Genomic DNA, 230,686 nt, shown 5'->3' with positions numbered 1-230,686 from the left:
CTGGTCGTGCTGCTTCATCAGCTCTTGCAGCTTCTGCGTTTCCTGCCAGTTTGGTTGCCGCTTGTTTTGGGCAAGCTGTTTCATCAGCTCGCGGTTCACCTCCTCCATCTGCTGCTTCGCCTCTTGGGCTTGTTTCAGCATTTTCTCAAGGTCGTTGTTGGCTTGCTGTTGGGCTTGTTCGGTCTCCTTCAGCAACTCATCCAGCGAAGGGAATCGTGCGGCAACAATTGCGGTGCGTGCGGTTTTTGGCCCGGCAACAACGTCGTTGTCGGCAACCTCGAAGTAGAACTCCATTGCATCGCCGGGGGTTAGGCCCAGCCGCGACATCTGCCACACCCAGGGGACCGCAACCGCCGCGGGGTCGCCCTGCGGAATCGGAATCTCCACCGTGCGGAAATCTTTCCACGGCTCCTCGTATCGGCTTTCGGTGATGCGGTAGTGAAGCCGCAGCCAGCTGAAGCCGAAGTCGTCGCCAATCTGCGTCTCCGTTGGCAGGATCATCGTCTCATCAATAACCGCCTCGGCCCCCGGTTGCAGCAGTGCGATTGTTGGTGCGGCATCGGTGGAAACCGACATCGTGTAATGGATTGGGGAAGGATTCTGCAATCCTTCGGCGGAGGTCATGGTGATGAAATATTCCCCGTCGCGAGCCAGCCGGAAACCACCGGTAAGCGTGGTTCCGTTGATCGCCAACGGGATGCGGACAGTGTCGAAATTGATGGTGGATTGGGCCGATACGCGTGTGCCGATTCCTGTGCCGATTCCTGCGCCGGTATCGCCCGCCGCGCCACCCCGCGGGAACAGTTGCACGATTGCTGCGGAAGCTGGCGTGATGTTGGTTTCCACCCGCACGCCGATGCTCGTCCCGCGGATGCCGCTCACGTCGCCAACGTTGTCGGGAAGTTGTTCGCTGCCACGCTTGGTGTAGACCGGTTGCGCCACCCGCACCTGCAGCATTCGGATTTCGGGGCGGTCGGTGACGGTAATCTGATACTCGGGCGTTTCCACCGGCCCGGCAACAGCGGAGTAGGTGGTGGCCGAACGAACCCCGGGAATGGTGTAGCGGAACGCCCCTGATTGATCCCCACGAAGCTCGATGCTATCGGCACCGGAAGCCCCGTCGGCACGCAGCACCAGCGTCACCGTGCGCGGCGGAATTCCTGCGGCCTGGACCACAATGCCGATGGAGTCGCCACGCAACACCTTCCGGTTCCCCGGCTGGATGCTCAGCGAGTACGGAGCGGGCTTCGGGAACTCACGGTTGTAATGGCTTAAGCGATAGAGTGCGTTGCTGGCGGCATCGGGAGCGGCAAGCCAAAGGGATCCCATCATCACCGCGGAACTGAGCAGCAGAAGGAGTGAACGCCGCCGTTCCTGCGGGTCAATGATAACGTCGTAATCATGGTGGCGCAGCGGCTCCCCCTGCGCAGCGATTGCGGCTTCGGCAAGCGGAGCTGAGTATCCGCCGGTCAACGTGCCGGAGCTTAATGCGCGATAGAGTTGCAGCGTGTTTACCAGCCGGTCGCCAACGTCGGGGATGCGGTGGCCAACGCGCCGGGCAATGGTGTCGTCGTCGTGCCAGCGGAGCAGGCCAAACCGGCGGCCAACGGGACCGGCAAGCTGCCACGCGGCCAGCAGTCCACACAGCCCAACGGAAGCAACCACAATCGCCGTCCGCCCGGCGGAATCGAACTCCCCCAGCATCTCCAACGCAATCGCCCCCGACCACACGGCTAATCCCCCCGCAATGGTGTTCCAGAGCGCGGTGGAGAGGTGCAAGTTTTGCTCGCGGCGGCGCGTGCGAGCAATCTTGCTAGTAAGCTCCGAATAGAGAGAGATAAGGGACATTGAAGGGTTGCCAGTTATTTGGGAAAAATTAATGGGCAATCTTGGGTTAATAACCGTGGCGTGCAAGCTGCGAGTTCCGTTTTTTCTGATCTCCATCCCCTACCCCTCTCCCCAAATCTGAACTCACCGTTTCCACCCATGAAGCTAACCAATTTGACGAACGGAAAAAGGGGAAAAGTGGAGTGGGCTGGAACCAGCGGTTTGCTACCTTTGTGGCCAAAAGATGTGGCCACACAATAGAGCTATGGGAACAACGCATCATCGCATCATCAACGGCGACAGCCGCACCATGAAGGAAACCGCGGACCGCTCGGTTCACCTTGCCATCACCTCGCCGCCATACTGGCAGCTGAAGGATTACGGTTCCGATCACCAGCTTGGGTTCCACGAATCCTACGAAAGCTACATCAACAACCTGAACCTTGTTTGGAAGGAGTGCCACCGGGTGCTGCATGATGGCTGCCGGCTGTGCATCAATATCGGCGACCAGTTTGCACGCTCGGCATATTATGGCCGCTACAAGGTTATCCCTATTCGGACGGAGATCATCAAGTGCTGCGAGTCGCTGGGGTTCGATTACATGGGGGCGGTGATCTGGCAGAAAATCACCACCACCAACACCACCGGCGGCGGGGTGCAAATGGGGTCCTATCCCTACCCGCGCAACGGAATTTTGAAATTGGATTATGAGTTTGTGCTGATTTTTAAAAAACTTGGCGATGCCCCAAAACCAACACCGCAGCAAAAAGAAGATTCAAAAATGACCGCCGAAGAATGGAACACATTTTTTGCGGGCCACTGGAATTTTGCGGGGGCCAAGCAGGATAGCCACATCGCCATGTTCCCCGAAGAATTGCCGCGAAGGCTAACGAAAATGTTCTCCTTTGTTGGCGAAACCGTGCTGGACCCATTTCTTGGAAGCGGAACCACCGCGCTGGTAGCAAAAAATCTTGGAAGAAATTCGATAGGGTACGAAATCAACCCAGAATTTCTGCCGATTATTCAGAAAAAAATCGGGGTCCACCAGCTTGCGTTGGATGGGACAACGTTTGAGTTTATCCAGCAACATTCTCCGCCAGAAATTTCTGCGGAGTTGCGTGACCTTCCCTACATTTTTCGCGATCCCCACGGATTTAATCGCACGATTGATCCAGCAGAAATTCGCTCGTTCAAAAAAAATAAAAAATCCACCGGCCGGAATTTCCCACAGTAGAAGTCTGAATAATAATGGACCAAACGTTGTTGCGTTTGGCCCATTATTGGATAGATATTGCTTACCCCACCGCCGTGCCTTCCTCCATTCCCCACTCCTCTTTCTTCCGGTTAAATTCCTCGACTTCTTCACGGTAGCGTTCAATCCGGCGGTGGATTTCCTCAACGTCGTTCATCAGCACAAGCTCCTTGCGGACCGCGGCGGCAAGGGGCATGGAGTGGAGATATCCGCCCCAGTATTTGCGGAACTCCACCAACCCCAATCGCTCACCTTTGTACTCCATCCCCATTCGTAAATGATCCAGGGCGGTGTCCAGCCGTTCATCTAAGCCGGGGGTTGGAAGGGATTCCCCGGTGGCGCGGTAATGTTTGGCTTGCTGAAAAATCCAGGGGTTGCCGATTGCTGCCCGCCCAATCATCACTGCGTCGGCTCCGGTTTCGAACCCTCGGATCACGTCCTGCGGGGTTTTTACGTCGCCGTTCAGGATCACCGGAATGCGCACCACCTTCTTCACTTGCTCGATGTACTCCCACGAGGCGATCCCTTCGTGGCCCTGGTCGCGGGTGCGGCAGTGGATTGCCAGCGCGTGGATGCCAACATCCTCCAGCATCTGCGCAACTTCGGTGATGACGATGGAGTTGCGGTCCCAGCCCAATCGGGTTTTTACCGTCACCGGCAGCTTGGTGGCTTCCACAACGCTGCGGACAATTCGCTGCATTGCCGGAGGGTCCTTCAGCAATCCAGCACCGGCGTTGCGGGCAACAACGTTCTTCACCCAGCAACCACAGTTGATGTCAATAAAATCTGGTCCGGCCTCTTCCGCTTTCCGTGCCGATTCGGCCATGGCTTCGTCGCGCCCGCCAAATATCTGGATGGCAACGGGGCGTTCGTCATCGTACACCGTCAGCTTCTGCAGCGAACGGCGTGCGTCGCGGATTAACCCCTCGCTGCTGATAAATTCGGTGTAAACAATGTCGGCCCCCAGCCGCCTGCAAATTCGGCGGAATGGTGGGTCGGTGACGTCCTCCATCGGAGCCAACAACAATCCTTGCTCAACGGTAATCGGGCCTATGGTCATGCGTTTGGTTGAAGAAATTTCGATGCTGATTTCAATGCTGATTGCGGGCATCTATCGCCCACGACTTTGTTTTCAGGATGGAGATGCTACCCCGATTGCTCACGGAACCACAATTCGCTTGCGGGCAATTAGTTTTTTTTCGCGTCCGGAGCGGACCTCGGCAAAGTAGTCTCCCGATTTTGCGCGGACCCCTTGCGCGTCCAGCATATTCCACTCGTAGCGGTAGCTGCCGCTTTTCTGCGGCGCGTCCACAATGGTGGCGATATGTTGGGCCGACGTGTTGTACACCATCACCGAGACGTGGCCCGGCTCGGGAAGCAGGTAGTTGATTACCGGGGAGACATCCTCGGTAACGCCCATCATCGTTGCGATGTCGCTAAGCGGGATGCTGGCCACATTGAGGTAGGTGATCCCTTGTGGGTGAATAAAATCCCAGTCCTGCGATTGGCGGATTTCCTGCTCCCGCCGCGCGCGGTCGGCTTGGGTTGGGGTCCATTGCTCCGGCAGGATTGCAAGGTTCCGGCGGCGGATTGCCTCGGGGGTGTTCCGCAAGCTGTCCAGAAATGCGCGGAGCGCGGCGGTGTCGCGCCGAAGGTCCTCGCGCAGGCGAACAAGGGGGCGGATTTTGTGCTGGAACAGCCATTGCTCCGTGCTGTCCAATCCCTCAAGATGAAGCCAATCGGGGACCCATAACGTGTCAATGCTTGGTAAGGGCGTTGCTCCGCTGGGGCGTCCGGTGGTGTCAATCGGCTGGGCATGAAGCGCGGCCCCCGTAGCGATGATCGCCACGGCAACAGCGAACAGGCGCGCAACCATGCGGCTGGCCGCCGGGGTTCCCGCTGCATCTGCTAATCGTATCCAAGCCAATAGCCTGCTGCTGCAATTGTTCATCGGCGCTGTTGTGAGGTTGAGTTCTCTTGCAACGGTCTGCTGGCGGGGGCCACACTGCTGGTTTGGGGTTGCGCTGCCGACGGGGTGATGTTCCCCAATCGGTCGTAGCGGCGGAACCCCTCCAAACGATAGCTTGCTTCGGCCCCCTGCACGTTCTGTTCCGGCACAATCTCCCAATCGCTAAGGTGCTCCCCGCCGATGGTCTCCACCTGCGCGGCTTTGCCGGCATCGAACGTGATGATCATCGTGTCGCACACGGCGCGCATTGCCCCGTCGGGATTCTCAAGATCGTAGTTGAAATAGATGCTTGCTGCCTCCCCTTCGGAACGGACTTGGCGAATGGTGTCGTGCGCAAGCGTGAACAGCATCCGCTGGCCACGAAGCTGGTCCAAGCGTTGCGGGATTTTTCCTTCGCTGATGGCGAAGGCATCGTGCAGAACCTCAATCCATTCCAACTTCCGCTCCTTCATTCCAATCGTGATCGTGTCGCCGGTGATCTGCGATTTATCATACCAAACAACCGGCGTGGGGAACGGGCTGCCAAGCGAGTCGCCTCGGGAAGCCGTTGCCGCCGGATTGGTGCCGGAGGTGTCGGGGCCGGGCAGGCCGGTTACTGGGGCCGGGGTTTGCGCCGCCGCGCTATCGGGCAAGGCCGCCGAATCGGCAACGGCCCGGTTGCGCCCGGGGCCAATGGTGATCAGTTCGGGGCCGCTCAGGAACCGCGCAATTTGGCCAACCGCTTGCAGAGTTCCTCGGGTGAGTAGGACGTTTCCGGTGGCCCGATATTCTTCCTGCTCGCCACGGTACGCTTCCATTGCCCGCGCGGTGATGATCGTGGTGTCGTAGCGGAACCGCACGGCGGCAAGGCTATCGGCTGGGGCGCGGCTGCCTGCCGAATCGGGCGCGGTTTGGGGCGATAGTGCTGTGCTGTCAATCTTCACCAATCGCGGCTTGCCCGTGGCAACGGTGTAATTCCGCTGGGGGAAGGCGTGGACCGTGTCGCCAAACAACTGGGACCGCTGGAACGGAGCTTGCACCACCACGTTGCCCACCGCGAACGATTCCTGGCTTGAACGCCAATGGAGTAAATGGTCGGCACGGATGCTGCCGGAGTCGTTGGTGACGATGACGTTGCCGCGAAAATCGGCTTTCATTTCCAGGGAGAAGTAGTCGCCGTTATCGGCGCGGAGCGTGGTGTTGCTGTCGCGCATGGTGACGTTTCCCCGGAAGCGAGCTATCCGCTGGCTCATGTCGTAATCAAGCGATGATGATGTGATCCGTGCGCCGCTATCCAACACCGTCACGCCGCCGCTGAATTGTGCGGTGCGCCGCCCCATGTCGTACTGTGCGGTTGAGGAGGTGATGGTCGCGCCGGTATCCACAATCGTCACGCCGCCGCTGGCAACCGCCATTTTGCTGATGCCGTTGTAATCTACTCGCAAGGCGGTTAGGGTGTTACCTGGTTGGGTAATCCGGACGTTTCCGGTAAGCACCCCTTGCTGGGCCCCTTCGTACCAGGTTCCTTGCTCGGCGGTGATGGTGGTGGTGCCTTGCACGATTCTCACATTCCCCATCAGCGTCCACACCAGCGATGCCCCCCCCGCGCCGCTGGTTGCACGGCTGGAATCGGCCGAGAAGGTGACAGGCTGCGCCGGGCCGATCGGCTGCGACAGCAGCGGCGCGGCCCCAACAAGAAGGGCGATTGCTGAAAGAATGGAAGCTAAGCGGCTCATCATCAAGAAGTAGAGATACCGAAACGCCCGCAAAGTATCGCCCGCAGGGGAAACCAGCGAATGCAAAATGCAATCCCTTTTCTCCCCTGGGCTGGCGGGTTGCCGGGGTGGTGGAAGCGGCGGCGCAATCCCCCGCAAAAAAAAATCTGGAGGAGCGATTTTTGTGAAGAACTCCGCCGTAAGTTTGCACCGCTTACCGACGTAACCTACGCCAGCCAGCAGCAGCGTGCCGATGCGCAAACCGTGCGATGATTGATTGTTTGTTTTGTTTGATGGTGCTGCTGTCTCTATCCGATTTGGGCGCATTGCAACGCGCCAAACGCTCCCCGTGACTGGGTCCCGGGGGGAACTCGCCGCAGGCTAAAGACCTGTTATCAATCCCGACTGAGTCGGGGGATTCGCCGCAGGCTAAAGACCTGTTATCAATCCCGACTGAGTCGGGGGATTCGCCGCAGGCTAAAGACCTGCGGCTACCCTCATTCCTTAATTGGGTTAGGGGAATGGGATGTTTGCTTGAACAACGTATTCTCTCGCAGTTCTTTCCATACACGTTTTTCCAAACAAGGAGGATTGTCCGATGAAGTTCAGCACAACAGCAATGGCGCGGTGGTTTTTTGTGGCCGGGGTAGCGGCGGCACTAATGGCAACGGGGTGCAGCGGAAAAAAGCAAGATGAGCCAAATGGGAATGGGAAGCTCCTAAAGACAGTCGTTACGCTGGAGCTGTGTGGTGATTGCTGCAGCGTACCAAGTGGCGATACTCCCACCATTAACCTAACCCCGGGAACAGTAGCCGCAGACTCTAGTATCCCAGTCACCACAAGCAGTACTAACGCTGATCATGTGGCATGTGACACTACTAAGGCGAAGCTACTAACTGCCGGTAAGGAGAATCTACTAATTGCCGGTCACTATTTGGCCGTGATTGTTGATGATGATCCGGGACTGAGCAAGTCTCACATTCGTTATAATCCTTCGGAGCCACAACACTCTTTTTCACTAAAATGGAAGAATGCTACACCGAAAGTGATTCGGGGATATTTAGCATTTAACACTTCAGGCAAACACCCTGTAGCTATGAAAAATGCTGGGGCGAGCAAAGCCTACTGCTACGCAAATAACCAATGGTCGCCCTGCACTGATTCCATGGTTGTATTAAATCTTCCAGAGCACCAAAAAACCTACCAAAGTGCCGATATCCCTCTCGACTTCGTTCTCAACAACGCTCCGTTAGGTGCAAACCTCAAACTTCACGTTGTGATTCCGAGTACACTGGACACTGTTATTGACCAGGACAAGCCATTCAGTATCAAAAATCTGCCGCCAGGGAATCATACCGTGGCGGTGCAGTTGCAAAAGCCAAAAACTGGAGGTGGATGGGAGGATGTTCCTGGCGAATTTGCCCATTCCTCCCGCGAGTTTACGGTTCAGTAGGGAGCCGTTGGGCAATCACCTCCTGCAGTAGCTGGTCTGCCGCTTTTGTTTGGGGGTGGTCGGTACCAAGGGTGGTTTCGTAGATCTGCAATGCTTGGCGCAAGTAACGCTCGGCGGCGGCAACGTCGCCGAGCGTTCCCATTATCACCCCCAAGCAGCGCAGTGCCATTGCTGTGCGCTGGTGTTGCGCCCCCAGAACCTGCTGGCTGAGATGAACAGCTTGCTCGGTGATTGTTCGGGCCTCCTCCGCTTCCCCCTGTTGCAGCCGTGCGTCACCTATCAGCAACATTGTTGCCACCACATCGCCATGATGCTCCCCCTGAGTTGCGATGCGTGCGTTCAGCACCTCATCCAACAATTCAATGGCCTCGGCGTAGGCCTTCTGCGCCAGCAGCACACTGGCCAAGTTGTTCATGCAGCCAATGGTGAAGTGGTGGTGGGGATGGACGATCTCCCGCAGCACCGCAAGGAGTTGGCGGTAGAGTTTCTCCGCCTCATCATGCTGATTCATGTGCCGCAAGACCAACGCCATGCTCAGTCCCGATTGCACGGTGTGCAGATGGCGCATCCCAAACAACCGTTGGCGCGCCGCCAGCACCGCATGATATGCTTCCATTGCCTGCTGGTAGTTTCCTTGTCGCAGCATCACATCGGCAAGGCCGTTGTGGGCAAGCAGCAGCAATGGGTGGTCGGGGCCAAAAACCTTCAACCAGATGTCGGCGGCGTGCTGGAACTGGGCGACGGATTCCTCCAATCGCCCTAAATCGAACAACACCCGGCCCAGATTGTGGTGGGTGTCGGCAAGCTCGGGGGTGTTCTCCGCCATGGACCGCTTGCGCATCTCCATCACTTTTCGCTGGATAGTTTCCGCCTCGCGAAGCCGCCCGCGATAGTGAAAAAGCAGCCCCAAATTTCCGTACAGATCAATGTTTTGCTTGCTGCTAAGCGTCCCCGTATTCTCCAATGCCGAACGGATCACCCGCTCGGCTTCGTCGAACGCGCCGGAGTCGAGCAAGATGGTGCTTAGAAGATCAATCCCGTATAATGGATTTGCCAGGCGGTCGGGGTGCTGCAAGCCTTCGCGGGCAATTTGCTCGGCTTCGGAAAATTGGTTGTGCTGGCGCAGGACCTCGCCAAGCTCAATCAACGCTTCATGCAGCTGGGGGTGCCCCTGTTCCCGCGCCAGCCGGACGCTTTCGCGGGCCGCAGCTTCGGCATCTTCAGGCTTGCCAATGGTCAGCAAAAACGCTGCAAGCTGGCGCAGGAAACCGACCTCCCGATCGGGTTGGCTTTGCCGGAGCGTCACCGCCGCTGCACGGTATGTTTCCGCAGGATTGAACGTCCCCTCCAGAAATCGCCAGTATCCTATCAACCCTAACCGCTCCCCTTCCCACAACGCGTGGAATATGTCGGGGTCGGCAAGCAGTGCGTGCAGCCGTTCGGGATCGTTGGCTTTCCACCACTGGTACGGTTCCTCCTCAATCCTTCGGTGGCTCGTTGCGTGGGTGCCGAAAAACTTGGCGATGCGCGCATGAATGGCGCGCTGCTTGGCCGGCGTGGAAAGATACCGTTGCTCCACGGCGATGCGCAGGTAATCGTGGAAAAAGGTGAGCAGCCCGTCGCGGGTGACAAGGTGGTAATCCAGGCTGGCAACCAGGCTGGAAATCTGCAACCGTGGGCTGCGTGTAATGGCCGCAAGCTCCGATTCGCGTAGCCCCCGCCGCGCCCCCCACAGCAACGTCATCACCCGGCGGACCAACCCCTCGCCAAAATCCCCTTCCATCCGTTGCAGCATCCGTTGGAACAGCTGGTGGGTGTCGGTGGCCGATAGATACCAGTCAATCTGCTGGTCCAGCAACTCGTGGTGGCCAAACACCCGAAGCTCCTCCAAAAAAGTCCGCAGGAAGAGTGGATGGGAGCAGTGCGGTGCCTCGCCAATCCGCTGAAGCTGGCGTGCGTTCAGGGCTTTGTAGGATTCGCCAAGAAAGCGGACAATCACCGCCTGGCGTTCCTCGGGCCGAAGCGGCTCAATCTCTATCATCTCCCACCCGCGGTCGGCCAGGACCTGCGCGGCTTGCGGGTCCGTGGTGGTGGCAACCACCGCCACGTTGGGGGGAAGGTGTCCCGGCAGCCATGCAAGATTGCGGCCATGCTCGCCCAGTTGGTTAAGCCCGTCAATCAGAAGGATCAGCGGCTGGCCATGAACCGCAGCAAACCAGTGGGGAAGCAGATCATGGAGTTCGTTCTGGTTCGCCGGAAGGGGGGCATTGATGAATCCCCGCTCGCGAAGCTCCATGGACAGGTGGTGCAGAATCTCCGTGTGCTCCCCTGCTCCGAACCAATGCCAACGTAATGCTCCACCACAAACGCCCCGGGATAGCGGCGGCGATAGTGGTTGGCCCAGTAGGCAATCAGTGCCGATTTACCGCTGCCCGACGGAGCAAGCACCACCATCCCATTGGATGCCGCCGCCGCATTGCCGGGCGATGCCGCGTTGCTCCGCGCCTGCTCGGCAACGCGGGACAGGTGGGCAAGGGCTTCGGCGCGGGGGATATAGGCCTGGCGACGGCTTAGCGCGAACGCTTCGTGGCGGCGGCGCTCCTGCTGCAACGGGTTGCTGGCGTGGGAGAGTGCCGGGAAAGATTCTTCGATCAACGCCACAAGATCGTCGTGAACCATCTTGCCAAGCGTGGCCGCGTCGCGGAACTGGCGGATGGTTGCGCCGCAGCGGAAAACATCCTGCTTCAGCGCGTCAAGTTTTGCGGCTTCGTTGGGGTGCTTCAGCGAAAGGGGCGCGCCCTGGGCTGCGTCGCGGAAATAAAATCGTGCGCGTGGATTCGCCATTTCTCCATCGGCTTTCCCAGTCCCAATCGCCCCGTAGCGGACCTCCATTTCCATGATGCTCATCCCCTCAATCGCGGCCTCCTCCACCCAGGGGAATCGGCGCAGCAGTTCGGGGTCCTTGTGGATCTCGGCAATGGTGGGGGTGTAGCCGTAGCGGTCGCCGGTGATGCAAATAAACCACGGGCGGCAGCGGTCCACCTCCTCCAAACAACGCCGGACGACGTTTCCGTACAGGCTTTCTTCCTCGGTTAATCCCCAGCGGAGGTCAATTTCGGAAAGGGTGATCCCGCGTTGCCGGCAGATGGAGTGAAGTTCGGGGAAGACCTTCTTCACAAGGTAGTCGCGCTCGTGCTGTAAATCACGGAAAGTGGAGCTGATAAAAAGGCGGAGTTCGGTACTCATGGCCGCAAAAGTAGGAAAGGGAGGTGGTTCAAGATACAAGCTGACGACAGTTTCCGTGCTGCCGAATCGCGCCGGAATCGGTACACTTGCAACGCCCCGAACAGTTATCCAGCTATCCCAACAATTCTGCAATCCTGTGGCCACAACACCGCTTCGGATACTTCAAGAATATTTTGGCCACGCCGCGTTCCACACGGCGCAGCAGGCGGTTATCCGGCGATTGATAGAAACGCCGAACCGCGCCGGCCACAGCCTTCTGCTGATGCCAACCGGCGGCGGCAAATCCCTGTGCTACCAGGTCCCCGCGCTGATGTTCGACGGCGGAACGCTGGTGGTAAGCCCGCTGATTGCGCTGATGCAGGACCAGGTGGACCGGCTGCGCCAGCGGAATATCCCCGCCACGTTCATCAACTCCACCGTTGCTGCCGAAGAACGCGAAGCGCGGTTGCGGGGATTTCTGGAAGGGAACTACAAGCTGCTGTACGTCACCCCAGAGCGATTCCGCAGGGCTGAGTTTGCCCGGGCGATTTCCCAAGCCAACATCGCGCTGCTGGCGGTGGATGAGGCTCATTGCATCAGCGAATGGGGCCACGATTTCCGCCCCGATTACTCGCGGCTGGCGGAGTTCCGCGCCATGATTGGCAATCCGCTCACGATTGCCCTAACCGCCACCGCCACGGCGGAAGTGCAGCAGGAGATCATCGAAAAATTGGGGCTGCAACCGGACCAAGTCCAGACCTTCCACCAGGGAATTGAACGGCCAAACCTGCGGCTGGAAGTGGAGGACCTGGACCGCGACCATGAGAAGCTGGCGGCGATGATGGGGACCATCCAGCGGTTCGGCAGCGGAAGCGGGATCATCTACTTCTCGCTGATTCAAACGCTGGAGAAATTCTCGCAGATGCTGGCCGATAAACGGATTGGGCACGGGATCTACCACGGGAAAATGGGGGCGCAGCGAAGGCGCGCAATCCAACGTGAGTTCCTTGCCGGGAAGGAGAGACTGATGCTTGCCACCAACGCCTTCGGGATGGGGATTGACAAGGCCGACATCCGGTTTGTGGTCCATGCGGAAGTGCCGTCGTCGGTGGAGTCGTACTACCAAGAAATTGGGCGGGCGGGGCGCGACGGAGAAGGCGCGCTGTGCGTGCTTCTGTACAACCAGGAGGACCTTGCCACGCAGATGGAGTTCGTGAAATGGTCCAACCCCAACGCTGGATTCTACTCCCGGCTGTACGGCTTGCTTAGCGATGAAGAGCACGCAAACCGAATGGGGATGGAGTACCTGCGCGAGCAACTGAACTACCGCAACCGCCGCGATTTCCGTTTGGAGACGGCGTTGGGGATGCTGGACCGGTACGGCGTAACCGAGGGGAGCATTGAAGGGCGGAACCTGCGGATTACCGGGGACCTTGCCGATGAGTTGGTGGACGATGAGCGGCTGGCCGGCAAGCTGCGCCGCGCCAATCTGAAGCTCCTTTCCATGGTGCAGTACGTCCGCACCGAAGGCTGCCGCCGCGTGCATATCAGCGATTACTTTGGGTTCCCGGGCGCGCCGGCCTGCGGCAACTGCGACCGTTGCAGCCTGCAGGCGGAAGAGTTTTAAAAATGCGTTGGTGGTGGTGTTCCGGTTTACGCTTGCTCACCGCAACAGGAAGGCGTTTTTTTGCCGGCTTGCCACTATCTTTGCGGCGTGCAACCTAAAAGGCCTTGTCTCAATCCCGACTGAGTCGGGGGGGAAGAGTTACCTCTGGAGCGGACAATGGCTCCGTAGTTCAGCTGGACAGAACGTCAGTTTCCTAAACTGAATGTCGCAAGTTCGAGTCTTGCCGGAGCCGCCCACAAAAGAATGCCGTGCAGCTATCGTTAGCTGCACGGCATTCTTGGTGTTTCAGGTTGCCCATGAATCGAGCTTAATTCTCCCATGTTATGCGAATGCTTGCTTCCCTGGTTTGTGCTCACTGTCGGCATTCTCACGATCCTATTTTCTTGTTCTTTGCCCTGCCACATTTTTTTTGCCATTGGTGGTGGTCTATACTCCTTTGCGGATAATGTCCAGCCCATTCGCAACAGCTCTTTTTCTAATGTCCCCCGGTCCACCGTCTCTTCAATGAAGATTTCCAACGCCTCTTCAAATGCGTTCTTTGCTTCTTCCATGGTGTCTCCGTAGGAGGAAACATCTAGTGCTGGGCAAACAGCCACCCATTGTCCTTCTTCTTCTATGAAAAAGACGGGAACGTGTGCCTCAACATAGTGAAGTTGTTGTGTGCCTTTCATAAGAAAGAATAATCCCGAGTGTGTCCGGGGAACAGCAGAGGTTTCGACCGCCTGCTTCGTTGGGAACCACCCCGCGTGTGTGGGTGGGGATAACTATCGCCGTTGCCAAGCCCTTTATGTATCAGAGAAGGCTGGAAGGATAGTGCTTATGCAAACGGAGCAATCAAAGGGATAAGGGAACGCCCATTTTTACGGTAAAACAAGAAGTCGCTATCTACTGTTAGCACACGAGCTTCTTCCTCTAATTCTGCCATGCGGACGATGCAAGCATCGGCAAAATCCATACGCCCGGCATACCGTTCCATTAAAACTGAAATACGCCCCATCTCTTGTCCGGCACGAAGTGAGAGTGCTATTGTTCCATTCATAATATACCCCAGCACCTGTTGTTGTTGCCGTGGATAATGACGCAGCAAATAACAAGCCTCCGCAAGCACTGCTTCGCAAGATAAAAATTGCCCTTGGAGATACTTTACTGCGCTAACAGCCCAGATATGGTGTTCATCGCTTTTATCCAACAAGGCCACGATTACCCCAGTATCAATAATCACTTTGTTGGCCATTATTTCCCGAACCCAGAGATGTGTTGCTTATTCGTTGAGCGGTTCTTTACTCCCGATTCTAAGCTCCCAAATGTACGTTTGTTCTTTTCATAAAAACTCCCTGTTGCTTCTTTTCGGTTCTTTGGCGTAGCCGGTGCTTCGCGCTTCGGTGCTGTTCTTGTCTTTACGTTCATCATGGTTCCTTCCTGCGTATTAGCATCCCTTCCGCATTTGCGGCTTGGGCGTTTGTTGCGGTTCTAATCTAAGCAATCACTCCTCAAATTCTCCCACTGTTTTCATCCGTTCGGGGGCGGCCTCACTCCCCTTGCGGCGCAACAGTTACCGTTCGCTCGAACGCTTCTTCCATCAGCCCTTTTTTTCGCTCCACGCTCCAGACCTCGAACGTGGGGTTGGCCGATTGGAGGCAAGCAAATTGGAGCGTGATGGCGCGTGAGGTGAACGTTGCTTTCACCGACTCCACAAGCTGCTTGTGGGTGCGGTCGAAGCCGTCGGCAATGCGGAGGATGGCGGAAAGGATGCGGACCGTGTGCTGGTCCGTGGCGGGCAATGCCGCAAACTCAGGATGGCGGCTTTTGGGATGCGATTTCCGGTGGTAGCGGGCAACGTTGGCAATCATCGCTATCTCATCGTTGGTGAACCCGAACGACTCGCTGTTGCGAATCAAATAGCCACTGTGCTTGTGGTGGTCCGCGTGCGAAATGTAGTAGCCAATATCATGCAAGATTGCCGCGGCCTGCAGATGCTCGCGCGCGGTGGTCCCCAAACGGTGAAGCGGCTGCAAGGCATCGTAGATCTGCAAAGCCAGCTTGGCCACATGAAGCCCGTGCGCTTCATCGAAGTGGTACATCCTCCCAATCTTCATCACCGTTTGGTAGCGGAGATCGGAAAGGTGCGCCAACCCTTCCTGCTCTTCTTCTTCCTGCAACTTGTGGATGGTGTCCAGCACAATCCCCTCGCGCAGGGCGTAGCTGCTGATGGTGATCTCCTCAAATCCACACTCGTCCAAAATTGTCTGCAAGGTCAGGCAGCCGGCGGCAAGGATGTCGGCGCGGCGCGGGTCCACGCCCGGGAGCAGCGAACGCTCCTGGAAACTTTTGGCGCGCAGAACCCGCTCGGTAATTTCTTTCACCTCCGCACGCGCAACCCGAACTCCGTTCAGCATCTCTGGAACCGCTTGGCCGCGTGCGGCAAGAGCCATTGCTGCAACTGTCTGGGCGGTTCCGCTGCTGGCCACGGTCAGTGCGTGGCCGCTGTTGCGGATTGCTTGGGCGGCATGGTAGATTTCGCCACGGATATGCAGGCGCAAGGCGTTGGCTTGCTCCTGGGTGATGCGCTCGTTCGGGAAAAATCGCTGGGTCATGCGGATTGCCCCAATCTTGAAGCTGTTGGCATACCGAACCTTGCCCCGCTCCCCCAACAAAAACTCCGTGCTTCCGCCGCCAATGTCGAACAGCGCGATGCGGCGATTGTACACCGGCAACGCCTGCATCACCCCCAGATAAATCAACCGCGCTTCCTCGAACCCCGAAACCACATCAATCTCAATCCCCGTTGCTTGCCGAACCCGCTCGATAAACTCCTCCCCGTTCGATGCCTCCCGAACCGCGCTGGTGGCCACCGCACGGATTGGGGAGCCGTTGCGGTCGGCAACGTCGCGGAACAGTTGCATTGCTTCCAAACCGCGTTGCATGGCGGCTTCGCTCAGGTGTTTAATCTGCGAAGGGCTTTCTCCAAGCCGCACAACCACTTTTTCTTTGGCGATCACGGAGAACTTCCGGCCACGGATTAAGCGCACCACAATCAAGTGGAAGCTGTTGGTGCCAACGTCAATCGCTGCAAGGGTTTCGGGTAGCATCGTTGCAAAACAAGAATGGATTGGCCACGGAGTCACGCAGCCAAGCAAAAGAAACGGCGCAATGGCGAGAAATCAAAATGATGAATAGGAAACAGAAGTGAGGAAACGTGAGCCGGCAGGCCGAAGCCGCACGCACGCCGGGCGGAGCCATCCCTTCCAAGAACGTTGCGGAATCCAATTACCGGATCGGAGTCTCCACAACCACCGTGACGGTGCGGCAGTAGAACCGCCCCTCGGGAAGATCGTTGTTGAACAGCGTGGTGGTTTCGCCGCGGCCCACGGCTTGTTCGGGGCGTGCGCCCAGGGCTTGGGCGGTGGCGCGTGCGCGCTCCTCAGAAAGCCGCTGGTTGTGCTCCGGCTCGCCAATCCGGTCGGTGTAGCCGGTGATGGCAACCGTTGCCTCGGGGCCGATGCGCCCGCGAATAAACTGGCCAATGCGTTGGTTCGGGGCGTTCAATTCGGCGCGGTCGAAGTCGAACAAGATCAAGCTGTAGCGGTCAATCTCGCGGTCGGCAATCCGCTCGGTTCGCTTGGTCTGCACGGTAAGCTGCTCCACCGCCAGCGTCTCCGTTGCGGTTGCCTTCCCCCCCGCCACGTCTTCGGTTGATAGTTGGAAATGGAGCGGACCCTTCCCTTTGGGGATCGTGGCTTGCTCCTGCTCGATGTTCCAATCCAGAGTCGCTGGCGGCTTGCCAAGCCCGCTGAAGCTCCGCAACGGTTGCCCCCCTTGCGATGCCGTAATCCCCCAATTCAGCACCCCCGCCGTTGCCTGCACCGTTGGCTTCAATCGGATGACCGGAGGGTTGACGGTTCGGATGGTGTCGGTGGTCACCACCGGCTCAAGAATTTCCGGGATGCTGGCCGTAATCTCCGCGCGCCGGTTCTCCTCCATCCCGTCGGCCTCGGCTGGGTTCGATGGGGTTGCGGGCATGGCGCGGGTTTCAATCGCAATCCTTTCTGGAGCAATGTCCCAAACGGAAAGAAGGTAGTGCCGGACCGCTTCGGCGCGCTGGCGTGCAAGCGTTCCCCCCGCTTCCGCTCCGGTTTCTCCGCTGGCCATTTCCGGGCTGCATCCGGTGATGGTGATGGTTGCTTCCAGGTGCTGGCGCATTCGCTTCCCAACAATGTTCAGCAGGTGGTAGTAGGTGGGAAGCGTCCCCACGTTGTGCAGCCGCTCGATGCGGAATTGCCCCGTGGCCTCCGCCGGAATCTGGACGTACCGCTCCGGAATCGTGGCGGAGTTTGGGGCGAAGAAAAGATAATTGAGCAACGGACGGAGCGAGGTGGAGATGAACTCCTCGGTGCGGATGCTGGCAACCGGAAGCTCCGCGCCGTCGCGCCCAACGCCAACAGCCGCAATGGCCGCAGAAATTCCTGGCAAGGAATCGGAAGGGACCGCCGGCGTGGTGGGCGAAGGACCCGTGGGCAGTGGTTCGGGAAGGTCCGCAACCAGCGGAGTACTTGGCGGGTGATATTTCACCGCAACGCCAAACCGCACGGCGTTGGCCCTCCAATCGGCATCGGCAGCAACGTCGGTAAGCCCAATCGAGACCAGAGCCTCCGGCTGCAACCAGAGCGTGCGCTGGCGGTTCAGCGGAAGCTGGTAGCTGATTCCGGCAACCACTGCTGCCTCGGCTGCGGCGGCGTTTGGGATTGTGGCGGCGGTGTCGTTGCGGGTGCGCCGTCCGTTCTCGAACACTCCAACATCGCTGGGTTGCACGATTGTCTCGCGCTGGCTGAAGCTGCTGGAAATCACGCTTCCCACCCGCCCGCCAATCTGCAACGCCAACGGTCCGGAAAGGTGAAGGCCCAGCCGTGGCTCGGCCCCAATCGAAGCCAGCGTTGCTTGCACAACGTGTTCAAACTCCGCGTCCAGCGTCTGGTTCCCAACAATGACGGTGGTTGGTTCGGTGGTGGTCAGCGTGGCGCTGTTGCTGAACAATCCTGCACGCAGATCAAGGAAAAAAGGATCGCCAATGGGTAGCTGATAGAACAGCCCAATCGTTGGGCCAATCCCGGTCCCGGTTTCGTAGCGTGGGCAGCAGCTTGGAATGCCCGGCAGCGTGGCGAACTCCGCCGAATGAAAGTTCAGCGACAGGTGCCCAAACGCCCCGAACGCAGCCCCCAAACGGTTGCCGGGCAAGGGGCTGGGCGAATCCTGGGGCTGGGCATGAAGCCCCGTTGCGGCCAACAATGCCGCCGCAAGGCTTGCAGCAACAAGAGTGCGGAAATTCATGGGGGAAAAGTAGGGGAATGGAGGGGAACATCGTTCAAGTTTTTTCAGCCGATGGCCCCTCCTTAGGCCGAGCCTCTCATCCGTTGTTCCATCATCGCATCCTTGAAGGCAGCAAGGGCGTTTTCGGCCTCCTCGATGCTGGCGATTCGGTCGAACCGGACGGCAAGGGATTTCCCTTTGGTCTCAAGCTGCACAAACGGGCTGTGGCTGGTGGCAAACATCAGCGGCTGGAACCAGCGGTCGTAGAACTCCTGGTTGCTTTGCGGCGGAAGCTCCAGCCGCATCACTCCGTCGCGCAGCACCAATCGTGCCGCTCCGGTCTCCATCCCCGCAAGCCGCAGCCGGAGTGCGGTCAGCAGGTTTTCGGTTTCGGGCGGCATCTTCCCAAAACGGTCGCGGATTTCGGAAACCACCCGCAGCAGGGCCGATAGATCTTTGGCGGTGTAAAGCCGCAGATAGACCTCGTACCGCTCGCTATCCTCGCGGATGTACTTCTTCGGGATCAGCGCGTCCCCCTCGGCCTCAATCTGGATATCCTCGTTGTTCGGCAGCAGCAACGCCCGTTCCTTCTCCTCGATTTGGTCGCGGAACAGGTCGCGGAATTCTTCACGCTTCAGCTCCTCCACCGCCTCGTCAACAATCCGTTGGTACAGGTCGAATCCAACTTCTTCGATGAACCCCGATTGCTCGGCCCCCAGCAAATTCCCCGCGCCGCGAATCTCCATATCGCGCATCGCCAAACGGATTCCGGAGCCAAGCTCGGAAAGCTCGGCAATGGCTTGCAGGCGTTTCAGCGCCACGCGTGACATTCCGGTTGGCGGGGGAACAATCATGAAGCAGTAGGCTTGGATATTGGAACGCCCCACCCGCCCGCGAAGCTGGTACAGCTCGGCCAATCCGAACTTGTCGGCATGGTTGACAATCATGGTGTTGGCCGATGGAATATCCAACCCTGACTCAATAATCTTGGTGGTGACAAGGACGTTGAACTGCCGCTCGATGAACTTCATCATGGTGCTTTCCAACTGCTCCGGGGGCATTTCGCCGTGGGCGGTAACCACCCGCGCCTCGGGGACAAGGTCGTGGATTTTTGCGGCCAGCTCATCAAGGTCGCCAATGCGCCAATGGACAACAAAGCATTGCCCGCCACGGCGAAGCTCGCGGGTGACGGCCTCGGCAATGGCTTCGTCGTTCCACCGCATCAGCTCGGTTTGGATTGGCAGGCGGTTGCGCGGCGGGGTCTCGATAACGCTAAGGTCGCGCGCGCCCATCAGGCTGAAGTTGAGGGTTCGGGGGATTGGGGTTGCGGTCAGGGTCAGCGTGTCAATGTTGGCGCGCATTTGGCGGAGCTTCTCCTTTGCGGCCACGCCGAACCGCTGTTCCTCGTCAACAATCAGCAATCCCAAATCCTTGAAAGCAACGTCCTTGCTCAGGATGCGGTGGGTCCCGATCAGCACATCCACAACGCCCCGCTTCAATCCTTCCACCGTCTCCTTCTGTTCGGCCTTGGTGCGGAATCGGGAAAGGAGCCCGACGTTGACGGCATAGCGCGCCAATCGGTCGCGGAAACTGTTGAAATGCTGCTGGGCAAGGATGGTGGTTGGCGCAAGGATTGCCACCTGCTTCCCCCCCTGAACCGCCTTGAATGCCGCACGCACCGCAACCTCCGTTTTGCCGAAGCCGACATCGCCACACACAAGCCGGTCCATTGGCGTTGCCGATTCCATGTCGCGCTTCACGGCAACGGTTGCTGCGGCTTGGTCGGGGGTGTCCTCGTACATGAACGATGCTTCCAGCTCGCGCTGCCAGCTGGTGTCGGGGGGGAACTGCACGCCAGGCTGCGATTTCCGAAGCGCGTACAGCCGGATCAGCTCGCGCGCGATGTCCTTCACCCTCCGTTTTGCCCGCGCCTTTGCCCGCTCCCACTCGTCGGTTCCCAGCTTGCTCAGCTTCGGGACGGCCCCTTCTTTCGAGGAATATTTCTGCAGGCGATTGATGTAGTTAAGGTTCACAAACAGGATGTCGCCCGATGCGTACTCCAACTTCACAGCCTCCCCACGTTGCCCTGCTGCGGTGATGGACTCCAGCCCAACAAACCGCCCAATCCCTTTGTCAACGTGGACCACGTAATCGCCCGGGCGCAGCTGCTTCAGCTCCCGCAGCGTGAACCCCTTAAACTGCTTCCGCCGGACCACGCGCGAGCGCGAACGCTGGCGGCTAAAGATTTCATGCTCGACAAACACCGCAAGGTTTTGCGCGGGAAGAACGAACCCGTGGGTAAGGGTGTCGCTCAGGTAGATCAAGTCGGTTGGGGGGAAGTCGTAGGGGCGGTCCTCGTCGGCAGCGCGGTCGTGTTCGCCGTCAATAAGGTCGTTCAGCCGGCGGCGTGCGTCGTCGCCATCGGCCAGCAGGAAGACGCGTTGCTTGTTGGCTCGCAGCCCATCAACCACCTTGCACAGCTCCTTCAGCGACGATTGCACCGGCGGCTGGGCGCGCCCGCCGAAATCAAGCACCTCGGCACCCTGCGGGGGGACCTGCGAATGCGTCAGCAGCGTGTGGGCTTCGATTCGTGCGATCATCCCCCCCTGGCCGGCATCTTCCAACAATCCAAAAACCCGCTCCGGCTCCTCAAGAAAAAAGATGGTGTTTTGGGGAAGGTGTTCCAGAATGGTGGCCGTCAGTTGGTCCTGGTCCTCGCTGTGGAACAGCTTGGCCATCAGGTTGATGCTGGTGAAGTCGCGGATGGAACGCTGCGATGCGGGGTCGAACTCCCGCATGGAGTCAATCTCATCGCCAAAGAACTCCACCCGCACGGGGTTGTCCACGCCCACGGGGAAGATGTCAATGATCCCCCCGCGCACGGCGTAGGTCCCGACTGCCTCCACGATGTCGGTGCGCTCGAATCCACCTTTTGCCAGCCGGAGGGTGAACTCCTCGAACCCAACGGTATCGCCCACCGATAGCGGAAGGATGTGGCCGGTGATATTGCGTGCGGTTGGAACGTGGGCGGCAAGGGTTTCAACGTCGGTAACCACCACGCGGTCGGGGCGGTCGGCAAGGGATTTCAGCGCGTCGGTTAGGGAGATCACCTCGGCATCCAGCGTGTCGCTGATGGTGGCCGTGGTGTGGTGCGATTCCTGATAGAGCAGGGTGTGGTCCGGACCAAGCAGGGTTGCAAGGTCGGCGAAGGTTGCATCGGCATCGGCGCGGTCCTCGAAGATCATCAGCAGGGGGCGGCTGGTGCGCTGGTACAGCAATGCCGGAACCAACGAACGAAGCGACCCCGCAAGCCCGCGAAGATGCACAACCGGACGGTCCTTCACCCCCTGGAGCACCTGGGAAAAGGCTTGGCCGGAACCGATAGAATCAAGAATGCGCCGCATAAGCAGAAACGATTATTCCAAACATAGAATACCCGTAGGGGCATGGTTCGCCATGCCCCTACAAGCGGTTATCACGCGGCAAAGATAGCCTTGCAGACCGGGGAAGAATGTGGGGAATTGTTTGGGGGGGAAGGGATTCCGCGCCGGTGGGGATTGGGCGCGGAATTTGCCCGTTGTTCGTTAGTCAGTGTTGTTGCGGCCTTTGCTCACTTGGCCACGTTCATCATGCGGGTGAGGCGTTGGGTGGGGGTTTCTAAGATGTACAGGTACGTCCCGCTGGGGAGCACTCCTGCGTTGAACCGTACCACGTACCGACCCCGGCGCGAGACCCCATCCACCAATCGCAACACCTCCTGACCCAGCGTGCTGACCACGCTCAGCCGCGTTTGACCGCCTTCAATCAGCTCGTACTCAATCTCTGTCTCCCACGTCACAGGGTTCGGGCGGTTCGGCTTCAGGATTAGCTTCCCTTCTGCCTCGATCAACCGCAGCGTCCCGAATCGGCAGATACCATTCAGTCGGAACTCCCCAGGCTCCACTTCCACCTCTCCGCTCCCGCTGCTCAGGTTCACATCCGTCAGCTTCAACGCCGTTGTCTCCGCGTTCCCAAGCGTCGCGACGAACTCATAACTCCCCACTTCCCCGCTCGTGAAGCCAGCAGGCAACTCGCCGCTCACTCCAATCAATCGCTCTCCATCCACCACGCTCCCCATCGGTGTTGATCCCGCAGGATAGAGCAGGCTGCTGTTGAACCGCAGCACACCGCTGAAGCTCAATCCTCCCGCTCCCGCAAAACCGCCATCGCCAACTTCGGCCCAAACTCCAACCTTCACTCGCTCCCCTGCCGATGCTTCAAGGCTTGGCAGCTTCAGCGTCAATCGCCCGCTCTGCTCCCCCTTCCCGCGAACGTTCGCACTTGCCGTGACTTCGCATGGAAGGCTTGTTCGCGCTGTCGCCGTGGTTGATTGTTCGCCCGATTCCGGAGCGTAGCTGATCGTTGCCCACACCGTGTCCCCAGGAGCAATCTCCGCTGGCAACCCTGGCTCCGTGGACGATACTTGGAATGGCGATCCCACCCCCGCAATCCCTTCCACCCGAACCGCAACCCCGCCAACGTTGACGAACCCAACCCGACCACTGGCCGATTGACCAACTTGCTGTGCCCCAAAATCAAGATCAATCGCCTGCAGCTTCGGCGTGACCCGCTGGCCGGTCACCACCACCCGCTTCGTGATCCCGCACGGCGAAAAACGCAACTCCATCGCTTCGGCAAACGAGCCTTCAGCTGTTGGCGCGAAGCTCACGCTTACCCCCTGTTCCACCCCGTCCGGCAGCGATTGCCCGGCAACGTTGCCAACTCCAAACGGACCTCCAACACTCGCCGAAACAATCACTCCATCGGACCCAGAAAAACGAATCGGCAATCGCTGGCTCACCGTCGAATCGCCACACATCACCACGCGACCGAAGCTCACCGTGTCGGGAAGCTCAACACTCACTCCTTGCTTCTGACCCAGGAGCTGCGCGCCCAGCGATCCCCCGCATGGCTCATACTCTGCTTCGATCGTTCCCGAGTGGCTTCCGCTGCTTGATGGGCGGTAGCTCACCGTCACCGCAAGGCTGTCGCCAGGGGGGATCACTGCCGATGATGGAGCCACCAAATACTCGCCACTGCTGGAGTAGAGCCGTGTCACCCAAAGCTCGATCTCCGAGCCGTTCCGAAGCATGATCGTCGTGTCACGGCTGGTTGCGCAGCCGGTCAGCGTCCCGAAATCTATCACCCCAATCGGCGCAAGCTCCGGCGTTACCACCCGACCCGACAGCCGCAGCCGCAACGTGTCACGGCAGCTTCCGCTGGCGTATCCAAGCCGCAAATCATCGCTGAAAGCTCCCGCAGCGACGGGGGCGTAGCGCAGCGTCAGTTGCAGGCTATCCCCGGCCACGATCGTTGCCGGAAGGTTCGGCGATGCCACCGAAAATGGAGCCGAGACGACCCCGGGGCTGATCGTTGCTGGCGCGGTTCCGTTGTTCCGAATCACCACCACTGTGTCGCGTGGCGTGGCTTGGCAGCTGGCCGCCAGCCCGAACTCCATCGCCCCGTGCGAGATGCTCACCAGCGATTGCTGCTTCTCCCCGCGGAGGGTGATCCGCGCCGTCGCGCCGCACTGGTCGCCGACAAGCTCCACCTCCTCGGCAATGCTCCCCGACGACTGCGGCGAGAACCTCACGGTGATCGTCCGGCTCTCGCCGGGGGCCAGCACCACCGGCAGCCCGGCAACGCTGAAGCTGGTTCCGGCAATCCGTGCTTCGGTGATCTCCATCGGCGCGTCGCCGCTGTTGGTGAGGGTGATTGCTGTGTCGCGTGTGGAGGTGCAGCCGTCCAACGTGCCGAAGTCCACCGTTGCAGCCGCGCTGAGTTGTGGGCGAAGGACGCGGACCTCCACCGAGTCAACGGCGGTGCAGCCGGAGGAGTCGGTGATCGTCACCCGATAGGTGGTGGTTGCGGTTGGGCGTGCGGTTGGGTTCTGGCAATCGGCGCAGGAGAGGCTGGATGATGGAGTCCATTGGATTGCCTTTGGCGTGCGCCCGGCAATCATTGGCGAAAGAACCGTGCTGGAGTCGGCGCAGATGGAGCGGCTGGGTCCGGCATCAATGCTCGGTTGGGGAGCAACGGTGAGCGTGACGGTGTCGCGCCAGATGCAGCCGTTGGAGCTTGTGACGGCAACGACGTAGCTGGTGGTGGAGTCGGGCGCGGCCAGTGGCGTGCGCGCTGCGGTGTCGCTAAGTCCCAGGCTTGGGCTCCAGCGGTAGGTGATGGGTGGAACGCCTTGCTCCAGCACACCCCCCAGCAAAACGCTGGCACCGCGACAGATGGTGGTGTCGGCACCGGCGTTCATTTTTGGCGGTGAGAGGATGACGACGTTGAGGGTATCGCGGGCGATGCACCCCTGGTCATCGGTGACAGTGAGGATGAAGAGAGTGGAGCGATCAACCTTGACGGTTTGGAGGAGTTGATTACGGCTGGAGATGAGTGGATGGGGGTTCCACTGGTAACGGTAGGGTGGCGCGCCATCGGAGGCATTGGCACCGATGGTGATGGAGTCGCCGAGGCAGACATAGCGCGTGGACCCCAGCTCAACCTTCGGCGGCTGGCGAACGGTGATGCGGATGGAGTCAATCTTTTGAACAGTGTCGCGGCACGGCTCGGCACCGGCAATCTTCAGGGCTTTGACGATGTAGGTTGTGGTTTTCTCGGGGGTGACGGTGGGGAACATGGAGGTAGGGCCTTGCAAGGTGGGGGAAGGGTTCCACGTAACCTCTGTTGGGTTGCCGAGCAGGGAGAGTTGGACGGTTTTGCCCGGGCAGATGACGGTATCGGAGGCAGCGATGGAGAGGTTGAGGGTGTTGGGCTGCGCAGCCTTTGGCCAGCCGTTGGCGCGGTAGAGTGCCGAGACCTGGGCAGCGGTGAGCATGGTGTCGTAGATGTTGATATCATCTATCGCTCCTTTGAAATAGAATAGAGGATACTTAATAGAACGAGCGATCCAAAGATTGAGGGTGTTGGTGTACGTAGGGAACGCGGCACCATCATCTGTGTCTTCTAAGACCCCGTCAAGGTAGATGGAGAAATATTCTCTTTTAGGGTCACGTGTGGTTGACTCATAGACGGCGACGAAATGATGCCAGCGGCCGTCGTTCAGGTTAGAGGTGGTCGTGGATGTACCACCAAGATCAGCTGTATAGGGGCTAAACGCAATCTTTTCAAAAGGGGCACGCTGGATACTATACCCTGCAGCGTCATGGGGGCCTTTGTTTATTATGGCGTCAGCATTGGTGTTGGGGTTTCTGGATACACAGAACTTGACCCAGAGGGAGATGGAGTAGGTGAAGGGGAAGTTGAATGCAGAGGAGTGGGGGACACTGATGTAGTCGTTGATGCCGTCGAAGTTGTAGGCGGCGTTGGCGTTGCCGAAGCGGTCCTCGGTAAGGGTGGCACCGTTCACGGTGCCGTTGTGCCCGTTGCCGCTGGCATCGCTGGCGTTACCGCTGAAGGGGTAGCTGGCAACCAATCGCTGGGCGGTAAGGCTCTGGGCAGCAAAGCAAAGGAGGGCAACGGAGAGCAAGGCAAGAACGAGCGTGTTGCGTGCAACCATGGTCAGCACCTTGTAAGGTTACGGTGAGGGTTTATTTCTGCTGGTACGTCGGAGATATTCAAGGGAAAAATCTGACAACCGGAACTTACGGCCTGCCTCCCATACGTCGCAAGATGAGTCGGGGGGGAGATTTGTAAAGTGGGGATCACCAAACAGCATAGCCACGCCGCCCTCCGCTCACCGTTCCCACTCCACCCCTTCTTCTGCAATCAGCCATGCCAGCAGGGCCATTGCGGCTGCGCCAAGTTCAAGTTCGCGGCGGTTTACTTGCTGGAAGGTGTCGCTGGCGGCGTGGTGGTAATCGAAGTAGCGGTGCGACTCCACGTTCAGCCCAATGTTCAGCGTGCCGTGGGCCTTCAGCGGCCCGATATCTGCGCCGCCGCCGCCGTGGATAAACCGCTCGGCCCCCATGATGCGGAAATACCCCGACCACCGCGCAACCCGCTCCACCGTCGGCATATCCGCCTCGATGTAGAACCCACGCGGGGCAAACCCGCCGCGGTCGCTTTCAATGGCGGCGATATGCTTGGGGCCATGCTTCCCAACGCTATCGGCGTAGGCAATGCCGCCCCGCATCCCGTTCTCTTCGTTCATCCAAAGCACGGCGCGGATGGTGCGTTTGGGCCGCAGCCCCAGGACCTTCAGCAGCCGTAACGCCTCGATTGCTTGCACGCATCCTGCGCCGTCGTCGTGCGCACCTTCGCCAACGTCCCAGCTGTCCAGGTGGCCGCCAATCACCACCACTTCCTCCGGTTTTTCCGTTCCGGTTAGCTGGCCAATCACGTTGTGCGATTCCGCATCGGGAAGGGTGCGGCAGTCGGTTTGGATGCTCAGTTGCGCCGCCGGATGCTGGCGCACGGTGCTGCTAAGCCACTCGGCATCGGCGGTGCTGATTGCCACGGCTGGTATCTGCGCGATGCTGTCGTTGTAGCGGAGCATTCCGGTGTGGGGGAAGGTGTCCAACGCCGTGGTCATCGAACGGACCACCACCCCGATTGCCCCAACCCGCGCCGCCGCCACCGGCCCATGGACCCGCTGGTCCACCGCGCCGCTGTACGCGTCGAACGTGTTCACCAACGTTGGATCCATTGGGCGGTTGAAGAAGATGATCTTCCCGCGAGCGCGTTCCCCAAGCCCCGCAACTTCGGCAATCCCTTTCACCTCAATCACTTCGGCGGCGATTCCCCCAGCCGGGGTTGCCACGCTTCCCCCCAACGCCAGCGCGTGCAGCGGCGTTTGGATTCCGTTGGCGGTCAGGACCACCCTTTCCGCCGCGCCACGCTCCCAGTGTGGGACCAGCACCGGTTGCAAGTGGACCCGCTCCAAACCGGACTCGACCATCACACGGCGGCCCCATTCAACCGCTTGGACCGCTTGGGGCGACCCGCTTAAACGGTGGCCAATGGTGGTGCAAAGCTCGCGAAGCATTTCGTGGGAACGCCCGCTGGATAACGCGGCATCGGCAATGCGGCGGGCAATGGCGTGGTGGTCGTGCGGTTCTTCAGGAATCGCGGTTGATTGGCTCATGGAAATGGATGTGTTGACAAGAAGCAGCGGAAGCAACGATTGGCAGCAGCCACGAAATGGTTGGTTCATCAAAGATGGCCTCCTTGCGGAAAAGAAGTGCGTACCGACGGGTTGGCGCGGGGAACTTAGCCCCATCCGGCGGGGTGTGCAACAGCAGGGGGCGGGCGGGCGCGTTTTCGGGATAGGTTTGGTGGGGGAACTTCAACTATTTTCACGCCGTCAGAATTGCGGGGAGGGGTGGCCGGGGGGATTCACTCGAAGGCTGAATCAGATTATAGATAGAGAGTATAAAGGGCGATTATGGCTTTGTTCTTCTCCATTGCCGAGCGTTTCCGGCAGATGAACGACACCCAGTTGCGGGTGGTGTTTGGCGCGATGTTCGTGGTTTCGTTGCTGGCAAATTTGATTGCTTCCAATGCCGGAATTGTGCACCACAGTGAGATCGTCACCGACGATTGTTTGTGGGGCGTTGAACGCCGCGCCGGGGAGTATGTGCTGACGGTGGCGGAGGTTGCTTCCGGCGGCCAAGCGGAGCAGGCCGGGGTGCGCGTGGGCGACCGCGTCATCTCCATCAACAACATCCCAATCCCCCCCGTGGCCGATAGCCTTCCCAACGGAAAGGTGCCGCCACGGGTTCAATACATTGACGATTACGCCCAGAAGGTTTTGGAGGAATCGCTTGTTGACACGCCAATCCCCTACGTGGTGGAGCGGAACGGGAAGGAACTCCATTTGCGGATGACCCTGCATACCCAGAAAATTTATGTCCAGATTGCCTTCCCGTTGTTCTGCGCGTTGTGGTTGCTGGTGGGCGCGGTGGTGGTGTTTGCTCGCCCGCGTGGAAGGGTGCAGCAGCAGTTTTTCCTGACGGCAGGATGCGTGGTGTTTGCGTTCACCTACCCTGACCAGTTGTTCCAAGTAACCGGCCAGCTGGGCGTGATGCTTCGGCTGGTGTGGGGGACGCTTGGTTCGCTGTTCCTTTCGCTGTGGGTGCTGTTTTGCACCACCTTCCCGATTGACCAACGGGTGTTCACCACCGCACGGCGGAAGTTCTGGCTCTACTCTCCGGTCATTTTCACGGTGGTGGGGAACCTGATGTATTTCGCTGCCGAGCTTGCCGCCATGCCGTCGCCGAAGCTGCTGCAAAGCTCCATCATGTACGGTGGGTTCGGCATTGGCCAGCTCTTCTTTTTGGGGGGGACGTACTTTTTGTTCCGTGGCTACCGGCAGCTTCCGGCAACGCTGGTGCGGCGGCCCATGCCGGTGATCTTGGTTGGGTCGCTTCTGGCAACGGTCAGCTTCCTTTACTTCAAGGTCATCCAGATTTTTGTCCCGACCACGACGTTCCTCTATCCCCAATATCAGCTTCCCGCATTTCTGATTCTTGCGCTCCCCATCTCGTTCGGCTACGCCATTTACCGTTATCAGGTGATGGATTTCCGGCGGGTGCTGCGGACCACCATGATCTACGCCGCGGCCACCACCCTGATTGTTTGCCTCTATTTAACGATTGCCTACGGCATTGGCCGCGCCCTTTGGGCCGTGACGGCCTCCGGGTCCGACGAACCGGTGAATATCTTCAGTGCCGTCGGCATTATCACCTTCTTGCTGGTGTTGCTGTTGCTAGAGCCGGTGAAACGCGCGGTGCAGACCTGGATTGAAAACCGATTCTTTCCGCAACGCCGCGACTACACCCAACTGCTGACCCGGTACACCGAGGAGATCACCGAGACGGTGGGAACAAGCGCGGTTGCGGCACTGATGGCACGCACGCTACGGCAAACGCTGAACTTGACGGGAGCCTACGTGATTGTTGAAAAAGCGGACGGTGAGTTTCAGCTGCTGGCAAAGGATACCGACTTCGAGCCGATTGATGTGGAAGATGAATCGCTTCTTAGCCTGCGGGCATTGCTTCACCAGGACCACTCCATCATCTCGCTGGAAACTGTCAACGATCCGCTGTTGGTTCCGTGGTGCCAGTGGTTCAGCTACGTTGCGGGGTTATACGCCCAGGGGAAGGCAATCGGCGCGGTGATTGTCACCCGCCCACGAAGCGGCGAAGCATTGGGGGGGCGGCAGCTGCAACTGCTGAAAACCGTGGTGGCGCAAGGTGCGGGGGCGGTGGAGGTGGCGCGGCTGTACGAAATGGAGTTGGCGCGCCAGCGATACCAGGAGGAGCTTGCGACCGCGCGGAAAATCCAGGAAAGCCTGCTGCCGAAGCAGATGCCAAGCATCCCGGGGATTTCCATCAGCGCAACGGCGCGTGCGGCGCAAGCGGTTGGGGGGGATTACTACGACGTGATCCAGCTGGACGGCGACCGCTACTTGGTGATTATCGCCGACGTTTCCGGCAAAGGGCTTCCGGCGGCGTTGTACATGGCCGAGTTCCACGGCATGGTCCACATTGCCTGCGCCATCCACAACACCCCGAAGGAAATTCTGGCGTTGCTGAACAAGCATTTGGGGGAGATCATCACCCGCGGGTCCTTCATCACCGCCACCATGCTTTTGTTCGACACCACCCGGCAGACGGTAAGCATGGCACGCGCCGGGCACACGCCGATTATCCGGCGGCATGGTTCCGAGGTGGATACGCTTGCGCCGGCGGGAATCGCCCTGGGACTGGCCCCGCACGCTACGTTCGAGGGGGCGCTGAAGCAATACACCGTGCAGTACGAACCTGGCGAGACCTTCATCCTGTTCAGCGATGGAGTAAGCGAGGCGATGAACGCCGCGCGGGAGTTATTCGGCGACGGGCGGTTGCTGGATGTGATCTCCGGATTCCCCGACACCTCGGCCCACGCGCTTTGCAGCGGAATCCTGCAGCAAGTGGAGAACTTCCGCGACGGGGCCGACCCAAACGACGACATCGCGATTGTGGTGGTGGAGATTCAGCGGCAACCCCAACGCTCCCCCCAGCCCCCACGAACCTTGCGCGGAACAACCACCGAGGGGTAAATAGTACTTGGTGAAGAGTGAGCTTGACCAGCTGAGGTGCAAGAAAGAACCCATCTGCTCCTTCATAATCACTCATCAATAAGAACCGACACCAGCCCTGAAGGGGCGACCAATGCCAGCCCAGGGCATCGCCCTGGGAAAGGAGCCAAGCCCCCACGTAACATCAGCCCTGAAGGGGCGACCTCCATGTGGTTGGATATTTTGTTGAGGGTGTGGATTTCAAATGGATGCCGTCTGTGCAAGGTTGATAGATGAATAGGGTTGCCCCTTCAGGGCGATGGGATGTTCGTGGGACGATTCCCAGGGCGCTGCCCTGGGCTATGATAGTATGCCCCTTCAGGGCGACCGATGCCAGGCCTCGGTGACCCTCTTCCGCCGCGCCCCCCTGCTTCGCTGCAAGCAGCTACGCGTCACCCCAATGCTGGGGGGCAATAGGTTTCTGCTACTGACCCTTTATTCTATGGATGCCAAGCCATTTCTGCCAGCCCCTCCCCCAGAATTAGGGGAGGCGGGGAGGGGGCTTGCTGCGGTGGCGGGTTGGTAGCGGCCCCGATGAATTGGAGCCGAGATAGTGAAGATGACGCCGAAGGCTAAAGACCTTTTATCAATCCCGACGGAGGTCGGGGCGGCTACCCCGACTGAGATCGGGGCGGCTACCCTTGATCTTGTTCTCTCTGGATTTCACGTCACCACTGCCAGCCCCTCCCCCAGAATTAGGGGAGGCGGGGAGGGGGCTTGTTGCGGTGGCGGGTTTCGATGGTTTTTCCCTTTTGCCACCACTCTGCCGCCGCTGTAGTCATCCGTTGGGGCAACTGTAATCAAGCGGGGATAGATTGTTGACGTGCGCCACATCAAGGCCCAACGCAACGATTATCCGAACCGATCCATGAGCATTGCCGCAGCATCACAACAACTTCGCAACGCCGCATTCAGCGCGATGGTTGGACTATTTCTTGTTGGCGGACTTGCTCCGTCGGCAATCCTGGCTCAGGAAACTGAAACGCCAGCCGCTTCTGACTCCGAAATCGTTGAGGGGGCGCACGACCACCACCACGAATTCGACACCACCGCAACCGATACCGAGGCTTCGGCAGCCGACGCTTCGGCGGAATCGCGCCCTGCGTTTATCCGTTTTGATGGGACCGCAAGCCTTAGTGCCGATGCCTACGATTGGTCGGCAACCAACCCAGCCTTCCGCCCCAGAATGCCGGAATCGTTTGTCCGATTCACGATGAACAGCGAGCTGCGGATTGGCGAATTTTTCACGCTGCCGTTCAACATCATGGTCTCGCCGCAGCAAACCAACGTGGTAACGCCGTGGGCGGGGCAGCAGTCAATCGGGCAGTTTTTGGCCAACCAGATGAACACCATCAGCATTGCCCCGAAGTATGGTTGGGCACAGCTGTACATCGGCAGCCACACGCCTGGATATTCGGAGCTAACGTTCGGCGATGTTCAGGTGTTTGGCGGCGGCGTGGACCTTCGCCCGGGGAAATTCCGGTTCAGCGCGTCGGCGGGGATTGCCCAGCGCGGCGTGGAGGTTGACACCGCACAGGGGATGCGCGGGGCCTACGAGCAACGCGCCCTGATAGCACGCATTGGCTACGGCGACGAAAGCGACGAACGCCAAGTCAGCTTTGCCGTGAACATTGCCCGGATGCAGGACGACACCACCAGCATCCGCCCGGTGCTGCAAAAAGTGCAGGTGGAGCTTCCCGACGATTCCGGCGGATTGCTGAAACCCGCATCCATCTTTACCCGCCACGACCTTATGCCAACCCCAACCGAAGGTGCGTCGCTTTCGTTCAGCTGCCGCGTTCCGTTTGGCGAAGGGTTCTCCTTCATGGGCGAGGCTGCCACCACGAACTTCACCCGCGACATGAGTGCCGAAACGATTGAGGATGAGATTCCGGTCCTGAGTAGCGTGATGCAGCAACGAATCTCCTCCCGAATTGATTACGCGCTGACCGGAACGGTGGGCTTCAACCGCCCGGAGTATGGGGTATCGGTGAAGGCGTTGCTGATTGGCCCGGGCTATGTGGCGCTTGGCTACCCCCAGATGCAGGCCGACCGCCAAGACATCACGGTGAACCCACGGCTGAATTTGTTTGAAAGCCGCCTGAACATCAACGGCGCAATTGGCCAGCGGACGAACAACCTTTCGGGAACAAAAGCGGAGACCAGCACGCAGCTGATTGGAACGGCCACCGTCTCGGCCCAGATCACCGAGGCACTCAGCATTGATGCCAACTACAACAACATGGGGATGACCACCAACAACCGCGTGGACACCTTCCGGATTCACAACGTCACCCAGTCGTACAGCATCACCCCAATGTATGTTCTGGCTGGCGAGGAGATCACCAACACCTTCAGCGCCACGTTTGGCGTGGATACCTACAACGACTACAACCTGATCTCCGGCCCAGAGAACAACACCCAAACCCAAACGATAGCGGCAACATGGGGAATGACCATGAAGGAATTCCCGCTAAACACCACGGTTGCCCTGAACAACACCCAGCAGACGATGGCTTTCAACGAGGTGGCGATCAACAGCGCGACGGTGGGGATTGGATACGCCTTTGCCGAAGGCCGTTTGCGCCCATCGTTTACGGCGGGCTGGAGCGCAAGCAGCGTGAAGAACGCCACGCAGGATGAGGAAAACACACGAATCTCCGCACGGCTTGGCGTGCAATGGGACGCTACCGACTGGATAACCCTAAGCCTTAATGCCAGCACGGACCGCAACACCGCCACGGGCCTATCCGCCGGAAACGCGACCGAGAACTACCTGCAAACATCACTCACCACACGCTTCTAACTGCCGTCCGGGCGTTGGCCTGATGGAGAATTGAGCAATAAGGGAAGCCACCGCACGCCAGCGGTGGCTTCGTGTTGTTGGAAGCATCGCCATGCCGTTGCTGGTTTTGCAAGGGCGTGCTTCCATCTGTAGTTATTGCCCCCCAATTCTGTAATCCTTGCCGAGTACCTTGAATAGCAAATGAACAATCAACACAACCACAACAACGCATCCTCAAAACAATGAGGGACTTTATGAACTTCATCGCTCGTTGCTTCGGGTTCCTGAGCGTGGCAATCGTTCTGGCGACGACTGCGGCTGTTGCGCAATCGCAGCTGCGGATGACGCTGACGATTTCGCCAAAGCCCAGCCCGTACCTGTCGGATTGGTCATCGAAAAAGGAGACGGCAATCCTGACGGTTATCAACAGTGGCCAGAACACCGTGATGGCCAAGATTGACGCGCAGGTTACGCTGAATGGGGCATTGAAAGCGCAAACCAAATACGCTTCGATGCCGGTGATTGCCCTGCCCGCTGGGGTCAGCACTTTTTTTGCCGATCAGATTATTCCGGCCGGTGCCGTCACTTTTAAGGATGGAACGGACCAAGCGGCAATCAAAACGGGGATGCTTCCGGCGGGGAATTACCAGCTTTGCGTCAGCCTGCTAAGCCCAAACAGCCCCACCGATAAACTGGTGGAGCTTTCGGCGTGCAAGACCTTCCTGCTAACAAGCTATCAGCCGCCGACGCTGCTGCTGCCAACCGATAAATCATTCGTCAACAGCAACATCCCCCCAACGTTCCACTGGACCCCGGTAACGCCAACGCCTACCGGGAAAGTGCGGTATCAAGTGGTGGTGTTCCAGGTGATGAACGGCCAGACCCCTGCGCAAGCCTTCAAAAGCAATCATCCGATTCTGGACCGGGATGCAACGCTTCCAACGCAAATGCTTTGGCCAGCCGATGTCCCGTTCCCCGCCACCGCCACACAGTTTGTTTGGAGCGTTCGCGCCTACGACGCGCAAAACAAACCGATTGGCGAGCCAGACGGCTACGCCACGCCGTTTTCATTTACGGCAGCCAAAGGCGGACACGCGAACGACACCACTAACAACGGACCGATCACCCATCAGGGGGGAGGTGGCCAGGATACTGTGCGTGGGCACGGGTGGCCGTCGGGGCACCAGGGGAACACGTCATCGGGCAACGGACCGATTGTGGTGAACTTCCAGGACCCGTACGAAGGGCAGCCGAAGAAGGACCTTCCGTTTTCGGGCATGGTTCGCAACAGCACCAACAACTTCTCGGTGTCGGGTGTTACGGTGGAGTTCCGCTACGCCAAGCAAACGATCTTTGGAATGCAGCCGTACGGGGCAACGCTAACCGCCACCACCGATGCCAACGGAAAGTTCAAATTCCCAGCGGTGAAAGCCCCAACGTTCTTCAAGCTGACGATTAAGAAGAACGGCTTCAAGACCGTGACGCAGATTGGCACGCCGTACAAGATAGAATCGGCAATCACCGATTACTTGGTGGTGATCCAGCCGCGTGTGATGGCCATTATCGGCCTGGCAGAAGATGCCTTGACGAAGAAAAATATTCGCAACGCAGTGGTGGAGCTTTGGCGGCGGCCAACGCCCTGGTGCTCGGCCTGCCCAATTGGCCAGCAAGGGGGACCGCAATACTCCATCCCGACGCTTGTTGCCTCCACCAAAACAATGGACTTTGGCAATAGCGACACCGCCGCCCAGCAGGGAGGGATGATTAACGTGATGCCGCTGCGGCTCTGGGGCAACTCACTCTACGTGTTGAACAACGGTACGTTTGTTCTTGAGAACATCCCGTGGTGGGATAACTACTTCATAAAAATCAAACACCCACGCTACCAGACCGAGGAGGTGTACCACGTGGCTCCCACCGCCAACGACACCATCAACGTGGGGATCGTGAAGGTGAAGGCGAAACGTGGGACGATTAAAGTGACGGTGCTGGATAAAATCCCCAACAAGGGGTTGGTGGGCGCAACGGTGCGGGTTTTCCCCGACGTTGCAACCAACCCGCCGGCAAACCTTGTTGATCCGAACGCACACGTAAACTCCGATGGCTCCTACAACGCCTCGGCGGGCAACCTGCCGATGCAAGGGCAATACGCGGCCTACGCCCAAACGGTACTGAACGGCGGCGCATACATCCCATCTGGTGGGTTGGTGAACCCGCAAGGAATGCAGTCGGGGGGCGGAAGCGGTGCGGTGGGGGCAAATGGTTGGATTGATGCATCGGCAGGGTGGGGCATTCCGATGCAAACCGGCGGCGGGGCGAACGTGCCGCAAATGGCCCCGGAGAAGATGCCCGACATCCCACCAATCGCCACCGGCATCACCGACGCAAGCGGAAAGGTGACGCTTACCAACATCTTGGTGAACGACCCCAACCAAGCCACCGATCGCTACTCGGTATGGGTTCGCACCGCTGGATATGTCGATGCCTGGAAACCAGTGCGGCTGGTGCTGAATAACCAGACAAAAGAGGTCCTCATCAAGCAAGATTCCGCCAAAGGATTTATCCACGGAATCGTGCGCGACAAGCTGGCGAACAAACCCGTTGGCAATGCGAAGGTGGAGCTGGTCAAAAAGGTGAACAACAAGGACACCACCGTGATGACCATCAACACCAACCCCGATGGGACCTACACCCTCTATCCAGTAAAACTTGGGACGTATGGAAAAATCAAATTCTCGGCCACGGGCTACACCGCCCAGGAGAAGCCGGGTCCCATTGTCATCAGCAACGGAACGGACCTAACGGCCAGTGCCGAGCTGCCCCGCGACAAAGGCAAAATCTTCGTAACCGTATTGGCCATTAGCGGCAGCGACACCATCAAAGCGCAGAACGCTTTCATCCATTCCGATAGCGTTCCATCCATCTCGGCAGTCACTTCCATCAATGGCAATGTGCTGATCGAGGATGTCCCGACCGGCGTGGTCAACCTTGTGATTTCCTACCCGATGTTCGCCGATAAATCGGTGCTGGTTACGGTTCCGAAGGATAACCAGAAGAGCGTCACGGTCTATCTGGCCAAACCAAATGGGGAGATTAAAGTGACGGTGAAGGATAGCGTCACCGGCAACTTCTTGGCGAACGCATCGGTCACCATCGGCAGCAAAACCGAGAAGACGAACGTTGCCGGATTGGCGACCTTCAGCGGGCTGCAACTTGGCCAGCAAAACGTTCTTGTGATTGCCGACACCACCGGCGGATTTGATTACAAGAACTTCAGCTCCACCAAAGTCATCAACGAGGGGTTGAACCAGCCGCTGACGATTAAGATGACCCAAGGGGCGCGGATTTACGGCAAGGTGACAAAGAAAGTGGGCGGCGGGCCGATTGACTCGGCATCGGTGACGATAGCGGGGGTTCCGGGCGTTTCGGCAAAAACCAATGCTGCCGGCGAGTACATCCTGCGGAACGTCCCAACCGGCGTGAAGCTGAACGTCCAGGTCGCCAAACCGAAATTCATCTTGGGGAAAACGGAGGTGCAGGCGTTGCAAAAAGGGCAACAGAAAAAGAACGTGGACCTGCAGCTGGCCGATTCCCCCATTGACTCCGTCTACGGGTTCGCAATCATTGTGGACACCGTCACCGACGCGCCAGCGGGGAACAAGTACCTGAAAGGGAAGTTCAAAGTGCCGAACAACCTGATGTTCAAAGCGGGATCAAAAAGCAGTTCGTTTGAGTTCCTGTTCGAGAACTTGGAGGTTGATGGAACCACCATGAAACCGGTGGCCCTGGCCTACTACTTCCCCTACTCCGAAATGCCCGTGAGCCTCTTCGAGGCCCTTGACGCAAAGCTCACCGGCGGCGAAGACTTCCTGAAAGTGGAGTACGACACGGTCCTGAAAACCGGGGCAATCCGTGGGAAGGAGTTGAAGCTGCTGCCGTTCATTCCAAAAATTCTTCCTGGGTCGCAATGGATTCCGGAGAAGCTGAGCGACGGCGCAACCGCAGCCGGGGCCTACTCCAAATCGCTTGGGTTCTGGGCCGATGGCGCGTTCCACGGCGGAAACGTCTTCAAGGTGACAAGCAACGAAGTGGAGGTGAATATGTGGGGCTTCAAGGTGGCGGTGGATTACACCAAAACCACGTTCGACACCACCGGCTTCAAGTACGTCGGCTCGCTGACGATTCCGAAGATCAACAAGACGATCAAGATCAACCTGCTGGAATTCAAGAACAAGGGGACCGCAGCAAAAATGGATATCCAGTTCGAGCAAGTGAAGCTGGATATGAGCACTCCGTTCGAGATTGACCTGAAAGCCTTCAAGTTTGCCGACACCTCGTTTGCATGGAACCAGCAAGGGATTATCGCCGGCGGCTACGTGGTGCTGACCAAGCTGGGCAACCGGAAATTCCGGTTCGAGAATATGTTCATCAACAAGGAAGGGAAGTTCATGGGGGTGCAGGTGAAGATGGACCCGGGAACGCCGCCAATCAACGTCCTGGGCGCGCAGTTCACCCTGTCAGGGCTTGGGTTCGGCACCAATCCATCGGACACGACCGGGACCGGGGCTAACCAACAGATCACCCCGGAGAATCATTACTTCACCTTCAGTGGGAAGCTATTGATCCCGCAGCTGAGCAAGCCGATTGAGTTCCAGAACTTGATCTACAACGACACCGGCAGCTTCTACGGAACCATTGCCTTCAACCAGTCGGTGAAGCTGATGAACGTGGTGACGTTCGAGCTTCAATCCATCGAGTTCGGGTTCGATGCCGCCAAGCAGAAGAAATTCATCTTCGTGAAAGGTGGCGTGGCCTTCAGCATCCCACTGCTAAGCATCCAAGCCGGGAACGTCCGAATCTTTGAGGATAAAACTTTTGCCATCGAGAAGATCGGCTTCGGCTTCAATGCTGGACCGGTGAAAGTCTCGCTTTCGGCACAGTGGAGCGACACCGCGTTTGGGGGAAGCGGGATGTTAGAGGTTGCGCCGATTCTGGCGGTGTCGGGCGAGTTTTACTACAAGGACGGCAACAACTGGAAGATCAAAATTGCGGCCAATATCCCGCCGATACCGATTGGGCCGGTGGCGATTACCGGGGTCTCGGGGATGCTTGCGCGGAACAATGGATACTGGGCCTTTGGGTTCGGCGGATCCGTGGCAACCGCTGCCGGAAAAGAATCAATGGAGCTTACGGTCCAGGTGCAGGTGGAAACCACACCGAACGGCCCAATCATCCAGGGCGATGCATGGCTGAAGACGCTTGGGGTGCAGATTGGCGAGGCCCACATCGTGATTGACATCCCGCAGAAACGCTTTGCCGGATCGGTCCAGTTTGGGCTGAACAAAAGCGGCGTGAAGGTGACGGCGTTTATTGACTTCGAGGTGAAAGCTGGGGTCTACTGGTTTGTGGGTGGTGGCGCAACCTTCACCTTCCCGATGATTGCCACGCTGCAGGTGCAAGCCTTTGTTGGAAAGAACTACCAGGGCTTCAAGCACACGCTTCCGGTCACGTTCCACCCGGATAACCAGACGCTGAATGGCTTCCACATGGATGCCAGCATGGTCTATCCAAAAGTTGGAAAGAGCGGCGATGTCTTCCAGTTGGAGTTCGGCTACTACCTGTTCGGCGCGATTGACTGGAACGGCAATCTTGCCGGCGGAATCAAAATTGCCGGCAACGCAGCGCTGGACCTTTGGGTGGTTGGGTTCACCGCCTCCATTGATCTGCAAGCGGCAATCGAATACAAGAACAGCCTGCTGAAATTCCACGGCCATGCCAAGTTCAACGCCAAAGCGTGGATCTGGCCATGCGATGCCAACAGCTCCTGCGATGAATGGTGTAAATTCTGCCCCTGCATCACTGCAGTGGTTGACTACGCGGGGAACAAAGGCTGGGAGTTCGATTTCTCGCTTGGTTGCCAATAACCGCAAAAGCTAAACAAGGCAAGGGGGGAACAACCGCGCCCGCATCATCAACACCGATGGTGCGGGCGTTTACGTTGCGGAGGTGGTGTTTTTGGGGGAATCCTGCGTTGTGTAGTCCCCCGCCCCCCTTTCTGTAATCACTGCGGCCTACATTGATAAGCGATTCCAACCAGCACTTTTCATCAATGGACTTCTGCTTGCAGAGCTATGAAATTCAACGCCATACTCCACGCTTTCGTTCTGCTGCTTGTTGCGGCGATTACTCTTCCGGCCAACGCCCAGGATTCGCCCAGGGCAAAAGCCTTTTCTTCGCCGGACGGGAACGTTATTCTGTTTGCCGAGCCACGGCTGTATCACCCCGGCGCGCCGGTTGGCGGGAAGGGGTGGATCGGGTTCCACATCTACCGCCGCGCCGAAGGGGAAACGGAGTTCCGCCGCATCACCACCACGCCGGTTAGCCGCGCCGCAACGCTGCAAGATGCCGAGCGGGAGCATGGCCACGCGCTGGACCTTATCACGCTTGCGCTGGACAAAAAATCCCGGGAGGAAGCGTGGAAGATGTTCCAAGCCAACAGCATGCAGGCAATCAAGTTGGCCATGTTCAACTTGGAGCTTCAAGAAGTGTTGGGGATGCTGTACCGCGACCGGAACGTGGAGACCGGGAAGCAGTATGAGTACGAAGTTACCTACGTCAGCAAGGCTGGCGATGAATCCAAGCGGACCTCGCCAATCGCCGTGGTCTATGGCCGCCCGGCTTCGGCAGGGCTGGGGCCAATCAACGTGAAGGCATTGGAACAGCAAGGGAAGATTGAAATAACATGGGAACAGAACCCAGCTGATGTTGGCGCGTTCACCTACCGCGTGTACCGCGCGGTTGATTCCGCCAGCCATTATATCAAGCTGAACCACCGCGACCTGCTGATGATTTCTACCGACGACAAACCCGGGCAAGGTGCGCTAACCGATACCGGCTTGATTGACGACCACACCTACTGGTACGCCGTTGTCTCGGTTGATTTTGTTGGCAACGAAAGCCGCCGTGTTATCATCAAAGCCACACCGGGCGACAAGGTTGCCCCGCCACCGCCCGGGCCAATCGTTGCGCAGCCCTCGGGGCTTGGGATTGCCGTGACGTGGCAGCCACCAGTTGCCGACGACCTTGCCAGCTACGACATCTACCGGAGCACAAACTCCGACTCCTTGTTCGAGAAGATCAACGACGACGCGGTCCCCGCAACCGACACGATCTACGAGGACCGGAAGGCGGCCCCGAACATGCAATACTTCTACCGGATGGTCTCGATTGACCGCGCCGGGAATCGCTCCGAGCAAAGCGCGCACGCAATCGGCTACTACCGCAACTTCCGCGCACCCTTCCCCCCGCAATACGTTTCAGCAACCGGCAATCGCCAGGGGGTGCGGATTGAGTGGGAACCCAACGACGAACCGGACCTGCAAGGCTACTTCGTCTATCGCTCCGAAAGCCTGAATGGTGAGCTTCAGCAAGTCTCGCAGCTTATCAGCAAGGACACCAATTTCTATCAGGATAGCGACTCGCATCTTTCATCAAAAGCCACCTACTGGTACTTGGTGCAGGCGATTAACTACTCCGGGTTTGTCAGCCGCTACTCCGTCCCCACGGCTGCGCGCCCCGAGCTTCAGGAGCTTCCGCTGGCCCCGCTCACCTTCCGTGGTTGGTCCGAGCCATACGGCAACCGCCTGTTCTGGGGTGAATCAAACGACAACACCGTCAGAAGCATCATCATCGAACGCGCGCCGGCAACCACCGAGCGTTGGGAGCGGGTGGCGACCGTGGCGGTGGGGTCCGGAACCTTCACCGATTCAACGGCCGAGGGGGATCTGGAGTATCTGTACCGCATCCGCCCAATCAGCGATTACGGGGTTGAGGGGAAGCCAACGCAGTTCCTATCCATGACCCGATACCTGCGCCCATTGCCCCCCCCGGGCGGGCTGATGGCCACAAAAGCGGAGCGGGGCGCGCGGTTGGAATGGGACCCAGCGTTGGACGAGCGGGTAAACGGATATGTGATCTACCGGAAAACCGGGCGCGAGGAACCGCAGCAACTTTCCGCCGCGCCAATTCCGGCCGGCACAACGTTTGAGGACGCAACCGCCGAGCAGGGGAAAATCTACTTCTACGCCGTTGCCGCCATTGACCGCAACGGGCGCGAAAGCCTGGACCGAACCGAACTGATGTACCAGCTGCCGTAAATCATCAATAATTGAGCAATAAAAAAATGAGCAGCGGATAATTATCGCCAAATCATTTTCCAACCTATGGCCCTGCACAGCCCTTCCGAAGCCGAGTGGTTTCGGGGGGGCTGTGTGTTTGTTGAGCGGAACAAAGCTTTTTTTCTTCCCGTGTGACACTTTCGCTATTGGCGGGGTCTGTATTCGCACATCCGCAATGCAGGCTGCCGTTAGGGGCGGCCCGGCCTGCTACACTGGGCACATCGCCGTACAGACACTTGAGACAACTTCGTTCCCCTTGCTCTCTGCGCTGCTGTTGTCTGCTGGTGCTTCTGCCCATCACAAACCTACAAATCGCATAACACGAATGCCCACACGGGCTTCCTGCTAATTGGGTTATTCCTGGCAGGGAAGGAATTGCTTTGCCATAACTGAATATTTACCGCAGCACACAAAACTGCTGCAACCCCTTTTTTCTCATCACTGAAAAAAGGGGGGGGATATTTTTCCCTAAATCAAAACTGCTGCGTTGGAATAACGCAAAAATTGGGATGCTCCGCAGTACCCCAGCAATCCTTATTTGCCAAATGGGCTAAATGGGATAGCAGGGGAAATAGTGAGTGATTGGTTGTAGGGTCAATAACATATGGAGGATTAATGAGCACTTGTTCACATTATGCCGATACCTACCGTGGTTCGGTACAAAAAAGTTTTGTTGCTGCATTGCTATTGGCTGCTGCTGCTTCCGTAAGCCAAGCACAACAAACACCTGCTACTGGAACGATCCAAGGCCGCGTAACATCACGCGAAGGTGCTGCTTTGGGTGCAGCAACTATTCGGTTGGAGAAAACATCCACCGGAGCGATTGCCGACCGCCATGGAGATTTTATGCTAAGTAATGTTCCTGTGGGTACGTATACACTTACAGTAACGTATGTAGGGCACTCTCCATACAGCACTGCTATTGAGGTACATGCAGGAAGCATTACGCGTTTACAAATCATTTTGGATGAACGCCCTTCCGGAACAGTAGTAGTTACTGCTCCACGTTCTGCTTATCGTGTACCAACGTCCAGCACTGCCACAAAAACATCTACTCGCTTGATTGAAACTCCAGCTGCCGTGCAGATCGTTACGGCAGAGCAATTATCTGATCAACGCGCTGATCGTGTGGATGATGCATTTAACTATATGACAGGAGTAACACAAGGTGGGGGGACTCGTGCGCAATCATACATACTCCGTGGTTTTTCTGTGGACGACAGATTTATACCGTATCAAATTGATGGAATCAGTGGCGGGGTGTGGCGCCAGCATGAACCGCCAGCTGCAATTGTTGATCGGATAGAATTTTTAAAGGGGCCGGCAACAACGCTGTATGGCGTCACACAGCTTGGTGGTGTTATCAACTATATCACAAAAAAACCAAAGGCCATAAACGAAGCTACCGTTGAAGTTCGCCACAGTACCTATGCCAGTGAACTTTCGCCATTAGGTGCTAAAAACAGTGTGAGCCTAACTGCAGACATAACTGGACCAATTAGTAATGGCGGCGATGTGTTATACCGGCTAATTGGTAGCCATATCAACACAACGACCTTTCGTCAGGATATAGAAGAATCTAGTTTTGATCTGTTTCCTTCGGTAGCTTGGAATATCAGTGATGCAACTCAAGTGACATTTTCAATGAATGTGAACGTTGACAAAGGTCGTTGGGATGAATATCTGCCAGTGCCAAGCCGGGACATTAGTAAAATCCCTGATATCCGTACCCGGATTAACGAACCAACCGATTACTACTGGGATTATGGCTGGGGAGTCGGCTATATGCTTCGCCATACTTTTAACGAGAATTGGACATTACGCTCAACTGCACGATATACAGCAAGGATTGATGGTCGGCAATTGTTCGAATTCGCAGGGTTAAACTCTGATGGAGAAACTATGCGACGTAACTGGCGTGATCAATTTAATGAGCGATACTATACCTATTTAGATGCAACAATTGAAGGGAAGATAGAAACTGGTGTGTTGTCGCATACAATCCTTGGAGGGGTTACAGTAGGGATTGAAGATATCCATTTTGACCGTAGAAATCTGCGCGGAGATTCAACGTTAAATATCAATATTTATAATCCGGTACATAGCGCCCGACCGCTACTGCCACCAAAGCCGGGGTTTAATCGCTACTTCGATAATGATTACCTTGGTGCTTACCTGCAAGATCAAATCAAAATTATTGATGAAGTGCAGGTGATGATAGGTGCACAGCTTACCCAAGGCTTAATTAAGCATGTAGAAACTCGAGGGGAATTAGACTTCGATAAAAAAAACAGTGGAATCTCGCCGCGTGCTGGTATTATTCTTTTACCAACAAAAAACATGTCAGTATATGGCTCATACAGTACATCGTTTTCACCAACAAATGCCGAACGGGAAAACGCAGAAGGGAATATTGATTTCAAGCCGGAGATAGGTAAGCAGATAGAATTTGGCATAAAAACGGAATTGCTTGATGGCCGAATTGGGGCAACTGCTGCTGCGTTCCAGCTTGATTATACTAATGCACTCAGCCAAACTGGAGATAAAAATCCAAATGGAAATACTGTATGGGTGCAGACCGGCCAATCACGTAGTAAAGGTATTGAGCTGGATATAGCGATAATGCCGATTGATGGATTATACCTATCAGCCGGTTATGCCTATACCGATGCTCGTGTTATGGCTGATGAAACGGTTGCACGTATTGGCCAACGACTCACGTACGTTCCTTACAATACTGGAAATGCTCGTATTGTTTATGACTTCGATGGGGTTTTACGCGGTCTGAAATTAGGCTTCGGATTTACGGGCATGGATGCACGCCCAACAGAGTTTCCAACCAGTACGGGAGCACTCTTTTTCCTTCCGTCGTATACTCGTATGGATGGTTTTGCATCTTACGACTTTGATAGAGCCACCATTGCAATTAATCTGAATAATATAGGTGATGAGAAATATTTCGTTAGCGGTGGAACCAGTCGGATCGTCCCGGGCGCGTTACGAATGCTGCGGACAACACTACAGATGCGGCTGTGAGTTGCTCGTCACTATCATCTCTCAGCCTTCAATCGTAATAACTCCTTCATCAATCAGGTAACTATGCATATGAAGCGAATATTGAAGAATACAGCGGGTATTCTACTCGGAAGCATAGCTGTAGTAGTGGGTGCGATTGCTCAGCATTCCTTGCCCGATACCGTTGGGGCAACACGTATTGTAATTACATATCGGTGTAACCCCAGAGACCGCCCAGTGCTGCTACAGGAGATGCGCAAAAACGGGGAGCGTCGGTTTGCACAATGGAAACGTGAAGGAGCGATTCAGGATTATTTGCTCCTCTTCAATTCTTTTGTTGATACAACAACATGGGATATGCTATCCGTGATTTCATTCAGCGATTATCAACAAACTGATCGCTGGCGTGATATTGAAGAAGTATATCCGGGAGGATTGGACTCGGCATTACTACGGATAGTAACTCCGTCGGCAACATTTTTATCGGAGCAAAAATGGCAAGCAGGGAAAAATGGCGACCCAACATCGGCTTTGTATATGGTGATTCCCTACGAACACCCTGATCGCGGTGTATATATAGACTTTGTTAATAGCGTCTTGGTACCGCAATTCGCAGGTTGGATGAAGGAAGGAGCTGTGCGTTCATGGTCTATTCTGCTAAACAAGCATTACCCAGGTAAACCGTGGGATATTTTACTTCTGTTGGAGTATGATGGCGTGCGTGGCTTGTCACAAAGGGATGCCGCACGTGCAGCAACAGAAGCATCACTTAAAACAGATGCAGGTTGGAAATTGCTTCGTGAAATCTCATCTCAATTTCGTAATGAATATGAGGTAAGTACTGCACGAGTTATAACCCCAAAGCAATAAAGTTCCATATAAACGCAATCATAACCATTCACAAATCAAAGCCGCAATGAACTACACATACTCTCTCCTTAGAACAATTTGGATTCTACTGGTAGGTAATATCGTTTTTCCATTAGCTATCTATTCGCAAGAAAATAAGCCAGGCATGACCCACATCTTTATTACCTATCGCTGTAAACCAGCCGATCGTCCGGCAATGATTACAGGAATGGAAAAAGAAGGAGTGAAAAAGTTCGAAGAATATAAGCGAGATGGAATCATCGCTGATTATCTACTGGTATACAATGCTCATTGTGATGAGAATACATGGGATATGAGCGCAGTTATCCAGTTCGATACATATGAGCAAACGGATCGTTGGCGTAAACTGGAAAGGACTAACCCCGGTGGCTTAACCTCGGATTTATTAAAAACAATAACACCAGCCACCACATACTTTGCTGACCGCAAGTGGTTTCAAGGAAAACGAGGTAATCAAAGCGACGCAATCTATGTGATGATTCCTTATCAATGGGTTGATCGCGGCAGCTACACGGCTTACATCGCCACTTATGGAATTCCACAATTCGATGGCTGGCTGAAAGAAGGGGTGCTGAACAGTTATGGGATTTTTCTAAACCATCATGCGACAGGAGCACCTTGGGATGCTTACCTCTTGTTCGAGTATAAAGATGCTTCAGCACTGGGAAATCGTGAACAGGTTAAACAAAAAGTACGTGCAGCATTAAAATCTGATACGGCTTGGAATCTGATTCAAAGCTCAAAACAGACGTATCGAACCGAACATGAAGTGGTAATGGCTAAGTCTTTTACTACAACCAAGTAAACACTGTGAAATATCCCTATTCCATTATTGGCTGCGACGAAAATAATAGATATGAGAAACCAGAAGAACAGAACCAGAACTCAATCACCTGCGCATATCCTGCTTAGGCAATTGAGTGTGGTCATATCTCTGTTCCTTATCCCCACCTTTGTTTTTTCGCAGCAGACAGGAAGCATTAAAGGAACGGTAAAAGATGAGATGGGAAAACCGATTGAAGGGGCTACCATAAAATTAAAAGGGACAAGATTAGGGGGAGTTTCCAGTGGTGGAGGCATGTTCCTGATTCAAAATATTGAAGCGGGAAATTACACCCTAATCACCACATCCGTTGGATATGATACCGGGCGCGCTATCGTGACGGTTCAGCCAAATTATCAAACGGAAATATCAATTTCATTGCTGCAACGGGTGGCGGCTGCGGCCGAGGTTGTAGTGACTGCGCGCGCCAATAAAGAGACCATGGGATATGCCCGCACTGCCGAGCGGAACGCTGCGTCGGTTGTCAATAATTTAAGTGCCGAGGAAATTGCCCGCTACCCTGATCCTTCCACTGCCGAGTCAATGCAGCGGATTCCCGGGGTGGCGGTGACACGCGTCCGTGGCGAAGTGCGCGACGCAATTGTGCGCGGGCTTGAGTCGCGCTACAATAGCGTTTTGGTGGATGGAGTCCGTGCACCTTCGCCAAGCACGAACACTCGCGTTCTGCAAATGGATTTTCTTCCATCGGACCTTCTGCAACGGATTGAGGTTGCAAAATCTTTAACGCCTAACATGGAAGCCGATGCAATCGGCGGCGCAATAAACTTGGTGATGAAAACGGCACCGGACACTTTAATTATGCGTGCCAAAATTGGAACTGGATACAGTTCCCAACTCCTTAATAAAAACTTTCTGTCGTTTGCGCAAGATTCCATTTTTGAAGATCCTTTGAAGCGTTTTGGATTAACCTATCAGGCGAAACCTACTGATTTCCCACGCAATTATTTCACGATGTCGTCAGCTTCGGCTTCGCCAGATTTGTTCGGGGAACTAACATTGGGGAACCGCTACCTTGATGGCCGTTTCGGTTTGATTTTGGCGGGAAGCGTGCAGCAAACCTATCGTTATTCGGAAACGGTTCGCAATTACGACGCGGTTGATGCCGATAACAATGAATATCTGATCCGTCGCCAATATCGTTACCACAGTCACGACAAAACTAAATGGGGGCTTAATGCTAAGGCAGATTACATCCTTGATAAAAAGAACGAACTCAGCCTGTCGTTCAACGGCTTTATTCGCCAGAACAGGGAAGCCCGGTTATTAACGGATTCCAATTATGTCTATCAGCCAGTCCTTTACAGCAATATTCGCTCCGTTGTCCAGACGTACACTTTGGCAAACACGGTGGTGTCGGGTGAACATTCATTGGGGAGCCTAATATTGAATTGGCATGGGGGATGGTTGGAGGCACGCCAATTTAAGCCCGACCGTGCGGAGCTAATGACGGTGTCGGAACTGCGCAATGATGTAGTGGCTTCGCAACCAGTGTTCTACGCTGTTGTCCACGACTGGCAGCATAACGAAGATCGTGACATTATTGGCGGCGTGAACCTTGTCTGGAAAGAGTGGGAAAACAACGGCGTTACCATAAGTGCCGGCACGTTATTCAAGGCAAAAGAACGTGCCAATGCACAAAATGAATATCGGCTCTCTCCGCTAACGGATTCCGCTGGAAACCTTCCCCGGTTTATTAGCGTTGATGATCTACAGTGGGAAGTGCTAAATACTGGCGGAACACCAGAATATGGAAATAATAATTACCAATGCAGCGAAGGCCTCTCTACAGGGTACATCATGGGAACCTGGGAAAGTGGGTTGTGGAAAGCTGTTGCCGGCGTTCGTGTTGAAGCAATATCGGGCAGATATTCAACATTCGACATAACACAAGTGCAGCAAATTTCGGCAGCAAGCAACTACACAGATATTTTACCCAGTGCGCATCTCCGCTATACGCTCTCTCCCGAATCTTATCTGCGGTTTTCCGTTGGCCGCACCATCAGTCGCCCAAATTTCTACGACTTGGTTCCCTACAACATACAAGGTGAGGATTATCGCGAATTAGGCAACCCCAATCTTCAACGCTCGCGGTCAACAAATGTGGACCTTCGGTATGAACTGTACCCTTCACTGATTGAGCAATTCTCAATCGGCGCATTTTTCAAAAACATCGAAAACCCGATTGAGCGGGCTGTGGATATTCGGAATCCTTCGCTTCCCAGTATTCAGCCTCGCAATTTTGGAGCGGCCATTGTTTATGGTGCAGAGGTTGTCATCGGCATGGAGCTTCCGTTTGGCTTTGGCGTGCAAGCATTCTACACATGGTCGCATTCTTCTATCACTGCCGATAAAGTATTGTTCGACCGCGCTGCTGGCCAAACACTGCTTGTTCCGGAAACTCGCGCATTGCAAGGGCAATCGGAGCATGGGGGGAACATCGCTATCTCCTTCAACAAACCGGAGTTTGGCGCATTTGCGCAGATAAGCCTTGCCTATACTGGGCAACGTATCCACAGCGTATCCCTGTATAAAGATCAGAACCACCTGCTGGATGATTATGCTGCGTTGGATTTTTTATACGACCAATCAATTGGCGTTGGGATGTCGCTGTTTTTGCGCCTAAATAACTTGCTGAATATGCCCTACCGTATCGTTACGCAAAAAGGAGGATTAATTGAGGAAGAACAGTTTGGAAGCACAGCCGCAATTGGCGTGCAATGGAAACTGTGATGCTGAAATTCTTTCATTCTCAGACTCGAACTCATATTCGAACAAAGCCCTAACCCTAACAATAAACGATCCCAAAAATCTCTTAAAAAACCTTTAGCAGGAGCTATCAAATGAAACAACAACTACGCTGGTTTGCTGCTGTATGTATGCTTGCCCTTGGGGTGGTTGCATGCGGCGAAGATGATGCCTCAACAAAACCAACAACCCCAGACTCCCAAGCCATTAGCGACACACTGAAGGGGAACATCAAGGGGACGATGAAAGCAGGAAAGACCTACTACCTAACGGCCGATGCAACGGTGCTGAAAGGTGATACGTTGAAAATTGAGCCAGGGGTGAAACTTATTGACCTGAGCAATCATGCTTTAATTATTAAAGGCGCGTTATTGGCTCACGGATCAAAAGACTCCATGATCTACATGGGGCCAGATGCTTCCCGGCAAACAACAGGTTCTTGGGCTGGCATTCTGTGCGATTCACCAAGCGTTGTCAGCTTACAATGGTGCCGCTTGGATTATGCCGGTGGAATTCGCCCCGACGGACGGCCGCGCCCGGCAATCTACTATTTCTCCAACGCAGCAAACACCAGCGAATTTTACTTGGAGGATTGTATTATCTACAAACCAAAGGATGACGGGTTTATGCTGTACGGCGGCAAAGGCCATATCCTACGGAATCAATTTTTGTGGAACGGCGAGGTTGAAGGTTCTGGCCCAAATTTCAAAGCAGGATTTAAAGGAAAAATAGCATACAACTATATCTGGAGCTGCACCGATCAATGCATTCGCGTTGAAACGGGATCAACCGTGCTGTTCCCGCAAACCGATGTGGAAATCTACAATAACACCATTATCAATTCAGGCCATAAAAATTCTTCGCGCCCTGGTGCTGGGGTTAAAATTGATTTGTTCTCGCGGGCGAAAGTCTATAACAACATCATGGTAAACACACGGTTAGGGTTGAACATTACCAAAAAGGCTGACACGGCAAATTGCATGTATGGGAATAACCTTTTCTACACCACGGTTGATTCCTTGCAGCAATACTTCTACCCGGCGGATGGCTATGGCAAGCCACAATCCACCGATCTTATTCAGGTGGATCCACTGTTTGTGAAATTCAACCCTGACATGAACGCGCTAACTGACGATAACGATGTTCACCTTCAAGCTGGTTCGCCAACGCTTGGTAAGGGGAATGCTGCATACGACCCAGATTTAGGATGCTTTACTGCTAAACGGGATAAATAGGTTGAAGGGAGGAGGATAGTATCGGCCTCCTAATGGCCCATCGGGAATGGTGGAGCCGCTGGTAATTTTACACTGACAGCACACACAAAGATTATCAGGGGAGGCCGATATTGTATCCTTTGCTTATTACCGAAATATCCAAGTCAAAATATCCAATGCCACCACTGCAGCTACTGCAATGGATTGGAAGACATCATGCTGATGAATCGTTGATAGCATTGGTGGTGGCATTTCCTGCAACGATTCTGGCAACGAATATCCCACATAACCAACACCGATTTCTATGAATACGCTACTTCGCAGTGCTGCGCTGCTTTCCCTGTTTGCCGTGATAATGGCATCAACCGCAGCGGCCAAAGGGCCTGCCACAAAGGTTTTTGTGGTGAACCAGGCCGATTCAACAGTCTCGCTGGTGGATTTAACCACGATGAAAGAAATCCGCGTTATTCACGTTGGGGCCAGCCCTTATTTCGCCAGTGTTTCTGGCGACCAAACAACGTTAGCGGTTGCGGTGGAGGGGGATCAGAAAGTGAAATTCTACGACACCAAAAACTTCCAGCTAAAAGGTGAGTTGACGGTGGGGAAGATGTATGCCGAACACATGATGGAGTTCCCCGATGGAAAGCGGTTCATGCTGGCAAATCGCTACGGCAATGCTATCCTGATTATCGGCTACGAATCCATGCAGATCGAGGAGCGGATCCCCGATGTTTCGTCGCCACACAATATCCGGCTTGGCGGAACCGAACGGTACGTTTATGCCACCAGCAAAACCAACCCTGGCATATCAGTTATTGATGTACAAACCCGAAAGGTTGTTCGTTTTATTTCCACAAAATATATCCCCCGCGGGCTTGCTGGCAGCGTTGATGACCGCTATTTCTACTGCGGCGCAAATTGGATATCGGGGATGTTTATGTACGAAACCGAGACCGGAAAATTTGTCCGTTTTATCCAAACACCGTTGCCCCACAAGGAGACCACCGTGTTGGAAAACACCTATCACGGGTTCGAGGCGGTGAATGACAGCATTGTGCTTGGGACCTTCGAAGGATTAAGCGCGCTTGATGTGATGAACACCCACACCGGCGCAGTGGTGTTCCGCACCGAGAACGTTGCGATGCCAAGCGCGGTGTTGGCGTGGCCCGGAAAGCCCGGGTGGTATGTTTTCACCAACATGAAATCCAGCACCGTGCAAACCTTCCAGCTGACCAAGGACTATAAGATTGACCTGGGACCGGCAGTGAAATGCGGAACCGGAAGGATTGAGCTTCCAAAACGATTCTGCTTCTTTTGGGGATAGCCTTGTAAGGATAATCACATGATTCCCACAGCCCTCCGTACAGCCAAAAACGCCTTGCTGCTTTCTTGCGGTATCGTGCTGTTTGGCGCGGCTCCGTTGTTGTGTAGCCTGGGCGCGCTGCAAGCCCACAGCATCAACAACGGAGGCTACCGTAATGCTGCGGATTCACTTGCCGTGGACAGCCTGCTACAGCAAGCCCAGCATTACCCCCAAGCCCGCCGCGACAGCGCGTTGCTGGTTGCCAAGCTCGCCGTCAAGAAAATCCGCGAGTCAATCATTGGCGATGCCCACCGGGATCTTGCGTTTGCCCTGCGCGAAGTTGGGCGGCTGGGACTAAATCAGGGGAAGCTGGATGAAGCAGAACAGGCACTGCGGCAATCGCTGGCAATGACCCAGGCGTTGTATCCCCCGGGCGATACCGCCATTGCTGATGTCACCGACTACCTTGCCCGTGCTGTCCGGTTGCGAGGGCGATTCAACGAGGCCGAAACCTTGTACCAACAGGCGTTGCTGCTGAAACGTGGCATCTATAAGACCGATGATCCTGAGCTTGCCGGCGGCATGAACAACCTTGCATTGCTGCTGAAAACTATGGGGCGTTATCGCCAAGCCGACACACTGTACCGCGAGGCTCTGGCAATGAAATGGCGCATCTACAACAGCGACCACGAGGACCTTGCCACCGGCTTGCTCAATATCGGATCGCTGCAATTGGAGCAGGGGAAGCTACAGGAAGCCAGCAGCTATTTGGATAGTGCCATTGCTATGCTGAACCGTTTGGGGGTGGAACGCCCACTGCTGGCAGCAACCGTGGCAATGCGTGCAATGGCGTGGGAGCGCGGCGGTTGCGCCAGCCGTGCCCTGCCATTGGCGGAAGATGCCTTGCGAATTCGGCGTAAACTTTTCCCGCCAACGCATCCGGCCACTGCGGCTTCGTTGCTGCAGCTGGCCAATATCCGCATTGCCGAAGGGAACCTTCCTGCGGCCCAGCTACTTGCCGATACTGCGTTGGCAATGCGCCGCGATTTGTATGCTGCCGAGGGTGACCATCCAGAGGTTGCCGGGGCGCTGGTGGTGGCCGCAAAAATTGCACGGCTACGGCATCGCTTCGCCGATGCGGATACGATGATTACTCCCGCCGTGGCAATGCTGCGGCGGATATACCCAGAAGGGAGTTTCACCACGGTGGCCGCAATGGATGAGCTGGGAAGGTTGCGCACCGCACAGCAGCGGTACGGCGAAGCGGAGCAAACGCTGAACGAAGCCTCTGCACTTGCCCGAACCATTGGCGACCCCGATAATCCCGCCGCCGCGTTGCTCCTTGTTCACCGCGCAGAAATTTATCGGGCCACCAACCGCCCAATGCTTGCAGCCGATCATCTGCGCCGCTCGGTGGCGCTGTACCAGCAGCTTGGTGCGGAGTTGTTCAGCGATGCGATTGAGGCGCGCCAACTGTTGGTGCAGGTGCTGCGTGGCGCAAACAATAACGCGGAAGCCAACGCGATTCAGGCCGAGGTTCAGAAGCTACAGCAGCAACAGCAGATGGCCTGTCAGTAGGGGGAATTCAACCCGTGTAACAACCGGATCAATCATGGAACACACGCCATTCACAAAAGCCGAACCGGCGGCAACCGGTGGGACAGCGGCAGCGGCATCAACGGCTCCAATAAAGGGGAAGCCCTCGGGGCGGAAACGATGGTGGATATTGGGTGGCGTTGCCGTTGTGTTTATCGGGCTACAGTTTTTTGGCCCAACCTTGCAGAACCCACCAGTGGACCCCGCGCTTGCTGCCGAAGGGGAGCTATCTATTGCCACCGATGTCCGCCACGCCCTTCATGCCGCCTGCATGGATTGCCACAGCCACACGACCGATTGGCCCTGGTTCACACAGATAGCCCCCATCTCTTGGTTGGCATCGCACCAAGTTGAAGAAGCTCGCGAGCATCTCAATTTTTCCCGCTGGCGAAGCTACACCCTTCAGCAGAAAAGGAAAAAGCTGGATGAAATCTCCACGGTGCTTCGCTACGACCGTATGCCACCAACGCTGTACGGGTTGGCTCACCCAAACGCACGGCTAACCACCAACGAACGGTTTGTACTCTACTTCTGGGCACGGAATCAAAGCCAGCGATTGCAATCGGATAACCAGCCGGGAACTCCATAAAACATAATCTCACCTTGCTCCCTCCACCCACGTCACTTCCAGCAAGGTTCCCGCGCCGGGGCGCAGTTGGATTTGGATTGTTCCGGTTGGATCCACCACCACATCCAAGGGGGGCGGAAGCGGGATTCCGGAACGGGAGGGGGTCATGTCGGGGGCGATTTGGCGGACCCGAACCTTCCGCCCGGCCGCGTCGCCGCTGCGGGGGCGGACGTTCAGTTGCAGGGTGATAATGCGGTCCTCGGTTAAAGCACGCATGGCCGCAATCCGCTCCGGCGCGATTCCCGCATCCTCTGCCGCCTCGAACGTCCGCCGGTTCACCACGTAGATGAAATTGGTGTCGCGCCAAGCGTCGCGGCGATTGATGAGTGGGTCGAACAACCCAAGCTCCACGTAGGTTTCGTGCGGCGCGTCGGGGCTTCCGGTGCGGGGGGCGGCAGCGGTGACGGCGGTGACGATTTCATCGGCGGGAAGCGGGCGCGGGTGCAGCGCATCGTTGTCGAACCCAGGGCGTTCGGCGGTGTGGTGGATGCTGTAGCCCTGGCGCCAGCGAAGCCGCATCATCGTTGGGGCAAGCTGCCGCAACTGCGCGTGGATTGCTTTCAGCTCGCGGCTGTTGTTCCCCCATCCCAAGTAGAGTGCCGGAACACGCCGCACCGTCCCGTTCCACTCGCGCAATGGATATTCCCCAACGCGGTTTTGCACGGTGTCGGCAGTGGTTGTGCCAACGGCTCCAAGGTCGCTCATCCGCGTCCAGTTGTCGTCGTCGCCCCACGATTGCATGATCGGACTGGAACCCACCCACCACCAGACGATGCCACGGGTTCCGTAGGCCAATCCCATATGAACCAACGCTCGCAACTCCGCAGGTTCGGGCGCGTGCCCGGCCATCGTATCAGTCACCATCGTGTTGTTGAGTTTCTTCCCACGGATCCAAAGGGAGTAGTAGCTGCTTGGCAATTGGATCAACCGCCTTCCTGTCTGCCGCGAAAGCTGGGCACCGCGCCCCAGGTTGAACACGGCTCCGCGATCCATCAACCACGGGAGTTTGCCCGGGCTATACTGGCCAAAGTAGAAGCGTTGGATGATGTCGGCATAGTCGCGCAGCCCCTGCTGGTCAAGGGTCAGTTCCGGAACCTTGAAGCGTCCACCGTTGTGTTCTTGAATGGAAGGGATCAGGTTATGGCGAACGCCCAACAGCTTCGGAACGTTGGTAAAAGAGAACCGCCACGCGCCGTTGAACATCGCCGAAGTGTCGTGCGGGTCGGCGATGTATGTTTCCACAAAAATCTCATCCTGTCCGCCACGCATTCCAAACGCGGGGTGCTGCAGGTCAATGGTCATGGTTGGGAAACAACGCTGGCGCGAGCGTGCAAGGCTGCGGGGCTGGCGGAATGTTTTTTGGAGCATTCGGTTCAGCGCAATTGCCCCTGCGTATTCGGCTGGTGAAGGTTCGTCGGTGGTTTGCAGCCGCAGGATCGCGGGGCGGAGTTCCCCGCTTTGCTTCCGTGGGTTTTGCTGAAGGATGCGCCGCGCAAGCTGCACTAGGCTCCGCCGGTAGGCGATTGCCTCGGGGCGTTCGCCAAGCATCAGCTCCCCGATGGAGTCCCGAATTGCCACGCTCCGGATTGCCACGCTTTCCCCCCCCAGATACCGCAGGCGGATGTCGAACCGCTGCGAGCCGTTGCGGCTATCCAACGGCCCGGCAATCCCTTCGGCGGAGCGTGCCAGATCCACCGGAAGCGAGACCACACGGTAGTGATTGAACGATTCCCCACGGCGCGGCAGCAACGAGTCCTTGGCGAAGAAAAGGGTGGTGAACAGCTGCGTGGTGTCCCGTTGGGAGCGTTGCGTGCGGTTGGCGGCATCCACGTATTGGGTTCCTTCGGGGATTTCGTTCCACAGTTCGACGGCAACAATCGGGGTGGAACTGCTGAGTTTGCTTCGGGCTGCGGTGCTGAACAGATGCGCCGTCAGCGCAACGAAGTAGCGGTTGTTGGTGCGTGCAACCTCCTGGCGAAACGTGGTGAAGGCATCGGAGTTCTGGACCCGCTCATCGTCCGGGGACCATTCGCCGGGCGTGGGGTCAAACCGGAACGATTGGTCGGGGGTAAGGCCGTAGGCAATGCCCGAGGCAATCACGCCGGTATCGGAAGGGTGATAGACCATCTCGCGCGGGGCTTTGCTGGCGGAGTCGCGGTAGAATCGGTTGAAGAGGGTGTCGCTGGCGGGCGCAATGCTGGTGAAGACGCTGCGCCAGCCAGGAACCTCGGCAGAATCGAACGGAAAGAAGACGACTTGGCGGCCATATCCGGCCCGGTACAAATCAAGGTATGGCGCGCCCCCCAGCATCACGAATCGTTGATCGTGCTGGCGGCGGCGGCTGTCGGCCAGCGGGGCAAATTCTTCCCATCGTTCAATGCTGATCCAGGGGATGGTGATCCCCATCGCCCGCGCAAAATCCCACATCCCCTCGATAGACTCTCCCCCGGGCGGGCGCAATCCGTAATGGTATGCCGAGATCATAAACTCCTGATCGCCCAATCCATAGCTGGGGCGGATTGGGGGAACGGAGTCGTCCGGGGCGATCGCTTGAGCCGCCACAACAGTTGGCAGTAAAAGGGCGATCATGGTGAGAAGTACGGAGGTCGTTCTCATATCAGCCGAGAAGGGAATGGTGGGAAGGAATGCTGTGTTGTGTGGCCAGGAGTGGTCACCCGTCTAAAAGAAAGCGATAAGGAAGTCCACCGGGTGGAGTATGTGAGAGCGGCCTCCCAAACGGAGGGTTATTCCGAACCCTCAATCGGTGGTTTTTCTTCGGCGGGGGAATCGTCGCTTTCGTTCTGGCGGGCTTCGCGGTAGCGGCGGCGGGATTCCATGATGTGGCCGAACCGCTCGATGATCTTGTCGGCAAGGGCGTAGGGGATTTCGCGCTGGGGGAGCGTGGTGAAAATTTCATCCACGATTCGTTCATCCAAATCAATGCGGTAAAACAGCGATGCAAGGCGGCTGAACTGATAGTCAATGATATGCTGCAACCGCTCGGCCAATGCTTCGCGGAACTGCGCCCGCGTACCCCCACCTTCGGCAGCGGCCTCGGCATCCCACTCAATGTCGAATCGGTCGGCAATGGCTTGGAGCATGGCGTTATCTTGAGCGGCTAAGCTACCCGATGCTGATGGTTGTGGCTCAGTATCCATTGTCTTGCCCTTGCTTGATGAGTATTGATTGGCTGCTGGCTAAAACCCCACCTCCTCCAGCCGCTCCTTCACTTCTCCCAGAAAAATGTTTTCGGCATCGCCGTAGTGGCGGTTGTCGGGGACAAGCACCAGCGCGCCGAAGGTTGCTGGCTTTGCGTCCTCGAACTTCTCGCTGCTGGCCATTGCGGTGATCTCTTCTGGGCGGTAGATGTTGTCCATATCGTGGATCACCACGGTCGCGCCAAACTCCGTCAGCAGGGAATCAGCCGCGGGGCGTTCGGCAAATCCCAAGAATGCCCACGGAATGCGAATCTTGACGGTGTATCCGCTATCGGCTTTTGCTGCCACCGCCTTGATCCTTTTTGCGGCTGCGGTCTGCTCGGGGTCAAGGTAGTTGCTAGTGCGTGGCTGCACGGTTGCTGGCTTATCCAACAAGTCCCCAAGCCCAACCTCGAACGCATAGATGTTCGTGTCGGTTTTGGTGCGGAAATCGCGCGAGCGTTTCCCAACCCGCAGGCGGTCCCCCAGGGTGTACATATCCAACCAAATCTCCAACCGGTCAACGGCGGTGTCGTTCTCCTTTGGGGGATTCACCACAACGTGGTCGTCGTGGCAGAAGATGTTGAAGTAGAGGAAGTCGTTATCGTGGGCCGAGCGGACGTTGAAGGAAAGGTCCTGGGCGCCGGTCCAGTAGTAGGAACCGCTTTGCACAAACCGCGACATCTGCGTGGTGGAGTTGGCCTGGTATCCGCTGCTGACATCGCGCCCGCGGCTGTAGCTGGGGATGGTCATAAATCCGGTTTCGAAGATCGCTTCGCCGGTGTTGGTGTTCCGGTAGCGGTCGTTCCCTTCCAGCGTTTGGTAGTTGCGGTATTCCTCATGGGTGGTGTTGCCGCGTTGAGTGGTGGTGAAATCATCCACCAGCATAATCACCCCGTCGCGGTAGCGGTAGCCTTCAATGCTCCATTCGGTTGGGCTTTGCTTGCGGGCTATCGAGGCGGTCCCCTTGCTAATGGTGACGCCCACCTCGATCGGAAGCTCCACAAATCCGACGGTGCTTTGCTTCACCAGCTGCATGATCCCTTCTTCATCAATGAAGAAATAGACCTGGATCCGCCGCTTGTTGTCGGCGCGTAGCCGGAAGCAGACGGCGAAATCGTAGGCACTATCCCCGGTGAAATCCCCAACGTCGTAGCCCCAAACGTCGTAAGGGGCTTGCGGAAGCGCGTCGCGGACATCTTGCACCAGTTCCGGCGCAAAGTATGGGTCCATTCGTTCGGCCAGTTGTTCAAAGGTGATTGCCTCCTGCGCGGAAGCAACCATGACCGTGGAAAGAAGCAGCAGCAGTGTGGTTCGGATCGTCATCATCATGCGGCAAAGTTAGTCCGGCGATTGGTGAAGGGCAAGCCGCAGCAAGGTAATTCTCCGCGACAGCAATAATGGCGGCTTGGCGGAATCGGGCAGCCTGCCCGCCGGGGCATCTGTGCCGTTTACATTTTCTTCCCGAACGGCCCGCAGCCGAATGGGGAAGAATTGCGCGTGAGAGGGTAACTTTGCAGCCATTGCAACAAGCGTTCATTCAAGCGAATCACAACAGACACAGCATATGGGCAGAGCATTTGAATTCCGCCGCGCACGCAAGGAAAAGCGCTGGGACAAGATGTCGAAGATGTTTACCAGGATTGGCCGCGAGATCGCCATTTCGGTGAAACAAGGGGGACCCGATCCCGACACCAACGCACGGCTTCGCGTTGCCATCCAAAACGCCAAAGGGGCAAATATGCCCAAGGATAAAGTGGAATCGGCAATCAAGCGGGCCTCCAACCGCGACGCAAGCGATTTCCAGGAAATCACCTACGAAGGCTACGGCCCCCACGGCGTTGCCATTGTGGTGGAGTGCGCCACCGATAATCCCACCCGTACCGTCGCCAACGTCCGCTCCTTCCTGACCCGCGCCGGAGGGTCGCTGGGAACAAGTGGATCGCTCGATTTTATGTTCGAGCGGAAAGGGGTGTTTAAAATTTCGCCCGATGGGGTGAACCTGGAGGAGCTGGAGCTGGATCTGATTGATTACGGTGCCGAGGATATCCAATCCGAGGAGGATGCCATCTACATCTACACGCAGTTCAGCGATTTTGGGGCGATGAACAAGGCGTTGGAGGAACGCGGGGCAAACGTGATCAGTGCCGAGTTCCAGCGGATACCAACCACCACGGTGCAGCTTACCGAGGAGCAAGAGGAAGCCGTAATGACCTTGATTGATAAACTTGAGGAAGATGACGACGTGCAGGCGGTCTATCACACTGTCGCCTAAACACTTCGCCCGTTGCTGGGCACCTTGAACGTGACAAGCCCGCCATATCACTCCGATATGGCGGGCTTGTGTTTTTTACCCTTCCGATGCTGGCGCAGCGTTCATTTGCTCCGCAGGTTTTTTGTGGTTGTGGTTGGCAACGTCGGGTTTGTTCGCGAACGCTTGCGTTGCTTCATTACGTGGTGGTTGGTGCTGCTTCGCTCGTTCTTTTTGCCAATTCCTGTTCTTTGCTCCGAACGGAATTCGCTGTTTTACTTGCTGGTTTGGGCGGGCAGCATTGCGGTTGTTGTATCCACTTCCTGGCATGGTGAACCTCCCGAAAGAATGATGATGTGATGAACCCTTCTTCCCTCCGCATGTTCCTCCTCTGCTTCCTTCACTCCCCTATGTTTTTTCTGTTTGGTAACGCTTCCCGCTGGGGCAATTGATGGTGGATTTCCATCAATTGCCCCGCGGTGGCAACGTGCCCCTGGTGCTGGGGCTTCTCTCTCCTCCCCTCTCTTTCCCATCCTCTCCTGTCTGTGTGGTGTGTGAATGAAATGCTCAGATCATTGGTCGCGTCTGTCTTTTGGAGTTATCTTTTTCCGTTGTTTCTCGCAATTATTTTTCGCAGCATCTAACAGCAAAAAATGGAGTGTGAATTCGATATTGGCAAAGCAATTCCCCGCCATTATTTCCATGTTTTTTTCATGGCAATAATGGATCATTTTTTTAGAGGCTCTTGAAGAACGTTCGCTGCTGTTTTGGCAAAAAACAACAAGCCCACCTTCATCTCTTTTTTTTGAAGGTGGGCTATCAATATGGCATTGAAAGCGGCAGCGATCTATTCGATCAGCGGAGGCCCACCTATCCTGTTTTTATCCAAATTTCCCAAATCAACGCATTGCTGCGCCGATTCAAAGAAAATGGTTCGATATGTTGGGAGTATGCTGATCATTGGTTTATGCGCCAGATGTGGCGGTTATAATTTCGCGTGCAAAAATACGCTTATCCGTTTTGCGATGTCAAGGATTTTTTTTTGATCTACGAAGATTTTTTTATCGTGAATTTGGTGTGATTTTCCACCACGCTCGCTTGTTAATTTTTCACGCCCTTGATACTTGCTGTTTGGCGCAAAGCGCATGGCCAACAAACCCAGTTTTCCGAAAAAGGTTTCCACCCCCTCTGATTTTTTTTGCGCTGCGGTTATCCTGAATGAAATGTTAGTTTGCTGCCGTTCAGCAACAGCAGTAGAACTATGCTCACCAACACATTTTGCCATATCCCAAAAATTGGCCGCAAAACCGAAGAGCAGTTGTGGGAGGATGGAGTTCTTTCGTGGGAGGATTGCTTGGAGTATCAAGGTTCCGAATTTCGGGGAACGCAGGCCAACCGCATCGTCGAGCAGGTGTATGCTTCGGTAGAGGCGTTGGAGAACCGCGAGGTCCACTGGTTCGCCAAGCGATTGCCAGCGGGCGAGGCCTGGCGGATGTTCCCCGAGTTCCGCGAACGGACGGCATATCTGGATATTGAAACCACAGGAATGGCCTGGGAGGGGGAAGCGATTATCACCAGCATCGCGCTGTGGGATGGCCACGATCTTCGCACCTACGTGTACGGCCAAAACCTCCGCGATTTCCGCGACGAGATTGATGACTACGACCTGCTGGTCACCTACAACGGAAAGTCATTCGATGTGCCTTTTATCGAACGCTATTTTGGGAGAACAATCCCCCATGCTCACATTGACCTTCGGTATGTCCTCCACAGCTTGGGAATTAAAGGGGGGCTGAAAGGAAGCGAACGCCAGTTCGGGCTGGAGCGCGGGGACCTTGATGGAGTTGATGGATATTTCGCGGTGCTGCTGTGGCACCAGTACCACACCCTGGGGGATGAACGGGCATTGCAAACATTGCTGGCGTACAACACCCAGGACACCATCACGCTGGAGCATCTGATGGTGGCCGCCTACAACCTAAAATTGGAGGAGACTCCGTTCGCCTTCAGCCGTGCCTTGCGCCAGCCGAAGCCCCCTGCCAACCCCTTCACTGCCGATTTGGAGGTGATTGAGCAGATACGCCAGCAATTCGGATTGCGCGGCGGCGAATATCTGCCGCAGGGGGGGGAGTGGTGAATGGGGATTGGGGGAAATCGGGCTCAAGCCTTTTCAAGAAAAAAATAATTGGGGCAACAATCCAAACGGTTGTTGCCCCAATTGCTTTGGCTGTTGGTGCCGGCTGTTACTGTGCCAGATAAATCTCGGTAAATCCCCGCATCCCATCCCCTTCGGCGATGCAGAAATATCGGCCGCTGGCAAGCCCTGTGGCATCAAGCGGGAGCGTGGTTACGCCTGCGCCCATTGCTCCATTGAACAACTCGGCAACGGGTTTCCCCAGCAGGTCGTAGATCACCACGCGAACGTTGCCGGCTTCGGGAAGGGTAAGCTGAACCGCCCCAGTGCGCCGCAGCGGCGATGGGGAAGTGGAGATGGAGATGGAGGCAGCGGCCATCGGTAGCTCCTGAATTGATGATGTGGAAAGTTTGGCAACCCCAGCAAGGTTCACCGTGATGAACTGCAAAGGAAGATTCGTTTTTGCGAACAATGTCGCTTTGATCTCGCCGTTCCGCGTGCCGGGGCGGAACCGCACCACGACGTTCAGCGGAGAACCTTTTTGAATATGAATCGGGAAGCCACTGGCTGGCTCGATAACGTCGAACTCCGGCGCATCCTTGCCACCATCGGCTTGAACGTAGAAGGAATCAATCCGCACCTCAGCACCGTTGGCCGCTGCGATGCTTAATGGGCGCGTCTGCGCGTTCCCTTCATCCACCGTTCCAAAATCCAGAGCGTCGCTGCTAAGCGATGCCACCGGATACGTCCCCTGCCCTTGCAGGAAGACGTTGTGCGGCGTGTCCCCGGCGTTCGTTTCCACCGATAGCGTGGCTTGCGTCGGGGCCTGGAAATCCTCCGGCGTGAACGCCACCGTGATCTTCAACGATTCCCCGGGCGCAAGGCTTGTTGGCAGCGTTCGCTCGGCCAATGCCGCGAACCCTTCCTGCCCGGTTAGGCTCTCGACACTTATCCCTTTCACTTGCAACGGCGCGCCGCCGCTGGCCGTGATGCTGACGGTGCGCTTGGCAGTGGTGCTTGGACCGACCTCGCCAAAATCAAGCTCGGTGGCACTGAGCGTTGCCGCCGCCGATTGCGCGGCGGAACCTTTTGCGCGCAGCAGCAGATTGATCTGCGGGCGGGCAGCATCGTTGGTGGCCACGTACAGGGTGCTGGTGATATTTCCGGTTGCCCCACTCTGCGGGGTATAGCGAACGGTGACGGTCAGTGGGGTCGTGGGGGTAAGGTTGTACGGGGGCGGAGTTGTTGGGGCAATAAGCGTGAAGCCTTTCGGCCCACCCGATCCATCTTGGATTTGCAGCGCGCTGATGGTTACCCCCGCTTCGTTCGCTGCCGAGATTGTCAGCGACATCTCCTTCGACCCGCTGGTGACTGTCCCAAAATCCAACCCGGTGCCGCTGGTGGCAACCGTTGGCAGGAAGGTGGCCTGGCGGTTTAGCAGCATTCCGTGCGCGCCCCCCACCGTGGCTTCTTGTTCGGAGAAGACCAATGCGGCGTTGAAATCGTTGCTGCCATCAATGGAGTTCGCTTCGCGTTTCCACGTGATTCCGCCATCGGTTGTGCGGAGGATCAAACCATAATCGCCCGTGGCAATGCCGATTTTTTTATCAAGAAAATGGACGGCATGAAGGGCTTTGTACGGCGATGACATGGTGACATCGGGGGTGTAGTGGTTGGTCCATGTTTTCCCCCCATCCACCGTGCGGAAGGTCATTGGCTTGCTGTTGATGCGGCCAACCGCAACGCCGGTGTCGGCTCCGAAGAAATGGAGTTGGCGGAATGCAAGCGCGTTCACGTTGGTCCCGTTGTCTTGGATTTTTGCCCACGTCGCGCCGCCGTCGGTTGATTTCAGCAGCACCGTCGGCCACCCCTGGCCCCCTGCTGGTATTGCCGAAACGTAGCCAACAGTGGCAGTGGGGAAGGTGACTTCGGATGGAGTTACGTCGGCAAGTGCTGGGGCATCAATCGGTTTCCACGTTGCTCCGGCATCCGTTGTTTTCAGCAGCCCTTCGCCGCCGGCGGCAAAGCCTTTTTGGGCATCCAAGAAGGTGACGTTGTTAATGGCTCCGCTTCCGCCGAAGGTTGTTGGGTTCCACGAATCGCCACCGTCGGTGGTTTTCATGATTACGGGGCACCCGCCGCATCCGTCGCTGAACCCGCTGGCGTAGCCAACATTGTCGCTGGTGAAGGCAAGTGAGTACAGCCACATCCCGCTTGGGTTCGCCCCAATGGGCCGGACGCTCCATGTTACCCCGCGGTCGGTGCTGGTTAGCAGCACTGAGTTTTTGTTGATGTCCAGCAAATACGCCACGGCATGAAGCCGCCCGTTTGGGGTCATCACAATGTCATCGGTTAAATACTCCGTTGTGGCAACGCCGGGCGGGGCAACGGAGTTCCATCGGATAGATTGCGCCGCCGCAGCAGCAGAAAAAATTGGCAGTAGGCACAGGCAGCAGAGCAGAAGGTAGAGTTGGCGAGTCATCGGTGTTCCATGGTTTGGTTGATTGGCTGAGCAATGGCACGGAGGCATTCCCGCGCTCGACCAGCCCAGCGGCCTACTGTTCACAGCTCCGTTCAAAATGTAAGCCGCCGGGCTTAGGCGAGGTATGCACACGGGGCGAATGTATCGGCCAACCAAAGGGGGAAGCAAACCATGTTGCGCCCCAACCATAGAATCCTACGGGGAAAGGAAAAAAGCGATGGTGAGTAAAAAAACGGGAGAGGGGAAGGTGAGATTGGGGAAGAGGAGGAAACGCAGAAGGGTGAGATATCGGAAGCAAGAAAGCGAGTGCCAGTGCGGTCAATCTTCCAACACCACAACTGCCCCGGCGGTGGTGTCGGTGTGGGTAAGGGAAACGTGGGCGTGCAGGTGGCCGTAGCGTTCGGCCATTGCGCCGGTCAGCAGAAGCTCGGGCTTCCCCCCGGGGCGGTTGTGTATGGCCACCTCGTGCCACTTAAATCCCTGGGTGATTCCGGTTCCGATTGCCTTGGAGAACGCCTCCTTCGCCGCAAACCGCGCGGCAAAATGCTGGGTCGCGCCAACCTTGAAACCGTTGCAGTATTCCCGCTCCTCCTCGGTGAAAATCCTCCGCTCGAATCGTTCGCCGTACTTGGCCAATGCCTCGTCAATGCGGTGGATGTCGGTAAGGTCAATCCCTATTCCCTGGATCATTCGCGTGCTCCGTTGGTGGCGGGTTCGGTGGTGGCGTGTGGTTGCAGCACAATCGTCAGCAGGTCCTTGATGTCGCGCAGGGTGTAATCGGCGTTGACGATTTGGTTGCCGAAGGTGTCGCCATATTTGGCAAACGCCGTTTTCATTCCGATTGCCGCCGCCCCAACCATGTCACGCTCGGCCCAGTCGCCCACCATGATCGCTTCCTCGGGGCGCACCTGCAGCTTTTGCAAAATCAGTTGGAACGGAACCGGGTCCGGCTTCCGCTTCCCGGTGTCGTCGAAGGTGACAACGTGGTCAAAAATGTGGTGGAAGTTCATGTAGCATAGCCGCAGCCATGCCTCGCGCGTGGGGGCATCGGAAAGAATGCCAAGCCGGATTCCATGCTTCACCAACTCCATCAGCGTTGCCGAGACGTGAGGATAGGGGATCAGTGCGGCCTCGCGTGCGCGCCGGTAGGCCACAATCCCTGCGGAAAGAACCTTGTGGTCAATCTTCCCCAGCACCTGGCGCAGCAGGTGGTCGAACACCGATTGGTACTCGATCCCTTGCTCCTTGTAGATGGTGTCAACGCTCCCTTTCACTTCCTCGAAGGTCATCGTCAGCCCGGCATCAATCATGGCGGTGATTGCGGCATCCACCGCTTGGCGTTTCATTGCCATGAAATCCACCAACGTGTTGTCAAGATCGAAAACGACGGCTTTGATCATTGCGGGTCTCCTGCGTGTTGTGCGGGGCGCAAGATAGCGAATCGCTGGTGGTGGGAAACACATCCCGGGGGCGTGGCGGACATGGTGTTGGCGTTCAGCGCGGTTGCGCGTCCAGCCAGCGTTGCAGGATAATTGCCGCCGCCCACAAATCTGATTGGCCCCGCTGGCTCCGTTTCTTTTTTTTGACCCCGCTGGCAATCATCAGCGTTCCGGCATCGCGGGTGGTGTAGGCTTCGTCCCACTCAACAACGGGGCAGTGGGCTGCGGGGGTAAGCTGGGCAACAAACTCCTGAACGCGGCGGGTGCTGTCGGTTTCGCGGCCATCAAGGTGGTGCGGCATTCCCACAACGATGATGCCAACCGATTCGTCGCGGGCAATCTGGGCAATCTGCTGCGCGGCGTTGGGGCTGTTGTTCACCACCACAAGTGGGCGTGCAAGCATCCCCAACTCATCGCTGATGGCAAGGCCAATCCGGACTGCACCGTGGTCAACTGCAAGCGCACGCATAGGTTTTGTGGAACGATGAAAAACGTGGAAACGGAAACGGGCCAATCAGTTGCTGATATGGCCCGTTCCGGTAATCGGCCAACGGCGTGGATTAGTTCATGGTGAAACGCAGCCCGCCGCTCAGGATAAGCTGGTCGGCGTTGCCAATCACATACTTAACCTCAACTGGAACCCCGCCAAACGGGGCCTTGAACTCCGCCCCGGCTCCAATATTCAATCCTACATCGCTGTCGCTATCGAACCCTTCAACACCTGCGATTGCTATCTGCAACCCCCCAATACCGTACGCAAAGCCGCTGCTGAAATCAGCAAAGCCGTAGTGGAGGTTGGCATCAATGGTGTAGAACGTCAAAGGGTCGTCAACAAAATAGTACACAAGATCGGCGGCGATGCGCATCTGCGGTTTTTTGTTGAGGTCGTAGTAGAAACGTCCCTCAAGCCCAACCGCCTCAATCTCTGCTCCGTAGGAAATCCCCGCTCCCAAGCTGACCTGGGCATGGGAGGTTGCGCTGAACAGCAATGTTCCGGCAAGCGCGATGGCCGATGTTGCAAGTGTGCGAAGTGCGTTCATGTCTGTCTGTGTGTGTGTAGGAGATGATGAATGTCTCTGTAGTTGCGCCGGTGCATTGGCGCGTTCCCGTTTGGGCAGCCATTGCGTGGCTGGCTGCGGCCCAACGGAAACGGCCCAACCATGTTGCAGGCCGGGCCGCATCCGATTCATTTCAGTTGGTCACGCTGGCGATTAGCGGCTGAAGAAGAACTCAATCCCAACACGCCCGCTGCCGATTCCGAACGAGGTGGTTGTTGGGTTTTCTGTTTCCACTTTCACGGTGGTTTCTGTTGTGGTCTTGTCGCTTAACCCCAGCGAGACTAAGCCAACTTGGCCGAAGATTCCGAACTGGTTGGTCCAGTAGTACGCCAACCCGAAGTAGGCGTTAAGATCCATGGTGCTGTTCGATTGCGAGGTCTCGGTGCTACCGCTTTTTGAGGTTGAGGAACTATTGTTGATCGCAAGCCCAACCTGTACGAACGGGTTTACCAACCCTTCAAACAGGAATCGTCCATAGATCTCAGCTCCGAGATTAGTGGTGCTGTTATCAATTTTGACGGTGCTTGATCCCTGGGAGATTTCTTCGGTGGACGAAGACATCCCAACGTTTACCAGCACCCCAGCTTGCAGCGATGGCGAGATCGCGAACTGTACCGTTGCCCCCGACGTGTTGATTCCAATTCCCAGCTGCCCATCCGGGGCGGTGTTGGTTTTCAGCGGCTGAGCGGTAGCGGTGAATGCCCCAAGAATAAGGGCTGCAGCGGTGAGAAGAAGTCCGGCACGTTTCATACGTTCTGCTCCTTGTAGCGATTAATTGATGATCCGCACCGGTTCTGGTGCGGTTGTGTCTCCTTGTCATTTCGCTTCTGGTTGCTGGCCAGAAGCGTGTCGAACATAGCGAATTTTCCGATTTTCCAAGCAAGGGAGAAATGGAAATGAACAAGGATGATTTCTACCGCCGCGTTTATCGGGTTGTTCGCCGCATCCCCGCCGGGAAAGTGACAACCTACGGAGCCATTGCCGAGTATCTTGGAGCCAAAACTTCCTCGCGAATGGTGGGCTACGCCCTGCATGGCGCGGCGGGTGACATGGACACCCCGTGCCACCGCGTTGTGAACCGAAACGGCGAGCTTACCGGCAAAATGCACTTCGCAACCCCAACGCTGATGCGCGACCTGTTGGAGTCCGAAGGCATCACGTTCCGGGGCGATGCTGTTGACATGAACCTCCATTTTTGGCAACCTGGAAGGCGGTCGAAAAAAGGGTAGCGTGGACCTCGCACTTCTCCTTGTTCCCTTCATTTAGCAATCAACTTCTTACCGCACCTTTATGCCACGTACACTTATCACCGGTGGAGCCGGTTTTTTGGGGTCCCACCTGTGCGACCGGCTTGTTGCCGAAGGGCACCAGGTGATCTGCATGGACAACCTGATTACGGGCAAAGCCGAGAATATCGCCCATCTGTTCGGCCAGCCAAATTTCCTGTTCGTTCAGCACGATGTCACCAACTACATTGTTGTTGAAGGGGCGTTGGATTATATCCTTCACTTCGCCAGCCCAGCCTCGCCAATTGATTATCTAAAATTCCCCATCCAAACGCTGAAAGTGGGGTCCTTGGGGACGCACAAAGCGTTGGGGTTGGCAAAAGCAAAAGGGGCGCGATTCCTGCTGGCATCAACTTCCGAAGTCTATGGCGACCCGCTGATCCATCCGCAGCCGGAGGAGTATTGGGGGAACGTGAACCCCATTGGTGTGCGGGGGGTGTACGACGAAGCAAAACGTTTTGCCGAGGCCTTAACCATGGCCTACCACCGGTATCACGGCGTTGACACCCGCATCGTCCGCATCTTCAACACCTACGGCCCGCGGATGCGCGTTGACGACGGGCGCGCAATCCCTGCATTCTTCTCACAAGCAATCACCGGCCAGCCACTGACGGTGTTCGGCGATGGCACGCAAACCCGCTCGGTCTGCTTTGTGGATGATTTGGTGGAGGGCATCTACCGCCTGCTCCGCTCCGACATCAACGACCCCGTGAACATCGGCAACCCCGACGAGCTGACGATGTTGGAGCTTGCCCAGGAGATTAAAAACCTGACGGGATCATCCAGCCCAATTGAGTTCCGCGCGCTCCCCAAAGATGACCCGCAGGTGCGCCAGCCCGACATCACCCGCGCCCGCCAACTGCTCCGCTGGGAGCCGCAGGTGGACCGGCAAGAAGGGCTTGCGCGAACAATGGAGTATTTCCGCGCCGCGCTTTTGGCTGGGTAATTGCTGGTTTCATCACCTTGTTGCGATTGCGCGGGTAACGCCCCCCGGAGTGGGGCGATTACTGGCCGAACAGCATCGTTCCCATGCACAACACCGCTCCCGATCCTCGCGTCGAGTTCTCCATCCGGCTTGCAACCGCGCTCCACCGCTACGGCACGCCGGCGCACCGGCTGGAGTTAATGATGAACATGGCCATGCGTCGGCTTGGTTTGGAAGGCCAATTCTTCGCCCTCCCGACCGGGATCTTTGCCTCCTTTGGCGCGCCGGAAGAACACCGCACCAGCCTGATCCGCACCGATATGAGCGAGGTGAATCTGGAGCGGATGAGCCTGTTGGATGAGCTTGCCGAAAACGTCAGCAACGGGCGGATTGGACCGGAAGAAGGGGCCGACGCGATTGAGGCAATCGTTGCCGCCCCGCCCCGCTACCCCGCTTGGCTTTCCATCCTTTGTTTCAGCGTCTCGTCGGCAACGGCAACGCGGTTTTTTGGCGGAGGCTGGCGCGAGCTGGTGGCCGCAGGGGTGATTGGGACCTGCATCGGCGCGCTGGCAATGCTGCTGGGGAAATCGGAGAACACACGGCGGGTGTTTGAGATTATCGCGGCGGTGGTGGCCTCGATGCTGGCGGCGTTGTGCGCATATCTCTTCTCCCCATTCTCCATTTACGTCACCACCCTTGCCAGCCTGATTATCCTGCTCCCCGGCCTAACGCTTACCACCGGAATGACCGAGCTTGCCACCGGCAACCTTGTCTCGGGCACGGCGCGGCTTACCGGCGCGGTGTTGGTGCTGCTGGGGATTGCCTTCGGCGCGGCGTTGGGGAGCCAGTTCGCTGCGGTGTTTCCGGCGGTGCGGGGCATCGGCACGCCAAGCCCGCTTCCTGTGTGGACCCTTTGGCTGCTGTTGCTTACCACCCCACTCACGTTTTCCGTCTTGCTAAAAGCTCGCCCGTCGGATATCCCCTGGGCAGCAATGGGGTGCTTGCTCAGCTTTATTGGGTCGCGGGTGGGGACCGCAGCGCTGGGTCCGCAGCTTGGCGCGTTCATGGGGGCGATTGCCCTGGGCGTTGGCGCAAACCTTTTTATGATCTTGAAGAAACGCCCCAGCGCGGTCCCGATGTTGCCGGGCCTTATTCTTCTGGTGCCGGGAAGCATCGGCTTCGGCAGTATGTCCAAGTTTATCCAGGACGACGTGCTGGCTGGGGTCGAAGGGGCGTTCAACGTGGCGCTGGTGGCAATCGCGCTGGTGACCGGGTTGCTGATGGCAAACGTGATCGTTCCCCCACGCCGCGCCTTGTAGCTTGCCGCCAACTCATCCACGAGGGAAGCACCGGAAGCTCCGCAATCAATCCCCAACTATCTTTGCCGCACGTTGCCGCAGATGCTTGGCCACAGAATGACCACACAGATAAGAACCACATGGACCTAACCGACCATATCCGCCGCACCTTCCAGTATGAATGGTGGGCCAACCACGCCACTGCCGAATCATTGGGCGACGGAACCGGAATCCCCGACCGTGCGATTGCCCTGATGGGCCATATCGTTGCTGCCCAACGGCTGTGGCTTTCCCGAATCCAACAGGGGGATATGCCGATGCCGGTTTGGCCCGCGTTCACCCCCCAGCAATGCCGCGCCGAACTTCAGAAGTCGAAGGAGTTGTGGGGGGAATTCCTTGCCGCGCTTTCCGCCGAAACGCTGGCCCAGCCGGTGCCGTACGTCAACAGCAAGGGGGATTCTTTCACCAGCAGCGTGGGGGATATCCTGACGCACCTGATTGTTCATGCCGCCTACCATCGCGGGCAAATCAACGCCATGCTGCGCCAAGCCGGGCACACCCCGGCCTACACCGATTTCATCCAAGCCGCACGAACCGGAGCAATAGACTAGCGTGGCAATCCTGACAGAACGTTCCAGTGGAATTTTACTCCATCCAACCTCGCTCCCGGGGCGGTATGGCATTGGCGATCTTGGCCCCGAAGCAGTGCGATTTCTTGACTTCCTTGCCGACGCGGGCCAGTCGTTCTGGCAGATGCTTCCGCTAACTCCGCCGGGCTACACGAACTCCCCCTATCAATCACTCTCAGCATTTGCCGGCAACCCGTTGCTGATTAGCCCAGAGTGGATGGCCAGCGAGGGGTTCATCCCGAAATCACTTCTTTCCACGCTTCCCGAACCACCCGTTGGGCGCGTGAATTTTCAGGAGGTGCAGAAGCACTATTCCGGCCTGTTTCACGCGGCCTACCAACGGTTCCGCCCCGGAAGTGATGTTGAGGAATTCCGCCAGCGAAACACCTTCTGGCTGGACGATTACACCCTGTTTGCCGCGCTGCTGCAGGAACACAAGGGTCAACCCTGGAACCGCTGGGAAACCGGCTTGGCCCGCCGCCAGCCCGCTCCCCTTGCCGCCGCAGCAAAGAAACTTCGGCAGTCGGTGGGCTATCATCTCTTCTTGCAGTATCTGTTTTTCCGCCAGTTCAACGCGCTGCGTGCCGGAGCGGAGGAGCGCGGGGTGCGGTTGGTTGGCGACCTCCCGATTTTTGTTGACCACAACAGCGCCGACGTGTGGTCCCACCAACATCTGTTCACCCTTGATGAAACGGGCGCGCCCACGGTGATTGCTGGCGTTCCCCCCGATTACTTCAGCGAAACAGGGCAACGTTGGGGGAACCCGCTCTACCGCTGGGAGGTGATGAAAAAGGAGGGCTATGCTTGGTGGATTGAACGGCTGCGTGCGGCGTTCGCGCTGTACGACGTGGTGCGGATTGACCACTTCCGGGGGTTCCAGGCGTATTGGGAAATCCCCGCAATGGAGCAGACCGCCGTCAACGGGCGGTGGCGGACGGGACCCGGGGCCGGCCTGTTCCGCGCCTTGCGGAAAGCGTTCGGGCATCCCCCAATCATTGCCGAAGATTTGGGGCTTATCACCCCCGAGGTGGAGGCCCTGCGCGACCGTTTCGAGCTTCCCGGGATGAAGGTGATGCAGTTCGCCTTCAGCGATTCCAGCAACCCCTATCTTCCCCACAATTTTGCCACCCCAAACTGCGTGGCCTACACCGGCACCCACGACAACGACACCGCGCACGGATGGTGGGAGACGCTGGACCGGAAGTCGAAACGGTTTGCGCAGCATTATTTGGGGCATCGTGGTGGGCATATTGGCTGGGACCTGATCCGGCTTGCGTTTTCCTCGATTGCCAACACCGCAATCGTCCCGGCCCAGGACCTTTTGGAGCTTGGCTCCGATGGACGCATGAACATCCCCGGCAGCCACGATGGCAACTGGAATTGGAGGATGGAACCGGGCGCGCTAACCCCGCAGATTGCCGAGCGATTGCGGGAGATGAGCCAGACGTTTGGAAGGAACGGCGGCGGACCTCAATAACCTTCAATCTTCTTTAACGTGGCGGGCAACATCTGGCATTCTGCGCGGTGTGATTTCTGGCACTTGGCTGGCTTGTTCCGGTGGCTGGCGCTGGCGTGGATGCTGGTGCTTGGTTGCGGCACCGCACGGGACCCCGCCCACAAATCTTCAACAACCATGAACGACACGATTTTTGCAGCTGCCCGTTCGGCGGCGGTGAACAAACTCCGGTTCCTTGCTCTGGGCGATTCTTACACGATTGGCGAAAGCGTTGCCGCTGCCGAACGCTGGCCCATGCAGCTTGCCGAACGCCTGAGGGCCGGCGGCGTTTCCATTGCCGACCCACAGATCATTGCCCGCACCGGATGGACCACCGACGAGCTGAACGCGGCCATTGACGAAGCAAACCCGCAAGGTCCGTTTGACTTGGTGACGCTGTTGATTGGGGTGAACAACCAATATCGCGGGCGCGCAGCCGAGGAGTACCGGGGGGAGTTCGTGGGGCTGCTGAATCGTGCCATTGCGTTTGCTGGCGGGAAGCCGTCGTGCGTGATCGTCCTTTCCATTCCCGACTGGGGCGTTACGCCCTTTGCCCAGGGGCGGGACCGCGCACGCATTGCCGAAGAGATTGACCTGTTCAACCGGATTGCCCAAGAGGAAGCCGAGGCCGCCGGGGCGCGTTTTGTTGACATCACTCCGGAGTCGCGCAAGGCCGCAACGGACCCCGCGCTAACGGCTGCCGATAACCTTCATCCCGCGGGCGCGATGTACTCCGCTTGGACCACTCTGGTGCTTCCGGTGGCGATGGGTGTGTGCGTGCGGTAATTCTTTACGCTCATCTCCAGTTTCATCTCGCTCTCATCTTCATGCATCGCCCCTGCGTTGCTTCCCGCGCCGTGGCTACTTCCCGAACATCACATCAAACGTTCCTTTCTCAATCCGGACCGTTCCGTTCCCCCCTTGCTCGGTGGCTTTGAAACTGAACACCCCGGCCACCCGCTTGCCTCCAAGCTGCGTGATGCGGACCGTGCCGGACCCGGCAGGCTTGGTGCTGAAGCTGGCCCCCTGGGGATTGATCCACGTAGCAAACTGGCCGGAGTCGGCCGTGCCAAATTGGAGCTGGCCGGCGGAGGTCCGTGTCCCAAGATTCAGTATCAGGCTTGTCCCATCCGGTCCAATCGCCGTGACGGCAATCGCGCTATCCACCCGCGAGGCAATCACTTGGGTTCCGCTCCATTGCTTGCCATCCACCATTGCGGCAAACGTTTGGCTGTTCGGCAGCGGCGGCGTAGCGGTCGTGTCGTGGGCTGGGGTGGCGGTGTTGGCGGTGTCGGGCGTGGCCGGCTGCGCCAGCGGTTGGGCTGGCGTTTGGGGCGGTGTGGCAGCGTTGTTCGGTTGCGTGGCGGTTCCGGTGTTGGCGGTGGTGTCGGGCGTGGCGGTTCCGGCACGGTCGCCGCAGGCCGCAAGAAGGAGCAGCGCAAGGGATAGGAAAGATTTCATGGGGCGAAGATAAGAAAGGAGCAAGGGTTTGCAGGAACGGACCGCAGGGCTTTGGCGTTGCGTTCCATCGGAACCGTTCCCGCAGCGGTTGCTCCCGCAGCGGTTGCTCCCGTGGCGGCTACACGGTTCGGCTGAACACTACATCGTTGGTTCCCAGGTAGGCATCGAACTGCATGGCAATGTTCCGCAGGAACAGCCGGCCGCGTTCGGTGATGTCAATGGAGTCGGGGTCGAAGCGGATCAATCCATCAATCACCATCGGTGCCATTCGCTCCTCGATGTCGGGGAAGTAGTGGAAGAAATCAATCTCAAAATTTTTCTCAAACCGGGGGATGGAAAGGCGAAGGTTGCACATCAGCTCGTTGATGATATGCCGCCGCAGGTAATCGTCGTCGGTTAGGCGCAGCCCGCGCGAGGTGGGAAGCTGGCCCTGGTCAATCGCTGCTTCGTATTCCGGCAGGGTTTTCAAGTTTTGGGCGTAGGTGCGGTCAAGGCTGCTGATGCTGGTGATGCCGAACCCCAGCAAGTCGCACTCGGCTCCGGTGGTGTATCCCTGAAAATTCCGGTGCAGCCGTCCCTGCTGTTGGGCAATGGATAGTTCATCGTGGGGGAGCGCAAAGTGATCCATCCCAATGTATCGGTATCCCGCTTCGGTTAGCGTCTCGATAATGTCGGCTTGGATCATCATCTTGTCGGCCTGCCCAGGAAGTGCGGTTGCATCAATGGCTCGCTGGTGGGGCTTCATGGTTGGCAGATAGGCGAAGTTGAAGGCGGCGATTCGTTCTGGCCGAAGCTCTATCACCCGCTGAAGCGTTTGGTGGAAGCTCTCCACGGTTTGCCCGGGAAGCCCGTAGATCAGATCAATGTTCACGCTCCGAACGCCCCGTTTCCGGAACCACTCCAGTGCGTTGATCGTCTCCTGTTCGGTTTGCAACCGCCGTACGGCTTGCTGCACCTCGGGGTTAAAATCTTGGACCCCCAAGCTGATGCGATTGAAGCCTGCATCGCAGAAGGCAGCAACGTGTTCCTCGGTCAACCGGCGTGGATCCACTTCCACGGAAAGCTCGGCCCCGCGTGAAAGGTTGAAGTTCCATCCAATCGCCTCGGCCAACTTGTGGATTTCATAGGGGGTCAGCCATGTTGGGGATCCGCCCCCCCAATGGACCTGTTTCACCGCTCGTTTTGTTGGGACCAGGGTCTGCATCAATTCCATTTCGCGTATCAGATACTCCATGTAGCGTCCCACGCGATTTCTATCCCGGGTGATGATAACATTGCAACCGCAGTACAAGCAAAGGGTTGGGCAGAATGGGAGATGGAAATAGAGCGAGAGGGGGCGGTGGGAGTAGCGTTCGTTTTCCTGCAACGCATGCAGCCAATCGGTATTGCCCCAGGGCTGGAAATGCGGGGCCGTAGGGTAGGAGGTATAGCGCGGCCCCGGGACATCGTAGCGGCTGACCAGTTCATGGTGGATTGCGTTCAACTTCATGGCGTTGTTGTCGGCAGGGGTTTTCCTGCAGAAAGTATGAGAATAGTAACTGGTTATCGTGCTTTTGCCGCTGCCACAGCACGTAAGGCCATCTGCCCTTTGCGTGCATAATCAATGGATTGGCCAAGAATCCGTGCGGACTCTTGCGGGGCATGGAAACCAGTAGAGTTCTCGGCTTCCACAAAATCGAGCAAGAATTGGGCTTTGCGTTGAAATCCTTGTGCGGCCGCAAGGCGTTGGCTGCTGCTGTCGGCAGCGCGTTCACTTCGCATTTCGTTGATTAAATCCATCAGGGCATCCATTGCTAGATTACGGAGCTGGAAATGCCGATCTTGAATTGTCTCCACTCGCGCACGCAGTTCTTCTTCTGGCCAGCGGTGGCAGGTCTGGCACGATTTATTCAAGTTCAGCAATGGACTACGGACGTGATGGTCGCTGATCTTCATTGCCCCTTCCCGTTTGTATGGCATGTGGCAATCGGCACAGGCAACGCCGGAGCGGGCATGAACCCCTTGATTATACAATTCGAACTCAGGATGCTGCGCTTTTAATGTTGGCGCGCCGGTCAGTGCGTGCGTCCAATCCTTGAACCCAACGGATTCGTAGTAGGCAAGAATGCTATCGGCTTGTAGCCCTTTTGCCCACGGATACACAAGCCGTTTTTCTGGACCTTTGAAGTAGTATTCAACATGGCATTGGCCGCAGACATAGCTGCGCATCTCTTGGCGCGTAGCCATGGTGTTTACGTTGTAGTTCTGCACCCCTTGTGATGCTTTTAAGGTTTGTATCCCTTCGATAAATCCTGGCCGTGTGACGCGCAGCTGCATTGTGGCGGGATCGTGGCAATCAATGCAAGCAACGGGATGCTGCACCAAGCTCTTAACCTCGCTATAGGGTTTACTGTTCAGCACTTCAAAACCTTTGATAAGATCCCCGCCGCCAGCACGTTTGTATGGCAGATACACCGAAGCATGACAGTGCAGGCAAGTGCCAGGCTGTTTTGCTACATGCTGCCGTTCGGTAAAAATCTGATCCTCCAGCATAAACGCATGGCCGCGTTCTTCGCGGAAGTCTTTGCTGAATGCGTACCCCGCCCACATTGTCACCAATCGAGGGTCTTCTTGCAGCTTCGATTGCGCCACTACCGAGCGGGGATCCGCTTGCGTGGGGGAATGGGGAAGTGCTTCGCTTCCGCCATAGCGGGTGCGCACTTGGTCCACAGTCTTGCGATAGTCATCGTACTGAAGTGGGAAGTTTTTCCCCCAGACCGCTGGGTCATCAATGGTGTCGGTTAGGTCCACCACCCGATAAAACGGGTTCTTTGCTTCTTCTTTCCGCTCGATAATGCTACTAAGAAGCAGCCCCCCGCCAACAGCTACCACTAATGTGGCCAACCCTGTCAGCAAGAAAAACCGGAAACTGCCGATAGGACGGCGCGATGCCTGTGGTTGCGATGGTGTAGCCATGAAATCTCCTGAACAGTTGATGAAAACGTTGGCATCTGACAACGATGCGTGGCGGAAAACAATACGGGATGACTACCGCACCCAATGCCCCACTGTTGCATGGCAGCGAACACATGAGGTTGGTTCCGCCCCAGCCTCGGTTCCTTCATGGTGCCGGGTATCAATCGCGTCAACAATTTCTTGGTGGCAGCTGCGGCAGGCTTCCTCGGTCACTTGGCGATTGGACGGCTTAATCCGAAGTGGGTCGGGAAAATCACCGCTGGTAAACGCTACCGAGTGCCAAAATCCATTTTGTGCTTTTGTCCAGTACTTGCCGATAGTGGAATGTGGAGTGTGGCAATCATTGCAGACAGCCACCGAACGATGACTGGATTTTGTCCATGCATCAAAATGCTCCTGCATAATGTGGCAATTGGCACATGCCGCAGGGTTGTTGGTAAGATAGGACCCGCCCTGGGCGTAGATAAACGTGTAGGCGGCAATCCCAATAACCAGCCCGCCAACCCCGCCAACAATCATCCATCGAAGTTGCGAAGCACTGAACCGCATGATTTCTGGAAATGGCTTGTTGTTCCTGATACCGACACACAGCAACCCTTCTACCCTCTGCCGCTGCAAGAATACGCCGTGGAAGCCGTGGGCAAGAATGACAAATGTCAGGATCGAACAGAGAAATTTTAAGGGGCACCGACCGCGCGGCCAGTGCCCCTTTTATCCATCGTGTTCCCCCTCTGTTTTTTTGCCGTTGATTACGGCTGGTTCGTCCCTTCGCGCCCGTACCAGTCGCGCACCCGAACCACGTCGTCAAGGTGGGGGGTTGAGACTTCCAGCACGTCGGCATCTTCAATCCCTTCCAACGTGTGCACCTCGCCGGGGCGATTCCGCCACGTGTAGCCTTCGCCAATCTCCATCTCGGTCAGTTGGTCCACGCTTGGACCTTTTATCAGTTTCAGTTTGCCCCGCAGAACGTAGCTGGTTTCATCCTTGTGGTGGTGGTACTGCAAGGATAACCGCCCCCCGGCGTTCACGTGCAAAATTTTCCCCACGTACTCCTTGGTCCATGCGTACCATATCTCATAGCCCCACGGCTTCTCGATTCTAACAGGAAGGTCTTCTGGTTTGATATCCATAAATGCTATGTTGAGGTTGATTGCCACAAGCAATTTACGCCGCCGCCGAAAACGGAAGCAAGGTGCAGCCTCGGTTGGCGGCCCCGAAAGAATCCCAGATTGTGATGAACGCGATGAACCCGCAGCCAACACGAACCCTACCGCCGCCGATTGGACGGCTGCACGTTATCACCGACACCGCCGTGCAATCGCGCCATGCCCACGCTGAACTTGCCGAGCTTGCAATCCGTGGCGGGGCCGACACCATCCAGTATCGAAGCAAGGAAACGGAGTTCCGCACGCTGATGCACCAGGCCGGAGCCGTTGCCGATGTCTGCCGCGCCCGCAACGTGCTGTTCCTGGTGAACGACCGTGTGGACCTTTGCCTTGCCATCGGTGCCAATGGCGTTCATGTTGGAAGAACGGATATCCCTGTTGCGATTGCGCGCACGCTGTTGGGTCCCTTGAAAATAATCGGCGGCACGGTCCGCAACCCCGAACACCTTGCCGAGGCCGAGCGGGAAGGCGCCGATTACGTTGGCTTGGGTCCAATTTTTGGGACCACCTCCAAATCGCTGGCGGTTCCCCCGATTGGTCTGGCGATGGTGCGCCAGGTGGCGCGGTCGGCAACGATTCCGGTGATTGGGATTGCCGGCATCACGGCCAGCAACGCCCGCAGCGTGGTGGATGCCGGGGCGTGGGGCGTGGCGGTTATCGGCGCGGTCTGCGCCGCCGCCGATGTCACCGCTGCGGCTGCCAGCTTGCGGGCCTCCATTGCCGATGCGCCGCCCTTCAATCCTTAGCCACCCGCTTCCGTTGGGGGCTGCCCCATCACCCGTTGCAGCACTTGGATCAGGCGTTCCTCTTGGTCAATCACCACCCGAATTTTCATCACGGCTAAACGCTCCTGCAGCTCAGGGAATTGCTCAAGTTTCACCGCGTCTTTCTCCGTGGTTAGCAGCAGTGCGGTTCGGTGGCGTTGCAGCGCGTTGGCAATGGTTGCGGCATCATCGCGGGTGTAGCGGTGGTGGTCCTTGAACCGCAGCCACTCCATCACCCTTCCCCCTCCTGCTTCATTCAGCATCTTCGTAACGCGCTCAGGGTTTGCAATGCCGGTGGCAAGAATCACCGGAACGTTCGCGTGGGGAATCGGGCTGCCATCGTGCCAGCGAACAACGCCGTCGAATTGGGTCCGCATGGGAAGGAGAAGGCTTTGCTGGCGGCGATAGCGTTCGGCCCAGGCGGCGGCGTTGGGGCTGGTGGCAACGATAACATCGGCACGGCCAAGCGCGCCGGGCCATTCCCGCAACCGGCCCGATGGAATGGGATAGGGAGCGTTGGCGGTGGCATCGTCAACAATCACCACGTCAAGGTCGCGGGCAACGCCCCGGTGCTGGAAACCATCGTCTAACAGAATCACCCCGGTTGGCCGCGCGGCAACGGCAATAGCAAGCAGATCGGCGCGGCGGCGGGCAACGCCAATCGCGCCGTTGTGCAACCGGCGGGCAATCAGCGAAGGCTCGTCGCCGTAGCGTTCCGGGGCTGGCGGTGGCGTGCCGCTCCACCAGATCAGCGTGTCGTCCTCCTCCCTTCCATATCCCCGGCTTAACACAATGCAGGGGCGCGTTTGCTGGATCAGCTGGGCAAGGTGGATGGTGAGCGGAGTTTTCCCTGACCCACCAACCGACACATTCCCAACCGAAATCACCGGCAACGGCGAACGCACCGCACGCAGCTGCCGTGCGCGCCCAACCGCAGCCGCAACGCTGGCATACAGCGTGGAAATGGGGAAGGCAAGAATGGAGAGAAGGTTAGGCACAAGAGGAGCAAGAAGTGCGATTGATGCAAAGCAAAGAATTGCGCAGAAGTCCCGACCGGCATCAATATAAAGCCGGAGAGCGTCCCCTGTGATAAGGATGCTCCCCGGCAAAATTCATGGCGATGGTCGTGCTGTTTTTTGTGGCGCGTGGCTGCCCAGTAATCGTTCTGCCCACCCGCAGCATCGGGCTGTTCCCCGCGCGTTTTTCTTGTCACCGATACGGCGCGGCGATGAAGCCTTTTGCTTTTGTGTGCGAGTTGCTGTACTCCTCCATATCCAACACTTCTTCGTACTGGTCAATGGCTTTTTTGCGATCCCCCAGCGCGTCGTACACGTTCCCCAGCTTCAGCGTGGATTGCACAATCCAGCTGGTTTCGTCCTCGCCGATTCGTTCGCTTTGCCTTGCTGCTTGCTCAAAAAAACGGCGTGCGTCGTCCAGCTTCCCTTCCCGCAGGCGGATGTCCCCCAAGTAGTACAGCCCCTGCCGTGCCAGCGTGATCTCGTACCCCGGGGTGTGCCGCTTCACCCGGCGCAGAATCTCGGTCCAAGCGGAGTCGGCGTTCGTGAAATCGTTGGTCATGTAGTAGTTCTTGGCCAAGTATTTGTGGAACACCGGGTTGAACGGATACTGGGTGTAGAGTTCCTTTGCCACGTCCAACCCCGCCGGGTAATCTTTTTCGAAGTTGGAGAGGATTTCCATCAGCGAGTAGCGTGCCTCCACGTTGGCGTAGGCGGCGCGCTTGCCAGAAATCCGCAGCATCTGGATCCCCAGCTGGCGGTCGCCGGGTCCCAAAAAACTGATAAAACTGCTGGCCCATGGATATTGCTGCGGGATGTAGGCGGCCATGTAGTTGTACAAGCCGGACCCCAACAGCACGTCGCTGTTGCTGGGTGCCATCCGCTGGCATTGCAGGATGATCTCGTATGCCTCCTTCCCATCGGTGATTGCCCCCAGCGTTGAGGGGCTGAAGTTTTTGCTGACGTTCAGCCGTGCGCGGTATCCCAACGCGCTCCCCTTGAAGAACAGGCCCACAATGTCAATCGGGTTTTTGTCCAATCGGTCCTCGCAGATTTGCAGCGTGCGGTCAATCCGTTTGTTGAACGACTCGGAATAGCGGTCCACTTTGCTGTCAACGTCAATGTTCGGAACAATCCGCCACCAATCCACCAACGCCAGCAGGAAGTACCCGGCGGGGTGGTCGGGATAGAGCTTTATCATGGAATTGAAGATGCTGTCGGCTTGCGGGTAGCGCAGGTTGTACATCGCCTCAAGGCCGCGCCGAACGATGGTGTCGGCACGGGCATCCAGCAGCGCCCATTGCGATTGCGCCCGCTGGGGAAACAGCAGCAGCCCGAACAAGGCAATGCTGAAAAAACTGATGCGAGCTATCTGGTTCATCTGAAGTTCTCCGAAGTTAATTGATCGTCTCCCCAGCCACACCGTTGCTGCGGGAAACTGAACGGCGGCTGTGACCAAGCCACCAGGATGAAGGTTGCACCCCGCCCCAGCATCACGCTTTTGGCTGCACCTTTGCCGCACCTTCCCAAAACCGGCCCGCATAGACGTACGGCGAACGCTTCACCAATGGCAAGAACAACGCCGCAATCCCCGCCGCCAACGCAAGGGTTGCAACAAGCCCCCCTTCCGGACCAAACGCGCCTCCGGTCAGGAGCGTTGGCGTGCTGCTGGTGGTTCGCACTATCGCTTCCCCAAACTCCATCCCGCTTACCGGCATTCCCACAACTTTTGCCACCGTCACGTTCCAGGCGGCATGGGCGGCAATCGGAAGCCAGAGCGATCCGGTGCGAAGATAGCAGAGCGAGAAGAAGATGCTTGCCAGCGATACATTCACCAATCCCATTGCCGTTACTTCCGGGTTCTGGCTGTGCGCCAACCCGAACAGCAACGCCATTGCCACCGTGGAAACGGTGGTACCAACCAGTTCGTTCAGCCGCTGGTAGAAGTATCCACGGAACAACAACTCCTCCCCCGCTGCCGACAAGATCATGTATCCCGTTCCAACCAGCAGTTGGCTCCAGCTGGCAACATTCCCCGCCGCCACGCCCCCCAGCAGTGCGCACGGTATCCATGCAAGCAACGCCATTCCAATCCCGATCAGCGCGCCGGTGCCAAGCTCGCGCAGGGTCCAGGGGTGGAACCCCAACCCCACCCACAGTGCAGAGCGGCGATCGTAGTAGCGTGCAACCAGAAGGGTGACGGCGCAGAGCAAGCCATACCACAGCAGCCGCGAAGCCCCGGCAAACGAATCATCCAGAACACCGGTCCACCACGCAACCTGCGTTGCGCCCAGCAAGGCGGCGATAAACACCCCAATCCCAATCCCGTTGATTGCTGCCGTGCGGCGTTCCCAGTATTCCATGCCGCAAAGGTAGGGAATGGAAAGAAGCAGGGAAATCACAGGAAGAAATTGCCAAACCCAAGCCGCTGCCGATTCGGGCAAGGCCCAAGAATGCCGCAAAAAAAAATCTTTCACCACCCATTTCTTCCCTCGCAAGATCCGTCGCGGGTGAGTAGGTTCGCCGCGTGAAAACTATTTTTGCCCGGCCTTTCCTGCCCCTTTGCTTGTTCTTCCTGCTGTTGGCTCCGCTTCCGCCACTTTTTGGTGGCGGGGCTTGGAACCGGAAGCCGGATGGATACTACATCAAGCTGGGGCCAACGTTCCTGACGGCCCGCCAGGAATACGACTCCAGCGGAACACTGCGCGACATTTTCAACGACCCCGTCAACTTCCGCAACCCATCGTTCGGCATCACCAACATCGGCTTTTATGGCGAGCTTGGGCTGACCGATTGGCTGACCGGAACCCTTTCCACCCAATACTCCGTTGCCGTCCGCCAGGCAACGCTGCCGAACGGGGTGGACACCTCACAATCGGCAAGCGGGTTGGGGGATATTTGGCTTGGCGGGCGCGTGCGATTGCTCCCGAACGAAAGCGCAATCGCCGGCGCGGTGACGCTGGCAGTAAAGCTGCCAACGGGAAGCCCGAATCAAGAAATCCCGCTGGGGACAGGGGTGATAGATTATGAAGGCGCGATAGCATTTGGCGGTCCTTTTTCGGCGGCGACCTTGCAGGGATATTGGCAATCCAGCGGCGGCTATCGCTTCCGGAACCGTGGCGCGGATGAGCTGGCGTACCAAGCTGAGTTCGGGCTGCATCTTGCCGAAACGCTGATGCTGCAAGGGGTGGTTGATGGCGTCCACTCCTTTGCCGATTTTGATGGGGTTGCCAGCGGCGGCGTGCCGATGGTGAGCACCGCCAGCAGCGACCAATCGTTCGCACGGTGGAACGCCGGGTTCATCTATGCCATCGCGCCCGATACGGATTTAACCGTAAGCTACGGCCACACCTTTGCCGGGCGGAATACTCTGTCGGTGGGGGCGTTCGGGGTTGGGGTGGCGTGGAAGAAGTAAGCGAAGCAGCGGTGGGCTATCAATCATTAACCTAACAACCTATCCAAAGACCAGCCATGGCATCTTCACCAGCTCGCGTTCTCCTGTTTGTGATTCTTGGAATCGTTGCCGTTGTGGTGCTGTTCGTTGCGGGGATTTTTGGCGTTGCCATGTTTGCCACCTCCGGCGTTGCCGACGCTGGCGACAAGTTTATGAACGCCCTGAAGTCACGCGATTACGCCGCCGCTTGGAGCCTTTGCACCCAGGAAGTGTACGACGACATCCCCACCGCCAAAGCCTTGCAGGAGCTTATCACGGGGCAGCAGGTGGAGCCGGTGGAGTGGTCCTACAGCTCGCGCAATATGGAGAACAACGAAGGGGAGCTTGCCGGGGAGGTCACGTTTGCCAACAAGACAACGGGATCGCTAAGCCTTGTGCTGCGGAAGGTGGAGGGCCAATGGAAGATTCGGGGATTCCGGTTGCGCTCGGCATTTGCCACCGAGGTGGGGAAGGTTGCCGATACCTTCCTTGAATCTCTGAAGTCCCGCGATTACTCGGCGGCCTGGGCCTTGTGCGCCCAGCCTGTGCGGAACGACATCCCATCGCCCCAGGCGCTTTCCACCATGATCCGCTCGCTAGAGGTGGAGCCGGTCTCCTGGTCCTATCAGATCACAAAATCAGCCGATGGCGAAGGGGGGGTAAGCGGGGAAGTGATCTTTGCCGACAGCGGAAAAGGGGAGCTTCGGATGGTGGTGCAGCAGCAAAGCGGAGCTTGGAGCATCCAGATGTTCCGGTTGGAACGCGAGCTTGCCACCGAATCCATTGCCGAGCTTGACAGCATCACCAACCAGTTTATGAACGCCTTGAAGCAGAAAGATTTTGCGGCGGCGTGGGACCTGTGCACGCCCGAGGTTCGGGCCGATCTTCCCACCCCCGATGCGCTTGCCACGGTGATCCTTCGCCAAAGCCTGCAGCCCGCCGATTGGCTGCTGAAAAGCACCACAAGCTCCGTCAACCACAGTGCCGGAAGCCAGGGGGTGATGGTGGGCGAGGTCACGTTCCAAAATGGGAAAAAGGGGTCCGCAAACATCATCGTGCAGAAGCAATCGGAGGGGTGGAAGATTCGCGGATTTCATTTGAAAGAGAGTGAGTGATCCCCCCGCGCATTTCCGCGACTTTTGAAGATTACTCCAAATCGAAAAATGGTGCATCTTTGCGCCGCACTTCGCTTGATACCTCCGTTGTCAAGCATCCCTTCCACCGTATCATTTTTTTCGTATGCTCTACTTCCAACTTTTCTGCTGCTTGCTTCTGTGCTCCCTTTCCGCTCCGGCTCTTCTGGCCCAATCCAGCGGCAGCACCAACCCAAGCAAGCCAACCGAAATCCGCACGTTGCGGACCCTTGTGGACAGCCTGCAGCTGGATCCAACCCGCATCGCCGATGTCTCCGGAATGATTCTGCAACGGGAGGTCGGCTCCTTCTCCTTCGAGCAAGGGACGTTCTACTTCTGCTCTTCCATCAAAGGGGCCATCGAGGGGGTGCTGTTTGTGGGGCGGGGTGAGTTCATTTTCGTCCCGCCAACAACCGTGGAGAAAGGGCAGCTGAAGCGATTTTTTAAGGAGGAGATGATGCAGCAACCGTTCAGCTCCATCCTGATGGTGTTCAGCGACTCCACCATGAAAGAGATCGGCACCGGCTTGACGTTCCGCAAAGGGGAAATCCCGGACGATGTTTCCAAAGCCTTCCGATCGTCCCACCAATGGATGTTTGCCAGCGCGGGCTACACCTTCAACTACGAGTGCCTGAAACTGCTGACCGCGAACAAGCCAAAGGAGATGTTTGTTGCCTGCATCAACCCGCCAAAAGAATCCCCAGTGGTGTTTGCTGTGAACCCGTTTGAGGATGAGGAGGTGATGCTTCTGCGAAGCGATAACGACCCACGGATTGGAGGGAAATTTTTGGAGGTCGTCAACCAGTTCCACACCCTGCGCGAGTACGAGGAAGGGCTGACCCCATTAACCCAGCATGACGAGCTTACGGTTGACAGCTGCGTGATTGACTGCCGCTTCCAGGATGACCTTGCAATGAGCGTGGGGGCCAAGCTCAGTTTCCGCACGGTGCATCCCAACCAGAAGTGGCTCACCTTCACTCTGTTCGGCAGTGTGACGGTGGATTCGGCAGTGTGGGGCGACGGCAGCCAAGCGGAATTTTACTGGAGCAACGAAGGCACCCTGTGGGTGCGGAACACCCCGAACCCAGCGGTGGGAACGCCAACCTCAATCCGGATATACTACCACGGCAAGATGATTGTTCGCCAGGAGAACTTGTTCACCTTGCTTTCCTCCATTGGCTGGTATCCGCAGCATGGCTACAAGCAGAAATCGTACTTCGACCTCACGTTCCACGCGCCGTCGAACTTCACCCTTGCCAGCGTGGGGGACCGGGTGATGCAGAAGGAGGAAGGGGAGGTCATCACCACCCGTTGGGTCCCCGACCAACCAATCCGGAACGCATCGTTCAACATCGGGTTGTTCAAGGAGTATGAGATCAAGATGGACAACCTTCCGCCGATTACCATCCTGATGTCAAAGTCGGGTCACAAGGAGGCCGCGGCGCGGTTGATTGAGCAGGGCTACACCTCGGGCGCAAATATGCACGAGCAAGTTGCCGAGGATGTCGGGACCAGCTTCCTGCTGTTTACGCGGGTGTTTGGCGAGCTTCCGGTGAAGCGTTTCTACGCCACGGAGATTTTAGGTTCGCACGGCGAGGCGTTCCCGGGGATGCTGCACCTTGCCTGGACAACATTTTTGCGGAACGACGAAGCCGGGTTCGACCACATCTTCCGCGCCCACGAAGTTGCCCACCAGTGGTGGGGAATCGGCGTGGATTTTGCAACCTACCACGACCAGTGGCTAAGCGAGGGGTTCGCGGAATATTCAGGGATGATCTACCTGCAAGCCGCATTGAAGGACAACAAGCTGTTCCTGAGTTGGATGGAAAAATTCCGGAAGCAGCTGATGGGAAGCCGCAAATCGCTGTTTGGCAAAGGGACCGAAGGGGGGCCAATCTGGCTGGGATACCGCACCCAATCCAGCCTTACCCAGGGGGACTACGATCTTATCATCTACTTGAAAGGTGCCTGGGTTCTGCACATGCTTCGCAACCTGGTGATGGACCCGATGACGATGAAGGATGAGAAGTTTATGGCGATCATGCGGGACTTCTTCCAAAGCTACGTTGGGAAGGAAGCCACCACCGAGGACTTCCAGCGGATTGTGGAAAAGCACGTTGGGGTCAGCATGGATTGGTTCTTCCAGCAGTGGGTCTATGGGACCGAAATCCCCACGTATCGCTTTGCCTACACGGTATCGGACACGGTGATTAACGAGCCGGACGCGCCGAACAAAAAGATGTACAAAGTCCGCTGCCACATCCGGGCAAAGGATGTTAGCCCGTCGTTCAAAATGTACTTGCCAATTCGCGTGGTGTTCGACGGCGACAGGGCCGTGCGGATGCGAAGAATGGTGGAAGGTGAAGTCACCGAGATAGAGTTGCCGCTACTCCCAGAGAAACCGGAGGAAGTGGTCCTCAATGATCTGGAGTCGGTGCTGTGCGAGGTGGAAACGGTGGATTGGGATGAGCGGATGGAGAAGTAAGCAACGCAGCACGCCGCTTCCCCGCCGCAAAATTTATTTTCCGGTCCCCTTGCTATCGCTTGCGGAATGGGGGTATATTGCTCCCCGTAATTGTGCTGCGCCGGGGGTGCTATCAGGGAGTCCTCGGGCGCGAAACACGGTTCCCTGCAAACAAGGAGGTGATCCCATGTCTGATCCTATGACGTGGGCCTCCTTCCTGAATCGCTAGCACCGATTTTAGGAGGAAGCTGCTACGGAATTCAAAGCCCTGTTCGGCATTGCCGGACAGGGCTTTGTATTGCCCACCCGCCGGGCACGCGATTGAACCCGCCGCCCCACCCCACGCGAACGCTTCCCCGCGCCAATGTGATTATGTTTGCCGCAAAAGTTTTTATGGAACGAATCCTTCCCAAAAAATCTCTTGGCCAGCATTTCCTGACCGACCGGAACATCGCCGAAAAAATCGTGCGCCAGTTTGGCGCGAAGCCGGAGGAAGTGGTGGTGGAGATTGGCCCCGGCGAAGGCGCGCTGACAGGGCTGCTGGTTGAGCATGGTTGCCGCTTGATTGCTATCGAGCTGGACCCCCGTGCCGCCGAACGAACCCGCAAGCAATATCACGGGAAGGTGGAGGTGATGGAGCAAGATTTCCTGACGATTGACCTTGCCCAGATTGCTGCCCAGCAGGGCGTTGAGCGGCTGCGGGTGATTGGAAACATCCCGTACTATATCACCAGCCCCATCTTGTTCCATCTGATAGAAGCACGCGCCGCCGTCGGCGATGCAACCTTGATGATGCAGCTGGAAGTTGCCGAGCGATTGGTGGCCACCCCTCGCACAAAGGAGTATGGAATCCTTGCCGTGGCGTTGCAAACCCACGCCGAAGTGAAGAAGCTGTTCAACGTTGGTCCACGCTGTTTCTATCCCCCGCCCAATGTCAACTCGGCAGTGGTGCAGCTGCGGTTTGCCGAACGACCCCAGCTTGAAGGAATCGCCAAGCAGCACCAGCAGCTTGTTCGCGCGGCGTTCAGCCAGCGGCGGAAAACATTGCGCAACTCGTTAGCCCAATTGATCGGAAATCCAGAACACCGTGAAGAGCTTTTCAGAACCGCAGGAATCGGACCCCAACAACGGGCCGAAGAACTTACCATCGAAGACTTCCTCCGCCTCGCCCGCGTATTCGCGCAGACGCAAACGGGTGGCCGCCGGGAACCGTGAGCGCGAGAACCTGTGGGGCGCGTTGCGCCACGCGCTGTGGAGCACGGAGTACCTGACGCTCTTCATGCTGGCGGTCTATACCACGCTCTGCTTGATTTTTCTTCCCAGCATTGCTTCCCCGTTTGCAATCCTTCAGCTGAACATTCTTGTTGCGGTGGCAACCGTTGCCATCCCCCTGTGGTACGACCAAACCGGGGGGCGGCTGGCGCATATCTTCCGTTCGTTTTACGTGCTGCCAATCGGCTACATGTTCTACGCCCAAATCCACAACTACATTCCGTTGGTCCATCCGGTAAACTACGACGACGTTTTGGCGGCGTGGGACCGCGATCTGTTTGGCGTGAATCCAACCGAATGGATCTACCGCTTTGCCAACCCCTTCCTGACGGAATATTTGCAGGTGTGGTACAACTTCTTCCAGTTGATGCTGGTGTTCCCGGCGGTGAGTTTCTACCGCCAGAATGCCATGCGGAAATTCAGGGTCTATTCAATGGTCCTGCTGTTTGGGTTTTACCTGAGCTACCTGGGGTACTTTGCCATGCCAGCCATTGGCCCGCGGTTCCAGGTGCACGATTTCCATTCCATTGACCGCGAGCTTCCGGGGCTTCTGCTTACCGAGCCGTTCCGCGCGTTCATCAATGCCGGCAACAACATCACCCCCCAGATGACCGACCCCTACGCCGTCGTCAACCGCGACTGCATGCCAAGCGGCCACACGATGATGTCGGTCCTGGGAATCTTGATGGCGTGGCGGCTCCGTTCGCGCTGGCGTTGGTTTATCACGGTTGGCGGGGTCAGCGTGGTGGTTTCCACCATCTACCTTCGCTACCACTACATGGTGGATATGATGGCCGGCACCGCGTTGGCGTTCATCGTCTTCTGGACCTATCCGTGGGTGGTGAAGTTGTGGGAAGAACGGTGGAAGGTGAAGGTGTAAAAAAGGAAATGGAAATCGAGCCGGAAGGAATCGCGCTCCCAATCATCAAAGACGGGGGCGCGCTCCGCTTCGGCCCCCTTCCCCGTGGAGATTTTTTTCTTTGTTGTGCTATTTCTCCGTTGGCAATTAGCGGAACAATTGCAAGATTGTGGGCGGTTTCACACCCCGGTCTTGCAATTTGGTCAGCGAAATGGTCCACACGTAGGCGCACAACGAACACATGAAGAAGAACGCGATACCACGATTACTGCTGCCGCATTCCCTGCTGATTGCTTTGCTCTGGGTTGCGTGCGCCATTGGTGCTGCCGGCCAGGTGCAGGTCCTGCTGCAACAGCCGCCACGCAACCAGCTGAAGGTTGCCGATCTCTGGAAGATCACCATCACCAACACCACCCCCGACCAGTACCAGATATTTCTGCGTGGCACGGCAACGCATGAGAAGGATGGCCAAATTGCCGACGCACACTGCGCCACCTTTACCCTTCCCCCCAACACCACGAAAATGGTGAGCGGGGTGGATATCTCCCCCGTCAAACTTGATTCCTCGGACCCGGAGTACAAAGCGATCTTCACCCAAACCGGAACGGTCCCGGCGGGGAATTACACCATCTGCGTGTACGTTACCGCGGTGGCGCGCAACGGGAACCAACTCCCCGCGCCGGAGGTGATCGGTAGCGATTGCAAAACGGCCCAGGTCCACCCGCAATCGCCCCCGGTTCTGATTTTCCCGGAGGATGAATCGGACGTTACCGAGACGCAGCCGCAGTTCACGTGGCTTCCCCCCGCGCCGCTTCCGCCCGGGCAAAAACCACGCTACCAGCTTCGGATTGTTGAAATTTTGGGCCGGCAAACGCCCTACGATGCCATGCGCTCCAACCCCGCATGGTTCACCACCACCCTTGCCGGAATCGCAACGCTCCGCTACCCCCTTGCTTCCCGACGGTTCATCGAAGGGCGCAGATATGCGTGGCAGATTACAGCCTTTGGAGAAGGGTACGAAATTGGCGAAAGTGAGGTCTGGTGGTTCCGCTACAACCCCAACAAAGGGACCAACAGCAGCGATGGAAGCGACTATCCGATTCTGCCCGGAGGAGGCATTAGCCAGCAAGGACAAGAAGGGAGAGGGATTGGCGGAACCAATCCGATTGGGAGCGCAGGTTCCGTTGTTCCCGGGTTCGGGTTTGTCCAGCTTGAATTTCCGTTCCTGAAGAACTACCACGACAACAACGCACGGCTGTTCCGCCCCAACACCGCGAACGAAACTGCAACCGATGGAAGCGGCTGCGGCACGCGCCCATCCATCACCATCAGCGATTCGATAGAGGCGAGCGCGCCCGACGGGAGCGGCATTCGCGTGCGGCTTCGCTGGCAGATGCGCCACTCGGCACCGATTGACCACATTGACCTTCGGATTAGTGCCATCACGCGGTCGGGAACGGATTCCCTGGTGCGGCAGTTTATCTACCGCCAGCGGGAGAACGGAACCATTGCCGGCGGAACAACATTCTCCCCATCAGAAATTGCTGGCGCGGAAGTGGTGACGTTCGCCGTCAGCGGCGTTGCGGTGGATATGTTGGGGCGTTCCAGCAGAATCATGCGCCATCAAGTCAGCCTGGCGATTGCTGGGTACACCCGTCCTACCAGACATCTTATTGGAAGCGAAGAATATGCGCTTGAGCCTTTTGGCCAGAGCGAGAGCGCAACCGACACGATTGTGGTCCGCTCCATCAGCCGCGACGGGCGCACGGCAACGGGATTCTCCACCAATCGGCTTTCCCTTTCGCGCCGAAGCCGCACGGTGACGATGGTCAACAACGACGTGATCCCCCATCATTTCACATCGGTCTTCACCCCCACCTATGCGGAGTTTGCTCCGCCGATTGGGGTTGGCGGGATTCCGCGCCTGAATTTCGGATTGCTGAACCCGGGCCAGACGGTAACCATCGCCCTGCCGGATCCGCTTCCCCAATGCTACCAATGGACGTTGTTCGACCAACACGCGCCCGCGCCAAATCAGCCGCTGAGAATTGTTGTTGATAGGCCCTGAACTGATATTCCGTGAACCACGAAACCGAACCGAAGATCTTATCCGAACCGATACCGATGAACGCTTCCGCTACCTTCCGCCGATTGGTTGTTCTTGCTGCGCTGCTGGGACCCGTTGTTGCTGCGGCCCAAACGCCCCCGCCCCCTCCGGCTGGCGACCCTTCCGGTGGCGCGCCCGTTGGCGGTGCGCCAGGTGGCGGCGCGCCGATCTTCCGGTTTACCGGGACCAGCATGGCCAACGGCGAGTCGGCAAGCCGCCAGGGGACCGGCTCGGAAATTCCGCAGCGATATGCCCGTTGGGAGGTTACTCCAACAATCTCCTTGTTCGGCATTCCGTTCGACACCCACCTGATGCTTTCCACCGAGCAGGACCTGACCCGGCAAAACATCAACAGCCTAAACATGGGGTTCAGCCTAAGCGCGCAGCAGTTGCAGGAGCAGTTGAAGCAGCGGGTGTTTGAGCAAGTGGAAAGCCTGATGCAGAACGAAGATGTGGCCGAAGTGGAAGGGGCAATCAGCACAATCGAGGGGATGACCGACCCCGAGGCGTTGAAGGATTCGGTGAAGAAATTGGTTCCGGCCGAGGCGTACGATGCCTACGCGAAATACAAGCGGTTGGAAAGCCTTCAAGATTTAGATGGTGATGAAATCCTAAGCCGCAGCCGCGAGCTTGACGCGTTTGGCTTGATCTCCGGCGCGGAAAAATTCATGCTCAACTTCCCCACGCTTGGCGTTGGGGTGAACTACCCGGAATACACGCAGCTTTCGCTAAGTGGCGTTCCGGTGAACGGGGTGAATATTGAGTTCACGCCGGGGAAATTTTATCTGGCACTGACCGGCGGGAAGACGCAATCGGAGGTGATCTACGACACCGCAGGGCAAGCGCAGGAGGCATTCCACCGCGAGCTGTATGCCGGGCGGATTGGCTTTGGGCGGAAGACCGGGGCGCACTTTTATGCCACGGTCATGTATGCCGCCGACGACCCCAGCCCGCTGGTGGTGGATGAGTTCAACACGCTGACCCCGAAGTCGAACTACGTGGTGGGATTCGAGACCCGCGTCCCGCTGATCCCGAACTACTGGACCGTGGATGCCGAGGTGCTTGGCTCGATGCTTACCGGCGACCGCGAAGCAGCGCGGATTCAGAACAGCGACATCCCGACGTTCATCACCGAGTTGGTGGACCCCACCATCAGCAGCTTTGTTGATTATGCCTTGAAAGGGAACATGACGGTGGCAATCCCGGAGTCGGGAACCCGCCTGCAGGCCGAAGCGGTGCGGATTGGGCCGGGGTTCCAATCGCTTGGCGCGCCGAATTTGCGGACCGACCTGTTCCGCTACGAAGCGAAGGCCGAGCAAGGAATTTGGCGGCGACAGATCACCCTATCGGGGTCCTTCAAGCAGGAGACCGACAACTTGATTGAATGGAAATCGGCCACCACCACCATCACCGCCTACGGGCTTGGCTTGGGGCTGAACTTCCGGGGAATCCCCTACCTGCGGCTGAACTACAACCCCTACACCCAACGAAGCGAACTGAGCGACGACAGCTTGCGTGCCACCAGCTTTGGCGACAGCCAGCGGGTGGAGAACCGCACGGCGATGTGGAGCGCGAACGCGGGCTACAATTACACCGTGGCCGAAGTCTCCATGAACACCAACCTTTCCTACTCCCGCCAGGAAACCCGCACCCGGTTTGGCGACGGAGACAACACCGCCAACGGCGTGAATCTTAGCCAATCGTTCGGATTCTTGTTCCCGCTTAGCCTTAGTGCCAGCGTGGGGCTGAACGATCAAGAGTTGATTTTTGGCGGCGCGTCAACCATCACCAAAACAACAACGATGGAGTTCTCCGGCAGCTACACCCTGTTCGATGTGTGGCAAAGCACGCTTGGGGTTTCGCTTGCGGTGCAGAAGGAGACCGACGATAAAACGGGCTTCTATCTCTCCACCTCGTTCCCCGTCTGGGTGCTGGGAACGATGGAGATTCGCGCCGAGAAAAATATCTACAAATACACCGCCGACCCCTTTGCCCAACAAGACTACGACGAGATGATCTTCCGAGCCTCGCTGATCTCAAACTGGTAGATGACAAGGTGCTGCTTGCAGTGAAGCAGGGTAGCCGCCCCGACCTCTATCGGGGTAGCCGAAGGTCTTTAGCCTTCGGCGTCATCTTCGGTCACTGCGCCCCGACAGGCTCAGCCGTTCATTCCTCAATCTCCATCTCTTCTTCCGGCACGCGCTGGGTCCATTCATGCATCAAGGATGCGGCCCCTTCGGCATCACCTTCGCGGCGGAGCGCGGCAACGGTTCCCAGGACGGTTTGGCGCAATCGCGACTCGAACTCATCGCGGAGCGTCTCGAACAACTCATCATACAACGCCGGGAAGGGGACGCGCCCGGCGGCAATCCGCACCGCCCCAATGGCCGATTCGCGCGCGGCCACCAACCGCCCACGCCGCAACGACGACTCGGCCCGTTTCAGCATCCCCCACGCCTCCAGCAAATCAACGGTGACTTCTTCAAGGTTCAGTTCCGGCAGCTCCGGCCCGGTCACTACGGCATCGCGGCCAATGGCTTCGCGCAGGCGCATCACCGCAACGTTGGCGGTGACGCGCGCACGTTCGGGGTCCCCCTCGATCCCGCTGGCCAGCGCGTTGAACGTGAGTTTGTCAAGCGGCTTGCGGAGCATTCGGGCGGCCACCAGCAGCCCAAGCAACGCTTGGTTGCGCCCCCCCCGCAGCCGCGCTGGCTCCTTCTGTTCCGGCGGTTGCGTGGTGATGATATCAATCATGCTAATCGCCAATCGTGACCCCTGTTGGGTGGGCTTGCGTTGCTTCTGCCGCAGCCGTTCCATCTCCATTTCGCGCTTCTTCCATTCTTTCATTTCCTGCGTGGGAAGCCATTGGCCGTGGCAGTTCAGCAACGCTGCAATTGGCGCGGGGAGCTGCCGTTCGGCGCACCAATCCAGCAGCCGCCGCACCAACGTTGCCACCCCACGTTCGATTGGCGAAGGGATTGCCACGCCGCCGGCACGCTTGGCGTGGGAAAGCAATTCCAACGCGGGATAGAGTGCCCGGAATTGCAGCAAGCTGATCACCGGCTCATCAAGAAACAGTGCAAGCTCATCCCAGAATGTTGCGGGGCTGCCGGCCCCATCCCAGCAGATGTTGAACAGTTGGGAAAGGTCAGGATTGCTGTTTTGGGGGATTGCCGAAACCTGCGCTGCCGCCGCCGTTCGGTCCCCGCGCCGCGTGGCAAGCGCAAGCCCAATGGCCGGATCACCGTTGGCCGATTGGAAGCAGCGTTCGGCGGCGAAGTCGGCAAGCTCCGGGCGGTTGCAATACAGCGCGATCTGCATCAGGCTTTCGCCAACCATCTGCTGGCATCGGGCTTCGGTAAGCCATCCGGCATATTCTTTCTGCGTTGCTTCGGATAGAAGTTCGGTGGCGGTTTTTAGAAGTTGATCCGGCTCGGTTCCGGTCATCCCTTCGGCAATCAGCTGGTGCATTCGGGTGGCGTAGTAGGGGCCGAACAATCCGCGCTGGCGCAATGCCGGAAGCAGCCGCGCCGATTGTTGCAGCAACGCGTCGGAGCAGTTGGTGGCGTACAGGAAGGTCCCTTTCCGAACTTGCAAATCCAGATCGGTTGGGTTGAATTGCTCCAGCTTGGCAAGCAGTTGCTGGCGGCGGGCAAGTTCTTCCGGGTTGTTCATCAGCAGCAACGTGGACCGCATCAGCCGCACAAACACCGTGTGGCGGAATCCTTCTTGGAACGTTGCGTCGTTGGTCAGCCCAACAATCACTTCCTCCAATTCCCTCATCCGCCCAATGTTTTGGGTGTTGTGGGCGTGGACCGTCAGGTCCCCTAAGAATCGAACGTACTCATAACTCCCCCGCAACTCTGGATGCTGGGCAACCAGCAACTCCATCTGCTTGGCGAATTCCTCCTCCCCCCTTTGTGCATCCCCCACGGCGTGGCGGTACAAGTGATTGAGCGCCACCAACCGAAGCTGAAGCATCGGAAGCCGCCCGCCCGATTCGGCCAGTTGCAACAGCTGCTGCGCCATGCTGCGGTATTCTTCCGAAGTGGTGTTCCGGTTCCGAAGCTCCAAGCGGCGGGCAATCAGCAATCCTTGCTGCTCATCTTGGGTTTCCGGGGAGAGAAGTTTGGCCGAGGCCAACCGCACCAACGATTCCAGCGATTCAAGAATCTCCGAACTCCTTCCCCAGTCGGGCGTTCCATCAATGTGGCGCATGGATAGGTGCATCTGGTCGGCACAGGCAATCACTTCTGCGGCGGTGCATCCTTCCACCGTGTCGGCGGTGCGGAATTGGAGCAGTGGGAGGAAGGAGTAGATGGGAAGATTCAGCCCAATGGCCCGCACCAATCGGCCAATGGCTCCGGGCACGGTGGTGGCTCCGGTGCCGATAAATCCTTGGTGGAGCAGTGTGTGGGTGAAGGCTATCGGCAGCCCGTTGCTTTGCTGGCTGTTCAGGGCCGCCACCGGCGTTGTGGAATGCGCCAGCACCCCTTTGAAAATCAGGGCGTTGATTGCTTCGTGGGCGTTTGGCAGCATCTGCGCGGCGGCTTCTTCGGAGAAGACTTCGCCCAGTATTGCCAGCGTGCGAGCTTCCTCCATTTGCTGGGGGGAAAGATCCGCCATCATCCCCTGGACCACTCCGCCGGTGCTGAGTTCGGCCACTTGGCGGAAGGCCCCAAGGTTCACTTTCACCCCGCTGCTGGGGTCGTATCCTTCCTGCGTGATGCTTCCCCACCGGACCCCGGCGCGGACCGCTGCGCGAATTGCCAGCACGTTCCCCTGCGTTGCCGCCATCAAAATGCCAAGCGCCTGCGGAGGTGGCGGAGCCGAAAAAAGTGAACCCCACAACAGCGCAACGTGGCTGCCGGGCAATCCCTCCAACGTCAGTTCATCGGTCAGATACCCCTCGATAATGCCGCGCGCCGGAAGCTCAAGGGGGCGCGCGGCAACCAGCAGTGCCATTGGTTCATTGCCAAGCGACTCCACCAGCGTCGCGAACTCACGCAAGGTTCCCCCTTCCAGCAGGTGGATGTCCTCGATAATCAGCAGCGTCCGCCGCAGCGCGCACAGCCGCCGCAGGATGCCGATGCAGTTCGGGAGCGTTGGGGCAACAATCCGCGGAGCCAACGCGCTTGCCGTGGCCGAGCGTTCGATCCCCGCAGCAAGAAGCGGCCCCAGCGATACCGAGCCTTCCGGGCGCAACCGCAGGTGGACCACCGCACCTTCGGCGGCTTCCACTTGGGGGATAAGCTCTTCAATCAGGCGGCTTTTCCCAACGCCCGCTTCCCCCCGAATCAGCATTGCTTGCAGCTCCGTTCGGTCGCGGTCACGTTCGCGCCAGAAGCGGAGGATCGCCTCCGTTTCTTCGGCGCGCCCCGTGAACGGGAGCGTGCCGTGGTTCAAAAAATCAACAAATGATTCGTGCATTCTGGAATTGTTATCAGGGGGATACCGGTTCTGTTATCGGGCAGGGCTACATTGGTTGTGTGCTGCGCAATGGTCCGGTGATATGGCCCGGTGGCAATGATACCACGCAGCGTGCCATTGCAGCAATCAACGCCGCAACAACTGTGAGTACTTTCAGCAACGATCTTGACGTCCCGTTTGTTCCCACCCCGTTCGATGTGGTGATGGCGATGCTGAGCGTGGCGATGCTGAAGCCTGATGACCACGTCTGGGACCTGGGTTGCGGCGATGCCCGAATGGTGATTGCTGCGGCAATGAAGTACGGGGTGCGTGGCGTTGGTGTGGAGCTGGACCCCGAGCTTGCCGCACAAGCACGCAAGGAAGTGGAGTGGGCCGGCGTTGGCGATGCCGTGCGGATCATTGAAGCTGATGTCCTGACAGTGGATTTCAGCACGGCGACGGTGGTGATGCTGTTCATGCTGACATCCACCAACCTGCAGCTGCGCCCGAAGCTGCTGGCGATGCCGCCGGGAACCAGAATTATCAGCCACCGGTTTGCCATGGGAAACTGGACCCCAGAAGCCGCCTGGACGCTGGGGAACGCCCCAATCTACCGGTGGATTGTTCCCGAACATGGCCCAGAGTTACTGCGCCAACTTGATGGCCAACTTGATGAAGAATAACCAAGCAACAATGGACACCACCCCGGTATCGGGGGAATAGAACAACCGCCACACAATGGCAAACCAACAACAACAGGAGCCACGATGAACAAGCCAATCTTGACGACGCTAACGGTTGCGGCCGCGATTGCCGCAACGCCAGCCACTGCCACCACCGCACTGGTCCCAATCCCCATCACCAGCAACTGGGCGCAATCCACACTGTGGGGCGACCCCCATATCCAGAGAGGGATAAAAGCTCTGCAAAGCCGGTTCAACGCTTTCCTGAAAATCTACGAGGCGAAAGGGCTGGAAAAAGCGTTGAAGTCGCAGGAGCTGAAGCTGCTGGAAGAAGCAATGGCAGGCCTAAACGAACGGATTGCCGCGCTGGGCGATGGCTCGGTGAAGCCCTCCGATGAGATAATCCAAAAAGTCCGCCTGGACCTTCAGCAGATGATGGAGACGGTTGGGAAATCGCTGGGCGATCTGAAAATTTCCCCCAACCGGTCCGCTGCCGACGGAAGCGTCCGCACGCTAAAAATCAACATCCAACGGCTGATGGATTCCTACGCGAAATAAGCATTGCCATTTGGCAAGCCGCGCAAACAACAACGGAGCAAAGGGACTTTTCCCTTTGCTCCGTTTGCTATTGGCCTGTTGGCGTTTTCGGCGTGTGGTTACTTCGCCATTTCTGCGGCAATCTTCTCGGTGTAGCGAAGGTACTTGTTGGCAAGATTTTCCGCTTCGTTGGCGGTGGCGGCCTCGGCAATCACGCGGATGATCGGCTCGGTGTTCGAGCTGCGCAGGTGCACCCACGATTTCTCGAACTCCAGGCGCAACCCATCTTGCCCGTTCCATTTGGCCCCGTTGGCATGGTTCCGCAGCACCCGTTTTAAGATGTCCACGGCTTTCACGTTTGCCGGGCGTTCGGCGCGTTTCTTCACGATCTCATACCCTGGCAACGAGGCGCGCAACTGGCTAAGGGTTCCACCCCGTTGCAGCAGGTGGCTTAGCACGATAGCGATTCCCACCATCGCGTCGCGCCCGTAGTGGCTGGCAGGAAGGATCACCCCGCCCGAGCCTTCGCCGCCGATAATCGCGCCAACTTCCCGCATCTTCTTCGCCACGTTAATCTCCCCCACCGGCGTGCGCACCACCGCCGCGCCGTAGCGTGCGGCAACGTCCTCCACGGCGCGCGTTGTGGAAAGGTTAATCACCGCCGAAAGGTTGGAGATTGGGTCGCGCTGGCGTTCCCAGCCCAGCACAAAATCCACGACGGCGGCAATGGTGTATTCCTCCCCGATTGGGTTTCCGGTTTCATCAATCAGCACAAGGCGGTCGGCATCGGGGTCCACGGCAATGCCAAGATCGGCACCGTTGGCAACAACCGCTTCGGCAAGCGCGGTCAGGTTTTGGGGGAGCGGTTCGGGCGCGTGGGGGAATACCCCCGTGCCGTCGCAGAACAAGCGGACCACGCGGCAGCCGCAGGCCTCCAACATTGCCGGAACCACCCACGATCCGGCGGCGTTCACCGCATCCACCACCACCGTAAACGCCCGCTGGCGCAATCCCTCCAGGTTGACGAACGGAAGCGTCAGGACCGACTCAACATGGCGTTCTGCCGCGCCGGTAATGGCGTGGCGAGGGCCAACGGGGGTGCTGCTGTCGGGCTTGGTTGCGCCGCGGTCCACCACCGCAAAAAAATCGCGGCAGGCATCGGTGTCAAGGAAGGTTCCGTCGGCACCAAGGAACTTCAGCCCGTTCCACTCCGCCGGGTTGTGCGAGGCACTGATGGAAATCCCGCCGGTGGCGTTGGAGTGTTGGGCCACGAACTGAACCGTGGGGGTTGGCACAATTCCCAACGTCCAGACGGGGATGCCACGCGCCCGCAGGGTCCCAACCACAATCTCCTCAATCCACTCGCCACTTGGGCGGCCATCGCGGCCAACCACAATCGGGCCGCCGCCAAGATATTCGGAGAACGCCGCAGTGTAGTGGGCGATTGTGGGAGGGGTAAGGCCATCGCCAAGCGTGCCACGCAATCCAGAGATCGAACGAATAAGTGCCATGATGAAGAAGTGTCGGTTATGAACGTGTCGGAAATCATCAGCTGCTCCCGCGCCCCAACTCGGTCGGGGGGCATCCTCCCCTCCCTTCAGCCAATGTGTGCGAAGATACGGGGGAAGAAGAACGTTGAACGAAGGGGGATAAGGACAATGTGTAAAAGGGGAAGGGGCAACGGCTTCGCGGCATCTCGAAAAAGCCACCAGCACCGCCGGCATAGCTTGATTGGGGAGGTGGCAATGGCTACTTTAGAGAGGGGCATTCTATCAAGCAAATAGTGCTGGCACGCTTATCCAACGTGAGCTAAGCAACGGTGCGATTGCTGACGATAGTGCGCTAATATTCTCATGTAATAGAGATAGGGAACAAATGAACAGAACATTCAGAGCCGTGGGACTGCTCTTGCTGTTATCGGCAGTATCGCTACAGGCCGAATCAACCGCAGGTGTCCGCGTGGTGAACGTGCTGCGCCATGCCGCGAATCAAACCATAGATGTATATGTAGATGAAGAACCGGGAGCGCGGTTTGTGGGAGTGTCGTATTTATGGTACAGCAGTGAGATGGTTCTATCAGCGGGGACGCACCGTGTAGTGCTGACTGAGTCGGGTGTTGGTCGTTCAAAGCCGATAGGGAGTGTAGAGTTCAACATAGCCAGCGACAGCAGCTATACGGTGTATGTGTTAGGATCAAGGCCAGAAGTACGAGTAGTAAGCCGTGGAGTAGAGCGAGTTATCGGAAACGATAGCTTGATCGTACGGTGTGTACAAGTGACAGACATGACAGGGAAGTTTTATGTGACGGTACGCGATCCAACGAGTTTGTCGGGATCAGTGATAGAATTACCATCATTTGATAGTCAGAGCAAGACATGGGGAGACAGTATCGGGTATTGGAAGGAGAGACAGTTAGTAGCGGGTCGCATACGTGTATGGTTAGGTGGTGGTGGTTTGCCAGAAGACCGTCCATATACGGGTCATTACCGGGAAGGGAGCGTGGTGACGTTCGTGGTGGTGGGGGAGTACGGGAATGGAAGTGGGGACTTGGGAGTGTACTCGTTGGTAGAGAGCGACAGTGGCGGCGGGATGCTGCATCGCTTGCGGGAGAAGGGGGTGGGCGATGGAGCAGTGAGACCTGTCTCGCTGGCTGCGGATGTTTACACAACAGAATATACTGTGGATGGGGTGCTATTAGGATATGACCCCAGACGATACAGTGTAGTGCAGCGAGTAGAGGATTTCCTTGGCACGATTAACATCAAGATGGCTCGGCGACATCAAAGCAAACGGGACACCTTGATAGACGAGGGTATCTATGTCGGAACCGACACGCTAACAACGGCAATACTGGTGGGGACTGAAGGCACGGGGTACAGCGTGGTGTCGTTAGCCACGCCGTTGGTGTACGATCTGGGGGAAGCACGTTCGCGTCTGCGTGTGTTTCATGGTTCAAGCAGCGTTGGCCCAGTAGATGTGGTGTTCAAACTCAGCGATGGAAGCATCGAGCGGTTCAATGGAGTAAGCTACAAAGGGAGCAGCGAGTACCGGGAGTTGCTGTATGGGCCGGTGGTAGCGGAGTTATACCGAAGCGGAGAGCAGGTAGCATTTGCACGGAAGCGAGGGTACTTGCCAGTAGATTCCCAGATGACATTGATGGTAATCGGTGGCAGCGCGGACTCGTTAGGGATAGCATTGTTGGTGGATACGGACTCGAACTACCAAGCGGTGAAGCTCTGGCCGGAAGCTGGAGCGACGGGGGTGGATGGAGAGGAAGGGATAACCGGAGAATCGAAGGGATTGAATGTGATGGTGTATCCGAACCCATCAAGCAATGAAGCCCGTGTATCGTTCCGGCTTGAACAACGGAGCGCAGTTGGGGTGGAGATTTGTACGATGACCGGTACAGTCGTGATGATTTCTTCCCAGCAAGAGTATAACGCGGGAGACCATGAGATGGTACTATCCACCGGAGCATTACCGTCCTCGACGTATCTGGTACGATTGTCATCTCAAGGTCAGACCACAACGCGATTGCTGACAATAGTGCACTAATACGGATGCAAAGGAGAAGAGAACAAATGAACAAGCAGAGCAAAGATTCTCACAACGATCCTCAGAAAGATGGTCACTGGCAGAGTGTAGGAACTGGAGACACCGTTTGGTGTCTCCAGTTAGTGCTATCGTTACTGGGGGTACTGCTGTTGAGCAGCATCGAAGTGCATGGATCAACGAACCCGAACGTGCGGGTGGTAAACGTGCTGCGCGATGCTTCCGCAGCAATCGTTGATGTGTACATAGATGCAGAAGAGAGTGCACGGATCAAAGGATTGAAGTATTTGGAGTATTCGAGCGAGGAGTCTGTAGGAATTGGAGTTCACACGATTGTGGTGGTTGCAGCAGGCGGAAGTCGAGCAACGCCGATACGAACAGCCAGTATAGGATTATCAGCTGATAGCTCATACACAGTGTTTGTGCTGGGTTCAGGAGCCGAGATACGAGTATTCAGTCGGGAGACAGTACTGAGTATCGGGAATGATAGCTTGGTGGCACGCGCAGCACAGGTGACTTCAGCGGAAGATTCGATGTACATGAGCGTAGCAGCACCAGCGGGTGTGCCAGTTCGTGGTTTTGCATTGCCAGCATTTGATATGGGTCAAGGGAGGTGGGGAGATAGTATAGGAATATGGGGAGAGCTACGGCTACTTGCGGGAAAGATGTTGATCCACGTACAAGCCAAAGCGATGAATGAGGTACGGCAATACAGTGGAAGTTACCGGGAAGGGAGCGTGGTGACGTTTTTTGTAATAGGTGAGTATGGAGGTGGAAGTGGGGACTTGGGAGTGTACTCGTTGGTAGAGAGCGACAGTGGTGGCGGGATGCTGCATCGCTTGCGGGAGAAGGGAGTGGGCGATGGAGCAGTGCGAGCAGTGATTGTTGCAAGCGATCTGTATCGCTCCCGAGTGACAATTGCCGGAGCTCCAGCTTCAGGAGGGAGTAATGTACGTTATAATTTTAATCAGCGCCTTGATGATCATCTGGGCAGTTTCAACGCCAAGTATATGCGCAACAGGGTTGTCGGCAATAGCGAAGAATACGACACGCTGATAGACGAGGATCTATACGTGGGAGCCGACACGCTAACAACGGCAATACTGGTGGGGACTGAAGGCACGGGGTACAGCGTGGTGTCGTTAGCAACGCCGTTGGTGTACCAAGTCAGCGAAGCACGTTCGCGTCTGCGTGTGTTTCATGGTTCAAGCAGCGTTGGCCCAGTAGATGTGGTGTTCAAACTCAGCGATGGGAGCATCGAGCGGTTCAATGAAGTAAGCTACAAAGGGAGCAGCGAGTACCGGGAGTTGCTGTATGGGCCGGTGGTAGCGGAGTTATACCGAAGTGGAGAGCAAGTAGCATTTGCACGGAAGCGAGGGTACTTGCCAGTAGATTCCCAGATGACATTGATGGTAATCGGTGGCAGCGCGGACTCATTAGGGATAGCATTGTTGGTGGATACGGACTCGAACTACCAAGCGGTGAATCTCTGGCCGGAAGCTGGAGCGACGGGGGTGGGTGGGGAGGAAGGGATAACCGGAGAATCGAAGGGATTGAATGTGATGGTGTATCCGAATCCATCGCACGATAACGTTCAGGTGTCGTTCTGGCTTGAGCAACGGTTGCCAGTACAGGTGGAAGTCTGTACGATGACCGGGATCGTGAAGATGAGTGGCCGACCGCAAGAGTATGAGCAAGGGAACAATGAGATTACGCTGCCGATTGGAGCCTTGCCAGCTGGACCATATTTGGTTCGCTTGTCCACTGGGAACCAAGCAACGGTGCGATTGGTGACGATAGTGCGCTAATATTCTCATGCAAAGGAGAAGAGAACGAACGCCCCCTACTTGGGGGCTTCGTTTATTCCATCCGTCTCCCCATCCCAAAATTTTTGGCGCACGCCCAACCATTGAACCCTTCTTTTTTTAACGCTACTTCTGTGGACCGTATTCAGCCTTCACCGGCGGTTCGTATCGGCCGCTCGCCAGCGATTCTGGAGTTGGGCGATGAGCGATTGTCATCGCTTGCCAAGCCATCCATGAAGGTGGTCATCGCCTTCACCGATGCAACCCGCAGCTCCCCCGACCGATTGCTGGTGGGGCATCTGCTGCGGCAGCTATCCGCCGCCGGGGTTCCGCTTGGGAACATCACCCTTCTGTGCGCAACCGGACTTCACCGCCCCATGACCAGCCGCGAGGCCGTTGAAAAATTGGGGGAGGAGATCGCCCAAACCGTTCGGATCATCAACCACACCGCAACCGAAAAAGAAAGCCTTGCCGAGCTTGGAACGATTGATGGAGTTCCGGTGACGGTGAACAACCTTTGCCTGCAAGCCGATCTGCTGCTGGCAACCGGCGTGGTGGAGCCGCACCAGTACGCCGGCTACAGTGGCGGCGCAAAAACCGTGGCGATTGGCTGCGGCGGCGAACCGACCATCCAAGCAACCCACGGCGTGGCGATGCTCGACAGCGAAGGGGTGCGGCTGGGGAAGATTGAGGCGAATCCATTCCAAGAATTTGTTCGCCGGGCCGGGGAGCGGATCGGCTTGCGGTATGTGGCCAACGCGCTGCTGGATCACGAAGGGGCGATTGTTGCCTGCGCCGCCGGCCCACCAACCCGGGTGCATGATTATCTGGTCCGCATGGGCCGCGCACTGTTCCAGGTCCCGGTGGATTTCCCGGTTCATGCGGCCATTGCTGGCGTGGCATCGGCCAAGTCGCGGAACCTGTACCAAGCCAGCCGCGCCGCCACCTACCTTGCCTTATGCGACGCAACCCCGCTCCTCCCCGGCGCGCCGATTGTGCTTCCGGCCGCAATCCCCGAAGGGGCGGGGGAGGGGATTGGCGAGCAAAGATTTTATGAACTGTTGGCCGCTGCGGAATCCCCGCAGCAACTGGTGGAACAGATGCGCCGGAATGGCTTCCCCGCCGGGGCGCAGCGGGCGTACATTCTTGCAAAAACATTGGCGCGGAATCCGGTGATTGTGGTTGGCGCGGCAACCCCCGCCATCGTTCGCGATTGCAAGATGACCAACGCCCGAACCATGCAGGAAGGGCTGCAACTGGCAACCGAGCTGGCCCACGCCCGCTTCCCCGGCGAACAGCTACGCCTGCTGGACCTTCCGAACGCCCTGGCAATGCTGCCACGGCTAAGCATCACGGGGTAGCGGCCCCGATGAGTCGGGATTGATAACAGGTCTTTAGCCTGCCGAGCAGTGATGCCGTCCCACAAAAACTCCCGAAGCGTCCCCCTTCTTCGCCCTGAAGGGGCAGACTATCATAGCCCAGGGCAACGCCCTGGGAATCGGGGAATCGTCCCCCGGACATCCACACCACCACAAAAAAACATTCCACCGCCCTGAAGGGGCAGCCCATTCATCCATCACCCCTGCACCGATCGTACCCATTGGAAATCCAGACCCTCAAAAAACATCTAACCAGATGGAGGTCGCCCCTTCAGGGCTGGTGTTGCGTGGGGTTTGTTCTTTTCCCAGGGCGGTGCCCTGGGCTGGCATGGGTCGCCCTTTCAGGGCTGGTGTTGCGTGGGGTTTCGGCCTGATGACACCGAAGGCTAAAGACCTTCGGCTACCCCGACGGAGGTCGGGGCGGCTACCCTTTCCTGTGGGTTGCATTGGCGATGTTTGGGAAGGGGGGGCACGGAGAGGGGGTTGGGGTTCAGTAGGGGCGGTGATGCCGTCCCACAAAAACTCCCGAAGCGTCCCCCTTTTTCGCCCTGAAGGGGCAGACTATCATAGCCCAGGGCAACGCCCTGGGAATCGGGGGATCGTCCCCGAACATCCACACCACCACAAAAAAACATTCCACCGCCCTGAAGGGGCAGCCCATTCATCCATCACCCCTGCACCGATCGTACCCATTGGAAATCCAGACCCTCAAAAAACATCTAACCAGATGGAGGTCGCCCCTTCAGGGCTGGTGTTGCGTGGGGGGTGGTTCTTTTCCCAGGGCGATGCCCTGGGCTGGCATGGGTCGCCCCTTCAGGGCTGGTGTTGCGTGGGGTTTCGGCCTGATGGCGCCGAAGGCTAAAGACCTTTTATCAATCCCGACGACGGTCGGGACGGCTACCCCGACGGAGGTCGGGGCGGCTACCCTTTCCTGTCGGTTGCATTGGCGATGTTTGGGAGGGGAGTCACGGAGAGGGGTGAGGTCGGGTAGCGGCAGGTCTTTAGCCTGCCGAGTGAAGATGACCGAAGATGACGCCGAAGGCTAAAGACCTTTTATCAATCCCGACGACGGTCGGGACGGCTACCCTGACGGAGGTCGGGGCGGCCACCCTTTCCTGTGGGTTGCATTGGCGATGTTTGGGAGGGGAGTCACGGAGAGGGGTGAGGTCGGGTAGCGGCAGGTCTTTAGCCTGCCGAGTGAAGATGACCGAAGATGGCGCCGAAGGCTAAAGACCTTTTACCAACCCCGACGGAGGTCGGCCCCAATTCAGTCGGGGCGGCTACCATCTTCACCCTTGCTCAAGCAGCAATTCTGCGGCTTCTTGGATGGTTGCTCCGAAGCTGATTAACCCTTCTTCATGTCCCGCCATTGCTGCGATGCGTGTTGCGCCAAGGTTCTCCGTGCGGAACAGCCGTTGGAACTCCAACGCCATCTGCGGCGTGCCGTAGGGGACCGAAGCGTCGGTGGTGGGGATGGTGTGGAGAAGTCTCGCCCAGCGCGTGCGGCAGTGTGCGTGGACCACGGCTTGGATGGAGGGATCGCATCGGTAAATGGCCGCATGGGTCATCGCTTCCGATGATGCTTGCACCGGACCGCTGCAGGCCAAAACATTGCCGGGGATATCAACCTGCGTAACAATGGAGAGATGCTCCGGGCCAATCTCCCGAATCGCCCCGGTCTGCGTTCCGGTGATGATAAATTCCTTCCCCCAACGGATGCTCAGGTTGCCGTAGCCAATGCCGTCGGGATACGCGCCAATCAACCCGGCATCGAACAGTTTTGTGCGCCAGTGGATCAGCCCGGCCACAAGCTCCGGCGCAACCGGGGCGGCCAGCGTCCATTGGGCGCGGTACTTGATATATCCTTCGTCCGGCGCGGCGTTGCTGCTCATCGGCGGTTCCTTCTTGGGTGGAGTTTCATGGCTTGGAAAGCAGGGCCTCGATTCCGGCACGGCTGGCTTGGCAGATTCCCCGCTCGGTAATCAGCCCCGTCACCAATCGCGCCGGGGTGATGTCGAATCCGTAGTTGGCTGCGGGGGTTCCATCGGGGGCAATCTGGACCCGGGCAATCTTCCCCGCTGCGGCTTCCTCCACTGCATCGTTCACCACCCCTTCCATCATCAGCACTTCGTCGGCAGAGCGTTCTTCAATCGGGATTTCCCGCAGCCCGTCGGCAACGGCAAGGTCAAGCGTTGAGGTGGGGAGCGCGACGTAGAATGGCACGCCGTTATCCCGGGCGGCAAGGGCTTTCAGGTAGGTTCCGATTTTGTTGCAGACATCGCCATCCCGCGTGGTGCGGTCGCTTCCAACAATCACCATATCCACCATTCCATGCTGCATCAGGTGGCCGCCGGCGTTGTCAACAATCAGGGTGTGGGGGATTCCGGCGCTGCCAAGCTCCCACGCGGTCAGGCGCGCGCCCTGGTTGCGGGGGCGGGTTTCATCAACCCAAACGTGCAGGGGGATTCCGGCTTGGTGGGCAAGGTAGATTGGCGCGGTTGCGGTCCCCCACGCCACGCACGCAAGCCGCCCCGCGTTGCAGTGGGTTAGGATGTTGACCGGGCGGCCATTGTTCGCGTTGGCAATGGCGGCAATCAGTGGCAATCCGTGGTGGCCAATGGCGTGGCAGGTTGCGGCATCTTCCATCGCCATGTGGTCCGCAGTGGCCCAGGCCGTAGCAATTTTTTCCTTGATCCCTTGGATCTGCGCAATCCGCTCCATCACGCGGTTGACCCCCCATTCCAGATTAACCGCCGTTGGCCGCGCCCTGCCGATTGCCGCAGCGCGCTGGGCCACGTAGTCGGCAAAGTGTTGCTCGGTGCGCGGGGCTTCTTGGGCAGCAAGGGCAACGCCGTAGGCCCCGGTTACGCCAATCAGCGGCGCGCCCCGAACAATCATTTCTTGGATTGCCACCGCTGCATCGTGCGAGCTTCGCAGGTCGTGAATCGCCCGTTGGAACGGAAGCAACCGCTGGTCAATCACCTGCACGATTGAAGGATCGCCCGGCTGCCGCTGAATCGAATATGAACTCCATCTATCCATTTCCATACGCTGGCAAAGGTAATGCCGAAACGGGGTTGGCTAACCACGCACCGGGGAATCTGTTTCGGCGATGAAGTTCTTGATTGCCGTTGCCACCGCTTCCGGTTCTTCTTCTTGCGGGAAGTGCCCGACGTTTGCCAATCGCACAGCCCGGCTGTTGGGGAATCCGGCGGAAAATTTCTCCAGATACTTGGGTCCCACAAAGCGGTCGTTCATCCCCCAAATAAGGAGCGTAGGAAGCTGCGCAACGCTGGCGCGGCGTTCCCATAATTGCTGGAACCACTCTTGATCGTTCAGCAAGGACCGCGCAAAGGCCAGCGTCCCTTCCCGCTCCGCAGCGTTGGCAAACGGCGCGGTGAAATGGCGGTGGATTGGGGGGCGAAGTTTGGAGCGGTCCGCAAACGATTGCCGCAGAAGAAATCGCGGGGAGAAGTTCAGCCGCCGGTAAAGAAACGGCAGGAGCGGGCTGCGCAAAACCTTGCTGAACCGCTGATACTCAGGGTCCTGGGCACTGCTCCAAAGCCACGTGTTCATCAGCACCAGCCGCCGCAGCAGCGCGGGGTGGTCCAGCGCCCAGGCCATTGCGATTGGGCCGCCAAAATCGTGCATCACAAGGGTGATGTTCCGCAGCTGCAGATGCTGCACAAACTGGGCAAGGATTGCGGCGTGGTTGGGGGTGGAATAGTTGTGGTTGGCGGGTTTGTCCGATAATCCAAAACCGATGTGGTCCAACGCCACGCAGCGATAATCGGGCGATAGCCGCTTGATGACGTTGCGAAAATCGAACGACCAGGAAGGGGTTCCGTGGACGAACAGCAAGGTTTCTGCGTTGCTGTTGTTGGCGGGTTCATCAATGTAATGAAGCTGCCGTCCGGCAATGGTCAGATACCGCGATTGGAAGGGATATTCTTTCCGGTCTAACCATGATGGCTGTTGGTTCATTGCTGCTTGGTGTTGGTGATTGCTTCGTTCCCTCACGAAGCAAACCTACGGACCCCGCCGCGCCCGATTCTTGGTGTACACCAACATCCCCGCTGCCTAGACCTTCACCGCGTTGAACAGCTTGCTGAAATTGGTGGGATTGATGTTCAGATAGGAAGCCAGATACTTGTGGGGAACAAGCTCCAGAAGGTGGGGGCTGCGCCGTGCGAAGGCAAGGAACCGTTCCTCGATGCTGAGCGATTGCAGCTCGAAGTGGCGATGAATCATCCCGGCCAGCACCGCTTCGGTGATTTTTCTGAACAGCCGTTCAATGGCGTGGGAGCGGTCGAACAGATCGTTCAGCGCGGCGAAGGGAAGGGAAAGCACCTCCGTGTCGGTAAGGGCTTGCAGGGTGAACCGCGACGGAGTTTGGGTAAGGAAAGAATCGGGAATGCCGCTAAGCCCCGGGGGATAGGTGAAGGCCATCACGTGCAGCCGGTCCCCATGCTCGGCAAACGACATCTGAACCCCGCTAAGCACCAGCAACAAATCCCGCTGAACCTGGCCCTCGGCCGTGATAACGTGGCCACGCTGATACCGCCGCGTTGCGCAGGCGGCAATCAACTGTTGATAGTCCTGCTGGGTAATGGGGTGGAACTGTTGGAAGAACGCTTGGTAATCCACAATGCTGCGGTGTTGTTCGTGCTGTTGTTGTTGTGCTTCCTCACCTTCAACAAAATATCCGCCCAGATGGAGGTCGCCCCTTCAGGGCTGGTGTTGCCGGGTCATGGTTCTTTTCCCAGGGCGGTGCTGGGCTGGCATGGGTCGCCCTTTCAGGGCTGGTGTTGCACGGGGTCGGTTTTGTTCCCAGGGCGGTGCCCTGGGCTGGCATGGGTCGCCCCTTCAGGGCTGGTGTTGCACGGGGTTTCGGCCTGATGGTGCCGAAGGCTAAAGACCTTTTAGTAACCCCGATGGAGGTCGGGGCGGCATCGCCCCGTTTCCGCTGCGCCTCTATTTCTACTCGAAATAAAGTAGTTTGCGAAAAAGGGATGATGGGGTTACGTTAGGGAAAAGATAGTAGTCATTGAATAGATAGAGGGAAGAGATGATAGAACTTACGGAGGAATTACGGACACAACTGCGGAAATTGCAGCGAATGGAGAAAGAGAAGCGTCGGTATGTGAAGATCACGACGCTGCTGATGCTTGACGGGGGATTTAGCGTTGGCGAGACGGCCTTTGCGTTGGGTGTTGATAATTCGACGATATATCGGTATGCCGAAGGGTATCGAGCATCAAAGAGCTTTGAGGATTACATAGAAGACAAGTATGTGTGCTATGGTGGGAAGCTGAGCGGTGAACAGGCATCAGCTGTATCGAAGGAACTGGAGGGACATCTGCATCATACATCGAAGGAGGTAGTGGAGTTGGTGTGCGAGCGTTATGGTGTGCGATATACGGAGAGCGGGATGGTAGCATTGCTGAAGCGTCTGGGCTTTGTGTACAAGAAGACGAGTCTGGTGTATCGAAGGGGAATCGAGCGGAGCAGGAGGAATTTCTTGAACGTCTGGCGGGATTGCTTGCTGATAGGGGTGAAGGCGAGGAAGGTGGGGTAGTGTATTTCAGTGATGCGGTGCATCCTCAGCACAACACACGGAGCAGTTACGGGTGGATCAAGTCGGGGAGTCGGTATGAAGTGCGATCGAACACGGGTCGGGAACGTGTGAACATCAACGCGGCATTGAACGCGCATGATGTGGGAGATGTGGAGGTGGTGGAAAGCGAGCGGGTGGATAGTGAATCAACGATTGAGTTGTATGCAGCCTTAGAGCGGAAGCATCCGAGTGGAAGGATCAGAGTGATTTGCGACAACGCGAGATACTATCGGAGTCGTCGTTTGCGGGAGTGGTTATCATCATCGCGAATAGAGCAGGTATTTTTGCCGAGTTACTCACCGAATTTGAATTTAATTGAGCGATTATGGAAATACATGAGGAAGAAGGTAATAGACAGGAGGTATTATGAAACGAAGGATGAATTTCGTGGAGCTATCCGAAGATTTTTCAACGATATTGAGGAGTACCGCCCAGAGTTAGAGAGACTTCTAACCCTGAATTTCCACGTGCTCTGATTTTCGCAAACCTCTTTGCAGTGAGTATCTCCCACTTCTCCGTTCCTGGGTGGAATGTTTGCCAGGCGTGCCAGTACAGTTGGCTGGCCGCAACGGGTGGAAGTTTTTGGCCCGCATACGTCCCTTCCACACACTCTCCATTCCAATTCCAGATGGAGTTGGTTTGCGTGTCGGTTAGGCGCGTGCGGGTGGAGTCAAGGGCGAAGGTGAGTTGCTGGCCGTTCAGGGTCCGCTGCCAGGCGGTGAAGGAGACCGAGTCGGGCGCGGCGACAATCGCCACCGGCTGGGCTCCCACAAGATCGTTCACCACGCGGGCGGCAACGACCCCCTGCCACAGATATGCCTTCGATGCGTTCCCCACGGCAATGCCCACCACCCAGCTGTTCGGCTGCCACCCTTCTTTCTTCGGTTGGAACCGGTCGTAGCCCTCGGTTTGTTGATATCCTTCGCGGCTGTATTCGGCTCCGTCGGGTTGCGCAATCAAGCTGTTGGGATGTTGCTCCAACCAGAGCTTCAGGGTCATCTGCTCCGATGGAACGATTGGCAGCCGCTTCCCTTTCATCGGCCCGGTGGCGGCTTCCCCGGTTGCTTGATACCACCAGCTTCCGGTGGCTTCATCTTCAAACACCGCGTTGTAGTGGTTGGCACCAACCAAGCGGAACGTCAGCGGCTGCTGGTCCACCACTGGCTGATACACCGCTCCGGTGCGGCACATGCTGCAGTACGTTGCCCACAGCTTCAACGCGCCAATCGAGTCGCTAACGCGGTGGTGGTAGGCAAGGTAGTTTAGGGGATAGGCTTTGGCAACGCCGTTGTGTTCAATGCCAATCACCACTGTCTCCAGCGGGACGCGGTTGTCGGCGGGGGCGGCCATCCGAAGCGAGGAAGGCTCGCGGAAAATATTGGCTGCCGATGCCGCAATGGTGGTGAAGTAGAACACCACAAAGCAGAACACGGAAAACATCACAATGCTGATGCGGCGCAGGATGGTCCCGGTGATGAACCCTTTCACAATCGGTCCAATCACCAGCAGCAGCCCGATGATTTGCAGCGGCGTGCTCCACCCGTTAAGCAGGTACGCCATCTCGATAGAGTCCAGCTCCTGGCTGCCAGGGAACGGCATCAGCAAGTAGGTTTTTACTATTCCCGGCGCCAGCAAAAGGAGAATGCCAACAAGGAACATCGGCATGTAGTATCGCTCCAGCGGGAAGGAACGCGATGATGAGGTTGCGGCCATAAGGTTGTTTAATGATAGGGCTTGAGTACACTGCGCGTTGATTCGCGGCGAAGTTACAAGGTTTGGGGGAGAAGAGCTTGTTGCAGAATAGAGATGACCGTTGTGCATCGAAGCCCGCCAGCGCAGCAAGCCCCCTCTCCGCCTCCCCCAATTCTGGGGGAGGGGTTGGCACAGATGGCGTGAGGTCCAGAGAGAAAGGGATCAATAGCAGAAACCATTTCCCCCCGGCATTGGGGGGACGCGCAGCCGCTTGCGGCGAAGCAGGGGGGCGCGGCACTCCGAAGTGCGCCAACATCACTCCCTTGCATGGAGATTTTTTCTTTGGCTTGGTGGCGGGCGTTGTGCGTTCCATCCGCCGCGCTCCACTATTTTCGGCGCGCAATTTATCCATTGCTACCAAGTTCCCAGCATGAACAGAACTCCAGAAAACAGGCTCCGCCGCGTGCGGGGCTATATCTACGACCTGCTGCTAAGCCCAAGCATCGAGACGCGGACAGAGTACTGGGTTCGCGTCTTCATCGCGGTGCTGATTTTCATCAACGTCGTTGCGGTGATTCTTGAGACGGTGCAGGAAATCCATGCCGCGCTTTATCCCCTTTTTTACGCCATCGAAGTCTTCTCCATCTCCATTTTTTCGGTGGAGTATCTGCTGCGGTTGTGGGCCATTGTGGAGGAGCCAAAGTACCGGCATCCGGTGTGGGGAAGGGTGCGCTATTTCTTCAGTTTTTTTGCCCTGATTGATCTGCTGGCAATCGTCCCGTTCTTCCTTCCGCAGCTTATTTCTACTGACCTTTTGATCGTCCGCGCTTTGCGGCTGTTCCGGTTGATCCGTGTGCTGAAACTGGGGCGATATTCCCACAGCTTCGCGATGATGGGAAGGGTGCTGCGAAGCAAACGGGAGGAGATGATTTCATCCATTTTTGTGCTGCTGGTGATCTTGGTGCTCTCCTCCTCGATGATGTATTTCATCGAGCACGAGGCGCAGCCCAAAGCGTTCCCGAATATCCCCGCCGCGCTGTGGTGGGGCGTTGCAACGCTGACCACAATCGGCTACGGCGACATCTATCCAATCACTGCGCTCGGGAAGTTTTTTGCGGCCATCAGTGCCATTCTTAGCGTTGGCATCGTGGCGCTTCCGTCGGGGATTATTGTCACCGGATTTATTGAAGAGATGCAGAACCGGAACGTGAAGAAATCGCCCCAATCGCTTCCCCCCACCTGCCCACATTGCGGGAAAATTCTTGAGCAGTGAGATTGCCGGACAGGTGCGGAAATTCCCCGCTTACTCAGCATTGCCGGCGCGGCGGTCATCCGCGATTTGCCGCGGGGGAATCTCGCGGAAGTCGGCATCGCGGGCTTCGGAGTAATCAACGCCGGGTGTGCGTGGCTGCGGCTGGGTTGGAACCGGACGGGGGCGATCCTGCACCGGTGGCGGCTTGCTGGCGGAGAGATACCGCTGCGTGAACCGCACAACAAGAAAAATCAGCAAAGCGATAAGAAGAAGGCGGAGCATCAGCGATTATGAAAATGATGGGAACAGCACCGGAGTTGCCCCAGCGGCCCGCGCCGCACCCAGCGACTGGAGCAGCAACGGCAACGCCTCAGGATCGTTAGCAAGGTCAACCTGGTCCGTGTTGACGATTAGAACCGGAGCCGCCGTGTAGCGAAGCAGATAGCGGGTGTAGGCCTCCGATAATTGCTCAAGATACGCCGTGGTAATCTCCCGCTCCATTGCTCGCCCACGCTTCTGGATATTCGCCATCAATCGCTCCACACTGCTTTGCAAGTAGATCACCACATCAGGCTTCGGGACCGATGGCTCCAGCGCGGTGACGACGTTATCGTACAGTGCAAGCTCGTGGTCGCTTAGGGTAAGGGAGGCAAAGATTCGGTCCTTATCGAACAGGTAATCGCTGACGATTGTGCGGTGGAACAAGTCGGGCTGGCGGAACGCTTCCTGCTGGCGGTAGCGGCTTAGCAAAAAGAATATCTGCGTCTGGAAGGCATGGCGTTCCGGGTCGCGGTAGAAGTGGGGCAGGAACGGGTTCTCCTCGAATTGCTCCAGCACCAATCGTCCCTCAAGCCGCTTGGCAAGCTCGGTTGCCAGCGTGGTTTTCCCCGCGCCAATCACCCCCTCCACCGCAATATGCCGTGGAAGGTCGGCGGCGGCATCTGCGGTGATTTCGTGGCCATCCTCCATTCGCTCAACGCCGGACTTGTCTTGCAGTTGGTCCAGAAGCTCGGCCACGGTGGCGTTGAAAATCGGGTGGCGGAGCGATGGTGCAATCTCGGCAAGCGGAACCAGCACAAAGGCGCGGTTGCTCATCTCAGGATGCGGAACAACAAGGGTTGGCGTAACGATAATTCGCTGGTCGAAAACAAGGATGTCAATGTCAATTTCCCGCTCGCGCCAACGCTCCCTTCGCTGGCGCCCCAATGCCTGCTCAATCCCCCGAAGCTGTTGCAGCAGCTGCTCCGGCGGGCTGGTGGTCCGCAGCGTGGCTGCGCAGTTGATAAACTCTGGCTGGGGGGTGTAGCCCACCGGTGCGGTGCGGTACAATCCGGAGACCTTCAGTTCGGAAACACCATCTAACTGTTCAATCATTCGCACTGCTTGCCGCAGCGTCCCGATGCGGTTGCCAATGTTGGCACCAAGCGATAAGGCAACAAGCGATGGAGCCGTAACGGAGGAGGTTTCTGGCATGGCTTCGGAGCAACAAGCGTTGAGAATGTCTCGGGAAAAATTTTTTGATGAAGGGGGAGGATGGAGGAAGGGATCAAGAAAATCCCCGGTTCAGGCTTCCTTGCGGCATTCGCGGTGTTCCACTTCCACGGCGCGGAGCACTCCATCAATCGGTGCCGAAAGTTTGCGCAGGCGGACGGTGACGGCCTGGGCCGTGGGGAAGGTCCGAAGCAGTGCACGTGCAATCTCCACCACCAGCGATTCTAGCAATCGGCGGTTGGAGCCAATCAAGATGTCGCGGGCAATCAGGTAGGCCGACTCATAGTTGATGGTGTCGGCCACGTGGTCGGTGGCGGCGGCAAGGGTGATGTCGGTTTCAATCTCAAGATCGAAGCTATACCGCCCGCCAATGGCACGCTCGGCATCGGTGACACCGTGGCGGGCATAGACTTCGGCACCAAGAACGCGAATAAGGGACAAAGCAGGAAGTTGTGTGACAGGTACAAGGAACAACGCCGAAGCGATTACGAGGGCTGCGTATCTGGATAACCTATTACGGCAGCAAGGTCGGGGAACTCCTTCTTGAAGCTCTCATACAGATCGGGGCTGATTTTCATGGCCATAAGGAGCGATTCTCTCATCTGCTCAAATTGGCCCAACATAAGGTGGCTGCTGCAGCACCCAAGGTGGCCCAGTTTGGATGTTGGGTCAAGTTTGACAACCATCTCATAGGCTTCCAACGATTCCTTGTAATTGCTTCGGTCGTTCAGTAGGGCGGCCATAGTCAACCACGTGGCGGAATCATCTGGGTCCAATGCAACAACCTGGCGATAGCATTCAATGGCTTCCTGATAACGCTTCAACTTCCTGAGCACGTGGCCGCGCCCAATCAGCATATCCGTATCCTGGTCGTTCACGCGAAGCACGGCATCGTAGCTTTCCAACGCACGCTGCAGCTGGCCTGTAAGCCGGTAACACTCTGCACGTCCGCGGAGTGCTATGTAGCTGTCCGGTTTGTGTTCCAGGGCTTTGGCGAAGTATTGCACTGCCTGCTTGTATTGCCCCATCTCTTGGTAGCAATTTCCCAACCCGCACCATGCATAGCCTTCGCAGGAGTCAAAGGATAACGTTTTCCAGTAGGCTTCCACCGCTTCAAGAAGGCTGCCAAGAAGATGGAGGTTGTTCCCCATGTTCACCCATGCTGGGGTGAAGTCTTCTTTGATTGCCGTGGACATAGCATAGCTGTCAATTCCTTGCTGTAGCCGCCCAAGTTGGCTTAAGGCGAATCCGCGATGGAACCACGCGACATAGTTAAACGGGGTGGTGTCAATGTAGCGGTTGTACATCTGCAAAGATTCTTCCAGCCGGTCCAACTCCCCCAACGTAATGCCAAGCTCAAGCAGTGCATCGGACCCGTAGCGCTCGCTGGAAAGCAAGGAACGGAAGATTGCCGCAGCCTTCTCGTAGCGTTCCATGTGCTGCAGGGTCTCGGCCATATTGAACAACACATCTTCGTTCTCGGGGTCCATCTCCAACGCCTGTTCATAGGCCTCAATGGCGCGATCATGCTCCTCCAGCAGGTCGAAGGCAATGCCCCGGTAGCACATCCCATCGGCATCCAGTGGGTTCAGAAGATTGGCTTGATCCAGGCAGGTGAGGGCTTCTTCGGGGCGTTCCAATCCAATAAGAATCATCCCCTTGCGAAGCCACGCCGTGGAACTGTACGGGGCAAACCGGATCAACTGCTCGCAGAATCGGAGCGCGTTGGGGAACTCATCCTTCTCGACGCAAATCTCGATAAGTTCCTCCAGCACCTCGGTATCCTGCGGCAGTTCCTCCTCCCAATCGCCGCTGGTTAATCGGCGGTAGCGGCGCAGCGCGTCGGAATCGCGGCCTTCAGGGTCGGAGCCTTCAATCGGGTCATCATCGCCAAATCCAAAAATATCCATGGGTTCTAAGTAGAATGAGTTTTGGTGGAACCAACCGCCGCCGTAATAGGGGCTTTCGGCAGCCGCTTGCCACATCAACTCAATGAAACGGGCTTGGCCTAACTTAGGCCAGCCCGTTGCGGAAAGCAAGCATAATTTCTTCGCAGGAAGAATCCGTGAAAGAACCCGCCAGCACTAACCCCAGCCCCAACTCCAACATCCGCTTGGCCGAATACTACTGGCGCAAGAACCGTGCATCGGCAACGGTAAGGTTTCCGGTGAGGAGTGATAGGGAGAAAAAGATCACGAGCGAAACGGGCAGAAGCATCAGCCCGCCCCCCAACATCAGCCCGGCAACGATTGTTGCGGCGGCAACGGCAAGCCCAACGGCCACGGGGCGCGCCACCGCAACGGCGCAGTGCCGGCGGAATTGAAGGTACATCAGCAACGCCATTGCTCCTTCGCCGATTGCAATTCCCCACGCCGCGCCGCGCAAGCCATCATGCCAAATCGCAAGGGCGACGATGGGAAGAAACACCGCCCCGCCAAGCAGGCTGGCTTTCATGTACTTCTGCTGCTGGCCGATGCCAACCAATCCGTAGGCAAAAAAGCTGTTCCACAAGGTGGCCACGGCGTACCACGCCACCACCTGCAATGCCGATCCGGCAGCGGAGTAAAGCGGGCCAAACAGAAGCGCGATAATCGCATCGGCATGGACGGTTGCTGCCGCGCCGATTGCCCCCCCGGCAACCACCACCAACCGGAACCCGCGCCCAAGTTCACGCTGCAAACTCTGGCGATCCCCTCCCCAAAGGTTGGCAACCCGTGGCAGATAGAGGGCCACGAACACGCGGTCGGCCATCATCAACAGCGTCACCACCCGCAGCACCACGCCCAGGGTTCCGGCATCGGACGCGCCATGCAGGAACCCAAGCAGCAGAAGCGGCGCGGTTTGCAGAACGCTTCCCACAATGCTTCCCAGCAGTATCGGAAACCCTTCGCGGAGCAGGGGAAGGTAGCCGCCGATTCCACCAGAAGCCTTGGCCCCAGCATCAGCGGCGGCGGCGGCGCGCAGATCGGTGCGGTCCGCCATCATCAGCAGCAGGGCGGCGGCGGCAAGGTTTGCGGCAAAGTAGAGCAACGGGACCAGCGCAACCTGGTCCGGCTCCTTCACCAACAGCATCAACGCCCCAACATACAGCCCTCCCGAAACGAACTTCCCCGCTGTCACCGCACGGTAATTCCGCTTCCCCTGGTGGTACCAGTCAACATACAGGGCGTAGGTGAGTGGATAGAGCAAATAGAGTTGCAGCACCCCGCGCAGCGGAAGGGAAAGGGGAACCAGCAGAAGGACCAGCTGGCCCAGCAGCATCACCCCCACCGCCGCCATGCATTGCAGCCGAAGAATGGCGACCGGCGCAAACTGGCGCTGCTGGGGCGGCGTTGCGGCAATCCGGATTCCCAACGTGTTCAGCCCCAGGTCCACCGGCCATAATGCCCACGCCAGCAGCGCAAGCCCCATGGAGAGCACGCCGAACCCTTCGGGATGCACCGCCGCTGCCGTCCATGCGGTTGCCGCAAAGCCAAGCAGCCGCGCAACGGCATCGCCGGAAAATGCTGTTAGAAGGTGTTTGACCAATCGGCTCATGGCTGCTTGCCGGTGATAATCTGAACAAGCCGCGCTTCCCGCTGGCTTCGCGAGAATTTTGCAACGACCCGGTCCCTGGCGCGAAGGCCGTGGCGTTGCGGCAGCTGTGCGGCAGCGGCAAGCGCGTGGCGCAATGCTTCGGGGTCGTTGGGGGGAACCACAAACCCGGCATCGCCAATCGCATCGCCAATCCCCCCAACATCGGCTCCAACGGGGATGCAGCCGCAGAGCATTGCTTCGCACAGTGTGTTCGGCAATCCTTCGCGCCGTGAAGGCTGGCAGAAGATCATGGCTTGCTGGTAGCGTGGCAGAAGTTGATCGCGAGGAATCGGGGGAAGAATGGTGACGTTGGAAGGAACCGGCGGAAGCAACGCCCGCACCGCAGGGGCAATGCCAATGATGGAGATTTGAAGTTCGGGAAGCTGCTGGGCGGCAATCAGCAGAAGATCAATCCCCTTGATTGCCAATCGCTGGGGGGTGTCGCAGTTGGCAACGCACAGCACCGTTGCTTCCGCTGGGCTGCCGCTGGGAACCCAACGGTTGGGGGCGTAGCCAGTGGGGAGCGTCTCCAGTTGGGGAAGCGGGCAGCCAACGCGCTGGCGCAATTCTGCCGCAAGCGATTCCGCAACGGCAAGGATATGGTGGGCGCGGGGAAGCCCCCACCGCAACAACGTGCTTTTCCAGCGGCTGCGCCAGATGCCGTAGTTGTTCTGCGGGTCGCGGGCGGCATCCACCCCGCCGATAATCACCACCGAGCGGCGGCGGAACAGGCCGGCAAAAAAGATCAGCGGCACAGAATAGACCGATCCAAACCAACTGATGCTGACATCGGAATTCCGCACACCCCGAACAATCATCGGCAGTGCACGGAATCCCGATGCAATCTTCAGCTCCACCGCGAAATGTTCCCGCAGAAGCTCAACATCATCGCGGATGAACGGCGTATCCAGCGTGGACCAAACGAACACCCGCTTCACCGGCTATCCCTCGGGCGAAAGGTCAATCTCCTCCGACGCATCTTCTGCCGTCTGGCGGTAGTTGCTCTTGTCAATCTCCGATGGGTTCCCAACAATCACAATGGTGAAGTTCCGCAGGTATCGCCGTGCGGCAAGGTTCATCTGCGCCGGCTTGATTGCCCGGATTGCATCCAACGTGCGGAAAGCATTTTTCCAGGAGCCGGTGTAAAGCTCGGCAATCCCCATCTCGTTGGCTTGCGATTCGGCGGTTTGCTGGCGCATGTAGTTGCTGGTAAGCCACCCCACCAACCCGTTCCGAATGGATTGCTCGCTGATGACGATTTCGCGGAACAGATCAACCACATCCCCTTTTGCCACGCGCCATGTGGAGTCGGGGAGCGTGGTGGAGACGGTAAGCTGGCCGTAGGAGGAACGCCCGAACTCAATCTCGGCATCGGGGGCGTAGCTCAGGTTCCGTTGCACCCGCACCTCGCGGAACATATGGCCGGCAAGGAAGCTGGTAAGGCGCATCATCGGGAAGTAAAGGCTGTCGCCACGGTTGGGGGCCAGATACCGCGCAACCATGTAGCTGGTGACGGCGCGCCCGCCGCCGTATGGTGGGCGAACAATCAGCGTCTGCTTTGTGGCGTTCTGCGGTGGCGGGACCGCACGTGCGATGTAGGTTCCTTGCGGCAGTTCCCCAAAGCTGCCTGCCACGCGATGATGCAGGCTGGCGGAATCAATATTCCCCACCACCACAAGGAAGACGCGGGACTTCACGAACATGGATTTGTAGTAATCCAACAGCATCTTTTCGGTGATTGGCGCAACGTCCGGTTCCTGCGCAAACCGCCCGTAGGGGTGGCCGTGGTAGAAGGCGCTGTCGGCCAGATAATTGGCGTAGGCTTCGGGGCTGTTGAAGCGGTTGCGAAGGCCAATCATCAATCGTTCCTTGGCGTTCTGGAATTCCACGGGGTCAATCTTCGGGCGCATGATAACGCCGGTGAACAGGTCCCATGATTTGTCGAAATTCTCCAGCACGCAACGGAGGGTCATCACCGAGTAGTCGCGGTCGTCGCCGGGGACGATTCCGCTGTTTAGGCGGTCGAGAACGCGGCGGTATTCCTCTTTGGTCATCCCTCCGGGGCCGCTAAGCGGGGGAAGCTGAAGCGCAAGCTGCTGCACCGCTGGCGAGACCCCTTGCGGGATTGCCGCAAGCCCGCCATCAATAAAAAGTTTTGCGCTGACCACTTGGGACCCCGGGTCCGTTTGGCGAAGGATAACCCGAAGCCCATCCACGGTGAATTCCTTCACGTTGCTTGGCGCGCCGCGGTAGTAGATCACCTGCGGCTGCTTCTTTGAGGAAGCGCAGCCAATGGGGGCCAGCAACGCCGCAAGCATCGGGATGAGAAGCCAACGGCAGCCGGAAATGCGGGCGATTGATGCGTGATTGCGAATCATTATTTCAACACCTCCGACTTGTTGAGGTTAAGGTTGTTCAGGGCTTGCTGGTTGCTGGCGATTCCCAGGATGTAGTTCTTCCCTTTGACGTATGTGCGGATGTAGTTCTGGATATCCTTGCGGGTCACTTTGGAAAGGTTATCAAGGTAGCCACGGAAGTAATCCAGCCCTGTGGTGCTCCACCAAAACGAAAGCGTGTGGGTCCAATCGGTGGTCTCCTCGCTGTCGTACAGGTGGTCCACGTGCAGGATTGCTTTTGCGGTTTCCAGTTCCTCATCGGTGAAGTAATCGGGGGAGTCGAAGGCCTGGATTTCTTCCCACAATGCTTCCTGCAGCTTCTTGATATTCTCCGGCGCGCAGACGGCTTCCACCTGAATCGGGCCAACGTAGCGTTGGGTGTAATATCCCATTCCTGCCCCCTGGGAAATCCCACTTTCCACCAGCTTCCGTTGGAAGCGCGATTGCGGTTGGCGAAGGATAAACAGGAAGACATCGGCGGCGTAGGTAGCTGCGTTATCAATGCCGATGGAGGGGCCGTGGAAACGGTACTCCACTTGTGCAACATCCACCGGGGCGGGGACTGTCACCAATTTTTTTTCGGTGAGCGGTTTGGCCATTGGCGGCGGGTCCTTCTGGAACGGGTTTTCCCCTTCCTTCCAATCGCTGAAGTACTTCTCGGCAAGCTGATGGACGCTGGCCGAATCAACATCGCCGGCAACAATCAGCGCGCAGTTGTTGGGGATGTAGTATTTCTTCTGGATGAACCGCATTTTTTCTGGGGTGGCGGTTTTAATCACCGGGCGTTGGCCAATCGGCTGCTTGCGGGTGACGACATCGCCCCACAAGGCTTGGTCCATTGCGCGGTTGAAGGCAAAGAAGGGGTTGGATTCGTGGCGGTCGAACTCGCCAATCACCACCTCGCGCTCCCGCTCCAGCTCGGCAACGTCGAATGCCGGAAGCTGCGCCGCGCCGGACATGATCTCCATCCCTTTTTCAAGGTTTTCAATCGGGAGGGTGAAGTAGTAGTACACCACTTCCTCGCGGGTGGTGGCGTTGAAGATGATGCCGTTCGCGCTAAGCACCGCGCTGAACGCCTCGCCACTTGGATACTTGTTGTTGGCCTTGAAGAACATATGCTCGTACAAGTGCGACAACCCCGCATACTCCGGTCCTTCGGTGAAGGAGCCGTTGCGCGTGGCAAGCTCTAGCGTAGCGATTGGGACCAGATGGTTAGGAACCACCACCACTTCCAACCCATTATCCAGCACGAAGCGGGAGTAGGCTTTTTCCGGGGCAGTGATTCCGGCACCGGAGGTTTGGGCGTAGAGTGTGGGGAAGAACGCCGCAAGCAGGAACAGCCCAGCCAAACCCTGCCGCAGCACGTTCCGGCGGGCAGCCGGGACGCAGCGAAGATGCACCATGATGATTCAGGAAAAGTGAGTTACCGATGACCCCGCGGATCAACGCGGATAATATAGTGGAATCGGTTCTGGCAGAAAGTGGAAAAGTACACGAGGATACCGGAATCCGCCACCAAACCACTAATAGCAACAACAGGACGCAGATGCGGGCAGGGGTAACAGGTCACTCTTGGAGGGGATATTGCTGCCGGTAGGCCTGCGTCCATGCTTCAGCGATAATCGGGAGGCGGTCCAGCACTTCTTTGCCAAATAAAACCTCGTCAACGTACCCCATGTTGAGCATATCCACCAGCCGGCAAAGGTAGGATCGTCCACAGACCCACCATGTGAAATGCGAGTCAACAATCAGCAGGTGCTGGATATTCCGTTGCTTGCTGCGTCGCGCTTCTTCCAGCTCCATTCCGTCTAACAGCGTCTCATAAATGCCATCGGCAACGCGGCTTCCGAATGTTGTGGTGTGGTAGTATTCTTTTATCTCCCACAGCGCAATCGGGTTGTTGACGCTTGGGAAGCAGCCATCATAACGGCGTGACAAGGTGCGTTGCAAAGCCTTGCCCGCTGCTATTGTAGGGAGTTGCAGGGGGTTGTAATCAACCGGTAGGTTTTTCAGGTTCGCTTCTATCAGCATATTCACAATGCCGGTTAGGTAGGCGGGTCCCGCTTTTTCCCCCTTCTGCTTGTTGTGGGGGATTGGACATTGTGGCTGCAATTCTTCCTGTAGTTTTTGGAATAGTTGTTGCGCCTCGGCTCTATCCATCAGCAACCAACGAATGCGATCGTTTAAGGCAGCAGCACGATAGCGGAAATACGCCTGCAGCAGAACATCCATTGGCTGGTGAGATGCCAAGTGCTCTGGGGGGATTTCGAACGGTTGAAGAAGGTTGCGAATAGACTCAAGGTCGTAGGCCTTTACCTCTCCCGTAGCACGATCGGTATATCCCCCTTTTTGGCTGATGTACCGAACACATGCCCAGAACGATTTGGGTAGTGCTGTAAACTGCGGGCTTGCAATCATGGGCGGTTTTCTATGGTGTTCAGCTCGGCTTCCAGCATGGCAACAACCGAAGGCAATGTTAGGCCAATGGCATGGCAGATGTTCCGTAGCTCGATGATATCTAAGCGACGCTCGCCAGACTCGTACTTGCTAACAAACGACTGAGGCTGCCCCAACCGCTCCGCCATTTCCGATTGGCGTAGGCCAGCGTCACGGCGTGCTTCGCGCAGTAATCGAATCAAAATTTGATGCTCTTCCCGATGGATGCTTTTAGGCATTGCGCTGCTGCAATAGTGTCAAAGCCGAACGATGTCCATAACTTGCGACCGAATCACCCCGTATCCCAAAAAAGGATATTTTTAATGCCGTATGAATAGAACTCACTCACTATCCGCTAAGGTTGCTGAACCCGATCTGCAGCTTATGCTTCCTTATGCCCAGGCCGGAGCTTCAGCCATGGCGCAAGGGGTGGCCGCCCCCTTTAAAACACAGTTGTTGAAATGGATTGGGAATAAGCAACGATTTGCCCATGAAATTATCGGCTACTTCCCACCCCGTTTTGGGCGTTATATGGAACCATTTTTAGGCAGCGGAGGAGTGTTGGGTACGTTGGCCCCCACTTCGGCCATTGGCTCCGATACTTTGAAGCCATTAATTGAGATATGGCAAACCCTATCATCATCGCCGGAAACCTTAAAACGATGGTATCAGGAGCGTTGGCTTCAGATGAGCAAAGGGGATAAGTCCACAGTATTTGAAAAAATAAAAGCGGCGTACAATGCCTTGCCGAACGGTGCCGATTTGCTGTTTTTATCACGAACCTGCTATGGAGGGGTGATCCGTTTCCGCCAACACGATGGCTACATAAGCACCCCCTGCGGTGTTCATGCCCCTATTTCACCAACGTCATTTGCTGCTCGTGTTGATCTGTGGCATCGCCGAACGCAGCATACGGAGTTCGTTCACGCAGATTTTGAGGAAGTGATGAGTTCGGCAAAGTTCGGCGATCTGATCTATTGCGACCCCCCATACTCCCATTCCCAAAGCATCCTCTATGGTGCCCAACAATTTGATTTGGCACGGCTGATTACGGCGATTGAATCATGCAAACGGCGCGGCGTTTTTGTGGTCCTCAGTATTGACGGAACGAAGCGTTCGGGCGGCTTGTTGTGCGATGTCCCCCTTCCTGATGGCTTGTTTGAGCAAGAAGCATTGGTCAACTGCGGACGGTCTATGCTTCGGCGATTTCAAATGGCTGGGGAAACCCTGGAGCAGGAAGTTGTTCGCGATAGGCTGTTGCTCACCTATTGATGATCCTCCCCCCCCCCAGTTTTGACACTCCTTGCTTGCTCCATCCCGCCGCCGCGCATAGTTTCGCGCTTCATGGACACGTTTGAAAGCATTGACCAATTGCTCCGGCTGGCGCCCGGCTTTGCGCTGAAGTTTCTGGTGGCCGTGCTTTGTGGCGGGGCAATCGGAATGGAACGGGAGACCACCGGGAAACCTGCCGGGCTGCGCACCAGCATCATCGTCTGCGTTGGCGCGATGATCTTTACGGTGATGAGCGTGGAAATGGCCAAAGGGAACGCGGCCTCGGACCCCACACGCATTGCTGCGCAAATCGTCTCCGGCATTGGATTCCTGGGGGCCGGGGCAATCCTGCACGAGAAAGGGAACATCGTGAAAGGGATGACCACCGCCGCCATTATCTGGCTGATGGCCTCGATTGGCATGATGATCGGCTACGGTTATTTGCTGAGCGCGTGCGTGGTAAGCGGTGCAGTTGTGGTGATGATCCTTGCGCTGCATCGGCTGGAGCTTAAGATCCACCGCCGCCTTTCCCGCGTCTATCGCTTCTTCATTGACCCCATCCCGCAAACCCACGAACGGGTGCTGGCACTGCTGGATATGTTCGAGGATCATCTGGGTAATTACTCCATGGAAAAAGGGAGCCAACCGAACGCGCCCGATACCCTAACGTTCCATTTCTTTGGCGCAAAAGCCGAACGCCGCCAGCTGCTGAAAGCCCTCTACGATCTTGATGGGGTTCATCTTATCGAGCATCACCCCCTTGAACGCTAAGGCCCAGAAAACCCCTTTGCGTTGGCGATGATGCCTTGTATTTTGCGGCTGCAACATCCGTCCCAGTTCACACGTCAAGCACCGCACCCACGATTGATGGAAATAATCTACGCAGATGACTGCCCAGCAGAACGACCATGATTCAGTACAGTTCCAACGCCGATAATCTAGACGAACCACGCCGCTACTCGCAAGAAGAAGTGGAGGCAATCCTACAGCGCGCGCTTCACCGCCAGCAAGGGAACGCAGCTGGCGGCATCAGCCACGATGACCTTATTGCAACCGCCCGCGAACTTGGCATTGACCCCGCCCAGCTTGAACTGGCAATCATGGAGCAATCGGAGGTTGGAACAACCGAAAATGCCAAACGAACATGGCTGGCTCAGCAAAAACGGAACTACTTCGAACACCTGCGCTCCTACCTGATTATCAACACGGTTCTGATTGTTATCAACATTATGACCGGTGGAGGTTTCTGGGCAATCTGGCCAATTCTGGGATGGGGCATCGGCTTGGCGTTCGACACCGCGAACACCTTCTGGCCAAACGACAAGGAGATTGAAAAAGGGGCGCGGAAAGTGATAGCAAAAGAAAACCGCCAACGCCAACAATTGCTGCAAGAACGCCAACGCCGCCAGAAGTTCACCATCGAAACAAAGGGGAATAAGCTGGTGATTCAGAAAGGGAACAAGCGGTTGGAGATTGGCTAACAACCGAGCAGCGTACATGCCAGAAGAGCTTCGCCGTGTGGTGAAGCTCTTCTGTTTTTTTCGGCTTATCCGGGACCTTCGGTGTTCATCTTTGCCTCATTCCAATATCCATCCATTTCGGCAAGGCCAACATCGTTGAAGGTTTTCCCCTGCTCCATCAGCCGCGCCTCGATGTGTTGAAACCGGCGGATAAATTTGTTGGTGGTGCGGTGCAATGCTTCCTCCGGCGCAACGCCGATAAACCGCCCGTAGTTCACCAGCGCAAACAGCAGGTCCCCAAACTCCTCTTCAATCCGCTGGGGTGTGCCTCCGGTTGTGGTTTCGGCGTGCAACTCTTCCATCTCCTCACGCACCTTCCCCCAAACATCCTCCGGCTCCTCCCAATCGAACCCAACCTTCGATGCTTTCTCCTGAACGCGGTCGGCACGTTGCAGCGCGGGCAACGCCTTCGGCATATTCTCGAACAGCGAACGCCTCCCTTCTTTCATCTTTAACTGCTCCCAGTTCTCGCGGACTTCTTCGGCATTGTTGGCTTGCACGTCGCCATACACATGAGGGTGACGGTGGACCAGCTTGCGGGAGATGGTCCGGACCACATCATCGAAATTGAACGCGCCCCGTTCCTCGGCAATCACCGAGTGCATCACGGCGTGCAGCAGGATGTCCCCTAATTCCTTCTTCAATTCTTCATCGTTCTTGTCCTCCACCGATTCCTTGACCTCGTAGGCTTCTTCAATCAGCAGCGGAGCAATGGATGCGTGGGTTTGCTCGCGGTCCCACGGGCAATCGCGGCGAAGCCGGCGGACAATGGCAAGGAAATCGGCAAAGGTTTCGGTTGGAGGAATCATTGGTTGGCCCTGCGTTGATGATACTTCTTAATTCGTTAAGGCCCACACCACAATGTTGGTGCCAATCTGAAGCGCGGCTTCCCGCTTTGCTGGTGGGTCGTCGTGGGCTGCGGGGTCGGCCCAGCCATCGGATGGATTGGTTTGGTAGGTGTAGAAAACGGCCAAGCGGCGGTCCTGGGTGAACAGCCCGAACCCCTGCGGTGGCCGCCCGTCATGCTCGTGAATTTTTGGAAGCCCGTTCGGGAACTTGTAGAAACAGCTGTAAATGCCGTGGCTGAAAGGAAGCTCCTGAAACTCTTGATCGGGAAAAACCTTTCGCATCTCGCGGCGGACCGCAGTGTCAAGCCCGTAATCGTCGTCAATGTACAGGAATCCACCGTTGTCCAAGTAGGCCCGCAGCCGCTTGGCTTCGCCATCGGTAAAAGCAATGTTTCCGTGGCCAGTAAGAAACAGCAGGGGATAGTTGAAAATTTTATCGCTGGAAAGCTCCACATACTCAAACGTGGAGCGGACGTTCATCCCCGTGTGCTGGCCCACGAACTCTAGCAGGTTCACCTCCGCCGATTGATCGTTGTACCAATCCCCTCCCCCCGCGTATTTCACCCGCGCCAGCACGAACGCGCTGCCGTCGGGGGGCGCGTCCGCCGGTTTGGCCCGCTTCCCCTCAAAGTCTATGCGGGGCGGCTGCGCGGTTGCGGGCGCGGCGGCGGCCAGAACCCCCACCACAAACAGCACCGCGGCGGTGGCCGATATCAGAAATGCTTTTTTCATTGTTGCTTCCATTCTAACAATAGCAAGGCACACCAAGCAAGTGTATTTTTACGACCAACGCTCCAACGCACCATTCTTCCACGCATCATTCTTCCACACACCATGCCAAACCAAGCATCCTCCACCGAATCGTTTACCGAATCGTTCACCATTTCGGCCAACATCTGCGACGTAGTGTCGGGGGAGATATTTCCCGGAACCGTCGTGGTTCGCCACGGGCGCATTGCCTCGGTTACGCGAACCGAAGGGGAGTATCACACCTACCTGATGCCCGGCTTTGTTGATGCGCACGTCCATATCGAAAGCTCGATGCTGGTCCCGTCCGAGTTTGCGCGGATGGCGGTTGTTCACGGGACCGTTGCCACCGTCAGCGACCCGCACGAAATCGCCAACGTGCTTGGCGTGCCCGGGGTGGAGTATATGATCGAGAACGGGAAGCAGGTCCCGTTCAAATTCAATTTTGGCGCGCCCTCCTGCGTTCCGGCAACGGCGTTCGAGTCCGCCGGGGCACCATCGGCGTGGAAGAAACGGCGGGGCTGCTGCAGAAGGAAGAAATCCGCTACCTCAGCGAGATGATGAACTACCCCGGGGTGATCCATTCCGATGCCGAGGTGCTGGCCAAAATTGCCGAGGCCCACAAGCGGGGGAAGCCGGTGGATGGCCATGCGCCGGGCGTTCGCGGCCAAGCACTTCGCGCCTACGTTGCCGCCGGAATCAGCACGGACCACGAGTGCTTCCAGCTTGACGAGGCGGAGGAAAAAATAGAGTTAGGGATGAAGATTCTGATCCGGGAAGGCTCGGCAGCAAAAAACTTTGCCGCGCTTCACCCGCTGCTTGCCCGCCATGCCGACCGCTGCATGTTTTGCAGCGACGACAAACACCCCGACGACTTGCTGCTTGGCCACATCAACAACCACGTTCGCCGCGCCGTGGCGTTGGGCTACAACCCAATGAGCGTTCTCCGCTGCGCCACGCTGAACCCGGTGCGCCACTACGGCTTGGATGTTGGGCTGCTGCAGCCAGGCGATTGGGCCGACTGCATTGAAGTTGCCAACCTCAACGATTTCACGGTGCTTCGGACCTGGATTAATGGCCAGCTGGTGGCCGAATCGGGGGGGACCCGCATCCCGTCGGTTCCGGTAGTGGCGGTCAACAACTTCGTGGCCGCGCCAGTTTCACCCTCCGACTTTGCGGTGCCGAACCGTGGCGGGGCGATTACCGTGATCGAGGCCGTGGATGGCCAGCTTATCACCAACCGCTTGGCCGCCGAACCAACAGTACACAACGGACTGATTGTGGCCGATGTGGAGCGGGACCTGTTGAAGATTGCGGTGGTGAATCGCTATCGCTCGGCCCCGGTGTCGGTGGGGTTCATCAAGAATTTTGGGCTGCGGGAAGGGGCAATTGCCGGGTCCGTAGCGCACGACTCGCACAACGTGCTGGCGGTTGGCACCAGCGATGAAGAAATAGCGCAAGCGGTCAACATGGTGATGGAGCAGCAGGGGGGGCTTGCCGTTGCGTCCAGCAAAAGTTCGATGATCCTGCCCCTCCCAGTGGCCGGTCTGATGTCAACCGACGACGGCTGGAGCGTGGCCGAGCGTTATACCAACTTGGTGGAGCAAACCCGCCAGCTGGGGACCACGCTCGGCTCGCCATTTATGACCCTTTCGTTCATGGCTCTGCTGGTAATTCCCAAAATAAAACTGAGCGATGTAGGCCTGTTCGATGGCGAAAAATTCGAGATGATTCCGTTGCAGGGGGGATGAAAAACAGTGATCTGGTAGCCGCCCCAACTCAGTCGGGATTGATAAAAAGTCTTTAGCCTTCGGCCACAGTGAGCGGAGTCAGTAAGCCAAAGCAAATAGAAACCATAGCTGGAGAATTCTATGAGCGATCAGATTGAGGAACAACAAAACGCTGTTGAGGCCAATCGTGAGTACTTGGTGGTGGAATTATTTGCCGGCGCAGGCGGGTTGGCGGTGGGGTTGGAGAAAGCCGGACTGCGGTGTGTTGCGCTGAACGAGATTGATAAATCCGCTTGCCAGACGCTGCGTAAAAATCGCCCACATTGGAATGTTTTGGAGGGGGATATCCGCAATTTCGATTTCTCCCAATATCACAATGCTGTGGATGTGGTTACTGGGGGATTTCCCTGCCAAGCATTTAGCTATGCAGGAAAAAAATTAGGGCTTGCGGATGCACGTGGCACGCTGTTTTATGAATTTGCCCAGGTGGTTCGTGCGGTCAATCCGCTTATGTGTGTGGGCGAAAATGTGCGGGGCTTAGTAAGCCATGATAATGGCCGAACTCTGCAAGGGATGATCTCAATTTTGGATGAAATCGGTTATCGCGTGGTTCCGGTGCAGGTCCTAAACGCCGTCCAATATAAAGTCCCACAAAAAAGAGATAGGCTGATAGTGGTAGGAGTCCGAAAAGATATTCCAATTACGTATGAGTACCCGAAGCCATACAGAACAACCTACACGCTGCGCGATGCCTTAAAAAAAGGAGCGTTGTTCAATTGTGATGTCCCTGATTCGCGAGGAGCTGCCTATCCAGAAAGCAAGAAAGTGGTGTTGGATTTGGTTCCACAAAAGGGGTATTGGCGCGATTTGCCGGTGGATATTCAGAAAAAATTTATGGGGAAGAGTTTTTATTTGGGCGGTGGTAAAACCGGAATGGCGCGAAGAATCGGCTGGGATGAACCATGCTTAACGCTTACGTGCAGCCCCGCACAAAAACAAACAGAGCGTTGCCACCCAGACGAAACTCGCCCATTTACCGTGCGCGAATACGCACGCATCCAAACATTCCCCGATGATTGGGAATTCGCAGGTTCAATGGCGCAGCAGTACAAACAAATTGGCAATGCCGTACCCGTGAATTTGGGAAGAGAAATCGGGTACTCGATAATTAAATTTCTCAACGCTTTTTATGAGAAATAATCATCGTGAGTACGGCGTGCAATTTTATGCCGAAAAAAAATCAGATGACGAAATTTTGGAACGCCCCACTCACTTCCCCTGAACCCTCTGGAAATCAACTCTGATGCGGCGTTTTTCGGAGAGGTCGTTGCCACTGGTTTCGTCCACGCTGCCGCTTACTGCGCGCCAACGGAGCAAGCCCTGTTCCATCATTCTGGAATAATCGCCGCCACGTTTGCGGAACTCACCATCAAGGTAGCTGACGGCGTAGTAAGCGCGCAATCCCGCCAGCTTCACGTTGTCCAGTGCCTCGCCGGTTGCAATGGTCATCTCTTGCGTGCCATCGGGGTTCAGGAAGGTGACGGGAGCCTCCATGTAATTCCCCAAAATTGGCCGCGGGTCCGCATATCCATGCACGGTGATCTCCAGAATTTCTTCCGGCTTTTTCACTTTCAAGAATGTCGGAAAATATTCGCTGGTGCAGCGGTTCACAAAATCCCCCAAAATTCCCTCCACCCGTTCTGACATTTTCTTGTATTGGTTGTAGGCCGCTTGATCCGCTGCCACATCGGCAATGTAGGTTAGCCCTTTCAGATCGCCGTCGCGTTGGCGTTGGCGTAAATCGTCCAGCACCTCTATCGTGTTCATCCGGTAGTATCCGCTGACGAACAACGGCACGTTGACCCCTTCGATATTGAAGACAATTTGCGGCGGCGGTGGGGGGGGGGGTGGCGCAGGCTTCCCAACGTTCACCGTAAGGTTGATTGTGGTATCCGCCGGCAGCATTGGGATCTCCGCACGGCGCGTTCCCGGGTAGCCGTCGGCGGTTACTTCAAAGCGGTAGCCAATCCCCGAGGGCAATTCTTTCCTGATGCCGCGCTCACCTTCGGCGCGGTCGCTGGCTATCTGTTTGCCTAACCGTGCTTCCGTCACCTTCACGTTTCCGCTCACTGTGCGGTTGGCCACGGTGTCCATGATGGTTAGCTGAACCATGGTGTAGCCGGGGGCAAAAATATTTGGCGCGGCTTCATATAAATCAAAGCCCCCGTGGCCGCCGTCGCGGTCGCTGACGAACAGGCAGTAGGCGCGGCTGGCTCCGTAAAAGAAGAGTTCGTTGGCGGAGGTGTTAATCAGCGATCCTAAGTTTTCCGGCGTGCTCCATTCCCCCCGTGCATTCCGTTGGGTGACGTAGAAATCGGCACCGCCGAAGCCGCCGCTGCGGTCGCTGGCAAAGAAAAGCGTCCTTCCGTCGGGAGCAAGGAACGGCGAGACTTCGCGGTCCTGGCTGTTGACCTGCGGTCCCATGTTGCGTGGCGGGCCAAAGCTGCCGTCGCTGCGGCGTTCGCTGATGTACAGGTCCTTGTGGTCATCGCCGTTGCTGGTGTCGCCGCTGAAGATGATGAAGCTGCCATCCGGCGCAATCGTTGGCTGCGACTCCCACCGCCGCGTATTCACCGCAGGGATCGGGCGGACGTTGCTGATTGCCAGGCCATCGTGCGAGATGTCGAACAGATAGATGTCGGAGTCAATCAGGTCCGCATCGTCCGGCTTGTCGCGCTTCCCGCTTGCCATGATTCCGATTGTTGGGACGTTCAGTTGGCTCATCGCCTCATCATCCAACTGGTACAGCTGCGTTAGTGCCGGAAGCGGTACGCTCAGCACGCCATCGTCAACATCGGTGTTGACCCCTTCGCTGGGGACTGGTTCTGGCACGCCCCATTCCCCCATTTCCCACTTGCTTCGGTAGAGTTTTGCTTTGCCGGTGCGCGAAGTGGTGAAGTAGAGCCACCGCCCGTTTGGGGTGACAAACGGCGCGTAATCATCCTCGTCCGAGTTCAGCACCGATGCGTTGCGGATGCGGAAGTTGGCGGTGTCCGGCTGGGCGTACGTTGCGGAAAAAAGAAGGAACCACAGGGGCATGGAGAAGAGAGGGAGGAACAGAAAGGAGGAACGACGCATGGAGATGTTAGGAATCGGTTGTCGGGAATCGGTTTGTCGGTTGCCGCAAGTTTTTCTTCTTCACGAATGGCTCTGGGCGAAGGCTGCGGGCGTTCACCCGGCGCGCCCTCTACTCCCCCAAATTGTACAGGATGCTGAAGGTCCCCACAATGCCGGTTTGCTTCAGCTTATCGGGGCTGGCAAGGGCCGAGGTTAGGGGGAAGCTGTAGAAGACCTCTGGGTTCAATCCAAATTTCCCAATCCGAAGGATGAAGCCGGCCCCGCCGCGAAGGTCGAACGCGAACTGCTGGTACTGCTGGAACGACGCGCCATCCACCAATCCTTGCTCGGTGGTTCCGGTGGCAACGTAGGTGAATCGGGAGGGGCTTTTTATCCGCTCGGTGTAGTCGTAGGAACCATCCAGCAGCAGGCTGGCCGATGGCCCGCCGCACAGATACAGCCCCGTGCGGGCTATCTCGATCCCAACCAATGGGTCGAACGTGAAGGTTGCCATGGTGGCATCCACCTGTGCTTCCTGCGAAAGCTGAACAATGGCGTTCGCTTCGTCGCGCACTGGCTCGTCGGGAAGCGGCGTAAGGAATGTGCCGGAGCGGGTTTCGTACCGAATCCGTGGCGAAAAAAAGAACCAGCGGTTGAAATAGAGCATCCCTTTCACCCCACCCACCGGCCCGGTGCCTTCGCCATCGGTGAAGAGCGCGCAGGGGAGTTTGGAGTCGGTAACGGTGAACGATGCTTCGTTGGTCCATTGGCCGTAGCCCCCTTCAATTCCAACAAAAAGGGGAAGGATGGGACGCTGATAGAGCAGGATGTCGGTGCGCCGCCCCCCTTGCGCCTGGGCAGCAACGGCCAGAACCAACGCCAGCAACAACGTGGCAACACAACGGCAAATGGATTGAGCAAAGTACGGCATGGGATCGGTTGTCGGGAATCAGTTGTTGGTCACTTCAGTTCAATGTTGTCAATATTGCCCATCTCAGTTTCGGCCCACCACAAACTTCCGCATGGCGATCTCCCCGGCTGGCGTGCGTGTGGTTAGGTAGTAGCTTCCCGGGGGAAGCTGGCGAACGTCCAGGGTAAGCGTGCTGTTTCCTGCGGGGAGCGTGTGGCGCGTGGTTGGCCCCACCGTTGCCCCGCCGGTGTTGAATATTTCAACAAACAGTGCCGATGCGGCGGAGGACTCCACCGGCAAGGTGATGGCATCGTCCACCGCTGGGTTCGGCAATGGCTGGCCAACGCTGATTTTCGTAACGCCCCCCCCAGCCTGCACCGGCTTGAAGGAGCGGAAACAGGTGCTGTCCAGAATCACGGTGCCGGCATTTTTCAGAAGCATCTTCGGGTTGCCGTCGTCGAACTGGCCGGCGGTAAGCTCAACAAGCGTGGCAAGTGTGTCGCCGCGAAGGATGTTGAAATCAAGCAGCGCAAGCTCGCCAGCGGTTGGTAACGCGCTGCCGGTGACGGTGATCCCAACGGTGGCGTAGCTCCCCTGGTACGTAACCGGCTGGGTGATTGCCACCGTGGCAGCCCCGGCCGACATCCCCGGGCGGACCCCAACAAGGTCCAGCATTGTTCGGTTCCAGCGGAGTGAGTAGGTGATGGTTCTCACTTGATAAAACTGCAAGGCGGTGTCGCCATAAATTGGAAGCGTCACCTGTTGGTCAATCGCGCCGATGCGTTCGTCGGTGATGCGCAGGTTTGCCCGCCCGTATCCGGTTCCCGCAAGTGCCCGGAAAATTGGCTGGCCGCCGCAGTTGTTGTAGCCAAACCGGACCTTCCCGCCACGTCCGCGAAGTGCTTTTGGAGTGAAGCATATCTCAACATCCACCTGGCGGTTCTGGCGAACCTGCACCGGGAAAGTGCTGTTCGGCTTTAAGAAAAATTCATTGGTGGGATTGCCAAGCATATCGGTGAACTCGATGCTGTCCACCAATGCTTCCCCTTCCCCAACGTTCGTTAGGGTGATGGTTTGGCATATCGTGTCGGCGGTTCCTTCGGCATAGACGTAGGTGGAGTCGAACACCAGATCGCGGTCCGCCTCCACCCGGGGTGAGGTGATGCGGATTGCGAACGGTTCGCGAACCTGGTTCCCCCGGCTGACGATATCGGTGATCTTTTCAAAAGCAAACTGTAGGCTGTCGCAGTCCTCGGCCTCGAACGTTTCCCCCCCGGTTTGCTGCGCCATGTCCCCCAGATACTTGCGGAAATCAGCCCGATCCTGCGGGCGGGGAAACGCCGCAATGCCGATGCCGATGGTGAAGACCTGAACCCCAGCAGCATTGGCAGCGGAAACGATGGAGGGGACGGAGAAGTTCGCGCGGTCGGCGGCATCCGCTTGCCCGTCGGTCAACAGCACAAGGACCTTGTTCGGCAAGGGGCTTTTGGCCAGGGTGTCGAGCATTCGCATCACTGCGCGCCCGGTTTGCGTTCCGCTGATGGTGTTCAGAATCGTTGTGCTGACGGCGTTCACCGCTGCGGTGCGGACCGCGTCGGTGACGTTGCGGAGCGAGAAGAAGTGGTCAATAAATGGGAAAGCATCGGTCCCGCTGTATCGGCTGATCGCTATCTGATCCTGAATCCCCAAACCAGGAAGATAGAGGAGGGTGTTGGAAAGGAAGTTCATGGCCTGCAGCCGCGCTTGCTCCACCCGTTTTGTGGTGGTGCTGCCGCATCGCATTGGGTCCTCCATGCTGCGGCTTACATCAATCACAAGGCCGAAGGCGATGGAGGTGCGGGTGTTGCTTTGCATCAGCAGCGTGTCGCGTATGGTTCCGGTGGTGTTGGCTTCCACGCAGACCTTCACGATCCGCTGACCATTTTCGGGAATCAGGAACGGCAGGGTGATTGGGGTGACGGTTGTGTCAATGAAATAGCCAGCGTTCCCCAGCACCCAGCGGAGCTGCTCCATGTTCAGCGGTGCGTTCCCGACGTTGCTTAGCGTCAGGTTCACGCAGCGCAACCCGCCGCAGGGGACGCTCTCCAGATTCGCTTCGTTCAACCCCGATTTGCTTGGCCGCAGCACCGCCCCGGTCCCGATAATATTGGTGCTGCCGTTCATCCCAAACTGAATCTGGATGCCGCACCCCGAGGGGATCAGGACCGACTCGGAATAGACACCGCTCTGCTTCGGTTCAAAAGCGATGGTAATCTGCACCGAATCGCCAGCGGGGATGGTGATTGGCAGCGGGGTGACAAGGCGGAACGGAGCCGGAAACGACAACGCCCCGGCGGCAAACGTGATTGGGCGCTCGCCGCTGTTTTTAATGAAGATGGTGCGGTTCGACGCGCCCCCCGATGCTGTCCGGGGGAAGTTTATCACCGATGGAATAAGCTCCAACGCTGGGGCGATACCGTCGCCGGCCAAGCGAATTTTCAGCGTGTCGGCCCCGGTTGCGTGCGCCACAACGATGTACAGGGAATCGCTAATCGCCCCCCGCATCGTTGGGTGAAAGCAGATGGGAAAGCGGAGGGTATCGCCGCGCCCAATCGTGTCGGTGCTAACAGCGTAGGGGGTGCTGAAGCTGGTGCTGTCGGTTATCCAGACTTGGGTTACTTGCCGTGCCGTTGTGTCGGGGTTGATAATTGGGAAGGCAAGGCAAGAAATGGAGTCGCAGGGGGTTTCCGGAAACAGCAGCAATATCTTTCCCTGCGCACTGCTCTGCTGCTGAACGGCAAGCAGAAGCAGGAGAAGGAAGAAGGCGTACAGACGTTTCATAATTCCGTTAGCGCAGGGTATGGCGTACACGATGACTGGGAAAAGAATGCCTACAGGAAAATGCTGAGAGAGGGAGCGGAAAGGCGAAGATACACCACTTCGGTGCGGTTCTCAATATGCAAAGCTGGCATCCCAAAAAAATTGCTGGAATGGAACACCGAACCTTGCAAGAAGTTAGCGAAGAAGTTAGCGGTGGATGGAGGTTCCCACCTCTCTTTTCCTTTCCCTCAAGTACGGAGACTTTACTGTAGATGGAGGTCACGGGGTGGGGGGTGAGGTTGGGTGGGAACGGGCGGCTTCACTCAGATACCGCCGCGCCCCCCTGCTTCGCCGCAAGCGACGAAGCGTCCCCCCAATGCTGGGGGGAAATAGGTTCTAGAAAAATTCCTTTCTCTCCGAAATCCACGCCATTTCTGCCGGCTCCTCCCCCAGAATTGGGGGAGGCGGGGAGGGGGCTGCTGCGGTGGCGGGTTGGGAGGTTCCAGCGTGTGTGGTATCACCCCCACCGAACCCTCCCCCACTGGGCAGGGGGAGGGAAGATGACGCCGAAGGCTAAAGACCTTTTATCAATCCCGATTCATCGGGGCGGCTACCCTCTGTGGCCGTTGCTCCTGGCATAAACCACCAAGCCCTCAGCCTGATGTAGGCCGGGGGCTTGGTGAATGTTGGCGGAAAGAGAAAGGGCGAAGGGAATCGCGCAGGGGAAGGCGCGTTAATCCCCCACAATGATTTGCCGAACGGAGGTGCGTCCACCCTGGCGCAGCCGCAGCAGGTAGGTTCCGGCGGCAAGCCCCGTTGTCTGGATTGTGGCTTGGTGGAGGCTGCTTGGAAGCTGCGTATTTCCCAGCACCTGTTGGATCCGCTTCCCTTGCAGGTCGAACAACTCCATCGTCACCGGCTCCGTTCCGGTGGTGCGGAACTGCACCGTTCCGGTTCCAAATAATGGATGGGGGAACACCGTGGCGATGCCGAACCCGGTTCCACTCTCCGGCTCGGTCGCGACTCCTGATGGTGGTTCTTCAACGGCAACGCTCCACACCGGGGTTTGCTGGCGTGCGGTCATGTTCAGCACGGCAAAGGTGATTCGCTCGTAGGTGGCGGTGTCGCCAAACACAATCGGCAATGCCGGGTTGACCTCCCGAATCTCGCTTGGTGTGTTGCTTCCGTTGGTATAAGCGATTGCCATCACCGCAATGTTTGCCCCGTTGCTAAACGTCAGCTTGACGACCCCGCCCGGCTTGGTGAAGGTGTAGTAGCTGATACCGAATGGCTCCAATTTTACCGAGATATTGGTGTCGGGGACGTTGCTGCCGGTCCACGTGGTGGCTTTTGCGCGTGTGGAGTTGCTGCCAACCAAGCGGAACTTGAACCGGTATTGCGGTTCGGCAGTGCTGGACTGAACATAGAGTGCGGCGGAGAAATTTTTGAGGATGGATTGCCACGTGATATCGGTCCGGCCAATCTTTTGCAAGGCTTCGTCCACGCGGGCCATGCTGTCGCGGCTTGCGCCGGCAAACTCGTACAGGAACCGCTCCCCGAACTGCTCCGATAGATAATGCACCCACGTCATGGCGCGGGTGTAGTCGGCCAGCAGGTTTGCGGCTTGGCTGGTGTTTCGGGTCCAGCGGAACATCGGGACGTTGGTGTTGTTCAAGTAGCTGGCATCGCGGCGGCTTGAGTAGCCGTTCAGGATGCTGGCAACCTCGCTGCACCCTTCGTTCAGAAAGGTGATGCTGTTCCGCTTGCGGGCGTAGTGGATCAGGTGCTGATACTCGTGGGCAATGGTTCCCAGCAGTCCGTCGGTTCCCCCTTGCAGCCCCTCGTTGGAATCAATGTACAGCAGGTTCAGGCCGTTGGAGAAGGGAACCACCGAGGGGTCGGATTGGTCATTCGGGGAGAAGAATCCAAGCACCGCGCCATTACCAGAAAACCCATCCTTCACGTCGTAGAACAGGAAGTCGGTGACGTAATCGTTGGAGTAGCGGTTGACCGGTGGAATGCCGAACACCTCCTGGTCGTTCTCCAGCATCCCTTTTGCGGGATTGCGCGATGATGGCCCGGTGATGGAGTCCAGTGCCTCCGCCATTTCAAGAGTGATTGCTTGCGTAATCCGTGCGGTGTCCTTCAGGTCCACCCACAACCGGAAGTACTTCCCCTTGTAGGTCAGAACGCTCTGGATCGTGGTGAAGGAAGCCTCCACATAATCATAGGTGATGAAATCTTTTCTGGTTCCAATCGGAACATCCACCAAGTTGGCTCCCAACAGCCGTGCGCTGTTTTTGGCTCCGGACATAATCCGCGCGTACTCCGCCGGACGAAGCTGCGCGGTGCGGGCAAGTGCTTGGTTGAAATCCACCCCTTCCAGCAAATCGGTTCCGCACAGGTGGCGTGTGGATGGAGCATCGGTGGGATCGCTATCGCCCACCGATTGCGCCCGCAGCGTGGCCGTGGCAACAACAAACATGGCGATGGCAAAGGCAGCAAAAAGCAGAACGCCGCGACGGTAATGAAGCATGGAGACTGTGAGAACGTGAATGTGCAGTTAATCCGACGGAAGGAGCAAAGGGCCGCTTGCAAAAGGGAGGGGGGAAACCCTCCGTTGAAAACGATCCCAACCATAGCGTCAGCCAACGACGCGGCGGCGGTGGCGGATGTTGTTCCCTGTCCCGCAACAACATGTGTAACCGCTGCGGCCCCTTCCGCCATACCATAACGATGCAGCCCAGGCATCGGAAGGTCACGGCGAAGGATGTTTCAGGGAGTGAGAGGGAGGCCGATGGGCCGGCGATGGCAGGAACACAAGAAGCAGGCTTAGGCCCGCCGCCACCACTCCAGAAATAATGAACGGAACCGTGCCGCCTCCGCTCCCGATACCCCAGGCGGCTCCGGTCCATGAGCTTGCCACCAGCGCGGCAAGGCTGGCACACATTGTTTGCAGGCCCAGAGCAAGGCCCCGATTTTCGTTCGGCACAAGGTCGCTAACCCAGGCTTTGCTGACCCCTTCGGTCAAGGCGGCGTACAGGCCGTACAGGCCAAACAGTGCCCACAGCATCGTGTGATCCGTGGCGATTGCAAAGCCACCATAGACCAGGGCAAACAGCAACAATCCCACCCCTATCGTCAGCCGCCGCCCTATCCTGTCGGAAAGTCGCCCCGCGGGGTATGCGGCCAATGCGAACACCAGATTGTAGCCGATATATCCAGCAATGGCAGCCACGTCGCTGAACCCCACTTCCCGGGCACGCATGATAAGAAACACATCGCTTGCGTTCACCAATGCGAACGCCGTAAGTACCCGCAGCAGTTTGCGGTATTGCAACGGAGCTTTGGCCCAAAAAAGAAGCAACTGCCGAAGTGGTGGCTGCGGCTTGGTGGCCGCAAAGGTGGGTTCCTTAATGGCCAGCGTTAGCAGTGCGGCAAGAATTGCGGGAAGGGTTGCCAGCAAAAACAGCGTGGCGTAATCGCCGGGATGCTGCCACAGGTAGAGCAGCGCAATCACCGGGCCAATCGCCGCGCCCGCAGTGTCCATCCCGCGATGCAGCCCGAAGGCCGCGCCCCGATGCTCGGGGGTGGTGTATCCGGCCAGCAGTGCGTCGCGCGGTGCGGTGCGGATACCTTTGCCAATCCGGTCCATCACGCGCGCGCCAAGCACCCCGCCAACGTTGGCCAGCAACGCGGGAAGCGGCTTGCTTACTGCCGAAATCGCATAGCCGAACGTCACAAACGGGCGGCGCTTCCCTGCGGCATCGCTTAGCATCCCAAAATACCCCTTCCCTATGCCCGCCACTGCTTCGGCAATTCCTTCAATCACCCCCAACCACACCATGGAAGCGCCCACAATAGTGGTTAAGTACATTGGCCCCACTGGATAGAGCATTTCGCTGGACATATCCATGAACAACGAGACAAGGCCAAGAACGATAATGGCGCGTGGAAATCGCGTAAGCATAGATGAACTTCCGTGCTGACAAAGATGAATGGCGGGCCGCAGGAGCCACGCCCGCCGCAACAATACCAAACTCTTTCTTGAAGCACCTCGGCAATATTTTTGCCGCGCCACGGGAAGAACAAAAGATGCAAGCGCAGGGGGCATTGCGCAGCGGCAACCGTGGCGGGTTCCGGCATCTATCACACTCGGTCAATCACACGCGATCAATCACACCTATGAGCGTACTCAACAATCGCCTGCAACAGTTCCGACTGCTTGCTTGGGTCGAAGGCCTTTCCTACCTGTTCCTGCTTCTGGTTGCCATGCCGATGAAGTACTTCGCCCAGCAGCCAGCGTGGGTGCAGGTTGCGGGGATGATCCACGGTGTGCTGTTCGTTCTGTTTTGCATCAGCGCGGTGCAGGCGACGACGCAGCTTGGCAAACCGATGCGCTGGCTGTTCCGCGCCGTGCTGACGGCGTTCATCCCGTTTGGAATGGTGCTGCTTGACCGTTGGATGGAGCTGCCACAGGAATCCGAAGCGTAGCCCCCAGAACAGACATCCATTACCTGAATCGCAAACCATGCCCGCATCCTCACGGAAATTCTGGCTCCTAAAATCGGAACCCGATTGCTACTCCATTGACGACCTTCAGCGCGACGGCCAGACCTTCTGGTCCGGGGTGCGCAATTATCAAGCCCGCAACTTCATGCGCGACCAGATGGAGCTTGGCGATGGAGTTTTGTTCTACCACAGCAGCGCCGAACCGCCGTGCGTTGTGGGCCTTGCCGAGGTCTGCCGCCGGGCCTATCCCGACTTCACCGCGCTGGACCCCGACGACGACCATTTTGACCCGAAACACACCCCCGACAACCCAATCTGGATGATGGTGGATGTGCGCTTCGTCAGGAAGTTCGGCCAACCGATCACCCTTGCTGAAATTAAAGCAACCCCGGGGCTGGAAGCGATGGTGCTGACCCAGCGCGGCTCGCGGCTATCGGTCCAACCGGTGACGGCTCAAGAATGGGAGATTGTGACCGGGATGAGAGACTGAGGTGGGTGAGAAGAAGCGGAGGGATTGGGCGCAATCTTGAGTTCCGGAATCTTGAGTTCCGCAACCGCAGAGAGCAACGCCGCCCGGTGCTGACGTACGGCATCGGGCGGCGTTTTTTTGTGGAGGATTGCTTCCACAAAACTCACGGCGGTGCTGCTGGATTACTCCGACTTCGCCTTCAGCCACATTGCGCCGATGCCGATCAAGCTGGTGTGGCCGTAGGGGATCCAGATGTAGCCATTCTCCCCCCATCCCGTTCCCCAGGAATTTTTCACCAGCCAGCAGCCTTTGCTCCCCTTGCTGTCGTCCCATCCAACGATTGTCACCACATGGTTCGGGATCCCGATGGTGATGGCATCGAATACCCCTCCGGTGTAGGCTTGGAATTTATCCCCGGCATAAACCCCAACGGCCAGCGGGCCATACTTGCACAGTGCTTCCTTCATATCCTCCTTGGTTGGCACGGTCCAGCTGGTTCCAACGTATCCCCAGCTTGAGGCTTTGTAGGTGGTAGTGCTTCCGTGGCTGCCGCAGGAGGTGTTCTCGGCGGTGTAGGGGAAGCTGGTTTCGTCACCACAGCCATGTTCTTCCAGGTAGTCAATGGCGCGCGAGGCGTAGCCGCCATCGCAGCTTCCGGCATCTTTCCCGCTGCCGTTCTCGCCACAGCTTACCAACTGCTGTTCCGAAAGGTTGATGGTTTTATCGTTGCGGATAAGGTAGCTGCTTTCGTACGCTGCCGCTGCGGCAAATGCCCAGCAGCTTCCGCAATCTTCTTGATCCCGAACCGAGGTCACTTTCCCCTTATCCTTCCAGCTGAATTTGGAGGAGTTGGGGCCTTGGTTGTCGGACGACGACGAGGAGGAAGCCGCGCCGCGCCGGCGTGTTGATTCCGGCTCCTGCTCATCTTTCCGTTTCCCTTCCTCGTTCTGCTGGCGGATTACCGCCGGGTCTTGCTCGAACAACGCTCCGGTAAGGCTTTTCAGTGGGCGGTCCATTGCCTCGGTGTAGCCAACCGTGAAGGAGTATTTGTTCTGCTTGATCTCCCCCCGCAATTTCTCCAGCGATTGTTTGATTGCTGGCGGGGCCTTCAGCTCGCGGGCGTTGTAGTCAATGGTTGGCTGGGCAATGGCGGTTCCCCAAGCAATGAATCCCATGCCGAACAGCACGGCGGTGCGGGCGATCGTTGTTCCAGTTTTCATAATCTCTCTTCTCCTGATTGTTACGTGTGTGTCTTGTCTGTTCATGCAGCCATTGGCGATGTGTGTGCATTGTGTTCTGTGCATCGTGCGCTGCTGATGGCCGGCTTGGTGGCAATTATCTGGCATCGGTTTCTGGAGAATTGAGCGAAGAAAGGGAACGGCGGGAACGGCTGAGTTAGCGGCGGAACAGGAAAGGGGAACGGCAGCCGGCGGCGGTGGGGAATGGGGAAATCAGCGGGTGGAAAACGTTGGCGGCCAGCAGCGTCTGTCGCTGCTGGCCGCCGTTGTGTTTGGCTGGAACGCTCGGGTTAGATATGCCGTTCGGCATGGTAGCTGGACCGGACCAGCGGCCCCGACTCAACATACCGGAACCCCATGTTCAGCCCCATAATCCGAAGCTCATCGAACTCCTCAGGGGTGACAAACCGCTCCACCGGAAGATGCTTTTTTGTGGGCTGCAGATACTGTCCAAGCGTCAGGATGTCAACGTTCCGTTCGGCAAGATCCCGCATGGTTTGCAGAAGCTCATCGCGCTGCTCGCCAAGCCCCAGCATGATTCCGGTTTTGGTTTTCATCCCCTGCCGTTTGGCTTCTTGCAGAAGGTCCAACGTCCACTGGTATTTCCCTTGCGGGCGGACCTTGCGGTAGAGCGATGGGACCGTTTCGGTGTTGTGGTTCAGGATGTCGGGGCGGGCGTCAATGATCCGCTGCAACGATTCCGCATTCCCTTTGAAGTCAGGAATCAGCACCTCCACACGAACGTCGGGATTTGCTTGGCGGACCTGGCGGATGGTTTCGGCAAAGATGCCGGACCCGCCGTCGGGAAGTTCGTCGCGGTTGACGGATGTTATCACGGCGTGCTTCACCCCCATTTGCATCACTGCTTCGGCCACGTGCATCGGTTCGTCAAGGTCCACCGTTCCGGGGCGTCCGGTTTTCACCGCGCAGAAGCCGCAGCTTCGGGTGCAGGTGTCGCCAAGAATCATAAACGTTGCGGTCCCTGCGGACCAGCATTCGGCCATGTTTGGGCAGCGTGCTTCCTCGCAAACGGTATGGAGTTTTTTTGTGCGCATCATCTCCCGCAACCATGCAACGGTTTCCCCGGTTGGGATACGCACTTTCAGCCAGTCAGGCCGCCGCTCAACCGGCACGGCCTGTTCCGATGGCTGAATTACTGGAAGAGAAATATCCATGATGAAGGATAAAGGATAGAAAGTTGCGGCGCAGGCCGAACACCTGCGCCCACCATTCGCGAATAGCTTGGCAACGCGGCTTTCACCGTGTGGTTTTTACCGTGCGGCTTACAGCGTGCGGCTTACAGCGCGGTTGCCTCGTTGAAACTCTCCAGATGGCGAATGACATCGGAGAGGAATTTGCCGCCAAGAAGGCCGTCAATCACCCGGTGGTCGTGCGAGAGGGAGAGATAGACCATCGAGCGGATAACAATCAGGTCCTGGCCCTCGATCTGGCGAACCACTGGGCGTTTTTGGATTGCCCCGGTCCCAAGAATCGCCACTTGTGGTTGGCTGATAATTGGCGCACCATGCAGCAGCCCAAACACGCCGTAATTGGTAAGCGTGAAGGTCCCGCCGGCGATGTCGTCGGGGGAAAGTTGCTTGCTGCGGGCGCGGACCGCAAGGTCATTGACGGCGTGGGCCAATCCGGTGATGTTCAAACGGTCGGCATCTTTGATAACTGGAACAATCAGGTTCCCATCCGGCAGTGCGGTTGCCATGCCAACGTTCACCCGCTTCTTCACGATGATGTTGGTTCCGTCAACCGAGGAATTCACCCACGGGTTCTCGCGCAGGGCGCGGGCCACTGCGGCGATAAAGAACGGCGTGTAGGTAAGGCCCACACCTTCTTGTTTCAGGAATCCTTCCTTCCGCCCTTCACGCAGCCGGACCAACCCAGTGACATCGGCTTCGCCAACTTCTGTGACGTGTGGCGAGGTGTGCTTGCTCCGGACCATGTGCTCGGCGATAAGCTGGCGCATCCGGTCCATCGGGACAACCTCGGTATCCGGGCCGTACTCCTTTGTTCCCGTGGATGGTATCACTGCTGGGGCGGCTGGCTTCGGTGCGGCTGCAGGTGCAGGGGCTGGCATTGCTGCTGGGGCCGGTGCAACTGCTGGCGCGGCTGTGCGGTTCTGCAGGTATCCCATCAGATCGTTCTTCGTCACCCGTCCGCCAACTCCGCTACCGTTCAGGGCGTTCAGTTCGTTCACCCCCACCCCTTCGGCCTCGGCAATGGAGCGGACCAATGGTGAGTAGAATCGTCCGCCAACGCTCCGTGGAATCGGCCCGGCAGGAATCGCTTCGGCAACTGCTGCTGCTGCAACCGGAGCCGGTGCGGCACTTCCGTTGGTGGAAACTGGTGCGGCTGCGATTGCTGGAGCCGGGGCCGGTGCGGCTGCCGGGGCTGGTGCAGGATCCGGTGCTGGCGTTGCAGCGGCGGCTGCGCCGGTGGCGATGTAGGCAATCACATTCCCCACGCCGATGGTTTCCCCTTCTTGCGCGGAAATCTCAACCAAAGTGCCGGCCACTGGTGAGGGGATTTCGGTATCTACTTTGTCGGTGGAGATTTCGGCGATTACTTCATCGCGCTCAATCGCGTCGCCCACCTGCTTGGTCCAGCGAAGGATCGTTCCTTCCTGAACCGATTCCCCCATCTTTGGCATCAAGATCGCCTCGCGTGCGCCCCCCGCTGCTGGCGCGGCGGAAGGTGCTGGCGCAGCGGCTGGCGCTGGCGCGGCAGCTGGCGGCTCGGCTACTGGAGCCGGTGCTGGCGCGGCGGCTGGTGGTTCGGCGGCTGGTGCTGGTGCGGCTGCACCAACCTCACCCTCGGCACCGATTCGGGCGATCACATTCCCAACGGCAACGGTTTCCCCTTCCGGGGCAACAATCTCCAGCAGCACACCGGCGGCTGGTGAAGGGATTTCGGTATCAACCTTGTCGGTGGAGATTTCGGCGATTACTTCATCGCGCTCGATTGTGTCGCCCACCTGTTTGGTCCAGCGAAGAATGGTCCCTTCCTGCACCGATTCGCCCATCTTGGGCATCAGAATGTCTGTTGCCATTGCTCTGTGGTCTCCCTGAAAGTTCTGTATCTGCGTGTGCTGTTGTTCTGAAAGGTTCTTGCCGCTTCAGCGGCTTGGCGGAAGCAAGTTACTGAAACATGGGGGTTGTGTTCAATCTTCGCCACGCTTCGTCACGGTATCAGCGGGGGGGCTCGGTTTTGCGGAAGGGATCACCGCCTGCCGTGCGCAACAATCTCCGCCCGCCGATTCAATGCCCGCCCGGCAGCTGTTTGGTCTTTTGCTTTCGGCTCGCGCTCCCCTTTTCCAATGGTCTGGATGGCGATTTCCCCCAAGCCATGCCCCTGCAACCAATCCTTGACGGCGATTGCCCGGCGCAAGCTAAGGCTGTCGTTCATCGGCTCCTCCCCTTCGTCGTCGGTGAATCCAAGAACGGTGATCCCATGCGGCTTCTGGCCGATAAACTGCTGCGCCAACGCCTTCAATATCTGCTCCGCCTCGGTGGTGATCATCGCCGAACCAGTGGGGAAGTAGATCACCGGATCGGCTGATACGTTCATGGCCTTGCCGGGGGCGGGCTTGCTGGTTGTGGGGCTGTTGCTTTCTGGCGTTGTTTCGCCAGCAAGATCTAGAGTGATGCCGGAGATTGGTTGGGTTGAGGTCCGAATCGGGAGCGAGACCTCGGCATGACCACTTGCCCAGCCGATCACCGACAGGTCGGCATCGGGGGGAAGGATCAGGGTGAAACGCCCGTTGTGGTCGCTGGTGGTGGAGAATATCTCCAGCTTGTCGCTGTTCCGTTCAACGCGAATCAATCCTTCCACCGGTTTCCCCGCCGCAACCAAGCTCCCTTTCACCAGCGTTGCCGGAAACGGGCGGAACTCTTGCGGAAGTTGCAAACGGTAGATATCGGATCGCCCAAAATTCAACTCGCCAGGGAACCCGCTGCCGCTTACGTAGATGGAGTCGCCCGTGGCCGGCACCGAGAGGGAGGCCTCGAACATCGGGGTGTTGATGGTCCCGCCAAGATTGACCGGAGTGGTCCAAGCGTTCCAGGAGTTGCCGATGCGGCGGGTCATCAGAAGGTCGCTTCCTCCAAAGCCGTCGTGCCCTGCCGAAGCGAAATAGAGGGTGCGATTATCGGCGGCCATAAAGGGCGCGCCCTCGAACATCGTTGTGTTGATGGTTCCGCCCAGCGGAATCGGTTGGGTCCAGCGGGTCATGTCGCTGCTGATGGCGGTGCAGATGAACAGGTCCAGGTCCTCCGGATCTTCATGCCCGGGATTGTAGGCAATAATCAGCTTCCGTCCGTCGGGGGAGATGGTGGCGTAGTAGCTGTCGCCAAGCGAGGCCAGCCCTTGGATTACGACCGGCGTGGGTTCGGTCCAAGCCCCATTCACCCTGCGGGTGATGGCCAACCCAACGGAGCGTTCGGTGGTTTTTGCTTTTTTCCCTTTGCCAACGGTGTGTTTAATGATTTTCCCGCTGTGCATCAGGGCGGCGTTGCCATCGGCACTAATCCAGAACAGGACATCGGAGCCTGGGGAATTCAGCGGCGAGCCAACGTTTACGGCGTTTCCCCATGTGCCATCGGGCTGCATGGTTGCCATGTAGATGTCGTCGTCGTCGTTCTGGCCGCCGATATTTTCCGGGTCGTACTTGCGGTCGAAGTACAACGTTTGTCCATCGGGGGAGACCAGCGGAAGGATTTCGATGGAGGTAGAGTTGATGGCTGGGCCGGGATTATCCCGATGCGTCATCGCCGGGTCATCGGTGCTGGGCTGCGCCTGTGTGAAAAAGGGGAACATCAGCCAGATGCACGCCCCAACAAGGGCAGCACAGAAGCTGGCAGAACAACGGCCGGAAGCGGAACGCGGCATGGAAATCGAAGAAGTTGAAGGAGCCATTGGCAGAACAAGGTTACGTATATGGATGCCGTAATAAGACCCCCACAACAGAACAATGTTGCCCGCAAGATGGATTGGAACAATCCGCCCCAACGGCCCATTGCAAGGCCGATGAAATTACCAAAGCCCCCAAACCAAGCGGGAAAAGGGAACAACTTTTCACAGGGGGGGGGCTTGTTGCAAGCATGATTCCTCTTCTGAAAGCGCGCTCGGTTGCAATGGCCACCAAATTGCACCAGCCTTAATGAACAACCAGGAACTGCCGTGATTGGAAATGCCCCCCAACTTCAAACAGCGCGGTGTAGGCTCCAGGGAAAAGGTCCTGCGTTTCCAAGAAAATGTTTTGCACCCTTTGCTGTGCCCTCCATTGCTTCCGCTTGACGATTTTCCCCAGCGCATCCACAACATGGAGCGTCACCACACCCTGCTTGAGCAGCTGTAGTTGAAATGATAGAAAATTATCCGCTGGGGTTGGAATTATTCCCATGATGGCAAACGTTGAATTTTCTGTGCTATCAAAAAAAGGAGGGTTAGGAGGGATGGCCGTATCAAGAGATGGCGGAGTGAAGCCGGGGGCAATCAGATCGCTGGGTCGTTTCCAAGCCGTGCCGTAGATGTCGAAACTATTGCGAAAATCCTCCCACACGGCGAACAGTGTGTCGTTGCGAAACACCCCGCTCACCATTCCAACGCTATCCCGGGTGGTGCTGATAGGAATGTCAAAAATTGGCATTCCGCTTCCACCATCAACCAAGTTTTTCAGTTGACTGTTCATCATTGTCAGCTTCACCCCATCGTTTCCGCCACGCAGCAAAAAAATATCCTTGGTGGTGGGCGATTGCCCAACAACAAACGGAGATTTGCCTTCATAGTTGAGCGTTTTCTCATAACGCAATTTCCCTACCAAAGAAAAAATTCTTAGGCGGATGGTAAGGCTATCTTCGGAATAAATTTCCAGAAAAGAATCATCAATTAATCTCTGGAGCCTTACGTTCCCTTTTGGGACAACGTAGTCATTAATGAATGAAATTTTGCTGTCCTGGAATAGCAGAGTTTTGTCGGGGTTGAACAATAAAAAAGCGGTTGAGTCAATCGGCACAAGGTCATTGTGGAATTCCCAGGTTAGCATAACTGAGTCGCTAAAATTCTTCCCTGCGATTGAGTCACCGCGAGAATTAATCGTTGCGTACGAGCGTGGCGGGTTCCCTTCGTAGTGGTCAATAATAATCAGCTCGTTGCGTACTGGATTAAATCCTGATGCCAACACCCTACGGTAGGTATGATGCCCCTTGGTTATCCAGGATCGTGTTGGTCGCCAGCCTTCATTGGTTGGAACATAATTGACTGCATTCGTAGCGATTGCCTCCAACTGCCCACGGTAGATAAACCTGATGTCGTCTCGGCACGCTAAGAAGAACGTATTTGCATTGGTAATCCTATAAGCGTACATCCACCCTCGGTCAAGCACAGAAAGGGCTGCATCGTCTTTGAATCCAGACAGCGTATCTTGAAAATTACGCCATTGGCCTAAGAATGTATTCTGTGGAAAATACATGTATGGAATAGTGCCTTGCCAATATCGAACTAATAATTCGTTATCCCGCAATACTATTGCTGGCAGTATTTGAATGGCATCCCCTCGGTAGTTGATAAGCGAATCCAGATCGAAACCCCTAGCAGTCTTGTTAATGTAAATTTTAACGTTATTTACCAGCGCAATTCGCTCTCTGGAAATCGCAATATTGGATGTTGTGTAGCATGATGGAATATTCGGGTCATTTGCTTTATAAAGGGTACCATCTTGAGATGTTATGTATGTCACAGCATAATCAACATTATATGAATTGTGTTCGAAATTATTATATACGCTGAAGCTGAAAATTCCGTCAACTACATAATTGTTTGCACAGAGTAGTCTGTACCTCGTTGTCTTATAGGCTGGGCTGCTTGCGGAAGTGCTACTGCTTTGATAATTGTTCGTAGAAACGGTGTCATACCACTGTATCTGCTGGGCTTGGCGAAGAGGGTACATAGCAGTAAAAATATAGGCATAAGAATGAATGGTTTTTTGCCACCCAAGAATACGTAATTCCCCTGCGGAATCGCGGCCAATCGTTTCGGACCCTCGTAGCCAATTATTGGGGAAGAGAATGGGTGTTGTGTTGGAGGGGGTGTCGTCAAGGAGATTCCTGTAATGGATCACCGTGGAATCTTGCAGAATAGAAAGGGAACTGTCGGGCCATAGATAGAACATTGGATTCAATCGGCCAACGGGCAATAACTTTTGATTGATTTTCCCAGATGCGTCCATAATGACCGAAAAATCTTTTTCGCTGCGTAAAAGAACCATGTCTGGTTCTGAATAGCGCAAAACGTGCGTAATGAGCGAAGTGGGAAGCCGTTCGGCAGTGCCAATACGTTTTCCGTTGGATGATAATAGTTGCCGATATGATCGGGTGGTGTCGTTCTTACTGTTCCAGATCAACATCCACCCTCCATTCATTGGAAGCAAAAAAGTGGATGCATCATCCATCATGCCCTCGCCAATGGCAACCTCTTCCCCTACAGCCCTGCCGGTGGTATCAATCACCTGTGCATAAAGTTCGTATGTGCCGCTACGCCGGTCGTCCCACAACAGCAGAAAGCGATCATGCAGCGCAAATACTTTTCGGTAGGTGGAGGGATATGCCGCTACGCTGTGGAGGATGCGGGATGAGTCAACCAACCCGGTATCGCGTACAATCTGCGTCCGTAGGACGTTCTTCACGGTGTTGGGTGCTTTGCCCCTAATGTGTGTTCCCCATACTATCAGCGTTACGGAATCAATACGTGCCGCCGCAACGGTGCGATTATCCACGGATAGGATGGTTGTGGTCGGTTCTGGCGATAATCGAATATCTTGCGAAAGCATTCTGGCACATGGGATAACCAGAGCAACAGCCAGACTGAAAATTACGCGCAACATAGAACGGCCTCCATAAGGTTTATGGTGGGCAGAGACAGGGAAATACAGGCGGCAAAATGCCTATTCCCACTAACAATAGCAAGAGCAATAACTAGGAGCCATCAAGATTACCGAACAGCATGTCTCAACCGCTCGTCCTGCATATCACCAACGCCCCAACCCCCTACCGCCTGCCGCAGTATCGTGCGTTCCAGAAGGAGTTGTTGAAGGAAGGAGTTCGGCTCCATATCCATTTTTTAGGAGGCCGAAGCCGCCAGCGCGAATGGAAGTTTAGCGATGAAGATTTTGCCGAGCTGTCGTGGTCCGCAGGAACGGCCGATGCAATGCTGCAAGGGGGGGAACACCAACTACAGCAGTTGCGCCCCGCAGTGGTAGTGCTTGCGTGGGCAATGGATGCCATTGCCTTGCGGCTGATGCTTCACTGCCTCCGCAGAAAAATCCCCGTGATTATCTACAGCGGCGAAACCCACACTTCGGCGCGGCGCAGTTATCAGTGGCTGCGGGATCTGTTCCGTATCCCGTTTTACAAGCTGGGGCAAGGGTTCATTGCCTACGGCAACGATGCACGCCAGTACTTCCTTGATAAAGGTGTCCCTTCCCAACGCGTTGATGTTGCAATCAACGTTGTGGACACGCAGTTTTTTGTTTCCCGCGTGGATGCGCTGCGGCGCGGCGGGCAGGCGGACCAGTGGCGGGATCGCTTCCGCACGGAATCGGGGGAGCCGTTTGCGGTTCATCTGCTGTTTGTTGGGTATCTGCTGGGGTGGAAGGGAATTGTGGAAATGGCCGAAGCGCTGGCCGCCCTGAATCGCCCCGATGTTGCCTTGCACGTTGTGGGGTCGGGGGAAGATGAAGCCAAGTTGCGCCAAGCCATCGAGCGGAACGGGCTGGGGGGGCAGGTGCTGATGCACGGCTATCAGCAGAAAGCCGATTTGCCGATCTACTACGCCATGTCCGACGCGCTTTTGTTCCCTTCCTGACGGAGGTTTTTGGATTGGTGATGGTGGAAGCCGCCGCCGCCGGATTGCCAATAATCGCAACCCGTTTTGCCGGCGCAACGGCCGATGTGGTGATAGATGGAGTTACGGGAATCATTGTGGACCCCAACAACATCCCGGAATTTTCCGCCGCGCTTGGCCGCATTGTTGATTCCCCCCAGCTACGCCAGCGCATGGGAAACGCCGCACGCCAACACGCCGAAACCGAACTAACCCCCGAACGAAGTGCCGAAGGCTACTCCGCCGCCGTGATGAAGATTCTGCAACGCCGCAAAACCAGCGATTAATTGGACCCGCCAAAGTTGTAGCTGACCCCACCGTACCACCCAAGCTCCAATCGGTCAATCGTGGGGATGGCGGTGAGCTTTGCGTCGTTTCCGTCAAGCCGTTTGTCCAGGATGTACGGGGCCGCAAGCCGCGAAACCGTGCCGAACGTCAGGCCGCCGTTGATGCCGATTTGCCCGCGGTCGCCAAGCATAAGGCTGGCCCCGGCAAGGTATTGGATCCGCGAGGCGTTGTTCAGCATCAATCCAACATTCCCGCCAATGGGGATTGCGGTGTGGTGGAAGTGCATCACCGCCCCGGGGCCGTAGTTCATTACGTCGCGCTGGTTCTGGACGATAAACCGATACCCCAGCGAGTCGCGGAAACCGTAGCTGTTGTTGGCCAAGCTGCTGGCAAACAACCCTGCGCCAATCCCCAATCGGAACCCACCCCCTTCCACCGGAAGCTGATACTGCAACGCGAACGGCTGCGCAACTCCATTCGGTATCTGGTCGGCCTCTTCTTTCCGTGTCCCTTCCACCCGAAACGTCATCGCCTGGTCCCCAATCGCCACCTGCGTTCGGAACGATGCAAAGGTGAACGGGGTGTTCTGCACCAGCTCGTATAAATCGGCGGTGGCCTCAATGTGGTGGCTCCATTCCCCACCGGCGGCGAACGATTCGTAGGTGGCGCGGGCGTTCAGCATTGCTTCGCGCAGTTCCCGCTTGGCCAGCGTGTCAAGGAACTGATACTCGCTCATCAAGTCATTGAAGGATTTCGTCATCGCCTCGAACAACTCATCCCCCTTGCGAACAAAATCGGCGCGGGTGTACAGCGGCCCGGTTCCCACAAGCTCGTTCAGCCGTGCGGTGATGCTCCGTTTTAGCAGGTCCTCCTGCGGGAATGGTTGGCGAAGAAGGGAAAGGAGATAATCATCAAAACTGAGGAAGGCAACGAACGTGTTGAAGCGGTTGCGGAACAGGGTGTGGTTGGTGCGGAAGCGATTGATTGGCAGGCGATTGGTGGACCCCGCAAGGTCCGCCGTAAGGGGCGGGGCCTGGCGTGCGGTGTCGCCAATGTTCGGCTTTGGCAGCGCGAACTGCTGCAGGCGGCGCAGCGGTGTGTTCCGGGAAATCCGTTGCTGGTTAATCGTCACTTCGTACAAAAACGGATTGACGTTCTTCACCTCGAACGACACCATGTCCCCGGCCTTTGCCCGCTCCGTTGGAACGATTTGCACGGTGTTCGCCGCCATGTCGTAGCTAAGGCTGATGTTGCGCGTTGCCATGGATTGCCCCGCGCATCCGGCAGCAATAATTGCCAGCACCAAACTGGCCAGCACCAAACCGGCCACCGATAGCCGAATGGAAGAAGAAAAAACGTTCATGGGACGCTGAAGTAGGAAGGGAATATCGCCGCAGTACCGCGCAAATGTACGGCGGGGAAAAGAAAGCGCGAAGCACTTCCCGGAAATCGCGCTCTGGCGGTTGGCGCGTTACTCCGGCTGGGGGCGGCGGCCATCGCGCCGCGCAAGCCACAGCAGGACGCTGGCGATAAGGATCAATCCCCCCATTGCTGGCCCAAGAACGTCAAGGCCCGGGCGGTAGGTCTCTTCCCAATGGGTTTCGGTGGTGCCGAACAACTCATCTTTCACTTCCACCGGAACCGAGGTCAGCGTGTAGATGTTGGCTCCTGAGGAATACCAGTAGATGCCGATGCCGACAGCCACCAGAATCATCACATACGCAATCGTTTTTTTTACCATGATAGACTCATGTTTGGTTCGTTGCTTGTTTTGCTTACGCCGCTTCCCCTTTATTCAAACCCGGATCGGAACTCCGCTGGGGTCAGCTGTTGCCGCAGCCGGAAAAAGCGGGTGAAGTAGGAAGGATCGTCGAATCCCAAATGGTACGCGATCTCCTTCACGCTTAACGAAGAATGGGCCAGCAATCGTTTGGCCTCCAGAAGAATTCTTTCCTGGATAAGCTCGCTAACGGTGCGGCCCGTTAGCTCCTTCGTGATGTTGTTCAGATGGTTCAGCGTCACGTTCAGCATCCGGGCGTAGGCCCCGGCGGAATGGACCGCATGGAAGTGCGCATCCACCAGCAACCGCAACGAGCGGAGCAACTGCTTGGTGGCCGTTGGGGTTGCGGCGGCAATATCGCTCCGCTGTTCGAATAACCGCTGCGACTTCAGCAGCAAGATGTTCAGATAGCTTCGGATCACCTCCTCGCGGTGGGTTGCGGCCAGCCGGAACTCCTCGCGGATCATTCCAATCAACAGCATCGCTTCCATGCTTTCTTCGTGGGTCATGTTCAGCACCGGCTGGGGGTGGCTTCCGGTTAGGAACGGAAGCGCCTGCAGCAGGTCGCGGTTGTACAGATTAAGGCTGTAGAAATCGGTGGTGAACAGCAGCACCCCACCCCCCGAGCCAGGAAGCCGGCGCACCTGATGGACTTGCCCCGGCGTGACAAAATGGAGGGAGTTGTCGCGGATTGGGAACGTGGTGAAATCAATGTCATGCTCCCCGCCGCCATGCTCAAAAAAGAAGACTTCGTAGTAGTTATGCCGATGCGGCGCGGTGAAGTCGTAGCTGTGTTGGCTGCGATTCAGGGCCACGAACCGGAAGGGGAGGTCAAGGTCATCACCACGGGGAAGGTCATACGCCGGGATGGTGTTCTGTGTACGTGTTGCCATTGCGGGAAATGGAGAGCCGGAGCAGCTGCCGATAGTTGGGACAATACGGTTGGGATAATTCTGTAGGCCATCAACCCGTCAACCATCCGTAAGTTACCCGCGGCCGGGTTGGCGGAAACACTTCTTTTGGGGAAGTGTTGTTTGTGCGGTAGCAAACGCTTCGTAGCTTCGCCCAACCGCACGGCAGCCATGATGCGTGCGCCCGCAGAAGCCCTGAACTCACTTGCCGAAAGCGTGGCATCTGCCAAATTCATTCTTCTTTATCAACGCTCGATTTGACCGAACAAAAACTTCACACGATCGTCCAGAACGCCCGCGAACGCGCCCTGCTTGTGGGGCTTGCCCAAGGCGCGAACAGCCGCGAGCAGACGCTGGAACATTTGAACGAATTAGAACTGCTGGTTGACACCGCCGGCGCCGACACGGTGCTGAAAGTTGTGCAGGGATTGCCACGCCAGGATGGGGCGTTCTTTATCGGAAAAGGGAAGGCCGAGGAGTTGGCCGAAATTGTGGAGGAGGAGGGGATCAACCTTGTGGTGGTGGATGATGACCTTTCGCCGATGCAGGCGCGCAACCTTGAACGCGTCATCAAGCGGAAGATTGTGGACCGCTCGGGGCTAATCCTGGACATCTTTGCCGGGCGCGCACGCAGCAGCGAAGCACGCACCCAAGTGGAGCTTGCGCAGCTTCAGTATATGCTGCCACGCCTTACCCGCCAATGGACCCACTTGTCCAAACAGTACGGCGGAATTGGGACCAAAGGCCCGGGCGAAACCCAGATTGAAACCGACCGCCGATTGATCCGCACCCGAATCTCGCTCCTGCGGGAGAAGCTGGAGAAGATTGAGCAGCAGCGCGAAACCCAACGGAAAGGGCGAAGCGAGATGTTCAAGATTGCACTGGTGGGATACACCAACGCCGGGAAATCAACGCTGATGCGGGAGCTTTCCGGGGCCGATGTTCACGCCGAGGACCGCCTGTTCGCCACGCTGGACACCACCGTCCGCCAGATTGAAGTTGCCAACGACCGCAAAGCCTTGCTGAGCGATACCGTCGGGTTTATCCGCAAGCTGCCGCCCCACCTTGTGGCCAGCTTCCGCAGCACCCTTGCCGAGGTCCGCGAGGCCGACCTTCTGCTGCACGTTGTTGACATCGCCTCGCCATCGCTGATGGAGCAAATCTCGGTGGTGGAATCCACCCTTGCCGACATTGACGCGTCCGGAATCCCAACCATCATGGTCTTCAACAAAGTGGATGCCCTGCCGAAAGGGAGCGAGATGTTGTTGGAGATGAACGAGCGGTACCCCGACGCGGTGATGATCTCGGCCATGCGCGGCTTCAACATCGTGGCCCTGCGCGACAAGCTGGCCGAAAGGATTGAGTCGTCGTTGGTGGAGCGGATTGTGCGGGCCCCGATTGCGAAATGGCACGCCCTTGCCCGGCTGCACGACCACGCCGACGTGTTGGAAAAGCGGTACGATAACGACTTCGTCTATCTTCACATCCGCTACAGCCCGAAGGTTCTGGACCATGTTGAGCATTACTTGGCACTGGCCCAAGCCGCCACAATCCAGGGGATTCCGGCAGAGACGGAAGCGGGGTAATGGATGCCGGATAACGGAGGGGGAAGGATCATCAAACCAACCGCCACTGCACGCAGGCAAGCGCGCAGTGGCGGTTGATTTTTTGGTTGGTTTTTTCGGCGGGGAAATTCAATCGGCAATCCGGTTAGGATTGGAGCAGGGTTGGCATCGTCAGGAATTGCTCGACGGCCATTCCGCCGGTTCCCACCAGCAGCATTCGCACCTTCCCTGCCTGTTGCCCGAACTGTTTGTTGAATGCCTGTATCCCCGATAACTTCTCGGCAGAAGCACCGCTTTTCACCTCCAATGCCAGAAGCGTTTTGCCGTGCTGAACAACAAAATCTACTTCCAGATTTCGCTCTCGCCAGTACATCACCTCACCCTGCTGTTCTTGGGCGGTGTTCAGCAAATGCGCGCCCACTGCCGACTCGGTTAATCGCCCCCACCACTGGCGATTGTGGAGTGCTTCGGCGAAGGAGTGGGGGGATAGGGCGGTCATTAACGCGGTGTTGAAAACGTGAAGTTTGGGGCTTGAAGCACGCTGCCGAACGTGCTCGCCGGCATATTTCTGAAGCCCAGCCACCATGCCAACGCCCGCCAGCAAATCAAGATAGCCGGCCAGCGTTGTGGTGTTCCCTGCATCCTGAAGCTGGCCCACCATTTTTTGATAAGAGAGTATCTGCCCAGAGTATTGGCAAGCAAGGTGGAACAATCGCCGCAGAAGGATCGGTTTATCCACCCGGGTTGTCAGCAGCACATCGCGGGCGATGGTGGGTTCAATCAAGGAGTCCAGCAGGTATCGCCGCCAACGCTCCTCGTCGCCAACCAGCGACGCGCTGCCCGGGTATCCACCGAAGTAGATGAATTGCTGAAGGTTCCATCCAAACGCTTCCTGCATTTCGGTGAAGGACCAGTGCGGGGCGCGCAGCACCTCGAACCTTCCCGCCAGGCTCTCGGTTAGCCCTTTCTGCACCAGCAATGGCGAGGAACCTAAAAACAGGACGTTCAGCGGAAGGCCGGTTGCGGAATCCTCATCCCACAGCCGCTTCACCGACTCGGACCATCCTGAAATTTTTTGGAGCTCATCTATCACCAACAACGCTGGGGTTGTGGTTCCTTCAGCTTTGTGGCAAAGCAGCCGCGCGATTTCCCATTGCTGGGCAATCCAGGCCTCCCCTTTTAACGCGGGCTCGTCGGCGCTTGCGAAGTGTGTGGGGACGTTCAAACGCTGGGCGGCCTGGCGTGCAAGGGTGGTTTTCCCAACTTGCCGCGGCCCCAGCAGCACCTGGATATATCGCCGAGGTTCGGCCAAGCGGCTAAGCAATTTCTGAAGCAGTGGTCGGGCGTACATCGTGTGGAAATCGTTGAAAACAGAACCAAAACAATTTACTCAGGGCATTGAGATAATTTGCTCAGGGCATTGAGCAAATTGTCAGCAGGAGAAATGCATGGCCAGCAGTCGGCGCGGCAGCGTTCCCAATCGCTCACCCTTTTTTCTGCAATTGCGATAACTGCTGTTTGGCGTTGGGGGATAGGCTGAAGTAAAGGGTCTTGCCAGTTTTTCGCTGTTCAAGCAATCCGCTCTCCACCAGTTTCAGAAGGTCGGTGCGTGCGGTCAAGTAGGTTACGGAATGAGCCTTCATGTGGGTGTGGATGGTGTAGGCGGAGTTGGCGTGGGTCATGGCGTGGGTCAGCAATGCAATCTGGCGTGGGTTCAATAGCCGCGATGCTTCGTTCACTTGCTGCAAGGCTGCTGTTACCTTCTTCTGGGCGCGTGATTTCTGCTCCAATTGTTTGCGGAGCACGTTCAAGGCTTGCTCAATCACGCCAAGCTGAGCCAGCACGAAGTAGGTCGCGTCGTTGTTGTCGGTCTCGGTATAAAGGAACGACCGAAAGTACTTCGCTGGTGCTTTAGTAAGGATGCTGGAGATCGTCAGATACTCGCACAGCCAATAGCCACGGTGCGCCATGGACCAGTAGAACAATGCCCGTGCCGTTCGCCCGTTGCCATCAACAAACGGGTGGTTGTAGGCCAGCCAGAAATGGAGCAGAATGGAACGGACAACAGGATGGATATACGGCGCGCCCGATGCCAGATCATCCGGCTGGTTCGCAACGTCGCACAGCTGCTGGATGCGCGATTCCATCTCGGCAGCATCGGGGGGGATGTGGAGTTCTTCGTTATCCTGTATATCCACCATAACCACCCGCTCATCGGGCCGCCGGAAACGCCCTGCGGCGGAGGGGTCATCAAGAGTGCCGTGGGTGAGTATCCGTTGCAGCTCAAGAATGATGTCTGGTGTCAACCTTGCCTTCTTGACTTCGCCAATGAACTGCATGGCGTTGTAGTTGTTGAGGATCATCTGCTCCGAACGGCTCCGTGGCTTCCGTTGGGTTATGATCATCTCCTTTGCCACTTTGCGGGTTGTCACGGCCCCTTCAAATCGGCTGGATTGAATCGCCTCCTCAATCAACGACCGCTTAATGTGGCGTTCCCGCTCGCGTTCGTTCTCCAATGCTGGCCAGTCGGCAATTGTGCCGCTTGCTTGGCTGTCAATGAGCCGTAAGTAGTGTAACCCGGGGTCGGTCATGGTGAAGAAAAAGGGGTTGCCGTGGCTGTCGGTGATCGGCAGCGTGCGGCTTAACGATTGGCGTGCTAGGCGAATCCCCAGCCACCACTCTTCAAGGGTGAAGCCTTCCGGTGGCTGCAGATGGCGCAAGGTGTCCCAGTGGCGATATTGGTGGTTGGGCGCGGGGCCAAACTGGGCCATGGCAATCTGCATAAGCCGCTCTCCAGAGTTTTCGGCTTTGCCGAGCGTGCGGAAAAGTTCCTCAGTATTTGGCGGAATTGCTGGAAATCTCATAACGGATCGTTGGTTAAACGGCTTCAAACATAACGTTTATAATTTATAAACGTTTTATAAATGTTTTATAAACGTTCAACGGTTTTTATCCCCCCTGTGCAGGCTCCTTTTGGGCTTGCTCTGCTGGCCATGGTTCACGCATCGTTCATTCAATGAATAACCGCTCTTCCATCCCTCCCGAAATTTCCTGCCGCGCTGGCTGCGGGGCGTGCTGCATTGCCCCCTCCATCAGCTCGCCAATTCCGGGGATGCCGAACGGGAAGCCCGCCGGTGTCCGCTGCGTGCAGCTAACGGCCGACAACCGCTGCAAACTGTTCGGGCTGCCATCGCGGCCCGCGGTCTGCGTGGGGCTGATGCCGTCGCCAACGATGTGCGGCACCAACTCCGACGAAGCCTTCAACTACCTAACCCAACTGGAGATACTCACGCAGCCATCGCCCAAAGAATCTGCCGGCTGACGGTTTGCTATTTCGTGGTGAGGTTGTTTCTTTGCCACCGTTGACTTTACCTAATCATCGCGACGAACCGAGAGAAGATGACCATGAAGATTTTATCCATTGACATTGGCGGAAGCGGAATCAAAGGGGCGGTGCTGGGCGAATCGGGGGAGATGCTGACCGAGCGCGTCCGCATCGAAACACCGCAACCATGCACCCCCGACGCGTTGTTGGAAACCGTTGCCAACTTGGTGCAATCGCTGCCGGAGTTCACCCACGTTTCTGTTGGCTTCCCCGGGGTGGTGCGCGGCGGGGTGATCCGCACCGCCGCAAACTTGGACCCCTCGTTGGTTGGGCTGAATCTGGTGACGGCCTTCCAACTGCTGCTGGGCTTCCCAACCCGGGCCGCTAACGATGCCGACGTCCAAGGGCTGGCGGCGATTCAGGGGAAAGGGGTGGAGATGGTGATAACGCTGGGAACCGGCTTCGGAACATCGCTGTTTGAAGATGGGCGATTGGGGCCGCATCTGGAGCTTGCCCACCACCCGTTCCGGAAAGGGGAAACCTACGAACAACAGCTTGGGAACGCTGCCCGCAAAGAAGCGGGAAACAGCAAGTGGAACAGCCGAATAGAAATCGCGATTGCCGCGCTCCGCACGCTAACGCACTTCGACCATCTCTATCTTGGCGGCGGCAATGCCAAGAAAGTGACGCTGGAACTTCCCCCCGATGTCTCCATCATCTCCAACGTGGAAGGAATTCGCGGCGGGCATTGGTTGTGGCATGAACGAAGCCCGATGGAGTAGCCGGCTGGCTCTTCCGTTCGTTACTCCATTTCCGCCGCCGTCATCCTGACCCGCTCGGCCTCGGTTCGCTTTCCCTGCTCCGATAATCCTTGCTGAAGCAGCTCGGAAATCTCTTCGTCCTCGGGCATGGCCGCAAGGCTGTTGCTGAGCAATCGGGTGGCGTTCTCTGTGTCCTTTTCGCGCAGCAGTGCGCGTGCGGTGCGCAGCGTCGTCTCCCGCATCATGCTTTCGATCTCTTCTCGTGCGGCCTCGAACATCTCCTCGTACAACCCGGGGAACGGGACCTTGCCCCGCAGCAGCCCCTGGGCGCGAAGCAATGCCGGAACAACGCGGTACAACGCGCCGCCACGCAACAAATTTTTTGCCTGGACCAGATGCTGGTGCGCCTCCAACAAATCAACCCGAACGGTGGCGGGGTTCAGCCTGGGGGCAAGCTCTGGCTCGGTAAGGATTGCATCTGGGCCGATTAGCTCACGCAGGTCGTGCAGCCGGACGTACACCACGTTGCGGGCGCGTTCGGGGTCCGCTTCGCCGGTGGCAATGGCGCAGAAATCGCGGTGGGTAAGGGGGCGGTCCGCAAGCTGGGCGGCAACCATCAGCCCCAGCACCGTGCGCGCCCGCGCCCCGGTGATCTTCTTTGGCTCCTGGCCGGGGAGTTGCACGGCAATCACCCCCACCATCGTGACGGCGATGCGCCCATCCCCTTTCATTGCCCGCAACTGCGCGTCGCGCTCGCGCTGGATTCCTGCGCATTTCCCCCGCCACGCTTTCACCTCTTTTGCCGGAAGCACTTTCTGGGCCAGCGCAATCAGCGGCGGCATGTACGCGGCGATTCGTTGTTGCTGCAGCCATGCAAGCCCCTGCGTCACCACGCGGCGCAGATCGGCCCGCAATCCTTCCATCACCTCCTCCATCACCTGATTCCCGGCCTTCCACTCCAGCAGCTGGATCACGGTTTGCAGCAGTGTCAGGTCCTCAATGCGGAGCAATGGCCGGGCAAGCAATCGCCGCGCGGCTTCAAGAATTGATCCCGGGGAAGTTGGTTTGGCAAGCAGGTCAAGAAGCAGCGCAAGGTCGCGGGCAACCTCGGGGCGGTCGGCACGTTCGGCGGGGGTGGGGAGCGTGGCGGTTCCCGATGCCAACCGCACGCCAAGCTCGGTGGAAGGAAGCAGGATCGTTCGCCCTTCTGGAGACTGCTCCAACATCGCCAGCCCCCACGCCGGTTCGCCACGCAGCAGCCCAATGGTGGCAAGCGATGCTCCGATAAAATGGCGAAGGATCCGTTGGTGATTGGCGGGGCTGCCGGCCAGCATCGCATCGGTGGATTCCTGCAGCTGCGCCAGCGGTGCGCCAAGCGCGGCAAGAACGTGGATGCGAACAATTTGCGAGCCGTAGTGGGCCGATACTCCATCATGCTCGCGGATAACCTCACCCCAATGTTCCAACACCCGCAAGGCCGTGTCCGGCTCGCCGATTGCATCATGGAAAGCAATGGAGTGCTTGGCAAGGCTTTCCCGCTGAAGGATGTTCCACCCGCGGCGGCTTTGCAAATCGGCAAGGAGCGTGCGGCGTTCCTGTAGCTCGTCGTGGGTGTCGAACACCCGCAGCAACGGCGGGCCGATATATCCCCACAGCATCTCCATCTGCTTCTTCCCTATTGGAAGTTGGCGTGCCTGCTGGAACTCCTGCTCCACCAACCGAATCTCTTCGTGCTGCCCTTCGTTGCTGGCCCGCAAGGCCACGTTGGCAAGAAAAAGGAGGAAGAACCGTGCCCCTCGAATCGGCGGGAAACGCTTGGAAAGCTCGATTGCTTCCTGCAAGTAGGTGGGCCGCTGCTGCGGGTATTGCGCCATCATTCTCATCAACGCGGCAATGCGGAGCGTGGCGTGGTGTTCGGTTGCTGGCGCGGCGGTCAGCGCATCCAACTGGGCGCAAAGCGTGGTGCAACGCTCGGCATCGGTGTCGGCCCGTGCCATCACGTACTGCATAATCAGGGCTTGAACCTGCTCCGCCTGCCATTCCTCGCTTTGCTTCCCCGCGCCGAATCGTTCAAGCAACTTCAGGGAATGGCCCACCATCCGCCGGGTTGTTGCCAGGTCGCTGATCTCCAACGCGCCGGCCGCCATTTTTCGTATCCGCCCAAGCAGTGCCAGCGCGGTTGATTCCGGCAAGGCAAGCTGGGCGATTCGTTCGCCGATGGTGTCAACAAGCAGGTAGGAGTAAAGTGGAAGGTCGCTGGCAATCACCCCGCAGAGTTGGGCAAGGTCGGGGTTGGAGTTGTCCAAGAAATAGCGGTGCAGAAGGGTATGGGTGAACGACAGCAAGGGGTGGGAGCTTGCCGGAAAATCGTTCCCTTCGGAATGGATCCCCGGCAGCGGTGTGGCGGGCATTGGGTGGGGCTGCACGATTCCCCGGAAGAGCAATCGTTCCAGTGCCGATTCCGCGTGCGGCATCCCGCGCAGCAGTTCGGCGGCGGATTCGCGTGCGAACGCTTCCCCCAGCCATGCAAGGCGTTCGGCGGCGGCGCGTTCCTCCGGAAGAAGGTGGGCGGCCATCCCTTCGCCGATTCGTTTGGAGCTTCGTTCAATGTGGGCGATAAACGTGGCATCATCGGAATCCAGCAGGTATTGGCCCGATCCAGCGGTTTGGGCAATCAGCCCAGCCGTCACCGCCCCGCGAAGCCCCGACCGCAGCGCAAGCGGGTTCCCGGTCGTCAGCCGGGCAAGTGCGTCGGTGATTGCTGGGGTGGGGGTGGTGCCGAACAATCGCGACCACAGTTCGCCGATTTCCACAGGGGAAAGCCCCCGCAGGTCAATCTGCCGGAATGGATACCGCTCCAGCAACGTGCCGATGGAGTTAGTGGAGGGGCGGGTGGAGCAGAGTATCGTCAGGGTTTCGTCGGCCAAGCCTTCCAGCAACAGCCCAAGTTGGCGAACTCCATCCCCTTCCAGCAGGTGGGTGTCCTCGATCACCACCAGCATTGGCCGCAGCCGCGATAACCGGCGCAGCGCGGCAATTACATCCCCAATCGTGGCGGCAACTTCCTGGCGCAGCAGTGTTTGCGCAGTTTCCGAACCTTCCAGCGAGCGTGCAAGCGCCGGGGCAAGCGATAGCGTTGCTTCCGGCAAAATGCGTGCGGCCACCACCAGCCCCCCGGCTTGCTCCATTGGCTCGCGAACCCCTTCCACAACTCTACTTTTCCCAACCCCCGCTTCGCCAATTAGCAGAAGCGTGTGCAGCCCACCGCTTTCGGGGGCGTTATCCACCGTGTGCATAATCTGGTAGATAACGTCATGGCGGCCAATCATCGGCAGCGTGCCGTGGTTCAGAAAATCAACAAGAGCTTGCATGGCTGACCCTCCGCAATGTGAATGTTGAAGAGAAAAAGAACAAGGAGAAGGTTGGCTAAGGTTGGCTGCAGACAAGGAAGGGGAGCAAAATGAGGAATTGCGGGGAAAGAACAACCGGGCGTAAGATCAACAGAAGGAAATCGTAAGGGGCGGGGGATATCTTTCACCCATGATGCTTGCAAAACAAACCGCGAAATCGGCAACCAACGGAAGATCCAACACTGTGGCCCAGCCATGGATTCCGCTCCGCCGGGTTGCACAACAGACCGTCCACTGTGCGAACTGCGCTGCGGTGGGGTTTGCCGGGGAGCGATTCTGCGTCTGCTGCGGCGCGCAGCTTCCGCGCACGTGCCGGCGATGCGGCGCGGCAATCCGCCACCAAATCGCCAACTACTGCCCGCACTGCGGGGGGCGGGTGGGGTGATGCCATTGCGATGCGGAGGGGAGGGGAGCGGATGGTGCTCCCCTCCTCTTGTCAGTCAGCAGGCCAAAGGTTCACTTTGGCCTGCTGATAATTTTTTTGGCGGCACTTATTTCGGGCAAATCAATGTTTCGATGGTGGTGGCGGTGGCGGCAATGGAGGTCCGCGGGGTAACGATTGAGCCTACTCCAAAAATGGTGAGGTCTCTTGCTTCCAATCCGGTGATATCGGCTACGGCTTTGGGGTCCAGTTCTTCGCATTTGGCAACCCCCAATCCGTCGGTTTTCAGCAGCAGCCCGTCGCCCGCGCCAATCGCCTCGGTGAAGCCGGCCACCACGATTCCGCCGTCGCGTGCCATTGCAATCGCGCGCCCCTCGCTTGGTGCCTTGGATTGATAGACCTTCGCCCACTCCAGCCCGCCGTTGCCGCTCAGCTTCATCATCAAAACGCCGCCAACGTTTGTTAGGTCCGTCCCCTTTGCGTAGCCGGCAAGGTGGAACGCCCCTTTGGCATCGGCAGCAATGGCGAACGTTTCGTTGTACAGCCCTGCGCGGGCAATCACTTTCCCCTGGTCCGTGCCATCGTTCGCGAAGCCAATGGCCAGCACCTTGAACTCGGTGGTCTCCCCCAATTTCCCCAGGGTGTAGCCGGAGGTTGCAAAGCCCGATGGCCCGCCGGCAATTCCGGTTCCCCGCTCGGCGCGTTTGGTTCCCCAGGCTTTCACCCACATCACCCCTCCATTGGAGCTGACTTTTGCCACCATCGCGTCGTCGTTGCCGTTGCCGAAGCTGCGGGTCCATCCGGTGGCGTACAACGCGTCGCCACGCTCAACCACCGATTTCAGAATATCATAATCCTCACCCCCCACGCTGCGGCTCCAGACCAACGCGCCGCTGACTTCGATGCGGAGCAGATAGCCGTCGTAGCTGTCGCCGGTTCCCAGGACCCCGGCAATGGTGTAGCTGTTGTTGGCGGTTGGGATGATGGAGTAGCCCGCGTCGTGGCCGCCGCCGCCGTAGGTTCGGGACCATTGCACGTTCCCTTGCGCGTCGGTTTTTATCACGTAGATGTCGTCGAACATAGCGTTGAAGCTGCGGGTGTAGCCAACGGCAATGTAGCCGCCGTTCTGCGCTTGCGCCACGCCGAACGCTGCGTCGTCGTTGCTTCCGCCAAAGGCGCGGGACCATTGCACGTTGCCGCTGTGGTCCACCTTCACCAAGTACGCATCGTCGCCGCCGGCCCCGAAGCTGCGGGTTTTTCCGGCAAGGATGTAGCCGGTGTCGTTGGTGGGGGCAATCGCGTACAGTTGGTCGAACGATCCGCCGCCGTAGGCTTTCATAAACTTCGACAACGCTGCCGTGAATTTTGGCGGCGGCGGTGGCGGCGGCGTTTTCACGTACAGAAAGGACCAGACCTCACTTTCGGCAACCTTCACCCCATCGTTGAACAGCGTCACCTGCCAGGCGTATTGCTCGCCACTTTTGAACTTCGAGGCCGAGACGGGATAGCTGAAATTCCGGGCACTGATGTTCTCCTGCCGGAAATATGCGGGGTTCGACTCCATCGCGCTGGTGGGGCTTTGTTGCCCGAACATCTCCACAATTTTCAGGCTGTACGTTGCGCCGGTGGTAAGCAACGGCGCGGTGGTCCAGTTGAACATCGGAAGGTCATCGCCAACGCTGGTGCTGTTGTCGGGGGTCATCAGCACAAGGCTCACGTTTTGGATTTCTTGGTTGAAGCAATCGCTTCCCACAACCTCCTCGGTGGCGACTTCTTTGGCATAGACGCAGATGGTGTAATCGCCGGAAGGAACAAGCCCAGTTTGCAGCAGGATGTTCTTGTACCGTCCGTGGCTGCTGTTGACTTTTATCGGCTCCACCTCGCGTCCGGTCAGCCGTTTGGTTCCTGGGGGAAGGTCGAACGGCGCGGTTTGCGCGTCCACAACTTGCCCGTCGCGGACCTCGGTGGCGATTCCTTGCAGGTAGATTCGGACGGTGGCGCGCCCGCTGTTCGTCAGGGTAATCTTCCACATATCCGAAACCCGCAATTGGTTTGGCGGTGGCTGTTGCAGCCGCACCGTCACACGCGGCGGGGCCTGGGCCAGAAGGATCACGGGAAGCAGAAGCAGAAGCGTCGGGAGGAGCAGAAGGCGTTTCGTTGGCTGGTTCATAAGCTGCAAAGGTTCGGCATTCGTGAACAGGTTTCGCGCGATTGCGGCGGAAGGGGTGCGCCGCGTGTTAGCGCACCACCCGCAAGTTAAAGTTCGGCGTTCCAATCGCGCCAAATAATTTTAGCCACAGAAGGAGGTATCCTTCGGTGGCGCGTGCGCCGGTGATGTCCCCCAAATCCACAATGGATTGCCAGCCGAACCACTCGCGCAGCCACTCCTTCACCTGCGACTTCGCTTCGGCATTGTTGCCGCAGATCAACAGGTCGTGCTGGCCGGAAAGCATCCCCGGGTTCACCATCACGCGTGCGGTGACGGTGTTCAGGGCCTTCACCACGTGCGCCCCCGGGACCCGCCGCTGCACTTGCTCCCCCAACGAATCGCCGCCGCCGCTGACGTACAGCGTTGGCCCAATCCCCCGCGCAAAATCGGCCTTCGAGAAGTCGAGCGGGTTGGTGATGTCAATGATGATCTTGTCGTTCAAGTTCTCCTCCTCGGCAAGCTCCAACGCCTCCAACGCCCCGGTCCCAAGCAGGCAAAGGAGGGCAACGTTGCCGAACGCCGCAGCATCGGCAAACGTCCCGTGCGATCCGTTGCTTCCCGCCCCTGCGGCCCATTCGGCTGCCTTCGGATTGTTGGCCGTGCGGGACCCCATCCGCACCGAATGGCCAAGTTCAACTAACGCTGTGGCAATCGTCTTGCCAACAACTCCGGTCCCAAGCACTGCAATGTTCATTGGCTGATCCTGGATCGTTGATTCATGGAAATAATTGGCGCGCCTGCCACGTGCTTCCCGCGTGCCGCTGTTCCGGCGGACGCTACAGGCTGACCCCAATGGCGAACCGATACGCAACCCCTTCTTTGGGAAGCAACGGTGAGCTTGCCCAAAACGGAAGATGGAGGCTTAGCCGAACCGGCGCGGGGGAATCCAGCGCGGCAACAATGGCCGATGGAAGGAAGAGTTCATCAAGCAACTCCAAAAGATCTGCCGAGGCCACAACGCCCGCTTCGGCATGGAGCGTTCGGAAGCCGCCGAAGGTGACTTCGCCCGGGAACAGCCAGCCGGCAGCCGCGTAGGCCGCAACGTCAAACTCACGCAGGTAGGGGACGGAGATCAGCGAGGCGAACGGGTTCAGATTGCCGACCGTGATCCGGCCGTTCAGCAGGCTGCGCCCGTAGCGGGTTTCGGCAAAGCCATTGCTGAGGAGCGAAAGGAGGTAGCCTTCGGTGGGGAGTGCCAGATGATTCCGCGCCCCGAACCCAGGCCGGGCGTTCATTGCCAGCCGATGGATCGGGTTCTGGTGCATCTGGATGGAGCGTGCGCCGGCGGCATTGAACAACCGCTGGTCCGGCGGGTCCCCAACCGATGTCCCGGCAAACAGATCGCCACCGAACTGCAACCCCAGCCAACGCCACGCCCCCTGGCTTTGCAGCGTCCATTGCGTGAACTCACCCTGACGTTCGCCACCCGACCGAACGCGGCTGGCAAAACTTGCATCGAAACTCAGATCGGTGCGGAAGAAGTTCCCCAGCCGTTGCAGCGTGGCGAACTGGTAGCCAAAGCTGATGATGTTGCTTGGCCCGCCGCTCCAGGGGGCAAGGGCGTTTGGATAGTTCGGTCCAACAAGGACTTCGCGCTCGGCGGCAAGACGGAACGTGTGCGGCGAGTATTGGGCAGCGGTGGGCATCGGGATTTTTTTCGTGAGTTGGAATCCCCATTTCTGGACCCCGTCGTTGTTGGTGGCGAACAGGTCCACCCGCGACTGCTGCCCCAGCAAGCCGAACGTGCTGTTGTACCGAACATCATAATCCACCCGCCCCGACTTGACGTTGTAGTACAGGCCAGCCTTCGCGTTGTAGCGGTCGTAGATGTAGCCTCCATCGGCCACAAACCCGGGCTGAACCCCATCGGCTTGGGCGTACCAAAGCGTTGGCCGCAGCCGGATTGCATACTTCTCCAGCGGCTGCGAATACTCCCACCGGGTCCACCAACCAACGCTGCTTTCTGGCAGAAGGTTGGCCAAGAAACCTGTGCTGGCGGTGTTGTTCGTGCGGTCCAGGTCCAGCATGGAAAGGGATGGATCCACCACCACTTTTTCCACCCGCTTCGGCGTGGCGAACGTGGCGCGGTACTTCCGCTCCATCCAGCTCCAGCGGGGAAGATTGAAGTCCATTCCAGGCTTCCGCCAGAACTCAATCGGGATGTTCGCGGTGGCAATCGTCCCATCGTCGTAATGGAGTTGAAGGTCCAGCGGCATCACAACGTGGTCGCGGTTGGAAAGCTCCACGGTGGTTTGCCACGTTCCGTTGGGGGCTTGCTGGCAGCCGACCGCGTCAATGGCGTAATCGCAGGTTGTATTCTGGACGACCCACTGGTTGAAGAACCAATCCAGCCGCATTCCGGTTGCGTCCTCCATCGCTTTTTCAAAATCGCGGTAGCTTGGGTGGCGGTATCGCCAGCGGTTCACGTACGTTCGGATTCCGTGGTCGAACAGATCTTCCCCCAGCATATCGCGCAGCATCCGCACCACCGCCATTCCCTTGAAATAGACCTCGCGAGCCGTCAGCCCGTCGCTGTGCCAATCGTGGAAGGTGGAAAGGGGTTCGATAAATCCGCCAACGGTCAGGCCGTAGGTGGATTCCACATCGCGCCACGGGTGGTCGTCCCAGGGGTAGATCATCGCGTCCAATCCGGTGAAGGGGTTGGTCCGCAGCGGGAACAGGACGTTCCGCATTGCCTCCTCGGTCAGGAACTGCGTGAAGCCTTCATCCATCCATGCTTCTTGGGTTTCGTTGTTGCCAACCATTCCGTAGAACCACTGGTGGCCAAGCTCGTGGGCAATCACCGATGCCAGCGATTGTTGGCCACGGTTGCCGGTAATCATAATCAGCATCGGGTACTCCATCCCCCCGTCGCCGGCCATTGCAACGGTGAACTGCGGCCACGTGTATTCCCCAAATCGGCGGGTGAAATACTCCATCGAACGGATGGTGTACTCAGCCGCGTTTCCCCAGGCAAAGGCGATGCCCCGTTTCACCAAAATGTGGATTGTGATGCCGTTCCACTGGGCAATGCGGTGCAGGTAATCGGGGTCGGCAACCCATGCAAAATCGTGGACGTTCTCGGCACGGAATCGCCAGGTCTTCATCCCCGTTTCCCCCTTTGCTGGCTCGGCGATGATGGTGTCGTGGTAGGAAGGGGATGGCCGTCCGTTGTTGGGGAACTCCACCTGGTACCCGCATCGGACTTCTTGCGGGTTCATCACCGTTCCGGTTGCGCCAACCACGTAGCGCGCCGGAAGGGTAATCGCCACGTTGAAATTCCCCCACACGCCGTAGAACTCGCGCCCGGCGTACTCATCGTTGTGCCAGCCGCTGGCATCATACTCGCACAGTTTTGGATACCATTGCGACATCGAGAATTCCACCCCTTCGCGGCTCATCCATCCGCCGCGCCGCGTCAGTTTGGGGATGCGGGTTCGCCACGCCATCGCAAGGGAAGTGGTTGCGCCAGGAAGCAACGGTTGCGCCAGCCTGACGCGAAGGATCGTCTCCTCCACATCCCACTCCACCGGCAATCCATCTTGCGTCATTGCTGCAATCGCCACCTGGCCCTGTTCATCGGTGGAAAGGCTGCCGATGTGCAAGTGGCCATCGGGAAGGGATTCGTTGCGCCGGTCCATCACGCTCCCGGGCTTGAAGGCTTCGTAATAGAGGTGATAGAAGACCTCGCGAAGCGTGTCGGGGGAGTTGTTGGTGTAGCGAAGCGTCTGCTTCCCATCGTAACTGTGGGCGGGAACGTCAAGCGCGATCTCCATGGTATATTCCACCCGTTGCTGCCATGCGTGGGCAACCGAGGCCGGAAGGGGGGAAAGAAGAAGGAGCAGGGGAAGCAAGCGAAGCAATCGTGGCATTGGGGAACGTTGTTCTGGAGTTAGAAGACCTTGTGGAACCGTTGCAGCGGGCGCGAAGAATTTGGCACGGAAAAATTCGGCACGGAAGGGCGCAATCACATTTATCCGTAGAGACTCTACCAGATACTCAATCATGCTTACCAGCATTCCAAATCCTGACCATTATTCCGCCGCACAAAGCGGCACGGTGTTCGTGGAATTTCAGCGGGGCATCATTCGCGGGACCGGCAGCGACCGCCTGGACCTGCTTCACCGGCTTTCGACCAACGCCGTCAGCCAGCTTCGGCCCGGGGAAGAGGGGACAACGATCCTGAGTTCCGACAAAGGGCGGGTTGTTGAGGTCCCCCGCATCCTGGAATTTGGCGACCACCTGCTGATGGTGCTGCTTGGGACCGACGTCCCCGGCGTGCGCGCATGGCTGGATAAATATACCATCATGGATGACTTCACGACCGCCGACGCAACGCCCGAGTTCGCGCTGTTCGGGGTCTATGGCCAGCAAGCAAAATCGCAGCTTTCCGCCGTGGCCGGTTGCCAGATTCCCGACGCGGGCGCGTTCGCGGTTTCCGAATCGGGCCTTATCATTTTGCGCGACACACGGTTGAACGGGGCCGGGGCGTTTCTGGCACTTGCGCCAGCCGCCCGCGCCGCCGATGTTGCCGCGCAATTCCTGGAACAAGGGATATCCAAGATCACCCCAGAAACATGGCACGCCTTGCGGATCGAAGCAGGGCAGCCCTGGATTGGAGCCGAGCTTAGCGAAAGCTACAACCCGCTGGAGGCCGGGCTTTCGCAGCTGATCTCCTGGACCAAAGGCTGCTACATCGGCCAAGAAGTGATTGCCCGGCTGGACACCTACGATAAGGTCCAACGCCACCTGATGGGGGTGGTGATTGAGGGAATGGAGGGATTCCCGGAAGAGGTGGATGTCCATGATCCGGTGGAGGGCAAGAAGATTGGGCTGCTTACGTCGCTGGCGGAGTCGCCGTTGGTTGGGGGGAGGATTGCGCTGGCGTACATCCGAACCCAGCACGCAATTCCTGGCTACCGCGTGGAGCTGCAATCGGGCGGCGCAACGGTTGGCGCGGGGATGTTGGTGAAACTTCCGTTTGATGCAGCGGGGAGGTGAGGCACCGCCCCGACTGAAACGGGGCGGCTACCTTCTCCATCCTCCATCAGTATCACACTTACCGTTGCCGGATGATTGTTAGCGGGGCGGTTGTCTGCTGGCCGTTTGCGGTGATTGCCACGTAGCAGGTTCCTTGCGGCAGCGCGGAAAGATCAATGGCAAGTGCCTGCTCACCGGCTGGGAATTGGCGTGGTTCGTTCCCCCAAATCTGCTGGCCGTTGCTGGCGAACAGGGCTATCTGCACGCTGGCCGGGTGGCGAAGCTGGAACCGCACGGTGGCCGCGCCCGATGCCGGATTTGGGGAAACCGCCATGCTGGCAACCGCTCCCTCCGCTTCCGCCAACTCCTGCCGGATTGGAACCGCCGATGTCTTCGCCTGGCGGTAGCGGTAGAGTGTGTATTGGGCCAGCCACAGCGTCCGCCCCTCGCCATCGCTTCCTCCAGCCATCTGCGACCCGTAGCCAAGATTCAAGAAATTGATCCCTGCTGGAATGGGGATATACTCCCACGTTTCCCCCACGGTGCTGCTGGCGAACAGCCCGCCGGTAAGCTCAAGACCACGACCTTGTGTGGCCAGATAGATATGATCCTGAATTGCCAAAAACTGGGAAGGGGTGTAGCCGATTGGGACGCTGCGCGGCTGCCACGTCTTGCCGCCGTCAACGGTGGCTTGCAGCGGGTTCGCTTGGTTGCTGCCGTAGTCGGTTAGCTGAATCATCCCTTCCTCGGCGGTTGTGAACGCGATGCTGGTGGCCTCCGTTTGCTGGGGAAGCGTATCCACCACGCGCCACGTTTGCCCGCGGTCGTCGGAGCGGTAGATGCGGGTAAGGTCCGGCTGCAATCCTGCGTCGCGGCCAACCCGGGTGAGATAGATGGTGTTCCCCACTGTGGCCATGATTCCATCCTCGGGGCGTTCCAATCGGTCCGGAAGCGCCACCGGGGTCCATGTGGCCCCGCCATCGGTGGTGCGGCCCACGCCGGAGCTTGCTCCGTTCCGGCTTTTCCCGCAAACCACTCCCTCCTTGTCGTCGAACATCCAGACGCGGGTTGGCTCGTCTCCCACCGCTGTTATCTGGACCTTCTCCCATGCCTTCCCGCCATTAGTGGTGCGGAACAGGAACGACTCCAGCTCGCCATCGGGGCGGCCATATCCCACCACCACGGCATTGTTGGAATCCACGGCATGGATTGCACGCAGGGTAAGATTTTCGGTTTCCGGAATCCGTGCAAACGGCTCCCACGTCTCCCCGTCGGTGGTGCGGGCGGCGGTGGAGAACCAGCCATTGCTTCCCAGCGACACAAACCCCAACGCCCACGCCTCACGCCGCGACGGAGCCGCCACCCCAACAATGACAGCGCGGCCATTCCCAGCCGATTGATTGATCCGCTGGGTCCGAAGTCCGGGAAGATCAACCTCGATGGGAATTCCGATAACGTCGCGGTAGCCCTCGCCGTTGGTTAGCTCCAGAATCAGCACCGATTTCCCTTCGCTGAACAGGTTGTGTTCGGGGTTCAACCGTGCCACAATCTCCACCTGCTGTGTTTCCTTCGTTCCCATTGTTTGGATCGTCACCGGGTCGGCCAGCAGCATGGACCTGGACCAGGGGGAAATCTGGATTGCCTTTGCCGGCGCAAGCCAGTTCGTCAGCGTCAGCCGAACCTTCACGCGGTCGGCTTCCGAGCGGATGGTGTCGCTGGCGTTCCCGTGCAAGGCGTAGCCGGACATGGCGATTCCGGGAATGGTTCCAGTTGCGGCGGTAAGGTCGCGGTTGGCCTCCAATGCCCGGCGGATGTTCAATCGGCGGTAGGTGTAGGGGTGTGTGGTTCGCAGCGTGTCGCCGGTTACGCGAAGCTGCATCATCACTTGCTCCGGGGTCCAGTCGGGGTGCAACGCCATCACCAACGCCGCCGCGCCGCTAACGATTGGCGCGGCCAGCGAGGTTCCGTTGTCCGCCGCATACTCGTTGCCGTTGGATGTTGAAAGCACCCCCTGGCCCGGGGCGAACAGCGTCACCCCCGTCCCATAATTGCTGAACCCCGCCGCAGCGTTGCCCGCGTTGGAAGCCCCCACCGATAGCACCGTCGGGAGCGATGCCGGATAAAATGGATAGCGTTCAAGAAGCGACCCCTCGTTCCCGGCGGCGGCCACCACCAGCACGTTGTTGCTTCGGGCATAGTCAACGGCTTCGGTGATTGCTTCTAACTCCCCGGGGGCCAGCTCCCGCTCGGTCGCGCCCCAGCTCAGGTTCAGGATTCGCGCCCCGCGGTCCACGGCGTACCGCATGGCATCATAGACTTCGTACAGCTCCCTGCCGGAAGAATCGGGGGAGCATTTTGTCAGGATCAAGCGGGTGCGGTAGCCAAGCCCGGCAATCCCGCGCCCGTTGTTCGTTGCCGCCGAAGCGCATCCGGCAACAAGGGTCCCGTGGGGAAGCAGATCCGGGGTTTGCTGCGGCTGGGGGTCGTTGTCCGGTTTGAACAGGCTGTCTTCAAACTCCTGCTGGCTCAGGTTTCCGATAAAATCCCAGCCGTAGAAATCATCAACGTATCCGTTGCCGTCGTCATCAATGCCGTTGGTCTGTTTCTCCTTTCCGCTTCCGTCGGTTCCGCTTTCCCCCCAGTTGGTGGCAATGTTGTCGCGCAGGTCCTCATGGCTCCATTCCACCCCGCTGTCAATAATTCCAATGGCGATGCTGGTGTCGCCGGTGGTGATTGCCCAGGCGGCTTCGGCCTCGATCTGATCCACCCAATATTGTTCCCCAATCCGTGGGTCGTTCGGCGTGTTGGCAACGCGGAATGCGCGGTAGGGGGCGGCGTACTCCACCAACCCCGTTTCGCGCAGTTGCTCGGCAAGGGTTTGCGGGGCGATTGGCCCTCCATACTCCACCACGTAGGTCCTGCTGAATTGGTTGGTGGCGATGGAGAAAAATTCCGCCGGAGAGTATGGGGCCATTGGATAAAGCGGGCGGCGTTGGGTTACGCCAGCTTGGCGCAGTGCCGCATCAATGGCAGGGATGCCGAACAATGGAGTTCCCCGCCGGTTCGGGACGCTTGCCTTCAGCTTCAGAATCACCACCCCCGGGCGATAGTGCGGCGCGGGTGCGGCGGATTGGGGAAGCGGTGGAACTCCGGCTGGGCGTTGCTGGGCGTTGGCCAGATACGCCATGCTGCAAAGCAGCAACAAGGGAAGGGTAGAAAAGGTTCGCATAGATCAATGGGTAGATAGTTTGGGAAGAACAGTGCGTGGCCCGGCAGTGAATGGCCAGGCAATGGGAAACAGAAATCCTGCGGGCCACCCCGCTTGCGATTGCGTGTGGCAAAGGGGGGCGCACGCCGCAATCCATAACCTTGCAAATTTTGTGGGGATGGCAAACGCATTTCCGCGTGGCGGGGGAACAAAAGCAAAAAATGAGAAGAGGAGAATGGCGAATCGTCAGAGCCAAACGGTAGATTAGAAGGGTCCGGCAAGAACGCCCGGGCGCGAACCGAACAAGCAACGCTGAACAAGCAACACCGAACAAGCAATACTGAACAAGCAACACCATGAAGACAACTGCAACGGCTGCAATGATTGCAATCCTGATGCTTTGCCGCATCCCCGCCATTTCCCAACCGATTGATGTGGCCATCACCATCGCTGCCGATGGTATCCCGCATCCCATCAGCCCGCTGGTGTACGGCATCAACGCCTACACCTACGACCCCGAATGGCAAAGCCCCAACGATTGGAAGGTTGGGATCGAGAACCAGGCCCAGGGCCTGAACATCACCACGCGGCGGCTTGGCGGAAACACGATGACCAGCTACAATTACGAGAACGGCTTCAGCAACTCCGGTGCCGACGACCGCGACCAAAATGGAGTTTCGCTGCACAGCAACAACAGCTTCCAATCGTTTATTGCCGGCGCAGGAAGCGCGCCCTACTCCGTGGGGAAGGCACTGACCACGTTCCACGATCACTCCATCAGTGTGGGCGCGGCATCGCTGTTGCAGCTGCCCGGGGCGGGCTATGTGGCGGGCGATGGAAACGGCGCGGTCTCCGCTGCCCAGTCGGCTCCGTCGGCACGGTGGAAGCGCGTGGTGAACGACAAACCCGGGTCGCCGGTCACGCTATCGCTTGCGCCGGACCTGGAGGACGATGCCATGTACGTTGATGAGGAAATCAACTTCCTGATGAACCGCTACGGAGCCTCCACCGGGCCGCAAGGGATTGGCTTGTACGAGCTGGATAACGAGCCAGGATTGTGGCACCACTATCCAACCAACGGCGAGCTTGGGACGCATCCACGGCTGCACACGGACCTTGCCACCTGCGGCGATCTGCTGCAGAAAAACATTGCCCTTGCCCAAACCATCCGCCGCATGGACCCGAACGCCCAAGTAACCGGGCCGGCAATGTGGGGATACCCGGAGTTCTACAGTTTTTGGAGTGTGTACGATGGCCAAAGCCATTCCCCCAGCGATTGGGGGAATTACAACATCGAGCCGTTCCGTACCAACAACACCGGCGACGAATACCGCTACAACCGGATGACGTGGGTGAACGCCTACTTGGCCAACATGAAGGCCGCTTCGGATCAAGCCGGAACGCGGTTGCTGGACGTTTTCACCATCCACTACTACGCCGATGGCGAGGCGATTTCCACCAACGAGAAGCGGATGCAGGCAACGCGCAGTTTGTGGGACCCAACGTATGTGGAATCAAGCTGGATCACCAAGCAGGGGAACGGCTTCACCGATGGCCGCTCGCTGGAACTGCTCCCCAAACTGAAGCAATCAATCGCCGATTTCTATCCCGACACCAAGCTGGGAATCACCGAGTACAGTTTTGGCGGGCGGCATCATATCTCCGGAGCGATTGCCCAGGCCGACGCGCTTGGGATTTTTGGGAAGGAAGGGGTTGCAATGGCCCACTACTTCGGCCCCGTGCGCGATTACATCGCCGCAGCGTTCCGGCTGTTCCGCAACTACGACGGCCAGAATGGAACCTTCGGGGAGATGGGGGTGGAGTGCTCCACCAGCGATATCCAAAACAGCTCCGCGTACGCCTCGATGGACCCGGAAGGGCGGCTTCACATCATCCTGCTGAACAAAAACGGCACGCAACCGCTGTTGGCGGCAATCGCCACCGGCGCAGCCAAGCCGTGGGGGAAGATGACCGCCTACGGGATTGACCAAACGGGACCAGAGGTGAAGAAAATGGCGGAGATGGAGATCAACGGAACGGAGTTCACCTTCCAAGCGCCGCCGCTGACGGCATCGCACATCGTGCTGGAGCCGCAAAACGCAAGCGGTGTGGAGCCGGCGTTGATAGGGGAAGAACTTCAGCTATCCGTCGCGCCGAACATCGTCAGTGGCGACGGCGGGGTGGTGCGGCTGTGGCAGCGGGAACCGGGGCGGTTGCGGGTGACGCTGAACGACGCGCTTGGGCGGACCCTCCGCACGCTTGCCGATGGCCACCACAACGCGGGGGCAATCCTTCTTCCGCTATCCACTGGGGACTTGCCCGCCGGGCATTACCGCGTGGTTGCCACCGGGGACGGGGTGGAAAGAACGGAGGGGGTGATGGTGGTGCGGTAGCCGTTAATCACCTACTCATCATTGCGCGGCTGCTTCCGATGGAGCCAAGAAATAATCAGGGATTGCAAACGCCAAACTCTTCTTAATTTCTGCGGCATCTTGCTTGGAAGCATCTCTTCTGAACTCTCTATCCGGCTAAACCAATTCCAACCATGAGACTATCCCGTAGGCTTTGCACTCTTCTTGCGTTGCTTGTGGCCGTTGCCGCAGCGTTGCCCGCGCAAAACTTGATCGTCAATCCCGGTGCCGAATTGCCGATGATTGCCGACTCCATCCCCGGCTGGATCCAACCGCTGGCGCGAACCTGGACCGAGGCAAGCACAATCCCTGCGTTTGCCGGAACCAATTACTTCTTTGCTGGCAACACCCCTCTTTCCGAACTCAGCCAGGATATTGATGTCACCACGCTTGCTGCGGGGATTGATGCCGGCACCACGCGATTTGTGTTCGATGGCCGCGTGCAATCGCTGCCGGAAGCGGTGCCGGACTCGGCCCAAATCGTGGTGCAGTGCCGCGATGCCGCCAACACCACCGTGCTGAGCGCGTTCAACCCCGGTGCGGTTGCTTCCACTGCGGGTTGGCAGCAGGTTTCGGGGTTGTTTACGCCGCCGTCCGGAACCCGATTTCTGCGGGTGCGGTTGATTGCTATCCGCTCCACGGGGGTCAGCAACGATGCCTTTTTCGATGAGTTGTTCCTGAGCGCGATTGCCCCCAGCGGCGGGCTTAGCGTTATCAACCGCCTGACGAACTTCGACACCACGCTGTGCGGCACAAAAAAATGCAGCACGCTGATCTTCCGGAACGTTGGTCAAACCCCGCTGACGATTCAATCGGCCGATGCCTTCTTCGGCACTTTCGAGATTGATGCCGGCGTAACCTTCAACTTCCCGCAGACGCTTCAGCCGAACGAGCAACTGAGCTTCAACGTCTGCTACAACCCCACCGTTCCCGGGCGCGCCGATACCTTCAAAGGCCTTGTTCGCTACGATGCCGCTTCGGTGGATTCGTTCATGTTCGTTGGGCGCGCAACCGGGCCAAGCCTTTCGGCTTCGCGAACCAACGTCTCGTTCGGAACGGTGCAGATTTTCAACACCCGCTGCGAAACGATCACGCTCCGCAACGATGGCGATGGACCGTTGTCGCCGGGGGCAATCACCGGTGTGAATCTTCCCTTCTTCATCCAAACTCCGCCGCCAGCGGTGATCCCTCCTGGGGGAACGGCCGATGTGGTGATCTGCTTCACCCCCGATGCCGAAGGGAACCGCAATGCCACGGCCAACTTCAGCTACGTCTCCTGTGGGGCCACGCAAAACGTGACGGTGCAGCTTAGCGGGGTTGGCGCGTTGCCGCCAAAGCTGACGTTGGGCCCGGTGCTGCAAATCACCCCCGACCCGTTGGATTACGACACCACACTGTGCGGCACCCAAAAATGCCGCAACCTGACGTTCCAAAACATCGGGAACGCGCCGCTGACGATCACGCAAATGGATCAAATCCTTGCCCCGTTTGCGGTTGCCGCCACCACCCCGCTGAACCTTCCGCTGACGTTGCAGCCAAACCAATCGCAAGTGGTGCAGGTTTGCTACAGCCCAACGTTTGCGCCGCGGATTGACTCCCAACGAATCGCCTACATTGCCGATAACCGCGTTTCACTTTCCATTATGATGGTGTTCGACACCAGCGGGAGCATGACGATCGCAACTGGAACGGGGGTCAGCCGGATCACGGCGGCCAACGCTGGCGGGCGGGTCTTCTTGGATAATCTGGTGAACGACCCCGCACGTGGTGTTGTTGATGAGGCGGGGATTGTCAACTTCTCGTCGGGGGTGCTGGTGGCGCAAGATTTCACCACCAACGGAGCGTTGCTGCAAGCCCGCGTGCCAAACGCGGCAAATGGGGGAACAAGGCTGTACGACGCGGTGGATACGGCACTGAATCGGGTGCTGCAACGGAACCTTCCGGGCCGCCGCGTGATTGTGATCCTCTCGGACGGGGATGACGAAGGGGGATTCCTGCAAAACCGGATTGACGCGATTGTTGCCCGCTCGCAGAACAACGTCCGAATCTTCACTATCGGTTTGGGGAGTGGACTGACTGCAAACGGAATCAACACCTTGCAGCAGATGGCCAACCGCACCGGGGGGAGCAGTTTCTTCACGAACAACCCCGACACGTTGGTGCAGATTTATCTCACCATTGCCCAGCAGCTTAGCCGCAGCATCCCGGGGACCTATCTGATCCGTGGGCGCGCGGTTGCGCCGCTGTTGACGATCAATCCAATAACTATTGACTTCGATTCGGTTCGCATTGGGCGTTCGGTGTGCCGCCAAATCACCCTTACGAACAACGGCGACGCGCCGCTGCAGTTTGCCGGATTCCCGGCAGCGGTTGGAGGGTTTTCCATCCAGGCACAAACTCCATTTCCAGCGATTCCTCCGGGGGGATCATCCACCATCAGCGCCTGCTTTGCTCCAACGCGGTTGCGGGTGCAGTCGGCATCGTTGCCAATGCCGTACAACAGCTGCCGCACCCCCGACACGCTACAGTTCCGCGGCGTTGGATACGACAGCGTGGTGATTGCCATTCGCGACTCGGTGGTGGCGCGCCCGGGAAGCACGTTCGAGTATCCCATCTTCCTAATGGACTCCATCCCCGACCATTATGATGTCCGCGACCTCACCTTCACGTTGGGCTACAACAAAACCTTGCTCTTCCCGCTGGACCCTCCGGTCCGGAGCGATGCCGCCGTTGCGGTTCCGCTGGCCAACGCGGCAATCAGCAGCGTCTATCTGCCGAACGAGTCGGGCGCGCTGACCACGTACACGATGACCGGGGCCACGCCAATCAGCAACGCCACGCCGAACAGCCTGCTGACGCGGCTTCGGTTCCGTGCACTGCTGGGGAACGCCATCAGCACGCCGCTGACAATCACCGCAGCGCGGATGGCCGATGGAAATCCGAAAGTGGGGATCATCAACCCCGGCACCTTCCGCATTGACAGCATGTGCTACTTGGAGGACCGTCTGCTTGATGCCCGCCGCCGGATTAGTGGCGCGCTGAAAATGGCGGTGATGAACAACGCCGAAATCGCCGCGCTCGATTTCACCCTTCCCGCAGCAGCCCCCACCCAAGCCATAATTTTCGACAGGCTTGGTCGCGAAGTAACGCGAAGCGGGCAGCAGGCAATGAACGCCGGCAATGGCCAGATGGTGATAGATATTTCGGCCCTCCGCTCCGGCATCTACTTCGTCCAACTCCGCTCCGGCGAAGCAGTGGATGGGGGTGAGATTGTGGTGAGCAGATAAAGTGGGGGGGGGATCGGTGGTTTGCAGGGGGGGCGTTGAATGGAGCAACAAAGAAATTCCTAACCCTTCAGAAACTGCAAGAGCTTCAGGCCGCATCCTGCTTCAAAGCTATGCTTTGGGCAGGGTACGGCTTTGGCTTTTGAATAGTAAAACAACATGAACTCAGAAAACCCAATACTAAATAGCCCCTACCATGAACCGTTGCTCCACTATGCAACCGACACAGATGGCTCATTGAATTATCAGGACATCAGAAAAGGGAGGCGGATTTTCACCCCTGATATTCAGGCAATACCAACCAAGCAAGGTCCGCAATCGCCCATCTTTGAAGTCAACGACTTTGCCGCCGAATATGGCGAGCATCTGATAAATCTTTGCCGCAAAGAAGTAGTTAAATGGCGCATTGGCGCAACCACCAAAGAGCCTTATTCTGGCACAACCAGGGTCACCAAGGAGCTTTTGCTCTATTGGTTCGAAAATCCTGAACGCCATGCGGTGAAGAAGCTGTTTTATGCCCAACGCGAAGCTATCGAAACAGCAATCTGGCTGAATGAAGTTGCCGGGAAATCGAATGCTGGGCAAAACATACTGAACAAAATTCGTGATGGGCAAAAAACTGTTAGCGACAAATCAGAAGACCAATTACCACGATTGGCTTTCAAAATGGCAACGGGAACAGGGAAGACCGTTGTAATGGGATGCCTGATCCTGTACCACTACTTCAACAGGCAGGAATACCGCAACGACACAAGATTTGCCGATTACTTTTTAATCGTTGCTCCGGGGGTTACCATCAAAGACCGCCTGGGAGTTTTGTTTGTGGATACTAAAAATAAGCACAATCGGGAAGATTATTATTTCCAACGGGGCTTGGTTCCACAAAGTTTGGAGCATCGTTTGGAAAATTTAAATGCTCGGTTAATTATTACGAACTACCACGCCTTTGAACCCAAAATTTTGCAAGGGAACAAGAAAAGCCCGTTCGATGGGAAGATAGATGCCGAAGGAAAAAGGCAAATAACAAAAGAGGATTTCTCGCAGGTTATTCGCAGGATACTAGGGAAATTCAAAAAAGATAGTCGCTTGCTTATTCTGAATGATGAAGCCCATCATTGCTATTTGCCAAAATCATCAGGCAAAACTGAAGATAATGAGGAAGCAGACGAAAACGCACGGGCAGCTGTTTGGTTTACGGGGTTGAAAGAGATTTCGCTCCGCTACAAAACACAATGCATTTACGACCTTTCCGCAACGCCTTATTATTTGCAAGGCTCTGGATACACTCCGTACAGCCTATTCCCCTGGGTGGTTTCTGATTTCGGACTGATTGAAGCAATTGAAAGTGGGTTGGTGAAAATCCCTTTCTTACCCCAAAGCGATAACACACAAGAAATTGACCAAGCTAAGCTGCAAGACATCTATTCGCATGTAAAAGATGAATTGCCACGCAAAGGTCAGCGTAAGAAAAAATCAGAAGCGAAAGAAGAAGGCAAGCAACTGAAAGAAGCTCCGCCAAGATTGCCCGTTTTGGTGAAAGGTGCATTGGACCAATTCTACAATCACTACAAAGACTATTTTGACGGGCAGAGAAAACAGAATGAGGAAAAAAGAAACCTGTTCTCTGCTCCACCCGTTTTCATTGTGGTGTGCAATAATACTTCCGTTTCTAAAGAAGTGTATAAGTACATCGCTGGATATGAGTTTGAAAATGAGGATGGCGAGCTGGTCACTATTCCAGGAGCAAAAGACCTTTTTAGCAATTACGACCCTGTAACCCAAAAAGCATTAAAACGTCCGCCAACCCTATTGATTGACAGTGATGCTTTGGAGGAAAGTGACCAAATCAACGACGAATTCAAGAAGATTTTTGCATCTGAAATTGAAGAATTTAAAAAGGACTATGCCCGCGTGTATGGGCAAGGAAGTGCAGATCTGATTACCGATGCTCAAATTCTGCGTGAAGTAGTGAACACCGTTGGCAAGCAAGGCAAATTGGGTGCGCATATCCGTTGTGTGGTTTCGGTCTCCATGCTTACCGAAGGCTGGGATGCCAACACCGTTACCCACATTATGGGGCTGCGCAAATTCGGATCCCAATTGCTTTGCGAACAGGTGGCGGGGCGTGCCTTGCGAAGGATGAATTACTTTCTGCAGGGCTACGACAAAGATGGCAATCCGACCAGCGACAAGCGAAAAGTTGTGATGGAAAAATTCCCGCCCGAATATGCGCACATCATTGGCGTTCCGTTCAAAATGTTTAAGGGTGGGGCAACGCCGCCAGTTCCTCCGCCTGTTGAGCTTACCCACGTGTATGCCATGCCTGAACGGCAGCAGGAACATGAAATCACGTTCCCGAATGTAGTGGGCTATCGGATAGAAAATGCGGGTAATGAACTGGAATACAACTACAGCAATGTGGAAAACTTTGAGGTGCCTTGCTTCAATTTTCCATTGCAGACAACAATGGGATCAGCTTTTTTACCCAAAGAAGAAAAGTTGGAAGTGCAAAGCGTTTTTGAAAAGCGTAAGCAGGAGATCATTTTTCTGCTTACCAAAGCACTTATCAATTATCATTTCAGCGATGATGATCAAAATCCAAAATTTCAATACTTCGGCAAGCTGAAGAAGATTGTTGAGTATTGGTACGACAATAAGGTGATATTGCTTGGGGAAAAGGACGAAAAGTATAAAAAACTTCTCTACTTCTTTGACCCTAAGGAAGTAGTAGATCACATTCGCCGAGGTATTAATCCTCACATTAATACTGCCGAATTTATTCGGCCTGTGTTTAACTACTATAACAAGTTTAGCAGCACCAAGTATGTCAATGGTAGCACCACCAAACCGGTGTACCCAACACAAAAAAGCCATGTAAACTGCGTGGTGGCCGACACCGAAACCTGGGAGCAAATTGCCGCGAAAACCTTGGAAGAGTTACCACAGGTGGAAACCTATGTGAAAAACGCATTCCTCGGCTTTGCCATTCCGTATGTGAAAGAAGGGAAGGACAAGCAATACTTTACCGATTTTATTGCAAGGGTGAAATGCAGCGATGGAAGCGTTAAGAACCTAATGATTGAAATCACAGGGATGAACACGGATAAGGAAGAGAAGAAATGGTTTGTGGAGAACCGCTGGCTCCCCGCTGTAAATGCTATGAAGGATAAATACCAATATCCCGAATGGCATTTTATTGAAATAGCCAACGATATAAGGGACATTAAGAACCAATTAGCTGATAAAATTGCGAGCATCTAATTATGGCAGGCACATTTTCGCAAATCTACATTCATGTGGTTTTCGCGGTTAAAGGGCGAGAGAACCTGATTGGGCGTGCATGGGAAGAAGAGCTTTATAAATACATCACCGGTATTGTGCAAAACAAGGATCAAAAGATGTTGGCGATTAACGGAATGCCAGATCATGTGCATTTTTTAATAGGGATGAAGCCTTCTTGCTGTTTGTCTGATTTGGTAAGGGAAGTGAAAAAAGCATCGAACGATTTTATCAATGAAAGAAGGTTTTCGAAGTACAGGTTCCAATGGCAGGAAGGGTATGGGGCGTTTTCATACAGCCATTCGTCGTTAGATAGTGTGATTAGATATATTAATAATCAGAAGGAGCATCATAGGAAGCAATCGTTTCGGGAAGAGTACATGGCATTTCTAAAACGATTCCAAGTTGAGTATAAAGATGAATATTTATTTGAATGGATAGATGAACCGGGTTGAAGGGATGCGTGGGATGGGATAAATATGCGACCCCTTCGGGGTCGGGAAATTGATAATGGGGATGTGATGGCTATAAACATGTGATCCCTTCGGGATCGGGGGGAACCCGACGGGTTCCAATGTTTATAGATAGGCAATGCATCCAAGATGTCCGCGACCCCGACGGGGTCGAATGTGGGATGGTGGGGTGGGATGGGATAAATATGCGACCCCTTCGGGGTCGGGAATGGGTTGTGGGGATGTGATGGCTATAAACATGTGATCCCTTCGGGATCGGGGGGAACCCGACGGGTTCCAATGTTTATAGATAGGCGATGCATCCAAGATGTCCGCGACCCCGACGGGGTCGAATGTGGGATGGTGGGGTGGGATGGGATAAATATGCGACCCCTTCGGGGTCGGGAATGGGTTGTGGAAATGCGATGGCTATAAATATGTGATCCCTTCGGGATCGGGGGGAACCCGACGGGTTCCAATGTTTATAGATAGGCGATGCATCCAAGATGTCCGCGACCCCGACGGGGTCGAATGTGGGATGGTGGGGTGGGATGGGATAAATATGCGACCCCTTCGGGGTCGGGAATGGGTTGTGGGGATGTGATGGCTATAAACATGTGATCCCTTCGGGATCGGGGGGAACCCGACGGGTTCCAATGTTTATAGATAGGCGATGCATCCAAGATGTCCGCGACCCCGACGGGGTCGAATGTGGGATGGTGGGGTGGGATGGGATAAATATGCGACCCCTTCGGGGTCGGGAATGGGTTGTGGAAATGCGATGGCTATAAATATGTGATCCCTTCGGGATCGGGGGGAACCCGACGGGTTCCAATGTTTATAGATAGGCGATGCATCCAAGATGTCCGCGACCCCGACGGGGTCGAATGTCGGGTGGTGTGGGGGATGGATAAATATGCGACCCCTTCGGGGTCGGGAATGGGGTTGTGGGGATGTGATGGCTATAAACATGTGATCCCTTCGGGATCGGGGGGAACCCGACGGGTTCCAATGTTTATAGGGAAATCCATCCAAAATATCCACGACCCCGACGGGGTCGAATGTTTATAGGGAAATCCATCCAAGATGTCCGCGACCCTGAAGGGGTCGAATGTTTATAGGGAAATGCATCCAGCATATCCACGACCCCGACGGGGTCGAATGTTTATAGATAGGCGATCCATCCAAAATATCCACGACCCCGAAGGGGTCGAATGTTTATAGCGGGCGATGCATCCAAAATATCCACGACCCCGACGGGGTCGAATGTTTATAGATAGGCGATCCATCCAAGATGCCCGCGACCCCGACGGGGTCGAATGTTTGTAACTTCGGAATACATAACGGAATAACGATATGGCAAAGAACATCGAAAGCATAAAACATAACAACAACAAACGCGCACATATCCCCAGCAAGGAAGAAGCCGGATATGAAGATGCCAACCCAAAAGTCCAACAAGGAAACAAAACCCTTGAACTCCCCAAAAACCCCGTGGTCCACCGCGGCCAAGACCCCGAACTCTTCTGGCTCAATAAATACGGCAACGACGACCGCGACCAACTCCTGCAGGTTGACATCCGCAGCCTGTACCGCCACGAACACATTGCCCCCGAAACCCTTATCCAAAACCTCTATACACTAACCGAACTCCCTTCCCCACAAGGTAGCTTGCTCAATGACCTGTTCGGAAATGCCCTGGAAAAAGATGAACTCGAAAAAATAAGCGAATACTACCACCACCACGATGGCTGGACCAACCGCCTTATCCAAGGCGATAGCCACCTTGTGATGGCCAGCTTGCTGGAACGCGAAGGTATGGCCGGACACGTCCAAACAATCTACCTTGACCCACCCTACGGAATTAAATATGGCAGCAATTGGCAGGTGAAACTTAATAACCGCGATGTGAAAGATGGCGCCGATGAAAGCCTTGCCGGTGAACCCGAAGTTATTAAAGCATTCCGCGATACCTGGGAACTCGGTATCCACTCCTACCTCTCCTACCTCCGCGACCGACTCCTCGTTGCCAAAGAATTGCTCGCCGATACCGGCTCCTGCTTCGTCCAAATTAGTGACGAAAATGTCCACCTCGTTAGAAATGTTATGGATGAAGTCTTTGGAAGTGAGAATTTTGTCAGCTTGATTTATTTTCAAACAACAAGGGGATTTGAGTCACAAGCATTGTCAAGAATTGGTGATTATCTTGTATGGTTTGCAAAAGATAAAGTACATTTAAAGTATCGTCAGATATATGAAGAGATAAAAGCAGATGAAGGAGAAGGTAGTTATAATTGGATTTTGCTTCCAGATGGAAAAACGCGCTCTCTATCTAAGAATGAAATATTGAATTCAAAACTAATTCCTGAAAGTGCTAAAAGATATCAGCCAAGTGATTTTCAATCTTCGGGAGAAACAAAAGGTGATTCTTCTTTTGAGTTTAGGGGAAAGATATACAAACCAAACCCCGGTAAACATTGGAAAACAAACTTGGATGGGATGAAGAAACTAGCTCAACTAGAACGGATACATATTGCTCAAAATAGCATTCGCTTTATGAGATTTCATGATGATTTTCCTTATCGTCCTATTAATAATGTTTGGTTGAATGTGAATACTGGAAGTTTCTTAGATGAGAAGCAATATGTAGTTCAAACAACAACCAAAATTTTACAACGCTGCATCCTCATGACCTCCGACCCCGGTGATTTAGTTCTTGATCCCACGTGCGGGAGCGGGACCACTGCGTTTGTGGCGGAGCAATTTGGCCGCCGCTGGATCACTATTGACACCAGCCGCATTGCCTTGAACATTGCCAAGCAGCGGTTGATGACGGCGGTGTTCCCGTTCTACAAGCTGTACGATGCCAGCGGCGGCGATATTCGGCAAGGGTTCGTGTACAAAACCGTGCCGCATATCACCTTAAAAAGCTTGGCCAACGATGAGCCGCCAGCCACGGAAACCTTGTATGATAAACCCGAAATTGAGAATAAAAAGCTGCGAGTAAGCGGCCCCTTCACCGTCGAGACCTTGCAAGGTTTCGAGCCAGTATCCCCGGAAGAATTGGAGGAAGAAACCGCATTGGCAGAAGATAGCGGGGCGTTTGAAGAAACCATCCAACAGCACCTTGTAAGTGCCGGAATCAAAAACGGGAGAAAAGATGAGCAGGTTGTTTTTTCACGGGTGGAATTATTAAGCCACCCTTATCTCCATGCCGAAGGTTTTTACATGAATGGGGTGGGGGAGAAAAAAGCGTACATCCACATTGGGCCAAAATTTGGAACCGTCAGCAAAAACGCCGTGAACGAAGCGGTGAAGGAATGCCGGCTGCGTGGCGATGCGCAATGGCTGATTATCCTGGGGTTCAGTTTCGAAAGCGATATTGAAGGGACCACCCACACCACCAGCATGGGGAAATTTGAAGTAACCAAAGCCCGCATTCACGACGACCTGATGCAGGATGGATTAAAGAAAAAACCTGGCAAAAGCGCCGCCAGCTTTGTCACCATCGGCGAGCCGGACATCTGCCTGCACAACAGCGGAAATGCCGTCACCGTGGAAATTCAGGGGTTGGACATTTACGACCCGATCAAAGATGAAGTAAAAGCCCGGAGCGTTGCCGACATCGCGTATTGGATGGTGGATGATGATTACGACGGCAGCAATTTTGTGGTGAAACAGGTGTTCTTCTGCGGTGGCGACAGCGATGAGTTCGACAAATGGAAAAAGGGCTTGGAAAGCCTTGCCAAGGAGGGCACGAAAAAGAAGGTGGAGAAAACCTTAAAAATCGAAATTGACGAAGAGGCTTTTGACCGTTTGTACGGGCATATTTCGCACCCGATTGAAGTGAAAAAGAAGGGGCAAAAAATAGCCGTTCGGGTGATCTCGCAATTCGGTGAGGAAACGACGAAGGTATTAACTGCTGAATAATTCGCGGCAGGCCGGCCCCCCACTCCCGGTGGGGGGGGGAAAGGGAGGAGTGTTTCAGAACGCCGGAATTCCGCTGCGGGCGGTTTGTTGGCCGGTATAATAACAAGATGGGGTTGAGATTTCCGTGGAAACCTCAACCCCATTGCTGTTTGCTCCGGTCCGTTAATTCTTCACCGGCGTTTTCACCACCACGTCAACGGTGCGGCTGAAGAATCGGCCTTCGGGAAGGTCGTTGTTGAACAGCGATGTGGTTTCCCCAACGCCCCGTGCGTTTTCGGTTGGCACGCCCAACTCCTTGGCGGTGTTCACGGCGCGGTCCTGCGACAGCTGCAGGTTGTGGGCCTCATCCCCCAAGCGGTCGGTGTATCCGGTGATCTCCACCTGCGATTCCGGCGTGATCCGCTCCTTGATGGTGCGGGCAACCTTCTTGCTGGTCTCGTTCAGCGTCGCCTTGTCATAATCGAAGGTGATAAGATTGAACCGCTCGAACGCCATATCCCCCTGCTTCTCCTCCCGCTTTTTCTGGATGGTGATCTGCTCCACCGGCAGCTCTGCTTCGGCCATTGCTTTTTTGCCGCGCGTGTCGGTGATCTGGAATCGGGTCACCAGCGGCGTGGGGTCAACCGGCGCTTGTTCCTGGATTCCGGTGATCTCCCATTGCAACTCCTCCGGCGGCGTTCCGGTCCCGCTGAACTCCTTCAGCCTCCGCCCCCCCTGGCTGATGGTGGCTTCCCACTGGCGCGCCCCCGATTCCGCTTTCACCAGCGGGCGGAGCAGCACCTTTGGCGGGTCGGCGGTGCGGAGCGTGTCGCTGACGGTGACCGGGTCCAGCAGGCTAAGGGTTCGGCTGGAAATCTCCACGCGGCGGTTTTCCGCAATGCCGTCCGGGTCCGCCGGGCTGGATGGAAGCGCCGGAAGATTCCGCGCCGCCACCTCGATCCGGCTGGGTTCAATTCCCCAATTGGAGGCCAGATAGGCTTTCACCGCTTCGGCGCGGGATTTCGAGAGCGCGGTGTTTCCGGCCTCGGCCCCGGTGTTGGAGTTGGTTCCGGTCAGGGTGATTTTGGACCCTGGCGATTGCCGCATCCGGTGGCCCAGGATGTTCAGCATCTGGTAGTACACCTCAATCGTCCCCTGCCCGTTCAATTGGTCGGTCCGGAACTGCGTGCCAGCCTCGCCGCTGTATTGGCGGTAGCGGGGGGGTATCTGAGCCGAGTTATCGTCAAAGAAAATGTAATTCAGCAACGAGCTTGTTTGCGTGTTGATGAACTCCTCCACGCGGATTGTCACCCCCGGGCGTTCGGTTCCGTCGGCACTTTGGCCAACGGCAACAAGCTGGGCTGCCAGCACCGGTTCGGGTGGTGGCGGCGGCGGCGGTGGTGGCGGCGGTGGCGGCGGTGGAGGGGGGGGCGGTGGCGGAGGTTCCGTCACCGGGAAGGCATATTTCAACGCCGCGCCGCCGCGCAGTTGGTGGATCTTCCAATCAAGGTCGCTTGTGACGTTGGTGAAGCCAAAGGAGAAGCCGATTTCTGGAGCAAGGATGAACGTCTCGGCCTTGTTCAGCGGCAGTTCATAGTCGGCACCGATCACCCCCGCCACGCGCAGCCCAGTGTTGGCAAGTTCGCCGCTGACGGGGTTCCTGACGCGGGTATTCTGGCCATTCTCGCCGATAAAGGTGGCGGAAGAAGGGGAGATGAGTTGCTCCTGCTGGGCGAATTCCTTCGTCATAAAAACGCCGATTTCTGGACCAAGCCGCACGGTCAGGGGCATATCTTGGATTGGCCTCCATCCCAGCAGAAGTTCGCCGCCAAGCATTCCAAGTGTGGCATCAAGGCTGTACTGGCTGATGCCGCTGGCGGTGTCGTTCCCCACCACAATCGGGCCGATGTGGGCATCGGCGGTTTGGGTTGCGGCAAGGGAGTAAAGTCCGGCGCGGGCAATCAGCCGGAATTGTTCATCGAAGGGGAGTTCGAAGGTCAGCCCTGCGGCATATCCCATTCCGGTTCCGCCGGTGAATCCAACGTCGTCCAGTGCCATGCAGTTTGGCGTGCCTGGGATGCCAAAAAACTGACTGCTGTGGATATTCAACCCCAAGTTCCCGAACAACCCGATGCGTGGTTGAAGCCGTTGTTCGGCCAATTTTTGTTCCGGTGTTTTTGCCCCGCTCCCTTCCTGCTGGCCAACGGCAGTGGAAGCCATCGCGCCAAGCAAGAGGAGAGGAAGAAAAAACCGGAGGAAGCGATGCGTCATAGTAATCGGAGTAGGTTAAAACGGAAATCACTTGCCGGAAAGATACGGAAGTGGCGCGGGGAATCGCACGGCTTTTCTGCGTGGACTATTTCCCTACGTCGGCGAAGCACCCATCATCGGCATCCCGACCCCGAAGGGGTCATATGTTTCTAGCCCCGCGCGCACCCCCCCGCGATTGATCTTCGACCCTGAAGGGGTCGCATATTTATCCACGGGCGGTGTGGATAGATATACGACCCCTTCGGGGTCGAACCCCTGGTGTGTTGGATGATGGGTCTATAAACATTGGAACCCTTCAGGTTCCGGAACCCGAACCGATGCGCCCATCATCGGCATCCCGACCCCGAAGGGGTCATATGTTTATAGCTCCGTGTGCCCCCCCCATCATCGCCATCCGACCCCGAAGGGGGCGCAAATTCACACGCCCCGGATTCCCCGAACCAACCGATTCCCGACCCCGAAGGGGTCACATGTTTCTAGCCCCGCATGCCCCCATCATCGCCATCCGACCCCGAAGGGGTCGCATATTTATCCATGGGCGGTGGGTATGGCCATAGGACCCCTTCGGGGGCGGGGATCAATGGGGGGTCATCTCCTATCTATAAACATTGGAACCCTTCAGGTTCCGGAACCCGGGCCCACGCGCCCATCATCGTCATCCGACCCCGAAGGGGTCGCATATTTCTAGCCCGGCGCGCCCCCACAACCGATTCCCGACCCCGAAGGGGTCACATGTTTCTAGCCCCGCATGCCCCCATCATCGCCATCCGACCCCGAAGGGGTCGCATGTTTATCTATGGGCGGTGTGGATGGCCATACGACCCCTTCGGGGTCGGGGATAAGGTGGGTGTGTCCTGTAGCTATAAACATAGGACCCCTTCGGGGTCGGGGATAATGCGGGTGTGTCCTGTAGCTATAAACATAGGCCCCCTTCGGGGTCGGGGATAATGCGGGTGTGTCCTGTAGCTATAAACATAGGACCCCTTCGGGGTCGGGGATAAGGTGGGTGTGTCCTGTAGCTATAAACATAGGACCCCTTCGGGGTCGGGGATAATGTGAGTGTGTCCTGTAGCTATAAACATTGGACCCCTTCGGGGTCGGGGATAAGGTAGATGTGTCCTGTAGCTATAAACATTGGATCCCTTCGGGGTCGGAACCCTTGATTTGTTGGCTGATCGGTCTATAAACATTGGAACCCTTCGGGTTCCGAAAACCGCACCCCCACTCTCATCCCGACCCCGCACGAACCATATATCCATATCCCCCTCTTGCATTGCGCCGCTGCAACTCTCCCACCATCCCTCCGTTCGGGCGGCGGCATATGCGGGATGGGAGCCGCTCACCAGAACAAACCGATCAACCATGATGGACCCTTCTTCTTTTCTCACTCGCCAAGAAATTCTTCAAGCCCTGCGCCAGCGGTTGGAACCGCTCCCCTACGTCCACGCGATGTGGGAAGCGGGGGCGATTGCCTTCGACCGCGTTGACCAGTGGTCCGATATTGACCTGCAATTCGACGTTGACGACGACCATGTTGAGGATGCTTTCGCCGAAGTTGAGCACGCTTTGGCAAGCCTGTCGCCGATTGAAATCCGGTTCCGGCTTCCGGACCCAACGTGGCACGGGCATTCGCAGGCGTTCTACCGGCTTGCCAACGCCAGCCCGTTTTTGCTGATTGATCTTAGCATCAGCCGCCACACCCAAACCGCCGCCCGCCAGCTGTTCCTGCGGCAAGAAATCCATGGCGTTGCGGTGGTCCATTTCGATAAATCGGGGGTGGCAACGCCGGCTCCGTTCGATTCCGAATTGCACCGGCAAACGTTGCTTGCGCGGCTTCCGCAGATGCGCCAAAACTTCATCCTGTTCCAGCCGCTGGTCCTGAAGGAGCTGAACCGGGGGAATGCGATTGAGGCCGTTGCGTTCTACCACAGCTGGGTGGTGCGCCCGTTGGTGGAGTTGCTTCGGATTATCCATTGCCCGCAGCGGCACAACTTCCACACGCGGTATATCCAACATGATCTTCCCGCAGCGATTGGCAAGCGGCTGGAACGATTCTTCTACGTTGCCAGCCCCGACGAAATCCGCCAACGGCAGCAGGAAGGGGAGCAATGGTTTCTGGAATTGATGGAACAGATGGAGGTGGGCGGATAAACCGGAGCGGAGCGGGGGGCGGGATGCTGCGGCGAATGTCATGCGAAACGGGGGAAGCCTGCGATCAGGCTTCCCCCGTTCTTTTTTCTTCCACCCCACGGCATCTCACCTTTTACAGCTTGATTGCCCGCAGTGCCCGAATCCGTTCCAGCATTGGGGGGTGGTCGTAGGAAAGCACCACCAGCAGCGGGTGGGGCGTTAGGTTGCTGAGCGTTGTGCGGCTAAGTTTTTTCAGTGCCTCGATCATCGGCGCACTGCTTCCGGTGGTGGTTGCGGCGTAGTGGTCGGCTTGGAATTCGTGGCGGCAGGATAGCCGTTTCATCACAACCCCCAGGGCGAACTCTAGCGGGGCAATCAGCATCGCAAAAAAGATCAACCCGGCGTGGATCGAGGTCTGCTCCATGAAGAATGCGTCGAACAGCCCGCGGTTATCCAGCACCGCCGAAAGGAGCAAGAAGAACGCCCCGATATGAAGCACGCTTACCACCATCCCTTTGGTGATGTGGCGCAGCTTGTAGTGGCCAACTTCGTGGGCAACCACTGCTTCAAGCTCCGGCACGGTGTGGTTCTCCAGCAAGGTGTCGAACAACGCGATGCGGCGGTTCCGCCCGATTCCGGTGAAGAATGCGTTGGCTTTGCTGGAGCGGCGGGATCCATCGGTGACGAAGATGTTCGCCAATGGGAAATTGACCTTTTGGGCATAGCCCAGCAGCCGGTCCTGTAGCTCCGCATTCTCCAACGGTTGGAACTTCATAAACAGCGGCATAATCCATGCCGGGGCAATCAGTTGCAGCAGCAGGATAAACGCCGTTGCCGCCCCCCAGCCGTACAGCCAAGCCATTGGTCCCACAACATCGAACAGGTAGATAATCCCGGCCAATGCTGGGATTCCTATCAGCCCGCCAAGCAGCAATCCCTTCAGGCGGTCGCTGGCGAAGGTGGCGGGGGTGGTGCGGTTGAAGCCAAACCGTTCCTCCAGAACAAACGTGTGGTAGATGGAGAAGGGGATCGAGATAAGGGTCTGCGCCAACAGCAGTATCCCGATGTAGGCCACGCCGGTCCAAACGGCTCCAAGCTCCCAGCCACGCACAATCTTGTCCAGATAATTGAACCCCCCGGCAAACCAGAAGCCGAGCGTCAGCAGCAGATCGAACCCGTTGGCGATAAACCCAAACGTGGTTTGCGCACGGGTGTATTCTTGCGATCGGCGATAGGCCTCGGCATCATAGACCCCGATAAATTCTTCTGGCAACTCTGGGCGCAACGCCCGCAGATTCAGCACGTTGGCAATCAGGTCCAAAGCATACTGGACCAGCAGTGCCGACAGGATAATAATGGCGTAGATGTTCATGGAAGCATCAGCAATTGGGTTGGCTCTTACCGTTCAACAACAAACGGCTGGGTCAGCACCGTGTGGCCTACCTGAACCGTCAGGAAATACCGCCCCGAGGCCATTCCCTCTGTTGGAATGCTTCGGTGGTTCGGACCGCTTCCTTGCAGCGGCCAAACAAAAGAATGGAGTGTCCGCCCGTCAACGGCGGTGATGGTTGCTGTGGCCGTTTGCGGAAACTCAGGGCCACGCAGCGTTGCCACGATTTCTTGGTTGCGCTGCTCGGCCACCAGCGTGTAGCCCTGGTCGCCGTTGGTTGGTTCAACGCTGTTGATAAGAATCTGGATCGGGTCCGAGGGGGTCCCGCACCCGAACTCGTTAAACACCATCGCCGAATAAATCCCTTTGCGGGTGGCGATATAGACCTGGCCGGTGGCCGTGGGGATCGGCTCGCCATTCAGCAGCCACTGATAGCCGCCATTGGCTGCCGAAACCACCATCACATTCCCGTTGCGGGTTATGGTTGGCTTGGTGGGCTTGGGGCGAACGGTGACTAAGATTGTGGCGGTGTCGGTGCAGCCCCCGGCTTCGCGGGCCACCAGCGTATAAAACCCCGCTTTTGTAAAGGTGATTTTTGGACTGGTTGATCCGGTGGACCAGAGATATTGGCTGTGCCCTCCGATCGCGGTAAATGTTTTGGATTCCCCTTCGCACAGCACCGTCTCCGCATTCCGAATCATTTCTTCGGCGCTGACAAACATGATTTTTAGTTTTTCGGAGACGGGGAAGAAATCGCTTGGCGGGCTTACGGCTTGGGGGCTGGTGGAGGCAATTCGGACGCGGTAATTCCCGTGTGGAAGGTCGCAAGGGACCGAGGTGGCGATGCTTCCGCCGATATTCTGCGCCACCGTCTGAATTGCTCGCGGCGATGAGAACTCCCCTTTGGCATCGGAAATTTCCACGATGAATTGATTGCTCTCAATAAAATTCCCCGCGATGCTAAAACTCACCGTCATCTCCTGCCCGGCTTTGTAGCGGGTGCTGTCGGTTGTTGGCTTGGCAATGGCCACGCTTAATTTTCCGCTCCCTTTAATTTCAACGATGCGGTCGTCCCCCTGGCGCACATTTCCGCGACCGTCGCGGTTGCTGGTGCACACAAAAACGCGGCCATCGGGGGCGATGCACAAATCGCGCAGACGGCCAAACGTGTTATCGAAATAAATCTGCTGCGAAAGGATTTTTTTGCCGTCGCTGCTTAACTCCAACACCCGCAAATCCCCTTCCTTTAACGTTGTTGCCAGAAGGTGATATTTCCATTCGGGGATGGAATCGCTGGCGTAATAATCAATGCCGGAAACGCCAAGCGTTGGGGTCCATGCGTAGATCGGCTGGGCATTGATGGAGTCCTCGCAAAACTGGAACTCGTCCGGTTTATCGCAGAACCCTTTCACCTCGGGCCAGCCGTAATTTCCCGCACGTTCAATGATGTTGATTTCATCGTCGCTGTCCGGACCATGCTCGCTGGAATAGAGAATGCCATTTACCCACCACAATCCCTGCGCGTTCCGGTGCCCGGTGCTCCACACAAACCGCGAAAGCTCGGTGCTGGAATAAAATGGATTATCGAACGGGACGGAGCCGTTCAGATTTAATCGGAGGATTTTCCCGTTTAGGGTGTTGCGGTTTTGCGGCGCGCTCTGGTTTTGCGCGTCGCCGGTGGTCATAAATAATTTTCGGTCGGGGGTGATAACAATTCGGCTGCCGTCGTGGGTGGTGTTGGCGGGGATTCCGCGCAGAAGAATTTCGGCATTCACCAACGTGCCACCGTTGTACAAGTAGCGGACCAGCTTCTCGTACATATCCCCTTGCTGCAAGTAGGTGTAGGCAACATAGACAAACGGGGAGTCGGCAAAATTTGGGTGCATGGCCATTCCCAGCAATCCCGATTCGCCACTTTGGTACACGTCGTTGATCTTCACCAACTCCTCCCGCTCGCCGGTCTCTGGGTTCACGCGGCTGATGGTTCCGCCACGTTCGGTCATCCAAATCCAGTTGTCGGGTCCCCAAATAATCTCCCACGGAGTATTCAGCCCGGTGATAACCTCACGGGTGGAAACGTTGGCTTGGGCGTTGCATTGCTGGGCGGGGGAGAGTAGCAATGCAGAAACAAGGAGGAGCAGCCCTCCGGCAATGCTCATCAACAAGTTCATCGGATTCTGGTTCACGGGTTGAACAGTTGGTACAGGGAGTTTTCCACGGGAATTTTGGTTGCCCAAAGTAAGGAAGTTTGGCGAATGAAATAACGCTGTTTTGGCCATGCCGCGCCAATGGCTTGCCCCATCCCCTGTTCTTGGCGTACCTTTGGCGCTCCAAAAAATCACTTGCACAACCATGCGTGGCGGCTACGCTTATTCCATGAACAATACCATGAACCGATTGCACACCAACCACCCGCTTTGCCGCGGCATACTGCTATTGGCCCTGATTGGGTTGGCGATCATAACTCCGGCGGCGGCACAGGAACCCAACCCGGCGGCCACAACGCCGCAGCCGATTGAACAACTGCTAACCCCCGATGGAAATCTGAACCTTACCGACACCACTCGCGGGGTTTTCGATGCTCGCGGGTGGGAACTGCTGATGGATGAAAAAGGGAACCCGCGGTTCATCCGCAGCGGCCAGGGCGCGGCCAATCTTCCCAACCCGCAGCAGCAGTTATCAATGGTGCCGGGCGATGAACGCTGGAGCAATCCGTTTGGCACCTCCAGCGTGGACCTTGCGCAGGTGTTTGCCGTTGCCGTCAGCGGGCAAGATGTGTATGTGGGCGGGCGTTTCAGCCGCGCCGGGGACCAGCCGGCCCGGAACATTGCCCGATGGAACGCTACCTCAAAAAACTGGTCCGCGCTGGGGGAAGGGATCACCGGCCCGGTGCTGGCAATTACGATGATGGGGAACGAAGTGGTGGCCGGCGGGCGGTTCGATTCCGCAGGAACGATTGCGGCGAACAATATCGCCCGCTGGAGCGGCGGAACCTGGAAGCGATTGGGGGAAGGGGATGCCAACGGAATCGGGACACCCTTCTTCGACGAAGTCCGCGCGTTTGCCGTTAGCGGCCAGGACCTGTATGTGGGGGGATATTTCTTGCAGGCCGGCGGGAAGGATGCCAACTCCATCGCCCGTTGGAACAGCGGCTCCAATGCTTGGAGCACTCTTGGGGATGACCCCATCACCAATGGGGTGGAAGGGTCGGTCAACGCGCTGGTTGCCAACGGTGGCGTGCTGTACGTTGCCGGCGCAATCGGCGCAGCGGGCGAGCTTCTGGTGAACAACCTTGCGGTCTGGAACAGCGCAAACTCCACGTGGGATTCGCTGGGTGCCGGAACCGACGGCGAGGCAACCGCCATAGCCTTGAACGCGGGCAAACTCTACGTGGGTGGATACTTCCTGCAAGCCGGAACCGCCGATGCCAGCGGCCTTGCGGTGTGGGATGTGGGAACAAAGCAGTGGTCCCCAATTGGCGGGAACAACAGCAACAGCCCCGATGGAAACATCACGGCAGTGAGTTATGCGGGGGGAGGATTGTACGTGGCCGGGGATTTCCAAACCATTGGCGGGGTGGCCGCAAACGGCATTGCCCGCTGGAATGGCTCGGCATGGAACAACATGAACGGAGGGGTTGACGGAACCCCAACGGCGCTGGCTGCCGAAGGCGCAAACCTGTATGCTGTTGGCCAGTTCGTCACCGCTGGCGCAACCGAGGCGCGCTACCTTGCCCAATGGAACGGAACCGCATGGACCGGCGCGGTCCCGGGGGTAAACGGTGGCTTTGGCGCAAGCGTGCAAGCCGTGGCGGTGGATGGCGATGACCTGTACGTTGGCGGGCGATTCCTGACGGCGGGGACCGTGCCGGCGCGGAACATCGCCCGCTGGAACAAAGCCACCGGCGCGTGGTCCCCGGTGGGAACCGGAGCCAACAATGGAACCGACGGACAGGTGACGGCGATTGCGATTGGGGGCGATGGAAAAATCTATGCCGGCGGAAATTTTGAGAAAGCCGGAATCACTTCGGCAACGCACATCGCCCGCTGGAATCCGGCATCGGGGGAATGGGAAGCGGTGGCCGATGGCATTCCCGGGTTGGTGCGGGCAATCACCACGGTTGGCAATAACCTGTACGTGGCGGGGAGCTTCATCCTTCCCGTTGGCGGCGACACTGCCGTTGGCGTTGTGCGGTGGGATGGTTCGGCATGGAGCGTTCCTGGTGGAGGAATCCAGAAGTTGTTCGAGCAGTTCACTGCCGAAGGGATGACCGCGCTTGCGGGCAATCTGTACGTTACCGGAGGCTACGCCACCACCGAAGGAACCAAGTACGCCGTTGCCCGATTTGATGGAACAACATGGACCCCGCTGCGGCAAGGGGTGGTGGAGCAAATCGGCGCGATTGCCGCAACCAGCAATGCCCTGTTCACCGCCGTGACGATGCAGACGCTGGACGACCCGATAACCGCCATTGACCGCTGGAACCCCCAGGACGGAACGTGGGCGCAGGTCGGCGGCGAGCTTGACACGCTGAACGGAACCATCAACGCATTGCTGGCCAACAGCGATGGCTTGTTCGTTGGTGGTGTGTTCGCTTCGCGAAGCGACGGTGCCTTCCCGGTGGTGCAAAACATTGCCCGCCGCAACACCGTGGGGAACTTCTGGGAAGCATTGGGAAGCGGCGTGAACAACGAGGTAATTGCCCTGACGCAGGGGAACAAGATGATGGTGGTTGGCGGCGCGTTCACCGCTGCCGGCGGCCAATCGGCAGGCTACGTGGCTGCCTACGCCAACACCGACACCACCACCGAACCTCCACTTGCCGTTGATGCCGACGCAGCCGCGCGAATTCTTGCGGTGGCTTGCCACCCGTCGCCAACGTCGGGGCTTACCACGCTCTCCTTCAGCTTGCCGCAGCCGGCGGAGGTTACGGTGATTGTCCAGGATGTCACGGGCCAAACCGTGGCACGTCTGTCGGGCGGTATGCTTCCGGCGGGTCGGCATCAGCAACTGTGGGACGCTTCGGGGCTTCCTGCCGGAACCTACTACTGCCATCTGGTGGCAGGGAAACTCTCAGCCGGAATTCGGGTGGTGGTGGTGCGGTGATGCGTGCTTGCGGCTGAGTGATCCGCAAAAAAAATCTGCGCTATTCCCCGTTGCAATCGGTGGGGCGATTCCCCCCGCCGATTGCTTCGGCTTTGCTTCACACAGTCCAACAACATCATGATCCTCTCTTCGCGATTTCTGCTGGTTGCCGTGGTGCTGGCTTCCGTGGCGTTTGGCGGTTGCCCGGTGATGATGAACCAAGTCTTCACCGGCGAACCCGCCGCAGCAACCGATGCAACACCGCCGCCAGGATATTCCCCCATCTACGTCAACCGCATCCTCCCCGTCCCTTCTTCCCCTTCCGATCTTCGCAAGCCTGCATTCAGCCTAACCCGTGTGGAGGCGAACCAGCCGAACAAGGTTCGCGTCTATCTCCACCTGCTGGACTCCACCGGGGCCTATCTGACGGGGGGATTGGCTGGGAAATGGAAATCGGTGTGGTGCGGGTTCGAGGATGAGTTCGACGGCAAGATCCGCCCAATCACCAAATACACCCTGCGCGAAGCCACCGAGCAGGACCGCGACCCCCACGCCGTCGCGCTGGTGATGGACAACAGCGGATCCATGGGGGAAACCCGCGCACTTGCCGCGCAGAATGGGGCCGAGCAGTTCATCCGGCAAAAACGGGCCGAGGACGGAATCGCATTGGTCCGCTACGACCACCACACGGTGGTGGAATCTCCGGTTGCCACCGACCAGGGTGAGCTGTTGGGGAATCTGAAAAAAAATGGGCTGGAAGGATTTGGCGGCGGAACAGCGATTGCCAACGGAATCGCCGCGGGGATTGAGCAGGTGATGGCCGCGCAAGGCTTCCGCCGCCGTGCCATTGTGGTCTTCACCGACGGCCAGGACAACAGCTCCACGATGGATAAAGACTCCGTGGTGGCGCTTGCCAAGCGGAACAACATCACCATCTGCGCGGTGGATTTTGGGGAAGGGGTGAACGGGGCGTACCTGCAAGACATCGCGCTGCGGACCGGGGGAAGCTACTACCAGATTTACCGCACCGCCGAGTTCCAGAACGTGTTCGAGGATATCTATCGCCGATTGCGGAACTACTACATCGTGGAGTACGACCCCCAAGATTACGGCGTTCACACCATCCGGCTGAAGCTCTGTTTGGGGAAGGATAGCCTTACCGCCCAAGCCGCTTTCGACAACACCCCCGACATCGGGACCATCGCCTTGCTGCACGTCAATTTTGACTTCGACAAAGCAGCCATTAAATCCACATCCATGCCGGCCATTGATAATATGTACGCGCTGATGCGAACCTATCCACGGCTAACGATTGAGCTGCGGGGCCACACCGACAGCCGCAACAGCACCGGCGACCCCAACTACAACGTGAAGCTGTCGCAACGCCGCGCCGATGCGGTGAAGGAGGCGTTGGTGAAGCGGGGAATCGCGCCGGAGCGAATCACCGCAATCGGGTTCGGCGAACGCCAGCCAATTGCCGACAACGGAACCGACGAAGGACGCGCCCAAAATCGCCGAACCGAGTTCGTGATCCTAAGCCGCTGACCCGGGCAGATCTTCTGGGTAATATTCTGGGCAGCGGCCAAGCTCCCTGACCTTATCATCTCATCTCACCTCACCGCGCCACCTGCAACGCCACAAACCTCCGTTGCGATTGGCTGGCGACGGTGGCAACGTAGATTCCTGGCGCAAGGTCGGTTGCGTCCCATTCGGCGATCGGCTGGCCGGGGTCCAGCGCGAAACTGGCAACCCTCTCCCCGGTGATGCTGGCAATGGTGATGGTTGCTTGTTCGGTTAGCCCCTCCACGGCAATCGCCACGTGGCTGTTGAACGGGTTGGGGTAGGCACGCAGGGCAATGGCGGTTGCGGATTGCAGCGCGTCCACGGCGGTGGTTTGCACGAATGGAGCCTTGCCGCCAACCTCCTTGTAGCGTGCGGCGAACTCCTGCAAAAACTGGTTTGCAATCGCCGCGCTGTAGATGATTGCGGCGTTCTCATCGTTGCGGGTTTCGGCGCTGACGGTGAAGTTGTGGGACCCGGTCACCACCACCGGAAACGTTCCGGTTCCCAGCGGAATCGCATCCATCACCGCATACTTGTGATGGAATATCCCGGTCAGCTGCCAGTCGAACGCCTCGGCAAACGATTGCAGCGCGCTGAACTGGCTCCCCTGATCTTTCACGTTGTCAATGATGCAACGGACGTCGGCCCCGCGATTTTTTTGGCGACTGAGTGAGCTTGAAAACTGGCTGTAGGTGAAGGTAAGATTGGCGGTGTAGATGGAGCTTTGCCCGGTCAGCAGTGCATCGTTGATTCGGGAGGCGGTTCCGTCGCTGGGGCTAAAGTAAACGTCAATGCGGGTTCCGTCAACGGTGAAGGTGTGGGGGGTGTTGTTCGTCTTCGCCGCGCCGAACGCCGCTGCCCCTCCGTTTGGAGCATCGTCCGCGCCCCCCCACATCTCCTGGAACTCCTTCAAGTAGGCCGCTGTCACCGCCGCATCGCGAATGATGACCAAGTTGTTGGGGTCGGTGTAGGTTTGTGCGAAGGTTGCGTTCCAGCTTCCCATCATCGTCACCGGCTGCGACCCGCTGGGCGCGCCGGGGCGGGCATCAATCACAAAAAACTTGTTGTGCATCAGCGGCTGCTGCTCGCCCGAGGGGGCGCGTGGGTTGGTAATCAACGGAATCCCTGCCGAAACCAACTGCTGGAATTTCTGGTCGCCACCATTCTCAACATGGCCCACCACGCGGACCTTTACCCCACGCTTCTGCGCGGCAATCAGCGCGTCCACCACCGACTGCACGTTCAGGTTGTACATCGCCATATCCACCGAGCTTTTCGCCTTGGCGATCTCCTGGGCGGCAACCGCCCCCAAGTCAGTATTCCCCTTCGCCACGTTCCCCGGCGGATAGGCCAGCGTGGTATCCACCGACTTGTTGAAGTACACAGCGATTGCCGGCAGCGTCTGCGCCGCAGCAGCAATCGGAAGAAGGAGAAGTGGCCAAAGAATCGTTAGCGAAAGGATAAAGCGGTGCATCCGATGATGGTTACGTGGTTGTTGTTGATGCCGAATGCGCGAAGCTACAACCTCCATAACGAACGGCCAGCATCAGCGCATGCTGGCCGTTAGCTTCCCTGCGATCTCTTCCTGCAGCCAAAGCAAATACAGGTAGTCGCGGTACTCCGGGGAACGCTCCGTGAAAAGCTGAAGCTGTTGGGTTACTGCCTCCAACTCAATCTTCAGCGATTGCCGGTCGGTGCTGTCGGCAAGGGCAACGAAGAATGCGCGGAACAGGGCAACCACCTCCTTCTCCTTTGGATGGAGCAACGCATCCTTGTGGCGGGTGAAGTAATCGTTAAAGTTGCGCGCCTCGCGAATCGCGCTTTCAAGGTCGTCGCGCAGGTAGGGGATAATCAGGTACAGGAACCGGAAATACTGATACTCCGATTCGGGCCGCTGGGTGATGGCCGGGGGAATGGCCTGCAAGGCTTCGTCCGGCTGCCGCAGAAAGATGTGGCAGAAACAACGGAGCGACTCGAACCGGAAATGAACCTTTGGGCGCTCGCGGATAATCGCCTGATGTTTCTCAATCAACCCCAACACCGCCGCGAACTCCCGCAGCTTCATCAGCGTGCTGGCATAGTTGAACAGCATATCGGGGGGGATGGGCCGGCGGTGCGTTTGGATGAACTCCAACGCCGATTCAAACGCCTTCTTCGCCTCCGAATAACGCCGCTCGGCCAGCAAACTGGAAGCAAGAATCGTAAAGCCCCAGACGGTGTGGTCGGGGAAGTGCTGGGCAACGGTGGCAATCTGGTTGGCGGCCTGGCGGGCAAACTCAACGCGGGCTTCGCCGGAGGCTTGGTGGGCGTGGCTGGCGTGTTCGTAAAACGCAATGAACGGGGTGGATATGCCGGCAACATCAGCGTCGGCCCCAACGGTGGTGGGGGGCAGGTGCTTCCCCATTGCTCCCAACGTTTGCTCGCAGACCACACGGTTGTGCTGGTTGATGGCAACCTCGCTGCGGTACGTGTGCTTCAGGTTTGCAAGGTTCTCCGCCATTGTGTGGTGCGCCTGCTCCATCCGTTCCGGGGTGATCTCGCAGTAAAGCATCAGATACTCATACCGCAGGTTGTTGATTGCCCGGGCATTGGTGTAATCCAGCCGTTCGATTGCGGCGGCGTACGCGCCGGGCAGCTCCTCCTCGAACTCCGCCAGCAACCGCCGGTGCAGCAACGCCCGCAGCAGAAACTGATCCCGCAGCGAAGGGGTTTGCCGTGCCTCCCGCTCCTGCTCCCACTGAACCATCATCCCCTGAATTTTCTCGCTCAGCAACCGGAGTTCGTTCCGCAGCAGGTAATCCTCCTTGCGGCTCCAATCGCGGTGGAACAGCTGCTGGAACAGCCACTCCTTGTTGGCGGGTTCCTCCGTTGATTGCTGCTGATGCTGGCGCAGCAGTGCGTGCAATGTTTTTGTTGCCGGGCGTTTTGCCTGGGCAATCGCATCTTCAAGCTGCCGCAGTTCCGCTGCCGACAACGAAGCAAGAAGCCGTTCCGCTCGTGAGGCCATAAGAATGCTGGTTAAAGAAGTTGAAGGAGGGTGCATGCTTCGCCGAAGGAGGAGGGGGGAAGCAAAGGAGGGAAGAAAAATAGGGATGCGCCAATGATTATCGGCACATCCCTTTTATCCTACAATCTATCCCGCAAACCCAGCAGCAGGTTTCGGCGGGGCTACTCCTCGAACTTCCCCCGAATCTCCCGCACAATGGCAATCAGCTCTTTGATCTCGGGGATTTCCTTGCCGTACTCAAACGTCACCCTCCGGACGGTTGCGCCTTGCTCAATCTCAATCCACTCTGCCCCCCCATCGGCACAGTCGGGGCAGCCGATGATGGTGTCCAGCTTGCTGAAGGCTTCATACTTGGCCGCAACGGTTTCCTTCAATGCGGCCCAGCGGAGCGGGGTGATGGTGTCGGCAAGCAGGCTATCAGGAAGGGTGGAGCTTCCCCGCCCCCAGGAGCGTTTGGTGTAGAGAAGGTCGGTGGAGTCAATCCGAAGGTCGCGAAGGCAGTACCCGGCGCACATTCCAAACGAGGTCCCGCTGCGGACGATGAGCTTTGCGCCGGTAGCGGTGGGGTTGGTGACCTGGCTGCCATCGTCGCGGCAACCCGTGATTGCTGCGGTAAGCAGAAGGCTAACGAACAGAGCAAGAGTTTTCATCGGTATGATTTTTTTTGATGATGGGGAAAAGCACTCTCCCGAGCTATCGGTCCCAGCCAAGACACACGAACCGCAGCGCGGTGACAACCGGAACGTTGAGGAGGCGTTGCTTGCTCATTCAACCCAACCATTCCCGCCAGATTATTCCCCGCCACTTACCCCTTGCTGGGTTCCAATTGCTGGCCCTTGCTTGCCTCCTCTTCTTCCTCGCAGACCGGGACCCAGCTGGGGCGGGAAAGGAGGTGTGAGTAGAAAGGGGAGGGGATGGAGTGCGAGCGGTCGGCACTGTGAGTTGGAAGGCAGGGAAGGATTTCATCGGCGCGGCCTTCCAGCACTTTTTGCGGCCACTCTGGGTCAACAATCAACGGGCGGCCAAGCGATAGCAGATCGGCCCCTTGGCCCAGGGCTTGCGCGGCAAGGTCGGGGGTGGTGATCGCGCCGCTTCCGATAATCAGGGTGCGGTTGCGGACCTTCTCGGCAATCAGTGCGGTGCGGGGGCGTTTGTCGCGTGCGCGGCGGATGCTTCCGCCAAAAAAATTCTTCGTGGAAACGTGAATCCAATCGGGGCGGCAGGCCGCAATCCCCTCCACCAACTCCAGCGTCTCTTCCATAGTGATTCCGGGGACCTCAAACTCCTCGGGCGATAGCCGGTAACCGATTCCAAACGGGAAGTAGGCGTTCCGGCGGACCACCTCCTGGACCTCCTCCAGCACCGCTATCGGGAAGGCTGCGCGGTTCTCCACGGCCCCGCCCCAAAGGTCCTGGCGGCGGTTGGAGTGGGGGGAGAAGAATTGCTGGAGCAGATAGGAGTTTGCGCCGTGGATTTCCACCCCGTTGAAGCCTGCGCGGATTGCCCGTTTGGTGGCTGCGCCAAATGCCTCAATCGTTTCTTCAATCTCCTGCTCGGTCATCGCTCGTGGCGTTTCTGCGCCGGGGTGTTCGGCGGGGACCGCGCTGGCGGAGACGGGTTGGCCGCCAATCAGCCGCGAGGGGGATAGCCGCCCGCCGTGGTGAAGCTGAAGCACCGCCACCGCCCCTTGCGATTTGATCGCCTCGGCAGCGGCGCGAAGGCTGGGGATCATGGCATCGGTGGCGCAGCTCCATTGCCCATCGAACGCCTTCCCTTCCGGCTGGACGTAGCAGGCGGCGGTCATCGCCATCCCAACCCCACGCGAGCGGCGGCGCAGAAATTCAAGTTCCTCGGGGGTGATGGTTCCGTCATCATTTGATGACCATGTGGTCATCGGCGCAAGCACCAATCGGTTCCGTAGGGTGATGTCCCCAGCGTAAAAAGTTAGCGGCGTAAACAGTTGGGTGTGGTTGGGATTTGTGGACACAGTTGGCGTGTAAAAATGGTGCGCGTATGATGACGTTCCCTTCGTCTGGCAAGCGGGCGTATTCTGCTGCGGCAGCGGCAACCCCCATGACGAACCGGAAAAGAACCGCGTGTAAGCTACAAGAATCGGTGTTCATGGAGCCACCTTTTTTGCTCCCCGTGGCAATTTCTTTGGGTGAATTGATAGATGGAGCTTCGGCATTCACCACCGTCTCCCTATTTTCGACCCCGATTTTTTGACCGGCAACAACGGTGCATCCTGACCAACGGTGGGCGAATGAAGCCCTGATTGGTGAACAGGCCAACAGTGCTCGCCAGCCGCCTGCGGATGCCCTGCCGGGTGCAATCTTCCTTTCTTCCCTATCGAGCTACCGTGTCCCTTTTTGAAGCAATCGTGCTTGGCCTTGTTCAAGGGTTAAGTGAGTTCCTCCCCATCAGCTCCACTGCCCATTTAACCCTGGCCGGGCGTGCGTTCGGTTTGGTGGACCCCAACGCCCCCCAGCAATGGACGGCGTTTATTGCCGTGACGCAGTTGGGGACGCTGGCGGCGGTCCTTCTCTACTTCCGCCGCGACATCTTCCAGATCACCAATGCCTTCGTCCGTGAGAACGTGCACCGCACGCCGCTGGGGCAGCAGTCGGGGGCGGCGCGAAGCGGGTGGTACATCATCATCGGCACGGTCCCGATTGTGGTGATTGGATTGCTGGCAAAAGATGTGATCGAGGGGGCACTAACCAAGAACTTGATGGTGATTGGAGTAAGCCTTGTGGTGCTGGCAATCATCCTGGAGATTGCCGAACGGACGGCAACGTTCCGCCGCACAATGGCCGAGGTAAAGGGGCGCGACGCACTGATGGTTGGGCTGGCGCAGGCGTTGGCTTTGATCCCCGGCGCCTCCCGTTCCGGCACCACCATCACCGCCGGATTGTTCTGCGGCCTTACCCGCGAGGCGGCTGCGCGGTTCAGCTTCCTTCTCTCCATTCCGGCGGTTGCGGCCAGCGGGCTGCTGGAGTTTGTGAAGGTGGTCCGCACGGTTCCGTCGTCGCAGATCAGCATGTATGCGGTTGCCACGGCGGTTGCGGCGGTTAGCGGTTATGCGGCAATCGCGCTGCTGCTGCGGTTCCTGCGGACCCGCTCCACCAGGGTGTTTATCGTGTACCGGCTGCTGCTTGGCGCGGGGCTGATTGTGGCCATTGCGCTGGGGTGGATCAGCGCGTAAGCTCTGCGCCGGATGCCGCCCGGTTTGCCGCTTGGCCCACCATTGCCAGGGCCGTTGCTGGCAATGCATCAAGAATGACGAACTCCATTTTCTTTAACTGACCACGAAGCAATGTCACAGCGACTTTTCCTTCCCCTTGCTCTTCTTCTGCTGATTGCCGGATGCGGCAAAAAGGACCAGCCCGGGTCCGCCCCCGGCAGTGCGGGCAATCTTTCCGACACGGCCCAGCTTGCGCCGCCAGCACCGCCGCCACCAGCGGCCACCCCAACCGACACCGCTGCCCAAGCCGGGCCGGTGGCAACCCACACCGCCACCATCCACACAGGGTTGGGGCAAATTGAGGTGGAGTTGTACGGCAACGATGCCCCAAAAACGGTGGAGAATTTTGTGGGATTATCGAAGAAAAAATTCTACAATGGGATTGGGTTCCACCGCGTGGTTCCGGGGTTTGTGATCCAGGCGGGCGACCCACTATCCAAGGACCCCAAGCAGTACGCCAAATGGGGAACCGGAAGCGAAAGCATCTACGGCGGTGAGTTTGCCGACGAACTGAACCCTGCATCGCCAAGCGGGCGGCGCGGGTACGTTACCGGGACGCTGGCAATGGCCAACCACGGCCCGAACACCAACGGCAGCCAGTTCTTTATTGTGCTGGATGGCCGCGGCGGAAGCGGCCTGACCTACAGTTATACCATCTTCGGCGCGGTCCGCAAGGGGATGGATGTTGCCCAGAACATTGTGCTGGCTGCCAACGGCGTGGACATCCCAAAGGACCCCGTGCGGATTGATAGCATCAGCGTGGTGGCCATTGCGCCACCCTCCGCGCCCCCAACGGCAGCGACCCCTGCCACCGGCGCAACCGTGAAATAAGGGGTTGGTGCCGTGCCAACAGTTCACGTATATCGGGCTGCCGCAGGAGCAAGCAAAGGGCTTGCGTGGCATCAACAAAACAGAGCATATTCCAACGCAGTTATTCCAACAAAACAACCATGACCAACTTCACGATTCCTTCCTTTGCCCTTGCCGCCGCTGCTGCGGGGCTGCTTCTTGCCGGATGCGGCGGGGGAAGCTCAACCACATCCACCAGCGGATCCGCGGAAGCGCAGCCAGAAGTGACCCACACGGCGGTGATGAAAACTTCCATGGGAACAATCGAGATTGAACTGTACGGAAAGGATGCCCCAAAAGCAGTGGGAAATTTTGTGGGGCTGGCCAATAAAGGCTTCTACAAGGACATCCTGTTCCACCGGGTTGTGCCTGGGTTTGTTATCCAGGCCGGCGACCCCAAGACCAAGGACCCCGCGCTGGTAAGCGAATGGGGAACCGGGGGGAACTCCATCTACCCAAACATTTTGTTCGAGGATGAGCTGAACGCGCAAACCCCAAGCTACAAACTTGGCTACCGCGAAGGCTGCTTGGCAATGGCGAACTCCGGCAAGAACACCAACACCAGCCAGTTCTTTATTGTGCTGGATAACAACGTGAAGGAGCGGCTTCCGCACAACTACACCATCTTCGGATTTGTCCGGAGCGGCATGGAAGTTGCTCACAAAATTGAAGGAGTGAAACTTGGTGGCATGACCGGCCAACTGCCTGCCGAGCCAATCAAGATTATCAGCATTGAGGCGGCCGAGGAGTAGCGGAATCCCGCTGCCACGCCGCAATCCCGTGGGCCACACACACACAACAGGAGCGCGAGGTGTGAGATGAGCAAGCAATGGAGTTTGATAACAACAATGGCCGCAGCCTCGCTGCTGCTGGCAGCGCAGCCAATGGCTTGGGGGCAGCAATCGCCGTTGCTGATACCGGAGGCCACCCACAAGGTGACGATCACGACATCTATGGGGAAAGTGGGGGTGGAGCTGTACGGCAAGGACGCGCCAAAAACCGTGCGGAATTTTGTTGAGTTGGCCAACCGTGGATTCTACAACGGGCAGCTTGTGCACCGCGTTATCCCCGGGGCGATTGTGCAGATGGGCGACCCGAAAACAAAGGACAGCACGCTACGCCAACAATGGGGAAGCGGCGGGGAGTCCATCTACGGCGGGTATTTTGAGGACGAACTGAACACGATGACCCCAAGTTATCGGCGTGGATATGTGGAGGGGACGCTGGCAATGGCCAACCGCTGGCCCACGCCGAACTCCAACACCAGCCAGTTCTTCATCATGCTGACCGACAACAACAAGTTGCCGAAGCCGATGAAGCCGGTGTTCACCATCTTCGGGAAGGTGACATCGGGGATGGAGGTGCTTCAGGCGATTGCCAAATTGGACTTGGAACACGGCGTGCCCCGCCTTCCGGTGCGGATTGTTGAAGTAACGGCAACGCCGATGTAGCAATGCTTCCCCGCCCGTTCGGGGGAAGGCCATATCCAAAACGACTTCGGGTTCCATTGCCTAATGGTGGCGATGGAACCCGAAGTCGTTTTTTCCCTTGCCGATTGCTTCTGCTGTTCTGGGTTGGCGGCGGCCCCCCGCGCCCCCGCGTCACTTCCGTGGTTTGGACTCCAGAATTTTCTTGAGGGAGTCAAGGCTAATGCCCAGCTTGGTGGCAAGGGTGGTGCGGATTTCGGAATCTTGCTGGTTCATGTAGCCTTCCAAAATCTTGTTGATTTGCTTCGGGTCCTTCAGCTTCATCGCGCTATCCATAACCTGCTTGGGGATGCGCGTTTTTTGGACGGAATACAGGTTCCTCACTCTATCCTCGTAGGCCATCGTGTCAAGCCGTTTGGGGGATAGCAATTGCGCCTCGCGCCGTGCGGAATCGTCCCCTTTTTTTGCGGTGCTGTCGGGTCCGGTGGTGGAGTCGGTTGTGCTGGCTTGCTCGGCGGTTTGGTGCGAGGCGTTCCGGCAGCCAACGGATGCAAGCAGCAGGAGCGATAGCAGAAGGGTTGTGATTCGTTGATTCATAACAGTAGTCGGGAATCGGTGAGAGGAATGTTGAGCGTTGAACAGAGGTTGATGCGGCGCGCGTTTGGCGCGGGGGTTACTGGTTCACGGGTTGGATTTGCCGGCGGCGTTCGGCGTACGTCCGTTCGGTTTCATGCAGGCGGACCGTTACGCCGGTGATGTTGGCAAGCGGGTGCAGTTGCTCGGCAATCAGATCCAGCAGCCACGCCGCCAAATTTTCGGCAGTGGTGTTGAACGGAACAACCGTGTGCTTCAGCGCGGTCTGGCCCAGGAAGCCCCGCATCAGGTCGTCGCGCTCGTCGCACAAAAAGCTGTGGTCAATGCGGGCAATAATCGGCTCGATCATCTGCTTCAGGTCGAAGTAATCCATCACCATTCCGTTCTGGTCCGTGGTCCCTTCCACCTCCACCCATAACCGGTAGGAATGGCCGTGGATATTTTGGCAACCGCCGGTGTGGAACGGCAGGCGGTGCCCCATCTCCCAATGGAATTCCTTTGCAACGCGCACGGTTTGTTGGGCGTTCTGGCTCATTTCTTCTTCCCTTTTTTCTCTGCGGTTTTTGCTTCCTTGCTCCGTTTGGTTTTCCCTTGCTCGGCATCGGCGCGGTGTTCGCAGATAACGGTGGAGTGCAGCCCGCCGCGGGTGGTGAACGCGCCGGTCACCCGAATCCATTGCGGCTTCAAGGCTTCCACAAGATCATCCAGAATTTGATTTGTCGCAGCTTCGTAAAAGATTCCGCGATTGCGGTACTCCAGGTAGTAGTACTTCAGCGACTTCAGCTCCACGCATAACCCATCGGGGATATACTCCACGGTGATCGTCCCAAAATCGGGAAGCCCGGTCATGGGGCAAACCGAGGTGAACTCCGGGTTGGTGTGCACAATCGTGTACTCCCGCTCGGGGCGTGGGTTGGTAAAAACTTCAAGCATAGCCATTGGTTCGTTTGATATGAAATCAGGAACGGCGCAACGCGTTGGGAATTGGCAACCCGCGCGCACGGCCTCCGGATGAATTTCTTTAAGCAGCCTTTTTCTTCTATTCGGTTCCCCGCCGATTGCCATTCTCCAATTCCCGTTCCACCATCTCCATCACCACTTGGGGGAGCAGGTGATGTTCGGCCTGCAGGACCCGGGCGGCAAGGGTTTCGGGGGTGTCGTCTGGCAGCACGGGGACGCGTTCTTGGGCGATGATCGCGCCGGTGTCGTACTCCTGATCAACAAGGTGGACGGTGGCTCCGCTTTCGGTGCGTCGGGCGGCAATCACCGCTTGGTGGACGTTCATTCCGTACATCCCTTGCCCGCCAAAATCGGGAAGGAGCGCGGGGTGGACGTTCAAGATTTTCCCTTCCCAACCCCGCACCACTGCCAACGGAAGCCGCCGCATGTACCCGGCAAGGACGATAATCTGGATAGCGTGGTCGGTTAGCAGCTGAACCAGCGCGGATTCGTACGGTTCCGCTTCGGGGAACATCGTTGGGGAAAGCCGCGCGGTGGGGATACCATGCTGGCGGGCAATGTCAAAGGCCCCGGGGTTCGGGTTGTTGCTCACGCAAAGGGCAATGGTTCCTGGCGAGCCAGCAGCAACCAACGCCCGGTGCAACGCCTGAAAATTGGACCCCCGCCCCGAAGCAAATACCGCGATATGAACTGGTTGGCGCATCTGAGAAAGCTGATAGAATTGCCGCGAAAAATACAACCGCCCAGGAAGAATCGAAGCCAGCAAGAAGAAGAATTACAGGAAACGTGCGATCTGCCACGCCGGAATTCCTGTGGGAACTTACTGTTGAAACAAGTGTTGTGGTGGGGCTATCCAACCTAGTACCTTTGCAGGCCTACTTAACCGCTGCCGCCCGGTAGCATAACCTTTCAACCTTTCATAATCACTATGGTGCATCTACTAAGGCTTTCCGAGCAGGCCTTTTTTGTTCGGCGAAATCCAGCCGTTTCCTTGCTTCTTCTGGGAGCGTTGCTCCTTGCTGGGGCTGGTTCCGCAGCGGCCCAAGTTGCCGTTGATGGCTTCATGCGTGGTGCCGGTAACACCAGTGCTTCGGCTTGGTTCAGCACCGAGAGCTACGAAGAGTTTTGGGCCGGGACCACGTTGAAAACCGAGCCTAATCTGGGGACAATTTCAACCACCAGTTTTGGGCTGTATGTGGCCGGTGGCATCACCGACTATATTGATGTGGTTCTTAGCCTCCCGTACGTTTCGGCAAAACCAAGCGCGGGGACATGGTCCTCGCAAGCGGGTTTGCAAGATTTCGGTGCGGCGGTGAAAGTTCGCCCGCTTCAGCTTGAGGTTCCCGAGGGGGACCTTTCGGTGATTGCTGCCGGCAGCATCACCACGCCGGCCAGCGATTACATCCCCGATGCCCCGATCGCTATCGGCCACTACTCAACGAACTTCGACAGCCGCGTGATGGTCCATTACAACACCACCTTTGGCGGGTTTGCAACGCTGCAAGGGGGCTATATCCACCGCTCGAACGTTGACCTGGACCGCGGCTTCACCGTGGCTGTGCCGGACGCTGTGGACGTGATTGGGAAACTTGGCTATTACACCGGTCCGCTTTATGTGGATGCCTACCTGCAACGCCAGAACGCCCAAAGCGGAACCAACATCGGGCCAACCGCCCCTTTCCCCACCAATAAGCAGTCGTTCACAAAACTTGGCGCCACCGTTTACTACGGGCTTCCCTGGGTGGAAAACCTTGGCGTGTCGGTTGGGTTCGGGACCATCTTGGATGGGATCAACATTGGCAAAGCCACGCGCATCTCTGGCAGTGTCTCCTACGGTCTTCCTCAGTGGGGAGGGATGTAGCAAGCACAATGGGGAAGCATGGAGCAAAACCGATCTCCCAGTTGCGGCCATACGCAACGCGCGGGCTTCTTCATCAAACTCTCCCGATCAATAATTACCAATCACACTTCAACTAACCAACAACAGACTTATGAATACAACACTTTCACGATTGCATCGCCGCGCTGCGGCTGGGCTTGGCCTGGCGGCGGTGGTTGGCATGAGCTTGCTTTCCTCCTGCGACAAAACCATTAGCCAGCCGGAGGACCCGACGTTCGTCCCCACCAGCAACGATGTCACCGGCGGAATTTGGAAAACCTACGTGGTCAACGCCGATTCGCTGGTTGCGATGATGGCTCCGTTAGATTCCACCGACGACAAGTACAAGGCGGAACTCAACGAGATCAAGCAGCTGCAATCGGCCCTGACCTCGCAGCAGATGGCAGATATCAAATATTGGAGTGCTGGCGCAGTGCTTCGCTGGAATGAGGTTGCTCGCAATCTGGTGATCAAATACAACGTGGCTCCGGTGGTGGGTGCCGCGCCGAACCCGATGAAGCCTTTTGCACACCCACCGTTTGCTTCGCGTGCGTACGCGCTGCTTAGCGTTGCGCAGTATGACGCGTTGGTCTGCTCCTGGAATGCCAAGTTCAAATTTGGCCGCCGTGCTCCGTTCCATGCCGATGCTGGAATCAAGCAGATTGTGACGGTAGTGAGCGATCTGCCATCGTATCCATCGGAGCATGCAGCGGTTGCCCGCGCTTCTGCCGAAGTGCTGAAGTACCTGTTCCCTGGCGACTCGGCCCAGATTGAAGCGCAGGCGGCGACGCACATGGATACCCGGGTCTGGGCAGGCGCAAATGTTCCTAGCGAGATCCTCGCCGCCGACAGCTTGGGGCGGGTGGTTGCTGCGCAAATCGTGGCCTACGCAAAAACCGACAACGCAAACAAAGCCGGCGGCGATGCTGCCTACTGGACCAACGCTGCCAACTTTACCGACCCCACAAAATGGAAAAGCCTTGAGATACCATTCCGCGGCGGCATGACCCCAGAATGGGGGAAGGTGAGGCCCTGGAATGTTCCCGACATCGTGGCCATTCGCCCGGGACCGCCACCGGCGCTTGGCTCGCCAGAATTCAATGCGGCACTGAAGCAACTGCGCGATATCAGCGATGACCGTAGCCGCGAGCAATGGCGCATCTCCGACTTCTGGGCCGACGGCGGGGGGACGTCAACCCCACCAGGCCACTGGAATATTATTGCCGAGGACCTGATTCGCGAGCATGGCCAAAGCGAGCTTCGCGCCGCGCGCACCTTGGCACTGCTGAACACGGCAATGATGGATGCTGGCATTAACTGTTGGGATGCCAAGTACTTCTACATGTTCCCGCGTCCTTCGCAGATGGATCCCGAAATCAAAACAGCAACCGGGCTTCCAAACTTCCCATCGTACACCTCGGGCCACTCCACGTTCTCGATGTCGGGGGCCACGGTGTTGGGGTATGTCTTCCCCGATCACAAAACTGAGCTTGAGGCAATGGCTGCCGAAGCAGGAATCTCGCGGATTTATGGCGGCATCCATTATAACTTCGATAACGATTCGGGCGCGGCGTGTGGCAATCGCGTGGGGCAGTTTGCCATTGCACGCGGCCGTGCCGATGGCTCGTCGCAGTAATTGCTGCGTCACCCTCTCTCTATCTCCAACTCCATTTCTGGGGCAATCGTATCACCTACGGTTGCCCCAGTTTTTTTGCTGGCTGTTCCTTCTCCACCGCTCCTTGTTGTATCTTCACAACGTCATGTCACGGTATCACAAAACTGATCTTTCCAACATCTCCCTAATCTCCATTGCCGGGCGCCACAGCAAGGTGTCGGAAAAAGAGTGGGCGCAGCCGCTGCCGGACGGGGGGACCTTCGACCAATTCATCGAGACGTTGCCCGACATCCTTGTTGCGCGGGATCTGAAGGCGTTCGTGCGGCACGCTGCCGAATCGGTGCGGCTTGGCAAACCGTTTATCCTGATGATGGGTGCCCACGTGGTGAAAGTGGGATTGGCCCCGCTGGTGTGCGACCTGATAGAACGCCGCATCCTAACCGGGGTGGCCATGAACTCCGCTGCGGCAATCCACGACACTGAAAGCTGCTTGTTCGGGGAAACCTCCGAAGACGTTGCCGCCACCATCACCGACGGCACGTTCGGGATGTCCAAGGAAACGGGGGAGTTCATCAACGGAACGCTCCGCCAGGCGTGGGAAGGGGAGGATAGGGAGATCGGATTTGGGGAAGCATTGGGCGAAAAGCTGATGGATGCTGGCACCGGACGCCCCTCGATTATGGCCACGTGCGTCCGGCTTGGGGTCCCGATTACGGTTCATGCTGCCATTGGGACCGACATCGTCCACCAACAGCCAACGATGAGCGGTGAAGCCACGGGGGAGCTGAGCTTCCGCGACTTCCGCGGCCTGTGCCACCAGCTGTTCCAGCTTGGCAACGGCGGCGTGGTGATGAACGTGGGATCGGCAGTGATCCTTCCCGAGGTCTTCCTGAAAGCCTTGACCGTTGCGCGGAATCTTGGGGCCGATGCCTTCCATTTTACCACGGCCAACTTCGACATGATCCAGCATTATCGCCCCCGGGTGAATGTTGTTCAACGCCCCACCCAGGATGGCGGGCGCGGCTTTGCCTTCACGGGGCACCACGAGATTATGGTCCCGCTAACCTTTGCGATGATCCGCGCCGCCCTTGCCGCCAACGGCATTGCCCGGCCATAACTCCCCGGCCATCCCATGAAACTTTGTGGCTCGATTGTATTTTTGCCGCTAAACCTCCGTTTGGCGCGGGGTGTCATGGGGGCCAACTGTTTCAGCAGAAGGAGAAAGAAGGGGGGGGAACCGTAGCCGATCTCCGCATCAAGGCTTCCTGAAAATTCTCACTGGTAATTCTCACAACGTCCGACATCAATAGCCATGAAAACACTTGCACGACTGCTTTTTGGAATGGCGTTTTTCCTTAGCTGCGCAATTGCGTATGCCCAAGAAGGGGACGCGCCGCAGCCATCCACCGACAACCCCCAAGTTGCTGCCGACACCATGGGAACAGCCTTGGAATATGAATTCACCAACGACTTCGACGTGATCTTCAAAGCCGTCAAGCAAGGGTTGGAGAAAGCGGGATACGAGGTGGCGTACTCCAGCAAAAAGCGGCAACTGATCGAGACAGCCTACAAGAAATTCGCCACCGAAGATGATGATTTCGATGAAGTCATGTCGGCCTATGGCGATGTCCCGTACATCCGCTCGCCAGGATGGACCGTTGGACGGGGGAAAATCAATGTGACGTTCGAGCAGTTCGAGGGGAACCGCGTGGCGGTGCGGGTGCTGGCGGTGCTTAGCGGTTACGAGGCGCGATTCACGAACCAGTGGCACTACTGGAAATCCAACGGCAGGTTGGAAGAAGAAGCCCTGGCCGCCATTGTGGAGGCCGTCGAGGCGATGAAAGGGCCGTAAGCAAAATAGAGCGGGGGATGGAGCGGGGAGTTTTTACTAAACAAGATTCAACTGCACTGAAGTTTGTTGCCGGGCCATGCCACCGCATGGTGGTATGGCGGCTTCGGTGCAGTTGTTTTATTTCTGCTGTTTTCGGTGCCCGGCTGGGATGCCGCCAATTCTTTATCCCCCCTGTCCGCTTCCTTCCCATTGAGAGCGGAAACCAGCGGCGAATGCTTCACATTCCTTACCAATCGCCAATCACCTTCTTGGAAAACTTTAGCTATTTTGCCCGCCGATTATTGCGGCAACGGGCCCAATGCGGGGAAGGATAACTCCCCCACGGTTCTGGTGTCATCATTGCGCACGTTGTGGGAAGGGGTCTCCTTTTTGCCGCTGCGCGTTGCAAGGGTTAAGGATGCACCAACTGCGCCCAAGCGTTCCTGCCGAATCGAACCGACTCCATACATGAGACTGTACTACCGAATCTTCCTATTTCTTGCCAGCTTCCTCGGCGTTGCCACATTCCTGATGGCCGGGCCGCGGATTGAGGTCCCCCCTCGCAGGCGCTGGGCCTTGTGCTGTGCGACTCCGTTCTGGTTGACTCCGTCAAGGTGAAAAACACCGGCGATGCGGACCTGACGATCAGCAGCACGTCGCTGGCCCCAAGCGGTTCGGATTTCACCATTATCCGGCCAACAGGTTCCTTTACCATCCGCCGTGGGGATAGCGGCTACGTGGTGATTCGGTTAAAACCAACCGGGCTGGGGTCGCGTTCGGCCACCTTAACCATCAACAGCAACGACCCCAGTAATCCCCAACGAACGGTCATCCTTTCTGGCGAGCTGAAAGTTTATACCGCTTCGCTGGACACCGCGGAAATTGATTTTGGGGAGATCTGCACCAACACCGTGGCCTACGATACCCTGCAAGTGTTTTACGATGGTGGGATTGATGGAAACATCGGCCAGATCACCCTAAGCAACGGCGCAGATGTCAAGACCTTCCAAATTATCCGCCCCGATAGCACTTCCGAATCCCGCGCCCTGAAGTCACAGAGGGATACGCAGCAAGTGGTTGTTGCTTTCAGCCCCACCCAGCCAGGAACCTTCAGCAACGTTCTTCAAATTCCGGTGGGCCAGTGCAATCTGATTCTTCGGGTGAACGTTCGGGGAATCGCCATTGACATTGATGCCCGCCTCAACTCCGCAAGCAGTGTCAATTTCGGCAGAGTTCCTGTGGGAAGGCCCCCGGCCCAAACGCCCGTTACCTTGCAACAGTGGGGGCGGTCCAACGGAAGGATTATTGACCTTTTTATCACCCCACCAGCGTATGCCTCGGAGTTCATCCTTCCCATGGGGATTATTGGCCGGGTGCTTGGTCCCTCGTTTGTTGAATCGTTCAGCTTCAGCTACCGCCCCACCAAGCTGCTGAAGATTGACAGCGCATATATGTGCGTGGTCTTCGGCGGCGGAACGTGCTTGGATACCGTCTGCGTGAAGGTCCAGGGGGAAGGGGTTGCCCCGCTTCTACTGTTCGACCGCGCCCAGCTTTCCCACTCGGCCGATTCCTGCTCCGAACCGGTGGAGAAAATTTTCGACACGGTCCACCTGTACAACTACGGAACCTATCCGGCAAACGTCGGGGCCGCCAGCAGCGACAACGGACGCGTGACGGTCAAGGAGCCGCTAAGTGCCAGCCTTCTTCAGCCCGGGGACTCGCTGCGGGTGGTAATCCAAATTGAGCCAACCAAACCTGGCGCAACCACTGCCAAAATCACCCTGCCAACGGATGACCCCGACTCCACCAAACGGCAGATGGTGATTGACATCACCTTGAAGTTGGAAAGCACCGTCATCAAACTTCTGCTTCCCGACAGCAGCGTTGTTCCTTCCGGGATTGACTTCGGGACCGCCTACGGTTGCGGCCCCCGAACCGATACCTTCCGGCTGAAAAATGCCGGCACCTTTGCAGGCAGTGGTCAATGGCGGGTTTGCCCAGGGGACGGCGTTCAAGCTCTCCCCTCCGCCCCCGTACCCTCTGCTTGGCAATGCCGACACCTCCATCGCGGTACTGTTCGACCCACCAGCACCGGGCGAGTACCGCGACACACTCATCTTGCAAAATGGAAGTTGCAGCGACCAAGTGATTCGTGTGGCAGTGGTGGGGCGGCGGTATCAAGTTTCGCAGCAGATCACGGGGATCAATTTTGGTCCTTCGGTGGTGGGGCAAACCCGCTACGGGTCCTCCACATTTATCAACACCAGTGCCACCCCGTTGGAGACAAAGATGCGGGTGGTGGATGCGTTTATCCGCCCGCCAATGCCGGAGTTCGTGATCCCGTCGAAAGCACAATTCCCGTTGGAGCTTGCGCCGAACGAAGATTTCACGTTCGACGTACTCTATCGTCCCACCGGCTCAACAACCTCCAGTGCCGAGCTTTGCTTTGTCACCGAGAATCCCTGCCTTGACACGATCTGCGTGCCGTTGGACGGGTCCGGTGTGCAGTCGGATATCTTCGTTCGCCAAAGCGTTCTGAACTTCGGGACCCGCTTCACTTGCCAAACCGACACCACGCTGCAAGTAGCCATTGTGAACTTGGGGAACCTGCCGTTGCAGATCCTTGATTTGGTGCTATCGGACCCCGGGGCGGTGGCGTTTGAACAAGTTACCCCGGTGACGAAGCCGCATCTGTTGCAGCCGAAAGATTCGTTGTTGGTGGCGTACCGCTTCATCCCCGATCGCGCCCCTGCCGATGGCATTGTCACGGCAACGCTGAATGTGGTGTCGGACGATGCCCGCCAGGACACCGTCAAGGTGCTGCTGACGGCGCGCCGCCGCAGCTACTCAGTAAGCGCGCCAACGTTGGTGGATTTTGGGCGGACGCTGGCGGGGGTTCCACCTTCGCCAACCCGCACCGTGACGCTGGTGAACAACTCACCCGACACCGTCCGGATTGACCGCTTCGATATCCGCCCCCCGTACACGGTTCTTCCCCCAATCCCCTCCAAACTTGGACCCGGGGATACGGTGGTCCTGACGGTGGAATTTACCCCCCCCGACACGCTGGTGTACAACGACACGCTGCGGGTGATCTTTGGCGGAGTCTGCGTTGATACAACCCTGACGGCACTGACGGGGGAAGGCCGCCCGCCGGTGGCCGGTTTCTCCGACATCGTGATCCCCACAACCCTGACCGGCGCGCCGGGCGATACGATCCTGATCCCCATCATCCTGCAGAATTCTAACCTGCTGGAGGAAGTGGGCGCAACCACCTTGCGGCTGCGGCTACGCTACAACCACTCGATGCTGGAGCCGCTGCGGCTGGCCGATGGAAGCGGAAGGTTCGGGAAGAAGGAGGCAATCACCACCGCAAGGATATTGAACCGGACAGTGCAAGGGGATGATATGCTGCTGACGTTGGAGCTTACCAACAACCCCGTCCCAACAGCCCCCGACACGTTGGGGATGATAGAGACTGCGGTGCTGCTGGGGAACAACACCACGACTACGCTCCGCATTGATTCGCTGGGGTGGGCCGATGCCTTGATGAAGAACACCCAAACCGACGGGCTGTTCACGCTGAAAGGATACTGCGATGCCGGAAGCAATCGCTTGCTGAAAGTGTCGGGGGCGTTCGGTATCATCTCCATCAGCCCCAATCCGTTCAATCCATCCACCGAGATTGTGTTCGAGACGGTTGAGCGTGGCGCGACGACGCTTGCCATCTACAACGCCGCAGGGGAGCGGGTGGCAACCCTTGTTGATGGGGAGCATCTGCCGGTGCAAGCTCATGTCCGGTTGTGGGATGCAAGCGCATTCCCCAGCGGCCTGTACTACGCCGAATTGATAACGCCAACCCAACGGAGCATTCGCCGGTTGGTGCTGGCGAAGTAAGTGCGCTTTTTCTCACGCGCTGCGGCAGGCCGATAACCAAACCAATCAAGCCGTGGCAACCGTTCCCCCGACAACCGATTTCCAATCGTTCATGATTTCCAATTTCATACAGCGATTCTTCTGTACCGCAACGCTCCTGGCGTTTGCCGCCGCCCCTTCCGTGGCGCAGCTTGCCGGGCAGGAGGATGACGCGCCCCCTGCCGACACGCTTGCCATGCAGCGGATGCAATCCCGCGTGGGTGGGTTTGCAAACCTGGGCCTTAACCTGCACAGTGCCAACTTCGCGGGAATCCCCGAGGCTCCGAACTGCATGCCCCTTGATGCCGCCAACTTCACCGGCGGGACCTCGCTGGGGATTGGGGTCGGCGGGTTGTACGAGCTTCCACTATCGCCGCAGTTGGATATTTCCGGGAGGATCGGGCTGCAGACGTTGGGGATCACCCAAACGGTCTCCGCCAACATCGGCCCGGTGCGCCAAGCCGATGGAACCATTGTTGAAGGGGTCAGCGAGTACAGCTTGGAGTCGTCGCTGATGATGGTTGGGGCCACGCTTTGGGCCGGCTATCGCCCCCTTGAGGGCCAACCGCTAACGGTCCGTTTGGGGCCGGAGTTCGGGATGATGATCGGCAAGAGCTTCACCCAACAAGAACAGCTTGCCTATCCATCCACCGCAGCATTTGTGGGGGCCGACGGAGGGGAAACCCGCATCCGCAACCAAGTCAGTGCCGATATGGAGAACGTGGGATTGCGGCTTGCGCTGGCGTTGGGCGTTGATTACGAGCTTCCGCTGAACAACCGCAACACACTCTTCCTGGTCCCCGAGCTTGCCTATGCGCTGGGGTTGGGGGGATTGCGAAGCGACCTTGATTGGAGCATCAGCCAGCTGCGGCTTGGCGCGTCGGTGAAATACTCACTGCCGCTTCCGCCACCGCCGCCGCCACCGCCGCCGCCACCGCCGCCGCCACCGCCGCCGCCACCACCGCCGCCGCCGCCACCGCCACCTGCGTTGGCCAGCACGCTGAACATTGCAGGGCTTGATTCCAACGGAAGCGAGGGTGCGTTTGAACGGCTGCGGGTGGAGGAATTCATCAACACGCAATCGCACAGCTTGCTGACGTACATTTTCTTCGATGAAAATTCATCGGAGATTCCAAGCCGGTATGTGATGTATGGATCGGAGGCCCCGCAGCGGTTCAGCATGGACTCGCTGATAAACCGGGGGACGTTGGCGGTCTATTACCAATCGCTGAACGTGCTGGGCTTGCGGATGAGCCAGAACAGCGGCATGAACGTCACCCTAACCGGAACAAACGCTAATCGCGATGCCGAAGCGGGGAACACCGCGCTTTCCAAAGCACGCGCCGAAAGGGTGAAAGAATACTTGACGAAAAGCTGGGGGATTGCCCCCGACCGGATCCGTGTGGAGTCGCGCAACCTTCCCTCCACCGCCAGCAACTCCGACGAGCTGGATGGCCAAGCCGAAAACCGCCGTGTGGAGATCACCACACGGGACCAGGATTTGCTGGAACCGGTCACCACCAACGACACGCTTCGCGCCACCAACCCGCTGGTGGTGCGGCTGCGGCCCGAAGTGAAATCGGAAGCAGGGGTGAAAGAATGGACCCTGACCGTGACGCAAAGTGGGCGCACGCTGAAGGAGTTCAGCGGCGAAGGCCCCGTGCCGGAGTATCTAGATTGGAACATCGCCGAAAGCCAGCGCGACATCCCGATCACCCGCTCCCCAGTTGCGGCAAACCTTGTGGTGCTGGACCAGAAGGACCAACGGAGCCAATCGGGGAAACTGATACCGGTGGATCAAGTCACCTTGCAACGGAAGCGTACCGAAGGGCTGGAGGACCTTGCGTTCGACCGCTTCAACCTTATCACCTTCGAGTACAACCAAGCCGGTCTGTCGCCAGCAAGCCGCCGGATTGCCGAGATGATTAAGAACCGAATCTCGCCAAAATCTACCGTGAAAGTTGTGGGCTACACGGACCGCTTGGGGGATGAAGATCACAACCTGAAGCTCTCCGCCGCACGTGCCAAGCAATCGGCCAAAGCGCTTGGCATTCCGCAGGATAACGCCATGGGCGGGGGGAAAACACGGAGTTGTTCGACAACAACCTTCCCGAAGGACGATTCTACAGCCGTACGGTGGAGATCAACATCACAACCCCAATTGATGCCGGAGGTAGCCGGTAATCTTCCCGCTGCATCAGGCTGCTGCATCAGGCTTTGGATTGGGTGATGCGCCGAGCCTGTTGGTTTCTCCCTTTCCCACGTGTCCACTGCTACGCAAGCTGCGGTGCGGGGTGCAAATGGAGGCAGCCATGCCGGGGAGCGGGCCGCGCCCCACTCCGCCGGACGGCAGCAGGGTTGCGCAAACAAGATAGATGAACACACATTTGACCGACTGGTGGAGCCTATGAAAACGCCGACGTTCCTTCTGTTGATGCTGATAGCCGTGTGCAGTGGGGCGATTGCCCAGCCGCAAATCAGCTACATCATCCCCGACATCGGCACGCCGGGAATGAACACGTATGTGGAGATCATCGGCCCAACAACCGGAAGCGGGAACTTCGGTGCCGATGGCCTGTATCCCAACAATCCCGGCGATCCGGTCCGCGTTGAACCAAACACGACTGCCGACGCTGCCAAAATTGTGGTTGGCCCAATCGTGGTAAGCTGGTCAGGGCGGATGATTGCCACGCAGGTGTTTGTGAAGCCAGGCGTTGCCAACGGAACCGTCCAGCTGAAAGTGACGGTTGGCGGAAGCAGCAGCACCGTGGATTTTGAGATTGTTAGCCCGCAGAATTTGGGGGCAATCGGCAACGGCGTGTTGGATGCTGGCAGTCCTACGAACGTTATCACCCTAGGCTCCGGCGGCACTGCCGGCACCCGCTCCAAGCGTGGCGCAATGATTGTGCAAACCCTTACGCTGCGGAACGGAACCTTCACCGTCAGCACCACCGACACCGACCCTGGCACCCCGGGAAACCAGGGATTCCTCCCGTTGATTCTGATCAGCAAAAAGAACATCGCCATCAATTTCGACGCTACCCTGAAGCTGGATGCCAGCGGGCTTGACGGGGCCGCTGGCGGCGGCGGCGGCGGCGGAAAAGTCTGCGACGGAATAAGCGGCAACAGCGGAACCAATGGCGGAAAGGGCTACACCGGCGGTGGCAGCGGCGGGCAGAATAACGCCATTGGTGGCAACCAATACAACAACAATCCTGGTGAGTCATCGGGAACCAGCGGCAATGGGCTGAACGGGGCAAAAGGTGGGGGCGGCAACGCATCCAATTGCGGCGGCCCCGAAGGAACCGGCGGCGGAACCGGGCACCCCTTTGGAAAAGGGGGCGATGGAGCCTGCGAAGGCCTGGTGAATGGCCAATATGGTGGCGGAGGTTCCGGTGCTCAGCAACAAGCGGGTGGCGGCGGTGGCTACGGCACGGCCGGGGCCGCTGGCGGGATAGCAAGCAATGCCGGCAAATCGCACGGCAACGTGTATGGCGTTCCGGTTGCGGGGGGGTCGGGTGGCGGCAGCGGCAATCCGCAGACACTGACTTTCGGCTGTGCAGGGGAAGGTGGCGGCGCTGGCGGCGCGGTGGGGCTGTTGCCAACGATATCCTCACGAACTCCGGCTCAATCTTTGCCCGTGGCGCAAACGCTACCAATCCTACGGGCGCCACGTCTAGCACTCCCGGCGGAGGGGGCGGGTCGGGAGGATACATTGGGTTGGGGTCCAAAATTCAAGGGGCGTTTGGGGGAACGGGGGACGCCAAAGGGGGGAACGGAACCAATGGTGGCGGAAACGGCGGGCAGGGGCGCGCACGCTACGATGGCTTTGTTGCAACCGGCCTTACCGTGACCAACTCTGCCAGCACCTACATTGGTCCCACCACCGATACGCTAAGCACGATGTGGCTTGGCGAACGCGCCATTACCGGAACGCGGAACGGCACGGACCAAATCCGCGTCTATATCCGCAACGATAACCCCAACGCGCAATGGACATTGCTTCCGGCCCCCAGCTACAACGGGCGGCTGTGGTCCATCACCCCAACATTGGCGATGCTGCAGGCCGGTTCGGCAACGGGAAATTTTTACGTCTGCGCGGTCCAGGGCGTACACCGTCAACGCCGATCCGTACAACCAGAATCCCCAATGGGTCTTCTCTCAGTCGGCTGCCGACATCGTGAACATCCAGCTGATTCCAAAAATCAAAACCGACCAGCAGCAGCTGGCGATTGGCCTTGTGGTCTGCACCGAGGTTCTGCTAGACACCCTTGTTGTCACCAACGAAGGGGATGCGCCGCTGACCGTCACCCCCTCCATCTTCGGCCCTAATCAAACGGACTTCACCATCCTTCCACCCTACAACACCGGGTTCACCGTTGCCCCTGGAAGCAGTGTGGAGATGCAGATCCGGTTTGCCCCAGCAGTGTATGGGAACAAGACCGCAACGCTGCGCCTTGACAACAACGACCCTCGTGGCGGAAAAAGCCCCACCGACATCCCCCTTTCCGGCTCGCGCCGCCGGATCGAGGCTTCGCTGAACAAAACTCAGCTTGATTTCGGCAGGGTCTGCTTCGGGCAATGGAAGGAAGATAGCGTGGAGGTGACGTTCATCGGGGATGTGGATGACCAGATTGTGGGAATCCCCGCCGTGCTTGGCGCGCCAAACCGTTTTAGCGTTACCGCCCCCGACGCAACCTCGCTGGACCTGAATGCCCCGACCGATAAAAAATGGGTTCGGATACGCTTCCAACCCGATGCCGCCGGCACGTTCAACGACTCGGTTCGGATTAGCGTTGGCCAATGCACCATCCCCCTTTTGGTGAAGCTGCGCGGGGAAGGGGTGGATACCCGTTTGGAGTTCCAGCCCCCGTTGGATACGCTTCGGTTCCGCGAGGTGCTGAACACCACATCGCCGCCGCAGAACATCACGATTCGCGGGCGCGGGACCTCGCGCGGGACCATCACGAAGGTCTATCTGGATCCGCCAAACAACGACTTCAGCATCCCAACAACGCTGGCCGGAACCAGCTTGGATCCGCTGCAAACCAATGGCGGAAACGTCACCTTCCGCCCAACAACCATTGTGGGCTATCCGTACGTTGGCAACCTGTGCATCATCTTCGGGACGGAGTGCCCCGACACGATCTGCGTGCCAGTGATTGGTGAGGTAATCAACGCCAAACTGCTCCTTTCGCGCGATCAATTCTTGATAGCATCGGACACCTGCCAGGACCCTCCGCTTCCGGTGACGGACACCTTCAAGCTCTCCAACCCGGGAACAATTCCGGTGAAGATTTTGAACGTCACCACACAGTCGGGGGTGATTACCGTAACGCCACAGGCGGCCAACGGCGGGACCGATCTGCTGCCGGGCGATTCCATCACCTTCACCGTGACGTGGCAGCCAGGGACCTCAGGGACCGACGTGGTGATTATCCGCACCGATGCCACCGACCCCCAGCAACAGACGCTGCGGATTGGGGTTGCCCTGCAACGGTTGTCGTCGCGGATTGCGCTGCGTGATAAACAGGGGGGGGCCGCGCCCACACTGCTGGATTTTGGCGCGGCATTCAAATGCACCATTCCGAAGCTGGACACCATCCGAATTGCCAACACTGGTGACTTCGACGAAACCATCCGCGCACGCTTTGCCGATGGGCGATATTTCACGCTGGGAACCACCCCGCCAATCTCCGTTGCCAAAGGGACCGAACGCCTGGTGCCCATTGCCTTCAACACCGCGGCCGCCGGGGTCCATATCGATACCCTGATCCTTACGGATGACCGCTGCAAACGGGAGTTCCGCGTGGCGCTTCGTGGGGAGCTGGTGGACCTGCAGTACGACGTTACCGGCATCACCTTCGGCCAAACCAATGTTGGATTTTCCAGCGGTGGCTACGTCCGGTTCACCAACAACAGCAGCGTTCCGGTCACGGTCAGCCAGGCGATGATCCGGCCCGCCGCCGGGTCGGGCTTTGCCACGGGAAAGACGAACGTCCCGATCACGCTAGGCCCTGGGCTAAGCATCTCCGACAGCGTCATCTTCACGCCGCTATCGGAGCAGCCGTACGCTGCCGATTACTGCTTCATTGTCACCTCACCCTGCCTTGACACCGTGTGTGTTCCAATCACGGGCCAGGGGATTCAGTCGGCGGTGCGGGTCACGCCGAACCCGCTGGATTTTGGCATCAACATCCCCTGCGACGACGACACGCTGACGCTGACGGTTGAGAATATCGGCACTGCCGACTTTGGGCTGAACGGCGTGACGCTTACCAACAACACGGAGAACGTCTTCGAGCAGCTTACCCAAACGTGGAACCAGACCGTGAAGCCAGGGCAGAAAGTGGAGATTCAATATCGCTTTGTCCGTAGCCGCGCAGCAACCCCGGGGGTGAAGCAGGGGACGATCACGATTTACACGAACGATGCCAAGCAGCCGGTGATCCAGGTGGCGGTGCAGGGTGAGGTTGGTCCCGCGCTTGTCGCAATCCCCGACCCCTACGACTTCGGGATTGCCGACGTGGCCGTTGGGGCGTTTGTGGATGGGAACATCACCGTGCAGAATCGTTCCAACAGCGACATCACCGTTGCCGGAATCGTGGCTCCGTCGCCGTTCCAAGTGAACGGTTTTGTTCCACCGCAAACCCTGAAGCCTGGGGAAACTTTGATGGTGGCCGTGCGGTTTGCCCCCACCGACACGGGAACCTTCCAGCTTCCGCTGTGGCTAATCCAAAACGCGCCGTGCAGCGACACCAGCATTGCGATGCTGCGCGGAATTGGCGAACGGATTCCGCAGGGGATTGCCACCATCACCATTCCCGACACGGTGCGTGGAACGCCGGGAGACCGCGTGGCGATTCCGATTCTGCTAAGCAGTGGCTCCGATCTTTCAGCATCGGGGGCAACCACGCTGCAGGCAACGGTGCGGTTCAACGGCTCGATGCTCTATCCCGTTGCCGCACGAAGCAAAGGGGAGAGCGTGGCCAGCGGAAAAGCCGTCACCGGGGAAGCAACAACCATTGGAAGAATCATCGCCAACACCCTTAGCGGAAGCGACCGGGTGGTGACGTTCAGCCTTGCCAACAACCCAATGCCAACAACCGCCCCCGACACGCTTGGATTCCTTGATGTTGTGGTGGCGTTGGGGAACGCAACCGTCACGCCGATTACGTTCGACACCCTGTTCTTCAGCGACGGGAAGGCCACCGCCACCGGAAGCAACGGCGCGTTCCTGCTGGATGGATATTGCGCCATTGGCGGAAACCGAATCGTGAAAGTGAGCGGCGCGTTCGGCATCAAGATGGCCGCGCCAAACCCGTTCAATCCTTCAACCGATATCCATTTCGAGACGGTGGAGGATGGGGCAACATCGCTGGAAATCTTTGACCTGTACGGGCGGCGCGTTGCGGCATTGCTGGACCGGGAACAACTCCCCACGCAACCGCACGTTGCCACTTGGGACGCAGGCCGCCAGCCAAGCGGCATCTACTACGCAGTGCTGACCACCCCAACCCAGCGAAGCATCCTGCGGCTGATGTTGCTCCGGTAAATTCCGTTGGCCGCCGCAAGCAAATGCTGCCCAGCATCCGTATTCATCGCGGTGCTGGGCAGCATTTTTTTGCTTTCCTGCAATTGCCTCTTTGGCATCTGCGTGCGTCGCGGTAGATTTCGCGCCAAGTTGATAGAACCATGATGGAGCAGCATGGGGAACATTCTTTCTTGAACAAGAGTTCTTCCTGCGGCAGCCAATTCCGCCAGCACCGACGAACACATTTTTCCGCAACACCAATGAAACCGATCCGCCTGAATCTTCCCACGCTTCGGACCACACAAGCAGCCCACCCTGCGGGGGGCGCGCCGTTCTCTGGCAATGCGTTGTTCCGGCCCGGGGGACCGGCGGTGACGCGGCGGCAAGTGGTGAAAATGGCGGGACTTGCTGCGATTGGCATTGCGCCAGCGGCAGGCACGGTTGCCCCGTCGTTGCTGGGCGATTTGGAGATGGTGGGTGGCCGCAAGCGCGTGGCGTTTTTGCTGGGGGGAAAAGTTCGTTGGGAGATTAACACGCAGCGGTTTGGCGGGTTCCCAAAACTTTCCGTAACCCGCACCAGTGCCGCCATTACCGTGGGGTTGCACGATGCGCGATTCCCCGGCACCACCCTTCCCGCCAATCTTCACCTGACCATCCGCCGCGGCCTTTTTGGATGCCGCGCCACGCTACGGATGGAGCTTGGCAACTTCCACGCCGACTTCCCTTTTGAACGCTGGCTGCTTGGGATGAGCCGTGCGGAGTCGCAGGTGGAGTTCCCCGACGGCCAGGCCGTTGCCGATGCCGCCGCGGTGCTGCGCGGCAAAGCCCACGCAACGTTCGCGCCCGATTGGAGCCTTGCGTTGCAGGGGGATGGAGTTGTGGAGATCAGCCACTTCAACACCGAAGGGGAATCGCAAACAATGGCCGACGGGCTTACGCTGCAACTGATGGACCCAGCCGCGCCAAGCCTGATTGATGAACCGGTTGCCCGCCGAACAAAGCTGGTGATGGAACGTGGCCAACGGACCTGGGCTTTCCTTCCGGCCATTGCGATTGGGACCCGCTGGAACGCTGCCGCCCAAAACACGTTCGACCGCCTGACGATCGAGGCTGGCGAAAGCCGCGCGCGGAACACACGCCACGCACTTCTTGCGGAGCATCTTGGCGATGGACCTTCGATTGCTGTTGCCACCGGGTTTGGCGTGGACCGCAACGGCAATCCGTTCCAGCTTCCGGTGCGGTCGGCAGCGTATGCCGTGGCGTTCGGGTCCGACGGAACCCGGCACCAGGCCCTGATTGGCCGATACCCGCAATCCCCCCTTTGGCTTCACCGCGACGGCGTTAGCCTTGAGGTGGCCGATGCCGAACATCTTCCTCCGCTGGAAATCACCGAAGCGAACGGGCGCGCCGAACGGATGGAGATTGCCCCCGCGCTGCGGCGGTTCCATGCCCCAATGCCGGGCGCGATTGCCGACCCCTCCTTCCTCCCCGAAGGCTCCCGATTGAACCTGATGCCCGACACCACGTTTGTGGTCCCGAAAGCGCCGGTGATTACCAAGCCGGGCGACATCACCATCGGCACAAAGGGGATGGACGAAGCGGCGAAGAATGCCGATAAACTCAAAATGCTTCTCCCGGGAACACCGGATGGGGATAAGGTCCAGCCAACAAGCCCCAACCCGTTTCCGGCCAACCTCACCGTCTCCGTTGTTCGCCCGAAGGACCTGCTGGTGCTGCGGTTCGAGTTCGTGAACCTTGCGTTGCAATACCGCGAGGGGTCGGGGAATTTCCTGGTGCGTGCCGATGGCGACAAAGCCGCCTACTTGGTGGTCCACTTCCCGCCGCAGAACATTGCCGAGCAAGCCTTCTTCGAGACTTCGAACGAGGAGAACTACGCCCCCGCCAAGAAGAGCGACGGCAGCCCAATCGGCGCGAACGATGCGGGGTATCCCCCCGCAGGCAGTGGCGAACCTCCAACGCCGCCTCCGGTAAAAGCCCGAATCGCCGGCCCCAGCCGCCTTGCATTTTTGATCCCGAAGGAGATCACCACCATTCCCTACACGCTGGAGGCACTGCTGGATTGGTCACGGTTGGAGCCAAGCCTTCCCTGGGTTGCGCTGCCGCCGCCACCGCCACCGCCGCAAGTGTTGCTTGGCGGCGGGGGGGTGAAAGCTGGAACGGTTGCCCCGAAAGACTTTGACCAAATCACCTACAAAGGGAAGGCACGTTCGGCAAAATCGGCCAACGCCATCAGCGTGAAAAAGAAGCTGAATGCCGAGGTGCAGATTGATGACGGAATGCAGCAGAAGGTCGCCAACGAAATCGCAAAATCTGGCGGGCTGAACAGCGAAAAAGCTCAGCAGGCGGCGGCCACAACAGCACAGAAACCGAAAGCACGGAAGAAGAGCGGTGGCGATGATGAATTCTACGGCTATCTAAGCATGGATATGGGGCTTAGCTGGTCGGCAGAGCTTGGCGCGTACTTCGGCATCCGCGAGCCGTTGCTGACGGAGACCGCGCTGGAGACCCCGTACCGGCTGATCCTTTCGCCAAATCGTTTTGGCGGCTGGGCGCACCTGCAAGGTCCGGTGACGCTTCCCACCACCAACCCAGCAACCAACGGAAGCAGCGAGCGGACCGAGCTGTGGCACACGCGGCTTGGGGTGATGCGTTCCAGCAAAAACAAGGCTTGGGTGGATGAAGATTCCGATTACTACCGGACCGTGCGCGCGGTGTGGTCGCCCGATTACGTGAAAGGGGGGCACGCACCACACTACAACCCCAGCGATCCCATCACCATTGAAAGCTCCATCCGCAACCCCTTCCGAATGTCGCTGGATGCCTTCGACCGCGACGAGCTGGTGAAGCTCACCAGCGACTTCACCCTTCCCGACACCGACGAGCGCGTGGTCCGCGTGGACCGGCTGATGCTTAGCTCGCTTGGCGCGTGGATGAACGTCCGTGGCGGGTGGGATGTGCCAATCGCCAACCCGCCGCTATCGGTGGAGGAGTGGCGGCACCGCGCAACAATGGGGCGAGACCATTACGTGCGGGTGGTGTATAAAGGCTTCCTGTTTCCGTTTGGCCACCGCGCAAGCCTGATAAAAGTTACCGAGCGGAAGTTCCACGCAACCGGCAACTACATGACGGCCTATCTGCGCCAGCGGATGTACATCGTGGTTCGCCAGCCGGAGAAGGAGTATCCAGCATTTGGCCAAAAGAACGACGCGCGCGACTTCCCCTTCCGCCGCCTTCGGATCACCACGCTGGTGACGCCGAACCTTGAGGAACCAAGCAGCGACGCGGTGGTGGTGAACGGGTCCAACAAAGGGCAGTCGGCATTCTGGCCGAATGTTTCGGCCAAGCCGTTCCAGTTCCACCTGATTGGAAGCGACTGGGAGGGGAGGAACATCGAGTTCACCTCGCCAGCAATTTTCATCGAGAACTCCGTTGCCTACGACCCCGCCACCCTTGCCGCCGCCACGGTCAATCTTGGCAGCAAAACCGACCGCAGCCGCCGCGAGATGCGGGGGCAGACCATCGCCTTTGCTTCCCCCAAAAAATCGGGCGACACCGCCTTCACCGTCCAGACGCTGACGTTCACGGCGTACGTCCCTCCGGTTTCGGAGCTTTCCCAACTCTCGCTCCAGCAAAACGATCAGCCCCGGTTTTATCCGGTGATGAAGGAGTCGGAAGTGGAGATGGAGTCGGTGAAAGCGATTGCGGGGCTTGGTGGCGCGGTCCCGATTGAGTATCCCGAAACCTACATCAAGAACGGATTCAGCGGCGCGGCGGGGGACCCGAACGGGAACAGCGGGCAGGTGTTTGCAAAGCTGAAATCGGTGGTGGGAATGGTGTTTGGCGGCGCGGGCGCGGGGACCGAAAAAGTTGGCGGATTGGCCGCGCCCAACATGAACATCAGCGGGTTGTCGCGGCTGGCCGGGCCGGTCAGCGGGGACCTTGCTTCGATGGCAAAAGGGGCGTTCGACCCCGCGCAATTCTTTGCCGGGTTGGATGTGGACCTGCTTGGCGGAATCTCGCTGATGGACATCGTCAAAGCCGTCACCGGGTTCGACCTTAGCATGGAGACGCTGAAGAACACGCTGGAAGATGAGTTGGTGAAAGCCGGAAAACAAGCCACCTCCGAACTGTTGGCCATGCTTCCCAAGTCTCCGGTTCCGGCATTCCTCTCGCAAATTATCTACGAAGCGGAGTCGGCCATTGACGCGGCATCGAAGGCCGCCGAGGCTGCCGAGGAAGCAATCAACCGGATTCCGAAGGAGATTCAGATCATCTTCAAATGGGACCCCGAGGTGGATTCGTTCGGGCCGTTTTTGGTGAAGGGGGACAAGAAGGACACCTTCTCGCTGACGGCAATCACCACCGTTCCGCTGACGGGGAAAGCGCCCAGCTTTGCCGTCAACGCCTATCTGAAAAACTTCGCGATTGACCTGTTCGAGATCATCACCATCAGCTTCGATCTGGTGAAGTTCAGCGCCGACAGCGGGGCGAAGATGAACGTGGATCCAAAGATCAAAGCGGTGGAGTTCGGCGGGCCGCTGGGGTTTGTCAACGAGCTGAAGGAGTTCCTGAAGTTCGGCGATATGTTCAGCATTGACATCCAGCCAACGGGGCTGCTGCTGACGGTGAACATCGGGTTGCCCGACGTTGCCGTTGGCGCGTTCAGCCTGATGAACATCAACCTGGGCGCGACGCTGACCCTTCCGTTCACCGGGGACCCGGTCCGCTTCCGTTTCCATTTCTGCGAGCGGGAAAGCCCGTTCCGCCTGACGGTGTACATTTTCGGCGGCGGCGGATTCTTCGCCATCGAGCTTGGGATGGATGGCCTTGAGCTGATGGAGGCCGCGTTGGAGTTCGGCGTTTGTGCCTCGATGAATATCGGCGTAGCCAGCGGATCGGTCTCGGTA

At 57.6% G+C, this 230,686-nt stretch carries 159 protein-coding genes, 1 tRNA gene and 1 pseudogene (2 of these 161 only partly in view); 77 read left to right on the top strand and 84 right to left on the bottom strand.

Annotated elements, in window-relative coordinates; genetic code table 11:
• Positions 1-1,848, bottom strand: partial view of a hypothetical protein gene (locus IPM61_05260; protein ID MBK8910720.1) — the 5' portion only. 1,746 nt of this gene lie to the left of the window's left edge; only the first 1,848 of its 3,594 coding nucleotides appear in the window; the start codon lies at positions 1,846-1,848; the stop codon falls past the left edge of the window.
• A gap of 244 nt (positions 1,849-2,092) precedes the next feature.
• Between IPM61_05260 and IPM61_05255 the strand changes: the two genes are divergently transcribed.
• Positions 2,093-3,061: a site-specific DNA-methyltransferase gene (locus tag IPM61_05255; protein MBK8910719.1), complete on the top strand. Its 969-nt coding sequence runs from the start codon at positions 2,093-2,095 to the stop codon at positions 3,059-3,061.
• Positions 3,062-3,122: 61 nt separating this feature from the next.
• Here IPM61_05255 and dusB read toward each other — a convergent pair whose 3' ends face one another.
• The 3 genes from dusB to lptC all read right to left on the bottom strand — a co-directional run bounded on the left by dusB (position 3,123) and on the right by lptC (position 6,763).
• Positions 3,123-4,139 carry a tRNA dihydrouridine synthase DusB gene (gene dusB, locus IPM61_05250; GenBank protein ID MBK8910718.1) on the bottom strand — a complete coding sequence of 339 codons (1,017 nt, stop codon included), beginning with the start codon at positions 4,137-4,139 and terminating at the stop codon, positions 3,123-3,125.
• A gap of 99 nt (positions 4,140-4,238) precedes the next feature.
• Positions 4,239-5,030, bottom strand: a complete 792-nt coding sequence (locus IPM61_05245; protein MBK8910717.1) for a hypothetical protein — start codon at positions 5,028-5,030, stop codon at positions 4,239-4,241.
• Positions 5,027-6,763 (bottom strand): LPS export ABC transporter periplasmic protein LptC, encoded by a 1,737-nt coding sequence (lptC, locus tag IPM61_05240; GenBank protein ID MBK8910716.1) that lies wholly within the window; start codon positions 6,761-6,763, stop codon positions 5,027-5,029. The genes IPM61_05245 and lptC overlap by 4 nt, the downstream gene beginning before the upstream one ends.
• A 60-nt stretch (positions 6,764-6,823) precedes the next feature.
• On the opposite strand from lptC, the gene IPM61_05235 reads away from it, so the two are divergent.
• Complete coding sequence (locus tag IPM61_05235) at positions 6,824-7,015, top strand: hypothetical protein (GenBank protein MBK8910715.1); 192 nt, start codon at positions 6,824-6,826, stop codon at positions 7,013-7,015.
• A 325-nt stretch (positions 7,016-7,340) separates the two neighbouring features.
• Complete coding sequence (locus IPM61_05230; GenBank protein ID MBK8910714.1) at positions 7,341-8,195, top strand: hypothetical protein; 855 nt, start codon at positions 7,341-7,343, stop codon at positions 8,193-8,195.
• Here IPM61_05230 and IPM61_05225 read toward each other — a convergent pair.
• Together IPM61_05225 and IPM61_05220 are read right to left on the bottom strand one after the other, a co-directional pair.
• A complete protein-coding gene (locus IPM61_05225) occupies positions 8,182-10,491 on the bottom strand; it encodes a tetratricopeptide repeat protein (protein MBK8910713.1) in 2,310 nt (769 codons plus the stop codon). The two genes, IPM61_05230 and IPM61_05225, sit on opposite strands and share 14 nt — an antisense overlap.
• Entirely contained in the window at positions 10,383-11,441 is a 1,059-nt protein-coding gene (locus IPM61_05220; protein MBK8910712.1) for a DUF4062 domain-containing protein, read from the bottom strand. Before IPM61_05220 ends, IPM61_05225 begins: the two co-directional genes overlap by 109 nt.
• Here IPM61_05220 and IPM61_05215 point away from each other — a divergent pair.
• On the top strand, positions 11,440-13,047 hold the full coding sequence (locus IPM61_05215; GenBank protein MBK8910711.1) for an ATP-dependent DNA helicase RecQ: 1,608 nt from the start codon (positions 11,440-11,442) through the stop codon (positions 13,045-13,047). The two genes, IPM61_05220 and IPM61_05215, sit on opposite strands and share 2 nt — an antisense overlap.
• A 158-nt stretch (positions 13,048-13,205) precedes the next feature.
• Positions 13,206-13,279 (top strand) — tRNA-Arg (locus tag IPM61_05210).
• A gap of 28 nt (positions 13,280-13,307) precedes the next feature.
• On the opposite strand, the gene IPM61_05205 is transcribed toward IPM61_05210, so the two are convergent.
• The 7 genes from IPM61_05205 to IPM61_05175 form a co-directional block, all read right to left on the bottom strand.
• On the bottom strand, positions 13,308-13,718 hold the full coding sequence (locus IPM61_05205) for a type II toxin-antitoxin system HicB family antitoxin (protein ID MBK8910710.1): 411 nt from the start codon (positions 13,716-13,718) through the stop codon (positions 13,308-13,310).
• Between the two features lie 146 nt (positions 13,719-13,864).
• Positions 13,865-14,281, bottom strand: a complete 417-nt coding sequence (locus tag IPM61_05200) for a type II toxin-antitoxin system VapC family toxin (protein MBK8910709.1) — start codon at positions 14,279-14,281, stop codon at positions 13,865-13,867.
• Positions 14,282-14,576: 295 nt separating this feature from the next.
• Complete coding sequence (locus IPM61_05195) at positions 14,577-16,136, bottom strand: Ppx/GppA family phosphatase (GenBank protein MBK8910708.1); 1,560 nt, start codon at positions 16,134-16,136, stop codon at positions 14,577-14,579.
• Between the two features lie 178 nt (positions 16,137-16,314).
• On the bottom strand, positions 16,315-18,372 hold the full coding sequence (locus IPM61_05190; GenBank protein ID MBK8910707.1) for an OmpA family protein: 2,058 nt from the start codon (positions 18,370-18,372) through the stop codon (positions 16,315-16,317).
• Positions 18,373-18,434: 62 nt separating this feature from the next.
• Positions 18,435-21,755 (bottom strand): transcription-repair coupling factor, encoded by a 3,321-nt coding sequence (gene mfd / locus IPM61_05185; GenBank protein ID MBK8910706.1) that lies wholly within the window; start codon positions 21,753-21,755, stop codon positions 18,435-18,437.
• A 206-nt stretch (positions 21,756-21,961) separates the two neighbouring features.
• Positions 21,962-25,909 carry a choice-of-anchor D domain-containing protein gene (locus IPM61_05180; protein ID MBK8910705.1) on the bottom strand — a complete coding sequence of 1,316 codons (3,948 nt, stop codon included), beginning with the start codon at positions 25,907-25,909 and terminating at the stop codon, positions 21,962-21,964.
• A 177-nt stretch (positions 25,910-26,086) separates the two neighbouring features.
• The gene (locus tag IPM61_05175) at positions 26,087-27,505 is read right to left on the bottom strand and encodes a M20/M25/M40 family metallo-hydrolase (GenBank protein ID MBK8910704.1); all 1,419 of its coding nucleotides are present in this window, start codon (positions 27,503-27,505) and stop codon (positions 26,087-26,089) included.
• A gap of 231 nt (positions 27,506-27,736) precedes the next feature.
• On the opposite strand from IPM61_05175, the gene IPM61_05170 reads away from it, so the two are divergent.
• Together IPM61_05170 and IPM61_05165 are read left to right on the top strand one after the other, a co-directional pair.
• The gene (locus IPM61_05170; protein ID MBK8910703.1) at positions 27,737-30,394 is read left to right on the top strand and encodes a SpoIIE family protein phosphatase; all 2,658 of its coding nucleotides are present in this window, start codon (positions 27,737-27,739) and stop codon (positions 30,392-30,394) included.
• A gap of 886 nt (positions 30,395-31,280) precedes the next feature.
• Positions 31,281-33,218: a hypothetical protein gene (locus IPM61_05165; protein ID MBK8910702.1), complete on the top strand. Its 1,938-nt coding sequence runs from the start codon at positions 31,281-31,283 to the stop codon at positions 33,216-33,218.
• Here the strand turns inward: IPM61_05165 and IPM61_05160 are convergent.
• On the bottom strand, positions 33,198-33,344 hold the full coding sequence (locus IPM61_05160) for a hypothetical protein (GenBank protein ID MBK8910701.1): 147 nt from the start codon (positions 33,342-33,344) through the stop codon (positions 33,198-33,200). The two genes, IPM61_05165 and IPM61_05160, sit on opposite strands and share 21 nt — an antisense overlap.
• A gap of 107 nt (positions 33,345-33,451) precedes the next feature.
• Between IPM61_05160 and IPM61_05155 the strand changes: the two genes are divergently transcribed.
• From IPM61_05155 to IPM61_05110, 10 genes are all read left to right on the top strand, one after another.
• On the top strand, positions 33,452-39,121 hold the full coding sequence (locus IPM61_05155; GenBank protein MBK8910700.1) for a carboxypeptidase regulatory-like domain-containing protein: 5,670 nt from the start codon (positions 33,452-33,454) through the stop codon (positions 39,119-39,121).
• Positions 39,122-39,328: 207 nt separating this feature from the next.
• Positions 39,329-41,353: a hypothetical protein gene (locus IPM61_05150; protein MBK8910699.1), complete on the top strand. Its 2,025-nt coding sequence runs from the start codon at positions 39,329-39,331 to the stop codon at positions 41,351-41,353.
• Positions 41,354-41,989: 636 nt separating this feature from the next.
• A complete protein-coding gene (locus IPM61_05145; GenBank protein MBK8910698.1) occupies positions 41,990-44,410 on the top strand; it encodes a TonB-dependent siderophore receptor in 2,421 nt (806 codons plus the stop codon).
• A gap of 81 nt (positions 44,411-44,491) precedes the next feature.
• The gene (locus tag IPM61_05140) at positions 44,492-45,259 is read left to right on the top strand and encodes a hypothetical protein (GenBank protein MBK8910697.1); all 768 of its coding nucleotides are present in this window, start codon (positions 44,492-44,494) and stop codon (positions 45,257-45,259) included.
• A gap of 46 nt (positions 45,260-45,305) precedes the next feature.
• Positions 45,306-46,085 carry a hypothetical protein gene (locus tag IPM61_05135; protein MBK8910696.1) on the top strand — a complete coding sequence of 260 codons (780 nt, stop codon included), beginning with the start codon at positions 45,306-45,308 and terminating at the stop codon, positions 46,083-46,085.
• A 27-nt stretch (positions 46,086-46,112) separates the two neighbouring features.
• Positions 46,113-48,854, top strand: coding sequence for a TonB-dependent receptor (locus IPM61_05130; protein MBK8910695.1), 2,742 nt, complete (start codon positions 46,113-46,115; stop codon positions 48,852-48,854).
• Positions 48,855-48,964: 110 nt separating this feature from the next.
• Entirely contained in the window at positions 48,965-50,104 is a 1,140-nt protein-coding gene (locus IPM61_05125) for a right-handed parallel beta-helix repeat-containing protein (GenBank protein ID MBK8910694.1), read from the top strand.
• A 283-nt stretch (positions 50,105-50,387) separates the two neighbouring features.
• Complete coding sequence (locus tag IPM61_05120) at positions 50,388-51,407, top strand: hypothetical protein (GenBank protein ID MBK8910693.1); 1,020 nt, start codon at positions 50,388-50,390, stop codon at positions 51,405-51,407.
• Between the two features lie 18 nt (positions 51,408-51,425).
• On the top strand, positions 51,426-52,964 hold the full coding sequence (locus IPM61_05115; protein MBK8910692.1) for a tetratricopeptide repeat protein: 1,539 nt from the start codon (positions 51,426-51,428) through the stop codon (positions 52,962-52,964).
• A 34-nt stretch (positions 52,965-52,998) separates the two neighbouring features.
• Positions 52,999-53,571 (top strand): heme-binding domain-containing protein, encoded by a 573-nt coding sequence (locus tag IPM61_05110; protein MBK8910691.1) that lies wholly within the window; start codon positions 52,999-53,001, stop codon positions 53,569-53,571.
• A gap of 9 nt (positions 53,572-53,580) precedes the next feature.
• On the opposite strand, the gene IPM61_05105 is transcribed toward IPM61_05110, so the two are convergent.
• The 3 genes from IPM61_05105 to IPM61_05095 all read right to left on the bottom strand — a co-directional run bounded on the left by IPM61_05105 (position 53,581) and on the right by IPM61_05095 (position 58,136).
• Entirely contained in the window at positions 53,581-56,199 is a 2,619-nt protein-coding gene (locus IPM61_05105) for a hypothetical protein (protein ID MBK8910690.1), read from the bottom strand.
• A 155-nt stretch (positions 56,200-56,354) separates the two neighbouring features.
• Positions 56,355-56,711 carry a hypothetical protein gene (locus IPM61_05100; GenBank protein ID MBK8910689.1) on the bottom strand — a complete coding sequence of 119 codons (357 nt, stop codon included), beginning with the start codon at positions 56,709-56,711 and terminating at the stop codon, positions 56,355-56,357.
• Between the two features lie 96 nt (positions 56,712-56,807).
• Positions 56,808-58,136: a hypothetical protein gene (locus IPM61_05095; protein ID MBK8910688.1), complete on the bottom strand. Its 1,329-nt coding sequence runs from the start codon at positions 58,134-58,136 to the stop codon at positions 56,808-56,810.
• Between the two features lie 238 nt (positions 58,137-58,374).
• Here IPM61_05095 and IPM61_05090 point away from each other — a divergent pair, with 238 nt between their 5' ends.
• The gene (locus tag IPM61_05090) at positions 58,375-59,082 is read left to right on the top strand and encodes a YebC/PmpR family DNA-binding transcriptional regulator (GenBank protein MBK8910687.1); all 708 of its coding nucleotides are present in this window, start codon (positions 58,375-58,377) and stop codon (positions 59,080-59,082) included.
• A 75-nt stretch (positions 59,083-59,157) separates the two neighbouring features.
• Here IPM61_05090 and IPM61_05085 read toward each other — a convergent pair whose 3' ends face one another.
• Positions 59,158-59,388: a hypothetical protein gene (locus IPM61_05085; GenBank protein MBK8910686.1), complete on the bottom strand. Its 231-nt coding sequence runs from the start codon at positions 59,386-59,388 to the stop codon at positions 59,158-59,160.
• Positions 59,389-59,803: 415 nt separating this feature from the next.
• Here IPM61_05085 and IPM61_05080 point away from each other — a divergent pair, with 415 nt between their 5' ends.
• Positions 59,804-60,049: a hypothetical protein gene (locus IPM61_05080; GenBank protein ID MBK8910685.1), complete on the top strand. Its 246-nt coding sequence runs from the start codon at positions 59,804-59,806 to the stop codon at positions 60,047-60,049.
• On the opposite strand, the gene IPM61_05075 is transcribed toward IPM61_05080, so the two are convergent.
• A complete protein-coding gene (locus IPM61_05075; protein ID MBK8910684.1) occupies positions 60,044-60,343 on the bottom strand; it encodes a hypothetical protein in 300 nt (99 codons plus the stop codon). The two genes, IPM61_05080 and IPM61_05075, sit on opposite strands and share 6 nt — an antisense overlap.
• Here IPM61_05075 and IPM61_05070 point away from each other — a divergent pair.
• Entirely contained in the window at positions 60,320-61,195 is an 876-nt protein-coding gene (locus IPM61_05070) for a ribonuclease H-like domain-containing protein (protein ID MBK8910683.1), read from the top strand. The genes IPM61_05075 and IPM61_05070 overlap by 24 nt on opposite strands.
• A gap of 106 nt (positions 61,196-61,301) precedes the next feature.
• Here IPM61_05070 and IPM61_05065 read toward each other — a convergent pair whose 3' ends face one another.
• The 6 genes from IPM61_05065 to IPM61_05040 form a co-directional block, all read right to left on the bottom strand.
• Positions 61,302-63,674 carry a choice-of-anchor D domain-containing protein gene (locus tag IPM61_05065; protein MBK8910682.1) on the bottom strand — a complete coding sequence of 791 codons (2,373 nt, stop codon included), beginning with the start codon at positions 63,672-63,674 and terminating at the stop codon, positions 61,302-61,304.
• Between the two features lie 318 nt (positions 63,675-63,992).
• A complete protein-coding gene (acpS, locus tag IPM61_05060) occupies positions 63,993-64,364 on the bottom strand; it encodes a holo-ACP synthase (protein MBK8910681.1) in 372 nt (123 codons plus the stop codon).
• A complete protein-coding gene (locus IPM61_05055; GenBank protein ID MBK8910680.1) occupies positions 64,361-65,074 on the bottom strand; it encodes an HAD-IA family hydrolase in 714 nt (237 codons plus the stop codon). The genes acpS and IPM61_05055 overlap by 4 nt, the downstream gene beginning before the upstream one ends.
• A gap of 94 nt (positions 65,075-65,168) precedes the next feature.
• Positions 65,169-65,582: a Holliday junction resolvase RuvX gene (gene ruvX / locus IPM61_05050; protein MBK8910679.1), complete on the bottom strand. Its 414-nt coding sequence runs from the start codon at positions 65,580-65,582 to the stop codon at positions 65,169-65,171.
• Between the two features lie 91 nt (positions 65,583-65,673).
• Positions 65,674-66,153, bottom strand: coding sequence for a hypothetical protein (locus tag IPM61_05045; GenBank protein MBK8910678.1), 480 nt, complete (start codon positions 66,151-66,153; stop codon positions 65,674-65,676).
• Positions 66,154-66,324: 171 nt separating this feature from the next.
• On the bottom strand, positions 66,325-66,921 hold the full coding sequence (locus IPM61_05040) for an outer membrane beta-barrel protein (protein ID MBK8910677.1): 597 nt from the start codon (positions 66,919-66,921) through the stop codon (positions 66,325-66,327).
• A gap of 140 nt (positions 66,922-67,061) precedes the next feature.
• Between IPM61_05040 and IPM61_05035 the strand changes: the two genes are divergently transcribed.
• The 6 genes from IPM61_05035 to IPM61_05010 all read left to right on the top strand — a co-directional run bounded on the left by IPM61_05035 (position 67,062) and on the right by IPM61_05010 (position 72,590).
• Positions 67,062-67,400 carry an MGMT family protein gene (locus tag IPM61_05035; GenBank protein MBK8910676.1) on the top strand — a complete coding sequence of 113 codons (339 nt, stop codon included), beginning with the start codon at positions 67,062-67,064 and terminating at the stop codon, positions 67,398-67,400.
• Between the two features lie 61 nt (positions 67,401-67,461).
• On the top strand, positions 67,462-68,403 hold the full coding sequence (locus IPM61_05030) for an SDR family oxidoreductase (GenBank protein MBK8910675.1): 942 nt from the start codon (positions 67,462-67,464) through the stop codon (positions 68,401-68,403).
• Positions 68,404-68,486: 83 nt separating this feature from the next.
• Complete coding sequence (locus IPM61_05025; GenBank protein ID MBK8910674.1) at positions 68,487-69,701, top strand: threonine/serine exporter family protein; 1,215 nt, start codon at positions 68,487-68,489, stop codon at positions 69,699-69,701.
• Positions 69,702-69,820: 119 nt separating this feature from the next.
• A complete protein-coding gene (locus IPM61_05020) occupies positions 69,821-70,291 on the top strand; it encodes a DinB family protein (protein MBK8910673.1) in 471 nt (156 codons plus the stop codon).
• Positions 70,292-70,298: 7 nt separating this feature from the next.
• Positions 70,299-71,786: a 4-alpha-glucanotransferase gene (malQ, locus tag IPM61_05015; GenBank protein ID MBK8910672.1), complete on the top strand. Its 1,488-nt coding sequence runs from the start codon at positions 70,299-70,301 to the stop codon at positions 71,784-71,786.
• A 156-nt stretch (positions 71,787-71,942) separates the two neighbouring features.
• Positions 71,943-72,590 carry an SGNH/GDSL hydrolase family protein gene (locus IPM61_05010; protein ID MBK8910671.1) on the top strand — a complete coding sequence of 216 codons (648 nt, stop codon included), beginning with the start codon at positions 71,943-71,945 and terminating at the stop codon, positions 72,588-72,590.
• A gap of 75 nt (positions 72,591-72,665) precedes the next feature.
• On the opposite strand, the gene IPM61_05005 is transcribed toward IPM61_05010, so the two are convergent.
• The 5 genes from IPM61_05005 to IPM61_04985 all read right to left on the bottom strand — a co-directional run bounded on the left by IPM61_05005 (position 72,666) and on the right by IPM61_04985 (position 77,350).
• Entirely contained in the window at positions 72,666-73,265 is a 600-nt protein-coding gene (locus tag IPM61_05005) for a hypothetical protein (protein ID MBK8910670.1), read from the bottom strand.
• Positions 73,266-73,383: 118 nt separating this feature from the next.
• Complete coding sequence (gene hemN / locus IPM61_05000) at positions 73,384-74,754, bottom strand: oxygen-independent coproporphyrinogen III oxidase (GenBank protein MBK8910669.1); 1,371 nt, start codon at positions 74,752-74,754, stop codon at positions 73,384-73,386.
• A 53-nt stretch (positions 74,755-74,807) separates the two neighbouring features.
• Positions 74,808-76,220: an ammonia-forming cytochrome c nitrite reductase subunit c552 gene (locus tag IPM61_04995; GenBank protein ID MBK8910668.1), complete on the bottom strand. Its 1,413-nt coding sequence runs from the start codon at positions 76,218-76,220 to the stop codon at positions 74,808-74,810.
• A gap of 72 nt (positions 76,221-76,292) precedes the next feature.
• Positions 76,293-76,769, bottom strand: a complete 477-nt coding sequence (nrfH, locus tag IPM61_04990) for a cytochrome c nitrite reductase small subunit (protein ID MBK8910667.1) — start codon at positions 76,767-76,769, stop codon at positions 76,293-76,295.
• Positions 76,770-76,969: 200 nt separating this feature from the next.
• Positions 76,970-77,350, bottom strand: a complete 381-nt coding sequence (locus IPM61_04985) for a cupin (protein ID MBK8910666.1) — start codon at positions 77,348-77,350, stop codon at positions 76,970-76,972.
• 113 nt (positions 77,351-77,463) lie between these two features.
• On the opposite strand from IPM61_04985, the gene thiE reads away from it, so the two are divergent.
• A complete protein-coding gene (gene thiE, locus IPM61_04980; GenBank protein MBK8910665.1) occupies positions 77,464-78,132 on the top strand; it encodes a thiamine phosphate synthase in 669 nt (222 codons plus the stop codon).
• Here the strand turns inward: thiE and lpxK are convergent.
• The 3 genes from lpxK to IPM61_04965 all read right to left on the bottom strand — a co-directional run bounded on the left by lpxK (position 78,129) and on the right by IPM61_04965 (position 81,568).
• The gene (lpxK, locus tag IPM61_04975) at positions 78,129-79,148 is read right to left on the bottom strand and encodes a tetraacyldisaccharide 4'-kinase (protein MBK8910664.1); all 1,020 of its coding nucleotides are present in this window, start codon (positions 79,146-79,148) and stop codon (positions 78,129-78,131) included. The genes thiE and lpxK overlap by 4 nt on opposite strands.
• Before the next feature lie 211 nt (positions 79,149-79,359).
• Positions 79,360-80,547, bottom strand: coding sequence for a tetratricopeptide repeat protein (locus IPM61_04970; protein ID MBK8910663.1), 1,188 nt, complete (start codon positions 80,545-80,547; stop codon positions 79,360-79,362).
• A gap of 112 nt (positions 80,548-80,659) precedes the next feature.
• Positions 80,660-81,568 carry a CPBP family intramembrane metalloprotease gene (locus tag IPM61_04965; GenBank protein MBK8910662.1) on the bottom strand — a complete coding sequence of 303 codons (909 nt, stop codon included), beginning with the start codon at positions 81,566-81,568 and terminating at the stop codon, positions 80,660-80,662.
• 125 nt (positions 81,569-81,693) lie between these two features.
• Between IPM61_04965 and IPM61_04960 the strand changes: the two genes are divergently transcribed.
• From IPM61_04960 to IPM61_04930, 7 genes are all read left to right on the top strand, one after another.
• Complete coding sequence (locus IPM61_04960) at positions 81,694-82,581, top strand: transporter (protein MBK8910661.1); 888 nt, start codon at positions 81,694-81,696, stop codon at positions 82,579-82,581.
• 56 nt (positions 82,582-82,637) lie between these two features.
• Positions 82,638-83,714 (top strand): hypothetical protein, encoded by a 1,077-nt coding sequence (locus IPM61_04955; protein MBK8910660.1) that lies wholly within the window; start codon positions 82,638-82,640, stop codon positions 83,712-83,714.
• 124 nt (positions 83,715-83,838) lie between these two features.
• Complete coding sequence (locus tag IPM61_04950) at positions 83,839-86,217, top strand: hypothetical protein (protein MBK8910659.1); 2,379 nt, start codon at positions 83,839-83,841, stop codon at positions 86,215-86,217.
• A 372-nt stretch (positions 86,218-86,589) separates the two neighbouring features.
• Positions 86,590-87,411, top strand: a complete 822-nt coding sequence (rsmA, locus tag IPM61_04945) for a ribosomal RNA small subunit methyltransferase A (protein MBK8910658.1) — start codon at positions 86,590-86,592, stop codon at positions 87,409-87,411.
• Positions 87,392-88,348, top strand: coding sequence for a phosphatase PAP2 family protein (locus IPM61_04940; GenBank protein MBK8910657.1), 957 nt, complete (start codon positions 87,392-87,394; stop codon positions 88,346-88,348). The genes rsmA and IPM61_04940 overlap by 20 nt, the downstream gene beginning before the upstream one ends.
• A 220-nt stretch (positions 88,349-88,568) precedes the next feature.
• Complete coding sequence (locus IPM61_04935) at positions 88,569-90,395, top strand: hypothetical protein (protein ID MBK8910656.1); 1,827 nt, start codon at positions 88,569-88,571, stop codon at positions 90,393-90,395.
• A 56-nt stretch (positions 90,396-90,451) separates the two neighbouring features.
• Positions 90,452-92,482 carry a hypothetical protein gene (locus tag IPM61_04930; GenBank protein ID MBK8910655.1) on the top strand — a complete coding sequence of 677 codons (2,031 nt, stop codon included), beginning with the start codon at positions 90,452-90,454 and terminating at the stop codon, positions 92,480-92,482.
• A 118-nt stretch (positions 92,483-92,600) separates the two neighbouring features.
• Here IPM61_04930 and IPM61_04925 read toward each other — a convergent pair whose 3' ends face one another.
• Entirely contained in the window at positions 92,601-95,864 is a 3,264-nt protein-coding gene (locus IPM61_04925) for an AAA family ATPase (protein MBK8910654.1), read from the bottom strand.
• Positions 95,865-96,007: 143 nt separating this feature from the next.
• Here IPM61_04925 and IPM61_04920 point away from each other — a divergent pair, with 143 nt between their 5' ends.
• Together IPM61_04920 and IPM61_04915 are read left to right on the top strand one after the other, a co-directional pair.
• A complete protein-coding gene (locus IPM61_04920; protein MBK8910653.1) occupies positions 96,008-96,526 on the top strand; it encodes a class I SAM-dependent methyltransferase in 519 nt (172 codons plus the stop codon).
• 84 nt (positions 96,527-96,610) lie between these two features.
• Entirely contained in the window at positions 96,611-97,084 is a 474-nt protein-coding gene (locus IPM61_04915; protein MBK8910652.1) for a hypothetical protein, read from the top strand.
• A gap of 98 nt (positions 97,085-97,182) precedes the next feature.
• Here IPM61_04915 and glmM read toward each other — a convergent pair whose 3' ends face one another.
• Positions 97,183-98,574 (bottom strand): phosphoglucosamine mutase, encoded by a 1,392-nt coding sequence (gene glmM / locus IPM61_04910; GenBank protein MBK8910651.1) that lies wholly within the window; start codon positions 98,572-98,574, stop codon positions 97,183-97,185.
• A 943-nt stretch (positions 98,575-99,517) separates the two neighbouring features.
• On the opposite strand from glmM, the gene IPM61_04905 reads away from it, so the two are divergent.
• From IPM61_04905 to IPM61_04895, 3 genes are all read left to right on the top strand, one after another.
• Positions 99,518-100,618, top strand: coding sequence for a T9SS type A sorting domain-containing protein (locus IPM61_04905; GenBank protein ID MBK8910650.1), 1,101 nt, complete (start codon positions 99,518-99,520; stop codon positions 100,616-100,618).
• 149 nt (positions 100,619-100,767) lie between these two features.
• On the top strand, positions 100,768-102,423 hold the full coding sequence (locus IPM61_04900; protein MBK8910649.1) for a T9SS type A sorting domain-containing protein: 1,656 nt from the start codon (positions 100,768-100,770) through the stop codon (positions 102,421-102,423).
• A gap of 230 nt (positions 102,424-102,653) precedes the next feature.
• Positions 102,654-103,781 carry a DUF2088 domain-containing protein gene (locus IPM61_04895; protein MBK8910648.1) on the top strand — a complete coding sequence of 376 codons (1,128 nt, stop codon included), beginning with the start codon at positions 102,654-102,656 and terminating at the stop codon, positions 103,779-103,781.
• Positions 103,782-105,088: 1,307 nt separating this feature from the next.
• Here IPM61_04895 and IPM61_04890 read toward each other — a convergent pair.
• From IPM61_04890 to IPM61_04875, 4 genes are all read right to left on the bottom strand, one after another.
• Positions 105,089-105,691, bottom strand: coding sequence for a class II aldolase/adducin family protein (locus IPM61_04890; GenBank protein ID MBK8910647.1), 603 nt, complete (start codon positions 105,689-105,691; stop codon positions 105,089-105,091).
• A 25-nt stretch (positions 105,692-105,716) separates the two neighbouring features.
• Positions 105,717-106,847 carry an S-methyl-5-thioribose-1-phosphate isomerase gene (gene mtnA, locus IPM61_04885; GenBank protein ID MBK8910646.1) on the bottom strand — a complete coding sequence of 377 codons (1,131 nt, stop codon included), beginning with the start codon at positions 106,845-106,847 and terminating at the stop codon, positions 105,717-105,719.
• 33 nt (positions 106,848-106,880) lie between these two features.
• On the bottom strand, positions 106,881-107,783 hold the full coding sequence (locus IPM61_04880; protein ID MBK8910645.1) for an alpha/beta fold hydrolase: 903 nt from the start codon (positions 107,781-107,783) through the stop codon (positions 106,881-106,883).
• Positions 107,784-107,879: 96 nt separating this feature from the next.
• The gene (locus tag IPM61_04875) at positions 107,880-108,446 is read right to left on the bottom strand and encodes a Crp/Fnr family transcriptional regulator (protein MBK8910644.1); all 567 of its coding nucleotides are present in this window, start codon (positions 108,444-108,446) and stop codon (positions 107,880-107,882) included.
• 421 nt (positions 108,447-108,867) lie between these two features.
• Here IPM61_04875 and IPM61_04870 point away from each other — a divergent pair, with 421 nt between their 5' ends.
• Positions 108,868-109,377 (top strand): winged helix-turn-helix domain-containing protein, encoded by a 510-nt coding sequence (locus IPM61_04870; protein MBK8910643.1) that lies wholly within the window; start codon positions 108,868-108,870, stop codon positions 109,375-109,377.
• Positions 109,378-109,484: 107 nt separating this feature from the next.
• Entirely contained in the window at positions 109,485-109,892 is a 408-nt protein-coding gene (locus IPM61_04865) for an IS630 family transposase (protein ID MBK8910642.1), read from the top strand.
• Here the strand turns inward: IPM61_04865 and IPM61_04860 are convergent.
• On the bottom strand, positions 109,825-111,129 hold the full coding sequence (locus IPM61_04860) for a DUF3179 domain-containing protein (protein MBK8910641.1): 1,305 nt from the start codon (positions 111,127-111,129) through the stop codon (positions 109,825-109,827). The two genes, IPM61_04865 and IPM61_04860, sit on opposite strands and share 68 nt — an antisense overlap.
• Before the next feature lie 409 nt (positions 111,130-111,538).
• On the opposite strand from IPM61_04860, the gene IPM61_04855 reads away from it, so the two are divergent.
• The gene (locus IPM61_04855; protein ID MBK8910640.1) at positions 111,539-112,381 is read left to right on the top strand and encodes an ion transporter; all 843 of its coding nucleotides are present in this window, start codon (positions 111,539-111,541) and stop codon (positions 112,379-112,381) included.
• 30 nt (positions 112,382-112,411) lie between these two features.
• Here the strand turns inward: IPM61_04855 and IPM61_04850 are convergent, their stop codons facing one another.
• From IPM61_04850 to IPM61_04805, 10 genes are all read right to left on the bottom strand, one after another.
• Positions 112,412-112,642: a hypothetical protein gene (locus IPM61_04850; protein MBK8910639.1), complete on the bottom strand. Its 231-nt coding sequence runs from the start codon at positions 112,640-112,642 to the stop codon at positions 112,412-112,414.
• Positions 112,643-112,648: 6 nt separating this feature from the next.
• A complete protein-coding gene (folK, locus tag IPM61_04845) occupies positions 112,649-113,833 on the bottom strand; it encodes a 2-amino-4-hydroxy-6-hydroxymethyldihydropteridine diphosphokinase (protein ID MBK8910638.1) in 1,185 nt (394 codons plus the stop codon).
• 90 nt (positions 113,834-113,923) lie between these two features.
• A complete protein-coding gene (gene folB, locus IPM61_04840) occupies positions 113,924-114,292 on the bottom strand; it encodes a dihydroneopterin aldolase (protein MBK8910637.1) in 369 nt (122 codons plus the stop codon).
• Between the two features lie 44 nt (positions 114,293-114,336).
• Positions 114,337-115,761, bottom strand: coding sequence for a tetratricopeptide repeat protein (locus tag IPM61_04835; GenBank protein MBK8910636.1), 1,425 nt, complete (start codon positions 115,759-115,761; stop codon positions 114,337-114,339).
• A 214-nt stretch (positions 115,762-115,975) separates the two neighbouring features.
• Positions 115,976-117,388, bottom strand: coding sequence for a polysaccharide biosynthesis C-terminal domain-containing protein (locus IPM61_04830; GenBank protein MBK8910635.1), 1,413 nt, complete (start codon positions 117,386-117,388; stop codon positions 115,976-115,978).
• The gene (locus tag IPM61_04825) at positions 117,385-118,365 is read right to left on the bottom strand and encodes a glycosyltransferase family 4 protein (GenBank protein ID MBK8910634.1); all 981 of its coding nucleotides are present in this window, start codon (positions 118,363-118,365) and stop codon (positions 117,385-117,387) included. The genes IPM61_04830 and IPM61_04825 overlap by 4 nt, the downstream gene beginning before the upstream one ends.
• A gap of 3 nt (positions 118,366-118,368) precedes the next feature.
• On the bottom strand, positions 118,369-119,805 hold the full coding sequence (locus IPM61_04820; GenBank protein MBK8910633.1) for an insulinase family protein: 1,437 nt from the start codon (positions 119,803-119,805) through the stop codon (positions 118,369-118,371).
• Positions 119,805-121,226 (bottom strand): insulinase family protein, encoded by a 1,422-nt coding sequence (locus IPM61_04815; GenBank protein MBK8910632.1) that lies wholly within the window; start codon positions 121,224-121,226, stop codon positions 119,805-119,807. The genes IPM61_04820 and IPM61_04815 overlap by 1 nt, the downstream gene beginning before the upstream one ends.
• 163 nt (positions 121,227-121,389) lie before the next feature.
• Positions 121,390-121,983 (bottom strand): hypothetical protein, encoded by a 594-nt coding sequence (locus IPM61_04810; GenBank protein ID MBK8910631.1) that lies wholly within the window; start codon positions 121,981-121,983, stop codon positions 121,390-121,392.
• Between the two features lie 254 nt (positions 121,984-122,237).
• Entirely contained in the window at positions 122,238-122,498 is a 261-nt protein-coding gene (locus IPM61_04805) for a helix-turn-helix transcriptional regulator (GenBank protein MBK8910630.1), read from the bottom strand.
• Positions 122,499-122,643: 145 nt separating this feature from the next.
• On the opposite strand from IPM61_04805, the gene IPM61_04800 reads away from it, so the two are divergent.
• The 3 genes from IPM61_04800 to IPM61_04790 all read left to right on the top strand — a co-directional run bounded on the left by IPM61_04800 (position 122,644) and on the right by IPM61_04790 (position 125,012).
• Positions 122,644-123,531, top strand: coding sequence for a DNA adenine methylase (locus IPM61_04800; GenBank protein MBK8910629.1), 888 nt, complete (start codon positions 122,644-122,646; stop codon positions 123,529-123,531).
• A 72-nt stretch (positions 123,532-123,603) separates the two neighbouring features.
• Complete coding sequence (locus IPM61_04795; GenBank protein MBK8910628.1) at positions 123,604-124,302, top strand: MgtC/SapB family protein; 699 nt, start codon at positions 123,604-123,606, stop codon at positions 124,300-124,302.
• Between the two features lie 137 nt (positions 124,303-124,439).
• Complete coding sequence (locus IPM61_04790; GenBank protein ID MBK8910627.1) at positions 124,440-125,012, top strand: 2TM domain-containing protein; 573 nt, start codon at positions 124,440-124,442, stop codon at positions 125,010-125,012.
• Between the two features lie 65 nt (positions 125,013-125,077).
• On the opposite strand, the gene mazG is transcribed toward IPM61_04790, so the two are convergent.
• Complete coding sequence (gene mazG, locus IPM61_04785; GenBank protein MBK8910626.1) at positions 125,078-125,860, bottom strand: nucleoside triphosphate pyrophosphohydrolase; 783 nt, start codon at positions 125,858-125,860, stop codon at positions 125,078-125,080.
• 27 nt (positions 125,861-125,887) lie between these two features.
• Complete coding sequence (locus IPM61_04780) at positions 125,888-126,631, bottom strand: DUF4159 domain-containing protein (GenBank protein MBK8910625.1); 744 nt, start codon at positions 126,629-126,631, stop codon at positions 125,888-125,890.
• 102 nt (positions 126,632-126,733) lie between these two features.
• Between IPM61_04780 and ade the strand changes: the two are divergent.
• Together ade and IPM61_04770 are read left to right on the top strand one after the other, a co-directional pair.
• Positions 126,734-128,397, top strand: a pseudogene (gene ade, locus IPM61_04775) (adenine deaminase).
• Positions 128,398-128,517: 120 nt separating this feature from the next.
• Positions 128,518-129,576 (top strand): DNA cytosine methyltransferase, encoded by a 1,059-nt coding sequence (locus IPM61_04770; protein MBK8910624.1) that lies wholly within the window; start codon positions 128,518-128,520, stop codon positions 129,574-129,576.
• Between the two features lie 69 nt (positions 129,577-129,645).
• On the opposite strand, the gene IPM61_04765 is transcribed toward IPM61_04770, so the two are convergent.
• The 5 genes from IPM61_04765 to IPM61_04745 form a co-directional block, all read right to left on the bottom strand.
• Entirely contained in the window at positions 129,646-131,514 is a 1,869-nt protein-coding gene (locus tag IPM61_04765; protein MBK8910623.1) for a PD40 domain-containing protein, read from the bottom strand.
• A gap of 109 nt (positions 131,515-131,623) precedes the next feature.
• Positions 131,624-132,424 carry an outer membrane beta-barrel protein gene (locus IPM61_04760; protein ID MBK8910622.1) on the bottom strand — a complete coding sequence of 267 codons (801 nt, stop codon included), beginning with the start codon at positions 132,422-132,424 and terminating at the stop codon, positions 131,624-131,626.
• Between the two features lie 63 nt (positions 132,425-132,487).
• On the bottom strand, positions 132,488-135,223 hold the full coding sequence (locus IPM61_04755) for a choice-of-anchor D domain-containing protein (GenBank protein MBK8910621.1): 2,736 nt from the start codon (positions 135,221-135,223) through the stop codon (positions 132,488-132,490).
• A gap of 712 nt (positions 135,224-135,935) precedes the next feature.
• A complete protein-coding gene (locus IPM61_04750; protein ID MBK8910620.1) occupies positions 135,936-137,738 on the bottom strand; it encodes a T9SS type A sorting domain-containing protein in 1,803 nt (600 codons plus the stop codon).
• A 222-nt stretch (positions 137,739-137,960) separates the two neighbouring features.
• Positions 137,961-139,172 carry an MFS transporter gene (locus IPM61_04745; protein MBK8910619.1) on the bottom strand — a complete coding sequence of 404 codons (1,212 nt, stop codon included), beginning with the start codon at positions 139,170-139,172 and terminating at the stop codon, positions 137,961-137,963.
• Between the two features lie 215 nt (positions 139,173-139,387).
• Here IPM61_04745 and IPM61_04740 point away from each other — a divergent pair, with 215 nt between their 5' ends.
• Entirely contained in the window at positions 139,388-139,696 is a 309-nt protein-coding gene (locus IPM61_04740; protein ID MBK8910618.1) for a DUF3817 domain-containing protein, read from the top strand.
• A gap of 37 nt (positions 139,697-139,733) precedes the next feature.
• Positions 139,734-140,204, top strand: a complete 471-nt coding sequence (locus IPM61_04735; protein MBK8910617.1) for an EVE domain-containing protein — start codon at positions 139,734-139,736, stop codon at positions 140,202-140,204.
• 161 nt (positions 140,205-140,365) lie between these two features.
• Here IPM61_04735 and IPM61_04730 read toward each other — a convergent pair whose 3' ends face one another.
• The 6 genes from IPM61_04730 to IPM61_04705 form a co-directional block, all read right to left on the bottom strand.
• Positions 140,366-141,403 (bottom strand): Cathepsin L, encoded by a 1,038-nt coding sequence (locus IPM61_04730; GenBank protein ID MBK8910616.1) that lies wholly within the window; start codon positions 141,401-141,403, stop codon positions 140,366-140,368.
• A gap of 175 nt (positions 141,404-141,578) precedes the next feature.
• Positions 141,579-141,731 (bottom strand): hypothetical protein, encoded by a 153-nt coding sequence (locus IPM61_04725; protein MBK8910615.1) that lies wholly within the window; start codon positions 141,729-141,731, stop codon positions 141,579-141,581.
• The gene (gene lipA / locus IPM61_04720) at positions 141,712-142,596 is read right to left on the bottom strand and encodes a lipoyl synthase (GenBank protein ID MBK8910614.1); all 885 of its coding nucleotides are present in this window, start codon (positions 142,594-142,596) and stop codon (positions 141,712-141,714) included. The genes IPM61_04725 and lipA overlap by 20 nt, the downstream gene beginning before the upstream one ends.
• Positions 142,597-142,718: 122 nt before the next feature.
• Positions 142,719-144,482: a 2-oxoglutarate dehydrogenase, E2 component, dihydrolipoamide succinyltransferase gene (sucB, locus tag IPM61_04715; protein MBK8910613.1), complete on the bottom strand. Its 1,764-nt coding sequence runs from the start codon at positions 144,480-144,482 to the stop codon at positions 142,719-142,721.
• A 170-nt stretch (positions 144,483-144,652) separates the two neighbouring features.
• Positions 144,653-146,320 (bottom strand): OmpA family protein, encoded by a 1,668-nt coding sequence (locus IPM61_04710; GenBank protein MBK8910612.1) that lies wholly within the window; start codon positions 146,318-146,320, stop codon positions 144,653-144,655.
• Between the two features lie 268 nt (positions 146,321-146,588).
• Complete coding sequence (locus IPM61_04705; protein ID MBK8910611.1) at positions 146,589-149,204, bottom strand: hypothetical protein; 2,616 nt, start codon at positions 149,202-149,204, stop codon at positions 146,589-146,591.
• 227 nt (positions 149,205-149,431) lie between these two features.
• Here IPM61_04705 and IPM61_04700 point away from each other — a divergent pair, with 227 nt between their 5' ends.
• Both IPM61_04700 and IPM61_04695 read left to right on the top strand, forming a co-directional pair.
• On the top strand, positions 149,432-150,292 hold the full coding sequence (locus IPM61_04700) for a glycosyltransferase family 4 protein (protein MBK8910610.1): 861 nt from the start codon (positions 149,432-149,434) through the stop codon (positions 150,290-150,292).
• A gap of 20 nt (positions 150,293-150,312) precedes the next feature.
• Positions 150,313-150,597: a glycosyltransferase gene (locus IPM61_04695; GenBank protein MBK8910609.1), complete on the top strand. Its 285-nt coding sequence runs from the start codon at positions 150,313-150,315 to the stop codon at positions 150,595-150,597.
• Here the strand turns inward: IPM61_04695 and IPM61_04690 are convergent.
• The 3 genes from IPM61_04690 to IPM61_04680 all read right to left on the bottom strand — a co-directional run bounded on the left by IPM61_04690 (position 150,594) and on the right by IPM61_04680 (position 153,271).
• Positions 150,594-151,961: a hypothetical protein gene (locus IPM61_04690; GenBank protein ID MBK8910608.1), complete on the bottom strand. Its 1,368-nt coding sequence runs from the start codon at positions 151,959-151,961 to the stop codon at positions 150,594-150,596. The two genes, IPM61_04695 and IPM61_04690, sit on opposite strands and share 4 nt — an antisense overlap.
• 108 nt (positions 151,962-152,069) lie before the next feature.
• Positions 152,070-152,339: a hypothetical protein gene (locus IPM61_04685; protein MBK8910607.1), complete on the bottom strand. Its 270-nt coding sequence runs from the start codon at positions 152,337-152,339 to the stop codon at positions 152,070-152,072.
• Positions 152,340-152,389: 50 nt separating this feature from the next.
• Complete coding sequence (locus IPM61_04680) at positions 152,390-153,271, bottom strand: helix-turn-helix domain-containing protein (protein ID MBK8910606.1); 882 nt, start codon at positions 153,269-153,271, stop codon at positions 152,390-152,392.
• A gap of 299 nt (positions 153,272-153,570) precedes the next feature.
• On the opposite strand from IPM61_04680, the gene hflX reads away from it, so the two are divergent.
• Positions 153,571-154,875: a GTPase HflX gene (gene hflX / locus IPM61_04675; GenBank protein ID MBK8910605.1), complete on the top strand. Its 1,305-nt coding sequence runs from the start codon at positions 153,571-153,573 to the stop codon at positions 154,873-154,875.
• A gap of 124 nt (positions 154,876-154,999) precedes the next feature.
• Here the strand turns inward: hflX and IPM61_04670 are convergent, their stop codons facing one another.
• Positions 155,000-156,205 carry an ATP-binding protein gene (locus IPM61_04670; GenBank protein ID MBK8910604.1) on the bottom strand — a complete coding sequence of 402 codons (1,206 nt, stop codon included), beginning with the start codon at positions 156,203-156,205 and terminating at the stop codon, positions 155,000-155,002.
• 133 nt (positions 156,206-156,338) lie between these two features.
• Positions 156,339-157,718, bottom strand: coding sequence for a Fic family protein (locus tag IPM61_04665; GenBank protein ID MBK8910603.1), 1,380 nt, complete (start codon positions 157,716-157,718; stop codon positions 156,339-156,341).
• Positions 157,719-157,870: 152 nt separating this feature from the next.
• Between IPM61_04665 and IPM61_04660 the strand changes: the two genes are divergently transcribed.
• Both IPM61_04660 and IPM61_04655 read left to right on the top strand, forming a co-directional pair.
• Positions 157,871-158,176: a YkgJ family cysteine cluster protein gene (locus tag IPM61_04660; GenBank protein ID MBK8910602.1), complete on the top strand. Its 306-nt coding sequence runs from the start codon at positions 157,871-157,873 to the stop codon at positions 158,174-158,176.
• 77 nt (positions 158,177-158,253) lie between these two features.
• Positions 158,254-158,961 (top strand): ROK family protein, encoded by a 708-nt coding sequence (locus IPM61_04655; protein MBK8910601.1) that lies wholly within the window; start codon positions 158,254-158,256, stop codon positions 158,959-158,961.
• A 20-nt stretch (positions 158,962-158,981) separates the two neighbouring features.
• On the opposite strand, the gene IPM61_04650 is transcribed toward IPM61_04655, so the two are convergent.
• Entirely contained in the window at positions 158,982-162,311 is a 3,330-nt protein-coding gene (locus tag IPM61_04650; GenBank protein ID MBK8910600.1) for an AAA family ATPase, read from the bottom strand.
• Positions 162,312-162,480: 169 nt separating this feature from the next.
• Between IPM61_04650 and IPM61_04645 the strand changes: the two genes are divergently transcribed.
• Positions 162,481-162,735, top strand: coding sequence for a hypothetical protein (locus IPM61_04645; GenBank protein MBK8910599.1), 255 nt, complete (start codon positions 162,481-162,483; stop codon positions 162,733-162,735).
• A gap of 106 nt (positions 162,736-162,841) precedes the next feature.
• Here the strand turns inward: IPM61_04645 and IPM61_04640 are convergent, their stop codons facing one another.
• The 3 genes from IPM61_04640 to IPM61_04630 form a co-directional block, all read right to left on the bottom strand.
• The gene (locus IPM61_04640) at positions 162,842-164,902 is read right to left on the bottom strand and encodes a hypothetical protein (protein MBK8910598.1); all 2,061 of its coding nucleotides are present in this window, start codon (positions 164,900-164,902) and stop codon (positions 162,842-162,844) included.
• Between the two features lie 67 nt (positions 164,903-164,969).
• The gene (locus tag IPM61_04635) at positions 164,970-165,635 is read right to left on the bottom strand and encodes an NAD(P)-binding domain-containing protein (protein MBK8910597.1); all 666 of its coding nucleotides are present in this window, start codon (positions 165,633-165,635) and stop codon (positions 164,970-164,972) included.
• Positions 165,636-165,717: 82 nt separating this feature from the next.
• Positions 165,718-168,813 (bottom strand): M1 family metallopeptidase, encoded by a 3,096-nt coding sequence (locus IPM61_04630; protein MBK8910596.1) that lies wholly within the window; start codon positions 168,811-168,813, stop codon positions 165,718-165,720.
• A gap of 133 nt (positions 168,814-168,946) precedes the next feature.
• Between IPM61_04630 and IPM61_04625 the strand changes: the two genes are divergently transcribed.
• Positions 168,947-169,942 carry a hypothetical protein gene (locus IPM61_04625; GenBank protein ID MBK8910595.1) on the top strand — a complete coding sequence of 332 codons (996 nt, stop codon included), beginning with the start codon at positions 168,947-168,949 and terminating at the stop codon, positions 169,940-169,942.
• A 58-nt stretch (positions 169,943-170,000) separates the two neighbouring features.
• On the opposite strand, the gene IPM61_04620 is transcribed toward IPM61_04625, so the two are convergent.
• Entirely contained in the window at positions 170,001-173,150 is a 3,150-nt protein-coding gene (locus tag IPM61_04620; GenBank protein MBK8910594.1) for a S8 family serine peptidase, read from the bottom strand.
• Positions 173,151-173,485: 335 nt separating this feature from the next.
• On the opposite strand from IPM61_04620, the gene IPM61_04615 reads away from it, so the two are divergent.
• The 5 genes from IPM61_04615 to IPM61_04595 all read left to right on the top strand — a co-directional run bounded on the left by IPM61_04615 (position 173,486) and on the right by IPM61_04595 (position 186,485).
• On the top strand, positions 173,486-175,522 hold the full coding sequence (locus IPM61_04615) for a hypothetical protein (GenBank protein ID MBK8910593.1): 2,037 nt from the start codon (positions 173,486-173,488) through the stop codon (positions 175,520-175,522).
• A 152-nt stretch (positions 175,523-175,674) separates the two neighbouring features.
• Positions 175,675-178,827, top strand: coding sequence for a choice-of-anchor D domain-containing protein (locus IPM61_04610; GenBank protein MBK8910592.1), 3,153 nt, complete (start codon positions 175,675-175,677; stop codon positions 178,825-178,827).
• A 156-nt stretch (positions 178,828-178,983) separates the two neighbouring features.
• A complete protein-coding gene (locus tag IPM61_04605) occupies positions 178,984-182,085 on the top strand; it encodes a DEAD/DEAH box helicase family protein (protein MBK8910591.1) in 3,102 nt (1,033 codons plus the stop codon).
• Between the two features lie 2 nt (positions 182,086-182,087).
• Positions 182,088-182,558 (top strand): IS200/IS605 family transposase, encoded by a 471-nt coding sequence (gene tnpA, locus IPM61_04600; GenBank protein MBK8910590.1) that lies wholly within the window; start codon positions 182,088-182,090, stop codon positions 182,556-182,558.
• 1,353 nt (positions 182,559-183,911) lie between these two features.
• Positions 183,912-186,485, top strand: a complete 2,574-nt coding sequence (locus IPM61_04595; protein ID MBK8910589.1) for a site-specific DNA-methyltransferase — start codon at positions 183,912-183,914, stop codon at positions 186,483-186,485.
• A 162-nt stretch (positions 186,486-186,647) separates the two neighbouring features.
• Here the strand turns inward: IPM61_04595 and IPM61_04590 are convergent, their stop codons facing one another.
• On the bottom strand, positions 186,648-188,735 hold the full coding sequence (locus IPM61_04590; protein MBK8910588.1) for an OmpA family protein: 2,088 nt from the start codon (positions 188,733-188,735) through the stop codon (positions 186,648-186,650).
• A 1,365-nt stretch (positions 188,736-190,100) separates the two neighbouring features.
• Here IPM61_04590 and IPM61_04585 point away from each other — a divergent pair.
• Complete coding sequence (locus IPM61_04585) at positions 190,101-190,886, top strand: hypothetical protein (GenBank protein MBK8910587.1); 786 nt, start codon at positions 190,101-190,103, stop codon at positions 190,884-190,886.
• 112 nt (positions 190,887-190,998) lie between these two features.
• Here IPM61_04585 and IPM61_04580 read toward each other — a convergent pair whose 3' ends face one another.
• A complete protein-coding gene (locus IPM61_04580; protein ID MBK8910586.1) occupies positions 190,999-192,237 on the bottom strand; it encodes a M48 family metallopeptidase in 1,239 nt (412 codons plus the stop codon).
• 26 nt (positions 192,238-192,263) lie between these two features.
• Positions 192,264-194,441, bottom strand: a complete 2,178-nt coding sequence (locus tag IPM61_04575; GenBank protein MBK8910585.1) for a PQQ-dependent sugar dehydrogenase — start codon at positions 194,439-194,441, stop codon at positions 192,264-192,266.
• Positions 194,442-194,643: 202 nt separating this feature from the next.
• Between IPM61_04575 and IPM61_04570 the strand changes: the two genes are divergently transcribed.
• Together IPM61_04570 and IPM61_04565 are read left to right on the top strand one after the other, a co-directional pair.
• On the top strand, positions 194,644-197,361 hold the full coding sequence (locus IPM61_04570) for a hypothetical protein (protein ID MBK8910584.1): 2,718 nt from the start codon (positions 194,644-194,646) through the stop codon (positions 197,359-197,361).
• Positions 197,362-197,478: 117 nt separating this feature from the next.
• On the top strand, positions 197,479-198,885 hold the full coding sequence (locus IPM61_04565) for an OmpA family protein (protein ID MBK8910583.1): 1,407 nt from the start codon (positions 197,479-197,481) through the stop codon (positions 198,883-198,885).
• A 70-nt stretch (positions 198,886-198,955) separates the two neighbouring features.
• Here the strand turns inward: IPM61_04565 and IPM61_04560 are convergent, their stop codons facing one another.
• From IPM61_04560 to IPM61_04545, 4 genes are all read right to left on the bottom strand, one after another.
• Complete coding sequence (locus IPM61_04560) at positions 198,956-200,377, bottom strand: hypothetical protein (GenBank protein MBK8910582.1); 1,422 nt, start codon at positions 200,375-200,377, stop codon at positions 198,956-198,958.
• A gap of 72 nt (positions 200,378-200,449) precedes the next feature.
• Positions 200,450-201,910 carry a hypothetical protein gene (locus IPM61_04555; protein MBK8910581.1) on the bottom strand — a complete coding sequence of 487 codons (1,461 nt, stop codon included), beginning with the start codon at positions 201,908-201,910 and terminating at the stop codon, positions 200,450-200,452.
• A gap of 161 nt (positions 201,911-202,071) precedes the next feature.
• Complete coding sequence (locus IPM61_04550; GenBank protein MBK8910580.1) at positions 202,072-202,560, bottom strand: hypothetical protein; 489 nt, start codon at positions 202,558-202,560, stop codon at positions 202,072-202,074.
• A 155-nt stretch (positions 202,561-202,715) separates the two neighbouring features.
• Positions 202,716-203,870, bottom strand: coding sequence for an NADH-dependent flavin oxidoreductase (locus tag IPM61_04545; protein MBK8910579.1), 1,155 nt, complete (start codon positions 203,868-203,870; stop codon positions 202,716-202,718).
• 399 nt (positions 203,871-204,269) lie between these two features.
• On the opposite strand from IPM61_04545, the gene uppP reads away from it, so the two are divergent.
• The 4 genes from uppP (at position 204,270) to IPM61_04525 (ending at position 207,454) form a co-directional block, all read left to right on the top strand.
• Entirely contained in the window at positions 204,270-205,115 is an 846-nt protein-coding gene (uppP, locus tag IPM61_04540; protein ID MBK8910578.1) for an undecaprenyl-diphosphatase UppP, read from the top strand.
• A 111-nt stretch (positions 205,116-205,226) separates the two neighbouring features.
• Entirely contained in the window at positions 205,227-205,985 is a 759-nt protein-coding gene (locus IPM61_04535; GenBank protein ID MBK8910577.1) for a peptidylprolyl isomerase, read from the top strand.
• Between the two features lie 119 nt (positions 205,986-206,104).
• Positions 206,105-206,755, top strand: a complete 651-nt coding sequence (locus IPM61_04530) for a peptidylprolyl isomerase (protein MBK8910576.1) — start codon at positions 206,105-206,107, stop codon at positions 206,753-206,755.
• A gap of 132 nt (positions 206,756-206,887) precedes the next feature.
• A complete protein-coding gene (locus tag IPM61_04525) occupies positions 206,888-207,454 on the top strand; it encodes a peptidylprolyl isomerase (GenBank protein ID MBK8910575.1) in 567 nt (188 codons plus the stop codon).
• 150 nt (positions 207,455-207,604) lie between these two features.
• Here IPM61_04525 and IPM61_04520 read toward each other — a convergent pair whose 3' ends face one another.
• The 4 genes from IPM61_04520 to purN all read right to left on the bottom strand — a co-directional run bounded on the left by IPM61_04520 (position 207,605) and on the right by purN (position 209,687).
• Positions 207,605-208,027, bottom strand: a complete 423-nt coding sequence (locus IPM61_04520; protein MBK8910574.1) for a hypothetical protein — start codon at positions 208,025-208,027, stop codon at positions 207,605-207,607.
• Between the two features lie 76 nt (positions 208,028-208,103).
• Positions 208,104-208,535 carry a 6-carboxytetrahydropterin synthase QueD gene (queD, locus tag IPM61_04515; protein ID MBK8910573.1) on the bottom strand — a complete coding sequence of 144 codons (432 nt, stop codon included), beginning with the start codon at positions 208,533-208,535 and terminating at the stop codon, positions 208,104-208,106.
• A 20-nt stretch (positions 208,536-208,555) separates the two neighbouring features.
• Complete coding sequence (queF, locus tag IPM61_04510) at positions 208,556-208,963, bottom strand: NADPH-dependent 7-cyano-7-deazaguanine reductase QueF (GenBank protein ID MBK8910572.1); 408 nt, start codon at positions 208,961-208,963, stop codon at positions 208,556-208,558.
• 100 nt (positions 208,964-209,063) lie between these two features.
• Positions 209,064-209,687, bottom strand: coding sequence for a phosphoribosylglycinamide formyltransferase (gene purN / locus IPM61_04505; GenBank protein MBK8910571.1), 624 nt, complete (start codon positions 209,685-209,687; stop codon positions 209,064-209,066).
• A gap of 225 nt (positions 209,688-209,912) precedes the next feature.
• On the opposite strand from purN, the gene IPM61_04500 reads away from it, so the two are divergent.
• The 9 genes from IPM61_04500 to IPM61_04460 form a co-directional block, all read left to right on the top strand.
• Entirely contained in the window at positions 209,913-210,845 is a 933-nt protein-coding gene (locus tag IPM61_04500; protein ID MBK8910570.1) for a hypothetical protein, read from the top strand.
• A gap of 130 nt (positions 210,846-210,975) precedes the next feature.
• Positions 210,976-212,499: a phosphatase PAP2 family protein gene (locus tag IPM61_04495; protein ID MBK8910569.1), complete on the top strand. Its 1,524-nt coding sequence runs from the start codon at positions 210,976-210,978 to the stop codon at positions 212,497-212,499.
• Between the two features lie 124 nt (positions 212,500-212,623).
• Positions 212,624-213,595 carry a hypothetical protein gene (locus tag IPM61_04490; protein ID MBK8910568.1) on the top strand — a complete coding sequence of 324 codons (972 nt, stop codon included), beginning with the start codon at positions 212,624-212,626 and terminating at the stop codon, positions 213,593-213,595.
• 195 nt (positions 213,596-213,790) lie between these two features.
• A complete protein-coding gene (locus IPM61_04485; protein ID MBK8910567.1) occupies positions 213,791-214,330 on the top strand; it encodes a hypothetical protein in 540 nt (179 codons plus the stop codon).
• Positions 214,331-216,265: 1,935 nt separating this feature from the next.
• Positions 216,266-218,206 carry a choice-of-anchor D domain-containing protein gene (locus tag IPM61_04480; protein MBK8910566.1) on the top strand — a complete coding sequence of 647 codons (1,941 nt, stop codon included), beginning with the start codon at positions 216,266-216,268 and terminating at the stop codon, positions 218,204-218,206.
• Between the two features lie 91 nt (positions 218,207-218,297).
• A complete protein-coding gene (locus IPM61_04475) occupies positions 218,298-220,454 on the top strand; it encodes an OmpA family protein (GenBank protein MBK8910565.1) in 2,157 nt (718 codons plus the stop codon).
• 177 nt (positions 220,455-220,631) lie between these two features.
• On the top strand, positions 220,632-222,077 hold the full coding sequence (locus IPM61_04470; GenBank protein MBK8910564.1) for a hypothetical protein: 1,446 nt from the start codon (positions 220,632-220,634) through the stop codon (positions 222,075-222,077).
• Between the two features lie 327 nt (positions 222,078-222,404).
• Complete coding sequence (locus IPM61_04465; protein ID MBK8910563.1) at positions 222,405-225,779, top strand: choice-of-anchor D domain-containing protein; 3,375 nt, start codon at positions 222,405-222,407, stop codon at positions 225,777-225,779.
• A 239-nt stretch (positions 225,780-226,018) separates the two neighbouring features.
• A protein-coding gene (locus IPM61_04460) for a hypothetical protein (protein MBK8910562.1) crosses the window boundary here: on the top strand, positions 226,019-230,686 show its 5' portion. 330 nt of this gene lie beyond the right edge of the window; 4,668 of the gene's 4,998 nt are visible here — the first part of the coding sequence; it begins with the start codon at positions 226,019-226,021; the stop codon falls past the right edge of the window.

This window comes from Chlorobiota bacterium, assembly GCA_016710285.1.
In the GTDB taxonomy this organism is placed as follows: domain Bacteria; phylum Bacteroidota; class Ignavibacteria; order OLB7; family OLB7; genus OLB7.
This window is presented reverse-complemented; position numbering and strand designations above follow the sequence as displayed.

Excerpts from the sequence above, each read along its gene's own strand:
- IPM61_04950 (MBK8910659.1), top strand. The coding sequence starts at position 83,839 with ATGCTCTACTTCCAACTTTTCTGCTGCTTGCTTCTGTGCTCCCTTTCC.
- IPM61_04995 (MBK8910668.1), bottom strand. The coding sequence starts at position 76,220 with ATGGCTACACCATCGCAACCACAGGCATCGCGCCGTCCTATCGGCAGT.
- IPM61_05025 (MBK8910674.1), top strand. The coding sequence starts at position 68,487 with ATGCACAACACCGCTCCCGATCCTCGCGTCGAGTTCTCCATCCGGCTT.
- IPM61_04475 (MBK8910565.1), top strand. The coding sequence starts at position 218,298 with ATGATTTCCAATTTCATACAGCGATTCTTCTGTACCGCAACGCTCCTG.
- IPM61_05155 (MBK8910700.1), top strand. The coding sequence starts at position 33,452 with ATGAACTTCATCGCTCGTTGCTTCGGGTTCCTGAGCGTGGCAATCGTT.
- IPM61_04660 (MBK8910602.1), top strand. The coding sequence starts at position 157,871 with ATGAATAACCGCTCTTCCATCCCTCCCGAAATTTCCTGCCGCGCTGGC.
- IPM61_04800 (MBK8910629.1), top strand. The coding sequence starts at position 122,644 with ATGCTTCCTTATGCCCAGGCCGGAGCTTCAGCCATGGCGCAAGGGGTG.
- IPM61_05125 (MBK8910694.1), top strand. The coding sequence starts at position 48,965 with ATGAAACAACAACTACGCTGGTTTGCTGCTGTATGTATGCTTGCCCTT.
- IPM61_05170 (MBK8910703.1), top strand. The coding sequence starts at position 27,737 with ATGGCTTTGTTCTTCTCCATTGCCGAGCGTTTCCGGCAGATGAACGAC.
- IPM61_04700 (MBK8910610.1), top strand. The coding sequence starts at position 149,432 with ATGTCTCAACCGCTCGTCCTGCATATCACCAACGCCCCAACCCCCTAC.
- IPM61_04520 (MBK8910574.1), bottom strand. The coding sequence starts at position 208,027 with ATGAATCAACGAATCACAACCCTTCTGCTATCGCTCCTGCTGCTTGCA.
- dusB (MBK8910718.1), bottom strand. The coding sequence starts at position 4,139 with ATGACCATAGGCCCGATTACCGTTGAGCAAGGATTGTTGTTGGCTCCG.
- IPM61_04535 (MBK8910577.1), top strand. The coding sequence starts at position 205,227 with ATGTCACAGCGACTTTTCCTTCCCCTTGCTCTTCTTCTGCTGATTGCC.
- IPM61_04470 (MBK8910564.1), top strand. The coding sequence starts at position 220,632 with ATGAAAACGCCGACGTTCCTTCTGTTGATGCTGATAGCCGTGTGCAGT.
- IPM61_04830 (MBK8910635.1), bottom strand. The coding sequence starts at position 117,388 with ATGAGCCGATTGGTCAAACACCTTCTAACAGCATTTTCCGGCGATGCC.
- IPM61_04525 (MBK8910575.1), top strand. The coding sequence starts at position 206,888 with ATGGCTTGGGGGCAGCAATCGCCGTTGCTGATACCGGAGGCCACCCAC.
- IPM61_04605 (MBK8910591.1), top strand. The coding sequence starts at position 178,984 with ATGAACTCAGAAAACCCAATACTAAATAGCCCCTACCATGAACCGTTG.
- lptC (MBK8910716.1), bottom strand. The coding sequence starts at position 6,763 with ATGAGCCGCTTAGCTTCCATTCTTTCAGCAATCGCCCTTCTTGTTGGG.
- acpS (MBK8910681.1), bottom strand. The coding sequence starts at position 64,364 with ATGATCCAGGGAATAGGGATTGACCTTACCGACATCCACCGCATTGAC.
- IPM61_04805 (MBK8910630.1), bottom strand. The coding sequence starts at position 122,498 with ATGCCTAAAAGCATCCATCGGGAAGAGCATCAAATTTTGATTCGATTA.
- IPM61_05005 (MBK8910670.1), bottom strand. The coding sequence starts at position 73,265 with ATGAAATCTTTCCTATCCCTTGCGCTGCTCCTTCTTGCGGCCTGCGGC.
- IPM61_05040 (MBK8910677.1), bottom strand. The coding sequence starts at position 66,921 with ATGAAACGTGCCGGACTTCTTCTCACCGCTGCAGCCCTTATTCTTGGG.
- IPM61_05110 (MBK8910691.1), top strand. The coding sequence starts at position 52,999 with ATGGAACACACGCCATTCACAAAAGCCGAACCGGCGGCAACCGGTGGG.
- IPM61_04695 (MBK8910609.1), top strand. The coding sequence starts at position 150,313 with ATGGTGGAAGCCGCCGCCGCCGGATTGCCAATAATCGCAACCCGTTTT.
- IPM61_04625 (MBK8910595.1), top strand. The coding sequence starts at position 168,947 with ATGCTTACCAGCATTCCAAATCCTGACCATTATTCCGCCGCACAAAGC.
- IPM61_04620 (MBK8910594.1), bottom strand. The coding sequence starts at position 173,150 with ATGCGAACCTTTTCTACCCTTCCCTTGTTGCTGCTTTGCAGCATGGCG.
- IPM61_04890 (MBK8910647.1), bottom strand. The coding sequence starts at position 105,691 with ATGAGCAGCAACGCCGCGCCGGACGAAGGATATATCAAGTACCGCGCC.
- IPM61_05065 (MBK8910682.1), bottom strand. The coding sequence starts at position 63,674 with ATGACTCGCCAACTCTACCTTCTGCTCTGCTGCCTGTGCCTACTGCCA.
- IPM61_04665 (MBK8910603.1), bottom strand. The coding sequence starts at position 157,718 with ATGAGATTTCCAGCAATTCCGCCAAATACTGAGGAACTTTTCCGCACG.
- IPM61_04760 (MBK8910622.1), bottom strand. The coding sequence starts at position 132,424 with ATGCCGTACTTTGCTCAATCCATTTGCCGTTGTGTTGCCACGTTGTTG.
- IPM61_04955 (MBK8910660.1), top strand. The coding sequence starts at position 82,638 with ATGGCATCTTCACCAGCTCGCGTTCTCCTGTTTGTGATTCTTGGAATC.
- IPM61_05105 (MBK8910690.1), bottom strand. The coding sequence starts at position 56,199 with ATGATCGCCCTTTTACTGCCAACTGTTGTGGCGGCTCAAGCGATCGCC.
- IPM61_05175 (MBK8910704.1), bottom strand. The coding sequence starts at position 27,505 with ATGAACCAACCATTTCGTGGCTGCTGCCAATCGTTGCTTCCGCTGCTT.
- IPM61_04810 (MBK8910631.1), bottom strand. The coding sequence starts at position 121,983 with ATGGATAGAGCCGAGGCGCAACAACTATTCCAAAAACTACAGGAAGAA.
- mfd (MBK8910706.1), bottom strand. The coding sequence starts at position 21,755 with ATGCGGCGCATTCTTGATTCTATCGGTTCCGGCCAAGCCTTTTCCCAG.
- IPM61_04815 (MBK8910632.1), bottom strand. The coding sequence starts at position 121,226 with ATGGTGCATCTTCGCTGCGTCCCGGCTGCCCGCCGGAACGTGCTGCGG.
- IPM61_05245 (MBK8910717.1), bottom strand. The coding sequence starts at position 5,030 with ATGAACAATTGCAGCAGCAGGCTATTGGCTTGGATACGATTAGCAGAT.
- IPM61_05135 (MBK8910696.1), top strand. The coding sequence starts at position 45,306 with ATGAACTACACATACTCTCTCCTTAGAACAATTTGGATTCTACTGGTA.
- IPM61_04650 (MBK8910600.1), bottom strand. The coding sequence starts at position 162,311 with ATGCAAGCTCTTGTTGATTTTCTGAACCACGGCACGCTGCCGATGATT.
- IPM61_04755 (MBK8910621.1), bottom strand. The coding sequence starts at position 135,223 with ATGAAACGTCTGTACGCCTTCTTCCTTCTCCTGCTTCTGCTTGCCGTT.
- IPM61_04500 (MBK8910570.1), top strand. The coding sequence starts at position 209,913 with ATGGTGCATCTACTAAGGCTTTCCGAGCAGGCCTTTTTTGTTCGGCGA.
- IPM61_05085 (MBK8910686.1), bottom strand. The coding sequence starts at position 59,388 with ATGCCAGGAAGTGGATACAACAACCGCAATGCTGCCCGCCCAAACCAG.
- IPM61_04640 (MBK8910598.1), bottom strand. The coding sequence starts at position 164,902 with ATGAACCAGCCAACGAAACGCCTTCTGCTCCTCCCGACGCTTCTGCTT.
- nrfH (MBK8910667.1), bottom strand. The coding sequence starts at position 76,769 with ATGCGGTTCAGTGCTTCGCAACTTCGATGGATGATTGTTGGCGGGGTT.
- IPM61_04795 (MBK8910628.1), top strand. The coding sequence starts at position 123,604 with ATGGACACGTTTGAAAGCATTGACCAATTGCTCCGGCTGGCGCCCGGC.
- glmM (MBK8910651.1), bottom strand. The coding sequence starts at position 98,574 with ATGGCACTTATTCGTTCGATCTCTGGATTGCGTGGCACGCTTGGCGAT.
- IPM61_04585 (MBK8910587.1), top strand. The coding sequence starts at position 190,101 with ATGGACCCTTCTTCTTTTCTCACTCGCCAAGAAATTCTTCAAGCCCTG.
- tnpA (MBK8910590.1), top strand. The coding sequence starts at position 182,088 with ATGGCAGGCACATTTTCGCAAATCTACATTCATGTGGTTTTCGCGGTT.
- IPM61_05070 (MBK8910683.1), top strand. The coding sequence starts at position 60,320 with ATGCTCACCAACACATTTTGCCATATCCCAAAAATTGGCCGCAAAACC.
- IPM61_04680 (MBK8910606.1), bottom strand. The coding sequence starts at position 153,271 with ATGGCAACACGTACACAGAACACCATCCCGGCGTATGACCTTCCCCGT.
- IPM61_05200 (MBK8910709.1), bottom strand. The coding sequence starts at position 14,281 with ATGGCCAACAAAGTGATTATTGATACTGGGGTAATCGTGGCCTTGTTG.
- IPM61_04925 (MBK8910654.1), bottom strand. The coding sequence starts at position 95,864 with ATGCACGAATCATTTGTTGATTTTTTGAACCACGGCACGCTCCCGTTC.
- ruvX (MBK8910679.1), bottom strand. The coding sequence starts at position 65,582 with ATGCGTGCGCTTGCAGTTGACCACGGTGCAGTCCGGATTGGCCTTGCC.
- IPM61_05145 (MBK8910698.1), top strand. The coding sequence starts at position 41,990 with ATGAGCACTTGTTCACATTATGCCGATACCTACCGTGGTTCGGTACAA.
- IPM61_04645 (MBK8910599.1), top strand. The coding sequence starts at position 162,481 with ATGATGCTTGCAAAACAAACCGCGAAATCGGCAACCAACGGAAGATCC.
- IPM61_05045 (MBK8910678.1), bottom strand. The coding sequence starts at position 66,153 with ATGAACGCACTTCGCACACTTGCAACATCGGCCATCGCGCTTGCCGGA.
- IPM61_04480 (MBK8910566.1), top strand. The coding sequence starts at position 216,266 with ATGCCGGCACCTTTGCAGGCAGTGGTCAATGGCGGGTTTGCCCAGGGG.
- purN (MBK8910571.1), bottom strand. The coding sequence starts at position 209,687 with ATGCGCCAACCAGTTCATATCGCGGTATTTGCTTCGGGGCGGGGGTCC.
- IPM61_05220 (MBK8910712.1), bottom strand. The coding sequence starts at position 11,441 with ATGAGTACCGAACTCCGCCTTTTTATCAGCTCCACTTTCCGTGATTTA.
- IPM61_04880 (MBK8910645.1), bottom strand. The coding sequence starts at position 107,783 with ATGAACCAACAGCCATCATGGTTAGACCGGAAAGAATATCCCTTCCAA.
- IPM61_04745 (MBK8910619.1), bottom strand. The coding sequence starts at position 139,172 with ATGCTTACGCGATTTCCACGCGCCATTATCGTTCTTGGCCTTGTCTCG.
- IPM61_04495 (MBK8910569.1), top strand. The coding sequence starts at position 210,976 with ATGAATACAACACTTTCACGATTGCATCGCCGCGCTGCGGCTGGGCTT.
- IPM61_04835 (MBK8910636.1), bottom strand. The coding sequence starts at position 115,761 with ATGGATATTTTTGGATTTGGCGATGATGACCCGATTGAAGGCTCCGAC.
- IPM61_04860 (MBK8910641.1), bottom strand. The coding sequence starts at position 111,129 with ATGGCCGCAACCTCATCATCGCGTTCCTTCCCGCTGGAGCGATACTAC.
- IPM61_04655 (MBK8910601.1), top strand. The coding sequence starts at position 158,254 with ATGACCATGAAGATTTTATCCATTGACATTGGCGGAAGCGGAATCAAA.
- IPM61_04735 (MBK8910617.1), top strand. The coding sequence starts at position 139,734 with ATGCCCGCATCCTCACGGAAATTCTGGCTCCTAAAATCGGAACCCGAT.
- IPM61_05100 (MBK8910689.1), bottom strand. The coding sequence starts at position 56,711 with ATGCTCCAAGCCATTGCCGACCGATTCGACATTGAGTGGGATGCCGAG.
- IPM61_05035 (MBK8910676.1), top strand. The coding sequence starts at position 67,062 with ATGGAAATGAACAAGGATGATTTCTACCGCCGCGTTTATCGGGTTGTT.
- IPM61_04930 (MBK8910655.1), top strand. The coding sequence starts at position 90,452 with ATGAACGCTTCCGCTACCTTCCGCCGATTGGTTGTTCTTGCTGCGCTG.
- IPM61_04485 (MBK8910567.1), top strand. The coding sequence starts at position 213,791 with ATGAAAACACTTGCACGACTGCTTTTTGGAATGGCGTTTTTCCTTAGC.
- IPM61_04790 (MBK8910627.1), top strand. The coding sequence starts at position 124,440 with ATGATTCAGTACAGTTCCAACGCCGATAATCTAGACGAACCACGCCGC.
- IPM61_04690 (MBK8910608.1), bottom strand. The coding sequence starts at position 151,961 with ATGAACGTTTTTTCTTCTTCCATTCGGCTATCGGTGGCCGGTTTGGTG.
- IPM61_05030 (MBK8910675.1), top strand. The coding sequence starts at position 67,462 with ATGCCACGTACACTTATCACCGGTGGAGCCGGTTTTTTGGGGTCCCAC.
- IPM61_04635 (MBK8910597.1), bottom strand. The coding sequence starts at position 165,635 with ATGAACATTGCAGTGCTTGGGACCGGAGTTGTTGGCAAGACGATTGCC.
- IPM61_05095 (MBK8910688.1), bottom strand. The coding sequence starts at position 58,136 with ATGATGACGATCCGAACCACACTGCTGCTGCTTCTTTCCACGGTCATG.
- IPM61_04850 (MBK8910639.1), bottom strand. The coding sequence starts at position 112,642 with ATGCTCCGCCTTCTTCTTATCGCTTTGCTGATTTTTCTTGTTGTGCGG.
- IPM61_04710 (MBK8910612.1), bottom strand. The coding sequence starts at position 146,320 with ATGCCGCGTTCCGCTTCCGGCCGTTGTTCTGCCAGCTTCTGTGCTGCC.
- IPM61_04780 (MBK8910625.1), bottom strand. The coding sequence starts at position 126,631 with ATGAAAAAAGCATTTCTGATATCGGCCACCGCCGCGGTGCTGTTTGTG.
- sucB (MBK8910613.1), bottom strand. The coding sequence starts at position 144,482 with ATGGCAACAGACATTCTGATGCCCAAGATGGGCGAATCGGTGCAGGAA.
- IPM61_04595 (MBK8910589.1), top strand. The coding sequence starts at position 183,912 with ATGGCAAAGAACATCGAAAGCATAAAACATAACAACAACAAACGCGCA.
- IPM61_04740 (MBK8910618.1), top strand. The coding sequence starts at position 139,388 with ATGAGCGTACTCAACAATCGCCTGCAACAGTTCCGACTGCTTGCTTGG.
- IPM61_04580 (MBK8910586.1), bottom strand. The coding sequence starts at position 192,237 with ATGAACATCTACGCCATTATTATCCTGTCGGCACTGCTGGTCCAGTAT.
- mtnA (MBK8910646.1), bottom strand. The coding sequence starts at position 106,847 with ATGGAAATGGATAGATGGAGTTCATATTCGATTCAGCGGCAGCCGGGC.
- IPM61_04570 (MBK8910584.1), top strand. The coding sequence starts at position 194,644 with ATGAACCGATTGCACACCAACCACCCGCTTTGCCGCGGCATACTGCTA.
- IPM61_04770 (MBK8910624.1), top strand. The coding sequence starts at position 128,518 with ATGAGCGATCAGATTGAGGAACAACAAAACGCTGTTGAGGCCAATCGT.
- IPM61_05205 (MBK8910710.1), bottom strand. The coding sequence starts at position 13,718 with ATGAAAGGCACACAACAACTTCACTATGTTGAGGCACACGTTCCCGTC.
- IPM61_05055 (MBK8910680.1), bottom strand. The coding sequence starts at position 65,074 with ATGATCAAAGCCGTCGTTTTCGATCTTGACAACACGTTGGTGGATTTC.
- IPM61_05020 (MBK8910673.1), top strand. The coding sequence starts at position 69,821 with ATGGACCTAACCGACCATATCCGCCGCACCTTCCAGTATGAATGGTGG.
- IPM61_04750 (MBK8910620.1), bottom strand. The coding sequence starts at position 137,738 with ATGCTTCATTACCGTCGCGGCGTTCTGCTTTTTGCTGCCTTTGCCATC.
- IPM61_05090 (MBK8910687.1), top strand. The coding sequence starts at position 58,375 with ATGGGCAGAGCATTTGAATTCCGCCGCGCACGCAAGGAAAAGCGCTGG.
- IPM61_05215 (MBK8910711.1), top strand. The coding sequence starts at position 11,440 with ATGGCCGCAAAAGTAGGAAAGGGAGGTGGTTCAAGATACAAGCTGACG.
- IPM61_04615 (MBK8910593.1), top strand. The coding sequence starts at position 173,486 with ATGAAGACAACTGCAACGGCTGCAATGATTGCAATCCTGATGCTTTGC.
- queF (MBK8910572.1), bottom strand. The coding sequence starts at position 208,963 with ATGGCTATGCTTGAAGTTTTTACCAACCCACGCCCCGAGCGGGAGTAC.
- IPM61_04935 (MBK8910656.1), top strand. The coding sequence starts at position 88,569 with ATGAAGAAGAACGCGATACCACGATTACTGCTGCCGCATTCCCTGCTG.
- IPM61_04820 (MBK8910633.1), bottom strand. The coding sequence starts at position 119,805 with ATGATTCGCAATCACGCATCAATCGCCCGCATTTCCGGCTGCCGTTGG.
- IPM61_04530 (MBK8910576.1), top strand. The coding sequence starts at position 206,105 with ATGACCAACTTCACGATTCCTTCCTTTGCCCTTGCCGCCGCTGCTGCG.
- IPM61_05150 (MBK8910699.1), top strand. The coding sequence starts at position 39,329 with ATGAAATTCAACGCCATACTCCACGCTTTCGTTCTGCTGCTTGTTGCG.
- IPM61_04630 (MBK8910596.1), bottom strand. The coding sequence starts at position 168,813 with ATGCCACGATTGCTTCGCTTGCTTCCCCTGCTCCTTCTTCTTTCCCCC.
- IPM61_04685 (MBK8910607.1), bottom strand. The coding sequence starts at position 152,339 with ATGGTAAAAAAAACGATTGCGTATGTGATGATTCTGGTGGCTGTCGGC.
- IPM61_04610 (MBK8910592.1), top strand. The coding sequence starts at position 175,675 with ATGAGACTATCCCGTAGGCTTTGCACTCTTCTTGCGTTGCTTGTGGCC.
- IPM61_05180 (MBK8910705.1), bottom strand. The coding sequence starts at position 25,909 with ATGGTTGCACGCAACACGCTCGTTCTTGCCTTGCTCTCCGTTGCCCTC.
- IPM61_04550 (MBK8910580.1), bottom strand. The coding sequence starts at position 202,560 with ATGAAAACTCTTGCTCTGTTCGTTAGCCTTCTGCTTACCGCAGCAATC.
- IPM61_05255 (MBK8910719.1), top strand. The coding sequence starts at position 2,093 with ATGGGAACAACGCATCATCGCATCATCAACGGCGACAGCCGCACCATG.
- IPM61_05010 (MBK8910671.1), top strand. The coding sequence starts at position 71,943 with ATGAACGACACGATTTTTGCAGCTGCCCGTTCGGCGGCGGTGAACAAA.
- IPM61_05225 (MBK8910713.1), bottom strand. The coding sequence starts at position 10,491 with ATGGAGCTTCGCGAGCGGGGATTCATCAATGCCCCCCTTCCGGCGAAC.
- hemN (MBK8910669.1), bottom strand. The coding sequence starts at position 74,754 with ATGAAGTTGAACGCAATCCACCATGAACTGGTCAGCCGCTACGATGTC.
- IPM61_04670 (MBK8910604.1), bottom strand. The coding sequence starts at position 156,205 with ATGTACGCCCGACCACTGCTTCAGAAATTGCTTAGCCGCTTGGCCGAA.
- IPM61_04895 (MBK8910648.1), top strand. The coding sequence starts at position 102,654 with ATGAAGGTGGTCATCGCCTTCACCGATGCAACCCGCAGCTCCCCCGAC.
- IPM61_04970 (MBK8910663.1), bottom strand. The coding sequence starts at position 80,547 with ATGAACCAGATAGCTCGCATCAGTTTTTTCAGCATTGCCTTGTTCGGG.
- IPM61_05190 (MBK8910707.1), bottom strand. The coding sequence starts at position 18,372 with ATGAATTTCCGCACTCTTGTTGCTGCAAGCCTTGCGGCGGCATTGTTG.
- thiE (MBK8910665.1), top strand. The coding sequence starts at position 77,464 with ATGAACCCGCAGCCAACACGAACCCTACCGCCGCCGATTGGACGGCTG.
- IPM61_04555 (MBK8910581.1), bottom strand. The coding sequence starts at position 201,910 with ATGGCCTCACGAGCGGAACGGCTTCTTGCTTCGTTGTCGGCAGCGGAA.
- IPM61_04870 (MBK8910643.1), top strand. The coding sequence starts at position 108,868 with ATGATAGAACTTACGGAGGAATTACGGACACAACTGCGGAAATTGCAG.
- IPM61_04730 (MBK8910616.1), bottom strand. The coding sequence starts at position 141,403 with ATGAAAACTGGAACAACGATCGCCCGCACCGCCGTGCTGTTCGGCATG.
- IPM61_05235 (MBK8910715.1), top strand. The coding sequence starts at position 6,824 with ATGCAAAATGCAATCCCTTTTCTCCCCTGGGCTGGCGGGTTGCCGGGG.
- rsmA (MBK8910658.1), top strand. The coding sequence starts at position 86,590 with ATGGAACGAATCCTTCCCAAAAAATCTCTTGGCCAGCATTTCCTGACC.
- IPM61_05120 (MBK8910693.1), top strand. The coding sequence starts at position 50,388 with ATGAATACGCTACTTCGCAGTGCTGCGCTGCTTTCCCTGTTTGCCGTG.
- IPM61_04765 (MBK8910623.1), bottom strand. The coding sequence starts at position 131,514 with ATGCGTCGTTCCTCCTTTCTGTTCCTCCCTCTCTTCTCCATGCCCCTG.
- IPM61_05075 (MBK8910684.1), bottom strand. The coding sequence starts at position 60,343 with ATGGCAAAATGTGTTGGTGAGCATAGTTCTACTGCTGTTGCTGAACGG.
- folK (MBK8910638.1), bottom strand. The coding sequence starts at position 113,833 with ATGCCAGAAACCTCCTCCGTTACGGCTCCATCGCTTGTTGCCTTATCG.
- IPM61_04565 (MBK8910583.1), top strand. The coding sequence starts at position 197,479 with ATGATCCTCTCTTCGCGATTTCTGCTGGTTGCCGTGGTGCTGGCTTCC.
- IPM61_04915 (MBK8910652.1), top strand. The coding sequence starts at position 96,611 with ATGAACAAGCCAATCTTGACGACGCTAACGGTTGCGGCCGCGATTGCC.
- IPM61_04560 (MBK8910582.1), bottom strand. The coding sequence starts at position 200,377 with ATGCACCGCTTTATCCTTTCGCTAACGATTCTTTGGCCACTTCTCCTT.
- IPM61_04855 (MBK8910640.1), top strand. The coding sequence starts at position 111,539 with ATGAACAGAACTCCAGAAAACAGGCTCCGCCGCGTGCGGGGCTATATC.
- IPM61_05230 (MBK8910714.1), top strand. The coding sequence starts at position 7,341 with ATGAAGTTCAGCACAACAGCAATGGCGCGGTGGTTTTTTGTGGCCGGG.
- IPM61_04985 (MBK8910666.1), bottom strand. The coding sequence starts at position 77,350 with ATGGATATCAAACCAGAAGACCTTCCTGTTAGAATCGAGAAGCCGTGG.
- lipA (MBK8910614.1), bottom strand. The coding sequence starts at position 142,596 with ATGGATATTTCTCTTCCAGTAATTCAGCCATCGGAACAGGCCGTGCCG.
- IPM61_04725 (MBK8910615.1), bottom strand. The coding sequence starts at position 141,731 with ATGCCGAACGGCATATCTAACCCGAGCGTTCCAGCCAAACACAACGGC.
- IPM61_05195 (MBK8910708.1), bottom strand. The coding sequence starts at position 16,136 with ATGCTACCCGAAACCCTTGCAGCGATTGACGTTGGCACCAACAGCTTC.
- IPM61_04490 (MBK8910568.1), top strand. The coding sequence starts at position 212,624 with ATGTCACGGTATCACAAAACTGATCTTTCCAACATCTCCCTAATCTCC.
- mazG (MBK8910626.1), bottom strand. The coding sequence starts at position 125,860 with ATGATTCCTCCAACCGAAACCTTTGCCGATTTCCTTGCCATTGTCCGC.
- IPM61_05160 (MBK8910701.1), bottom strand. The coding sequence starts at position 33,344 with ATGGAAGCACGCCCTTGCAAAACCAGCAACGGCATGGCGATGCTTCCA.
- IPM61_05115 (MBK8910692.1), top strand. The coding sequence starts at position 51,426 with ATGATTCCCACAGCCCTCCGTACAGCCAAAAACGCCTTGCTGCTTTCT.
- IPM61_05165 (MBK8910702.1), top strand. The coding sequence starts at position 31,281 with ATGAGCATTGCCGCAGCATCACAACAACTTCGCAACGCCGCATTCAGC.
- IPM61_04590 (MBK8910588.1), bottom strand. The coding sequence starts at position 188,735 with ATGACGCATCGCTTCCTCCGGTTTTTTCTTCCTCTCCTCTTGCTTGGC.